A 229,107-nucleotide genomic window follows, 5' to 3' on the forward strand; every position below is an offset into this window, starting at 1 on the left:
GCCCGTTCCTCCGCGCCCGGCACCGCGGCAGCCGTACGCAGCGACCGCACCAGCTGTGCCCGCACGCCGTCCGTGACGTTGGTGTCGATCAGCGCGAGGACCTCGCGGTCCTTGGCGGCGGCCTCCCCGCCCGTCGGCAGCGCCCGCAGCAGCTCGGCCAGCTCCTTCGACACGGGACCCTCGGGCGACAGCCCCCCGTCCCGCGCCTGCTCCAGCAGCCCTGCGATCCGCTCCCGTCGGCCCCGGATCTCCGCCTCCTGCGCGGCCAGGTCCTCGTCCAGTTCCCCGAGCACCTCGACCAGTGCGCGCCCCGCGTCGTCGCGCAGCACGTCCCGCACCTCGTCGAGTCCCAGGTCCAGCTCGGTCAGCCGCCGGATCCGGGCCAGCGCGACGGCGTCCCGCAGTCCGTACTCCCGGTAGCCGTTCGTCCGCCGTTCGGGTTCGGGCAGCAGCCCGACGTGGTGGTAGTGCCGTACCGCACGCGTGGTGACACCGACGAGCGCGGCGATCTCTCCGATCCGCATGGCCCCAGTAGAAACGTTGACGCCGCGACAAGGTCAAGCGCTGCCCGACGGCCCGGTAGCATGACCCGTACGGCAGACGAGCCGGGCGGACGGCCGCGTGGGGACCCCCTGGGGACCTCCCGAGGAACGTCCGGGCTCCACAGAGCAGGGTGGTGGCTAACGGCCACCCGGGGTGACTCGCGGGACAGTGCCACAGAAAACAAACCGCCTGGGGCCGCAAGGCCCCCGGTAAGGGTGAAACGGTGGTGTAAGAGACCACCAGCGTCCGAGGTGACTCGGACGGCTAGGTAAACCCCACCCGGAGCAAGGTCAAGAGGGGCCGTCGCAAGACAGTCCTGCGTGAACGTCCGAGGGCTGCTCGCCCGAGTTCACGGGTAGACCGCACGAGGCCGGCGGCAACGCCGGCCCTAGATGGATGGCCGTCTCCCCGGCCGCCGCGAGGCGACCGGGCGACAGAACCCGGCGTACAGCCCGACTCGTCTGCCGTCTCCGTTCCCGCACGCGGACGGTTCCCGCGCCAAGGCCCCCGACCGGAGGGAATCCCCGGTCGGGGGCCTTGACGCGTACCGGCCCTCGGCGGGCCACTTCGTGGAGCGTTCGCTCAGCCTTCGGCGGAGCGGCGGCGGCGCGTGGCCACCAGCAGGCCCGCACCGCCCGCGAGGGCGAGCGCGGTGGCGCCCGCGGCCCACGGCAGAGCCGAACCGGCGCCGGTCGTGGCGAGGGACGTGCCGTCGGCGGCGGTCGCCCGGCCGTTACCGTCCGTGCCGGTCACCGGCTTGTCGCCGGCGTCGCCCTTGTCGGTCGCGGTGTCGCCCGCACCGCCCGCGCCGCCGGTGGTTCCGGCGCCGCCGGTGCCCTGGCCCGTGCCCTGACCGGTGCCCTTGTCGGCGTCCGGCCCGGTCGTGCCGTCCTCGCCCGAACCGGCGTCGGCGCCCGTGCCCTTGTCGGAGCCCTTGTCGGAACCGGTGTCCTTGTCGGTCTCCTTGGAGGCGTCGGGTACCGGCTTGACCTCGTCCTTGTCCTTGCCGGCGTTGGCCTCGTCCTTCTTGCGGGCCTCGAACTGGCCCTTGTCGAGGAACTCCTGGACGTCCTCGGGCGTGCCCTGGAGCGCCTTCTTGGCGGCTTCCTTCACGGCGGGGCCGCCGGAGCCGTGGATCCGGGTGACCAGCACCTCGTTGTCGGAGATGCGGGCCTCGAACTGGCCCTTGTCGAGGAACTCCTGGACGTCCTCGGGCGTGCCGGAGAGGGCCTTCTTGGCGGCTTCCTTCACCCCCGGACCGCCGGTGCTCATGATCTGGCCGGTCCGCACCCGGTTGTCGACGATGCGGGCCTCGAACTGGCCCTTCTCCAGGAACTCGCGCATGGCGGCCGGACCGTCGTCGATGGCCTTGCTCCCCGCCTCCTTGAGACCCCGTCCCGCGTCCTTGGCCCCCATCAGGCGCAGGATCTCGACCCGGTCCTCCTCCGAAGAGGCATTCGACCCGGCGTCGGGCGCGGAAACGGCCGGTGCCCTCGTCTCGGCGGCGTGCACCGGGGAGGCCAGCAGCACGGCCGGTGCGAGGGCGGCGGACGCGACGAGCGCCGATATGTGCCTGAACTTCATGCGGTTCCCCCACGTACTCAAAATGATCAACAGTCGGCCACATCGTACGAGGAACTTCACGTTCCCCTTACGTCCCCGTGCCCTCCGCCCCCTGCCGCCGAGGTGCGGAGGGTCGGGGCGCGGGGCAGGGTGGGACGCCCGGGGCCACCGCCGGTTCCCGGGCGAGCGAAGGAGAGAGCCCCTCATGGCCGTACCCGTCAACCAGCTCGGCGAGCCCACCGTCCGGGCCTTCGTGACCGCAGTGAACAACGGCGACCGCGGCGCTTTCGAGGCGCTGCTGGCGCCCGGCGCGACCATGTCCGACGACGGCACCGACCGCGACGTCACCGAGTGGACCGACAAGGAGATCTTCTCCTCGGGCGGGCACATGGACGTCGAGTCGGAGGCGAGCGGCGGAACCGAACTTGTCGTCGACTACCGCAACGACACCTGGGGCTCGATGCGGACCGCCTGGAAGTTCGTGGTGGACGGCGGGAAGGTCACCCGTTTCGAGACGGGACAGGCGTAGGGGTCAGACGGCCGGGTCCGGGATGCGGGTCCCCGTGCCGCCGACGCGGACACGGGGGTCGCCCGCACGCAGTTCGACCGTCAGGACCCCCGGGCGGCCCAGGTCGTCGCCCTGGTGGAGGGTGAGGGTGGCGTCCTCGGCGACCAGGCCGAGTTCCCGTGCGTACGCCCCGAACGCGGCCGCCGCCGCACCCGTCGCCGGGTCCTCGACCACGCCGCCGACCGGGAACGGGTCGCGGACGTGGAAGACCGTGTCCGCGGTGCGGTGGACCAGCTGGAGGGTGGTCAGGTCCAGACGCCGCATGAGGGCGGTCAGGCGGTCGAAGTCGTACGAGAGGTCCGCCAGGCGGGCGCGGGTCGCCGCCGCGAGGACCAGGTGGCGGGCGCCCGCGTACGCGATCCGGGGCGGCACGGCGGGGTCCAGGTCGGCGGCGGGCCAGTCCAGGGCCGTTAGGGCCTCCCTCACGTCCGCGTCGGCGACCGGCTCGGTGTGCGGGGCGACGCTGGTGAGGACCGCGTACGGGGAGCCGTCGGCGTCGGACTTCGTCACGGCCACCGGGACGGTGCCCGCCTGCGTCTCGAAGACCAGGTCGACGGGGCCGTGCCGCTCGCCGAGCGCCACGGCCGTCGCGACGGTGGCGTGTCCGCAGAACGGAACCTCGGCCTGCGGGCTGAAGTAGCGGACGCGGTAGGTGAGTTCGGTGTCCGTCGGGAGGAGGAACGCCGTCTCGCTGTAGCCGAGTTCGGCGGCGAGCGCGAGCATCTCGGCGTCGGACAGCGCGGACGCGTCCAGGACGACCCCGGCGGGGTTCCCGCCGGAGGGATCGGCGGAGAAGGCGGTGTAGCGCAGGACCTCGGGCGTGTGCGTAGTCATGTCACGCCCAACCCGGCCGCTCCGGTCGGCATTCCCCCGCCGGAGCCCCGGCGTGCCACCGTCGGACGAGTCCCGTGGAGCCTCGGCGTGGTCGCCTTCGGACGAGTCCGGTGGAGCTTTGGCGTGGTCGCCTTCGGACGAGTCCGTCGGAGCCTCGGCGTGTCACCGCCGGACGACCCCTGGGGAGTCCTGGTCCGTCACCCTCGGAGAACCACGCCGGAGCTGCGGCGGCGTGCCGCCTCGGACGAGCCCGTCGGACCGCAACCTAGCCCCGGCCCACGTACGGCATCGTCGTCGCCAGCACCGTCGCGAACTGGACGTTCGCCTCCAGGGGGAGGGCCGCCATGTGGCGGACCGTGCGGGCGACCTCCGCGACGTCCATGACCGGTTCCGCCGCGAGTTCGCCGTTGGCCTGGAGGACGCCGGTCTGCATGCGCTCCGTCATGTCGGTGGCCGCGTTGCCGATGTCGATCTGGCCGACTGCGATCCGGTACGGGCGGCCGTCGAGGGAGAGGGACTTGGTGAGGCCCGTCATGGCGTGCTTGGTGGTGGTGTAGGCGACGGAGTGCGGACGCGGGGTGTGGGCGGAGAGGGAGCCGTTGTTGATGATGCGACCGCCCTGCGGGGACTGGGACCGCATCTGACGGTAGGCGGCCTGGGCGCAGAGGAAGGCGCCCGTGATGTTCACCTGGACGACCGACTGCCAGTCCTCGTACGCGAGTTGCTCGGTGGGGGTGTTCGCGGGTCCGAACGTGCCCGCGTTGTTGAAGAGCAGGTCGAGGCGGCCGCAGCGGTCCTGTACGGCTGAGAGGAGGGCGTCCACCTCGTCCGGGTGCGAGACGTCCGTGGGCACGGCGAAGGTCGCGCCGCCCGCTGCCCCGGCGAGTTCCGCCGTCCGGGCCAGGGGCTCCTCGCGGCGGCCCGCGAGGGCCACCGTCCAGCCTGCCGAGGCCAGCTCCACCGCCACCGCACGGCCGATGCCGGAGCCCGCGCCCGTCACCAGCGCGATCCCGCGCGTCCGATCCTGCCGGGCCTGCTCCACCTGGTCCGCCTGCTGCGTCTGAGTGCTCATGGGGGGCGAGGGTAGCCACTGCGGACGGGGCGGGGCCCCGGCCGTCCGGCATGTGGCGTACGGGGAGACACCCGGGGCCGGGCCCGGTGGGGGCGGCAGCCCCGCAGGTCAGGCCCGCGGCGCGCCGGGAGTGGCCTCCTCCGACGGGTAGCGGACGCCGATCCTCTCCCGTACCGCGTCCAGCGTCCGCATCACCGCGAGGCTTCCGTCCAGCGGGACCAGCGGCGACTCCCTCTCGGGGGCCGGTACTCCCCACCGTATGGGTCCGCTGCTCATCGCCCCGCCCTTCGCTCCCGTACCGGAAGCCCGTTCCGTGCACCGCGGACGAGCTGAGAGCATAGGTGCGTATTCAACGAAATGGGAGTGACGATGCCGGAGAGCGGCAAGCAGGAAGCGGGAACGGCGGGAAGCGACCACATACCCGGGGCGGGCCCGGAGGCGATGGCGGCGGCGGGGTCGGCGACCGCGGCGACCGCCGGACCCGCCGGGACTGCCCTGTCCGCCGGGGCCCCGGGGTCCGCCGGGTCCTCGTCCGCCGGGTCCTCGTCCGGCGGGAGCGGAAACCCTTCGGCGCCCACCGGGACCGTGCCCGCGGGCCCCGTGCCCTCGGCCACCGCGTCCGGGTCCGCCGCACCGGTGAAGGCGTCCGGGTCCGCCGGTGCGGCGAAGGCCGCCGCCGCGTCCGGGGCCGCGGTCCGCCGGGCCGGCCTCCTGGTCACGCTCGTCCTCGGCGGGCTCACCGCGCTGCCGCCGCTCTCCATGGACATGTACCTCCCGGCCCTGCCCGAGGTCACCAGGGCGCTGGGGGCGCCCGCCGCCACCATCCAGCTCACCCTGACCGCCTGCCTCGCCGGGATGGCGCTCGGCCAGCTCGTCGTCGGCCCGCTCAGCGACAAGCTGGGACGTCGCCGCCCGCTGCTGGTCGGCATGGTCGTCTACGTCCTCGCGACCGCGATCTGCGCCTTCGCGCCCAACGCGGAACTGCTCATCACCTTCCGGCTGTTGCAGGGCCTCGCCGGAGCCGCGGGCATCGTCATCGCGCGGGCGATGGTGCGGGACATGTACGACGGCGTGGAGATGGCGCGGTTCTTCGCCACGCTGATGCTGATCTCCGGTGTCGCCCCCGTGATCGCGCCCGTCATCGGCGGCCAGGTGCTGCGGCTGACGGACTGGCGCGGCGTCTTCTACGTGCTGACGGGCGTCGGGCTGGCCCTCACCCTCGTCGTGTTCAAGTATCTGCGCGAGACGCTGCCGCCGGAACGGCGGCACACCGGCGGCGTGGGGGAGGCCCTGCGCACGATGAGGGGGCTGCTCGCCGACCGCGTCTTCACCGGTTACATGCTCACCGGCGGCCTCTCCTTCGCCGTCCTCTTCGCGTACATCAGCGCTTCCCCGTTCGTCGTGCAGGAGATCTACGGGGCGTCCCCGCAGACCTTCAGCCTGCTCTTCGGCGTCAACTCCATCGGGCTGATCACCGTCGGCCAGATCAACGGCAAGCTGCTGGTCGGCCGGGTCCGGCTGGACAAGGTGCTCGCGGTCGGGCTCGCCGTCATCACCCTCGCCGGCCTCGCGCTGCTGCTGATGACGAGCGGGGTGTTCGGGAAGGTCGGACTGTGGCCGGTCGCGGCCGGGCTGTTCGTGCTGATGTCGGCGATGGGCCTGATCATGCCCAGTACGAACACGCAGGCCCTGATGCGCACCCCGCACGCGGCCGGTTCCGCCTCCGCACTGCTCGGCACGTCGTCGTTCCTGGTCGGGGCGGTCGCCTCGCCGCTGGTCGGCATCGCGGGCGAGGCGACGGCCGTGCCCATGGCGGTCGTGCAGCTGGTGTGCGCGCTGCTCGCCGTCGGGTGCTTCCTGGGGCTGTGCCGCCCCTGGCAGCGGAACCCGGAGGCGTGAGCCGAGCGGGAGGCCCGCCCGCCTCCCGCGTGCGCGATGCCGCCCCCGTACGGACCTTCCTCCGTTGCGGGGGCGGCGTCACGCCGGGGGCGGCGTCATGCCGGGGGCGGCGTCATGCCGGGGGCGGCTGGGCGCAGGCCCTGAAGCGCCGCAGGAGTTCGACGGCCTGCGGGCTGTCCGGGTCGAAGGGGTAGAGACCCTCCTGCTTGTGCGGGACGGCGGGACCCCAGACGCGGGCCGCGTGGCAGTCGTAGCTGAAGGCGAACTCGAAGAGCATGCCGCGCGGGCCGTGCGCCCGCAGCCCCCACCCCGGCAGGAACGTCTGGCCGGGTCGGCTGACCGGCAACTCCTTGATCAGGGAGAGGACTTCACGGGCCTCGTCGCCCTCCCAGATCGCGACGTCCTCGCCGTCCAGGGTCTTCGGCAGCGGGTCGTTGGCGTCCGGGGAGATGCGGACGACCTCGATGAGTTCGGTTTGTTCGTGTGCGCTCGGCAGCAACATCCGCTCAGAGTGTCCGAGTCGGCGTCCGTACGCCAGGGTTCGCACGTCAGTGCTCGTACGGGTGCCCGTACGGAAGTGCCCGTACGGAAGTGCCGCGAGGCGGCGTTCGTGCGCGGGTGGCCGCAGTGGTCGTGGACTGGCCGAGGGAGTGGCGGGGCGTGCCTCAGCGGAGCCGGTAGCCGACCAGGTACGGGCGGTCCTGGCGGTCCGTCCAGCGGAACAGCCCCGTGCCCGCGACCTCCGCCTCCGGCAGCAGCGCGGTGTCCGCGAGGGCCGCCGGGACCGCGGTCGCGAGGGGGACCTCGACGGGCGTGCCGCCGCCCGAGGTGGGGCTGGTGGTGCCGTACGCGAGGCCCGTGTCGGTGACGGAGACGAGGGTGACGGACTTGGACCCCGCCCGCTCCTGGAGGCAGTGTGCCGTCTTCGCGCCCCGGGGCGCGGGGGTGCGCAGGTCGAAGGCGAGGTTCCCGGCCACCAGGTACTGGCCGCCGGGCGAGGTCACCGCCTGCGGGTACTCGCCCGGCTCGATCGCGGGCTTTCGGCAGTCGGCGGTGGCCAGGACCTTGCCGGTGCCCGCGTCGTGCACCGCCCACCGGTCCCAGGCGTTCGGCTTCTTCATCTGCCACTTGGCGAGGACGTGCCCGGAGGGGGTGAGGGAGGTCGGCAGTCCGGACGCCGGGTCCGTGCCCCTGGGAGCGACCTTCGCGCTGTACCAGCCGCCCTTGCCCGCCTTCCCGGCCGTCGGCCGTACCCAGAACTCCGTCCGGCCGCTGACCAGCAGCCCCTTCGCGGTCAGGCCGCGCACCTCGGTGCGGGTGCGGCAGTTCTTGCAGCCCTTGGGGTGGCCGAGGTCCCCGGACGAGAAGGAGGAGGGCTGCAGGGTCAGCGGGTCCACGACCGTCGCCGTCGCCGCGCCGTCGGTGACCAGGATGCCGGGCCCCGTGCCGGAGACCACGGGGACGCCCGCCCAGGGCAGGTCCAGGTGCCGCAGGGAGCCGTTGTCGGCGTCGTACACGTCGAGGGCCACGACGGAGTCCCCGGTCGACAGCGCGTCCGAACCGCTGTCCTTCCCGTACGACCAGGTCACGAAGAAGCGCCGGTCGCCCTTGGCGACGGTGAGCAGCCGGGGGAAGTGCTCCGGGCCGGCCAGGGAGCGCCACGGCTTGCCGGTCCAGACCGTCCGTCCGGTGCTCGCGTCGTACGCGCGGAGCACGAAATCCTCCGGCCCGGCACGCTCCACGTGCGCGACCAGGGCGGGGGACTGCGAGAGGGCGTACTCCGTCGATCCGCCGGCGATGCGCCAGCCCTTCGAGGTGTCGAAGGCCGCGGGGACGAGGAGCCGGGGAACGGGTGGGGGCGTGCCCGTGCTCGGTGCGGAGGAGGCGCGTCCGCCGCCCTCGGCGCCCTTGTCGTCGGCGGTGTCCTTGGTGCCGCCGTAGGCGGCGAGCAGCAGCAGGAGGGCCAGTACGGCCACCCCGGCCACCAGCGCGGTACGCACGATCCGCTGTCCCACGGTGCCCCCCAGGAATGGTCAACGGCTGCCAGCGTATGCAACTGCCCCTGCGCGCGCAGCAGTTCCCTCACGTCCCTCTTTGCCCCCTACACTTTTCCGGTGAACGCCACCCTCCCCACCTCGCACGCCGCCTCCGGCTCCGCCCCGCAGGCCACTTCGGAGGCGCTGCGCGCTGCCCTCGCCGGACTGCTCGACGGGCTGGGGCCCAAGCGGACCGCGCAGGCCGTCGACCGGCTGATCGCCAACTACCGGGGGACCACTCCGACCGACGCCCCGGTGCTGCGGGACCGCTCCGACGTGGCCGCCTACGCGGCGTACCGGATGCCCGCGACCTTCGAGGCCGTACGGGCGGCGCTCGGCGCCCTGCGGGAGGCGGCCCCGTCGTGGACGCCGGACACGCACACCGACGTCGGCGGCGGCACCGGGGCGGCGACCTGGGCGGTGTCCGAGGCGTGGGGGACGCAGCGCAGCACCGTGCTGGACTGGGCCGAGCCCGCGCTGACGCTGGGACGGGAGCTGGCGGAGGCGTCCGGGGCGCTGGCCCTGCGGGACGTCGTGTGGCAGCGTGCCCGGATCGGGGCGGCGCTCAGCATCGGCGGCAGTGCGCTCGTGACGATCTCGTACGTGCTGAAGGAACTGGACGCGGCCGACCGGTCCACCCTCGTCGCGGAGGCGGCCCGCGCGGCGACCGGGGCAGTCGTCGTCGTCGAGCCGGGCACCCCGGACGGGTACCGGCGGGTGCTGGCGGCGCGGGAGCAGCTGCTCGCGGCCGGGCTGAGCATCGCCGCGCCGTGCCCGGACGGGGGAGCCTGCCCGATGGACCCCGACGGCACCGACTGGTGCCACTTCTCGGCGCGGGTCAGCCGTTCGTCGCTGCACCGGCAGGTCAAGGGCGGCTCGCTGCCGTACGAGGACGAGAAGTTCGCGTACGTGGTGGCGGTGCGGGACGTGGTGGCCGGGGCGCGGCCGGTCGACGCGCGGGTGGTGCGCAGGCCGCAGATCCGCAAGGGGCTGGTGATGCTGGAGCTCTGCCGGCGGGACGAGGGCGAGAGCGGGCGGCGGCCCGTACTGGCACGGGAGAACGTGTCCAAGAAGCGGCACGGAGACCTCTACCGGGCGGCCCGGGACACCGACTGGGGCGACGCGTGGCCGCCCCCGTCGGAGCGCTCCGCGCAGGGTGCTTCCCGGGACGTCTAGGGCCCGGTCCCGTCCGCCGGCCTCAGGTTCCGGCCCCCGTGCGGGTGAGGGGCGCCGGAACCGCCGGCCGCGGTCCGGGGAGGCGGGGGCGCAGCTCCTGGGTGCAGCACTTGACGCTGCCGCCGCCCTTGAGGAGTTCGCCGAGGTCCATGCCGATCGGTTCGAACCCGCGGGCACGCAGGGGACCGAAGAGGCCGGTCGCCGCCTGGGGGAGGAGGACGTGCCGGCCGTCGCTCACCGCGTTGAGGCCCAGTGCCGCGGCGTCCGCCTCCTCGGCGATCACGGCGTCCGGGAAGAGCCGGGCCAGGACGGCCCGGCTGCCCGGGGAGAACGCCCCCGGGTAGTACATGACCTCGTCCGTGCGGTCGTCGAGCACGGCCAGCGCCGTGTCCAGGTGGTAGTAGCGGGGGTCCACGAGGTCGAGGCCGATGACCGGCCGGCCGAAGAACTCCTGCGCCTCGTCGTGGGCGGCGGAGGTGGAGCGGAAGCCGCGCCCGGCCAGCAGCCAGGAGGCGGTGACGGCGAAGTCGCCCTCGCCCTCGTTGACGTGTTCCGGCTCGCGGAGGTCGGTGAAGCCGTGGGCCCGGAACCACGCGCGGTGGGCCTCGGCCTCCGGGGTGCGTTCCGCGTAGGCGAACCGGGAGCCGAGGACGCGGCCGTCGACGACGGTCGCGCCGTTCGCGGCGAAGACCATGTCGGGCAGGTCCGGGCGGGGGTCGAGGAGTTCCACGGTGTGGCCCAGGGAGAGGTAGCGGTCGCGGAGGTCCTCCCACTGGGCGAGCGCCAGGGGGAGTTCGACGGGCTTGGCGGGGTCCATCCAGGGGTTGATGGAGTACGTGACCCTGAAGTGCTCCGGAGGGCACATCAGGTAGCGGCGGGGCGCGCAGTCACGAGGGCGTGGAGTCAATGAGGGCTCCTCACTGAGGGGTGGCCGGGCACGGGATGTGGCGGCCGTGTGCCCATGGTCGGGGGTGGGGAGCGATTTGTGCTGTGCACCGAAAGGGTGGATTGGGTCGCACCACGTGCGTGCGCGACCCGTGGGGCGCAGGGGGCCGGTGAGGCGTGCTGCGGGGCGCCGGGCCCGGTTGCCGAGGGCGCGGCGGCCGGCGGTGTCGAGCACCTGTGCCCGGGCCCGTGGTCCGCGGCGGGCACCGCTGGAGACCTCCCACGCGAGACGCTTCGTCTCGCCGTGCTGGTAGATTGCGTCCATGGCAGACACCAGGACCCCCGACTCCACCCGCCGCAGCGAGCGCTCCCGGCGGGCGATCTACGACGCCGCGCTCGCCCTCGTCGGCGAGCTCGGCTACCAGAGGACGACCATCGAGGGCATCGCCGCCCGCGCCGGAGTCGGCAAGCAGACCATCTACCGGTGGTGGCCCTCCAAGGCGGCCGTCCTCCTGGAAGCCTTCGTGGACCTCAACCAGCAGGCCGCCGACGCGCTCGGCGAGAGCGCGCGGACCTTCCCCGACACCGGCGACCTCGCGGCCGACCTCAAGCGCGTCCTGCGCGCGACCGTCGACGAACTCGTCGACCCCACGTACGACATCCCCACCCGCGCCCTGACCGCCGAAGGCATCGTCGACGCCGAACTGGGCTCCCGCTACGTCGACACCCTGCTGCGCCCCGCCCTCCAGCTGTACGCGGACCGCCTCGTCGCCGCCCGCGAGGCGGGGCACGTACGGGCCGACGTCGACCCCGAGACCGCCCTGGAACTGTTCACCGGGCCGCTCACCCACCGCTGGCTGCTGCGCACCGCCCCCCTCACACACGCGTACGCCGACCGGCTCGTCGACTACGCGCTGAACGGTCTCGCCCCGCGCTGAGCGGCCCGGCTCAGCGTCCCGCCCGGGTCCCCGCCGGACCCCGGATGCGGGCACCGGCCACCCGGGGCGCAGGATGGTGCGAGCATGGTGGGGACCGCCGGGGGCCGACGTTGAGGGTGAGGAGCCAGATGGGCGCGGAGTCTTATTCGTCCGGAGCAGCCAAATCGTCCGGAGCAGCCAAATCGTCCGGAGCAGCGAAGTCGGCCGGAGCGGCGAAACCGTCCGGCGCGTTCGGCGCCGAGGGCCGGATCGCCCAGTGGCTGCGCCGACGGGCCGGGAACCGGCCCGCCACCGACCCCGGCGCGGACCGGCTGGAACTGCTGCGGGCCGCCGCGGCGGCCGGGCTCCCGCTGGCCCCGGCCGCGTACCCCGTCGCGTACCGCTGTTCCTGCGAACGCGTGGGCTGTCCGACGCCCGCCCGGCATCCGGTGTCCTTCGCCTGGCAGACCCAGTCGACCACCGACCGCGCGCAGATCGAACGCTGGGCTAACACCCATCCGCAGGCCAACTTCATCACCGCGACCGGCATGGTCCACGACGTCCTGGACGTTCCGCTGGAGGCCGGTCGCAGTGCGTTGGAGCGGCTGCTGGAGGCCGGTGTCGAGGTCGGCCCGGTGGCCGTCTTCGGCGAGGGCGGCAGCGGGGCGGACGCCCGGATGCTGTTCTTCACCGCCACCCGGGGCACCCCGGAGGACGAGGACGAGTGGTGGCCGTGCGAATTGGACTGCCACCCGGAGACCATGGACGAGCATCCGGGCCTGCGCTGGCACTGCCGGGGCAGCTACGTCCTGGTGCCCCCGGCGCGGCTGCCCGGTGACCTGGACGTGCACTGGGAGCGCGGCCTCGAACACCAGCTGCCCGACCCGCTGACCCTGCTGGAGACCCTCACCGACGCCTGCGCCCGGTACGTCGCCGCCGCCGACGAGGCGGGCTCCGACGCGGACCCGCACGCGGTGGCCTGGCCCATCGGCCGCTGAACCGCCGTACCCGCCCTGCGCGGCGGGTCGGTCACGACCCCTGCGCCGACACCAGGCCCTGCACCCGGGACCGCAGGTCCGCCGTCGTCCCGGCGGCGCCCCCCTTCGGCACCAGCGCCACCTGGCTGGCCACCCGTTCCTTCAGCAGGGACGACTTCGGGGTGCCGGTCATGAGGGCCCGCACGTCCGCGTTGAGGTCCAGCAACGGGACGCCGGGGGCCGCCGTCTGCTTCTCGAAGTGGCGGGTGGCGAAGAAGACGAACGCGCCGCCGTCCGCGGTGCCCAGCGCCACTGGGGCGAACACTCCTGTGTCCAGCGGCTGGTCGAGGTACTGCATGGACCGGCCGACGCGCTGCGCGGCCTGCCGGCGCTGGGCGAGCCAGGCGGTGGTGTACGGGCCGGGCGCGAAGGCCGGGCCACCCTGCCCGCCGCTGCGCTGGAGGTACGAGGCGTAGGCCCGGCTCAGTTCCCCCGGCGGCGTCAGCGGACCCGTGCCGTCCGGCGGGACGGCCTTCGCGAAGCCGTCCGGGTCGACGGCGAAGTCCGGCACCTCGTCGGCGGGTAGCGTCAACAGGTGGGACGCCTCCCAGAGCTGGTCCGCGCCGCCCCGGACGAAGACGATCAGCCAGCGCGAGTCGACGCCGGAGGCGGAGCCGTTGCCGCCGTTGCCCTGCGTGCGGTCGGTGTCACGGTTGCTGTCGGTGTCCGCGACGAACCAGCGCGGCCAGCCCGCCTTCTTCGGTATGAGGAAACGGGCGTCGTCCAGGGTGAGTTCGCGGTGGTCCGGGTTGCCTGCCGGGCTCTGCCGGCTGCGGGCCCTGAGCGCCGCCTGGTTGATGGCGGCGAGCGCTCCGGTGACCCGGCCCGCGACGAGGGCAGGGTCGTACGCCTTGTCGGCCTCGTTGTAGGCGTCCGTGAAGTCCCGCAGCGCCTGGGCCGCTTCGGCCCGGGTCGCCGCCGGGACGACCTCCAGCTCGCCGCGCACCGTCACGCACCCGCTCGCCGTCAGCGCGAGGGCCAGGGCCAGCGCCGCCGACGCGGCCGTGCGCCGCTTCGGTCTCCGAGTGCTCCGCGTGCGCGTTCCCATGAGTGCCTTCTGTGTCTCCGTGGTTCCGGCCGTCACCGACGACCGGAACCCTACCGGGGCGAAGAACACCACGGGCACGGGGACCGCGGGCACGGGTCACCGCTCCTGCGGCACGCCCCGCCGGGGGACGATCAGCGGGTCCCCGGTGCGCGGATGCGCGAACACCTCCACCGGCTGCCGGTAGACCCGCGACAGCAGTTCCGCACCGAAGACCTCGACGGGCGGCCCGCACGCCGCGATCCGACCGTCGTGCAGCACGGCCGCCCGGTCCGCGTACGCCGCCGCGAGTCCCAGGTCGTGCAGGACCACCACGACCGCGTCGCCGGCCGCCGCCCGCTCCCGGCACACCCGCAGCACCAGCTCCTGGTGGCGCAGGTCGAGTGCCGCCGTCGGCTCGTCGAGCAGCAGGACGGGAGCACGCTGCGCCAGCACCCGGGCGAACGCGACCCGGGCCCGCTCGCCGCCGGACAGCGCGGAGAACGGACGCGGCCCGAATCCGGAGACCTCCGTCGCCGCCATGGCCGCGGCGACCGCGGCGTCGTCCTCCTCCTCGCGCCCGGTGCCCGCCCACGGGGCGCGGCCCATCCGCACGACGTCCTCGACCGGGAACGGGAAGGAGAGGGCGGATGACTGCGGGAGCACGGACCGGCGCAGGGCCAGCTCGGGGGCGCTCCAGTCGCCGACCGGGCGGCCGTCGATCCGTACGGTGCCCTCGGCGGCCGGCAGGTCCGCGGCCACGGCCGCCAACAACGTGGACTTTCCCGCCCCGTTGGGGCCGACCAGGGCCAGTACCTCCCCGGCGCGTGCGGTCAGCCCGATGCCGGACAGCACCTCGCGCTGCCCCAGCCGTACGTGCAGGGAGGCCACTTCGACGGCGGCCCCGCCGCGAGGGATCGGCGTGGGCAGCGCACGGTCGCGCCCCGAGGAGAGGAGACCTTTGAACCTCATGCCCAACCACCCTGCTTGCGACGGGTCCGGCGCAGCAGCCAGAAGAAGAACGGACTGCCGAAGAGCGCGGTGAGCACGCCCAGCGGCAGTTCCGCGGGATCGGCGACCGTACGGGCCGCGAGGTCACCGGCGAGCAGGACGAGCGCGCCGCCCAGGGCGCTGCCGGGCACCAGGAACCGGTGTCCGGGGCCGTTCGCCATCCGCAGCAGGTGCGGGACCAGCAGCCCGACGAAGGTGATGATGCCCGCCACGGCCACGGCGGCCGCCGTCAGCAGGGCCACCACCATGACGAGCACCATGCGCAGTTTCTCGACGTCCACGCCCAGGTGCCGGGCGGGCCGCTCGCCGAGGGCGAGCAGGTCCAGCTTGCGGGAGTGGAACGGGGCGAGCAGGAGCCCGAGGAGGGCGCACGGCAGGACGGCGAGGACCTTCGGCCAGGTGGCCTGGGCGAGCGAGCCGAGCTGCCAGAAGGTGATCTGGGTGATCTGGGCGTTGTCCGCGAAGAAGAGGAACAGGCCGATGAGGGCGCCCGCGAAGGCGTTCACGGCGATGCCGGTCAGGATGAGCGTGACGACTTCCGTCCTGCCGCCCGAGCGGGACAGCACGTACACCAGGAGCACGGTGATCAGACCGGCGACGAAGGCGCAGAAGGTGATCGTCCAGTTGCCGAGGAAGCTCAGGCCCAGCGCGATCGAGGCGACCGCGCCGACCGCCGCGCCCGCCGAGATGCCGATCACGCCGGGCTCGGCGAGCGGGTTGCCGAACACGCCCTGCATCAGCGCGCCCGCGCAGCCGAGCGAGGCGCCGACGAGGAGGGCGAGGACGACGCGTGGCAGCCGGATGTTCCACAGCACGCTCTCGCCGACCCGGTCGAGCGGCGCGCCGCCCGCCCCGATCCGGTGCTGCACCGAGGCCAGGACGTCACCGGGGGAGATGTGGTACGTCCCGAGCCCGGCCGACAGGAGGGCGAGGGCGAGAAGGGCCGCGCAGAGGCCGACGGTGAGGACGAACGTGGAGCCGCGTCGCTCGCGGGCCGGGAGAGCGTCCTGCGAGGGGCGGTGCCCGGAGGGGGGTTGCGGCCCGCCGGAGTCCTCGGTGGCGGCGGGGCGGACGGGGTGCGGCGGGGTCTCGGACGTGCCGCCGGGCACGGCTTCCGGTGTGGCGGTCACGGGTCGTCACTTGTCCTTGGCGTAGAGCTGGTCGACCAGGGTCCTCAGGACCTGGTCCGTGCGCGGGCCGTAGTTCAGCAGGACGCCGTCGTCGACGGAGACGATGCGGCGGTCGGCGCCGGCCGGGGTCTCGGCGACCCCCGGGACCTTGAGGAGGCCGTCGACGCCGTTGACGGAATCGAGGCCCTTCCTCATCACGAGGATCGCGTCGGGCGCGGACGTCACCAGCGCCTCGCTGGTGATCGGCGTGAAGTCCTTCTCCAGGCCGGAGTCCTTGCCCGCGTCGATCGCCCCGGCTGCTTCGAGCAGCGAACTCGCCCCCGACTCGCGTCCGCCGAGCAGGTAGACGGACGCCGAGCCGCGCAGGTAGAGGAAGGTCACCCGCGGCTTCCTGCCGTCCTTCGGTCGCGGGATGTCCTTCTGCACGGCGGCGATGCGGTCCTGCGTGCGCTTCTTCAGCTGTTCGCCGGACTCCTTCACGCCGAGTGCCTTCGCCACCGCGTCGATGCGCTTGTCCACGTCGGCGAGTTCCTTGGCGGGCTCGATCACGACCAGCGGGATGCCCGCGTCGCGGATCTGCTGGACGGCCTCGGCGGGGCCCGTCGTGGTGTCGGCGAGCACGACCGTGGGCTTCAGCGAGAGGACGCTCTCGGCCGACACGTCGTGCGCACGTGTCACCACCGGAAGGGCCTCGGCCTGTTCGAAGGTGGCGGTGATGTCGCGGGCGACGACCTTCCCGCCGAGGCCGAGGGTGAAGACGATCTCGTTCAGGCTGCCGGTGAGCGGCACGATCCGGTCCGCCGAGGCGACTGCGGTCCGCTCGCCGTCGGCCGAGTCCACGGTGACCGGAAGTGCGGGTCGTGGCGCGGCCAGCGGCTCGACACGGTCGGGCGCCTGGGCGGTCCCGGGGGTGGCGTCGCCGGGCCCGGACGGCGAGCCCGCTGTCGTACCGCTGCCGCAGCCCGTGGCGGCGACGGCGAGGGCGAGCACGGCGGCCAGTGCGCCTGCCAGGCGTCGGGGGAGGCGCGGGGACGCGGCTGGCGTTCGCACGGGGTGCACCGTCCTGTTCTCTTCTGCGGGAAGCCTTCGGAGGCCCGAAGTGCTGGGCGGGGCTGGGGAGTTTTCCGTCCCGGGACCGTTGGTACGGAGCCGGAGGGTTCCGTACCAGGTCGGGCATAGCTTAGGTTAGCCTTACCTCGCTCGCCAGACCTCGGAGGGACCCTGATGTTGTCGTCCAGACCGGCCCGCGCGTTCGCCGTCGCGCTCATGGCGGCCGTGCTGGGAGCCCTGCTCCCGGCCACCGCGGCCAGTGCGGCCCCGCGCACCGTCCAGGGCGGCAGGCTCGACTGGGGGATCAAGTCCTCCTTCCAGAGTTACGTCACCGGCCCCATCGCCCAGGGGAACTTCGCCCTCCAGGGCGGTGCCGCGACCGTCGGCGGCAGTCAGTTCCGCTTCCATTCCGCTTCCGGTTCGTACGACCCGGACAGCGGCGCGCTGAACTCCCGTTTCGCCGGCGGGGTCCGCTTCACCGGCCACAAGAAGGCCGACGGGTCGCACGAGCTGGACCTCACCATCAGTCGCCCCACCGTCCGGATCTCCGGCGGCAGCGGCACCCTGTACGCCGACGTCAGCAGCAGGAGCAAGGCCACCGGCGCGGTGACTCGTGCCACCGGGGTTCCGCTCGCGACGCTCGCGGTGGGTGGCGTCAACATGAAGGGCGGCGGCAGCCCCATCGCCCTCAACAACGTCCCCGCCACGCTGACTTCGCAGGGGGCGACCGCCTTCGCCGGCTACTACACGGCGGGTACCCCGCTCGACCCGGTCAGCCTGTCCGCGGACGTGGCGGCGGGCCCGAAGGAGCCCGCGAGGACCCCGGACGCGAAGGAGTCCGACGCGAAGAAGCCCGGACGGACCGCGCCCCCCGGGGAGCCCACGGGCGACCAGGCGTCCGGCGCGTTCCGGGACGCGGCCGTCGACTGGGGCGTTCGGCGCACCTTCCGCGAGTACGTCACCGGCCCCCTTTCCAAGGGCGGGTGGGAACTGGGCGGCGGCGCGCAGGACGGCGGCGCACTGTTCCGCTTCCCGCAGGGCAAGGGCGTCTACGACAGCAAGAAGCAGACCCTCGACGCGGCCTTCACCGGCAGCGTCCGCTTCACCGGCGCCCACCTCGACCTGAACCTCTCGAACGTCGGCGTGAAGGTGGCCGACGGCAAGGGGACCCTGGTCGCCGACGTGGCGAGCAAGGACCTCCAGTCGAAGAAGGACACCAGGACGACCGGCGTGCCGCTCGTCACCTTCGAGGCGAAGAACCTCACCGCGAAGGACGGCCTGGTGCACCTGGCCGAGGCCCCGGCGACGCTCACCGAAGGGGGCTCCAGGGCTTTCGGTGGCATGTACAAGGCGGGCACGGACATGGATCCCGTGTCGCTCGCCGTCGCCGTCACCGACAGGGCGAAGCTGCCCGCCCTGCCCGACCTCGGCAGCGACACCAGGACGCCGGCGGCGGCCACCGGAACCGCCGAGAAGCCCGCCGAGGAGCCCAGGACGGCCGAGACCGCCGCCGCGTCCGGCTCCTCGCACACCGCGCTGTACGTCGCCGCAGGCGTGGGCGTCCTGGTGCTCGTCGCCGGAGCGGGGTACGTCGCGGTCCGCCGTCGGAGCGCGGGCAGCGAGAGCTGACCGGCCGACTGCCGTACGCGGGACGGGACCCCGTTCCCGCACCCGTCGCACCCCCGCGCCCCTTCCCGTCCCCCTCTCTCACCTTCCTCACCTCCCTCCCCGCACCTCTCTTCCTAGGAGACCCCCGAACCATGGCTGCCAACCGCCGCCCGATAGCCCTTGCCGCCGCCGTCGCCACGGTGGCCGCCGTCGGTGCCACCGCCTTCGCCCTCCCGGCCGTCGCCGCTCCCGCCGCCCCCGGGGCGCCCGCCGCACCGGCACAGAGGGAGCTGACCGACGGCACGCTGGACTGGGGCTTCAAGGAGTCCTTCCGCAAGTACCTCGCGTCGCCGTTCTCCGGTGGCAGGATCACCGTCGAGGACGGCGCCCGGCAGGCCGCCGGCAACGGCGTCCTCACCTTCGTCGACGGCGTCGGCACGTACGACACGAAGACGCACGGTACGCGGACCGGCTTCAAGGGCAGCGTGCACTTCACCGCCCACGGCGGCGTCCTCGACGTCACCATGTCGGATCTGAAGGTCGTCACGAGCGGCACGTCCGGGGCGATCACCGCCGACATCAAGTCGAAGCCGCAGGGCAGCAAGGACTTCGTCGTCCAGGACGACGTGGAGGTCGCGGCGCTCGACCTGTCCGCCGTGAAGCCCGGTCGGGGCGCGGGCGGCGCGATGGTCTTCAAGGACATCCCGGCGACGCTGACCAAGGCCGGCTCCGCCGCCTTCAACGGCCAGTACAAGGAGGGCGACGTCCTCGACCCGGCCACCCTCTCGGTGAAGGCGGCGGGCGGCGGCGAGCCGACCAAGCCGCCGGTGGACCCGACCAGGCCGCCGGTCGTCGACCCGACGAAGCCGTCGGTGGACCCGACGAAGCCGCCCGTCGAGCCGACCGAGCCGCCGGTCGTCGACCCCACGAAGCCGCCGGTCGTCGACCCGACGAAGCCCACCACGCCCACCACGCCGCCGGTCGCCCCGGACCGGACCGAGCCCCCCGTCGCTCCGCCGACCGGGGCCGAGCAGGGCGCCATCGTCGACGGCAACCTCGACTGGGGCGTGCTGGAGCGGTTCCGTGCGTACGTCACCGGCCCCATCGCGCACGGCAGGATCGAACTCTCCGGCGGCGCGGTCAAGGCCGGCGACGGCTTCCGCTTCCCGAAGGGCAAGGGCTCCCTCGACGCCGAGAAGCAGAACCTGTCCGCCGCCTTCGACGGCAAGGTCCGCTTCGTCGGCCACCAGGAGGGCGGCTCCTACACCCTCGACCTGAACTTCTCCGCCCTCAAGGTCGAGGTGAAGAACGGCAAGGGCACCTTGGTCGCCGACGTGACGACGAAGGACCGCACGACGAAGAAGACCGTGTCGTACCGGGCGCTCGACGTCGCGACGCTGTCCCCGTCCGGTGAACTGGCCGTCGAGGACGGCGTCGTGCGGCTCTCCGAGGTTCCGGCGAAGCTGACGGCCGGCGGCGCGAAGGCGTTCGGCGGCATGTACGAGGCCGGTCAGGCGCTGGACGCGCTGACGGTCGCGGTCTCGGTCGACGAGGACGCGCAGCTGCCGGCCGGCGGCGGTACGGGCGGTGCCGGTACGAGCGGTGGTGTCTCGGCCGGTGGTGCCGGTACGGCCGGGGGCGCCGGGACGACCACGGGCGGCGGCAGCGTCGGCGGCACCGGCACGGGAGGCACCGTGGGCGGGGCCGACGGCGGTTCCGTCGGTGGTTCGGCGGGCGGCAGCCTGGCCGCGACCGGTTCCTCGGCTCCGACCGGGCTGGTGCTGGGCGCGGCCGGGGCGCTGGCGGTCGCCGGCGGCGCGGTGGTCTTCGCGGCCCGTCGCCGCCGCTCGGCCGAACAGGGCTGAGCCCCCGGCAGCCCGCTCGGGCGGTGCGGCCGCTCGGCCGTGGCCCGTGGCGGTGGGGGTGCGCCCTCCGGTGGGGGTGCACCCTCCGGGGGGCGGGAACCCGGTGAGGGGCCGCCCCCTTGCCGCCCTCCCCCAAGCACTCGACTCCGCTCGTGCAGGGGACCCCCGCGCCCCGGGGGCGGCCCCGCCGCCCAAGGGGATTACGGAGGCAACGGCGGCCTCTTCGTCCAGGAGGGCTGAGCGCCCAAGGGGGTTGCTGGGGGAGGGGCTGACCCACTGCCCAAGAGGGCTACGGAGGCAGGGGCGGCTCATCGCCCGAGAGGGCTACGGTGTGCGGCCCCGCCGTCCGTGGGGGCCGATGAGGGGGCGGCGTGGAGCGGTGGTGCCCCCCGGAGGGGGTCGACGTCGGGTGGTGCCGCTGCCCAGTCGGGCGGCGTGCGGTGGTGGTGCCGCAGAAGGGGGTTCATGCGGTGCGACGCCGCTGCCCCAAGAGGCGCGCCGTGGGCGGCTCCGCCGCCCAGGGGCGCGTGCTTAGATGCCGACCGTGAACGACCTCGACCTCCTCCAAGTCTTCTGCGGCCCCACCGGCCATCACGGCAACACCCTCGCCGTCGTCCGGGACGCACCCCGCATCCACCCGGACCCCGCCTCCCGCCAGGCGTACGCACGCCAACTCGGGTACAGCGAGACCGTGTTCGTGGACGATCCCGAGCGCGGGGTGGTCGACATCCGCACACCCACCCTCGGCCTCCCCTTCGCCGGGCACCCCCTCGTCGGCGTCGCCTGGCTGCTCGACATCGAGGTGCTCGAACTCGCCGTCGGCGAGGTGTTCGCCCGTCAGGACGGCGAGTTCACCTGGATCGCCGCACGTGCGGAGTGGGCGCCGCCGCGCACGCTCCGGCGGTACGGGTCCGCGGCCGAGGTGGAGGCGCTGCCCGCGCCGCCGCCGGGCGAGGGGTGGCTGTACGCATGGGCCTGGGAGGACGAGGCCGCCGGGCGGGTGCGGGCACGTGCCTTCCCGCGGCGCGACGACGGCATCGTTGAGGACGAGGCGACGGGGGCCGCCGCGCTTCTGCTCACCGCTCAGCTCGGCCGCGCCCTCAACATCCGCCAGGGGAAGGGCTCGCAGCTCCTCACCGCCCCGGGCCCGGACGGTCTGATCGAACTGGGCGGTCGGGTTCGGTTCACGGGGACGGCGCGGGACGAAGGGCCGGCCGGAGCAACCGTGGCCGCCAGGGTGTCGGGGGTCGCCGCGGCCGGATCCGGCCCGCGCGCACGCGTCCGTCCGTCGGCAGGGTGAGGTACTGCGTCAGGGTCGTCGCGGCCGGATCCGGCCCGCGCGCACGCGTCCGACCGTAGGCATGGTGACGTACTGCGGCCGGGGGTCCGCACCGACTCCGGCGCGGACCCCCCGTTTCACTGACGTACCGTCATCAACTACGCGCTCAGCGGGAATTCGCCGCCCAGCTCCCTGAACACCGCCCCGTTGAAGTCGAAGGCCCGCTTGCACTCCTCGATGATGCGCTTCTTTTCGAGCTCGTCCGCCGGTACGGCGTCCAGCAGCTCCCGGTAGTTCCGCTTGAAGGCCGCCGGGTTGGAGACGCCCTCGAAGACGTAGAAGCGCACGCCGTCGCCCTTGCGGGCGAAGCCCCAGGTCTTCTCCGCCTTGTCGCGGATGATCTGACCGCCGGAGAGGTCGCCGAGGTAGCGGGTGTAGTGGTGGGCCACGTAACCGCCGGGCCAGGTGGCCGCGCACTCGGTGACACGTGCCGCGTACGCCGCAGTGGAGGGGAGGGCGACCAGACCCTCGCGCCAGTCGGCGCCGCGCAGGTGGGTGAGGTCGCGCTCCAGTTGGGCGACGCGCATCAGCTCGGGCTGTATGAAGGGGCCGGCCACCGGGTCGTCCGCGAGTGAACCGGCGGCGTCCTCAAGGGCCTTGTAGACGAACCACAACTGCTCCGTGTAGCGCGTGTACGCGTCCACGCCGAGCTTGCCGCCGAGGAGGTCGCTCATGAACGTCGAGGTCTCCGCCTCCGTGTGCTGCTCGTGCGAGGCGACACGGATCTGGGTGGAGAAAAGGGTGTCCAAAGCGGACCTCCGGGGACAGAAGGGACCGGGGGAGAAGAGCGGTGGTGGCAGCAGTGGCACCCGCCACCACCGATCTTCGCCGCTTAGGCTTACCTAAGTCAACCAGTTCCCGACGCCCTGTCGGTAAAAAGTGCGGAGGTCCGATCCCCGCCGTCGGCTACGGCAGCGTGAGGATGTCCGCCCCGGTCTCCGTCACCACCAGGGTGTGCTCGAACTGGGCGGTGCGCCTGCGGTCCTTGGTGACGACCGTCCAGCCGTCGTCCCACATGTCGTACTCGTGCGTGCCCAGCGTCAGCATCGGCTCGATCGTGAACGTCATGCCGGGCTGCATCACGGTCGTCGCGTGCGGGCTGTCGTAGTGCGGCACGATCAGCCCGCTGTGGAAGGACGTGTTGATGCCGTGGCCGGTGAAGTCCCGTACGACGCCGTAGCCGAAGCGTTTGGCGTACGACTCGATGACGCGGCCGATGACGTTGATCTGACGGCCGGGACGGACCGCCTTGATGGCGCGGTTGAGGGACTCGCGGGTCCGCTCGACGAGCAGCTTCGACTCCTCGTCGACGTCGCCGCAGAGGTAGGTGGCGTTGTTGTCGCCGTGCACGCCGTTGAGGTACGCCGTGACGTCGAGGTTCACGATGTCGCCGTCCTTGAGGACGGTCGAGTCGGGGATGCCGTGGCAGATGACCTCGTTGACCGAGCTGCACAGCGACTTGGGGTAGCCCCGGTAGCCCAGGGTCGAGGGGTACGCCCCGTGGTCCACCATGAACTCGTGCGCGACCCGGTCGAGCTCGTCGGTGGTCACGCCGGGCGCGATGTGCTTGGCGGCCTCCTCCATCGCACGGGCGGCGATGCGGCCCGCGACGCGCATCCGCTCGATGGTGTCGGAGTCCTGGACCTCGGGCCCTGTGTAGGGCGTCGGCGCGGGTTTCCCGACGTACTCGGGACGCCGGATGTTGCCGGGGACGGAACGGGTGGGAGAGAGCTCCCCTGGTACGAGCAGCGACTGGCCAGACATACGGACGAGTCTAGCCAGCCACTCGGGGGCACTATGGCGACAGAGACGCCCGCGCGACGAGCGGCCGGTGAAGCGAGGAGACACGACGATGGCCCTGTTCAAGCGACGCACCGCCGGCAAGCCCGGCGAGTGGTTCTACTGCCTGGAGCACAGGACCGTGGAGGAGGGCCCGCAGTGTCCCGCCCAGAACCGCTTCGGTCCCTACGGCAGCCGCGAGGAGGCCCAGCACGCCATGGACCGGGCCGCCGAACGCAACCTGGAGTGGGAGAACGACCCGAAGTGGCACGACAAGGGCGACAAGGACGCGGGCCGGGGCGACCAGGACGCCTGACCCGCGCGGCTCACACCGTCGCTGCCGGGTCCTGCTCCGGCGCGTGCGCCCGGTCCGGTGCGGGCACCGGACCTGGACCCGGGTCCAGGCCCTGGTCCTGGGCCTCGCGCTGGGCCCGGCGGCGTGCCGCGTCCTCGTCCGTGTCCGAGTCGTACGACAGCAGCTTCGGCAGTACGGCGGCCAGCAGGCCGACGGCGACCACGCACGCCGCGCCGCCGCTCCACACCGCGCCGCGCGTGCCCGTCCAGCTCGCGACCGCGCCCGCACGGACCTGGCCGAGCTGCGGGCCGCAGCTGTAGGAGAGGATCTCGATCCCGGCGAGCCGGCCGCGCAGCTCCTCGGGGATGGTCTGGTTCCAGATGGTCGAGCGGCCCAGTCCGCTCAGCATGTCGCCACCGCCCGCGACCGCGATGCACAGCAGCACCAGCCAGATGTCGTCGGTCAGCCCGGCCGCCGCCATGGCAAGCCCCCACCCCGCCGCACCGAGCACGACGAGCCGGCCGTGCCGTCGTACCTTCGATGCCCACCCGCTGGTCAGGCCCACCAGACACGCGCCGAGCGGCATCGCCGCGTACATCAGGCCCAGCGCCCACTCCGCGCCGAGGTCCGCGGCCAGGAAGGGGAAGACGGCGTTCGGGAACGCGAGGAACATGGCGGCCAGGTCGATCGCGTACGTCCCCAGCAGGACCGGCTTGCTCCACGCGTAGCGCGCGCCCTCCGCTATGCCGCGCAGGGACGGCTTCTCCGCCGTGTCGGAGGGCGGCGCGGGGGACAGGCGCAGGCACATCACGACGGAGGCGGCGAACCCGGCGGCGGTGATCGCGTACGCGGTGGCCGTGCCGGCGGTCGCCACCACGATCCCCGCGAGGGCGGGGCCCGCGATGGCTCCGACCTGCCAGCGCAGCGCGTTGAGCGCGGCGGCGGCCGTGAGCTGGTCGTGCGGCACGATCCGGGCCAGGAGGGAGTCCAGCGCCGGACGCTGGAGCCCGGCCAGGGCGGCCACCCCGGCGGCCACCCCGTACAGCGGCCACAGCAGGGGGTGCGGCAGCAGCGCGTTGACGAGGAGGACGACGGCCAGGATCCCGAGACCGACCTCGGTCAGCAGGATGATCCGCTTGCGGTCCACCGCGTCCGCGAGAGCACCGCCGTACAGCCCGAAGACGATGAGCGGCACCAGCTCGACGGCCCCGATCGCACCGACGGCGAGGGGGGAATCGGTGAGGTGCGCGATTTGCAGCGGCAGCGCGATGAGAGCCATCGAACTGCCGAAGAACGCCACCAGGCCCTGCACCCACAGCAACCGGAAGTCGGCGGAGGAGCGCCACGGCGAGAGGTCGGGGAGAAGGGCACGAAGCTTTCGGGACACGGAGGGACATACTCCGGCCCGCCCCCACCCGAAGCAACTCGTTAATGCCGCCTGGCCCCTGGGCCGGCGCGCCCGCCTGCGTCCGCTGCCTGCCTCCTCGGTCGGCGTGCCCGCCTCCGCCGCCCCGCCCTCTTGGGCGGCGGGGCCGCCCCCGGGGGCGGAACGGGTGGGCACGGGGGCGGCCCTCCAGCGGGCGTGCACCCCCCTCGACGCTCCGCCCCGCCCGTCCCGCCCCCTCCCGTACGCGCACATCCCCGCCCGTCCCGTCCCGCCCCCGTTCCGCTCCCGCCCCCGTTCCGCTCCCGCCCCCGTTCCGCTCCCGCCGCCCAAGGGGCCACCGGTTGCCGAGGGGCCGCCTCCCCTCGCCCCTACCACCTCTCCGGCGGTGGAGCCACCAACCGGTCCGCCACCCGCGCCAGCCGGTCCCGCCACCGCCGCCCACCCCGCACCCCCGGCACCGTGTTCTCGCCCGCCGCCGCGCTCACCAGGTGCTGGACCGTGTCCAGTCCCACCTCCCCGTCCGTCGGCACGGTCAGCAACTCGTGCGCGAGGGAGGAGAGCGCGCCGCACCCGTCCTCGCCGCCGAGGGCCAGCACCGTCGCCCCGGCCCGCCGCACGTCGTCCACCCGCTCCAGCAGCCCCGCCCCCGCCTCCTCCGGCGCCACCACCAGCAGCGTCTCGCCGCGCCCGGCCGCCGCGAGCCGGCCGAGACCGACCGAGAGGTGCGCGGGATCGTCGGCGCGCACCTCGTGCCGTACGAGCGTGGGGGCCAGTGGGGGCAGGCCCGACCAGGCGGCCTCGTCCTGGAGGTGCGCGGCCAGGTGCCACGGTTCGTACCGTTCCGTACCGACGAGCAGCAGCCCGCTGTCCTGCCGCGCCACCGACGCCCGCAGCACCCCGGCGAAGCGTCTCGTCACGCCCAGCCACTCGGTACCGGCCAGGACTTCCCGCAGCAGTGCGACCCTCACGGCATCCATGACGGGAGCCTGCCGTGCGTGCGCGGGCGGTGTCCGCGGGACGGGTCCGCGCTCACCCGGACGAGGGTCCTACCTGCGAGTAGGGTCGTTTCATGACTTCCACCACAGACAACCCGCAGCCCCCCGCCGCGAAGAAGCCGGCCAAGGACCCCTGGGAGCTGCCCGACGTGTCCGGCCTCGTCGTCGGCGTCCTCGGCGGTACGGGGGACCAGGGACGGGGCCTCGCGTACCGGCTGGCGAGGGCCGGCCAGAAGGTGATCATCGGCTCGCGCGCCGCCGAGCGCGCCCGGGGGGCCGCCGACGAACTGGGCCTGGGCATCGAGGGCGCGGACAACGCCGAGTGTGCCCGACGCAGCGACATCGTGATCGTCGCCGTGCCGTGGGACGGCCACGCCAAGACCCTCGAATCGCTGCGCGGGGAACTCGCGGGCAAGCTCGTCGTCGACTGCGTCAACCCGCTCGGCTTCGACAAGAAGGGCGCCTACGCGCTGAAGCCGGAGGAGGGCAGCGCCGCCGAACAGGCCGCCGCGCTCCTCCCGGACTCGCGCGTCACGGCCGCCTTCCACCACCTCTCCGCCGTCCTGCTCCAGGACCCGGCGGTCGAGGAGATCGACACCGATGTGATGGTGCTGGGCGAGGTACGGGCCGACACCGACCTCGTGCAGGCGCTCGCCGCCCGCATCCCCGGCATGCGCGGCGTCTTCGCGGGCCGGCTGCGCAACGCCCACCAGGTGGAGTCCCTGGTCGCGAACCTGATCTCGGCGAACCGCCGCTACAAGGCCCACGCGGGCCTGCGCGTGACCGACGTATAGGTGCGAGAGGGGCATGGGGGACACTGGACGGGTCGTACTTTCCCGTGACCCGGACAGGAGCCGTCCCCCATGCCCCGCCTCGCTCTCTACGCCCTGATCGTCTGCGTCCTGTCGGTCGCCGCGGCGGTGGTCTCCTTCGTCGAGGGCAACCTGCTCGGGATCGTCTGGATCCTGCTGGCCGGCGTCTCGTCGAACATGGCCTGGTACTACCTGCGCAAGGCGAAGGCGGACCGCGAGGCGTCCTCCGCCGCCGCCTAGGGCAGGGCGCAGAGCGGGTTCGTCTCCTGCCAGAACTGGAAGAGGTTGCGCCCGCAGTAACTCTCCACCTCGTCCACGCCGAGTGCTCCGGTCAGCCCGTGGATCACGTCGAAGAAGGTCCGGTTGACCTCCGGCACCCACAGCAGGGCGAACACGAACAGCAGCCCGTAGGGCGCGTACGGTTCGATCTTCCGCCGGACCTCGTACGAGAGCCACGGCTCCAGCACCCCGTACCCGTCGAGCCCCGGCACGGGCAGGAAGTTCAGGATCGCCGCCGACACCTGGAGCAGGGCCAGGAACGCGAGGGCGTACCGGAACGCCGCGGGCACGCCGTCCAGCGCGTCCAGCCAGAACGGCGCGGTGCACACGAGCGCGAACACGACGTTCGTGAGCGGCCCGGCCGCCGAGATCAGGCTGTGCCTGACGCGGCCCCGGATGCGGTGGCGTTCGATGAAGACCGCGCCGCCCGGCAGACCGATCCCGCCCATGATCACGAAGATGATCGGCAGCACGATGCTGAGGAGCGCGTGGGTGTACTTCAGCGGATTGAGCGTCAGGTATCCCTTCGCGCCGATGGTGATGTCGCCGCTGTGCAGGGCGGTGCGGGCGTGCGCGTATTCGTGCAGGCACAGCGAGACGACCCAGGCGGCCGTCACGAACAGGAACACGGCGATGCCGGGGCCGGCCGCGAAGTCCGTCCAGACGGCCCACCCGGCTACCGCCATGACGGCGACGATGCCGAGGAAGACCGGGCTGACGCGGCGGTCCCGGCGGCTGATGGCGGTGGTCATGAGGGGCGGCTCCTGGACGGGGGCGGGGCACGGCGCCTCGACCGTACCGGTGATGCGGGAAGAACGTTCCACGTCACCGCATTGGTTCCGGGAATCCCCGACGGTGCGGGTGTCGACGGCGCGAGTGCCGGGCCGAGGAGGCGGGACGTCCCTGTGCTCAGAGCGGCGTGCGGAGAGGACGGGGGCGCTGCGGCGGGAGCGGCCGGGCCGAGGAGGCGAAGCTCTGCGGTACGGGCGGAGGGGAGCGGGGCCGGGCCGGGGTCGGCACAGTGCGGGTGGGGGCGTTGCACGGGGGCTGACGTGTGCTGTGGCCTGTGGCCTGTGGCACGGGCCGAGGGGAGCGGGCCGGGTTCGGCGCGAATCCGGCGGGGCGTGGCACGAAGCTGACGTGTGGTGGCGCTCAACGGCAAGGGCAACCCCCTGCACGCGGTTGACGGACGGGCCGCCGATGCCAGGGACAATGGCCCGGTGCGCTACCAGATCCTCGGCCCCGCCCGAGCCCTCCGCGACGACGGCACCGCCGTCCCCCTCGGCGGACCCCGCCTGCGCGCAGCCCTGACCGTGCTCGCCCTGCGCCCCGGGCGGCGGGTCTCGGTGACCGCCCTCGTGGACGAGGTGTGGGCGGACACCGACGCCCTGCCCGCCGACGCGCCCGCCGCCGTACAGGCCCTGGTCGCCCGGCTGCGCCGGAGCCTCGGCCGGGACGCGATCACCTATGTCGACGGCGGATACCTGCTGGCCGCCGCCCCCGACGACGTGGACCTGTACCGCTTCGAGCGGCTGACCGCCGAAGGCACCCGCGTCCTCGCCGACGGAGGCGACCCGGCGAAGGCCGCCGCCCTCCTCGACGACGCCCTCGCCCTCTGGCAGGGCGGGCCCGCCTTCGCCGACCTTCCCGAACGCACCGGCGACGCGGCCCGCTGGGAGGCCCGCCGGCTCGATGCCCGCCGCGCCCGCCTCGCCGCCGCCCTCGCCCTGGGACGCGGGCAGGAATCCCTGCCCGAACTGGCCGCGCTCTGCGAGGCGCACCCGAGGGACGAGCCCCTCCAGGCCCTGCGGCTGCGCGCCCTGCACGAGGCGGGCCGCACGGCGGAGGCCCTGGACGCGTACGAGACGGTACGGAAAGACCTCGCCGACCGGCTGGGCGCGGACCCCTCGACCGAACTGCGGGCGCTGCACAGGAGATTGCTGGGCACGGGCGACGCTGCACAGCCGCCCGCCCCGAACGCGGGCGACGCTGTGACGCCACCCGTACGGGAACCGGCCGCCCCGCCCGCGACCACGGCCGGCGGCAATCTCCGCACCCGCCTCACCTCCTTCGTCGGCCGGGAGGCCGATATCGGGGCCATCCGCGACGACCTCGCACGGGCCCGGCTGGTGACCCTGCTCGGACCCGGCGGGGCCGGCAAGACCCGGCTGTCGCAGGAGGCCGCCGAAGCGGCCGGGCACCAGGAGGCAGCCGTCCCGTCCTGGCCCGACGGCGTGTGGATGGCCGAACTCGCGCCCGTCGACGACCCGGACGCCGTCCCGGACGCGGTGCTCACCGCCCTCGGCGCCCGCCAGACCGTCCTGCGCGGCGCCGGAGCGGAGACCATGCGGGCCGCCGAGCGGCACGCGGACGACCCCCTCACCCGGCTCACCGAGCACTGCGCCCGGCGCCGCATGCTGCTCCTGCTCGACAACTGCGAGCACCTGGTGGGCGCCGCCGCCCACCTCGCCGACCACCTCCTCGCCCACTGCCCGGGGTTGACGATCCTCGCGACGAGCCGTGAACCGCTCGGTGTGCCGGGGGAGTTGGTGCGCCCGGTCGAGCCGCTGCCGCAGGCCGTCTCGCTCCGGCTGTTCGCCGAGCGCGGGGCCGCCGCCCGGCCCGGGTTCCGCATCGACGACGCCCCGGAGGCCGCCGCCGAGATCTGCCGCCGCCTCGACGGACTGCCGCTCGCGATCGAACTCGCCGCGGCCCGGCTGCGGATGCTCGCCCCACGGCAGATCGCCGACCGGCTCGACGACCGGTTCCGGCTGCTCACCGGCGGCGCCAGGACCGTACTGCCGAGACAGCAGACGCTGCGGGCTGTCGTCGACTGGTCGTGGGAACTGCTGGACGAACCCGAACGGGCGGCCCTGGCCGCGCTGTCGGTCTTCGCGGGCGGCTGCGACCTGGCCGCCGCGGAGGCCGTCTGCGGGCCCGACGCGCTCGACCTGCTCGGTTCGCTCATCGACAAGTCCCTGGTGGTCGCCGCGCCCGCCGACGGGGACGGCGAGACGCGCTACCGCCTCCTGGAAACCGTGTCCGAGTACGCCGCCGAACGCCTCGCGGCCTCCGGCGGGCGCGAGGCCGCCGAACGGCGTCACCTCGTCCACTTCCGTGAACTCGCCCGCACCGGCGAGCCGTGGCTCCGCGGACACGAACAGATCCACTGGGTCGCCCGCTTCCAGCGCGAGTACGAGAACCTCCGCACCGCCCTGCGCCGTGCCGTGGCCGCACGGGACGAGCACGAGGCGCTCTGCCTGGTGCACTCCCTCGCCTGGTACTGGCAGGTCCGCGACCTGCGCGGCGACGCCCGGCACTGGACGTCCGCCACCATGGCGCTGAGCGATGACCCGTTCGGCGCCCCCGGCGACCCCGTCGAACCCGCGTCGCCCGTGTACGAACGGTGCACCGACGCGCCCCCGCCGATGCGCCCCGAGGTGCTCCAGGAGGCCCGGCGGGGCGTCCGGGTCCTCCACCTGGTCAGCATGAACCACCGTGCGGACACCTGGTTCGCCCCCGAGGCCAAGCAGTGGCTGGGCCGGGTCGTCGCCACCTACCGGCCCGAACTGCCCCAGGCCTGCCGCACTCCGGGCTCCCTGTGGATCCTGGCCCTGCTGATGACCACCGACGACGACGAGCCGCTGCGCGACGCGATCAACCGGACCGTCGACGCCTGCCGCGCGTTCGGTTACGAGTGGGAACTGGCCGGCGCCCTCGAAATGCGCGCCAACGTCTTCGCCAACCAGACCCACTGGGCCGGGGACGCCCGCCGGGACGCCGAGGAGAGCCTGGAGATCTTCGTCCGGCTCGGTGACGCCTACGGAGCCGCCGAGGCCCTGTCGGCCCGCGGCGAGGCATGTGAGCGGGTCGGTGACTTCGCCCGCGCCGCGGACGCGTACCGGACCGCCATGGAGCACGCCGCGAAACTCGACGCGCACGCCCAGACCATGCTGCTGCGGGCCCGACTCGCCGGTGCGCTCATCGAGTTCGACGACGACGAGGCGGGCGCGGAGGGCGAGGCCCTGCTGCGCTCGGTGCTCGACGACCCGGCGGGCCCCCGACTGGAGGCGGCCCCCGCGGCCCGGATGATCCTCGGGATCCGACTCGCCCGCACCGGCCGCCTGGCGGAGGCCCGCGAGCAACTCGACATGCTGCGCGGCGATTTCGACAACGGGAACCTGATGGTCTTCGACGGAGTCTCGCTCGGACTGCTCGCCTGGGTCTCCAACCTGCAAGGGGCGTACGCGGAAGGGCTCGACCTCGGCGCGGGGGCCCTGGAGCGGTCCCGGGAAGGGCTGTCCCTGCTGATCGCCCCGCAGATGTCGGCCGTCCAGCTCATGACCGTGGCGGGCTCGCTGGCCGGACTGGCCACGGCGGAGGCCGACGCCGCCCGGGGCGCGGCCCTGGCGGCGGACGCGGCCCGACTGGTCGCCGCGTACGAGGCGGCCCTCCCGCAGGGGTACTTCGTCACCGGAAACGAAGCCGACAGCCGGGACCTCGCGGTCCGGCTGGCCCGCACGGTCCTCGACGACACTGCCTACGGCGCCGCGTACGCCGAGGGCGGCGGCCTCTCCGTGGAGGAGGCCGCCGCCCTGGTGTACGCGCGACGCGATCAGTACCGGCAGGCGGCAGCGGAGGGCGGGCAGGCGCGCCGCCCGTGAACCTCAGCTCTTCTTGCGGAACTTCGCGATCGCCAGCGGCGCCGTCACCAGGGTGATCACGGCCGACCAGGCGAGCACCATCCACACGTCGTGTGCGACGGGGCCGCCCCGGAACAGACCGCGTGCCGCGTCCGCCAGGTTGGACAGCGGGTTGTAGCCGGTGAAGGACTGGAGCCAGCCGGGCATCGTCTCCGGGTCCGCGAAGATCGACGAGCCGAACTGGAGCGGCATCAGTACCAGCATCGCGATCCCCTGTACGGCCTGAGCCGTCTTGACGGTGAGCCCGATCAGAATGAAGATCCACATCAGCGAGGCGCCGAAGAGCAGCGACAGCCCGACCGCCGCCAGGACGTGCAGCACCGACGTGGTGACGGTCAGGCCCAGGATCAGCCCGACGACCAGCAGGATCGAGAAGGCCAGCAGCATCCGGCCGATCTCGACGACGATCTTCGCGACGAGAACCGACGAGCGGGCGATCGGCATGGTCCGGAACCGGTCCATGACCCCCTTCTGGAAGTCCTCGTTGATGCCGGAGCCCACCGACATCGACACGCTCATGCCCATCATCGCCATGAGGCCGGGCACCAGGTAGCTCACGTACTGGTCGAGGTTCCCCTTGCCCGCCATCGCGCCGCCGAAGACGAACGTGAACAGCAGGGTGAAGATGATCGGCATGAGCAGGACGTCGATCAGCGACTCCGGGTCCTGCTTGATCTGGAGCATGTTGCGCCGGGCGAGCGCGCCGATGTGCCGCAGATTGGCGCGCAGTCCGATCCGGCCCTCGTCGGCGACGGCCGCCGGGCGCGGTGGCTGCTGCCGGTCGGACACCGGCTTGGTGAGAGTGGCCGTGCTCATGCCGCTGCCTCCGCCTTCTCGTCGTTGCTCGTGACGTACTCGCTGCTCTTCTCGCCGGTGATCGCCAGGAACACCTCGTCCAGGCTGGGCAGATGGGTGCCGATGTCCGCCACGGCGAAACCACGCGCCCCCAGCACGCCGATCACCGACGTCAGCTGCTCGTCACTGAGGATCGGCACGTACAGCAGGCCCTCGTCGGCGACGGCCTGCGCCCCCGTCACGCCGTCCAGCCCCGCCTCGGCCAACGTGCTCACCATCGCGAGGAGTTGGCGCGGGTCGGCCGGACGGATCTGAAGGGTGCGCCCGCCGACCTTCGCCTTCAGCTCGTCGACCTTGCCCTCCGCGACGACCTTTCCCCGGTCGATGACGGTCAGTTCGCTCGCCAGTTGCTCGGCCTCCTCCATGTACTGCGTGGTGAGCAGGACGGTGACGCCCTCGCCGACCATGCGCTGCACCTCGGCCCACACCTCGTTGCGGGTCCGCGGGTCGAGCCCCGTCGTCGGCTCGTCCAGGTACAGGACGGCGGGCCGCCCGACCATCGACGCCGCCAGGTCGAGGCGTCGGCGCATGCCGCCGGAGTACTGGGCGGCGGGCTTCCGTGCGGCTTCCGTGAGCGAGAAGCGCTCCAGCAGGTCGTCCGCCCTCGTCCTGGCGTCCTTGCGCGGCAGGTCGAGCAGCCGCCCGATCATGTAGAGGTTCTCCCGGCCGGAGAGCTTCTCGTCGACCGAGGCGTACTGCCCGGTCAGACCTATCGTGCGGCGCAACTGGCGGGGCTGGCGGACCACGTCGTACCCGGCGACGGTCGCCGTGCCGGCGTCCGGCCGGACCAGGGTCGACAGGCACCGTACGAGAGTGGTCTTGCCCGCGCCGTTGGGTCCCAGAACGCCGAGGACGGTGCCTTCGCGGACGTCGAGGTCGACGCCGTCGAGGGCCTTGGTCGTGCCGTAGTGCTTGACCAGGCCGCGGACCTGGACGGCAGGTGGATTCGTGTCGTGTCGCGTCATGTCCACCAGGGAAGCGGGGGTGACTGACAGGGGACCGACAGAGGGCCGGGGCGGCCGACGGGTCGCCGACAGGTCGCCGACAAGGGGCCGACAGGGGGCAGGCGGTCGCCGTCGGCGCCGGTGCGGGGCCCGCCCGGTTCGGGGGCGCGGCGACGGCCCGCACCGGGGGAGGGGCGGGCCGTCGGCCGGGCGAGGTGGCCGGGGTGGCCGGGGGTGCGGGTACGGAGGTGGCAGAACGTAGGGGCGGGGGTGCATGTCCGGTGGGGGCGCGCGTCCGGTGACGGCCGCCCGCCTTGCCCGCCAGCACCAGGCTTCGCTCGTGCAGGATCCCCGTGCACGGGTCCCCGCGTCACCGGCGTTCTCGCGCCACGGGGGCTCGCGTCACCGGGGGTGGCCCAGCCGCCCAGGGCGGTCGCGGGAGGCGGGGCGTGGGTCCCCGTCTCCCGCCGGGACCACCGGGAGTCAGTGGAACGTGTGCTCCTCCCGGGGGAAGGCGCCTCCCGTGACTTCTTCCGCGAACTCCTTCGCCGCGTCACCCAGTACCCGCCGCATGTCCGCGTACTGCTTCGTGAATCGCGGCACCTTGCCCCCGGTCAGCCCCACCATGTCGGTGTAGACCAGCACCTGTGCGTCGGTGTCCGGCCCCGCCCCGATCCCGATCGTCGGGATCGACAGGCTCCGCGTCACCTCGGCCGCCAGTTCGGCCGGCACCAGCTCCAGCACCAGCGCGAACGCGCCCGCGTCCTGCGCCGCCTTCGCGTCCCGCAGCAGTCGGTGCGCGGCCTCGTCGCCGCGTCCCTGCACCCGGTAGCCGAGGGTGTTCACGGACTGCGGCGTCAGCCCCAGGTGCGACATCACCGGGATGCCGGAGGCGACGAGCAGCTCGGTCTGCGGCAGCGACCGCTCGCCGCCCTCCAGCTTGACCGCGCCCACGCCCGACTCCTTGATCAGGCGCGTCGCGTTGCGCAGGGCCTGCACGGGCCCCTCCTGGTACGAACCGAAGGGCAGGTCCGCGACGACCATCGCGCGCCTGGTCCCCCGTACGACGGCGGCCGACAGCACGGCCATCTCGTCCATGGTGACCGGGACGGTCGTCTCGTACCCGAGGTGGCAGTTGCCCATCGAGTCGCCGACGAGCAGGACCGGAACGCCGGCCTCGTCGAACACGGACGCCGTCATCGCGTCGTACGCGGTGAGCATCGGCCACTTCTCGCCGCGCTCCTTGGCCGCGGCGATCTGGTGGACGGTGATCCGGCGCGTGCCGGTGCCACCGTAGAGGGCCTTGGGGTCGGCGGACCGCGGAGAGTTCTGGCTCTCGGACGCGGACTCGCCGGCAGGATTGTGGGCAGCCTGAAGCGTCATGGCTGGTACGGCTCCTTCGTCATCTCGAAGCGCCCTGACGGCGTCTCCGGATCACATCCATGGTGGCATCCCGGGCCCCCAACCGGAAGTGGGCGGCGAGGGGACGCATCCGACCTGCGCTTCTGTGCGCATTTCGTCACAGACGTCAGCGTAGAGCGAGGCTCAGGAACCCGTCGGCAGGTCCCGTCGTCCTCCCCGCCGTAAGGACGTCCAGGATGGCGGCACGGTGGGATGCCGGTCATCCCCTAGGGTCGTGGGGGCACGGCGGGCGGTTCGCGAGCAAGGCAAGTGAGGACAGCGGAATGGCGCAGGCGTACAGGCCGGACACCGGGAACGACGGCCCGGAGGCCGAACCCTCCAGGCCCCGCCCCGAGCCCCCTGCCGCCAACGGGTCCGGCCTCCCGGCCGACCGGCCCGCCGGACCCTGCCCGCCGCTCGCAGCCCCCGGCCGCCACCCCGCCGCCCCCCATGGCCCCGGCTCGGGAAGCGGCTCCGGGGACGGTTCCGGCGGTGGCCTCGCAAGCGGCTCCTCGTCCGGCCTCGGTTCCGGCAGCGGCCCCGGTTCCGGAAACGGCAGCGCCTCCAGTAGCGGCGGCGGCTCCGGAAGCGGCTCCGGAAACGGCGGCTCCTCAAACGGCTCCGGCTCGGACTTCGGCCCCCGCTGGGGCTCGGCACCGGGATCGGGCGCGCATTCGGGTTCCGGATCGGGTTCCGGATCGGGTTCGGGATGGGGTTCGGGTTCCGGCTCGGACTCGGGGTCCGGATCCGGCTCGGGATCCGGCTCGAACGCGGGTTCCGGTTCCGGTTCGCGCTTCGGCCGTCCCGCTGGCGGCTGGCGTGGGGATCCGCGGGTGTGGCGGCGCGGGATGTTCCTGGCCGCGCTGGCCGTGCTCGTCGCGCTGGTGATGATCTTCCACGCGCAGATCCCGAACACCGTCGGCAACCTCGGCAGCCTCACCGAGACGTTCCTGCCCTGGTTCGGTCTGGCGATCCCCCTGCTGCTGGTCCTCGCCCTGCTGCGCCGCTCCGCGCTCGCCCTGGTCGCGCTGATCCTGCCGATCGGGGTCTGGCTCAACCTGTTCGGCAGCCTCTACACCGACAAGTCGACTTCCGGCGGCGACCTCACCGTCGCCACGCACAACGTCAACGCCGAGAACAACGACCCCGTCGGCACCGCACGGGTGCTCGCCGGGTCCGGCGCGGACGTCGTCGCACTGGAGGAGATCGCGGGCGGCAACCTGGCCGCGTTCAAGCAGGCCATGGGCGCCACGTACAAGCACCACGCGGTCGAGGGCACCGTCGGCGTGTGGAGCAAGTACCCGCTGAGCGACACCCGCCGGGTCGACATCCGGCTCGGCTGGGCCCGCGCCCTGCGTGCCACGGTGGCCACTCCCAAGGGCGAGGTGGCGGTGTACGTCGCCCACATGCCCTCGGTACGGGTCAAGCTCAAGGCCGGCTTCACGGCGAACCAGCGCGACAAGAGCGCCGACGCCCTCGGCGAGGCGATCGCCCGGGAACCGCTGCGCCGCGTCGTCCTGCTCGGCGACCTCAACGGCACCATGAACGACCGTGCCCTCAACGGCGTCACCGCCCAGATGCGCTCCACCCAGGGCGCGGCGGGCGACGGGTTCGGCTTCAGCTGGCCGGCCGCGTTCCCGATGGCGCGGATCGACCAGATCATGGTCAGGAACGTGGAGCCGATGTCGTCGTGGACACTGCCGCGGACGATGAGCGACCACCTGCCGGTCGCGGCGCGGGTCAAGTTCTGAGTTCCGGACGTACCCGCAGCAGGGGGAGCGGGAGCGGGGGCGCCCGGATCGTGCGGTTCGCCCCACCCCCTGCCTGCTACCCGGTCGTGGTCGGGCCCGTCCAGTACACGAATCCGTAGTCCGTGATCAGGGAGACCTCGATCTTGGCGGCCGCGTCGCCGGGCAGCGAGTAGGCGTACTTCCCGACGGCCTTCTTGCCGGGCGGGAACGTCGTCTTGAGGACGCGCTGCTGGTTGCTGCTGTCGATCAGCAGCTCCGTGTCGACGCCCTTGGCGTCCTTGACGTACGGCAGGTGGGTGTCCATGGTGACCGTGCCGGAGGTGGGGTTCTCCACGGTGACGACCAGCTGTATCGCCTTGTCGCCCTTCTCGTGGCCGAAGGCGATCTCGCCGGGCGTGTACGGCCGCGGCGCGGCGACGGTGACCTTGAGGCCGTTCTCGTAGGTGTACGTCTCGCCGAGGGCGAGGTGCTTGGCGGCCTCCTTGGCACGCTCGGCCTCCTCCGCCTTCGCCTCCTCGGCGGCTTCCGCGCTCTCCGACGCCTCGATCTCCAGGATGGACTCGTCCGCGTGCTCGACGATGGCCTTCACCGAGACGATGGTGAAGGCACCGCCGCCCAAGGCCATCAGGAGGCCGACGTTGCCGAGGATCAGGCCGGCCATGGCCAGGCCCCGGTTGTTGGCCCTGCCCTGCTTGACATGGCCGAGACCGACGAAGCCGAAGATCACGGCGAGCAGCGCCGGAAGCCAGCTCGCCCAGAAGAGGAAGACGGCCATTCCGAGGAAGACGCCGACGAGACCCAGCACCAGGGCGGCGACACCCATGCCGTTGCGCGGGGGACCGTACGGTGCGGGCACCGCCGAAGGGTGGCCGTACGGAGGCGTCGGCCCGTAGCCGGAACTCTGACCACCGGGCGCGTACGGGGCGGACGGCGGCCCGTCGGCCGACGCCGGCGCCTCCGGGGCGGGCGGCGCTCCGGCCCCCTCCCGGGGCGGGGCCCAGGGATTCGGCTCGCGGGGGGACGGGGGCGGCTGGGTCATGCGGGGGTCCTCGGAGCGATGGAGAGGGAGCGGGACGAACGCGAGTTCGACGGCGCGGGTTCCGGTGACCCTAACAGGGCCTCACCTGGCGCTTGTCCCTGTCCGCAGAGCCGAGCGAACCCCCGGACGGACACGCCGGTTCCCACCCGGCAGGGGCCCCGGCGCCCTGGCGCGCTGCCGGAAGTGGCTCCCCCGTCCGAGCGGCGTGCCGCACGCGGTGGCCCCGGGCCCGGGGACGTGCCGCCCGAAGCGGTACTCCCGCCCGAGGGGCACGTACCCGAGGTGGCCCCCGAGCCGAGCGGCGCGCTGCCCCCAAGGGCCCCCACCTGAGCGGCGCGCCGCCCGAGGTGGCATTCCCGGCTGAGTGGGCGCTGTCCGAAGCAGTACTCCCGCCCGAGGGCACCTCCCCGAGGTGGCCCAGGGCCGAGCGGCGTGCCGTCCTACGTGGCCCCCGGGCCGAGCGGCGTGCCGCCCGAGGCGAGGCACCCCACCCGAGCGCCCCGTTCCGTGCCCCCTACTCCTCCCGCTCCCGCAACATCCCCTGCATCAGCTTCAGTTCCGCCTCCTGCGCGTCCACCATGCCCTGCGCCAGCCCCTTCTCCGCGTCCACCGTGCACAGCGTCGCGCACCCCTGGGCCATCGTGACGCCGCCCTTGTGGTGGGCGGTCATCAGCCGCAGGTAGAGGACCTCGGCGGCTCTGCCCTTCGCCTCGCCGAGCGCCTTCAGCTGCGCCCGGGTGGCCATCCCCGGCATCAGCCCTTCGGCCGCGCCGGCCCCGTCCGCATGGCTGCCGTGCCCGCCCAGCCATCCCATCGGGGGCGCGTCCGGCGAAGCGATCTTCGGCAGCTCCCACAGGTCCAGCCACCCCAGCAGCATCCCGCGCTGGTTGGCCTGCGTGTTGGCGATGTCGTACGCGAGCCGGCGCACGTCCGGGTCGTCCGTCCGGTCCCGTACGACGAACGACATCTCCACCGCCTGCTGGTGGTGCGCCGCCATGTCCCGTGCGAAGCCCGCGTCCGCCGAATCCGCACCGGGGGAGGAGGCCCGGCCCGGGGCGGGCGCGGGCCGGACGTCGGAAGCCGAAGCCGCCCGTGTGACGGTCACCGCCCCCGCCACCACCGCCAGGGCGAACACCACAGCGCCCAGCGCCTGCCACAGGGACCTGCTCACTGCCCGGTCACCCCCTCGCCGGTCAACCCGTTCGAGCAGGCCGCGCCGGGCTCCGGGGTCTGCGGCCCCATCACGTACCGGGTGAAGAACTGGTTCACCCTCGGGTCGTCCGCCCCGTCCACGGTGACCTGCTTACCCCAGGCGCTCAGCATGATCGCCCCGGACTGTTCCCCGACCGGACTCATCAGGGAGTACTGCGTCTTCCTGACCTTGGCCGCGAGCGCGTCCACGTCGGCCTTGGCGGCCTTGTCGTTGTACGTCACCCAGACCGCGCCGTGCTCCAGCGAGTGCACGGCGTGCTTGTTCGGGACGGGCTTGTCGTAGACGTCGCCCTGGCAGTTCATCCAGGCCTGGTGGTGGTCGCCGCCCACCGGCGGTGTCATCGGGTAGTCGACGTCCTTGGCGACGTGGTTGCGGCCCAGCTTCTTCGCGTCCCAGACCTGCTCGTCCTTGATGGGCGCCTTCGCCTCGGCGACCCGGGCCGCCTTCTTGTCGGACTCCGCGGAGAAGACGTACGCGCCGAAGCCGGCCAGACCGGCCACAACGGCGCCGCCGACGGTGAAGGCGATGATCCTGTTGCGGCGGTCGCGGGCCTTCTGGGCGCGCCGCAGCTCCTCTATTCGGGCCTTGCGGGACGTGTTGACGGACATGAGGGCACCATCCTTGGGCGAGGGGGAGTGAAGCGGAGGGCAGGGCGTGATCCCGTTGACGGGAGCCGCTCCTACCTCCGCAGCACCTGCAACTCGTGCAGCCCCGGCGCCCGCGCCCACGCCACGCCCCCGTGCCGCGTCCCGGCCGTCGGCCCGTCGCTCCCGCGTCGTACCTGCGGTGCGTCCGTCCCCAACGGGGCGTCCGGCGGCGACGCGGTCAGCACGGCGGGGGAGAGGTGTGCGAACGACCCGCAACCACCGTGCTCGTACGGGCAGTTGTACGTGTGCGCGGCAGAGGACGTCGGCGTCTGCGGCGGCACGCCCGAGGGTTCCGCGGCGGTGGGCCCGGGGGCCAGGCACACCAGCAGCGCACCGAGGAGGGCCGTCGCGGCGCACAGCAGCGCCACGGCCCCTCTGATCCCCCCGGTGCGCACGAGGCTTGAGGCGCCGGTGGTGTGCCTGTTGCGGATGTGCCGCAGGTCCCCCATGCGGGCCGATCGTAACGGCCCCCTCGTCGCACGTCACCAGTGAACGGAGCAGAACCCGCAAGTCCGTACGGACCGGAGGGGCGCTGCGCAACCTCCCCGAAACCGTGTGGTGGGATGCTGGGAGAGCCCAGCGTGTCCCAGGCGTGGCAGCAGGCGGCCCGACCAGCGAGAATGGATGTGAAAATGGACAAGCAGCAGGAATTCGTGCTCCGTACGTTGGAGGAGCGCGACATCCGCTTCGTACGCCTGTGGTTCACCGACGTGCTCGGCTTCCTGAAATCCGTCGCCGTGGCCCCGGCCGAACTGGAGCAGGCCTTCGACGAGGGCATCGGCTTCGACGGCTCCGCCATCGAGGGATTCGCACGCGTCTACGAGTCCGACATGATCGCCAAGCCGGACCCCAGCACCTTCCAGATCCTCCCGTGGCGCGCGGAGGCCCCCGGCACCGCCCGGATGTTCTGCGACATCCTCATGCCGGACGGCTCGCCGTCCTTCGCGGACCCGCGCTACGTCCTCAAGCGCATCCTCAACAAGACCTCCGACCTCGGCTTCACCTTCTACACCCACCCCGAGATCGAGTTCTTCCTGCTCAAGGACAAGCCGCTGGACGGCTCCAAGCCCGTCCCCGCCGACAACTCCGGCTACTTCGACCACACGCCGCAGAACGTCGGCATGGACTTTCGCCGTCAGGCGATCACCATGCTCGAATCCATGGGCATCTCGGTCGAGTTCAGCCACCACGAGGGCGCCCCCGGCCAGCAGGAGATCGACCTGCGCTACGCCGACGCGCTGTCCACGGCCGACAACATCATGACGTTCCGCCTGGTCATGAAGCAGGTCGCCCTCGAACAGGGCGTCCAGGCCACCTTCATGCCCAAGCCGTTCTCGGAGTTCCCCGGCTCCGGCATGCACACCCACCTCTCCCTCTTCGAGGGCGACCGCAACGCCTTCTACGAGTCCGGCGCCGAGTACCAGCTCTCCAAGGTCGGCCGCTCCTTCATCGCCGGCCTGCTCAAGCACGCCGCCGAGATCTCGGCCGTCACCAACCAGTGGGTCAACTCCTACAAGCGCATCTGGGGCGGCTCCGCCCGCACCGCGGGCTCCGGCGGCGAAGCCCCCTCGTACATCTGCTGGGGCCACAACAACCGTTCCGCGCTCATCCGCGTCCCGATGTACAAGCCCGGCAAGACCGGCTCCTCGCGCGTCGAGGTGCGCTCCATCGACTCCGGCGCCAACCCGTACCTCACGTACGCGGTCCTCCTCGCCGCCGGCCTCAAGGGCATCGAGGAGGGGTACGAGCTCCCGGCGGGCGCCGACGACGACGTCTGGGCCCTCTCCGACGCCGAACGCCGCGCCATGGGCATCGAACCCCTCCCGCAGAACCTCGGCGAGGCCATCGCCCTGATGGAACGCAGCGAACTCGTCGCCGAGACGCTGGGCGAGCACGTCTTCGACTTCTTCCTGCGCAACAAGAAGCAGGAGTGGGAGGAGTACCGCAGCGAGGTCACCGCCTTCGAGCTGCGGAAGAACCTGCCGGTGCTGTAGAGGTCCGGCCCGGACGGCGTCCGGAGCGGGAGAAGGGACCCGGGTCGTCGGCATCGCGCCGTCGGCCCGGTCCTCGTCACGGCGGAGGGCCGGCCGGCGCGACGGAGGCGGAAGCGGTCGCCGCGACCGTGGGAAAACCGCGTGCGCGGCCGGTGCGCCGCTGAGAGGCTGGCCGGATGGAAAGATCACGCAGGTCGCAGCTGGCCCACGCCCACCACCCGATCGCCGCACCGCTCACCGACGAAGCCGTACGGCAGCTGATCGACCGGACGGTGACGCGGGGCGACGAACGCATCCTCGACCTCGGATGCGGGCAGGCGGAGTGGCTGATCAGAGCGCTGGAGGCGCATCCGAGGGCGGTTGCCGTCGGCGTCGACACCGCCGGGGAAGCGCTCGCCGAGGCCCGTACGCAGGCCGACGCGCGGGGAGTGGGCGACCGGCTCACCCTGCACGAGGCGGACGCCGACGCCTTCGCCTCGGACGTGCCGTTCGACGTCGTCATCAGCGTCGGCGCCGTGCACGCCTTCGGCGGGCTGCTCGCCACCCTCGCCAAGGCCCGCGGGCACCTCGCGCCCGGCGGCCGGGTCCTGGTGGGTGACGCGTACTGGCTCACCGAGCCCACCCCCGAGGTCGTCGACATGCTCGGTGAGTACGAGGACCTGGCCACCACCGTGGACCGCGTCACCGCCGACGGCTGGACCCCGGTCTACGGCCACCTCTCCACCCGTCACGAACTCGACGACTACGAGTGGAACTGGACCGGCTCCCTCGCCGAGTGGGCGCTCGACCACCCCGAGGACCCGGACAGCGCGGACGCCCTCGAAGTCGCCGGCGTGCACCGCTCCGAATGGCTGCACGGCTACCGCGACCACTTCGGCTTCCACACCCTCGTCCTGCGCCCCACGAAGGGCTGACCCGGATGAGCGTGCCCCCGGGGGACCCACGCCCCGCCCCGCCGCTGCGCGGCGACGAACGCGAATCCCTGCGCGTGTACCTCGACTTCCACCGGGCGACCCTCGCCATGAAGTGCGAGGGCCTCGGCGACGAGGACCTGCGCCGCCGGTCCATGCCGCCCTCCACCCTCTGTCTGCTCGGCCTCGTCCGGCACATGGCGGAGGTGGAGCGCACCTGGTTCCGCCGGGTCGTCAACCAGGAGCGGGACCTCCCCTTCCTCTGGTCGGCGAAGGGCGACTACCAGGAGGCGTACGACGCGAGCAGCTCGACCCGCGCGGAGGTGTTCCCGGCCTGGGAGGCGGAGGTCGCGCACGCCCGCCGCATCGAGCGGGAAGCGCAGTCGCTCGACGTCACCGGGTACTTCGCCCGGTGGGAGCAGGACGTGTCGCTGCGGAGGGTGATGCTGCACCTCATCCACGAGTACGCACGCCACAACGGGCACGCGGACTTCCTGCGGGAGGGCATCGACGGGGTGGTCGGGGCGTAACCGGGCCACCCGCGCGGGGCGGGCCCGCCGGGCAGGCACCAAGCACCAGGCACCCGGCCCCGTCCGCTCGCCCTCTACGCTCCGTAGAAGAGGTCCTCCATCACCGCGCGCGCCCTGCGGGTGATCCGACGGTAGTCGTCCAGCATGTCGCCCACGTGCCCCGGGTCGTACCCCAAGTACCTTCCCATGGCCGCCAGTTCGCGACCGTCCGACGGGAACGTGTCGCCCGCCCGCCCCCGTACGAGCATCACCCCGTTGCGCACCCGCGTCGCCAGTACCCACGCCTCGTCCAGGATCTGGGCCTCCTCGGTGGGGATCAGGCCCGCCGCGTGTGCCGCGGCCAGGGCGGCCCGCGTGCGCGTGGTGCGCAGTCCCGGCTCCGCCCACCCGTGCTGCATCTGCAACAGCTGGACCGTCCACTCGACGTCGCTCAGCCCGCCCCGCCCGAGCTTCGTGTGCAGCGTCGGGTCCGCTCCGCGCGGCATCCGCTCGGACTCCATCCGGGCCTTGAGACGGCGGATCTCGCGGACCGCGTCGTCGCCCAGCCCCTCCACCGGGTAGCGCAACGGGTCCACCAGCTCGATGAAGCGCCGTCCCAGATCCGGATCGCCGGCCATCGGGTCGGCCCGCAGCAGTGCCTGGCTCTCCCACACCAGGGACCACCGCCGGTAGTACGCCCCGTAGGACTTCAGGGACCGCACCAGCGGCCCGCTCTTGCCCTCCGGCCGCAGATCCGCGTCGATCAGCAACGGCGGGTCGGCGGTGGGAAGTTGCAGCAGCCGCCGCATCTCCGTGACGACCTTGTTGGCGGCCTGCGCGGCCTCCTGCTCGTCGACGCCCTCGCGCGGCTCGTGCACGAACAGCACGTCGGCGTCCGACCCGTACCCCAGCTCGTGACCGCCGAAGCGGCCCATCCCGATCACCGCGAAGCGCGTCGGCAGCTCGTCGCCCCACTGGTCGCGCACCGCCGCCCGCAGGGCGCCCGCGAGGGTCGCCGCGTTGAGGTCGGTCACCGCCCCGCAGACCCGGTCGACGAGAGCCCCCGGGTCCGACTCGGCGGGGCTGTCCTCCGTGCCGTACGAGCCGATGATGTCTGCGGCGGTCGTACGGAACAGCTCCCGCCGCCGCACCCCGCGTGCCGCGGTCACCCCGCCCTCGGCGCCGTCCGCGCGGCCCACCGCCGCCAGGACCTCCTGCTCCAGGTGGTCGCGCCCGCGCGGCTGGAGGCCCTTGGGGTCGCCGAGGATGGCCACCGCCTCCGGGGCCCGCAGGAGCAGGTCCGGGGCGAGCCGCCCCGCCGACAGCACCCGGGCCAGGTTCTCGGCCGCCGCCCCCTCGTCCCGCAACAGCCGCAGGTACCAGGGGGTCTTGCCCAGTGCGTCCGACACCTTGCGGAAACCCAGCAGTCCGGCGTCCGGGTCGGCGGAGTCGGCGAACCACCCCAACAGGACGGGCAGCAGGGTGCGTTGGATGGCCGCCTTGCGCGTCACGCCCGAGGACAGGGCCTCCAGGTGACGCAGCGCCCCCACCGGGTCCGCGTAGCCGAGCGCTTCGAGCCGCTGACCGGCCGCGCGCGGGCTCAACCTGGTCTCGCCGGGGGCGAGCTGGGCCACCGCGTCCAGCAGCGGGCGGTAGAAGATCTTCTCGTGCAGGCGGCGGACCACCGACGCGTGCCGCCGCCACGCCTGCTGGAGCTGCGTGACCGGCTCGCCCCGCATGCCCAGCGAACGCCCCAGCCGCCGCAGGTCGGCCTCGCCCTCCGGCACGAGGTGGGTGCGCCGCAGCCGGTACAGCTGGATGCGGTGCTCCATCTGCCGCAGGAACCGGTACGCCTCGTCGAGCTGCGCGGCGTCCGCCCGCCCCACGTACCCCCCGGCGGCGAGCGCCTGCAACGCCTCCAGCGTCGACCCGCTGTGCAGCGACGCGTCGCTCCTGCCGTGCACCAGCTGGAGCAGCTGTACGGCGAACTCGACGTCCCGCAGCCCGCCGGGCCCCAGCTTCAGCTCGCGCTCCACCTGGCCCACCGGAATGTTGTCGACGACCCGCCGACGCATCTTCTGCACGTCGGGCACGAAGTTCTCGCGCTCGGCGGCCTGCCACACCATCGGGGAGAGGGCGGCGACGTACTCCTCGCCCAGCGCCGGGTCCCCGGCCACCGGGCGGGCCTTCAGCAGGGCCTGGAACTCCCAGGTCTTCGCCCAGCGCTGGTAGTACGCGACGTGGCTGGACAGCGACCTGACCAGGGGGCCGTTGCGGCCCTCGGGGCGCAGGTTGGCGTCCACCGGCCAGATGACGCCCTCGCCGGTCGTCTCCGAGCAGATCCGCATGAGGTGCGCGGCGAGCCGGGTCGCCGCCCGCATCGCCTTGTCCTCGTCGGCGCCGTCGACGGCCTCCCCGACGAAGATCACGTCCACGTCCGAGACGTAGTTCAGCTCGTGGCCGCCGCACTTGCCCATCGCGACGACCGCCAGCCGGCACTGCGCGGCGTCGGCGGGAGCGGCCCGGCGGGCGATGGCGAGCGCGGCGCGCAGGGTGGCCGTGGCGAGGTCGGCCAGCTCGGCGGCGGTCTGCGCGACGTCGGTCGTGCCGCACACGTCGCGGGCCGCGATCGACAGCAGGCAGCGGCGGTAGGCGACCCGCAGCGCGTCCGGGTCCTCCGCTGCGGCGAGCCCGCGCTCGAACTCCGCCACGCCGGGGTGCAGGTCCACCGCCTCGTACGTGAGCAGGGCGTGCCAGTCGCCCGGGTGGCGGGCGAGGTGGTCGGCGAGGGCCTCGGACGCGCCCATGACGCCCAGGAGACGGTCCCGGAGCGGCTTGGCGGACACGAGCGTGCGGAGGAATTCCTGCCGCTGGTCGTCGTCCGGCTGGGCCTCGGCGAGACGCACCAGGCCGCCCAGGGCGAGGTCCGGGTCGGCGGTCGCGCCGAGAGCGTCCAGGAGGACCGGGTCGTGCCGTACGGAGGCGAGGGCGTCCTCGTCGAGGAGGCGCTCGGAGGCGGCCGGGTCGGTGAAGCCGTGCCGGATGAGGCGGGTGAAGGTCGAGCTGCGGCGGCCGGGCACGGTCATCTTTGGTTCCCCGCAATTTGCTGGCGCTGGCGGAAAGGGTGCGGGTTCCGAGCGTAGGGGGTGGGGGAGGTGGGGGGCCGGTGCGGGTGGGCGTGGCGGGGTGGGGGCGAGGGCCCGGGGGGCGCGGGTACGGGGGGCGGGGGCGTGGGGTGGGGGGTGCGCCTCCGGTGGGGGCCGCCCCCTTGCCCGCCCTCCCCCGAGCACTCGGCTTCGCTCGTGCAGAGAGGAACCCCCGCGCCCCCGGGGGCGGCCCCGCCGCCCGAGGGGGCTCACGGCGAGCGGCCCCGCCGCCCGAGGGGGCTGGCGTGGAGCGGCCCCGCCGTCCCAGGGGGCTCTGCCGGGAGGGGTCAGGCGCGGGCGGGGAGGAGGGAGCCGGGGCGGGGGGTCACCAGTTTCGGGAGCCGGTGGGGCAGGGACCCGTACCAGGCGTAGGCCACCGCGTACCCGAAGGACAGGCACATCACGCCGCCCACCGCGTCCAGCCAGAAGTGGTTGGCGGTGGCCACGATCACGACGAGCGTGAGCGTCGGGTAGAGCAGTCCCAGCACCCGCACCCACGGCACCGAGGCCAGGAAGAAGATCGTCAGCCCGCACCACGTCGACCACCCGATGTGCATGGACGGCATCGCCGCGTACTGGTTCGACATGTGCTTGAGGTCGCCGGAGGCCATCGACCCCCACGTGTGGTGCACGAGCACGGTGTCGATGAAGCCGCCGCCGTTCATCAGGCGGGGCGGCGCCAGCGGGTACAGGTAGTAGCCCACCAGGGCCACGCCGGTCGTCGCGAAGAGGATCGTGCGGGCCGCCGCGTACCTGCCCGGCTGCCAGCGGTAGAGCCACACCAGCACGCCGATCGTCACGATGAAGTGCAGGGTCGCGTAGTAGTAGTTCATCGACACGACCAGCCAGGTGACGGAGTCCACCGCATGGTTGATCGTCTTCTCGACGGCGATCCCGAGGTCTTTCTCGACCTTCCAGATCCAGTCGGCGTTGGCGAGCGCCTTCGCCTTCTGCTCGGGGACGGCGTTGCGGATCATCGAGTAGATCCAGTAGCTGACCACGAGCAGCAGGATCTCGAACCAGATGCGCGGACGGCGCGGCGACCTGATGCGGGTGAGCGCGGCGCCGATCGTGGAGCCGACGGAGCGACCGACGGAACGGCGGGCCGGTGACGCCCCCTCCCCGCTCACCGTGGGTGAGGGGATGGTGGCCCTCTGGCCTGCCTCGGTTCTCGTGGTCGCTTCACCCATGAAACGGAAGTCTGCCAGATCGTTATGGAAGCTCGATCATCCTCGGGTGGGTTCTGATCCGCCCGATGTCCGACCTGAGGACGACGACCTTACGGGGGAGAGCCCTGAGAAAGGCGCACTTCAGAGGCGGGGACCGGAGGCGGTCGAGCCGCGCACCACCAGTTCGGGCATGAACACGAACTCGCTGTGCGGGGCGGGGGTGCCCCCGACCTCCTCCAGCAGGGCGCGTACGGCCGCCTGCCCCATCGCGGTGACGGGCTTCCTGATCGTCGTCAGGGGCGGGTCGGTGAACGCTATGAGCGGGGAGTCGTCGAAGCCGACCACGGACACGTCGCGCGGCACCTCCAGGCCCAGGCGCCTGGCCGCCCGGATCGCGCCGAGAGCCATCATGTCGCTGGCGCAGACGACCGCCGTGCAGCCCCGTTCGATGAGCGCCGAGGCGGCGGCCTGGCCGCCCTCCAGCGTGTAGAGGGAGTGCTGGACCAGGTCGTCGGCCTCCTCCGCCGACAGCCCCAGCCTTTCCTGCACGCTGCTGCGGAAGCCCTCGATCTTGCGCAGGACGGGCACGAACCGCTTCGGACCCACCGCCAGCCCGATCCGGGTGTGGCCGAGGGAGGCCAGATGCGTCACGGCGAGCCGCATCGCCGCCCGGTCGTCGGGGGAGATGAAGGGAGCCTGCACCTTCGGCGAGAAGCCGTCCACGAGGACGAAGGGGACGCCCAGGGCGCGCAGCTGCTCGTAGCGCCGCATGTCGGCCGTGGTGTCGGCGTGCAGCCCGGAGACGAAGATGATGCCGGAGACGCCGCGCGCGACCAGCATCTCGGTCAGTTCGTCCTCGGTGGAGCCGCCGGGGGTCTGGGTGGCGAGTACCGGGGTGTAGCCCTGCCGGGTCAGTGCCTGCCCGATCACCTGGGCGAGCGCGGGGAAGATCGGGTTCTCCAGCTCGGGGGTGATGAGCCCGACGAGGCCCGCGCTGAGCCGGCGCAGCCGGACGGGGCGCTCGTACCCGAGGACGTCGAGCGCGGCCAGAACGGACTCGCGGGTGGCCGAGGCAACACCCGGCTTGCCGTTCAGGACCCGGCTGACCGTCGCTTCGCTGACACCCGCCTGGGCTGCGATGTCGGCTAGCCGTGCGGTCATGTCTGTGGACCTTACCGGGCGCCTGTCAGATTTCCCACCAGGCGCAGGATTCGGCCGCGAGGACGACGGTCGAGCCGTCGTCCTCCACCTCGGCCGAAGCCAGCAACAGGCTTCCGGGGGAGGAGAGTTCGACGGGCTCAGGGCCCGTGTTGAGGGTGCATCGGAAGCCGGGCCGGACGAAGTCCAGCAGCCCGTCCGCCGCCCCGCCGGACACCCACTCCATCTCTCCGTCACCCAGGCCGGGCAGCTCCCGCCGCAGCGCCAGCGCCCGCCGGTACAGCTCCAGCGTCGAGCCGGCCGTCCCTCGCTGCGCGGCCACGCTCAGCCGGCTCCACTGTTCGGGCTGCGGCAGCCAGCTGCCCCCGCTGCCGAAGCCGTACGAGGGTCCGTCGGCCTCCCAGGGGATCGGCACCCGGCACCCGTCGCGCAGTCCGTCCTGGCCGTCGGTGCGGAAGAAGGACGGGTCCTGGCGCACCTCGTCGGGGAGGTCGGCGACCTCGGGCAGGCCCAGCTCCTCGCCCTGGTAGAGGTACGCCGAGCCGGGCAGCGCCAGCATCAGCAGGGCGGCGGCGCGGGCCCGCCGCAGTCCCCGCGCGCCGTCGCCGCCGCCGTACCGGGTGCGGTGGCGGACCACGTCGTGGTTGGAGAGGACCCAGGTGGTGGGGGCGCCCACCGAGCCGGTCGCGCGCAGTGAGGAGTCGACGACTGCGCGCATCGCGGCGGCGTCCCAGGGGCACGTGAGGAACTGGAAGTTGAACGCCTGGTGCAGCTCGTCGGGCCGTACGTACAGGGCGAGCCGCTCGGCGGACGGGGCCCATGCCTCCGCGACGCCGATGCGTTCCCCCTCGTACGAGTCGAGCAGCCGTCGCCACCCGCGGTGGATGAGGTGCACCGCGTCCTGGTCGAAGAAGGGCAGGACCTGCGAGCCGATCATCCTGGCCTGCTCGCGCGCCCCGATGTCCGGCATGCCCGCCGCCTTGACCATGCCGTGCGCCACGTCGACGCGGAACCCGTCGACGCCGCGGTCCAGCCAGAAGCGCAGGATCGAGTCGAACTCGGCGTGCACGGCCGGGTTCTCCCAGTTGAGGTCGGGCTGTTCGGGGGCGAAGAGGTGCAGGTACCAGGAACCGTCGGCGGTACGGGACCAGGCGGGGCCGCCGAAGACGGACTCCCAGTCGTTCGGCGGGAGTCGGCCGTCGGCCCCGCGGCCGGGCCGGAAGTGGTAGAGGTCCCGTTCGGGGCCGCCGGCCAGGGCCGCCCGGAACCACTCGTGCTGCTCGGAGGTGTGGTTGGGCACCACGTCGACGATGACCCGGATGCCCGACCGGTGTGCGGCGGCGATGAGTTGCTCGGCGTCGGCGAGGGTCCCGAAGCGGGGGTCCACCGACCGGTAGTCCGCCACGTCGTAGCCGCCGTCCGCCTGCGGGGAGGTGTAGAAGGGCGTCAGCCACACCGCGTCCACGCCCAGCTCCGCCAGGTGGGGCAGGCGGGCGCGGATGCCGGGGAGGTCTCCGACGCCGTCCCCGTCGCCGTCGGCGAAGGAACGGACGTACACCTGGTAGATCACGGCGTCGCGCCACCACCGCGCGGCGCCGGGTCCTGCGGGGGTGCGGGCGGGGGATGTCATGGCGCTCCCTCTCGTACGGGATCTCGTGGGGGCAACGACGTGATCAACGCCGGGGGCCGTGGAAAGTAACAAGGCTTGCAAGTTCTTGCGGACGGTGCGGCAGAACCTCCTGTCCACCCCTTCGGACGTCTCCCACCTGGGCTGTGCCGTTTCGGACGGCAACCCTCCGGACACGCCGATGTAACGATCCAGCCCCCTTGCAGAAATTTCCCGCAAACTCTTTCGGACTTCTTTCAGGCTTGTTACGTTCCTCCTCGACCCGGCGCCGCGACGGAGCGGTACGGCAGTTGAAGGAGTTCAGATGCGACGTGGCATAGCAGCCACCGCCCTGGTCGCGACCCTGGCGCTCGCGGCGACCGCTTGTGGCGGCGACAGTGACGGCGGCCAGACCAAGGGCAAGGGCGGCGAACTGGCCGGCGAGGTCACCTGGTGGGACACCTCCACGGTCGGCAGCGAGGACAAGGTCTTCAAGAAGATCGCCGAGGACTTCAAGAAGAAGCACCCGAAGGTCACCGTCAAGTACGTCAACGTGCCCTTCGGCGACGCCCAGAACAAGTTCAAGAACGCCGCTCAGGCGGGCGGCGCCCCCGACGTGATCCGCGCCGAGGTCGCCTGGACCCCGGACTTCGCCGACCTCGGCTACCTGGCCCCGCTGGACGGCACCGCCGCCCTGAAGAACCAGGACGACTTCCTCAAGCAGGCCGCGGCGTCCACCAAGTACAAGGACAAGACGTACGCCGTCCCGCAGGTCATCGACTCGATGGGCATCTTCTACAACAAGAAGATGTTCAAGGACGCCGGCGTCGAGGTCCCCAAGACGGTCGACGAGCTGAAGACCGTCTCGAAGAAGATCAAGGAGAAGACCGGCAAGACCGGCATGTACCTGCGCGGCGACGACGCGTACTGGTTCCTCTCCTTCCTCTACGGCGAGGGCGGCGACCTGGTCGACGCCAAGAGCAAGACGGTCACCGTCGACAACGCGGCCGGCGCCAAGGCCATGAACGTCGTCAAGGACCTGGTGACCTCCGGGGCCGCCAAGACCGACGCCACCGACGGCTTCGACAACATGCAGAAGGCGTTCAAGTCCGGCGAGGTCGCCATGATGATCAACGGCCCGTGGGCGATCGCCGACACCTACGCCGGCGGCCAGTTCACGGACAAGTCCAACCTGGGCATCGCCCCGGTCCCGGCGGGCTCCGCCGGACAGGGCGCCCCGCAGGGCGGCCACAACCTCGCCGTGTACGCGGGCTCCAAGAACCTGGACGCCTCCTACGCCTTCGTCGAGTACATGTCCTCGCCCGAGGTCCAGGCGCAGGTCACCAAGGAGCTCAACCTGCTGCCGACCCGCACCTCGGTCTACGCGCAGCCGGACGTCGCCAAGAACGAGATCGTCGGCTTCTTCCAGCCGGTCGTCGAGAAGGCCGTCGAGCGCCCCTGGATCCCGGAGACCGGCAGCCTGTTCGCCCCGCTGGTCACCGAGTACACGAAGGTCCTCACCGGACAGACCACGCCCGAGACGGGCGTGAAGACCACCGGCGAGTCGTACCGCAAGCTCCTCAAGGGTTGGAAGTAGCAACTGATGGCTGCCGCTGACACCGGCCGGCCCCTGGTGAAGGCCGCGGGAGACGACATCGTCTCCCGCGGCCCGAGCCGCGACGCCGGACACCACACACCGGGCAAGGGGCCGGGCGGACTCCGCCGGGCACTGTCGACGCACTGGTACGCCTGGACGATGGTCGCCCCCGTGGTGGTCGTCATCGGCGTCATCATCGGATACCCGCTGCTGCGGGGCATCTACCTGTCGTTCACCGACGCCGACGAACGCAACGTCGAGCGCACCATCGGCGTCAACACGATCGACGCGACGTACCAGTTCGTCGGCCTCGACAACTACGTCGAGGCGATCACCGGCGGCCAGTTCCTCGGCACCCTCGGCTGGACCGTCGTGTGGACCGTGGCCTGCGTCTCGATCACCTTCGCACTCGGCATGGGCCTCGCCAACATGCTGAACCGCAGGATCGCGGGCCGCGGCCTGTACCGCGTACTGCTGGTGCTGCCCTGGGCGATCCCCGGCTTCGTCTCCGTCTTCGCCTGGCGCTTCCTGTACAACACGGACAACGGGCTGCTCAACAAGATCCTCGCGGGCGGCGGCATCGACGCCGTGCCGTGGCTGAACGACCCGACCTGGGCGAAGTTCGCGGTGATCTCCGTGAACGTCTGGCTGGGCGTCCCGTTCATGATGGTGGCCCTCCTCGGCGGACTCCAGTCCATCCCGAGGGAGATGTACGAGGCCGCGGAGATGGACGGCGCGACCGCCTGGCAGCGCTTCCTGCACATCACGCTGCCCGGACTGCGCCCGGTGAGCACGACCGTGATCCTGCTCTCCACCATCTGGACCTTCAACATGTTCCCGGTGATCTTCCTGCTCACCCGCGGCGGGCCCGGCGACGCCACCCAGATCCTCGTCACGCAGGCGTACAAGTTCTCCTTCGAGATCAGCCCGCGCGACTTCGCGCAGTCCTCCACGTGGGGCGTGCTGATCCTCGTACTCCTGTTGATCTTCGCCGTGTTCTACCGGCGCGTCCTCCGCAAGCAGGGAGAAGTCTGGTGAGCACCACCACCCCGGTGACGACCGCCCCGGCGAAGGGCACGCTGGTGACCGGCCAGAGCGCCAACGTCCAGCGCCGCGAACGCCGTTCGCCCCTCGCGTCGTTCGGCCTGCACGCCACCCTCGTCGTCGCGTCGGTCGTCGCCGTCTTCCCGGTGCTGTGGGTCCTGCTGACCTCGCTCAAGCCGGCCAAGTACGCGACCACCACCGACTTCGTCCGCGAGACGACCCTCAGCAACTACACCAACCTGCTCAACGACACCCCGTTCCTCACCTGGTTCTGGAACTCGCTGCTCATCGCGGGCCTGTCCACCGTCCTCGGCGTCTTCCTCGCTTCGACCACCGGCTACGCCATCAGCCGCTTCCGGTTCCCCGGCAAGCGCGGCCTGATGTGGACGCTGCTGATCACCCAGATGTTCCCGGTCGCCGTCCTGATCGTGCCGATCTACAACATCATGGCCAAGGTCGGGCTGCTCAACCAGTCGATGGGCCTGGTCATCACGTACCTCACCATCTCCGTGCCGTTCTGCGCGTGGATGATGAAGGGCTTCTTCGACGGCATCCCGCGCGAGATCGACGAGTCCGGACAGGTCGACGGCCTCAACCCGTTCGGCACGTTCTGGCGGCTCGTGCTGCCGCTCGCCAAGCCGGGCATCGCGGTGACCGCCTTCTACTCCTTCATCACCGCCTGGGGCGAGGTCGCCTACGCCTCCGCCTTCCTGGTCGGCGACGAGAACATGACCCTCGCCGGCGGACTCCAGAAGTTCGTCAACCAGTACAGCAGCCAGTGGGGCCCGATGTCCGCCGCCTCCGTACTGATCGCCATACCGGCGGGCGTCTTCTTCGTCTTCGCCCAGCGCCACCTCGTCGCCGGCATGACGGCGGGTGCCACCAAGGGCTGACCGGGCCCGCCCCTCCTGTACGCACGTCCGCACCCGGACGCCCACCCCACACCCCCAGGGACGACATGACCCAGCACCTCGCTGCCCCTGCCCCTGCCCCCGCCACGGCCGCCGCCCCCACCGACTGGTGGCGCGACGCGGTGATCTACCAGGTCTACCCGCGCAGCTTCGCCGACGGCAACGGCGACGGCATGGGCGACCTCGCGGGCATCCGCAGCCGCCTGCCGTACCTCCGGGACCTGGGCGTGGACGCCGTCTGGCTCAGCCCCTTCTACGCCTCCCCACAGGCGGACGCCGGGTACGACGTCTCCGACTACCGGGCCATCGACCCCGTGTTCGGCACGCTCCTGGACGCCGACGGACTGATCCGCGACGCCCACGCACTGGGACTGCGCGTCATCACCGACCTCGTCCCCAACCACTCCTCCGACCAGCACGAGTGGTTCAAGCGCGCCCTCGCCGAAGGTCCCGGCTCGGCCCTGCGCGAGCGCTACCACTTCCGTCCCGGCAAGGGGGCGAACGGTGAACTCCCCCCGAACGACTGGGAGTCCGTGTTCGGCGGTCCCGCCTGGACCCGCACGACCGACCCGGACGGCACGCCCGGCGACTGGTACCTGCACCTCTTCGCCCCCGAGCAGCCCGACTTCAACTGGGAGCACCCTGCCGTCGCCGACGAGTTCCGCTCGATCCTGCGCTTCTGGCTCGACATGGGCGTCGACGGCTTCCGCATCGACGTCGCCCACGGCCTCGTCAAGGCCGCGGGCCTGCCCGACATCGGCTCGCACGACCAGCTCAAGCTGCTCGGCAACGACGTCATGCCGTTCTTCGACCAGGACGGGGTGCACGCCATCTACCGCTCCTGGCGGCAGATCCTCGACGAGTACCCGGGCGAGCGCATCGGCGTCGCCGAGGCGTGGACCCCCACCGTCGAGCGCACCGCGAACTACGTGCGCCCCGACGAACTCCACCAGGCGTTCAACTTCCAGTACCTGGGCACCCACTGGGACGCCGACGCGCTGCGCGAGGTCATCGACACCTCGCTCGCCGCGATGCGCCCCGTCGACGCCCCCGCCACCTGGGTGCTGTCCAACCACGACGTGACCCGGCACGCCACCCGCTTCGCCAACCCGCCCGGACTCGGCACCCAGATCCGCACCGCGGGCGACCGCGAGCTGGGCCTGCGCCGGGCCCGCGCCGCCACCCTGCTGATGCTGGCCCTGCCCGGCTCGGCGTACGTCTACCAGGGCGAGGAACTGGGCCTCCCCGACGTCACCGACCTCCCCGACGAGGTGCGCCAGGACCCGTCCTTCTTCCGTGCGGCCGGCCAGGACGGCTTCCGCGACGGCTGCCGGGTGCCGATCCCGTGGACGTCCACCGGCTCCTCGTACGGCTTCGGCGAGGGCGGCAGCTGGCTGCCCCAGCCGGCGTCCTGGGCGGAGCTGTCCGTGGAGGCGCAGACCGGCGACCCCGCCTCCACCCTGGAGCTGTACCGCTCCGCGCTCGCGGTGCGCCGCGACCACCCGGGCCTCGGCGCGGGCACGGACGTGACGTGGCTGCCGGACGCCCCGGCCGGGGTGCTGGCCTTCGCCCGCGAGGGCTTCGTCTGCACCGCGAACGCCTCGGACACCCCGGTGCGCCTCGCCGCCCCCGGCCGGCTGCTGCTCGCCAGCGGTGACGTCGTGGTCGTCGACGGCGAGCTGGAACTGCCCGCCGACACCACCGTCTGGTGGGCCGTGTGACGCTGACGACGCCGGGGAGCGGCGCGCCCGCTCCCCGGCTCGCCCACATCGCCGCGCAGGCCGAGGTCAGCGAGGCCACCGTCAGCCGCGTCCTCAACGGCAAGGCGGGCGTGGCCGACGGCACCCGGCAGCGGGTCCTGGCGGCCCTCGACGTACTCGGTTACGAGCGGCCCGTACGCCTCAAGCAGCGCACCCCGGAACTGATCGGGCTCGTCATCCCCGAGCTGACCAATCCGATCTTCCCGGCGTTCGCCCAGGTCATCGAGCAGACCCTGGCGGGGCGCGGCTACACGCCGATCCTGTGCACGCAGACCCCGGGCGGCGCGACCGAGGACGAACTCGTCGAGCAGCTCGTGGAACGCGGCGTCGGCGGCATCGTCTTCCTCTCCGGGCTGCACGCCGACCTCTCCACCGACCCCGCCCGTTACTGGGCGCTGGACGCGCGCGGCATCCCGTACGTCCTGATCAACGGCTACAATCCGGCGATCAGCGCCCCCTACGTGTCCCCGGACGACCGTGCCGCCGTGCGGATGGCCGTCGGCCACCTCGCCGACCTCGGCCACGAGAGGATCGGCCTGGCGGTCGGCCCGGTGCGCTACGTTCCCTCCCGGCGCAAACGCGACGGGTTCGTCGACGCGCTCGCCGAGGTGCTCGACGTTCCGGCCGACCGCGCCGAACTCGCCGTCCAGCACACCCTGTTCAGCGTCGAGGGCGGCCAGGCCGCCGCGGGCGCGCTGCTGGACCAGGGGTGCACGGGCATCGTCTGCGGGTCCGACATGATGGCGCTCGGCGTCGTCCGCGCGGCCCGCGAGCGGGGGCTGCGCGTCCCGCAGGACGTGTCGGTGGTCGGCTACGACGACTCGCCGCTCATCCCGTTCACCGACCCTCCCCTCACCACCGTCCGCCAGCCGGTCCAGGCGATGGCGACGGCCGCGGTGGGCGCGCTGCTGGAGGAGCTGGGCGGCAACCCGGTGCAGCGCACGGAGTACGTGTTCCAGCCCGAGCTGATGGTGCGCGGGTCCACGGCGACGGCGCGGGCCTGACCTGCCGGTTCGCGTTCCCCTCGGCCCGTGTTTCTCGTCCTGCGCAAGGGATTGACCTCCCCCGGGGCGGCTCGTACCGTTCCTCCGCAAGAAGCTGCTGACTTCTTGCAGCAAGAACATGCAGTCGGCGGCGTGCGCACCGCGCACGCCGCCGACCGCTATCCCCGGAGCCGCACGCCTCCCCCCTCACAGGCCGCGTCCAGGCCGCCCACGCAGGAGGAATCCCCATGGCCCGCAGACTGCTGTCCGCCATATCCGCGGCAACCGCCGCCCTGCTCGCACCCGCCGCGGTGCTCGTCGCACCCGCCGCCACCGCCCAGGCCGCACCGCCCGGTGACCGGGACGTCACCGCGGTGCTCTTCGAGTGGAAGTTCTCGTCCGTCGCCCGCGCCTGCACCGACTCCCTCGGCCCCGCCGGGTACGGGTTCGTCCAGGTCTCGCCGCCCCAGGAGCACATCCAGGGCGGCCAGTGGTGGACCTCGTACCAGCCCGTCAGCTACCGGATCGCCGGACGGCTCGGCGACCGCGCCGCCTTCAAGAACATGGTCGACACCTGCCACGCGGCGGGTGTGAAGGTGGTCGTGGACTCCGTCATCAACCACATGGCCGCCGGTGACGGCACCGGCACGGGCGGCACCGCGTACCGCAAGTACGACTACCCCGGCCTCTACTCGGGTGCGGACATGGACGACTGCCGCGCCGAGGTCACCGACTACCGCAACCGCGCCAACGTGCAGAACTGCGAACTCGTCGGGCTCGCCGACCTGGACACCGGCGAGGAGTACGTCCGCACGAAGATCGCCGGTTTCCTCAACGACCTGCTCTCGCTCGGCGTCGACGGCTTCCGCATCGATGCCGCCAAGCACATGCCCGCCGCCGATCTCGCCGCCATCAAGGGCAAGTTGAGCAACCCGGGCGTCCACTGGAAGCACGAAGCCATCCACGGCGAGGGCGAGGCCGTCTCACCGGCCGAGTACCTCGGCAGCGGCGACGTGCAGGAATTCCGGTACGGGCGCGCACTCAAGCAGGTGTTCACCGGCGGCGGCAGGCTCGCCGACCTCAAGAACTTCGGCGGCGGCTGGGGCTTCATGGAGTCCGGCAGGTCGGCGGTCTTCGTCGACAACCACGACACCGAGCGCGTCGGCGACACCCTCAACTACAAGGCGGGCAGCGCCTACACGCTCGCCAACGTCTTCATGCTGGCCTGGCCCTACGGCGCGCCGGACGTCCACTCCGGCTACGAGTGGACCGACAAGAACGCCGGACCGCCCGGCGGCGGCCAGGTGAACGCCTGCGGCGCGGACGGCTGGAAGTGCCAGCACTCGTGGCGGGAGATCTCCTCCATGGTCGGCCTGCGCAACGCGGCCAAGGGGCAGCCGGTGACCGGCTGGTGGGACAACGGAGGCAGCCAGATCGCCTTCGGGCGCGGCGACCGGGCCTACGTCGCCCTGAACCACGAGCGGTCCCCGCTCACTCGTACCTTCCAGACCTCCCTGGCGCCCGGCGACTACTGCGACGTGCAGAGCGGGCGCCCGGTCACCGTGGACGGCTCGGGCCGCTTCACCGCGACGCTGGCCCCCGGTACGGCCGTCGCCCTGCACGCGGGGGCACGGAACTGCAAGGCGCCCGCGGAGGGGAGCGGCGCGTCCTTCGGTGTGCGGGCCACCACCCAGTACGGGCAGAACATCCACGTCACGGGCGACCTGCCCGCCCTCGGCAACTGGAACCCGGCCGCCGCGCCCCAGCTGGACCCGGGCGCGTACCCGGTCTGGAAGCTGGACGTACGCCTGCCGGCGGGCACCTCCTTCTCGTACAAGTACGTGCGGAAGGACGCCGCCGGGAACGTCACCTGGGAAAGCGGCGCCAACCGCACCGCCACCGTCCCGCCCACCGGTCTCCTCCGCCTCACGGACACCTGGCGCGACTAGCCAGTAATCCGGCGGCCCCCGCTCGCACCCCGTAGCCCCTGGGGGCGGTGGGGCCGCCTCCGCGGGCGCCGGGCCCCTGCACGAGCGGAGCCGAGTGCTCGGGGGGAGGCGGGCGGGGGTGCACCCCACGGTGGGGGGTGCACCCCCGCTCCACGCCCCGCCACCCACCCTGCACCCCCGCCTTCCACCTGCCCTTTCGCCCCGCCCCACCCCCGCTCCCGCCCGCCCAACTACTCCTGCCGCGCAAAGGGTTGACCGTCACCCCCGGCCCTCGTACCGTCCCGTGCAAGAACTTTCTGCTCCCTTGCAGCAAGAACATTCAGCGGCCGATCGGCCGACGCGCGCCGTTCCGAGGAGACCCTGCCCCCGTGATACCCACACCCCTGCGAAGAGCGGCCGCCGGCGCCGTGACCGTGGCGCTGTGCGCCACGCTCGCCCCCGCCGCCCCCGCGTTCGCGGCACCGAAGCCGCCCGTGCCGTCCCCGCCCTCCGACGCCGGACTCGCCGCCGAGCCCGCCCGGCACGACCTGACCCGGGACCAGTTCTACTTCGTCCTCCCGGACCGGTTCGCGAACGGGGACCCGAAGAACGACCGCGGCGGCCTCACCGGCACCCGCCTCGACCACGGCTTCGACCCCGCCGACAAGGGCTTCTACCAGGGCGGCGACCTCAAGGGCCTCACGCAGAAGCTGGACTACATCAAGGGCCTGGGGACGACCGCCATCTGGATGGCGCCGATCTTCAAGAACAAGCCGGTGCAGGGGACCGGCAAGGACGCCTCCGCCGGGTACCACGGCTACTGGATCACCGACTTCACACAGGTCGACCCGCACTTCGGGACCAACGCCGACCTCAAGACGCTGATCGACAAGGCCCACGCCAAGGGCATGAAGGTCTTCTTCGACGTCATCACCAACCACACCGCCGACATCGTCGACCACGCGGAGAAGAAGTACGGCTACCGCCCGAAGGGATCCCACCCGTACCTCGACACGAAGGGCCGCCCCTTCGACGACCGCGCCGGCCGCATCCCGAAGGTCGACGCCGACTCCTTCCCGTACACGCCCACGCCGCGCGCGGGCGAGCGGAAGACCCCGGCGTGGCTCAACGACCCGCTGATGTACCACAACCGAGGTGACTCGACCTTTGCGGGAGAGAGCGCCGAGTACGGCGACTTCTCCGGTCTCGACGACCTCTGGACCGAGCGTCCCGAGGTCGTGAAGGGCATGGAGAAGATCTACGAGAAGTGGGTCCGCGACTTCGACATCGACGGCTTCCGCATCGACACCGTCAAACACGTCGACATGGACTTCTGGACCCAGTGGGCGACCGCCCTGGACGCGTACGCCAAGAAACGCGGCCGCGACAAGTTCTTCATGTTCGGCGAGGTCTACGACTCCGACCCGGCCGCCAACGCCCCCTACGTCACCCGGGGCCGCCTGGACGCCACCCTCGACTTCCCCCTCCAGGACGCCCTGCGCGGATACGCCTCCCAGGGCGCGGGCGCGGAGAAGCTCGCCAAGGTGTACGCGGCCGACTACCGCTACACCACCGACAAGGCCAACGCGTACGAGCAGGTGGCCTTCACCGGCAACCACGACATGGGCCGCATCGGCGCCTTCCTCAAGCAGGACAACCCGAAGGCGGACGACGCGGAACTCGTCCGGCGCGCCCGCCTCGCCCACGAGCTGACGTTCCTCGGCCGCGGAAACCCGGTCGTCTACTACGGCGACGAACAGGGCTTCACCGGCCCCGGCGGCGACAAGGACGCCCGGCAGACCCTCTTCGCGTCGAAGACGCCCGACTACCTCGACGACGACCAGCTCGGCACCGACCGCACCCACGCGAGCGACGCGTACGACACCGCGCACCCGCTCTACCGGTCCATCGCGGCCCTGTCGCAGCTGACGAAGGCGCACCCCGCGCTGCGTGACGGCGTGCAGGAGGAGCGGTACGCGGAGGGCTCCGTCCACGCCTTCTCCCGTACGGACACGGCGCGCAAGGTCGAGTACGTCGTCGCGACGAACAACGCCACGACGCCGCGCACCGTCCGGATCCCGACCGCCTCGGCGGGCATGGACTTCCGACCGCTGTACGGCACTTCGGACGCGGTGCGCAGCGGAGCCGACCGCACGGCCGAGGTCACCGTCCCGGCGCTCTCCAGCCTCGTCCTGCGGGCGGAGAAGCCGCTCGGCGCCCCGGCCGCCGCACCCGCCCTCACCCTGAAGGCCCCCGCCGCCGGAGCCACCGGCACCGTCGAGATCGAAGCCGCCCCCACCGGCGGACAGCTCAACCGGGTGGTCTTCGCCGCCCAGAGCGGCAACGGCCCCTGGAAGGTCCTCGGCTCCGCCGACCACGCCCCGTACAAGGTCACCCAGTACCTCGACCCGAAGACGGTGCCCGCCGGAACCGCCCTGCGGTACAAGGCAGTGGTGGTGGACAGCGCCGGACGGACGGCCGGCGCCCTCGCCTCGTCGACGGCCGGACAGGCCCCGCCGGCGGAGAAGCCGCGCGCCGGGGACCGTGCGTACGCGGTCGTCCACTACCGGAGGGCCGACGGCGACTACGCGGGCTGGCAGCTCAAGTCCCCCTCCGGCGAGGGGTCGTTCACCGGGCGCGACGCGTACGGCGCGTTCGCGTGGGTGAAGCTCGCCGAGGGAGCCACTTCCTTCGCGTACACCGTGGAGAAGGACGGCACCGCCGACGGCCCGGCGCGCACCGTCGACCTCGCCGCCACCGGCGAGGTGTGGGTCGAGCAGGGCAAGGACGAGCAGCTCACCAAGGCCCCCGACGGCACCTACCCGCCGCAGGACAGGACCAAGGCGGTGCTCCACTACCAGCGCGCCGACGGCGACTACGACGGCTGGGGCCTGCACGTCTGGTCCGGCGCCAAGGACCCGACCGACTGGGCCAAGCCGCTGCCGCCGGTGAAGAAGGACGCGTACGGCGTGACGTACGAGGTCCCGCTCGCCGCCGGGGCCACCTCCCTGTCGTACATCCTGCACAAGGGCGACGAAAAGGACCTCCCCACCGACCAGTCGCTGGACCTGGCGACGTACGGTCACGAGGTGTGGGCGCTCGCCGGGGAGCCGAAGTACGTGCTGCCGCAGGCCGGAGGGCCGGGCTCGCTCGACCTGACGAAGGCCGAGGCGCAGTGGATCGACCGGGACACCGTCGTCTGGAAGGTCAAGGCGACCGAGGCGACCAGCCAGCAGCTCGTCTACGCGCGGGACGGCGGCATCGAGGTCGTCGACGGGGCGCTCAACGACGAGGGCCGGTGGCTGCGGCTCAACCCGGGCGCCCTGAGCGACGCCCAGAAGGCCAGGTTCCCGCACCTCAAGGACTACCCGGCGTTCACCCTCGACGCACGGGACCGCGACCGCGTCGACGAGTCGCTGCGCGGACAGCTCCTCGCCACCCAGCGGGCCGCCAACGGCGCCCTGCTGGCCGCGACCGGGGTGCAGATCCCCGGCGTCCTGGACGCCACCTACGGCGCCCGCGCCACCCGGGCCGACCTCGGCCCGGTCTTCCGCGACGGCGGACGCCCCGTCCTCTCCCTGTGGGCGCCCACCGCCCAGCAGGTCACTCTGGAGATCGGCGGTCGCCAGGTCCCCATGCGGCGCGACGACCGCAGCGGCGTCTGGTCGGCGACCGGCGACCGCAAGTGGATCGGACAGCCCTACCGCTACGCGGTGAAGGTGTGGGCGCCGAGCGTCCGCAAGGTCGTGACGAACCGCGTCACCGACCCGTACTCCACCGCCCTCACCACCGACTCCGCCCGCAGCATCGTCGTCGACCTGAACGACCCGAAGCTGGCCCCCAAGGGGTGGCACGCGCTGCGGAAACCCGCCGCGAAGCCGCTCCGCGACGCACAGATCCAGGAACTGCACGTACGGGACTTCTCCATCGAGGACAGGACCTCCCGGCACCCCGGCCAGTACCTGGCCTTCACCGACCGCGACTCCAAGGGCTCACAGCACCTGCGCGCACTGGCCGCGGCCGGTACGAACTACGTCCACCTGCTCCCCGTCTTCGATCTCGGCACCGTCCCCGAGAAGAAGTCCGCACAGGCCACCCCCGCCTGCGACCTGAAGTCCTACGGACCGGACTCCGACGCCCAGCAGGCCTGCGTGGCGAAGGCCGCCGCCAAGGACGCCTACAACTGGGGCTACGACCCGCTGCACTACACCGTCCCCGAGGGCTCGTACGCGAGCGACCCCGAAGGCACCAGGCGCACGGTCGAGTTCCGGCAGATGGTGCAGGCGCTGAACGGCAGCGGCCTGCGCACCGTCATGGACGTCGTCTACAACCACACCGTCGCCGCCGGCCAGTCGGACAAGTCGGTCCTCGACCGCATCGTGCCCGGCTACTACCAGCGGCTGACCGAGGACGGCTCCGTCGCCACCTCCACCTGCTGCGCCAACACCGCGCCCGAGAACGTCATGATGGGCAAGCTCGTCGTGGACTCGGTCGTCACCTGGGCGAAGCAGTACAAGGTCGACGGCTTCCGCTTCGACCTCATGGGCCACCACCCGAAGGCCAACATCCTGGCCGTGCGCAAGGCCCTCGACGCCCTGACGCCCGCGCGTGACGGCGTCGACGGGAAGAAGATCGTCCTGTACGGGGAGGGCTGGAACTTCGGCGAGATCGCCGACGACGCGCGCTTCGAACAGGCCAGCCAGAAGAACATGGCGGGGACCGGCATCGCCACCTTCTCCGACCGGGCGCGCGACGCGGTGCGCGGCGGCGGCCCCTTCGACGAGGACCCGGGCGTCCAGGGCTTCGCGAGCGGCCTGTTCACCGAGCCCAACTCCTCACCGGCGAACGGCACCCCGGCCGAGCAGAAGGCCCGCCTCCTGCACTACCAGGACCTCCTCAAGGTCGGCCTGACCGGCAACCTCGCCGACTACACCTTCACGGACAGCAACGGCCGCACGGTCAAGGGCTCCGAGGTCGACTACAACGGAGCGCCGGCCGGGTACGCAGCCGCCCCCGGCGACGCGCTCGCCTATGCGGACGCGCACGACAACGAGACCCTCTACGACGCGCTCGCCTTCAAACTCCCCGCGACGACGTCCGCCGCCGACCGCTCCCGCATGCAGGTCCTCGCGATGGCCACGGCGGCACTCTCCCAAGGCCCGGCGCTCTCCCAGGCGGGCACGGACCTGCTGCGCTCCAAGTCGCTCGACCGCAACTCCTACGACAGCGGCGACTGGTTCAACGCGATCCAGTGGGACTGCCGTGCCGGCAACGGCTTCGGACGCGGCCTGCCTCCGGCCGCCGACAACCAGCCGAAGTGGCCCTTCGGCAAGCCGCTGCTGGCGAACCCGGCGCTGAGGCCGGGCTGCCCGGAGATCACGTCGGCCTCCGCCGCCTACCGGGACCTGCTGAGGATCCGCACGACGGAGAAGGCGTTCAGCATGGCCACGACCGGTGACGTGCAGGCGGGCGTCTCCTTCCCCCTCTCCGGCAAGGCCGAGACCCCGGGCGTCGTCACGATGCGGGCAGGGAAGCTGCTGGTCGTCTTCAACGCGACGCCGACCGCACAGCGACAGACGATCCCGGCGCTGGCAGGCACTCCGTACACGCTGCACCCCGTACAGGCACGGGGCTCCGACCCCCGGGTCAAGCAGGCCACCCACGAAACGGGCTCGGGAACATTCACCGTGCCGGCCCGAACGGTGGCGGTGTACACCACCCGCTAGCGCAACACCCACCACCCCGCGCCCCACCCCGGGGCGCGGGGGTCCCACCCTCACTACTCCGGGTCGCGGGCCCCCGCCCCACCCACCGACCCGCACGACAACTCCGCGCACCAACGCACCCCTTCAGGGGCGCGGGGAACTGCGCATCCCCCCCACCGACCCGCACGACAACAACTCCCCGCGCCAGGGCGCCCTTTCAGGGGCGCGGGGAACTGCGCATCCCCCCACCGACCCGCACGACAACAACTCCCCGCACCAACGCACCCCTTCAGGGGCGCGGGGAACTGCGCACCCACCCCCCACCCGCACCATCAAGCCCCGCGGCCAGCGGTTTCGGGAAGGGGCGGGGAGGGGCCGGCGCCGCAGGCAACCGCACCCCCACCGCCCCCGCAGGGGAAAGACCGTACAGAGGAACGCACTCACCCCTCGGCCCCGCAAGGGAGCGACCGTACAGAGGAACGCACTCACCCCCACCGCCCCGCTCGGGAGCGACCGTACAGAGGAACGCACTCACCCCCACCGCCCCGCAGGGACCCGCCCCCGACCCGCCCACCCGCTCCCACCCCGCAGCGTCCCGCCCCGCCCCGCCGCAAGTGGTGAACAATGGCCCCCGTGTTGGGGAACCTCCCCGAGGAAACGACCAGCTTCGTCGGCCGCCGCCCCGAACTGGCCCGCGTGGACCACGCCCTCGGTACGCACCGCCTGATCACCCTCACCGGCCCCGGCGGCGTCGGCAAGAGCCGCCTTGCCCTGCGCGCGGCCCGCCACGCCGCCCCCCGCCACTCCGACGGGGTCTGGTGGGCGGACATCGCCCCGCTCCGCGACGACCAGCTCCTCGTCGCTACCGTCTCCGACGCCGTCGACTTCGCCGACTACGCCGACCACGCCCGCCGCATGCCCGCCGAAGCCCTCTGCGAATGGCTCCAGGGCAAACAGCTCCTCCTCGTCCTGGACTCCTGCGAACGGCTCGCCGCCGCCTGCGGCCACCTCGTCGCGGAACTCCTCACCACCGCCCCGGGGCTGACCGTCCTGGCCACCAGCCGACAGCCCCTCGGATCCCGTGGCGAGTACGTCCTCGACGTGCCCCCGCTGCCGCTGCACGGACCGGACGGCGCGGCAGCCCTCTTCCGCGACCGGGCCCGCCGTTACGTTCCTGGCCTGGCCCTCGACGGCTCCGACAGCACGGACGATCCGGCCGCCGCGGAAGCCGTGGACGCGATCTGTGCCCGCCTCGAAGGCGTCCCGCTCGCACTGGAACTGGCCTGTGCCCAGCTGAGCCCCCCGAACGGCGACCGGAGCGGCGACCCGGACGACGCCACGAACGAGTCCGACAGCCCGGGGCCCGCCGACAGCACAACGCACGCGGACAGCTCGACGCACGCCGACCGCACGACGCACGCCGACCGCACGACGACGCGCCCCGACGGCACGAGCGACGCCAGCCGCACGAGCGACGCCGACGGCCCGACCGAGAGGGTGCAGTCCCTCGCCCGCCGCCTGCTCACCTCCCCGCTGGACGTCCTCGCCCAGGACGGCACCTGGCCCCCTCGGCACCGTGCCCTGCGCACCGCCATCGGCTGGAGCCACGAGATGTGCACCCCGTTGGAACGTCTCCTGTGGGCGCGGCTCTCCGTGTTCCGGGGGGACTTCGAGGAGGCGGAGGCCCGCGAGGTGTGCGCGGGCGGCCCGCTCGACGGCGACGAGGTCTCCCGCACGCTGCACGAACTGGTCCGCAAGTCCGTCGTACGCAAGGACCGCGACCTTGACCCGGACGACGAGGAGGAGACCCGCGACCAGCACCCGGACCCGTACACGCGTGAAGGCAACGGCCCGCCCGGCCCCCGGGCCTTCCGCATGCTCGACACCCTCCGGGAGTACGGCGCCATGTGGCTGCGCGAGTTGGGCGAGGCCCCGCCCGCCGCCGCCCGTCATGCCGCCTACTACGCCGACCTCGTCCGCCGGGCCGAGGAGAACTGGCTCGGCCCGCAGCAGGCCGACTGGTACCGGAGGGTCGGAGCCGCCCACGCCGACCTGTGCGCCGCCCTGGACCACTACCTGGAGGCCGAGCCCGAGCGTGCCCTGGAAATGGCGGGCCGGGTCGGCTTCTTCTGGGGCTGCTGCGGCCACCTCCCCGAGGCCCGCAGCTACCTGACCCGCGCCCTCGAACTGCACAGCGCGCCCGGCCCGCACCGCTCGCGCGCCCTGTGGGCGCTCGGGTTCACCGCCACGGTCTCCGGCGACCAGGACAGCGCGAAGTGGCTGGGCGAGCAGTGCGCGGTGGCCGCCTGGCAGGCGAAGGACCCCGAGGACATGCTGGCCGCCGCGTACCTCCTCGGCGTCACCCACCTCATGGCGGGCCGCCCGCTCGCCGCCCACACGCTCACCGACCGGGCCCTCGCCGCCCGCCCCGGCGAACCCTTCGACTCCCCTTCCCAACTGCGCTGCCGCTTCGTGCGCACCTACGCCCTGACCGCCCTGGGCCGTCTCGACGAGGCGCGCGAGGAGGCGCACGCCCTGCGCGAACTGTGCGCCGAGCACGGCGAGGTGTGGACGCGTTCCTACGCCGAGTACGCGCTGTCGCTGATCGCCCTCCTCCAGGGCCGGCCGGACGAGGCGGCCGGGTACGCGCGCGCGATGCTCGACAGCAAGCACCTCATCGGCGACAGCTACGGCACGGCACTCGGCCTGGACCTGCTCGCGGCTGCCCTCGCGTACGGCGGGTCGGGGGAGGAGGCCGCCCGGGTGTACGGACTGGGGCAGTCCTACTGGAGCAGGGTCGGCCAACCGCAGCGCGGGACGCCGGAGCTGACCCCCGTACGGGAGGAGTGCGAGCGTCGCGCACGGGCCGGGATCGGCGACGCGGCGTACGAGCGGGCGTACGCGGAGGGCCTGGCCGCCCACCCGGACTCCACGCTCACCCTGGCCCTGCTGCGCCCGCACCCCTGACGTACGACGGAGCACCAGGCCGAGCCGCAGGCGGCGCGCAGGACACGTGGCGGACGAGCGCAGAAACAGGCGGCGGGCGAGCGCAGGACACGCGGCGGGCGAGCGCAGGACACGCGGCGGGCAGAGCGGGAGGTGCTGTGCGGGCCTTCGGGCCGGTCGAGGGTGGGCCTTGGTGATCGCCGGGCGAGCGCGGGAGGTGGCGTGCGGGCCTTCGGGCCGGTCGAGGGCGGGCCTCGGTGATCGCCGGGCGAGCCGGGCGCGAACCGCCCGGGAGCCGTGGGTGACCATCGGATGTATCGCTCGTTCTGCGTAATGTGCGACGCCCACAGGATGTCATCAGCCGCCCCCGCAAGCCCACCGACGCCCCCACCGCCCACCCCGGCAGAACCGGCGAAGACGCCGAGGCCCCGCCCGCCGACCCCGCGGCCACCGTGGCGGTCGGCGTCGAGCAGGCCGAGGCCGCGCTCGTCGAGCACTACCCGCGCCTCGTCCGCCTCGCCTACCTCGTGCTGCCCCCGCACCTCGGGCGCAACCGCCGCGTCCTGACCGCCCACTCGCTCGCCCAGCGCGCCCTGCCGCGTGGCCGGACAGGCCGCACTCCGCAGACCGTCGCCGGCATCCCGCTGCCCCGTCCCGGGACCGGGGCCACGGCGGCCACCGGGACCACGGACCGCGACCGCGGCCACGCCTTCGTACGCCAGCAGGTGCTGCGCCGCGCCCTGGAAGCCGAGCAGCCACTGCTGCGCCGGGCCTGGCCCAACCGGTCCCAACTGCCGCCGCTGCTCCCGCAGGTGTGGGGGGTCCGGCTCTTCCCCAAGTCCGGCGGCGCGGACGAACTCGCCCTGGACCAGAAGCTCGCGGCTCTCACCGGCGCGGGCCGCGCCGCGTACGTGCTGCGCGCGCTGGAACGGCTGGACGACACGGAGGTACGCGGCGTGCTCGCCGGCTGCGGGGTCGCCGCGCCGGCGGCGGCGCTCGCCGAGGCGGACACCGTCGAGCCGTCCGCGCTCCTGGAATCCGCCGAGTTCGACCCGTGCTCGCTCCAGGCCCGGCCCACCGACCTGATGCGCCGCCGCCACCTCACCCGCGCCTGCGTCGCGGCCGTCGCGGCCCTCGCCGTCGGCGCGGTCCTGCTCGGTGGCACCGGCGACGGGGCGTCCGGGCCGCTGTACGCCCAGAACCCCTCGGCGGAACGGGCACTGGACCCGGCCCGGCTGACCATCGCCCCGGCGGACGCCTGGAAGACCTCCGACCGCACGGACTTCTCCGTCTGGCCGGTCCGGGGCTCCCTCGCGGAGGACTTCGCACTGCTGCGCCGCGCCCTCGCCGTCTGGGCCCGCCCCGGCGGGAGCGCCGGTGTCTCGGCCACCCCGCAGACCCCCACCGGACCGGCGATGGGCCCGCCGCAACTCCTGTACGCCGGTGAACTGGACGGCGCGCGGGTGGTCGTCCTGTACGACGGGCTGCGTCTGGTCCGGTACGCCGAGCCCGTCGGCGGAGGCGAGGGCGTCGTCCTGGACTTCGCCCGCGTCGACGCCGCCTCGGAGGCGTCCGCGTCCGCCGTGGTCGTCGCCCGCACCGACACCCACGTCCGCTACCTCACCGCCCCGTGGGCCGACCGGGTGGCCGTTCGCGACCTGCTGGACCCCGCCGCCGCGCCCCGTACCCTCCGGCGCACCCCCGACGGCGTCACCGCCCCGCTCGCCGCGTCCTCGATGTCCCGCGACTGCCGTACCTGGGACGCCATGGAGGTACGGGACGCCACCGGCACCCGCACCCTCACCGACCTCGGCGAACTCACCCCGGTCCGGCTCACCTCCGGCCCGCCCGCCGCGCCGGAGGACCTCGGGTCGACGGCGGACCGGGAGCGCTGGGCGCACACGGCGTGCCTGCTGCCCACCGTGCGGTCGCGCGGGGTGCGCAGCGTCAACTCCTGGCCGTACGCGGCCCAGACCCTGCCCGAGTCGAACGGCACCGCGCACTGGGTGTGCACGCGCGCCGAGACGTGGCGGGGCAACGGGAGCCGGGTGTTCGCCCAGTTCCAGCTGCCCGGATCGGGCAAGGGCGCGCCCGGTGCGGTCGTCGCGAAGGCGGAGAACTCGGCGGCCTGCGGGGCGAAGGACCCGAAGGTGCTCGCCGGAGTGCTGTGGAAGGCGAAGGCCGGCGGGTCGTACCTGCTGGCGGCCGGGAACGACGCGTTCGCGTCGCTGTCGGTGGGCGGCGGCGCCGAGGGCAGCTCCGACGGCAACCTCCTCGCCGTGCCGGTGAAGGCGGGCACACAGGCCGACCTGAGCGGAAAGCTGAAGGACGGGACGGAGGCGGACGTGCTGCGGTGAAGCCCGCGGCGGACGGGCCCGGATGCCGAAGCGCACTGCTGTCGCACGGAGGGGCCCGTGGGAGTGGCGGAGGAGGCGCTGCCGGACCGCTGTTCGTTGCACGCCGCGAGGTGCGCGCCGGGCGCGGGCGCCGGTGGCTCCGGGGCGTGCGAGGGCCGGCCGCGCCCGACCGGCACCTCGGTGCGGGTTCCCGTCGGCTCTCCGGCCCGCGCCCGCGCCGAAACGAGGACGGCGCACCCGTCGTCACCCCTGTGACCAGGCACTTTGTGGGGCCCGTCGGCTGCGGCTGGGCGGCGGCGGGGTCGGCCGGCGGGAGGGCCGGCCGACCGGTTCCCGGCGTGACGGCCCCCTCCCCGGCCCCGTCCGGCCGGCTGCCCGGGGGCGTCTCCTCCTCGACCTCTGGGGAGGGATGAGCGGCGGCCAGGACCGGATAGGGGCAGCTCAGGGGCCGATCAGGGGCGGGCCCTGCTGCCCTGATCGCGGGCCGGGAGGTTAGGCTGGTGGGATGACGACCGGGGTGCGCCGCAGGATGGGCGTCGAAGAGCGCAGGCAGCAACTGATCGGCGTAGCACTGGAGTTGTTCAGCCATCGCTCGCCCGATGAGGTCTCGATCGATGAGATAGCCGCCGCCGCGGGCATCTCGCGGCCGCTGGTCTACCACTACTTCCCCGGCAAGCAGAGCCTGTACGAGGCGGCGCTGCGGCGCGCGGCGGACGAGCTCGCCGCCCGGTTCCAGGAACCGCACGAAGGGCCTTTGGGGGCGCGGCTGTTGCGGGTGATGAGCCGCTTCTTCGGCTTCGTCGACGAGCACGGCCCCGGGTTCTTCGCTCTGATGCGGGGCGGCCCCGCCGTCGGCTCCTCCACGACGAACGCGATGATCGACGAGGTGCGGCAGGCGGCGTACGAGCAGATCCTCGACCACCTGGGTGTCGGCGAACCGTCCGCCCGGCTCGCACTGGTCGTCCGTTCCTGGGTCTCACTGGCCGAGTCGACCGCGCTGATCTGGCTCGACGGGCGCGAAATTCCGCGCGCGGAGCTGGAGTTGCAGCTGGTGCACGACTTCGCGGCGCTGATGGCGGTCAGTGCGGCCTACGACCCGGAAACGGCGTCCATCGTGCTGCGGATACTGGCCGACGAGCCTTCGGACGGCCCCTTCGGCGAACTCGTCGGCCGGTTGGCCCTGCTGGGGCCGTTGCTGCCGGTGGTGCCGACGCCGCGGGCGGCGACCGACTGAACCGGCCGCCGCACGCCCCGGGCCGCTCCTGTCCCGGATCGCCCTCGCGTCCCGGGTCGCCCTCGCGGCCGGTCGAACGGCCTTGCCGGGCGGGTCACTTGTAGAGGACGGTCACGTCCGTGAAGCCGAGGGAGCGCAGTAGTCCCTGGAGCATGCCGGTGGTGTTCTTCTCGGCGCGGGCGGTCAGTCCGCTGTCCTTCGCGGCCTCGCCGATGCGCTGGGCGGCGAGCCGGTGCACGGCCTGCTCGTCGTTCGGGTTGTCGGAGAAGAAGTCGCCCAGCCGGTCGAGGAGACCGCGCTGCTTGGACACCGCGTACGAGCGGTCCGGGTCCAGGGCGGGCTTGCCGAGGGTGGCGTGCGGGAGGCGGATCGTGGCGGCGGTCCGGTCCTCGTTCACCGTGACGTCACCCTCGCCCAGGCCGCCCATCGCGACGCTCGCTCCGACGGTGCCCGCACCGACGTAGAGGGTGCGGGTGCCCCGGATCGCGTCGGGCAGGAGCTTGGCGTCCTTCTCCAGGTCCACCACCACCTGGAAGTTCCCGGCGGCTGCCTCGTAATTGCTCATGTCCTGGAGGGACTTGAGGACGGCGGGTCCGGTCCTGTCCTTGGTCTCGGTGCCGAAGAGGTCGCCCAGGCCGGGGATCAGGAACAGCCGGGTGCCCAGCAGGAGCACGGCGAGCAGGGCGAGCAGCACGCCGGGGATCTTGATCCAGAGGGAGACCCGGCGGCGCGGCGTCCGGGCGGCTTCGGGGGCGACGGGTCGGGGGCCGTCCGTCGCCGGGTTCTCCGTAGGCGCGTCAGTGCGTTCCATAGGGGTCGGGTGCCCTCTGCGGGGGCCGCTCACGCGGCAGTTACGGTACTGCGCATGATCGACACCCCTGCGGCCCTCACCTTCCGCCCCGCCGACGACTCGGACCTCACCGCTCTCGTGGGCCTCCACGACGGGGCGGCCCGGTGGATGCTCCGCAACGGCATCGACCAGTGGAAGCCCGGCCAGAAACCGGCCGCCCACTTCCGGCTGCGGATGCGCGAGGGAGAGGTGTGGCTCGCGGAGCACGAGGGGGCGGCGGTCGGCGCGTACGAACTCTGGTGGCAGGACGAGGGCGCGTGGGGCGCCCAGCCGCCGGTCGCCGGGTACGTCCACCGGCTGATGACCGACCGGACGCGCGCCCCCGCGGGCACGGGGCGCGCGCTGCTGGCCGCCGCCGAGGCCAGGATCGCGGCGTGCGGCCGTCCGCTGGCCCGACTGGACTGCGTGTCCCACAACACGCGCCTGCGCACCTACTACCGGACGGCCGGCTACCGGCTGGTGGGGGAGAACGGGGCGAAGGAGGCTCCGGGCGGGGCCCCCTCGTACGCGGTGACGCTGCTGGAGAAGGCGCTGACCTCCTCCTCGTGATCAGCCGGACGTGAGGCGGGCGCGGAGGCGGGCGACGGCCTCGTCCGGGATGCCGAGGCCGTCCCGTACGTACGCCTCCATCGACCCGTGCTTCTCGTCGACCTCGGTCAGCGCCGCCTTCAGGTACTCCGGTACGACACCGATGACCGCCTGCGCGATCGCCGGGTCGCCGCCCTTCGCGACGAAGCCGTCGATGAGCGGCACGAAGGCCGCCCGCACCGCCTCGTTGACCGCCAGGTACTCCGTCTCGACGGTCTCGGCGTCGGCGCCCAGCAGGGTCAGTACGATCGTCGCCGCCCAGCCGGTGCGGTCCTTGCCCGCCGTGCAGTGGAAGAGCAGCGGACCGGCGTCCGGCGCGGCCAGCTCGGTGAGGAAGGTGCGGTACGCGACGAGTGCCGACGCGGAGGAGACCAGCGCGCGGTAGGTGTCCTCGAACATGGCCCGTGCGCGTCCGCCGCCCAGGTGCTCCTCGGCGAGCTGCGGGTCGGACAGGACGTGCTTGAGCTGGGCGGCGGCCGGCTTGTCGTCCGCGTCGCCGCGCGCGGCGGCCTTCGAGATGGTGTCGGCCAGTGCGTCGGCGACGACGTGGCGCACCCCGGCGGGCACCCGGTCCGGGTGGTCGTGGCGCTCGGCCGCGCTGCGGAAGTCGACGATCGTCGCGAGGGAGAGGTCCGCCACCACCGGGTCGGCGGCCGGGTCCAGCCGGTCCAGCTGTCCGGCCCGCAGGACCAGTCCGGGGCGGACGGTGCGGCCGCCGGAGAGGGGGAGGCCGCCGAGGTCGCGGAGGTTGACGACGGTGGTCGAGACGAGTGCGGTCATGGCGGCGGGGCTCCTGCGGCGTGCGTGAGGGGTGGAGGTCGTAGGGGTGTGCTGTGCGACGGTACGCGGGCCGTGCTCAGGCGGCCCGGCAGGGGCGGGGGACCAGCCCGCCGAGACCGATGCCCAGCGCCAGCGCCGCGAAGTGCCCGACGTCGGTGAAGGTGGGGCGCTCCCGGTTGAGGAGGGGACGGGCGCCGACGGCCAGCAGCCCGGCGCGGGCGGCGAACCGCAGCGGCCCTGCGGGCAGGGCGGCGGTCAGGGCCCCGAGGACGGTGTTGAAGCCGTAGCTGGTGCCCACGTCCACCGCGGAGCGCGTCGCCGCGTCCGCGCGGGTGGTGCGCAGCCCTCCGTACACCAGCAGCGTCGCCCCCGCGTGGCCCAGCAGGAACACCCCGGCCGCCCACCACGCCCCGTACGCGTATTCGGCGTAGCCGAGGACCGCGAGCAGGAGCAGTGCGTACGGCAGCGGCATCGGCTCCTCGACGACGACCGCGCTGGTCAGCAGGGTGCCCCAGCGGCCCGCTTCGAGCTGGTCGACGTTGGTGGAACAGGCCCGCAGGAAGGTTTCGCGGGCGTCGTCGTCGACGAGGTGGTGGCGCACGGTGTGCGCGGCGAGCTGGACGCCGCCGACGTAGGCCGGGGCGAGCACGGGGAGGGCGGGGAGGTGCATGGGGGCATGATCCCGCATGAGGCGTAACGGACGCATCAGTTGGGGCGTTCGGCCCCGGCGGGTCGGCGGGAGAGGCACGGTGGGGGGATGCGCAAGCGAGTGGCAGTGTGGATACCGGCCCTGGCGGCCCTCCTGCTCACGGCGGGCTGCGGGGCCCCGGACGTGCCGCCGGAGGCGACCGGCACCCTGGAGGAACTGGCCGCGAAGGCGGGCTGCGTACCCGAGCCCGGAACGTCGTCGGCGGAGATCCGTCAAGCCAACTGCCGGTCGAGCGACGGCAATTACCTGCTGGCGACGTTCGCGACCGATCGGGGGCGGCAGGAGTGGCTGGACTCCGCCGACGACTACGGCGGCAGCTACCTGGTCGGCCGCAAGTGGGTCGCCGTCGGCGACGAAGCCGTGCTCACGGCACTGCGCGGCCGACTCGGGGGAAGCGTGGCGAAGGGGGAGAGCCACTCGGGGGACGGGGAGGAGGGGCCGGCGGACCACGGCGGCCACACGAGCCATACCCGTCACACCGGTCTCGCCGGGATGCCGACGACGCCCCCGGCCCGGTAGTCACTCGGTCCGGTAGTCACTCGGTCCGGTAGTCACTCGGTCCGGTAGTCACTCGGTCCGGCGATCGCTCGGCCCGGCGATCGTCGAACTCGGTAGTCGCTCGGCCCGGTGGGCATCCGGTGTCGCAGTCACTCGGTTCGGTAGTCGCTCGGTTCGGATTCATTGGTCGCCGCACGCGCGCGACGGCCCGCCGGGTGGGTCGGCGGGCCGTCGTTGCAGTGCGGGGGGACGTCAGCGGCAGCGCTGTCCGTTGTTGATGCAGTTCACCATCCGCCGCATCAGCTTCTCGTCGAAGACGTTGATGAAGTCGCCGTGGTCGGTGACCGGCTTGTGCAACTGCTCGGGGAAGGAGTCGACCGCGAACCCGGGGCCGGGCGGAACGGTGTACACCACCCGCTGCACGAGCTGCGGGATCGGGCGGAAGCCGAGCGCGCACGTGCCGTCGGGGCGGGCGAAGGCCACGTGGGTGCGGTGATTGGCGCTGTCGGCGTTCGCGCCGTCCCAGCAGCTCTGGAACCTGAACGTGCGGACCACCTTGCTGCCGCGCGGACAGACCGGGTACTTGTCCTTCAGCTGCCGGTTCTCGAACCCGGTGCAGCTCCACGACGCGTTGGCGTTCGCGTTGCCGTTGGTGAAGGCCTTCGCGTCGCCGGTGATGATCCGCAGGAACCGCGGCATCGCCGTGACCCGGCCGGACGGATTCCCGACGAAGTCGAGGGTGACCTGGGAAGGGGTCTGGATCTGCCCGGTGTTCTGGTCCTTGCCGCCGCCGTCGACGTCGGCGTCCGCCTCGTCCTTTCCGTTCTGCAATCGCAGGACGGGCCAGTAGTACGTGGATTTGTCACCGGGATTGCGGCAGGTCGTCGCGCCTGCGGCGAGAACGGCGTCCGACGAGAAAGCATCGGTGGCCTGATTTCCGACGTAATCGTGCATGTGGTGGGCGCCATTGCTCACCCCCGGCGCGACGATGACATTGTCCGGGTTGAATTTGCCGTTCTCGTTCCGGCCGCAGGCGGTGGTGAAGGTGCCGCGCGAGGCGTTGCGTCGGTTCTGGACGCGGGGGACGTTGGGGCGTACGGAACGGATGTCGACGAAGTCGGAGGGCTCGGGGCCGTTGCCCGCGCGGGGCCCGTCGGTCCCGCCGTCGTCCTGCCCGCCACCCTGTCCCTCACCTGTGCCGGACCCCGGGCCGTCACCCGGACCGGACCCTTCCCCGTCACCTCGGCCGGAGCTTTCGCCGCCGGTCTCGCCCGTGCCGCCGGTGCCGTCGCTGTCCCCGCTGTCCCCGGAGCTGTTCCCCTCGTCCTCCGCCCGCATCGTGCACGCGGCGAGCGCGTCCAGGCCACGGGGTCGGTCGGCTCCGGGCTGGCGTTCGATGGCGTCGCCGATCCGGTCCAGGGAAGCGGCCCGCTGGTCCTTGAGCGGGGCGAGCACCGCGTCCTGCCGCCCGCCCCGCTCCTTCGACTCCGCGAACGTCCGGTAGGCATCGGTGAGCCGGCTGTCCATGGCCGCCAGCTCGCGGTCCACGTCCTGCCGCGCGCCCCGGGGCACCTCGGTCAGCGCGTTGGCCGCCTCGGGACAGCTGATGGTCGCCATGCGCGGTCCGGCGGCGGCCCGTGCCTGCGCCGGGTCTTCACCGGCGGAGGCGCTCGCATTCAGTGCGACCAGCCCGCCCCCGCCGAGGAGAAGCGCGGCCGTGGCGGCAATCGTCCTGTTCGCCAATTTCGAACGTTTGTGTCCTTCGTGTCCCATGAGGATCCTTCGCTTTCTTTCGGGCGAAGTCCCATACGCACGCGGGGAACGCCGCGTTCAGCCTTTCCTCACCGGCACCGCGATTTCGTGGAAAGGCACCAATTCCCGGAAATCCCGCTCACGCCTTCAGTGCCCGCTGGTAAAGGGCCCGCGCCGGGCTTCCGAAGAGCGCGGCCGTCGACTCGGCGTCGGTGTCGCCGCCGCTCAGCACGCCGATGAGCTTCCCCGGCCGGTCGGGGCCCCGGTAGCCGGTGAGCCAGGGGCTGCCGCTGGTGCCGTTCCAGAAGCCCGCGCACTCCATCCGCAGCATGCCCGGCAGATCGGGGTCCAGGGTGCTGTCGGTGGTGCAGGTGACCGGCCGGTTGTCCGGGTTGTGACCGGGCTCCGGATAGCCGATCACCGTCACCTGGCGGTCGGGGCCGGACTCCCAGTCGAGCCCGGCGGCCCCCACGACGTCCTGGACCTCGCGGCCCTGCGCGTCCGGCTCCAGGGTCAGGAAGGCGAAGTCGTACGGGTCGTCCTCCTGCTCCTGCCAGCGGTCGTCGACCTGGATCGCCCGTACCCGCCAGGCGCCGTAGGGCTGCTTGCCGCTGCCCTGGCCGGAGAAGCCGGGCGCGAAGGAGATCGTCCGCTTCTCCGCACCCTCCGGCTCGTGGACGCAGTGCGCGGCGGTGGCCACGATGTTGCCCTTCGGGCTGTCGACGACGCTCGCCGTGCACCCGTGGTCCGAGCCCTCGGTGAGCACTCCGATGAACGGCGGGTAGTCGATCACGGCCGCGGTCCGCTGCGGGGTGGGGGAGACGCCGGGCTCCAGCCGGGGCGCCGAAGCCACCGCCCCACCGCACCCGCTGACCAGGGCGAACAGCACCGCAACCCCGGCAGCGGCCACCGGCCCCTGCCACCACCGCTCACGCACGTCGGGCGTCTCCTCTGTCCGGTCGGCCCCGCTCGGCCGCTCCCGTCGGTCACTGCGCCCACAGGTTATGCACGCCATCACCGGTTGTCGCCCTTCGGCAGGGGCCGGCCCGTCGTGCTCCTAGTGGTCCAGGTAGGCCAGCACGGCGAGGACCCGCCGGTTGTCGTCGTCGGAGACCGGCAGGCCCAGCTTGGCGAAGATGTTGGAGGTGTGCTTGGCCACCGCCCGCTCGGTGACGAAGAGCTGGGCGGCGATGGCGGCGTTGGAACGGCCCTGCGCCATCAGCTCCATCACCTCCTTCTCGCGCGGGGTGAGCTGGCCGATCGGCTTGTCCTGCGCCCGCCGTGACAGCAGCTGCGAGATGACCTGCGGGTCCATGGCGGTGCCGCCGCCGGCGACCCGGCGTACCGCGTCGACGAACTGCTCGGCGTCGAAGACCCGGTCCTTGAGGAGGTACCCGATGCCCCCGTTGCCGTCGGCGAGCAGCTCGCGCGCGTACAACTGCTCCACGTGCTGCGACAGCACGAGGACGGGCAGGCCGGGTCTCGCGCGGCGGGCGGCGAGCGCGCACTGAAGGCCCTCGTCGGTGTGGGACGGCGGGAGCCGGACGTCGACGACGGCGACGTCCGGCTCCAACTCCTCGAATGCCTTGGTCAGTTCGGGACCGGTCTCGACGGCGGCCAGGACCTCGAAGTCGAACGCTTCGAGCATTCGCACCAGGCCGTCGCGGAGGAGGAAGAGGTCTTCGGCTAGCAGGACGCGCAAGGAATCTCCATGGTCACCATGGTGGGACCGCCCGCGGGACTGCTGACGGCCAGGACACCGTCGAATGTACCGAGCCTGCGTTCGACCCCGCTCAGCCCGGAGCCCGCCCCGATCCTCGCCCCGCCGTGCCCGTTGTCGGTGACCGAGACGCGGATCACGCCGTCGCGGCCCGTGCCCGCGTGGTGCAGGTCGACCCAGATGCGGTCCGCACCCGAGTGCTTGACCGCGTTGGTGAGCACCTCGCTGACCGCGAAGTACGCCGCCGACTCCACCGGCGCCTCGGAGCGCCCCGGCAGGTCCACCGTCACCTCCGTCTCGATCGGCAGCCGCAGCGCCAGCGCCCGTACCGCGTCGCCCAGTCCGCGCTCGGCGAGCACCGGCGGGTGGATGCCGCGGACCAGGTCGCGCAGTTCGGTCAGCGCCTCGGCGGAGGACGCGCGGGCCACCGCGATCAGCTTCTTCGCCTTCGCGGGGTCCTTCTCGATGAGGGCCTCGATGGTGCCCAGGTTCATGCCCATGGCGACCAGCCGGGCCTGCGCGCCGTCGTGCAGGTCGCGTTCGATGCGGCGCAGTTCGGCGGCCGAGGTGTCGAGGGCGTCGTGCCGGGTCTCGGTCAGCTTCGCGACGCGCAGCGCGAGCGAGGCTTCCTTCGTCGGGGCGAGGAAGCACTTGGCGAGGCGGAAGTGGGCCTGAAGGAGGGTGGTGTTGTAACGGAGGCCGAGCGCGAGGAGGGCGAGCCCGAGCGCGAGGGCGAGGATGCCGGTGAACTGGCTGTGCACCGGGACGAAGAGGTACCACTCACCGCCACTGCGCTCGAACTCCCGCCACAGGCCGGCCGCGATGACGAGCCCGTAGAGCCAGTACCAGAGCGTCAGCCCGGGGACGAGCGCGGTGACGGCCCCCGCGGACAGGTCCACGAACAGCCACTGGAGGTCCCGCCAGGTCGCCGGGTCCTTCAGCATCAGCGAGGTCCGCTCCACCTGCCCGGTCACGCCGGAGCGGATGTCCGCCGGCAGCGCGCGGTAGGGGACGTCGATCCGCACGTCGGACCAGGCCCCGGCCAGCCGCCTGCGGTGGTCGGCCCAGGCCCGCACCCAGCCCAGCACCACGGGGGTGGTGAAGACGCCCACACCGATCCCGACGAGGACCAGCGAGAGCAGGGTGAGGGAGAACAGCACGCAACTGACCGCGACCGAGGCGACCGACAGGCCGAGCGCGCGCACCCCCGCCAGCAGCGCGGCGCGTATCCGGGTGGCATTCATGGTGGTGGGTCCCTCTCCGTCCGCGGCCGTGTCCCGAGGCTTCCGTGCCTGACCGCAGGCACAGTCTCCCCCGGGGAAGGCGGCCGGGGCACGGGGCCCCGCACCCGGGGCGGGGTGTACCTGGCACCACCGCCCGCGGGGCCCCCGTACGCCGGAGTCAGGGAACGTACTTGTAACCCACCCGGCGCACCGTCTGGATGGTGTGGCGGTGCTCGGCGCCCAGCTTGCGGCGCAGCCGGGCGATGTGCACGTCCACGGTGCGGCCGTCGCCCACGTGTCCGTACCCCCACACCGTGGTGACCAGCCGGTCCCGGGTGTGCACGCGCTGGGGATGCGCCACCAGGTGCGCCAGCAGCTCGAACTCCAGGTACGTGAGGTCCAGCGCCCGCCCGTCCACCTCGGCGGTCCGCCGCGCGAAGTCGATCCGGACGGCACCGGGCCGCAGCTCCGCGCGCCCCTCGCCGACGTGCTCCACGTCGGCGGGCTGCTCGACGGTGGGCTGTCCGGCGATCCGCTGTCCGTCGGAGTGCCCCGCGACGTCCGGAGCGGCGACCGGCCGCGGGTCCGCCGGTACGAGGACGAGGTAGCCGACCATCGGCGGGCGGCCCGGCAGGGCGGGCAGCACGTGCGGCGGGGCGGGCAGCCAGGTGGCGCCCGGCGGAAGGTGGTCGGCCACGTCGTACGCGGGACGGAGCCCGGCGGGCGAGGCGGCCGGGGACGTCACCTCGTCGCGCTCGACGGCGCGCAACCGGTGCGGCCCCGGGCGCACCGGCTCGTGCGCCGTCCGGCGCGGGAGGGCCGGCGAGGCGGTGGGAAGGGAGCGGGTGACGGTGGCGTGGGTCATGACGGAGTCTGCTTTCGCGCGGAGGAGGCCGCCGCGGGGAGTCACGCGGCGGCGTGCTGCTTCCTGCCTGGTCGCGCGCACCGAAGGCCGTACCGGAGCGGTCCGGGGTACGGCGTTAGGGGGTGCGCGCGTTCACGGCGCGACAACAGACCCGGTCGAAGTCGTGGTGCTGACGGGAGGGCCAGAACGGCTCCAGGTCGCAACGACCCGTGGCACTGGTGTTCTGAAAGCCGGTCATGCGCCCCATTCAAGCACGGGCCCGGCGGGGGGCGGCAGTGCTCCCTCGGACACACGGTTCGGGCCGCACCGCCTTCGCTCCGGCGACGCGCGAAAGGGGCGCCACCGGCCCGTGCCGGTGAACGCCCCCCTGCGCGTCGGAGGTTCAGACCTGGGCGGCCTTCTCCAGGGCCGTGCAGCACGTCTCCACGATCAGCCGGGTGACGACGTACGGGTCGACGTTGGCGTTCGGGCGGCGGTCCTCGATGTAGCCCTTCTTCTCCTGGGCGACCTGCCAGGGGATGCGGACCGAGGCGCCGCGGTCGGAGACGCCGTAGCTGTACTCGTTCCACGGAGCGGTCTCGTGCAGCCCCGTGAGGCGGTCGTCGATGCCGGCGCCGTAGTTCTTCACGTGGTCCATCGGCTTCGAGCCCTCACCCAGCGACTCGCACGCCGTGATGATCGCGTCGTACCCCTCGCGCATCGCCTTCGTGGAGAAGTTGGTGTGCGCGCCCGCGCCGTTCCAGTCGCCCTTGACGGGCTTCGGGTCCAGGGTGGCGGACACACCGAAGTCCTCTGCGGTGCGGTAGAGCAGCCAGCGGGCGATCCACAGCTGGTCGGAGACCTCCAGCGGCGACAGCGGGCCCACCTGGAACTCCCACTGCCCCGGCATGACCTCGGCGTTGATGCCGGAGATCCCCAGGCCCGCCGCCAGACAGTGGTCGAGGTGCTTCTCCACGATCTCGCGGCCGAAGATCTCGTCCGCGCCGACACCGCAGTAGTAGCCGCCCTGTGCGGCCGGGAAGCCGCCCACCGGGAAGCCCAGCGGACGCTCGCCCTCGAAGAAGGTGTACTCCTGCTCGATCCCGAAGATCGGCTCCTGGCCCGCGAACTGCTCGGCCAGCGGCCGGAGTTCGGCCCGCGTGTTGGAGGAGTGCGGCGTCATGTCGATGTTCAGGACCTCGCACATGACGAGGATGTCGCCGCCGCCGCGGATCGGGTCCGGGCAGGAGAACACCGGGTTCAGGACCAGGTCCGAGGCGTGGCCCTCGGCCTGGTTGGTGCTGGAACCGTCGAAGCCCCAGACGGGCAGCGCGGCGCCGTCCGCCAGGATCTTCGTCTTCGAGCGGAGCTTGGCGGTCGGCTCGGTGCCGTCGATCCAGATGTACTCGGCCTTGAACGTCACGGACGCCATCCTTTACGGGTTCTACGCGGCTGCGGGGGGACTCGGCCACCGGTTGCGGCGGTGGCGGGATCGCGACCCCGTTGCTGCTGCGGTGATGGTCGGCAGCCTGGCAACCCGCGATTTCCCGGCCGTTGCCCGATGGTGAACCCCGTGTTACCGCACGCGCCCCGCCGGGTGACGTGCGTCGCACCGCCTCCCTTGGACCACCTCGGCCCCCACCGGCAGACTGGACGCATGACCACGACGCCCCCCGCCGGCACCCCGGCGCACACCCCCGCCCGTGCCCGCATCGGACTCCTCGGCACCGGTCCCTGGGCCGACCGCACCCAGGCCCCGGCGCTCGCCGCGCATCCCGGCGTCGACTTCGTGGGCGTGTGGGGGCGCCGTCCGGAGGCCGCCGCGAAGATCGCCGAAGCGCACGGCACCCGGGCGTACGACGACGTGGACGCCCTCTTCGCGGACTGCGACGCGGTCGCCCTCGCCCTCCCGCCGGACGTGCAGGCGCCGCTCGCCGTGCGTGCCGCGCGGGCCGGCTGCCACCTGCTCCTCGACAAGCCGGTCGCGACGAGTGCCGACGGCGCGCGGCAGGTCGCCGAGGCGGCCGAGGAGGCGGGCGTCGCCTCCGTCGTCTTCTTCACCCTGCGCTTCGCGACCGGCACGTCCTCCTGGGTCGCCGAACAGGCCGCCGCGGACGGCTGGTTCACCGCCCACGCCTACTGGCTGGGCGCGCTCTTCTCGCCGGACTCCGACAGCGTGTACGCGGCCTCCCCGTGGCGCGGCGAGAAGGGCGCCCTGTGGGACGTGGGCCCGCACGCCCTGTCCGTGCTCCTGCCGGTCCTCGGTGACGTCACCCACCTGACCGCCTCCGGGGGCCGCGCCGACATGGCCCACCTCGCCCTGCGGCACGCCTCGGGCGCGTCCAGCACGGCGACCCTCAGCCTGAGCGCCCCGCCCGAGGCGTCCGGCGTCGGCGTCGAACTGCGGGGCGCCGCGGGCGTCACGACGCTCCCCAACCCGTGGGGGCCCGGCGCCGAGTCCTTCGGCGCCGCGATCGACGCCCTCCTGGAATCGGCCCGCACCGGCACCCCGCACCCCTGCGACGCCCGTTTCGGCCTGCGCGTGACGGAGATCCTGGAACAGGCGGACGCGGCGCTGACCGCGGCGCGGGAGACGGCACCGCGGCCGGCCACGACCGCCTGACCGCCCGCACGGGCCGCCGCCGACGCAGGGGGCGGCCCGCAAGCCCTCGCCCGCCCCGTAGCCGCCCCGTAACGGCCCCTCAGGACGCGCAGCCGAGCGCTTTCCTCACCGGCCCCGGGCCGCGGAGCGCCCCACGGCGTCCCGTACCGCCTCCTCCGTGCGCCCGACTACCGCGGTGCCGTCGTCGGCGGTGAGGATCGGCCGCTGGATCAGTGCCGGGTGCGTGGCGAGCGCCGTGATCCACCGCTCGCGCGCGTCGGCGTCCCGCGGCCAGTCCCGTACGCCCAGCTCCTCGGCCTCCGCCTCCTGGGTGCGCGTGATGTCCCAGGGCTCCAGGCCGAGCCGGCCGAGCACCGCCCGGATCTCCGCCTCGCCGGGCACGTCGTCGAGGTAGCGGCGCACCGTGTAGTGGGCCCCCTCCTCGTCGAGGATCCGCACGGCGGAACGGCACTTGGAACACGCGGGGTTGATCCAGATCTCCATGCCCCGAAGATACCTCCCGCCCCACCCCGCACAGAGGTCAAATGCCGTTTGGCCAGCGACGATTGTCAGTGGTGGCCAGTAAAATGGGAAGCGTCCGAGAGGGTCCGTGAACGCCTCGGGAGGATGCCCGTGACCGCTGCCGTACTGAGGGACGACGCCCGCCCCCGCAAGCCGAAGAGCCGCAAGCCCGTACCGCCGAAACCGCTGTACAAGAAGCCCCTCCCGGCCGGCCGGCCGCGCGAGTGGTACATCTCCCACAACCGCCGCCTCAAGGCCATGCGCCTGGCGATAGCCCTGATGGACACCGGGGTCTACGTCCCGGAGAAGGCGACCAACCGAAGGATCCGCGCCACCGCCGCCCGGGTGGGCATCCACCCGCCGTCCAGCACCACGTGCCGACTGGTCCGCGAACTGATCCGCGACGAGCTGAGCTGACGCGCACCCGCGCCCGGCACGACGGGAGCCCCGCCACCGCCCGAAGGCGGTGACGGGGCTCCCTGCGCGACGCGTCGGACACCTGCGTGCCCGGCCGGTCTAGAGGTCGAAGTACAGCTCGAACTCGTGCGGGTGCGGGCGCAGCTGGATCGGGGCGATCTCCTGCGTGCGCTTGTAGTCGATCCACGTCTCGATCAGGTCGGCCGTGAAGACGCCGCCGGCCAGCAGGTACTCGTGGTCGGCCTCCAGCGCGTCGAGGACGGCCGGCAGCGAGGTCGGGACCTGCTGCACGTTCGCGTGCTCCTCGGGAGCCAGCTCGTACAGGTCCTTGTCGATCGGCTCCGGCGGCTCGATCTTGTTCTTCACGCCGTCCAGACCGGCCATCAGAAGGGCCGAGAAGGCGAGGTACGGGTTGGACGACGGGTCAGGCGCGCGGAACTCGACGCGCTTGGCCTTCGGGTTGGAGCCCGTGATCGGGATGCGCATCGCGGCGGAGCGGTTGCGCTGCGAGTACACCATGTTGACCGGGGCCTCGAAGCCGGGGACCAGACGGTGGTAGGAGTTCACCGTCGGGTTGGTGAAGGCCAGCAGCGACGGGGCGTGCTTGAGGATGCCGCCGATGTAGTAGCGGGCCATGTCCGAGAGACCGGCGTAGCCCTGCTCGTCGTAGAACAGCGGGATGCCGTTCTGCCACAGCGACTGGTGGACGTGCATGCCCGAGCCGTTGTCGCCGAAGATCGGCTTCGGCATGAAGGTCGCGGTCTTGCCGTTGCGCCAGGCGACGTTCTTCACGACGTACTTGAAGAGCATCAGGTCGTCGGCGGCGGCGAGGAGGGTGTTGAACTTGTAGTTGATCTCGGCCTGGCCGGCCGTGCCCACCTCGTGGTGCTGGCGCTCGACCTGGAGGCCGTTCTTGTCCAGCTCCAGGGAGATCTCGGCACGGAGGTCGGCGAAGTGGTCGACCGGCGGGGTCGGGAAGTAGCCGCCCTTGTAGCGGACCTTGTAGCCGCGGTTGTTCTCCACCGCACCGGTGTTCCAGGCGCCGGCCTCGGAGTCGATGTGGTAGAAGCTCTCGTTCGCCGACGTCTGGAAGCGGACGTTGTCGAAGACGTAGAACTCGGCCTCGGGGCCGAAGTACGCGGTGTCCGCGAAACCGGTGGAGGCCAGGTACGCCTCCGCCTTCTTGGCGATGTTGCGCGGGTCGCGGCTGTACTGCTCGCCCGTGATCGGGTCGTGGATGAAGAAGTTGATGTTGAGCGTCTTGTCGCGGCGGAACGGGTCCAGGCGGGCCGTCGACAGGTCGGCGCGCAGCGCCATGTCGGACTCGTGGATGGCCTGGAAGCCGCGGATCGACGAACCGTCGAAGGCGAGCTCCTCGTCCGGGTCGAAGGCCGCCGCGGGGATCGTGAAGTGCTGCATCACGCCCGGCAGGTCGCAGAACCGGACGTCCACGAACTTGACGTCGTTGTCCGCGATGAACTTCTTGGCTTCGTCGGCGTTCCCGAACATCCAGCTCCTCCTACTCCCGCCCGGGGCCGGACGGGGTTGCCGCTATTCTGCGGGTCTTCGTGCGGGCCAGTGCGGTGGCACACGCTGGCGTCGACCATAGGCAGCCGGGATTTCTCCAGCATGACCCATTTGTTTCGCCCAAGTTAACCAGGACGTGGCGACGGACCCCGCCGGTGTCCTCACCGGCGCTCCTCCATGTGCCCCGCCCGGACCGGGACGAACGGGGGCGCAGTACCTTTGTGGGGTGGACAACAGGCAAGCAATCGGATCGTGGCTCTCCGGACCGCGCGCGGCCGCCGAGGAGATGGGCGCCGACTTCGGACACCGGGGCAAGCGCCTCGGCCTGCCCCCCGAGGGGCCGGGCTCGGTGGCTCCGCTGGGCCGCCGCTTCGGCGCCCTCTTCGTCGACTGGGGCCTGTGCCTGCTCATCGCCTACGGGCTTTTCGCCCGCGGCGACTCGCAGGCGGCCGGCAACTGGGCGCTGGGCATCTTCCTCGTACTGAGCATCCTCACCGTCGGCACCGTCGGCTGCACCCCCGGCAAGCGCCTCTTCGGGCTGCGGGTCGTCTCCGAGCGCGGCGGACGCCTGGGCTTCGGCTGGGTCGTGGTGCGCTCCGTGCTGCTCTGCCTGGCGGTCCCCGCGCTCATCTGGGACCGGGACGGCCGCGGCCTGCACGACCGGCTGGCCCGCGCCGTACAGGTGCGCATGTAACGCGGAACGCGGCCCGCGGACGGTGGGACGGACAGCAGGACGGCCCCGGAACCTGGAGGAGGTTCCGGGGCCGTCGCTCGCACAGAAGGAACGGGAAGGGGAGGGTCAGCGGCCGCGCGGCATCTTCATGCCCTTGGTGCCGGGCATCGGGCCCTTGGGGATCGGCATGTTGCTCATCAGGTCGCCCATCGCGCGCAGCCGGTCGTTGGTCGCGGTGACCTGCGGGCCCGTGAGGGTGCGCGGCAGCTTGAGCATGGTCGTGCGGACCTTCTTCAGCGGCACCTGGCCCTCGCCGTTGCCGACGATGATGTCGGTGACCGGGACCTCGGGGCCGACGATGCGGGCCATCTTCTTCTTCTCGGACGCCAGCAGCGTCCGCAGCCGGTTCTGGTTGCCCTCGGCGACCAGCACGATGCCCGCCTTGCCGACGGCCCGGTGCACGACGTCCTGGCTGCGGTTCATCGCCACCGCCGGTGTCGTGGTCCAGCCGCGGCCGACCTGGTCCAGGACCGCCGCCGCCGCTCCCGGCTGTCCCTCCATCTGCCCGAAGGCAGCGCGCTCGGCGCGGCGTCCGAAGACGATCGCCATCGCGAGGAAAGCCAGCAGGAAGCCCAGGATGCCCAGGTAGACCGGGTGCCCGATCAGGAAGCCGAGGCCGAGGAGGACACCGAAAACGACGATGCCCACGCCCGCCACGACGAGACCCACCTTGGGGTCGTTCCGCCGGGTCATCTTGTACGTCAGGGCAATCTGCTTGAGTCGCCCCGGGTTCGCAGTGTCCGCGTTCGCTGCGCGTTCCTTCCTCGCCATGCGAGAAAGTTTACGTTGCTTAGGACGTACGAGCGGACACCGCCTCCAGTACGTGCTGCGTCTCCACCCGGTCCTTCGCCCGGCGCCGGTCCTCCAGCACCGAGGTCCAGGCGTTGCGGCGGGCGGTGCGCTGACCGGTGCCGATGAGCAACGACTCGACGGTGCGCAGCGCGTCCGTGACGGACGGGAGGGTTTTGGCGCGTACGGCCTGCATGTCGGGGTTCCCTCTCGTGACAACAACGGCGAATGGCGGCAGTGGGTGGAGCTGCGGTGCGGCGGTGCTGTGGAACCTCGGTGGAACTGCGGTGCGTGGACCAAGCGTCACTGACTGGTGTTACCAGCAGGTGACCGACCGGTCAAACACCGATGAAACCTCGACGTTACGGGTGAAACGCCGACACGGCCCGTTCGACGCCCCCGACCTGCGGGTGTCGTACGGGCCGCGTCGTCACGGCGGGCACTGCGCTACGGCGGCTGTGCCGGGTTTCACACGGCCTGCGGGGTCACCGGCGTCCCGCGCCGCTCCATGGCCTGGCCGTACAGCCGGCCCGCGCGGTAGGAGGAGCGGACCAGCGGGCCCGACATCACGCCGGAGTAGCCGATCGCGTCGGCCTCGTCCTTCAGCTCGACGAACTCCATCGGCTTGACCCAGCGCTCGACGGGGTGGTGCCGGGGGGAGGGCCGCAGGTACTGGGTGATGGTGATGAGCTCGCAGCCCGCCTCGTGCAGGTCGCGCAGCGCCTCGCTGACCTCTTCCCGGGTCTCGCCCATGCCGAGGATCAGGTTCGACTTGGTGACCAGACCGGCCTCGCGGGCCTTGGTGAGGACGTCGAGGGACCGCTCGTAGCGGAATCCGGGGCGGATGCGCTTGAAGATGCGCGGCACCGTCTCCACGTTGTGCGCGAAGACCTCCGGGCGGGACTCGAAGACGACGTCCAGCAGCTCGGGGACCGCGTTGAAGTCGGGGGCCAGCAGCTCGACCTTGGTGCGGCCCTCCGCGCGGCCGGCGGTCTGCTGGTGGATCTGGCGCACGGTCTCCGCGTACAGCCACGCGCCGCCGTCCTCCAGGTCGTCGCGGGCGACGCCGGTGATGGTGGCGTAGTTCAGGTCCATGGTGACGACGGACTCGCCGACGCGGCGGGGCTCGTCACGGTCCAGGGCCTGCGGCTTGCCCGTGTCGATCTGGCAGAAGTCGCAGCGCCGCGTGCACTGGTCGCCGCCGATGAGGAAGGTCGCCTCGCGGTCCTCCCAGCATTCGTAGATGTTCGGACAGCCGGCCTCCTGGCACACCGTGTGCAGTCCTTCGCCCTTCACCAGGGCCTGCATCTTGGTGTACTCGGGACCCATCTTCGCCCGGGTCTTGATCCACTCGGGCTTGCGCTCGATGGGGGTCTGGCTGTTCCGGACCTCAAGACGCAGCATCTTGCGCCCGTCGGGTGCGACAGCGGACACGTCCGCACTCCCTCTTGCCGTAACGGCTTCGATTCATCGGCGGACACCAGGGTACGCCCGATATTTACATGGCTCTACGTCCGGGCAACCCTCACCCGGGCAGGGGCATTCCCTGAGCGGCCGTCTTCTCGACGGGGCGGGGTGCGGGGACCGCCTCCGCCATCACCGCCACCAGGTGCTTCTCCACGACCGGCAGGACCTCGTCGATGGTCACGTCCCGGCCCAGCTCGTTCGCGAGCGAGGCGACGCCCGCGTCCCGGATGCCGCAGGGCACGATCCGGTCGAACCAGGTGTTGTCCGGGTTCACGTTCAGCGAGAAGCCGTGCATGGTGACGCCCTTGGCGACCCGGATGCCGATCGCGGCGAGCTTGCGGTCCTCGCGCCGCTGACCGGCGTTGGACGGCGCGTACTCGGGACCGTTCAGCCGGGCGTCGAACTCGGGGTCCGACAGCCGCGGGTCGAAGTCGAGGGAGAGGCCGCCGATCTGCGGGCGCTGCTCGACGGGGTCGCCCAGGACCCACACGCCGCTGCGGCCCTCGATACGGGTCGTCTCCAGGCCCAGCTCCGCACACGTACGGATGAGGGCCTCCTCCAGCCGCCGCACGTGGGCGACGACGTCCACCGGGCGCGGAAGCTTCTGGATCGGATAGCCGACGAGCTGACCGGGACCGTGCCAGGTGATCTTGCCGCCGCGGTCCACGTCGACCACCGGCGTCCCGTCCAGGGGGCGTTCGCTGTCCTCGGTGCGACGGCCCGCCGTGTAGACGGGCGGGTGCTCCAGTAGCAGACACGTGTCCGGAACCTCGTCGGCGAAGCGGGCCGCATGCACCTCGCGTTGCCTCTGCCAGGCCTCCCGGTACTCGACGGCGTTCTCACCGAACCCCAGTCGGACGAACCGCAGCTCACTCACGGTGGTGTCTCCTTCGTATCGCCTCGCCCCAGCCACTGTACGGCGGCGCGGGAAGCGGTCCATGGGCAGGGCGAGGAGCGGGGTCTCCGTCAGCGCCTTCCCGGAATCCTCACACGAACGGATGAAGTAGAGGCGCAGAGGCCGGTTGCGGGGCTCGGTCTCGCTAAATTCGCGCCGTTCCACGCAGGGCTGCCACCCGGGGCCCGGAAGGCAGGAGAGCCACAGCTGATGACGGAACGACCTCCGCAGCGCACCCCCAACCGACAGCTCGCCGCGCTCATCGCGGAGGCGGGATTCTCCAACGCGGGCCTGGCCCGGCGCGTCGATCAGCTGGGACTGGAGCACGGGCTCGACCTCCGGTACGACAAGACATCGGTCACCCGCTGGCTGCGCGGCCAGCAGCCGCGCGGCACCACGCCCGCGCTCATCGCCGAGGTGTTCACCAGAAGACTCGGCAGACGTCTCTCCGCACAGGACCTCGGGCTCGACGCCTGCGCCCCCGTCTACGCGGGGCTGGAATTCGCCGCCACCCCCGAAGAGGCCGTCGACATCGTGAGCGGGCTGTGGCGCAAGGACTCCGGCAGCCACGCCGAGCTGCGGAAGATCGCGTTCACCCCGGCGGGACTCGTCGTCCCCAGCCGGGACTGGCTGATCGGCCGGGCCGACGACCGGGTGGGCCGCGCGGCGGAGCCCCCGGCCGTCAACGGCGCCCCCGCGGCACGGGTCCCCGCCCAGGGCGGCCGGCCGGTCGCCGTCCTGCCCCGGCAGCGGCAGACCGACCGGGGGCCCGGCCAGCGGGTCACCTCGGGGGACGTCGCGGCGCTGCGCTCGGTGGCCGAGCTGTTCCGCACCCTCGACCACGCGTACGGCGGCGGGCACGCGCGCCAGGCCCTCGTGCGGTACCTGGAGCACGAGGCGGAACCGATGCTCAGGGGGGTCTACGGGGAGGCGACAGGACGCCGGCTCTTCGCGGCCGTCGCCGACCTGACCCGGCTGGCCGGCTGGACCTCGTACGACATCGCCGCGCACGGGCTGGCCCAGCGCTACTTCGTGCAGGCGCTGCGTCTCGCGCAGGCCGCCGGGGACCGGGCGTACGGGTCGTACGTCCTGGTGACCATGAGCCGTCAGGCCGTCTACCTCGGGCACGGCCGGGAGGCCGTCCAGCTGGCGCGGGTCGCCCAGCAGGGGGTCGGTTCCTCGGCGCCGCCGGCCGTGCAGGCGATGCTGCACGCGGTGGAGGCGCGCGGCCACGGTGTGCTGGGGGAGGTGCGGGCCTGTACGTCCTCGCTGGTGCGGGCGGAGCGGGCGATGGAGGCCGCGCGCCCCGGGGACGACGTGCCGCACTGGGCGCGGTTCTTCGACGAGGGTCAGCTCGCGGACGAGTTCGGCCACTGCCACCGGGACCTCCAGCAGTACCGGGCGGCGGCGCAGCACGCCGAGAAGTCCTTGCAGCTGCGGCCGGCCGGTTACGCCCGCAGCAGGCTGTTCTGCCGGATCGTCCTCGCCCAGGCGCGGCTGGGGCTCGGCGAACTGGACCAGGCGTGCGCGCTGGGCGCGGAGGCGGCCCAGCAGGCCTCCGAGATGCGCTCGGCGCGGGCCACGGAGTACGTGCGCGAGTTCGAGCGAAGGCTGGAGCCGTACCGGGACGCGGCGGCGGTACGGGGATACCGGGACCGGGTGGCGACGCTGGGCTGAGGAGGCGGCGCACGTCGCACGGACGGGGCGGGACACCTCGTACGGCGGGGCGGGGCGGGGGCGGCGGGGCGCCTTGCACGGCGGGGTGGGGCCGGGGGGGTGGGGGTGCGGGTGCGGTTGTGCGGGCCTGCGGGGGGGCGGTGCACCTCGTACGGCAGGGCGGGGTAGGCGGTGCGCCTTGTACGGCGGGGTGGTGTCGGGCGGGTGGGGGTGTGCGGGCCCGCGGGGAAGGCGGTGGGCACTTCTCCCGCGGGCCCGTCTCCGGTCCGGGGCCGTGGACCGGAGGCGCTGGGCACGACGCAGGGCGTCGTGCGGCGGGGCGTCAGGCTGCCTCGCGGAGTTCCTCCGCCGCGTAGCCAGGCCGGATGCCGAAGTCGCGCAGGATCTCCAGGGCGGCCCGGCGGCCCGAGTGCAGGGCCCCCTGCACGGTGCTGGTGCCGCGGTGGTCGCCGCACACGTACAGGCCGGACAGCAGCCGCACCGGACGGTGCACGTCGTGCGGGGCGGGCATCGCGGGCACGGCCTCCGGGTCGTGGTGGACGGCGAGGAGCTCCCAGTCGTCCGTCGGGGTGCCGTGCAGGCGCGCCAGGTGGGATCGGACGTCGGCGTCGAGCCCCGGCGGGGTGACGGGCAGGCCCAGCACGGTGGAGGAGATCAGCACCCGGCCGCCGGGCGCCCGGGTGGGGTCGACCGCGCTGACGACGGCCGAGTGCGAGACAGGGCCGCCCCGGTCGGCGTCCAGCACCAGGGCGGAGCCGGTCGCGGGCGCCGAGCCGGGTGCGGCGGTGTGGTGCAGGACGGTGACCGGGTGGAAGCCGGGCACCCGCAGGCCGGGCAGGAGGTCCGCGGCGGCGCGCGCGCCGGTGGCCACCAGCAGGGAACGGCAGCCCAGCTCGCCGTCCTCCTCGGTGGTGACCGAGGAGATGGACGCGCCGGTGACGTGCACTCCGGTACGGACGGTGCCGGGCGGCAGGGTCGCGGCGAGGAGTTCGGGCAGGGTGCCCGCGCCCCCCTCGGGCAGGCAGAGCCGACCGCGTGCGAAACCGCGCAGGGCCAGGTCGGCGCAGCGGCTGGAGGTGGTGAGACCGGGGTCGGAGAGCAGCGCGGCCAGCAGCGGGCGCAGGAAGCCGTCGACCGTGCGGGACGGCAGGCCGCGTCCGGCGAGGGCGTCCAGGGCGGGGAGTTCGGACCGGGCCAGGAGGCGCTCCACCGGGGTGGCGGCGAAGCGCGACAGGGCCGCCGCGAGCCGGGCCTGTTCGAGGGGACCGCCGAGGGGGCGGATCCGGAGCGGGGCGGCGTCCGTCGCCGGGCCGCCGGGCAACGGCGTACCGGGCACGGGCGTCGGGCCGGCGAGGGGTGGGGCGTCGGCGCGGGGCGCCGTGGCCGCACGGGACGGCGCGGCGGTGCGGGCGGAGCCACGGGGGGCGCTTGCCAGGGCGCGCGCGGCGCTGAGTGCGCCCCTCGCGCTCCGGGCACCGCTGCGTGCTCCGGTCAGCGCTCCGTTGCGTGCCCCGCTGAGCGCCCCGCCGCGGACCGTGCCGCGTGATCCGTCGCGGGCTGCGCCCACCTCGCCCGCGCGGTAGTGGCGGCCCTCGCCGTGGACCAGGACGCCGGGGGCGAACGGCCGCAGGGCGAGGGCTTCGAGGCCGGGGGTGCGCAGCAGCTCCGGATAGGCGGTACTGAGGACCTGGCCGATCCGGTCGAGCCGGAACCCGTCGACCTCCTCGGTGGCCATCCGCCCGCCGACGTGCGGGGCGGCTTCCAGGACGCGGACCGTGACACCGGCGCTGATGAGCTGGTGGGCCGCACGGAGTCCGGCGACTCCGGCCCCCACGATGATGACGTCCGCATGGTGTGCTGGGTTAGGCACGTGCCCCTCCCCGAGGTCGGCGCGGCTGTGGTCGCAGGGCTCCTGCCCCCGACAGCCCTGCGGAATACCCGTAGGGAGGACGCAGCGTAGAAGTCGGCACGGCGTGCGCGGCAGGCGCGCACGTCCCGGGCACCGAGGCACAGCGGTCGCACGACGGTGGAGAAACGGTCGACAATCGGTCCGACATGTGACCGGTTTCCGACGGGTTCTCGTCGGAAACCGGTCAGGAACGTTCATTCAGTCGGTGTGGAGCGCCGCCCGGAGCGCGTCGTCGACGGTCGGGAAGGCGAAGGAGAAACCGGACTCCAGAAGGCGCGCCGGCACCACCCGCTGGCTCCCCAGCACGTCCCCCGCCAGCTCCCCGAGCGCGATCCGCAGCGCCGGAGCGGGCACGGCGAACACGGTCGGCCGGCGCAGCACCCGTCCCATCGCCGCGGTCACCTCCCGGTTGGTGACCGGCTCCGGGGCGGTCAGATTCACCGGTCCCGACAGCGACTCCGTGTCGATCAGGTGCCGCAGCGCCGCCACCTCGTCGTGCAGCGCGATGAAGCTCCAGTACTGCCGCCCGTCACCGAGACGGCCGCCCATGCCTGCCCTGAAGAGCGGAAAGAGCCTGCCCCACGCCCCGCCGCCCTTCGCGACCACCAGCCCGGTGCGCGCGAACACCGTCCGGATCCCCGCCTCCTCGGCCGGCGCCGCGGCCTCCTCCCACTCCACGCACAGCTCCGGCAGGAACCCGTGGCCGGGCGGCGCGTCCTCGTCGACCCGCCGGTCGCCCGTCTCCCCGTAGAAGCCCAGCGCCGAGCCGCTGACGAGGACGCGGGGCGGCACGTCGAGCGAGGCGACGGCCTCCGCGATCGCCGCCGTGCCGAGCAGCCTGCTCTCCCGCAGCTCCCGTTTGTACGCGTCCGTCCAGCGGTGGTCGCCGATGCCCGCCCCGGCGAGGTGCACCACCGCCTCGCAGCCGACGAGTCCGCCCGCGTCGACGTGACTGCGCTTCGGATCCCAGCACACCTCGTCCGGGGACCTGGACGGCCGTCGTACGAGACGCACCACCTCGTGCCCGTCCGCGCGCAGGGAACGTACAAGTGCCGTACCGATGAGGCCCGTAGAGCCGGTGACCGCGATCCGCATGGGTCCATCCTGCCTCTGCGCCACGGCTTTCGCGCGCCCCGTGGCATGGTGACGACATGTCCGAGACGCGAAACCGCCCGCCCGCCCCTTCGATACGCGCCGCCGAACTGTCCGACGACGCGGAGCTCGCGCGGCTCGACCGGGAGACCTGGTCGCCGCTGCACTCCGTGACGCCCCTGCCCGAGCCGCCGTACGAGCCGTACTTCGACGCCCGCCACCAGCCCGGCGACGTGCTCGTCGCCGAGGACCCCGACGCGGCCGGCCGGCTCCTCGGCTACGTCCGGCTGGTACCGCCCACCCCCCTGGCCTGCAACGCGCACGTCCTCCAGATCAACGGCCTCGCGGTGGCCGAGGAGGCCCGCGGCCGGGGGCTGGGCCGGGCTCTGGTGCGGGCGGCCGGCGAGGAGGCGCGCCGCCGCGGCGCCCGGCGTCTCACGCTGCGGGTGCTGAGCCACAACAAGCCCGCCCGGACCCTGTACGAGGCGGAGGGCTTCGTCGTCGAAGGCGTGCTGCCCGGCGAGTTCCACCTGCACGGGGAGTACGTGGACGACGTCCTGATGGGCAAGCCGCTGACGGGCTGAGCCCGCCGTCCGGCCGGGCGCGAAAGGGGCAATACGGTCATACTGGTCCGGTAGGCGATCCAGGCGTGCCCCTGACCCGGCCGTCGCGCCCCGTCCGCCCCACCGTCGCCCCCGAGGAGCCTCTTCCATGAGCTCGGTCCGCGCCCGACGCGGTGAGGAGACCCCGGGGTGGCTGCGCGGGCAGCAGGTGCCCCGCTGGCTGCGCGTGCTGCCGGTCGCCCTGCTGCTCGTCCTGGGCTTCGCGGACATGCTCACCCCGAGCCACTTCCGGCTGGGCTTCTTCCTCACCGTCCTGCCACCGCTCGCCGCCCTCATGCACGGGCCGCTGGTCACCGCCCTGCTGGGGGTGGGCGTACTCGTCGTGGCCAGTCCGCTCACCCCCGGCTGGCAGGCCGCGCGGGGGGACGTGCTGCCTCTGGTCATCGCCGCTGCGATCAGTGTCCTGCTCGCCTGGATCCGCAGCCGCCGCGACGCCCAGCTGGTCCACATCGGCACGGTCGCCGAGGTCTCGCAGCTCGCCGTTCTGCCGCCGCTGCCCGCGCTGGTCGGAGGCGTGCGGTGCGCCGGCCGCTACCGGGCGGCGCACCGCGGCGCCCTGGTCAGCGGAGACCTCTACGACGTGCGGCAGGGACCCTGGGGCGTACGGGCCGTGGTGGCCGACGTGGAGGGGCACGACCTCGCGGCCGTGTCGACGGTCTCCGCCCTCCTCGGCGCCTTCCGGGAAGCCGTGCTCGACGACCCGGACCTGGCGGCGGTGGCGGCCCGCCTGGACCGCCGCCTGGTCGTCGACTCGGCCGCCGTCGAGCACGCGGAACTCTTCGCGACCGCGGTACTGCTGGAGTTCCCGGCCGACGGGAAGACCGTGCACGTCGTGTCCTGCGGACATCCGCCGCCCCTGCTGCTGCGCGACGGCACGGCGACGGAACTGTCGCTCGACCCCGCCCCGCCGCTCGGCCTCGGGCTCGCAGACCTGGCCGCGCCCTCCGTCACCGTGCTGCCGCTGCGCCCCGGGGACCGCCTGCTGGCCCACACGGACGGTGTCACCGAGGCCCGCGACGCGCGGGGCGACTTCTACCCGCTCGCCGCCCGCCTCTCCACGATGGTGACGACGGCGCCCGCGCCGGAGGAGGAACTCGGCGCGCTCGCGGAGACGGTCCTCGCCGACCTGGCGCGCTTCGCGCACGGCGGCGTGGAGGACGACGTGGCCCTGCTGCTCCTGGAACCGGGAAACGACTGACTCGCGCACGCACCGCCGATCCGCGGGAAGCGGCCCGCCCGTCGTGCCGCCGACGCCGGAGGAGCGCGCCCCGCCGAACGGCCCGAGGGGTTACGGGGAGGCCCGTCGCCATGTCGTGCCGGGCTGCGGAGTCGTCTGCCGGGTGCCTTGCGGGGAGGCCCGTCGCCACGTCGTGCCCAGCTACGGAGCCGTCTGCCGAACCGCTCGCAGGATTACGGGAAGGCCCGGCGCACGTCTCGCCGGGCCAGCCAGGGGGGAGCCGTCCGCCGACCGGCTGGGAAGGGCACGGGAAGCGGCCCGCCGGTCGCCGAAGCGCCCCTTCGTCGCGGGAGGAAGCGGTCCGCTAGTTCCCGAACCTCTCCCAGAGCTGCGGGTAGCGGTCCGCCAGCACCCCGTCGTCGTCCAGATCGATCGGCGTGCCCTGCGGCTCCGCCGCCTGGGCCGGAACCCCCAGGTCCGGCGCGACCGCCCCGGTCAGCTGCTCGTACGCCTCGTCCGCCGCGTAGCCCAACTCCTCCCCGTCCCCGTCGATCTCGTCGTCGAAGTCGTCGAGCAGCCCGGCCAGGTCGTCCGGCTCGTGCAGCGCGCCCTCGAAGACCTCCCGGCCCTGGCCGATCAGCCAGCACCGGAAGTAGTCGAAGGCGTCGTCGCTCGCCGAGCCCAGCAGGACCGAGGCGGCCCCCCACAGATCCCAGCGGTAGGCGCGGTTGTACCGCACCTCGAAGTGTCTGGCGAAGTCGAGCACGGCGTCGGGGTCGAGCTGGAGCAGTCGCTCGACCAACAGGTCGGCGTGGTCCTCGGGGTCGCCCTCGGCGGCCTCGCGGGTGCTGTCGACCGTCTCCCAGAATTCCGTCTCGTCCATCACGAGGTACAGCATCCGGCCTGCGGGGGCGCGACGCACGCGGAGGGGGCGGCAGGGGAACGTCTCCTTTCTCACACCTTCTTTCCCGACCTCCGGTTCCCGGCCGTCCGGGGCCCGGTGTGACCGTCCCACGATTCACTCGTTTGAAGGGCAAGCGACGCACGCACTCTCACCCTCAAAGGGGTTGCCCTCGCCATGGACACGCAAGACCGCACGGAGCGCACCGCGGCTCCCGAAGGCCCACTGAGCGTGGCACAGGCCGAAGCCGCGCTGGTCGAGCACTATCCGCGCCTCGTCCGACTCGCCTTTATCACCCTCCCGCCCGCCCTGGGCCGCCACCGCCGGGTGCTCGTCGCCCACGGCATCGCCCAGCGCGCGCTCCCGGCCCGCACACGGCCCGCCCCGCGGACCGCCCCGGGCGTCCCGAACCAGCGCGCCGCCCCCGTCGGCACGGGTCCCGGGAGCGCCTACGCCGCGCTGCGCGCCCGGGTGCTGCGCGAGTCCCTGGCGTACGGGAAGCGGCCCGGCTGGTGGCCCGGCCGCGTCCCCGGCCCGGACCGGCTGCGGCACCTGCTGCCCGCCGTGTGGGGGCTGCGGGTCTTCCCCGCCGCGGGCGGCGCCGACGAACTGGCCCTGGAGCAGGCCCTGTCCGGGGCGGACGCCGCCACCCGTGCCGCCCTCGCGCTCCGCCGCGCCGAAGACCTGACGGAGGACCGCACCCGCGATCTCCTCGCCGAGGCCGGGGTCGCCGAACCCGCGCTCGCCCTGCGCACCGCCGAGCGGCTCGCCACGAAGGCCCTCGGCGAGCCCGCCGAGGGGACTGGACACCCCCTGCTGTCCGGCGAGTTCGACCCCTGTTTCGTGCACACCCGGCCCACCGACCTGCTGCGCCGCCGCCACCGGCTGCGTACCGCCGGGGCGGCCCTCGTCGTCGCCGCGGTGGCCGCCGCGACCCTGCCCCTGGTGCTGCGGGAGGGGCAGGGCCCGCAGGAACGCGAGGCGGCCACCGGCACCCGCAACGCCTCCATAACCCAACGGGTCACGGACCCCCGCAACCTGGTGCGGGCCGAGGACGACGAGTGGGCCGACACCTCGCGCGTCGACTTCACCGTCTGGCCGGCGCGCGGCGACCGCCGGGACGACCTCGCGCTGCTCGACCGCGCCCTCAAGGTGTGGTCCGCTCCGGCCCGGACGGTACGGATCTCCAGCACTCCCGGCACCGGCACCGCGCCGCCCGTCGAGCCGCCCCGGCTGCTGTACGCGGGCGACGTCGACGGCACCGCGGTGGTCCTGTTCAACGACGGTGACCGCACGGTCCGGTACGCCGAGCCCGCCGACGCCTCGCAGCCCCCGGTGCTGGACTTCGCCCGTACCGACGACGCCGACGTGGTGACCGGGGCGGCCCTGGTCGTCACCCGGAGCGGTTCCGCCTCCCGCTTCCTGCTCGCCCCGTGGATCGACGAGACCCGCACCCGCGACCTGCTCAGGCCCGCCGCGCCCGGCGGCGAGCCGGCGGTGCGCGGCGACGGCGTCACCGCGGCGGTGCCCAGGCCGGGCGCGGGCGGCACGTGCGACTCCTGGCCCGCCCTCCAGCTCCGCTCCTCCGAACGGATCGTCGAGAACCACGCCTTCCTGCTGACCGACCTCGGTGACCTGGCGCCCGTGCATCTCACCTACACCCCGCCGCCGGGCAGCGGCGCCCCCGCCCGGCAGCCGCGCGAGGCCACCAGCGCGGCGGCGCTGGCGAACTGGGCGCGCACCGCCTGCCACCTGCCCTCGCTGCGCGGCGCGGGAGTGCGCGCCGTCAACAACTGGGTGTACGCGCAGCAGACCCTGCCGGAAGGGGCGGGCCGGGCCGACTGGGTGTGCACCCGGGCCGACACCTGGCGGGGGCCGGGCCGGGTCCTGGTGCAGCTCCAGCTGCCCGGCACACCGCCCACGGCACTCGGGGCGCCGGTCGTCGAGGCGCGGGACACCGCGTCGTGCAGCCGGTTCGGCCAGCACGTCCTCGCGGGCGCGGGCTGGAAGGGGCCGAAATCGGGCGACTGGTACCTGCTCGCCGCCGGCAGCCGCAAGGTGCAGAGGATCCAGGCGACCGGTGGAGTGAAGGCCGACGCGAACGGGACCACCATGGCCGTGCGCGCGCCCCGGGGCGTGAAGGCCGAGCTGCGGGCCCGGATGGCGGACGGGTCGACGCTCGAAGGGCTGCGGTGAGGCACCGGGTCCCTTCCGCCGACTCATCCCGACAGAAGGTGTCGGGATGGGGCGGCATCCTCGTGCGTACGAACGACGAAGGAGCCGTGATGAACGCAGTACAGCCCGACCTGACCGGACGGATCACCCTGGTCGCCGGCGCGACCAGGGGCGCCGGGCGCGCCATCGCCGTGGAACTGGGGGCGAAGGGCGCCACCGTGTACGTCACCGGGCGCACCACCCGCGACAGGGTCAGCGAGGTCGGCCGGACGAGCGAGACCATCGAGGAGACCGCGGAACTCGTCACCGCGGCGGGCGGCGAGGGCATCGCCGTACCCACCGACCACCTGGAGCCCGACCAGGTCCGGGCGCTGGTCGAGCGGATCGACCGGGAGCGGGGGCGGCTGGACGTGCTCGTCAACGACGTCTGGGGCGGCGAACACCTCGTCGAGTTCGGCAAGAAGATGTGGGAGACCGAACTCGCCCAGGGGCTGCGGATGCTCGAACTCGGCGTCAGGAGCCACATCGTGACGAGCAGTTGTGCGCTGCCCCTGCTGGTCCGGCACGAGGGCGGCCTCGTCGTCGAGGTCACGGACGGCACGGCGGAGACGAACCGCGTCTTCCGCGAGGACTTCTACTACGACCTCGCGAAGAACGCGCCGATCCGCATGGCGTCCAACCTGGCCCACGACCTGGCCGACGTGGGCGGGACCGCGGTGTCGGTGACGCCCGGTTTCCTGCGCTCCGAGCAGATGCTCGACCACTTCGGGGTGACCGAGGCGAACTGGCGGGACGCGATCGCCAAGGAGCCGACCTTCGCGATCGCGGAGTCACCGGTGTTCGTGGGGCGGGCGGTGGCGCACCTGGCCGCGGACCCGGATCGGGCCCGGTGGAGCGGACAGTCGCTGTCCAGCGGACAGCTGGCGAAGGAGTACGGCTTCACCGACGCGGACGGGTCACGCCCGGACGCGTGGGGGTACCTGTCCCGCGTCACCGCCGGCGACGAGGAAGCCCTCCCGGAGCACTACCGCTGAGCCCCCGCCGCCCCCCGCCGTCCACCCCCTCCCCTCGGGCGGGGCCGCCCACCACTTCCCCTCGGTGTCCCCTTGGGCGGGGCCGCCCACCACTTCCCCCCGGTAGCCCCTTTGGGCGGCGGGGCCGCCCCCCGGGGTGCGGGGGTACCTCCCTGCACGAGCGAAGCCGAGTGCTTGGGGGAGGGCGGGCAAGGGGGCGGCCCCCCGCGACGCGCCCCGCCCCCGCGATGCGCCCCCACGTGCTCCGCCCCCGCCCACGAAGTACCCCGCCCCCGCCCACGAAGTACCCCGCCCCCGCCCACGAAGCGCCCCGCTTCTGTACCACGCCCCCTACGAGCCCCTCCGTCCCCTACAGGCCCCCCGCACCCCCGTAAAGCCCCGCCAACCGCCTCCCCGTCTCCGCCATCCGCCCCCGCAGCTCCTCCGGCCCCAGCACCTCCACCTCCGCCCCCAGTCCCAGCAACTGGGTGTACGCCACCTCCACGGACTCCACCCGCAGGGTGACCCGGACCCAGCCCGCCGCGTCCGGTGGCTCCGCCGCCGCCAGCGCCTCGCGGGAGGCCATCGCGTCGGTCACCCGGGGGAGCGCCGCCGCCCCCGCCGCGGAGAGGCGCAGCCTCACCTCGTCCCGCAGCAGGGAGCGCGCGAAGTCCGCCGCCCGGGAGGCCCAGAATCCGGGCAGGTCGAAGTCCGCGTCGCGTACGAAGGGTTCGTCGGTCACGACGGCCGCGGTGAAGCGCTCCAGGCGGTACACCCGTACGTCCCCCGGCCCGGCGACCCGCGCGCAGACGTACCAGATGCCGCCCTTGAGCACGAGCCCGTACGGATCCAGGCGCCGTTCCACCTCGCGGTCGTTGCGCCGGTAGCGGGCCCGTACCACCCGGTCGCCCCACACCGCCTCGGCGAGCGCGGGCAGCAGCTCCGGGGTGTGCGGTTCCTGGTACCAGCCGGGGGCGTCCAGGTGGAAGCGCTGCGCCGCGTTCGTGGACGCGTCCCGGAGCGAGGGCAGCAGCGCCGCCGACACCTTGAGCCGGGCCGCCGACGCCGCGTCCTCCAGGCCCATCTCCCGCAGCGCCCCCGGGAGCCCGGACAGGAAGAGGGCCTCGGCCTCGCTGCGGGCCAGCCCGGTCAGCCTCGTGCGGTATCCGCCGACGAGCCGGTAGCCGCCGTCCCTGCCCCGGTTCGAGCAGACCGGGACGCCCGCCTCCGAGAGCGCCTGCGCGTCGCGCTGGACCGTCCGCTCGGACACCTCCAGCTCCCGCGCCAGCTCCGCGGCCGTCATCGTCGGCCGGGACTGGAGCAACAGCACCATCTTGATCAAACGAGCAGCGCGCATGAGGTCATCATGCGCGCTGCCACTGACAGCCGGGCCGTGCGCCCGACGGGTACTTCCGCTGCGACGGGAGCTACAGGCCGTAACGCTCCCGGGCCTCCTTGACCGCCGAGGCCGGGACCGAGCCCTGCTTCGCCAGCCGGGCCAGGGTCGCCACGACGACCGACTGCGCGTCGACGCCGAAGTGGCGGCGGGCCGCCTCCCGGGTGTCGGAGATGCCGAAGCCGTCCGTGCCCAGCGAGGTGTAGTCCTGCTCGACCCACTGGCTGATCTGGTCGGGGACCTGACGCATCCAGTCGCTGACCGCGACGACCGGGCCCGGCGCGTCCGCCAGCGCGGCGGTCACGTACGGGGTGCGGATCTCGCCCCGCAGCGCCGCCTCGTCGGCCTCCAGCGCGTCGCGGCGCAGCTCGCCCCACGAGGTCGCGGACCACACGTCGGCGAACACGCCCCAGTCGGCGGCCAGCAGCTCCTGGGCCTCCAGGGCCCAGTGGATCGCCGTGCCGGAGGCGAGCAGCTGGGCGCGCGGGGCGTCCGGCGAGGTCGCGGCGGCGGCGTCCTTGAACTTGTACAGGCCCTTGACGATGCCCTCCTCGACGCCCTCGGGCATCGCGGGCTGCGGCATCGGCTCGTTGTAGACGGTCAGGTAGTAGAAGACGTCCTCCGGGTTCTCCCCGTACATCCGCTTCAGGCCGTCCTGGACGATCACCGCGACCTCGTACGCGAACGCCGGGTCGTAGTTCAGCGACGCGGGGTTGGTGGAGGCGATGAGGTGCGAGTGGCCGTCCGCGTGCTGGAGGCCCTCGCCGGTCAGCGTCGTGCGGCCGGCGGTCGCGCCGACGATGAAGCCCTTGCCGAGCTGGTCGGCGAGCTGCCACATCTGGTCGCCGGTCCGCTGCCAGCCGAACATCGAGTAGAAGATGTAGAACGGGATCATCGTCTCGCCGTGCGTGGAGTACGCGGTCGACGCGGCGATGAAGTCCGCCATGGCCCCGGCTTCGGTGATGCCCTCGTTGAGGACCTGACCGTCCTTGGCCTCCTTGTAGTACATCAGCTGGTCGCGGTCGACCGGGTCGTAGGTCTGGCCGAGCGGCGAGTAGATGCCCGCGGAGGGGAACAGCGCCTCCATGCCGAAGGTGCGCGCCTCGTCGGGGACGATCGGCACCCAGCGCTTCCCGGTCTCCTTGTCGCGCATCAGGTCCTTCACCAGGCGGACGAACGCCATGGTGGTGGCCATGCCCTGCTTGGACCCCTTCTTCAGGGCGGCGAAGGACTTCTCCGCGGGCTGCGGCAGCGGCGCGACGGGGTGCGTGCGGCGGGCCGGGGCCGGGCCGCCGAGGGCCGCGCGGCGCTCCTGGAGGTAGCGGACCTCGGGGGAGTCGGCGCCCGGATGGCCGTACGGGACGAGGGTCTCGTCCAGCTCGGAGTCCGGAATGGGCAGCTCCAGGAGGTCGCGCATCGCGCGGAACTCCTTGCCGGTGAGCTTCTTCATCTGGTGGTTGGCGTTGCGCGACTCGAAGCCGGGGCCGAGCGTGTAGCCCTTCACCGTCTGGGCGAGGATCACGGTCGGCGCACCCTTGTGCTCGACGGCCGCCTTGTACGCCGCGTACACCTTGCGGGCCTCGTGGCCGCCGCGCGAGGTGTGGAAGCACTCGGCGATCTTGGCGTCGGTGAGGACGTCGGCGAGCTGCTTGAGCGCGGGCTCCGCACCGAAGAAGTGCTCGCGGATGTAGGCCACGTCGCGCGTCGCGTAGGTCTGGAACTGGGCGTCGGGGACGGCGCGCAGCCGGCGTACCAGCGCGCCCGTCGTGTCGAGCTGGAACAGCTCGTCCCAGGCCGAGCCCCACAGCGTCTTGACGACGTTCCAGCCGGCGCCCCGGAAAGCGCCCTCCAGCTCCTGCACGACGCGGAAGTTGGCGCGGACCGGGCCGTCCAGGCGCTGCAGGTTGCAGTTGATGACGAAGGTCAGGTTGTCCAGGCCCTCGCGGGCGGCCAGCGAGAGGGCCGCCGTCGCCTCGGGCTCGTCCATCTCGCCGTCGCCGAGGAACGCCCAGACGTGGGAGTTCGAGGTGTCCTTGATCCGGCGGTTCTCCAGGTAGCGGTTGAAGCGCGCCTGGTAGACGGCGGACAGCGGGCCGAGGCCCATGGAGACGGTGGGGAACTCCCACAGCCACGGGAGGCGGCGGGGGTGCGGGTAGGAGGGGAGGCCGTTGCCGCCCGCCTCCTGCCGGAAGTTGTCGAGCTGCTGCTCGTCGAGGCGGCCGTCGAGGAAGGCGCGCGCGTAGATGCCGGGGGAGGCGTGGCCCTGGATGTAGAGCTGGTCGCCCGAGCCGTCCCCCTCCTTGCCGCGGAAGAAGTGGTTGAAGCCGGTCTCGTACAGCCAGGCCGCGGAGGCGAACGTCGCGATGTGGCCGCCCACGCCGAACCGCGAACCGCGGGTCACCATGGCCGCCGCGTTCCAGCGGTTCCAGGCGGTGATCCGGCTCTCCATCTCCAGGTCGCCGTCGAAGGCGGGCTCGGAGGCGGTCGGGATGGTGTTGACGTAGTCCGTCTCCAGCAGCTTCGGCAGGGCGAGCCCGGCGGCCTCGGCGTGCTGGAGGGTGCGCCGCATCAGGTACTCGGCGCGGTTCGAGCCGGCGGCCTTGGCGACGGCGTCGAGGGAGGCCGCCCATTCGGCGGTCTCTTCGGTGTCGCGGTCCGGGAGCTGGTCGAGCTCGCTCGGAAGCTTGCGTACGGAGTCGGTCATGACGCCGCCTTCCGGTAAAGGAGGGGGTGGGGGTGGAGAAGTGGATCAGGGGGTCGTATCCGGCAGGACGGGACCCGGGGTGCGGGACCTGATGAGGTCCGTCGACGACTGTAAGCAACTGATCGATGATCGATCAAAGCTTGGGAGCAAAAAAGTGCCCCGGGAGCAGAAGTAGGCATTCGGTGCCACCGAAATGGGCACGAAGTGTCAGGATCAATCAGGGCAGAACGGACAAAACGCGAGGGTGTCGCACTTGTCTCACCGACCGTCCCGTCGTCCGTCTCACGCGCGCGGCGCACACCCCAGCACGTGCGCCTTCACTCGTTCGCCGATCCTGGGGTCCCGCCGCCGGAAGGCGTCCACCAGTTCTTCGTGCTCCTCCGCGTACGACTTCTGCACCGTGCCCAGCCAGCGGATCGACAGCGCGGTGAACACCTCGATCCCCAGGCCCTCCCAGGTGTGCAGCAGCACCCCGTTGCCCGCCGCCCGCACCAGCTCCCGGTGGAAGCCCACCGTGTGCCGCACCTGCGCCTCCCCGTCGGCCGCCCGGTCCGCCGCGTACAGCGCCACCACGTGCGGCTCCAGCGCGGAGACGTCGTCCGCGAGCACCGGCGCGGCCAGCTCGGCGGCGATCTGCTCCAGGCCCGCCCGCACCGGATAGCTCTCCTCCAGGTCGGCGGCGGTCAGGTTCCGCACCCGCACGCCCTTGTTCGGAGCCGACTCGATCAGCCGCAGCGTCTCCAGTTCCCGCAGCGCCTCCCGTACGGGCGTCTGGCTGACCTCCAGCTCGGTGGCGATCCTGCGCTCCACGATCCGCTCGCCCGGCTTCCAGCGCCCGCTGACGATCCCCTCGACGATGTGCTCGCGGATCTGCTCGCGGAGCGAGTGGACGACGGGCGGGGTCATGGGGGCTCCTTCGGGAAAACCGGCGCGCTGGGTAGACCATACGGCTGCGCCCCCGCCCGGAAGGGACCCGGGCGGGGGCGCGGACGTGCGGCGGAGGCGTGTTACAGGCCGAGCTCGACCTCGAACTCGCCGGCCTCCAGGATCGCCTTGACCGCGGTCAGGTAACGGGCCGCGTCGGCGCCGTCCACCAGACGGTGGTCGTAGGACAGCGACAGGTACGTCATGTCGCGGATCGCGATGGTCTCGCCCAGGTCCGGGTGGTTGATGACCACGGGACGCTTGACGGTGGCGCCGATGCCCAGGATGCCCACCTGGTTCGGCGGCACGATGACCGTGTCGAACAGCGCACCGCGCGAGCCGGTGTTGCTGACGGTGAAGGTCGCACCGGACAGCTCGTCCGGCGTGATCTTGTTGCCGCGGACCTTGCCGGCCAGTTCGGCGGTCTTCTTCGCGATGCCCGCCAGGTTGAGGTCACCGGCACCCTTGATGACCGGGGTCATCAGGCCCTTCTCGGAGTCCACGGCGATGCCGATGTTCTCCGAGTCGAAGTAGGTGATGGTGCCCTCGTCCTCGTTGATCCGGGCGTTGACGACCGGGTGGGCCTTCAGCGCCTGGGCCGCGGCCTTGACGAAGAACGGCATCGGGGACAGCTTGACGCCCTCACGGGCGGCGAAGGAGTCCTTGGCGGCGGCGCGCAGCTTCATCAGCTTCGTGATGTCCACCTCAAGGACCGAGGTGAGCTGCGCCTGGCCGTGCAGGGCCTTCATCATGTTGTCGCCGATGACCTTGCGCATGCGGGTCATCTTGACCGTCTGACCGCGCAGCGGCGAGACCTCCAGGGCCGGGGCCTTGGCGGACGCGGCCGGAGCGGCGGCCGGAGCAGGGGCCTTGGCGGCCTCGGCGGCGGCCACGACGTCCTGCTTGCGGATGCGACCGCCGACGCCGGTGCCCTTGACCTGGCCCAGGTCGACGCCGTTCTCGGCGGCGAGCTTGCGGACCAGCGGGGTCACGTACGCGCCGTCGTCACCCGAGGTCGCGGCCGGAGCCGGGGCCTTGGCGGCCGGGGCGGCCGCGGGGGCCGTCTGGGCCGGCGAAGGAGCGGCGGCCGGAGCGGCCGGGGCCGGGTCCGGAGCGGCGGGGGTCTCCTTCGGAGCCTCCTGCTTCGGCGCCTCCTGCTGGGGCGCTTCCTGCTTCGGAGCTTCCTGCCGGGGGGCCTCCTCCTGCTTCGGCGCCTCCTGCGCGGGAGCAGGGGCGGCGGCCGGGGCCGCGCCCTTCGCCCCGATGACGGCGAGCTTCGCGCCGACCTCGGCGGACTCGTCCTCGGCGACGACGATCTCCAGGAGAACGCCCGAGACGGGGGCCGGGATCTCGGTGTCGACCTTGTCGGTCGAGACTTCGAGCAGCGGCTCGTCCTCGGTGACCTCCTCGCCGACCTCCTTCAGCCAGCGGGTGACGGTGCCCTCGGTGACGCTCTCGCCGAGCGCCGGAAGGGTGACGTCGGTGCCCTCGGCGGAGCCGGAGGCGGCGGGGGCCTCCTGCTGGGGGGCCTCCTCCTGCTTCGGCGCCTCGGCGGCGGGGGCCTCCTGCGCGGGAGCCTCCTCCTGGGCCGGAGCCTCTTCGGCGGCCGGCGCGGCGGCCTCGGAGCCACCGCCCGAACCGTCGTCGATGATCGCGAGTTCGGCGCCGATCTCCACGGTCTCGTCCTCGGCGACCTTGATGGAGGCCAGGATGCCCGCGGCCGGGGCCGGGATCTCGGTGTCGACCTTGTCGGTCGAGACTTCGAGCAGCGGCTCGTCGGCCTCGACGCGCTCGCCCTCGGCCTTGAGCCAACGGGTGACGGTGCCCTCGGTGACGCTCTCGCCGAGCGCCGGCAGGGTTACGGAAACCGACATGGTTTCAGTTGCTCCTAACGAAATGTGCGGAAGTGGTCGTCGCGCCCGGACTAAAGCTATTAGTCGTGGGAGTGAAGCGGCTTGCCGGCGAGGGCCAGGTGGGCCTCTCCGAGCGCCTCGTTCTGCGTCGGGTGCGCGTGGATGAGCTGCGCGACCTCGGCCGGCAGGGCTTCCCAGTTGTAGATGAGCTGCGCTTCGCCGACCTGCTCGCCCATACGGTCACCGACCATGTGGACGCCGACCACGGCACCGTCCTTGACCTGGACGAGCTTGATCTCGCCCGCGGTCTTGAGGATCTTGCTCTTGCCGTTGCCGGCGAGGTTGTACTTCAGAGCGACGACCTTGTCCGCACCGTAGATCTCCTTGGCCTTGGCCTCGGAGAGACCGACCGAGGCGACCTCGGGGTGGCAGTACGTCACCTTCGGGACACCGTCGTAGTCGATCGGCACGGTCTTGAGACCGGCGAGACGCTCCGCCACCAGGATGCCCTCGGCGAAGCCGACGTGCGCGAGCTGGAGGGTCGGGACGAGGTCGCCGACGGCCGAGATCGTCTCGACGTTGGTGCGCATGTACTCGTCGACGAGGACGTAGCCGCGGTCCATCGCGACGCCCTGCTCCTCGTAACCGAGGCCCTGCGAGACCGGGCCGCGGCCGATCGCGACCAGCAGCACCTCCGCCTCGAAGGTCTTGCCGTCCGCCAGGGTGACCTTGACGCCGTTGTCGGTGTACTCGGCGCTCTGGAAGAAGGTGCCCAGGTTGAACTTGATGCCGCGCTTGCGGAACGCGCGCTCCAGGAGCTTCGAGCTGTTCTCGTCCTCGACCGGCACGAGGTGCTTGAGGCCCTCGATGATCGTGACGTCCGCGCCGAAGGACTTCCACGCCGAGGCGAACTCGACGCCGATGACGCCGCCGCCCAGGATGATCGCCGACTCCGGGACGCGGTCCAGGACCAGCGCGTGGTCCGAGGAGAGGACGCGGTTGCCGTCGATCTCCAGGCCCGGCAGCGACTTCGGCACGGAGCCGGTCGCCAGGAGCACGTGCCGGCCCTGGACGCGCTGTCCGTTCACGTCGACGGAGGTCGGGGAGGACAGACGGCCCTCGCCCTCGATGTACGTCACCTTGCGGGAGGCGACGAGACCCTGGAGGCCCTTGTACAGGCCGGCGATCACGTCGTCCTTGTACTTGTGCACGCCCGCGATGTCGATGCCCTCGAAGGTGGCCTTGACGCCGAACTGCTCGCTCTCGCGGGCCTGGTCGGCGATCTCGCCCGCGTGCAGCAGGGCCTTCGTGGGGATGCAGCCGTTGTGCAGGCAGGTGCCGCCGAGCTTGTTCTTCTCGATCAGAGCGACGTCGAGGCCCAGCTGGGCGCCGCGCAGAGCCGCGGCGTAACCGCCACTGCCACCGCCGAGGATCACTAGGTCGAAAACGGTGCTGGCGTCGTTCGCCACGTCACGTCCTCCATGCATGTGCGCCGGTCGCCGGTCGTCGAAGACCGGGCGGCGGGGGTGTACGGCCGCTTGTTGTTCGGCCCTGTGGTGGGGGCCCTGTCCTGCCGGTGAACCATCTTCGCACTTGTTGACGGATGGCGGGACGCCGGGCCGGGTCCTGAGACGGAGGCACACCGCGCCTCAGGGGATGGAAACGCGTACGTACGTACAAATATTTCGTCGAGGGCGAAACCGTACGTGCGCGCGCACGGCCCCGGGGAGCCCGGGGCCGTGCGGACACGGAGGTCAGCCGAGGTCGCCGGCGGCCGTGCGCTCCGCCAGCCTCACCAGCGTGCGGATCGAGGCGCCGGTGCCGCCCTTGGGCGTGTAGCCGAACGGGGCGGCCTCGTGGAAGGCCGGGCCCGCGATGTCCAGGTGCGCCCAGGCGATGTCCTCGCCGACGAACTCCTGGAGGAACAGGCCGGCGACCAGGCCGCCGCCCATCCGCTCGCCCATGTTGGCGATGTCGGCGGTCTCGGAGTTCATGCCCTTGCGCAGCTCGGCCGGCAGCGGCATCGGCCAGGACTGCTCACCGACCTCCTCCGCGATCTCGTGGATCGCGGTGCGGAAGGACTCGTCGTTGCCCATGATGCCGAAGGTGCGGTTGCCCAGCGCCACCATCATGGCGCCGGTCAGGGTCGCGACGTCGACGATCGCGTCCGGCTTCTCCTCCGAGGCGCGGGTCAGCGCGTCGGCCAGGACCAGGCGGCCCTCGGCGTCGGTGTTGAGGACCTCGACGGTCTTGCCGCTGTACATCCGCAGCACGTCGCCGGGGCGCGTGGCGGTGCCCGACGGCATGTTCTCGGCGAGCGCCAGCCAGCCGGTGACGTTGACCTTGAGGCCGAGGCGGGCGACCGCGACGACGGAGGCGAACACGGCGGCGGCGCCGGCCATGTCGCACTTCATCGTCTCGTTGTGGCCGGCCGGCTTGAGGGAGATGCCGCCCGAGTCGTAGGTGATGCCCTTGCCGACGAAGGCCAGGGACTTCGACGCCTTGGCGTGGGTGTAGGAGATCCGCACCAGGCGCGGGCCGTGGGCCGAGCCCTGGCCGACGCCGAGGATGCCGCCGAAGCCGCCCTTGGCCAGAGCCTTCTCGTCGAGGATCTGGATCTTGAGGCCGTGCTCCTTGGCGGCGGCCTGGGCCACCGCGGCGAAGGACTCCGGGTAGAGGTCGTTCGGCGGGGTGTTCACCAGGTCGCGGGCCCGGTTGATCTCCTCCGCGACGGCGGCGGCACGCTCCGCGGCGGCCTTGAACGCCTTGTCGCGCGGCTTCGTGCCGAGCAGGGTGACCTCCGCGAGCGGCAGCTTGGCGTCGCCCTTGTCCTCGCCCTGGTCCTGGTACGCCGTGAAGCCGTACGCGCCGAGCAGCGCGCCCTCTCCGATCGCCTCCGCGTCCTCGACGGACCCGACGGGCAGTGCGAATCCGGCCTTCTTGACCCCGGTCAGCGCGCGGGCGGCGGAGCCGGCGGCGCGGCGCAGGGACTCGGTGGCGTACGCCTCGTCCTTCTCCGGGACCGGGCCGAGGCCGACGGCGAGCACGAGGGGGGTCTTCAGGCCGCCGGAGAGGACCGGGAGCTTGGTCACCTCACCCTCGGCGCCGCCGGCACCCAGGGTCTCCAGGACGGAGGCCAGCTTTCCGCCGAAGGCCTTGTCCACGGCCTCCGCGCCGGAGGTGACGACCGGACCCTTGGGGCCCTTGGCAATGCCGATGACGAGCGCGTCGGCGCGCAGCGTCGCGGCACCGGAGGTGCTGAGAGTGAGAACAGTCACGGTGGTGAAATCTCGCTTCCTGAGTTCCTGGGGGTGGCGGGAGTGTGCGCCTGTCCGCCCGAGCCTACGCGCGCTCGGGTGCTTCGATCACGGTGGCGAGCGGTTCACTCATCAGTGGTGTCTCTCCGAGGTTTCCGAACCGCAGAGCGTGAGCGATGCGTCACACTCGCCGTAGTTCGTGCGAAGGATCGGATGATTGCTTCGCATGATTTCCACAGGTCTTGCCTTCCGCGTCCGCAAGGATGACGTAATGAGGACCTTCGAGGGGGAGGGGAGTACGCGATGGCGTACCGGAACGGAACGACAGGTGTGACGCGGGCGCGCAGAGCGGGGGCGGCCCTGCTGAGCGCCGGACTGCTCGGCTCGGCGCTGGCGTTGGCGCCCACCGGAGCGGTCGCCGCTCCGACGCCGCCGCGCATCGACCTGAGGGTGCTCGTCGTCGACGACGGCGGAGCGGCCGTGGACGCCGTCACCGACGAACTGCGCAGCACGGGCGTGCCGTACACGACCGTCGAGCTCGGCGCGGCCGGGCGCCCGGTGATCGACGCGGCGTTCCTCAGTGACAGCGTGGACGGCCGCCCGCGCGCCAAGTACCAGGGCGTGGTGCTGCCCAACGAGGCCCCCTTCGGAGCCGGTTCGCCGGAGTCGGCGGCCCTGACGGCGTACGAGAAGACCTTCGGCGTACGGCAGGTCAACGCCTACACCTGGGCACACCCGGGCGTCGGGCTCGACTACACCAACCAGGACGGGTACGCGGGCAGCCTCGACGGCGTCGACGCGACCGTCACCGCCGCCGGCCGGGCCGGACCGTTCGGCTACCTGGACGGGCCGCTGGAGTTCGAGGACAACTCGGACACGGTGCTGGAGAGTTACGGGTACGTCGCCCGGCCCCGTGAGGGCTTCACCAGTTACGTCGACGCCCCCACCGGGGTCGGTGCGACACGGGGCAGCCTGGTCGGCGAGTACGCCCACGACGGGCGCCGCGAACTGGTCGTCACCTTCGCCTACAACAAGTACCAGCGGCAGTTCCGGGTGCTGGCGCGCGGGGTCGTGGAGTGGCTGACCCAGGGCGTACACCTGGGACAGAGCCGCAACTACTTCTCCGTTCACGTCGACGACGTCTTCGCCCCCGATGCTCGCTGGGACAGCGCGCTCAACTGCACGCCGGGCGACTTCGACTGCGAGGGCGGTGAGCAGGAGGGTGAGCGTCCGATCCGCATGACCGCGGCCGACGCCCAGTACACCGCCCAGTGGCAGCGCGAGCGCGGCTTCCTGCTCGACATGGTGTACAACGCCGGGGCGGGCGAGGAGTGGAAGGCCGAGCACGGCGGCACCGACGCGCTGACCGCGCGGCTGGTGGCCGACCGGTCGCAGTACCGCTGGATCAACCACACGTACACGCACCCCTTCCTGGGATGCACGCAGGACAACACGGTCGTGCCGTGGAAGTGCGCCACCGACGCGACCGGCAAGACGCTGTGGATGAGCCGCGCCGAGATCGCCAAGCAGATCTCCGACAACCACAAGTGGGCGGTGGCCAGGGGCATCGGCGTCGATCGCACGGAACTCGTCACCGGTGAGCACTCCGGGCTGAGGACCACCCCGCAGCAGCCCGTGGACAACCCGAACCTGGCTCCCGCCCTCGCCGACAACGGCGTGAAGTGGATCGCGAGCGACGCCTCCCGCGAGCCGCAGCAGCGGGCCGTCGGCACGGCAGGGGCGCTGACCGTGCCCCGCCACCCGATGAACGTGTACTACAACGTGGGCACCGCCGCGGAGATGACCGACGAGTACAACTGGATCTACAGCAGCAGGGCCGACGGCGGCAGCGGCGCCTGCGAGGACAACCCGGCCTCCACCTGCCTGCCGGCCCCGCTCGACACCGCCACCGGCTACGGGTCCTACATCGTGCCCCAGGAGGCGCGCACCGCACTCGGCCACGTCATCGCCAACGACCCGCGCCCGCACTACGTCCACCAGTCCAACCTGGCGGAGGAGCGGCTGCTCTACCCGGTCCTGGACAAGGTCCTGGCGGACTACCGCGGCCTCTTCGCGGACAACACGCCCGTGGTGAACCCGCGCCAGCGCGACGTCGGCGTCGAGTTCACGCGCCGCGCGGCCTGGGACAAGGCCCTCGCCGCCGGGAAGGTCACCGCGTACCGCATCGGTGACACCGTCACCGTGAAGGCGCCGTCGGGGGTCGTCGCGCCGGTCACCGCTCCGGAGGGAACCAGGAAGCAACTGCTTCTCGGAACGAGCGTGTTCGGGTCTCCGTACGCCGGACAGCGCTCCGCGTGGACCGGTCCTGAGGCACTCCGGTCCGCTGTCACACTGAAGCTGCCGACCGCTCCGACCGCTCCGTAACGCCGTCGGGCCGCGGTGGGCCGCCGCGGCCCGACCCGTCACAGCCATCGGCAACTCGTCCTGGGGGGACACGTACATGAGCCGTGGGCGTCATGTCAGCATGCTCACCGAAGGCACCTACCCGCATGTCCAGGGGGGTGTCAGCACCTGGTGCGATCAACTGGTGCGCGGCATGCCCGACGTCGATTTCCATGTCGTGTCCCTCACGGGCAGCGGGCGCGAGCCCGTCACCTGGGAGCTGCCGGCCAACGTCTACCGGCACAGCGTGGTGCCCCTGTGGGGTCCCGCCGACGGCTCGCGCAGGTCCCGTCTCCGGGGGCGGACCCGACGCGACTTCATCGGCACCTACGAACGCTTCCTGCTGTCCGTGCTGGACCCGTCGGCCGGCTGCGACTTCGGCCGCGAGCTGTTCGCGCTCGCCGAACTCGCCCGGCAGGGACGGCTGACCGCCGCGCTGAGCAGCGAAGAGGTGCTGCGCACCCTGATGCGGATCTGGACCATGCCGCATCTGGACACCGCCCGCGCGCAGCCGACCCTGCACGACGCGCTCATAGCCACCGACCTCCTCGACCACCTGCTGCGCCCGCTCGGCGCCCGCCTCCCCGACGGCAGCATCGCGCACGCCGTCAGCAGCGGACTGGCGACGCTGCCGGCGCTCACCGCCAAACACTTCGACGGAGCGCCGTTCCTGCTCACCGAGCACGGCATCTACCTGCGCGAGCGCTACCTCGGCTACCGGTCGGCGGCCCAGCGCTGGCCCGTCAAGGCCCTCCTGCTGGGCTTCTACCGGGAGCTGAACTCCCTGGGGTACCGCGAGGCCGACCTGATCACCCCCTGCAACCAGTACAACCGCAGGTGGGAGGAGCGCGGCGGCGCCGACCCCGAACGCATCCGCACCGTCTACAACGGCGTCGACCCCCAGCTCTTCCCGCACGCCGGGCCCGAACCCGAGATCCCCACGCTCAGCTGGGCGGGCCGCATCGACCCGATCAAGGACCTGGAAACGCTGGTGCGCGCGTACGCGATCTGCCGCACCGAGATCCCGGCACTGCGACTGCGGCTGTTCGGCGGGGTCCCCGAGGGCGGCGAACCGTACCGGACCACGCTGGAGAAGCTCGCCGCGGAACTGGGCGTCACCGACGGCATCACCTACGAGGGCCGCGTCTCGGACGTCGCGCGCGCCTACGCCGCGGGCAGCGTCGTGATGCTCTCCAGCATCAGCGAGGGCTTCCCCTTCAGCATCATCGAGGCCATGTCCTGCGGCCGTACGACGATCTCCACGGACGTCGGCGGGGTGCGCGAAGCGGTCGGGGACACCGGCCTCGTCGTTCCGCCGCGCGAACCGGAGGCGATGGCGCGGGCCACCCTGCAACTGCTGCGGGACAACGAACGGCGGGCCAGGCTCGGCGAGCTGTCGCGCCAGCGCGTCATCGACCAGTTCACCCTGCGGCGCTCCGTCGAAGGGTTCCGCCGCATATACGAGGAACTCGACGGCGTCCCGGAGCCCGTCCTCCAGGAGGTGTCCAGCGAGTGGACCGTACAGCTGCGCATCCCGGACCCGTGGCGGGCGATGACCGCGGACGGATCCGTCTGGTGAGCAACGCCCGCACCCCGGAAGGCACTTCATGAGCGGCCCGCTGTGGCTGACGCCCGACGACCGGCAGGACACCCTGCCGGCCATACCGCGACCGCGCCCGCGCTGGGCCACCGCGACGGCCGCCGACCCGGTGGACGAACTCGCCACCCGCCTGCACGGCCTCGTCGCGGCGGCGGTGCACCCCGACGAGATCGCCGCCATCCTTGAGTCCGACGGCATGAACGACGAGCACATCAGGCTCACCTACGGCCGGGCCAACTCCTTCGAACTCGCCGAGGACCTCTACGCGCGAGTGCCCCGCGCGTACCCGGAGCCCACCCTCCCGCCCGGCGACCCCTGGCACGTCAGCCTGCTGCCGTGCCTGCTGCGCGGCCTGGTCTTCGCGCTGCCCGGCCTGGCGTACGTCCTGGGCGCGCCGTTCGCCACCGGCTCCGCGCCGGTGGCGGTACTGCTCGCCAGCGCCCTCACCGGGTGGGCGTGGAACCAGGCGCTGGCCCACCGGGCGTACACCTGGCTGGGGCTCGGCGACCGGCCGGCGGCGGCCCGCGCGCTGCTCGTCGGGGCGCCCCTGGGGGCGCTGCTCGGGACCGGGGTGGCCCTCGCGGTGTCCGGCGCGGGCGAGGGAGGCGCGGTCGCCTTCGCGTCCGTGCAGGCGCTGTACCAGGGGGCCGCGACCGTGCTGCTGGTCCTCGGCCGGGAACGGCTGCTGCTCGCGGCGCTCGCCCCGATGTCGGCGGGCGCGGTCCTCGCCCTGCTGTACGACGTCCCGGACGCGGCCCGCCTGCTGCTCCTCGCGGTGTCGCCGCTCGCGGTGCTGGTGCTCGCGGTGGCGGAACTGCTGCGGGGCGTACGGGGAGGCCGGCGCGGCCCCGGCGGGCCGCGGGTGGTGGCGTCCGTGCCGTACGGCCTCTTCGGGCTGGCCACGGGCGTGCTCGTGCTGCACGTGGCGCTGGGCGACGTGCTGGCCGGCGGGGCGACGGGAGCGGCCGCCGCGCCCGGGGCGGTCGCTCTCACGCTCAGCATGGGCCCGGCGGAGTGGCTGCTGCACCGGTTCCGCAGCGGGGCCCTGGCGGGGCTTCGGGCGGCGAGGACCCCGGGCGCGTTCCGCAGGGCGTCCGCGCTGACACTGGCCCGCTGCCTGGGGACCTACCTGCTGGTGCTGGCGGTCCTCGCGAGCGCGGGGACGCTGCTGTGGCCGCAGTCGGAGGGCCTCGACGGCGCACGGGCGCTCGGGCTGCTGCTCGTCGGCACCCTCATGTGGACGGGGCTGCTGCTCCAGGCCTTCGGCGCGGTCGCCGTGGCGGCCACGGTGTGCGGGGCCGCGGCATTCGCGCAGACTCTCGCGGTGCTGGGCGGGACCACCCCCACGGCCTCCCTGTTCGCCCCGGCGGGCGCGGCCCTGGTGCTGACCGCGCTGGCCTGCGGCACCCTGGGGAGAGCGACGGCGCACCGGCCGTGAGGACGCCCCCGACCACCCCCGCCGTCAGGAGCCCGAGGACCCGCCCCGTGACCCAGCTGCTCGTCCCGTTCTACGAACATCCCGCCGACCGCCGCGACGCCTGGGAGGCCCTCCTGGGCGCCTCCGGGCTACTCCACGGGGTGATCCTCAACCCGGCCAGCGGCCCCGGCGACGCGCCCGACCCGGCGTTCGCGGCGGTCGCCGGCCGGCTGCGGGCTGCCGGGGTACGGGTGCTGGGGTACGTCGACACGGACTACGCGCGCCGTCCCCACGAGGCGGTGACCGGCGAGCTGCTGCGCCACCGCGACTGGTACGCCGCCGACGGCGCGTTCTTCGACCAGGTCTCCTCGGGGCCCGAGGCCCTCGCCCACTACCGCAGGCTCGCGGTGGCGGCCCGCGCGGCGGGGGCGGACACCGTGGTGTTCAACCACGGCGTGCACCCGGACCCCGGATACCTCGACGCGGCCGACGTGCTGGTGACGTTCGAGGGCACGTGGGACACGTACCGGGCGGCGGGCCCGCCCCCCGACTGGACGGCGCGGCACCCGCCGGACCGCTTCTGCCACCTGGTGCACGCGGCCCCGGCGGGCATCGGCGCGCTCGCGGCCGAACAAGGCGCGGCGGTGCACTGCGCGGTGCCGGGCGACGGCGCGCATCCGTGGGGGACGCTGCCGTACGGGCTGGACACGGTGACGTCGCCGTGAGGGCGCGGCGCGCGGCACTCTGGGCGGTGCTGTTCCTGTTCCTGGCGGCCGGGTGCGCCGACGCGCCCGGCCCGGCGCCCGGCCCGACCGGGTCGGCCCCCGCTCCCACCGGCCCCCGGTGGCAGCCGCGCCCCGGGCCGGCCTGGCAGTGGCAGCTCAGCGGGGAGCTGGACCTGTCGGTCGACGTGCCGGTGTACGACGTGGACGGCCACACCACCTCCGCCGAAAAGGTCGCCGCACTGCACGCCAAGGGCCGCAAGGTCATCTGCTACCTCTCCACCGGGGCGTGGGAGGAGTTCCGCCCGGACGCCGACCGGTTCCCCCAGGAGGTGCTCGGCAGGAGCAACGGGTGGGAGGGCGAACGCTGGCTCGACATCCGGCGCACCGACGTGCTCGAACCCCTGATGGCCGCCCGTATGGACATGTGCCGCGAGAAGGGCTTCGACGCCGTCGAGCCGGACAACATGGACGGCTACGACAACAGGACCGGCTTTCCGCTCACCGCCGCCGACCAGCTCCGCTACAACCGTCTGATCGCCCGCCTCGCCCACGACCGGGGCATGGCGGTCGGCCTCAAGAACGACCTCGACCAGATCCCGGAACTGGTGGGGGACTTCGACTTTGCGGTCAACGAGCAGTGCGCCGAGTACCACGAGTGCGCGAAGCTCAGCCCGTTCATCGAGGCGGACAAGGCCGTCTTCCACGTGGAGTACGAGGTGCCGACCTCGCGCTTCTGCGCGGAGGCACGCGCCCTGCGCCTCAGCTCGATGCGCAAGAACTACGAGCTGGACGAGTGGCGCGAGCAGTGCTGAGCACGGCCCTGCCCCGCTGAGCGGGCCGCACTCCGGGGCGAGCGCAGAGCCGCCCGGTCCCGCTGTCCTGGCCTCACCCCCGGGGCGAGCACAGCCGTCCGGCCCCGCCGACCGGGCCTGACGCCGGGGCGAGCGCAGAGCCGCCCGGCCCCGCTGTCCTGGCCTCACCCCAGGGCGAGCACCACCAGGGCCGCTGTCGCCGCGGTCTCCGCGAGCGCCCCGAACACGTCCCCCGTCACCCCGCCGAACCGCCGTACGCAGTGCGCCAGCAGCACCTGGGCGGCCCCCAGGGCGCCCAGCACCGCCAGGGCGTGGTGCAGCGCCGCGTACGGTCCCAGGGCGAGCCCCGCGGCCGCGCACAGCGCCGTCGCCACGACGGCCGTCAGGGCCGCGCCGGGCAGCGGGACGACCCCGGCCACGGCGGCCCCCAGCCCCTCCGGCCTGGCGGCGGGCACGCCCGCGCGCGAGGCCAGGGTGAGTGCCAGCCGGGCCGCGACCCCGGCCACCAGCGCGGCCAGCGCGCCGTGCGCCCACCCGGCCGCGTACAACTGCGCCAGCACGGCCACCTGGGCGAGCAGCGTGAACAGCAGCGTGATGACGCCGAAGGGCCCGATGTCGGACTGCTTCATGATGTCCAGCGCCCGCGCGGCGGGCTGGGCGCTGCCGAGCCCGTCGGCGGTGTCCGCGAGTCCGTCCAGGTGCAGCCCCCGGGTCAGCGCGGCCGGTACGGCGGCCGACGCGACGGCGGCGAGCAGCGGGCCCCCGCCGAGCACCAGCACGAGTGCGCCCAGCGCCGCCGCGCCGAGCCCGACCACCGCGCCGGCGAGCGGTGCGCACAGCATGCCCGCGCGGGCCGCCGCACGGTCCCAGCGGGTGAGCCGGACGGGGAGGGCGGTCAGGGTGCCGAAGGCGAAACGCAGGCCGTCCGCGACGGAGGGGCGCGCGGACGGCGGGGGAGCGGGAGACGGGGCGGGCGGGGGAGTGGTCACCGGGCGCAGGCTATCCCCCGGGCCGGGCCGGTAGGTTACGCATCAGGAACAAAACCGGCAAAGCGGAGTGGGTGGCATGGGTCACTGGATCTACCGGAACATCGTCGAACCGGGAAAGCTCCCGCTCTTCCTCGCGCTGCTCTCGTTCGTCCTGTCCTTCCTGGTCACCCGCACCATCACCCGCCTCATCCGGGCCGGAAAGGGTCCCTTCCGGAACGTCACCCCGGGCGGCATGCACATCCACCACGTGGTGCCCGGCGTCGTCCTCACCACCGTCGGCGGCTTCGGCGCCGTCTCCAGCGGCCGGCACGGGGCGGGCGCGGCGGTCTGCGCGGTCATCTTCGGCCTGGGCGCGGGACTGGTCCTGGACGAGTTCGCGCTGCTCCTGCACCTGGACGACGTGTACTGGAGCGAACAGGGCCGCACCAGCGTGGAGATCGTGGTCCTCACCGCCGCACTGGTGGTGCTGGTGCTGACCGGCTTCCTGCCGTTCGGCGTGAACGACCTGACGCAGGAGGAGGCGCAGAACAGGGGCCTGTTCGTCGCGAACATCGTGCTGAACGGGGCGTGGTCGGTGGTCGCCCTGTTCAAGGGAAAGGTGCGCACGGCGTTGTTCGGGGTCGTCGTCCCCTTCGTCGGGCTCGTCGGCGCGGTCCGGCTCGCCCGCCCCCACTCGCCCTGGGCGCGCCGCTTCTACGCTCGCAGGCCCCGGGCTCGGGCCAGGGCGACGCGCCGCGCCTACCGGCACGACCGCCGCTGGGCCCGGCCCAGGCGCGCCCTTCACGACTGGATCGGCGGCGCCCCCTCGTCCCGTCCCTGACCCCTGCCGCGGCCGTCCGCGACGGCACGGTCCCGATCGCCCGCCCGTCGCTCCCGGTGCCTGCGCACCGCCCCCTCGGCGAGCATCAGGAGAAACACGCCGAGCAGCGCCGCGATGTGCTCCTTGCCCGCGAGGTTCGGCTTGACGACCACCTCGACGACCATCGCGAGGACGACCAGGCCCGCCGTCCAGTGAGCCCCGTACCGCCCGCACACGTAGAGCGCGAGTCCCACCACGGCGGCCGAGGGACCGGTGTCCACGACCGCCCTGTCCGCCTCGGGCAGCCCGATCACCGTCTCCGGGCCGAGCGCGACGCCCACGCGCGCGTAGAGCGTGCCGGACAGGGTGGCGACGTAGGCGAGGAAGAGCGTGCGCAGGCGCCCCAGACAGATCTCCGCGATGCCGAACACCAGCAGCATCTGGGCGAGCGCCCCCCACACCGGCAGGTCCAGGGCCGGCACGAACAGCGACAGCGGAGTGCGCAGCAGCGCCAGCCACAGCGGGTCCTGCGCGCGCACCGCCCCGATGTTCTGAACGGTCTGATAGCCCCATTCCTGATTCTGCACGATCTGGAACAGCAGGGTCAGACACACGGCGACGAGAGTCATCGGGACGGCCCGCCAGGTGCGGGTCCCCAGCGCCTCGCGCACGCGCGCGTACAGCGGCCCCCACTCGCGGCGGGCGAAGCGCCGTACGGGCGAGCCGGCGCCAGCCGTCGCGCCCCTCACGGTCTCTTCTCCGTCCCCAGGCGCTCGCGGTGCGTCCACCGGGGCGGACGGGGGGCTTCGAGGAAGCCTTCCGCACGCCCTGCGGCGATGCCGGTGCGCAGGAGATCGGCGCTCTTCTCGGACAGCATGAAGCGGGGCTCCCGGATCGGTCGGTACGTGGCGTCGGCCCGGTACGGCGACCCGATCTGCCACCGGCGCGAGAAGAAGCCGAGCAGCGAACGCCACAGCCTCAGCACCGGTACCGCACCGAGGCGTGCACCACGCTCGAAGACCGAGCGGGACATGGCGAAGTTGAGCGGCGCGTGAGTGACGTCGATCTCTTCGGCGCGCCGGAGGAGTCCGCTCCCCATGAACTCCGTCAGCCCGTTCTCGGCGTCCCGGTCGCGCCGCGCGAGGTCGCGGGACGGTCCCTCCGGCTCCCACGGTACGAAGCTGAGCGCGGCCCGCAGTGCGCCTCGGGCGTCCGTGCGCTCCGGCCTCACGCAGTGCCCGTCCGCCGGAAGGACGCGCCGCGCCGCGCCGGCTCCGTGCCGCGGCGCACGGTCGGCGTCCCGGCGGGCGGGGCTTCGGCGAGCAAGCGGACATCTCCCATGAATCGCGATGATAGGGGGCATTCCGCCGTATTGAGGTGTGGTGTCCCGGGATGTCGGCGAGGACTGCCGGGGGTCGACTCAGCCGTCCAGACCGTCGTCCGCCCCGTCGCTCCCGGCCTTCTCCGCGTCCGCGGTCTCCTCCCGTACCGGCAGCTCCGCGGCGAGCGCGGCGGCGGCCTGCACGACGGGGAGCGCGAGCAAGGCCCCGGTCCCTTCCCCCACGGTGACGCCCTGGTCGAGCACGGGGGTGAGCGCCATCCGGTCCAGCGCCTTCGCCTGCGCCGGTTCGCCGCTCGCGTGCCCCGCCAGCCACCAGTCCGGCGCCCGGAACGCGGCCCGCTGCGCCACCAGCGCACACGCCGCCGACACCACCCCGTCCAGGATCACCGGTGTGCGGCGCACCGCGCACTGGAGCAGGAACCCGGTCATCGCCGCCAGGTCCGCGCCGCCCGCCGCGGCCAGCAGCTCCAACTGGTCACCGAGGACCGGCCGGGCCCGCCGCAGCGCGTCCCGCACCGCCGCGCACTTGCGCATCCATGCCAGGTCGTCGATGTGCGCACCGCCGCGCCCGGTGACCACCGAGGCGTCCGTGCCGCACAGGGCGGCGATCAGGGTGGCGGCGGCCGTGGTGCCGCCGACGCTCAGATCCCCGAGGACGACCAGGTCGGTGCCGGAGTCCGCCTCCTCGTCCGCGACCGCCATGCCCAGCCGTACGGCGGTCTCGGCCTCCTCCAGCGTCAGCGCGTCCTCGATGTCGATGCGCCCCGAACCGCGCCGCACCCGGTGCCGCACGACCTCCTCGGGCAGCAGCGCCGGGTCGCAGTCCAGGCCCGCGTCCACGATCCGCACCCGGGCGCCGACGCGCCGTGCCAGCACGGCCACCGGGCTCGCCCCGTCCAGCGCGGCCCGCACCAGCAGATGCGCGGACCCGGCCGGGCGGGCGGACACGTCCAGTTCGGCGACCCCGTGGTCACCGGCGAACAGCACGACCTTGGCCCGCTCGACCGGCTTGACGGGCACCGCGCCCTGCGCGGCGGCCAGCCACTCGCCCAGCTCGTCGAGGCGGCCGAGCGTTCCGGGGGCCACGGCGAGGCGTTCGCGGCGGTCCTCGGCATCACGCCGCACGCCGCTGTCGGGACGTTCGATCAGGTCGGAGAAGTCGTCGAGATTCAGCGCGCTCATTCGCCGAACAGTACCGGCCGAACGGCCCGCTCCTGAGTGCCCGGACCCTCCTGCTACGGGCCCCGCGGGGCCGCGGGGCCGCTCGCCCGCTCAGCGCAGCACCAGCGCCTGCCCCGCCACCACCAGCAGCACCTGCTCGCACTCGGACGCGAAGGCCGCGTTCAGACGGCCCAGTTCGTCGCGGAAGCGGCGGCTGCCCGCCGACGCCGGGACGATTCCCGACCCCACCTCGTTGCTCACCACGACGACCGTGCGCCGGGTGGCGCGCACCGCCCCCACCAGTTCCGCCGTCCGCTCCCGCAGCGCCTGCTGCCCGCCGGACGCCCACTTCTCGTCGTCCCACGCGCCGACCCGGTCCATCGCGTCCGTCAGCCACAGCGCCAGGCAGTCGATCAGCAACGGAGGCCCGTGCTCGGCGAGCAGCGGCGCCAGCTCGCAGGTCTCCTCCGTGCGCCAGCTCCCCGGCCGGCGCTCCCGGTGCAGCCCGATCCGCTCCGCCCACTCGCGGTCACCGTCGCGCCGTCCGCCGGTCGCCACGTAGACGACGTCGGGGAAGCCCGCCAGCCGCCGTTCCGCCTCCACCGACTTGCCCGACCGCGCGCCGCCCAGCACCAGCGTCCGCCGCGGCACGTCCGGCACCTCCCGGTACGCCCCGACCACGAGCGTCGTCCCGTCCGGCACGACCCGCGCCCCGAACGCGGCCAGCCGCCGCTCGGCCTCCGCACCGGCGGGAACGTCGTGGTCCAGGTGCACGGCGACCACGTCGGTCGTCGCGTCGACCGCGCCCCGCATGCGCAGCCCGGCCAGCGCGTCCGGCCGCCGGACGGCGTCCATCACCACCATGTCGTACGGGCGCGCGCCGCCGCTGTCCCCGGCGGGCGCACCGCCGGGCGGCAGGTACAGCAGCCGGTTGCCCTCCGCCGACGTCACCTCGTACCCGGTCCCGGGGGAGTCCATCGCCACCGCCCGCACCCGGTGCCCGCTGATCAGCGTCAACTCCTGGCCGTCCGGCACCCGCCCGGCCCGCGGCAGCCCCGGTGGCAGCTCCACGGGAGGCCCGTCGTGCGGATGGGTGAGCAGCACCTGCCGTACGCCGCCCAGCGAATGCCCCGCACGGGCGGCGGCCAGCGCCGCCCCCGGGGTCAGGTCGAGCAGCAGCGCGTTGTCCACCAGCAGCGCGGTCGCGGCACGCGCGTGCGTACCGCGGGCGGTGGCGCACGTCGCGCAGGGGCAGTCGGGGCGGGGCAGGCCGGTGGGTGCGCCGGTACCGAGGAGAGTCAGTTCCACAGGACGATCCTCCCGCGTCCTTGTGCGCGCTGCGCGCCCGGCTACGCTGCGAGCAGCATCTGATCGACCCGGGAGGCGTACATGGCGTGGACGTGGCGGTTCGAGACGGCGGACGGGACCGAGGTCCAACCGGCGGTGGAGCCGGAGGAGTTCACCACACAGGGGGACGCGGAGTCCTGGCTCGGCGAGGTCTGGAAGGACCTCCTGGAGGGCGGCGCCGAACAGGTGGTCCTCTCGGAGGACGGAACGAAGGTCTACGGACCGATGAGCCTGCGAGCGGACGGCTAGGGCGCCGGGCGGGGGCGGGCGTACGGGGTGGCGGGCCGGGGCGGGCGTACGCGGGGTGGCGGCGTCGGGAGCGTGGCCGCGCCGTCCGGCGGGGGCCGCCCCCCTGCCCGCGCGTCCCGCCCCCGGGGGGCGGCCCCGCCGCCCAAGGGGCTCACGGCAGGCGGCCCGCCGTCCGAAAGGGCTCACGGCGGGCGGGCCGCCGCCCGAGAGGGCTACGGTGGGGCGGCCTGCCGGCAGTGGGGGCTCACGGCGGGCGGCAGGCCACTCACCGCCCGAGGGGGCGGCTGGCGCCTCGGTCAGATCTCCCCGAGTGTCACCTCCGCCGAAGCCTCCTTGCCGTCCCGGACGTATTCCACCCCGGTCTTCTCGCCCGGCTTCGACGAAGCCAGCAGTTCCGTCAGCGACGTGATCGTCTCCACCGGCTTCCCGCCGATCGCGGTCACCACGTCGCCCGGCTTCAGCCCCGCCTTCGCCGCCGCTCCGCCCGGCTGGACGGCGACCACCGCCACGCCCGCCGGCTGGAAGTCGTCACCCAGCACCGTCCGCCCGGTGATGCCCAGCGCGGCCCGTCCCGAGTCCGTGACCTTCCCGGTCCTGATGATCTGGTCGGCGACCGTCTTCACCATCGACGCGGGAATCGCGAACCCGATCCCGGGTGCGGGCCCGCCGCCCATCTGCGGGTCGCTGGCGGCCAGGGTGGGGATGCCGACGACCCGGCCGTCCAGGTCGACCAGTGCGCCCCCGCTGTTGCCGGGGTTGATGGCCGCCGAGGTCTGCACCATGTTCCCGATGGTGGCTCCGGGCCCGGCCCCGGTGCTGGGCTCGCTCACCGTGCGGCCGACGGCGGAGACGATGCCCTGGGTGACGCTGCTGGAGAGCCCGAGCGGGCTGCCCATGGCCAGGACGATCTGTCCGACCTCGACCTTCGCCGAGTCCCCGAGCGGGGCCGGCTTCACCCCGTCGGGCACCTTGTCCAGCTTGATGACGGCGAGGTCCTGTTCCGGGTACGTCGCCACGAGCTTCGCGCCCACGGGGGCCCCGCCCTCGGTGGCGACGGTGACCTTGAACTGCTTCTCGTTGCCCACCACGTGGGCGTTGGTGACGACATGGCCCCTGTCGTCGTAGACCACCCCGGAGCCGAGTCCGCCGCGCGCGTCGATCTGCACAACCGACGGCAGCACGTTCTTGATCACCCGCTGGTAGTCCTGCTCCAGCTGCCGGGGGCCGCCGGCGCCGGAGCCCTGGGAGGGCGCGGCGGGCGTGGAGACGGCCGCCGAGCCGGACGGCGCCAGGGCGCTCGGGGCCGGTTCGGAGCACCCGGCCACCCCGGCCACCAGGACCGAGCAGAGGCTCAGCGTGGCCAGCGCGCGGCGGCGGGCCGGAGCGCCGGGGAGAGGGAGGAGACGTGCACGGAGGAGTGAAGATCGGTCTTCCATGTCTGGAGTGTCCCTTCTGTCCGTACGGCACGGCCCGCCGGAAGGGGCCGATCAGGGGGCCTGGGGCACGGCCGGCTCCGCGTGCAGGAACTGCGTCGCGGCCAGTTCCCCGTAGAGCGGGTCGCCGGAAACCAGCTCCGCATGCGTGCCCACGGCCCGTACCTTCCCCGCGTCCATGACCACGATGCGGTCGGCGAGCGTCACCGTGGACAGCCGGTGCGCCACCACCAGCACCGTCATCTCCCGCGCCGCCTCCGCGACCGCGTCCCGCAGCGCCAGCTCGTTCACCGCGTCGAGCTGCGAGGTCGCCTCGTCCAGGAGCAGCAGCCGGGGTTTGCGCAGCAGGGCCCGCGCGATGGCGACGCGCTGCCGTTCGCCGCCGGACAGCTTGGACCCGCGGTGTCCGACCACCGTCTCCAGTCCGTCCGGCAGGCGTTCCACCAGCCCGTCCAGCCGCGCCTTGACCAGTACTTCCCGTATCGCTTCGTCCGAGGCGTCCGGCGCGGCGAACACCAGGTTCTCCCGCAGGGTGCCGGCCAGGACGGGTGCGTCCTGCTCCACGTACCCGATGGCGGCGCGCAGATCGGCGAGCGGCCAGTCCCGTACGTCGCGGCCGTCCACCAGCACCCGGCCGCCGGTCGCCTCGTAGAACCTCTCGATCAGCCCGAACACGGTCGTCTTCCCGGCCCCCGAAGGGCCGACGAAGGCGGTCATGCCGCCGCCGGGCACCTCGAAGTCGACGCCGTGATGGACGTACGGCAGGTCGTCGCGGTAGCGGAAGGCGACGCCCTCGAAGGCGACCTGCGCGGGGCCGCCCGTCACGGGAGCCAACGGCGCCCCCGGCTCCTCCACCGCCAGCTTCTCCGCGTCCACGATCCGGGCCACCGCCGCCGACCCCACCTGGTACTCGGTGACCGCGCTCACCATCTGGCTGATCGGGTCGATCAAGTAGAAGAGGTACAGCAGGAAACCGATCAGAGTGGCCACCGAGATCGACCCGGAAGCCACCCGCGCGCCGCCTATCCCGAGCACTGCCAGGAACGACATCTGGACCGCCAACCCGACCGAACTCCCCGCCAGTGCCTGCCACTTGGCGGAGCGCACGCCGTGCCGCCAGGCCTCCTGCGCGGCGCTCTCCACGACCGAAGCCTCGCGGGCCTCGGCTCCGGAGGCCTTGACCGTCCGGAAGGCGCCGAAGGCGCGCTCCAGCACGGTCGATATCGCTCCGACGGCCTCCTGGGACTGCTTCGTCGCCTGCGCGATCTTCGGCATGACGAACCCGACGGCCCCGCCGATCAGCACGATCACCCCGAGGGTGACCCCGAGCAGCACCGGGTCCAGGACCGCCATCAGCGCGATCGTCGCGAGGAAGGTCAGGCTGCCGGTCGCCGCCGAGACGATGGAACTCGTGGTGACCGAGCGCAGCAGCGTCGTGTCGGAGGTGACCCGGGACATCAGGTCGCCCGGCTGGGTGCGCTCCACCTCGGGCACCCGCAGCCGCAGCAGCCTGCCGATCAGGTTTCGGCGGGCGACCAGGACGACGGTCTCGGCGGTGCGTTCCAGAACGTACGAACCGACGGACGCGATCGCGGTGCCGAGCACCACGAGCGCGGTGAGCAGCAGCAGGAGGCCGACGATCGACTCGCCCTCACCGAGCCGCTCGACGAGCACCATGGCCGCGAGCGGCTGTGCCAGCCCGCTCGCCGCGCCGATCAGCGTGAACAGCGCGCCGAGCGCGACGGCCCAGCGGTGCGGACGGAAGTGCTGGTAGAGCGCACGCCAGGTTTCGCGCGCGGGCAGTTTGGGGGTGCTGACCGGTGCCCCGGTCTTTTGCGTTGTCGTGGCCACATGGAGGGGGACGCGGAACGGGGCCGCGTGCCTGACTGCCGCGGTGGGGCAATTTCCTCCTCACCGGCCCGGCCGCACGTCCGACGGCCGGACTCCCGGATTCACCCCGCCGTCAGCCCCGCACCCCGCACAGATGCAGCAGCGCCGCCACCCGCCGGTAGGGATCGGTGCGCCCCGCCCGGTCCTCCAGGGCCAGCACCCGCGTCAGCTCGTCCGCGGACGGCGGGGCGCCGTCCGGCGCGGCGTCGGTGAAGACCCGCACCCCGTACCAGGCGCGCAGCGGGGCCGCGATCCCGGCGAGCGTGGCGGTCAGCGCGTCGAGCCGGTCCGCCCGCACCGGCAGCCCCCGCCGGTCGGTGTACGTGTCGGTGTCCATGAGGGCGAGCGCCCCCGCCCAGTCCCCGGCGAGCGCAGGCCGCATCGCCAGCGCCTCCGCGTTCCGTACGAGAAGGGACAGCAGCCCGCCGGGCGCAAGCATCCTCCCCAGCCCCGCGACCAGCGCGTCCGGCTCCGGCACGTGCATCAGCACCCCGTGGCAGAGCACCACGTCGAAGCTGCCCGGGAGGAAGTGCACGCCGGTGTCGCGGCCGTCGCCCTGCATGAGCCGCACCCGCTCGCGGATCCCGGCGGGCTCCACCGACAGCGCCTCCCGGGCCGTCGCCAGCATCCGAGCGTCGGCTTCGAGTCCGGTCACCCGGTGGCCCGCCCGCGCGAGACGCAGCGCCTGTGTGCCCCGGCCCATGCCGACGTCGAGTATCCGCAGCCGCTGCCCGACCGGGAAGCGGCCGGACATCTGCTCGTCGAGCTGGCGGGCGACGAGCTCCTGCCGGACCCTGTCGCGCAGTCCCCCCGGCTGCCCCGCACCGGCCCCGCCGGCCGGACGGGGCACCGCCGCCGGACCGGTCGGCCATGCGGCGAAAGCCCCGTCGAAACCCGCCGGATCGGCGGTCGACGGGGCTCCCGGAAAGAGGGGGGTTTCCCGGCTCAGGGCCGTTCTCCGCGTTTGACCTGCGGCTTCGGCAGACGGAGCCGGCGCATCTGGAGCGAACGCATCAAACCGTAGGCCACGGCGCCGCGCAGGGGATCGTTGGGGAAGCGCGTCCGCAACTGCTTCTTCAGGCGGATCGACAGACCGACCGAGTCGATCACGATCAGCACGATCACCGCCATCCACAGCATCAGCGAGACCGTCTGCAAGTTCCCGACCTGCACCATGCTCAGGACGAGGATGAGCACCGCCATCGGCAGGAAGAACTCCGCGACGAAGAAGCGCGAGTCGACGAAGTCGCGCGTGAAGCGGCGCACCGGGCCCTTGTCACGCAGGGGCAGGTACCGCTCGTCACCGCTGGCGAGGGCTTCGCGCTGCTTGGCGAGGTCGGCGCGGCGGGCCTCCCGCTGGCGCTTCATCGCCTCCTTGCGGTTCGTCGGCGCGGTCACCGCGCTACGGCGCAGCGACTGCGCGACGGCGCGCTTCGGGGTGGGGCGCCCCTTGGGCGCCTGCGGGTCACGGGGCTGCTTGGAGAGGTCGGCAGTCACCTTGTCGGAGACGGCGGTCTTCTCAGCGCTGGAGTTGGCACGGCTACGGAACACAAAACCCAAGGGTACGGGGTGGGACGCATGGACCCCAGCCTTGAGGGGAACGATCCGGCAACACCTGCGTCGGACGGCCGGCCCGCGAAGCCCTCACCACACCTGCACACGGGCCGCTCGGGGCCCTGTGGAAGGGGTCGGCGGGCCGGGGCTCCGGGGTGGCGGTACAGGGTTGCCCAGGGGCCCGCGTACTCCCTACGCCTGAGCCCGCGTCCGCACAGTCGTCCCCAGGGAGGAGTCCATCGGCGCCCTAACAGTGCGGTAATGGAGACAGGGCCCGTACTGTGGGTTCTGTTGGAGTGACCAGGAGCCGGAGTCCGTCAGAAGGGGGCGCGCGAAGCCCATGAGCGGTGTCATGAAGCGTATGGGGATGATCTTCCGCGCGAAGGCGAACAAGGCCCTTGACCGGGCCGAAGACCCGCGGGAGACACTCGACTACTCGTACCAGAAGCAGCTGGAGCTGCTGCAGAAGGTGCGCCGCGGAGTCGCCGACGTAGCGACGTCGCGCAAGCGGCTCGAACTGCAGCTCAACCAGTTGCAGGGCCAGTCCTCCAAGCTGGAGGACCAGGGCCGCAAGGCGCTCGCACTGGGCCGGGAGGACCTCGCCCGCGAGGCCCTGTCCCGCCGTGCCGCGCTGCAGCAGCAGGTCACCGACCTGGAGACGCAGCACCAGACCCTCCAGGGCGAGGAGGAGAAGCTGACCCTCGCGGCACAGCGCCTCCAGGCCAAGGTCGACGCCTTCCGGACGAAGAAGGAGACCATCAAGGCCACCTACACGGCGGCGCAGGCGCAGACCCGGATCGCGGAGTCCTTCTCCGGCATCTCCGAGGAGATGAGCGACGTCGGCGTCGCGATCCAGCGCGCCGAGGACAAGACCGCGCAGCTCCAGGCCCGCGCGGGAGCCATCGACGAACTGCTGGCATCGGGCGCGCTGGACGACCAGTCCGGCCTCGCCAAGGACGACCTCCAGGCCGAACTGGACCGCCTCTCCGGCGGTACGGACGTCGAGCTGGAGCTCCAGCGGATGAAGGCGGAACTGGCCGGCGGACCGTCCCAGCAGGCCATCGAGGGCGGCCCGCAGGACGCCGCCCAGCCCCACCGGCCCCAGTCGCAGTCCCACCCCAAGTTCGACAAGCAGTGACAAGCAGTAGAGCCGGGAGGACGACGTCATGATCGTACGGATCATGGGCGAGGGTCAGCGAGACCTGGCCGACAGCCACTTCGGCGAGCTCAACAAGCTCGACGACGAACTGCTCGCCGAGATGGAGAACGGCGACGGGCCGGGCTTCCGCCGCACGCTGCAAGCGCTGCTCGACGCGGTACGGAGCCTGGGCACGCCCCTTCCCGACGACTCCCTGGAGCCCTCGGAACTGATCCTCCCGGCACCGGACTCCACCCTGGAGGACGTCCGCGCCATGCTCACCGAGGACGGCCTCATCCCGGGCTGACCCTCCCACTCCACTCCCACACCGAGCCCCGCCACCCCGGCGGGGCTCGGCGCGTTCCGGGGTACGCCGACTTGGTCCCGCGCCCGCCGCAGTCCCCGTATCGCGACCCGGGCCTACCGCCGGCCCCCGTACGGTGGCCCCATGACCGCCGCCTCCGTTCCGGGCTCCGGACCCGCCGGCCCTCTCAGCCGTCCCCGGTCCTGGCTCCGGGCCCACCCCCTCGCCTTCGACGCGGCCCTCGCCACCGCGCTCCTCGCGTGCATGGTCTTCGCGTCGTTCGCCGACCCGCACGGCGGCCCGCATGGTCCCACCTTCGGCACCCGCGCCCCCGGCCCGCTCAGCATCACCCTGATGGCACTGGCCGCCGCCGCGCTCGTCCTGCGCCGCCGCAGTCCCGTCCCGGTGCTGGCCGTGACCTGGGCCCTCACCGTCACCGAACTCGCCCTGGCCCCCACCGGCCCGCCGGCCCCCGTGGCGATGGCCGTCGTCGTCGCGCTCTACACGGTCGCCGCCCGCACCGACCGCCCGACCACCTGGCGCATCGGCCTGCTCACCATGACCACGCTGACGGCCACCGGCATGTGCCTCAGCGACGGCCCCTGGTACGCGCAGGAGAACCTGGGCCTGTTCGCCTGGACCGGCATCGGCGCCAGCGCGGGCGACGCCGTCCGCAGCCGCCGCGCCTTCGTCGACGCCATCCGCGAGCGCGCCGAGCGCGCCGAACGCACCCGCGAGGAGGAGGCCCGCCGACGGGTCGCCGAGGAGCGCCTGCGGATCGCCCGCGACCTGCACGACGTCGTCGCCCACCACATCGCCCTGGTCAACGTTCAGGCGGGAGTCGCCTCGCACGTCATGGACAGGCGCCCCGACCAGGCCAAGGAGGCACTCGCCCACGTACGGGAGGCCAGCCGCTCCGCCCTCAACGAACTCCGCGCCACCGTCGGCCTGCTGCGGCAGTCCGGCGAACCGAACGCCCCCACCGAGCCCGCCCCCGGCCTCGCCGTCCTCGACGGCCTGCTCGACACCTTCCGCAACGCCGGCCTGCCGGTCGTCCTCGCCCGCACCGACGAAGGGGCGCTCCCCGCCTCCGTCGACCTGGCCGCCTACCGGATCGTCCAGGAGGCCCTCACCAACGTCCGCAAGCACGCCGGCCCGCACGCGAAGGCCGAGGTCAGCGTCGTGCGCGTCGGTGCGTCGATCGAGGTCACCGTCCTGGACGACGGTGTCGGCCCGCCCGCCGACCGCGGCCCCGGCGCAGCCGCCGAACCGCCCGGGGACGGCGGCGGCCACGGCCTCCTCGGCATGCGCGAACGCGTCGGCGCCCTCGGCGGCACCCTCACCGCGGGCCCCCGCTACGGAGGCGGGTTCCGCGTCCATGCGATCCTGCCCGACACGGCGGGCGCCGGCAGGGAGCCCCGCACGCACACCGCACCGGGGGAGGAGCCCGCATGACCGGACGTCGAAGCCCCGCGTCTCTTCCCCCCATCAAGGTCCTCCTCGCCGACGACCAGGCCCTCCTGCGCAGCGCCTTCCGGATCCTCGTCGACTCCGAGCCGGACATGGAAGTGGTCGGCGAGGCGGCCGACGGCGCCCAGGCACTCGAACTGACCCGCCGCACCCGCCCCGACGTCGTCCTCATGGACATCCGGATGCCGGGCACCGACGGGCTGACCGCGACCCGCGCGATCGGCGCCGACCCCGAACTCGCGGCCGTGCACGTGGTGATGCTCACCACCTTCGAGGTGGACGAGTACGTCGTCGAGTCGATCAGGGCCGGGGCGTCCGGCTTCCTCGGCAAGGGCGCGGAACCCGACGAACTCCTCAACGCCATCCGGATCGCCGCCCAGGGGGAGGCCCTGCTGTCGCCCGCCGCGACCAAGGGCCTCATCGCCACCTTCCTCAAGCAGGGCGACGCCGACGGCCCCGCCCCGAGCGCCGACAGCGCCCACGCCGAACGTCTCGCCTCCCTGACCGTCCGCGAACGGGAGGTCCTCGTCCACGTCGCGGGCGGCAACTCCAACGACGGGATCGCCGCCGTCCTCGCCGTGAGCCCCCTCACCGTCAAGACCCACGTGAACCGCGCGATGTCCAAGCTGGGCGCCCGCGACCGGGCACAACTGGTGGTGTTCGCGTACGAATCGGGCCTCGTACGCCCAAGGGTGGAGTGAGGGTCCGATCCCGCGTACTCCACCTGCGGTACGCGCGGATCGCAAAGGGGACCTGGGGGCGACCGGACAGCGGCTCTCCGTGGCCGATCGTATGAGTGGACCTCCGCGTCCACCTGCACCGCTCGCCACAGAAGAGAGACTCCACCCATGTCCTGGCTGTCCAGATTCAGCCTCGCCCAGCGGGCCCTGATCGGGCTGATGTCGATCGTCGCGCTGGTCTTCGGCGCGATAGCGATCCCGCAGCTCAAGCAGCAGTTGCTGCCCACCATCGAGCTTCCGATGGTGTCCGTGATCGCCCCCTACCAGGGCGCGGCTCCCGACGTGGTCGAGAAGCAGGTCGTCGAGCCCCTGGAGAACTCCCTCAAGGCGGTCGACGGCATCGAGTCCGTGACCTCCACGGCGAGCGAGGGCTCCGCCGTGATCATGGCCCAGTTCGACTACGGGGACGAGGGCACCAAACAGCTCGTCGCCGACGTCCAGCAGGCCGTGAACCGCTCCCGGGCGATGCTCCCCAAGGACGTGGACCCGCAGGTCGTGGCCGGTTCCACGGACGATCTGCCGACCGTCACCCTCGCCGTGACCTCGGACAAGGACCAACAGGCCCTCGCCGACCAGCTGGACCGCACCGTGGTCCCCGTCCTCCAGAACATCGAAGGCGTCAGCCAGGTCACCGTCGCCGGCGTCCAGGAACTCCAGGTCGCCGTCACCCCCGACGACGCGAAGCTGGCCGCCGCGGGGCTCGACGCGATGACGCTCGGCCAGGCCCTCCAGCAGGCGGGGGCGACCGTCCCGGCCGGCGCGTTCACCGAGGACGGCAAGTCCCGTACCGTCCAGGTCGGCGGCAACCTCACCTCGCTGAAGCAGATCGAGGACCTGCGGATCGGCGGCCGGCCGAAGCCGGGCGACGCCGCGCCGCCCGAGCCGGTGCGCCTCGGTGACGTCGCGACGGTCGAGGAGAAGCCCGCGCAGGCGACCTCGGTGACCCGTACCAACGGCAGGCCCAGCCTGTCGCTGTCGATCACGATGGACCGGGACGGCAGCGCCGTCGCCATCTCCGACGCGGTCAAGGACAAGCTGCCCGAGCTGCGCGACAGCCTCGGCTCCGGCGCCACCCTGACCACCGTCTTCGACCAGGGCCCCGCGGTCTCCAAGTCGATATCCGGCCTGACCACCGAAGGCGCGCTCGGTCTCGTCTTCGCGGTCGTCGTCATCCTGGTCTTCCTGGCATCGGTCCGCTCGACGCTGGTCACGGCGATCTCGATCCCGCTGTCCGTCGTCCTCGCGCTGATCGTGCTGTGGACCCGGGACCTCTCCCTCAACGTCCTCACTCTCGGCGCGCTGACCATCGCGATCGGCCGCGTCGTCGACGACTCGATCGTCGTCCTGGAGAACATCAAGCGGCACCTGTCCTACGGCGAGGAGCGGTACAGCGCGATCGTCACCGCGGTGAAGGAGGTCGCGGGCGCGGTCACCTCCTCCACCCTGACCACGGTCGCGGTGTTCCTGCCGGTCGGCCTGGTCGGCGGCATGGTGGGTCAGCTCTTCGGCTCGTTCTCCCTCACCGTCTCGGCCGCCCTGCTCGCCTCCCTCCTCGTCTCCCTCACGGTCGTCCCGGTCCTCTCGTACTGGTTCCTGCGCGCCCCCAAGGGCTCGGAGGGCGTCGACCCGCAGGAGTTGCGCCGCAGGGCGGAGGAGCAGGAGAACAAGTCCCGCCTCCAGCGGGTGTACGTCCCCGTGCTCCGCTTCGCGACCGGGCGCCGCCTGGTCAGTCTGGCGATCGCGCTCGTCGTGCTGGTGGGCACGTTCGCGATGGCGCCCCTGCTGAAGACCAACTTCTTCGACGAGAGCGAGCAGGAGACCCTCTCGCTCTCGCAGAAACTGGAGCCCGGCACCGGCCTGGAGGCCACGAACGCGGCGGCCCTCAAGGTCGAGAAGGCCATCGAGTCCGTCGACACGATCAAGGACTACCAGGTCACCGTGGGGTCCTCGGGCTTCATGGCGGCCTTCGGCGGCGCCTCCGGCGCCCACCAGGCCACGTACCAGCTCACCCTGAAGAGCGCCGAGGACGCCAAGGCGGCCACCAGGGAGCTCCAGGACAAGCTCGCCGGCCTCCGCGGCATCGGCGACACCCAGGTCGGTGCGGGCGGCGGCTTCGGCAGCCAGGACCTGAGCGTCGTCGTCAAGGCGGGCGACCCCGGCACTCTCGCCACGGCGACGGAACAGGTGCGGTCCGCCGTCGCCGGTCTGAAGGACGTCACCGACGTCCGGAGCGACCTCGCCCAGTCCGTGCCGCGCATCTCCGTCAAGGCCACCCCGAAGGCCGCCGAGGCCGGCCTCGGCGACGCGGCGCTCGGTGCGGTCGTCGCCCAGGCGGTACGCGGCACCCCGTCCGGCAAGGCCATGCTGGACAGCACCGAACGCGACATCGTCGTCAAGTCCGCCAGGCCCGCGACCACGATGGACGAGCTGAAGAAGCTGCCGGTCGGCCCCGGCGTCACCCTCGGCCAGGTCGCCGACGTGAAGCTGGTCGACGGCCCGGTGTCCATGACCCGCATCGACGGCGCCCGCTCGGCGACCGTCAGCGCCAAACCGGTCGGCGACAACACCGGTGCGGTCTCCAGCGCCCTCCAGGCGAAGATCAACGACCTGCAGGCCGAGCTGCCCAAGGGCGCCACGGTCTCCGTCGGCGGCGTCTCCGCCGACCAGGAGGAGGCGACCGCCAAGCTGTTCCTGGCCATGCTGGCAGCCGTCGCGATCGTCTTCCTGCTGCTGGTCGCCACCTTCAAGTCGCTGATCCAGCCGCTGATCCTGCTGGTCTCCATCCCGTTCGCGGCGACCGGCGCGATCGGCCTGCTGCTCGCCACCGGCACCCCCATGGGCGTCCCGGCGATGATCGGCATGCTCATGCTGATCGGCATCGTCGTGACCAACGCGATCGTGCTGATCGACCTGATCAACCAGTACCGGGCGCAGGGCATGGGCGTCGTCGAGGCGGTCGTGGAGGGCGGACGCCACCGTCTGCGCCCGATCCTCATGACCGCACTGGCGACGATCTTCGCGCTGCTCCCGATGGCGCTGGGCATCACCGGGGAGGGCGGTTTCATCTCCAAGCCGCTCGCCATCGTGGTGATCGGCGGCCTGATCACGTCGACCCTGCTGACCCTCCTGCTGGTGCCGACCCTGTACGCCATGGTGGAGCTCCGCAAGGAGCGCCGGGCGGAGAAGAAGGCGGCCGGGCGGGACGAGCGGAAGCCGGACGACGCCGACACGGCGTCAAAGGGCGACGAGCGGGAGCACGTGACGGTCTGACCCTGTCCGCGGCCGGAACATGAGTAAGGGGTGGCCTCCTGGAGGCCACCCCTTACGCATGTGTGCGTGCGACAGGCGCGGCTTACGCATGTGTGCGTGCGACAGGCGCGGCTTACGCATGTGTGCGTGCGACGGGCGCGGCGCGAACGTCAGACCGTCGGGTCGTCCGGAATCGGGTGCACCTCGACCGGGTCGTTGCCGGGGGTGCCGCCCGGCCCGGGGCACGCCGAGGCGCGCGCGGCGATCTCGTACGCCCGCTCCGCGCTCTTCACGTCGACGACCCAGTACCCGGCGAGGATCTGTCCCTTCACCGCCTGACCTTCGGTGACCTGCGGCGTGCCGTCGGCGTCGGCCCGTACGGTCTTCGCCAGTCCGGGGCCGCCCAGTCCCCGCGCCTCGACCAGTTCGCCCGCCGAGGTCAGCTCGTTGTTGAGGGCCTCCATGTGGGCGAACATCGCCTTCATGTCGTCGGGGCCGAAGGACGACATGACACTGTCCCAGCTGTCGGCGTCCACGTTCATCTGGATCATGTACAGCATCAGTCCGTGCTCCTCGTGCCGAAGGGGTTCCTGTGTTCCCCGCTGAAGGGCTGACCGTCCTTCTCAGCGAAACTCATCGGTCCCCGTTCCGCGAGAGGAACCGCGGTCCGGCACGGGAGCGTCACGGCCGGTTACGGGAGCGCCAGCATCCTCTCCAGCGCCAGCTTCGCGAAGCTCTCCGTCTCCCGGTCGACCTCGATGCGGTTGACGAGGGTGCCCGCGGCGAGCGACTCCAGGGTCCACACCAGGTGGGGGAGGTCGATGCGGTTCATGGTGGAGCAGAAGCAGACGGTCTTGTCGAGGAAGACGACTTCCTTGTCCGGGTGCGCGTTGGCGAGGCGGCGCACCAGGTTGAGTTCGGTGCCGATCGCCCACTTCGTCCCGGCGGGAGCGGCCTCCAGGGCCTTGATGATGTACTCGGTGGAGCCCACCTCGTCCGCCGCGGCGACGACCTCGTGCTTGCACTCCGGGTGGACCAGGACCCGTACGCCGGGAATCCGGGCCCGGACGTCCTCCACCGACTCCAGCGAGAAGCGGCCGTGCACCGAGCAGTGCCCGCGCCACAGGATCATCTTCGCGTTGCGCAGCTCCTCGACCGTGAGGCCGCCGTTCGGCTTGTGCGGGTTGTAGAGCACGCAGTCGTCCAGCGACATCCCCATGTCGCGGACGGCGGTGTTGCGGCCCAGGTGCTGGTCGGGGAGGAAGAGGACCTTCTCGCCCTGCTCGTACGCCCAGTCCAGGGCCCGCTTGGCGTTGGAGGAGGTGCAGATGGTGCCGCCGTGCTTGCCGGTGAAGGCCTTGATGTCGGCGGAGGAGTTCATGTAGGAGACCGGCACCACGGACTCGGCGACACCCGCCTCCGTCAGCACGTCCCAGCACTCCGCGACCTGTTCGGCCGTCGCCATGTCGGCCATCGAGCAGCCGGCCGCCAGGTCGGGGAGGACGACCTTCTGGTCGTCGGAGGTGAGGATGTCGGCGGACTCGGCCATGAAGTGCACGCCGCAGAAGACGATGTACTCGGCCTCCGGCTTGTTCGCCGCGTCGCGCGCGAGCTTGAAGGAGTCGCCGGTCACATCGGCGAACTGGATGACCTCGTCGCGCTGGTAGTGGTGGCCGAGGACGAAGACCTTGTCCCCGAGCTTCTCCTTCGCGGCGCGGGCGCGCTCCACCAGGTCCGGGTCGGACGGCGAGGGCAGGTCGCCGGGGCACTCCACGCCGCGCTCGCTCCTGGGGTCGGCCTCACGGCCGAGGAGCAGCAGGGCGAGGGGCGACGGCTGGACGTCGAGGTCGACGGCCTGGCGGGGCTGGGCGGTGGTCACGACACGCACCCTTTCTGTTCTGCGATGCGAGAGGGGCCCGTAGGAAGGACAGAGGGCCTTTTCGTCGAATTGACGCTATCTATCATAACTGCTTCACGTCACTTTGACGATGCTGATCTCGTCGATGTGACGAAATTCCCGACGCCGTCCCCCGCGGACACCGGGCGCCCCGACCCGCGTACGCCCCGGCGCCGGTGTGCGAGCATGAAAGAACAAGACACGCACTCAGGCCCGGAATTTCTCCGCGGCCCCGCCGGTTGCAACCGTCGGCAAGCAGTCCGTACAACCCGGGAGAGATGTAGATGTCCGTTCAGGACGACAAGACCACCGTGAGCGACGGCATTCTCCTGTCCGACGCCGCCGCGGCCAAGGTGAAGGCCCTGCTGGAGCAGGAGGGCCGGGACGACCTCGCGCTCCGCGTCGCCGTGCAGCCCGGTGGCTGCTCGGGCCTGCGCTACCAGCTCTTCTTCGACGAGCGCTCGCTCGACGGCGACGTCCTCAAGGACTTCGACGGCGTGAAGGTCGTCACCGACCGGATGAGCGCCCCGTACCTGGGCGGTGCCTCCATCGACTTCGTCGACACCATCGAGAAGCAGGGCTTCACGATCGACAACCCCAACGCCACGGGCTCCTGCGCCTGCGGCGACTCGTTCAACTAGTCCCGCCACAGGGCATGGCGAAGGCGGACGACCCGGGCTCCGGGCCGTCCGCCTTCGCCATGCCCGACGCGTCGAGGACGCGCCTGCCGTACGGGCGGCCTCAGCCCTCCGGCACAGCCTTCCCGTCCTCGCCGAGCACCGCGCGGCCGTCCAGCGGGCCGTCCAGCGTCGCCGTCGCCGTGAGCTTCTTGGCGATGGAGACGCAGATGCGGTCCGGGTGGTGGGTCTCCACGATCCGCACCTTGACGGCCCTGCCGTCCTCGGTCGCCTCCGCCGTGTACGTGCTGCACACCCCGCCCCAGAAGCTGAGCGTCAGCTTCCTGCCGTCCGCCCGGTACGACTCCAGGTGGCGGTGGAGTGCGCTGCGACCGTCCCCAGGACCGGTCCGTGCCGTGCTCACCGGCGGGGCCGGCGTCTTCAGGAACTTCGGCTCCACCGCCGGGTAGGTCACCGTGTACGGCTTCTCGTCACCGATCGGCCGTACCCGGAACAGCCAGGAAGGCACCAGCATCCGCTGCCCGTCCGCGTACTGGGCCGCCAGCCCGAAGACCGCGGAGTCGACCGTCACCGTCCGCTGCGGCACCTGCCGGGGCTCGCACGGCAGGATCTTCCCCAGCCCCGGAGCCGGGTCCGCACCCTCACCCGGAGCCACGGGCTCCACCCGGCCCCTGTCCTTCTCCACGGGCACCGGGGTCGCGCAGCCGCCGATGTCCGGCAGCGCGCCGCTCCGCCCCGAGTCGTTGAGCAGGCCCAGCGCCTCCTCGGCCCCGACCACCGGGTACTCGGCGCCCTTGGTCAGGCCCTTCAACTGGCCGCTGCCGCCCACCACTCGGCCGTCCGGCCCGACCGGAACGCCGGTCATCCAGCCGTACGTGGGCAATCCGCCGACCACCGGATCCGCGTTCACCACCCGGGCACCGCCCAGCACCTGGCTCGCGTCCAGCTCCGCGCCGCCGATCCCCAAGGCATGCAGCACCGGCGCGGCGGCCTTCTTCGCCGTCTCCTCGCTCACCGGCGTCCCCGGGGCGCACTGCTTCCCCCGGACGCAGTCGACGCTGCCCTCGGCGCTCGTATGCCGCGCGAAGGTCCAGGCGCCCGGCGCGCGCTCGTTCACCCGCAACTGCGGGCCCGAACCGTCCGCCACCGCACCGACCACCCACGCCCCGCCCGCGCGCTTCGGCGCGTCCGTCAGGCCCAGGGCCCGCGCCAGCCGGCGGACCTCGTCCTCCGACACCAGGCCCTGCGCCCGGTGCACGGCGGCGCTGTCCGGCCCGTCCGGGAGGGCCCCGGCCGCCCGGTAGACCACCCGGCCGCCGAAACCGCCGTGCGGGTCCGGCTCGCCCGGCGCGATCCCGGGCCCGCTGCCGGACGGCGAGGGCCCGGTGCCCCGCGCGGCCACGCCTCCGGCATCCGCGTCGGTGTGTCCGTCCAGGGACAGCGGCGGGGGAGCACCACCGGGCCCCCGCGGGTCGCCCGCTCCGTCACCGCCGGCCGAGGCCGCCCAGTACGCGCCCCCTCCGCCGACCAGCAGCACCGCGCCGGCCACCGAGGCGACGGCCAGCGGGGAACGCCGCCGACGGGGGGTGCGTTGCGTGTCCTGCGAGCTGCTCACCGGATCGCTCCTTCGCCTGCGCCGCGCACGGCGCCCGATTGCGACTGCCCCCTGCGCGGGAGGCACCGGTGGGACGGCCCCGGCGCGCTTCCGGTTCCGTACGCCCGCGCGTCAGAACGCCGAGGGCACGCCCCGGGCGTCGCACCCGCGCCGCGCGCTCACGCTCCGTACTCCGGCATCGCACCCACCAGCCGCGCGGACGCCGACGGCACCACCACCCCGTGGATCAACGTCGCCGGAACGCGCTCGGCCACCGCGGCAGGCACCGCCCAGTGCGCCACCATGCGCGCACAGTCCCCCTGCAACTGGGCCCACCCGCCGTCCAGTTCGGACCTGGCGGCGGTACGGACGGGGATCGTGACGCTGTGCTTCGACATTGGAGCAACTCCCGTACTCAAGGGGCCGCGTGAACCGCGAGAACCCCGGTCTCCTCGCACCGTATGCACCTGCGACCTCAGCAAAAAAGCCCTACTATCGGGTAGTTTTGCCTCTTCGGACCGCGGGCGCGACCCGGTAGTTTGGGCTGTCGCATCGTTCTCGTCAGTCTTCCCACCATCCCCACAGGGAGCAGCCCCGCCGTGCGTATCGCAGTCACCGGCTCCATCGCCACCGACCACCTCATGACCTTCCCCGGCCGTTTCGCCGACCAACTGGTCGCGGAGCAGCTGCACACGGTCTCCCTCTCCTTCCTCGTCGACAACCTCGACGTACGGCGCGGCGGCGTCGGCGCGAACATCTGCTTCGGCATGGGCCAGCTCGGCACCAAGCCGATCCTGGTCGGCGCGGCCGGCTCGGACTTCGACGAGTACCGCGCCTGGCTCGACCGGCACGGCGTCGACACTGCTTCGGTCCGCATCTCCGAGGTCCTGCACACCGCCCGCTTCGTGTGCACCACGGACGCCGACCACAACCAGATCGGCTCCTTCTACACGGGCGCGATGAGCGAGGCCCGGCAGATCGAGCTCAAGTCCGTCGCGGACCGGGTGGGCGGTCTGGACCTGGTCCTGATCGGCGCGGACGACCCCGAGGCGATGCTCCGCCACACGGAGGAGTGCCGCTCGCGCTCCATCCCCTTCGCCGCGGACTTCTCGCAGCAGATCGCCCGGATGTCCGGCGACGACATCCGCACGCTGCTCGAAGGCGCCACGTACCTGTTCTCCAACGAGTACGAGAAGGGCCTCATCGAGTCGAAGACCGGCTGGACCGACGCCGAGATCCTGGCCAAGGTCGGCCACCGCGTCACCACGCTGGGCTCGCGCGGCGTGCGCATCGAGAAGCTCGGCCTCGACACCGTCGAGGTGGGCTGCGCGGAGGAGGAGGCGAAGGTCGACCCGACCGGCGTGGGCGACGCGTTCCGCGCGGGCTTCCTCTCGGGCCTGGCCTGGGGCGTCAACCACGAGCGCGCCGCGCAGATCGGCTGCATGCTGGCCACCCTGGTCATCGAGACCCTCGGCACCCAGGAGTACACCCTGAGCCGTGCGGGCTTCATGGACCGCTTCACGAAGGCATACGGCCACGAGGCCGCAGCCGAGGTCCGCACCCACCTGGTCTGACGCCCACCCCGCACCCCTTCCACGGGGCGGCCCCACGTCAGCCCGCTTGGGCGGCGGGGCCGCCCCCGGGGGCGCGGGGGTGCCTCCCTGCACGAGCGAAGCCGAGTGCTTGGGGGAGGGCGGGCAAGGGGGCGGCTCCCACCGGACGGTGCCCCCGGCCCCCACCGGACGGTGCCCCCGGCCCCCACCGGACGGTGCCCCCGGCCCCCACCGGACGCGCCCCCCTCGCCTTCCACCGGACGCGCACCCCCTCGGCCCCACCCCGGATGCGCTCCCCATAACCCCCCGGAACCCCCGGACGCACCCTTCCGCCCCTACGACACCCTCCGCACCACGTACGCCACCCCCCTCTCCCGCACTTCCTCGCCCACGTACTCCTGCCCCCGCATCCCGCACCACGCCGGAATGTCCAGACGGGCCGCCGCGTCGTCGGCGAGGACGGTCACCGTCCCCCCGACCGGCACGTCCCCGATCACCTTCGCCAGCTCGATCACCGGAATCGGGCACCGCTTCCCGAGCGCGTCCACAGTGACAGCCCCGGCCGCCGCCGCCGCAGCAGCCGTATCCGCAGCCGCCGCCGCACCCGCACTCGTACCAGCCCCCGCCTCCGCCTCCGCCCCCGTGCGCGGCGCGCCCGGCCCCGGAGCGCCCAGCTCCCCCCGCACTCCCTCCACCACCCCCGGCAGCACTTCCAGGAACCTCTCCACGTCCTCCGCCGCCGTCCCCAGCGGCAGCGACACCCGCACGTTCCCCTCCGACAGCACCCCCATCGCCCGCAGCACATGGCTCGGCGTCAGCGTGCTGCTCGTGCACGAGGAGCCGGAGGAGACCGAGAACCCGGCCCCGTCCAGCGCGTGCAGCAGACTCTCCCCGTCGACGTACAGACAGGAGAAGGTCACCAGGTGCGGCAGCCGCCGCACCGCGTCCCCCACCACCTCCACGTCCGCCACCGACTCCGCGACCCGCGCCCGGATCCGCTCCACCAGCTCCCGCAACCGTGCCGCCTCCGCCTGCGCCTCGGCCCGCACCGCTCGCAGCGAAGCCGCCGCCGCGACCACCGCGGGCAGATTGACGAAGCCGGGGGAGCGGCCCTGCTCCCGCTCGTCCGCCGCCCCCCGCGGCGCGAACCTCACTCCCTTGCGGACGACCAGCAGTCCGACCCCCGCCGGCCCTCCCCACTTGTGCGCGCTCGCCGTGAGCAGCGACCACTCGCCGTCCACCCGGCCCCACCCCAGCGACTGCGCGGCGTCCACCAGGAGCGGCACACCCGCCCGCTGGCACTGCTGTGCGACTTTGGCCACCGGCTGCTCGGTTCCGACCTCGTGATTGGCGGACTGCAGGCACGCCAGCGCGGTGTCGGCGCGCAGCGCCCCCGCGAAGTCCCCGACGGCCACCGCGCCCAGCCGCCCGACGCCGACCTCGGTCACCGACCCGCCGTCCGCCGCGTGGGCGGCGGCCGAATGGAGTACGGAGGAGTGCTCGACGGCGGAGGTCACCAGATGACGGCCGACACGCCGACGCGCCGCGAGGGCCCCGGCAATTCCGGTGTGCACCGCGTGGGTTCCCGAAGGAGTGAAAACCAGTTCGTCGGGGCGGCAGCCGACGGCCTCGGCGGCGGCCTCCCGGGCGGCGTCGAGGAGCACCCTGGCCCGGCGCCCCTCGCGGTACAGCCGGGCGGGATCGGCCCACCCCTCGTCCAGGGAGGCAAGCAGCGCCTGGTGGGCGACGGGGTGCAGGGGAGCGGCGGAGGCGGCGTCGAAGTAGGGCACCGGGCCACGCTAGCCGCCGCCCGCGCCCCGGCCGGTACGCCCATCGGGGAAGGGAGCGTCAGATGCCGGGCGGAGGCGAGGGTTCCGCGGGGAACCCGTCGCGCGGCCACCCCTTCGGGGAGGGGTGCGGCGCGTTGGGCACCCTCCCCGCGCGACCCCAAATAGCGTCCAGTAGGGTTTGGTCCGCATAAACATCCAAACCCCTGCCCGCGTCAGGGCCGGCGACCGACCAGTCAGATGGCCGCAGCCACCACTACACGCGCGGGCGAGACTCTCGGGAAGGCGCTACGTGAGTCCCAACGGCTCCGACCGCTCGTCGCGGCGCCCGATGCGGCGGAAGCTGCTCCAGGTGCTGACCGCGGGCGTGGTCCTGGCGACCGCCTCTGGTTGCTCGTACACATGGGAGGACTTCCCCCGTCTGGGGATGCCCACCCCGGTAACGGAAGAGGCGCCGCGGATCCTCTCCCTCTGGCAGGGCTCGTGGGCGGCAGCGCTCGTCACGGGCGTGCTGGTGTGGGGCTTGATCCTGTGGAGTGTCATCTTCCACAGGCGCAGCCGCACCAAGGTCGAGGTACCACCGCAGACTCGTTACAACATGCCCATCGAGGCGTTGTACACGGTCGCCCCGCTCATCATCGTCTCGGTGCTGTTCTACTTCACCGCCCGGGACGAGACGAAGCTCCTGCATCTCGACGAAAAGCCGACCCACACGATCAACGTGGTCGGCTACCAGTGGAGCTGGGGCTTCAACTACGTCGAGGACGTGGACGGCAACAAGTCCACCGGTCCGCAGACCGACCCCAAGACCCAGCAGAAGACCGGGGTTCCGAAGGAACTCGACGCGGTTCCGGACAGGTTCACCAAGCAGTTCCCGGACGGCGCCGAGGGCGTCTACGACTACGGCATCCCCGGAACCCGCAACCCGGAGAACAACAACCCCGGCCCCACGCTGGTGCTGCCGAAGGGTGAGAGGGTCCGGTTCGTCCTCACTTCGCGCGATGTCATCCACTCCTTCTGGGTGGTGCCGTTCCTGATGAAGCAGGACGTGATCCCCGGCCACACCAACGCCTTCGAGGTGACTCCCTCCAAGGAGGGCATCTTCATGGGCAAGTGCGCCGAACTCTGCGGCGTGGACCACTCCCGGATGCTCTTCAACGTCAAGGTCGTTTCCCCCGAGGAGTACAAGCAGCACCTCAAGGACCTGGCGGCCAAGGGCCAGACCGGCTACATCCCGGCCGGCATCGCCCAGACCGACCCGGCCCGGAATGCGGAGACGAACAAACTGTGAGCATCCTCAACGAACCCAAGGGTGCCGCGGCAGCAATCGACTCGTCCGAGAACGAGCTGCCCGTGCGGCGCAAGGAGCCGGGAAACATTGTGATCAAGTGGCTCACCACCACTGACCACAAGACGATCGGCTCGATGTACCTCATCACGTCGTTCGTGTTCTTCATCATCGGTGGCGTGATGGCGCTCTTCATGCGCGCCGAACTCGCTCGTCCCGGCACGCAGCTCATGTCGAACGAGCAGTTCAACCAGGCGTTCACGATGCACGGCACGATCATGCTGCTGATGTTCGCGACGCCGCTGTTCGCCGGATTCGCGAACTGGATCATGCCGCTGCAGATCGGCGCGCCCGACGTGGCGTTCCCGCGGCTGAACATGTTCGCGTACTGGCTGTACCTCTTCGGCTCGATCATCGCGGTGGCGGGCTTCCTCACCCCGCAGGGTGCGGCCGACTTCGGCTGGTTCGCCTACTCCCCGCTGTCGGACGCGGTCCGTTCGCCGGGTGTCGGCGCCGACATGTGGATCATGGGTCTGGCCTTCTCCGGCTTCGGCACGATCCTCGGCTCGGTCAACTTCATCACCACGATCATCTGCATGCGCGCGCCCGGCATGACGATGTTCCGCATGCCGATCTTCACCTGGAACGTGCTGCTGACCGGTGTACTGGTCCTGCTCGCCTTCCCGGTGCTGGCGGCCGCGCTGTTCGCCCTGGAGGCGGACCGTAAATTCGGCGCCCACATCTTCGACGCCTCCAACGGCGGCGCGATTCTGTGGCAGCACCTCTTCTGGTTCTTCGGACACCCAGAGGTGTACATCATCGCGTTGCCGTTCTTCGGAATCATTTCCGAGGTCATTCCGGTCTTCAGCCGCAAGCCGATGTTCGGCTACATCGGTCTGATCGCCGCGACCATCGCGATCGCCGGCCTCTCGGTCACCGTCTGGGCCCACCACATGTATGTGACGGGCGGCGTGCTGTTGCCGTTCTTCTCGTTCATGACGTTCCTCATCGCAGTGCCCACCGGTGTGAAGTTCTTCAACTGGATCGGCACGATGTGGAAGGGCTCACTGTCCTTCGAGACCCCGATGCTCTGGGCCGTCGGCTTCCTGATCACCTTCACCTTCGGTGGTCTGACCGGCGTCATCCTGGCCTCGCCCCCGATGGACTTCCACGTCTCGGACTCGTACTTCGTCGTCGCGCACTTCCACTACGTCATCTTCGGCACCGTGGTCTTCGCGATGTTCTCCGGCTTCCACTTCTGGTGGCCGAAGTTCACCGGCAAGATGCTGGACGAGCGGCTCGGCAAGATCACCTTCTGGACGCTGTTCGTGGGCTTCCACGGCACGTTCCTGGTGCAGCACTGGCTCGGTGCCGAGGGCATGCCGCGTCGTTACGCGGACTACCTCGCGGCCGACGGCTTCACCGCGCTGAACACGATCTCGACCATCAGCTCGTTCCTGCTGGGCCTGTCGATGCTCCCGTTCTTCTACAACGTGTGGAAGACCGCGAAGTACGGCAAGAAGATCGAGGTCGACGACCCCTGGGGCTACGGCCGTTCGCTCGAATGGGCGACGTCCTGCCCGCCGCCGCGGCACAACTTCCTCACGCTGCCGCGCATCCGGTCCGAATCCCCGGCGTTCGACCTGCACCACCCGGAGATCTCGGCCATCGACCAGCTCGAAAACCACCGTGACAACGGCATCGAGCAGCTCGCCCTCAGCGCGAAGGAGACGGGCAAGTGAAGATCCAAGGCTGGCTGTTCATCTGGCTGAGCGTTTTCATCCTGATCATGGCCGGCGTGTACGGCGTGTGGTCGAAGGAGCCCGCGGGCACCACGGCGCTCTTCCTGGCCTTCGGGCTGGCCCTGATGATCGGCTTCTACCTGGCCTTCACGGCCAAGCGGGTCGACTCGATGGCCCAGGACAACAAACAGGCCGACGTCGCGGACGAGGCCGGCGAGCTGGGCTTCTTCGCCCCGCACAGCTGGCAGCCGCTCTCGCTGGCCATCGGCGGCGCCTTCGCCTTCCTCGCGGTCGCGATGGGCTGGTGGCTGCTGTTCTTCTCGCTGCCGCTGATCCTGGTCGGCCTGTTCGGCTGGGTCTTCGAGTTCTACCGCGGTGAGAACCGCACCCAGTAGGACCGCTGCCGGCAACGGCACCTCGTGAGGGGCTCGGCCACCTGAGAACGATCAGGTGGCCGAGCCCCTCATTCGTTTGCAGTCACTTGAGCACGTCCAACGCGCTCGAACTGACGATGCTTCATATCGTGTGATCATGAGCCACGCACCTCGAAGCCGGACGGTCCTGAGCTGCACCCTGCTGATCGCCTCCCTCGGGGCGGGACTGACCGGATGCGGCGAGCCCCGGGTCACCTCGCTGTCCGCGAAGCCGTACGACGCGGCGCGGCAGGTCTCCTTCAACGGCAAGCCCGGCAGCACCGACGCCGACCCGGAGAAGCCCCTTGAGGTGACGGTCGCGGCCGACGAGGCCAGGATCACCGACGTCATCGCCGCGGACGCCGCAGGACGCCAGGTGGCGGGCGAACTCGCCGCCGACGGGTCCCGCTGGCACTCCACCGCTCCGCTGGCCGCAGGGGCCGACTACACGGTCCGCGTCGCCACCGAGGACCGCGGCGGCGCCCCCGGGGTGCGCAGGCTCGGCTTCCGGACCGCCCCGGGCAAGAAGAAGCTGGAGGTCGCCTTCGGTCCCGGGGCGGGCAAGTACGGCGTGGGGCAGCCCCTCACCGCCGAACTCAGCGCCCCGGTGAAGGACCCGCGCGCCCGAGCGGTCGTGGAGCGCGCCCTGAAGGTCGACTCCAAGCCGTCCGTCGAGGGTTCCTGGTACTGGGTGGAGGACAAGCTCCTGCACTACCGTCCGCGCGCCTACTGGCCCACGGGAGCCATCGTCAGGGCGCACAGCACCCTGGAGGGCATCAAGGTCGCCAAGGACCTGTACGGGACCGCCACGGCCCCCCTGAAGATCACCATCGGCGACAGGATCGAGGCCATCACGGACGCGTCGTCGCACTACATGACGGTCAAGCGCAACGGAGAGGTGATCAACACCATTCCGGTGACCATGGGCAAGCGCGGCTTCTCCACGCGCAACGGCGTCAAGGTCGTACTGGGCAAGGAGTACTTCGTACGCATGCGCGGCACGAGCATCGGCATCCCGCGCGGCACCAGCGACTCGTACGACCTGCCGGTCTACTACGCGACCCGGGTCACCTGGAGCGGCGAGTACGTGCACGCCGCGCCCTGGTCGGTCGGCTCACAGGGGAACGCGAACGTCAGCCACGGCTGCACGGGCATGTCCACCGGCAACGCGAGCTGGTTCTACGAGACGGTCCGCGCCGGCGACATCGTCAAGGTCGTGGGCAGCTGGGGCGCCACCATGGACCCCTTCGGCAACGGCTTCGGCGACTGGAACGTGCCCTGGAAGAAGTGGCGCAAGGGCAGCGCCCTGCTCGCCTCCACCGAGGAGCAGCGCGACCGGGTCCACGCCCCCCGGCTGCGCCCCCGGGTCTGAGGGCGGGCCACAGGGAGCGCGGCGGCGGCGCGTGGCGTCCGGGTCCGCACGCCGTGTCCCCGGGCCGCGCGCGGCGGCCCGGGGGCCGTACGACGGGGTGTCAGGCCCGCACGGAAGGGGTGCGGTCCGTGCGGCGGCTGCGCAGCAGCGCGGCCAGCGAGGCGGCGAAGCCCACCGGCTCGACGGGCAGCGTCACCGCGGCCTCCGCGCGGCTCCAGGTGGCCAGCCAGGCGTCCTGCGGGCGTCCCATGAGCAGCAGCACGGGCGGGCAGTCGAAGACCTCGTCCTTGATCTGCCGGCAGACGCCCATGCCGCCGGCCGGGACGCTCTCGCCGTCCAGGACGCACACGTCGACACCGCCCGCGTCCAGCGCCTTCAGTACGGCGGGCAGCGTGGCGCACTCCAGGAACTCGACCGGCGGTACGTCGGCGGCCGGCCTGCGACCGGCGGCGAGCCTCACCTGTTCGCGGGTGTTGGCGTCGTCGCTGTAGACCAGCACCGTGGCGGTCGGCTGCTGCATGGTTCCTCCGTGACGTCCGGTTTCGCGGTGAACTGCGCGGTGTTCTCGGGGTTTTCAGGACAGTGCAGCGGGCCGGTCGGGCTCGCTCCGATGCGCGGATGCTACTCCGTCGGCCGCCCCCGCCACACCGCTTCGCACCGCTCTTCGATGGGCCGTTCGGGCAGGACACACCCTCTTGACACTCCGAACGGCACCCCCCGGGGTGAGGGCGGGATAAGCGACCGACATAATGTCGGTCGTGGCGACAGCAACGACAGTAGATACCGGGCACGCGCACCCCTCGGTCAATCGGCCGAACCTCGTCAGCGTCGGAACCATCATCTGGTTGAGTTCCGAGCTGATGTTCTTCGCGGCCCTCTTCGCGATGTACTTCACCCTGCGATCGGTGACCGGTCCCGAGTTCTGGACGGAAAAGGCCTCGGCCTTGGACTTCCCGTTCGCGTTGGCCAACACCTCGATCCTGGTGCTCTCCTCCGTCACCTGCCAGCTCGGCGTCTTCGCCGCGGAGCGGGGCGATGTGAAGAAGCTCAGGACCTGGTTCATCATCACGTTCGTGATGGGTGCGATCTTCATTGGCGGCCAGGTGTACGAGTACACCGCACTGGTCAAGCACGCGGGCCTCTCGCTCTCGTCGGACCCGTACGGTTCGGTGTTCTACCTGACGACCGGATTCCACGGACTGCACGTGACAGGCGGACTCATCGCCTTCCTGCTGGTCCTGGGTCGGACGTATGCCGCCAAGAGATTCACTCACGAGCAGGCGACAGCCGCCATCGTCGTGTCCTACTACTGGCACTTCGTCGATGTCGTCTGGATCGGCCTGTTCGCCACGATCTACATGATCAAGTAACCCGGCTCCACGAGACCGGGCCCGAGCCCGCAACACTTCCCGCATCGACGCAGAAGATCCTGACACCGGGGTAATCCGTGAAAAAGCTCTCCGCACGACGACGCCATCCGCTGGCGGCGGTCGTCGTCCTACTCCTCGCGCTGGCGGCCACTGGGGGGCTGTACGCCGCGTTTGCGCCTGCGGGCAAGGCGCAGGCCGACGAGACCGCCCAGTCCCTCGCCATTGAGGAGGGCAAGAAGCTCTACGCCGTTGGCTGCGCAAGCTGCCACGGAACCGGCGGTCAGGGCACCACTGACGGTCCCTCCCTGGTGGGAGTGGGCTCCGCCGCAGTGGACTTCCAGGTCGGCACCGGCCGCATGCCGGCGCAGCAGCCCGGCGCACAGGTGCCGAAGAAGAAGGTCATCTACACGCAGGCGCAGATCGATCAGCTCGCCGCGTACGTGGCCTCTCTCGGCGCCGGTCCCATCACGCCGACCGAAAGCCAGACCAACCCCGAAGGCGCCGACATCGGCAGGGGTGGCGAACTGTTCCGCACCAACTGCGCGCAGTGCCACAACTTCACCGGTGAGGGCGGCGCCCTGACCCACGGCAAGTACGCTCCGCCTCTGACGGACGTCTCGCCGAAGCACATCTACGAGGCCATGCAGACCGGCCCGCAGAACATGCCCTCCTTCCCGGACAGCACCATGCCGGAGAAGGAGAAGAAGGACATCATCGCGTACGTCAAGGCCGTGAACGGCGAAGAGACCCCGAGCCCCGGCGGCTTCGGACTGGGCAATCTCGGCCCGGTCAGTGAAGGTCTGTTCGCCTGGATCTTCGGTCTGGGTGCGCTCGTCGCAGTCGCCGTCTGGGTCGCGGCCCACACCGCTAAGGCCAAGAAGTCATGAGTAGCCAAGAGAATCCAGAAGAGCCCCTGCCTGCTGAGCGGGGCGACGCGCACGGAGAGGTGGCGCGCGCCGACGATCCGTTCGCGGACCCGGGCCTGCCGCCGCACAAGCCGCGCATCCAGGACATCGACGAGCGCGCCGCCAAGCGGTCCGAGCGTGTGGTCGCGTTCCTGTTCACGCTGTCCATGCTGGCCACGGTCGGTTTCATCGCCTCCTTCGTGGCGTTCCCGATCGACCAGATCGTGTACGTCTGGCCGCTGGGCCACGTGAGCGCGCTGAACCTCTCCCTGGGCATGACCCTGGGCATCGCCCTCTTCTGCATCGGCGCGGGCGCGGTCCACTGGGCCCGCACCCTGATGTCCGACGTGGAGGTCGCCGACGAGCGCCACCCGATCTCGGCCACGCCCGAGGTCAAGGCCAAGGTCATGGCCGACTTCAAGGCAGGCGCCCAGGAGTCCGCGATCGGCCGTCGCAAGCTGATCCGCACCACGATGTTCGGCGCACTGGCCCTGGTGCCGCTGTCCGGTGTCGTACTGCTGCGCGACCTCGGTCCGCTGCCGGAGAAGAGGCTCCGCACGACGTCCTGGGCGAAGGGCAAGCTGCTCATCAACCAGAACACGATGGAGCCGCTGCGTGCGGAGGACGTCGTCGTGGGCTCGCTCACCTTCGCCATGCCGGAAGGCCTGAAGGAGGACGACCACGACTTCAACACGAAGATCGCCAAGGACGCCTTGATGATCGTCCGCATCCAGCCGGACGAGATCAAGGACAAGAAGCAGCGCGAGTGGGCGCACGAGGGCATCGTCGCGTACTCCAAGATCTGCACCCACGTGGGTTGTCCGATCAGCCTGTACGAGCAGCAGACGCACCACGTCCTCTGCCCGTGCCACCAGTCCACCTTCGACCTCTCCGACGGCGCCCGCGTCATCTTCGGCCCCGCCGGTCACGCACTCCCGCAGCTGCGTATCGGCGTGAACGGCGAGGGTTACCTCGAAGCGCTGGGCGACTTCGACGAGCCCGTCGGTCCTTCGTTCTGGGAGCGCGGATGAGTACTGCGACGACTACCGAATCCACGCCGCAGCAGAAGGCCCCCGCCGGTGAGCGGGTCGCCGACTGGGCGGACGGCCGGCTGGGGATCTACTCCCTCGCCAAGGCCAACATGCGCAAGATCTTTCCGGACCACTGGTCCTTCATGCTCGGCGAGATCTGCATGTACAGCTTCCTCATCATCATCCTCACGGGTGTGTACCTGACGCTGTTCTTCCACCCGTCGATGAACGAGATCGTGTACCACGGCTCGTACGCGCCGATGCACGGCATCCGCATGACGGAGGCCTACGCGTCGACGCTGGACATCAGCTTCGACGTCCGCGGCGGTCTGCTGATCCGGCAGATCCACCACTGGGCCGCGCTGATCTTCCTCGCGGCGATGTTCGTGCACATGATGCGCGTCTTCTTCACGGGTGCCTTCCGCAAGCCGCGCGAGGTCAACTGGCTGTTCGGCTTCCTGCTGTTCGTCCTGGGCATGTTCACCGGTTTCACCGGCTACTCGCTCCCGGACGACCTGCTGTCGGGCACCGGTGTCCGCTTCACGCAGGGCGCGATCCTGTCCGTGCCGGTCGTCGGCACGTACATCTCGATGTTCCTGTTCGGCGGCGAGTTCCCCGGCCACGACATGGTCGCCAGGTTCTACTCGGTCCACATCCTGCTGTTGCCGGGCATCATGCTCGGCCTGATGGTGGCCCACCTGATCCTGGTCTTCTACCACAAGCACACACAGTTCGCGGGCCCCGGCCGCACGAACAACAACGTCGTCGGCATGCCGCTGCTGCCCGTCTACATGGCCAAGGCCGGAGGCTTCTTCTTCCTGGTCTTCGGTGTCATCGCGATGATCTCGGCGCTGTTCACGATCAACCCGGTGTGGGCGCTCGGCCCGTACCGTCCGGACCAGGTGTCCACCGGCGCCCAGCCCGACTGGTACATGGGCTTCGCCGAGGGTCTGGTGCGTGTCATGCCGGGCTGGGAGATCAACCTCTGGGGTCACACGCTGGCCCTGGGCGTGTTCATCCCGCTGACGCTCTTCGGTCTGATCCTCGCCGTCATCGCGGTGTGGCCCTTCCTGGAGTCCTGGGTCACCGGGGACAAGCGCGAGCACCACATCGCGCAGCGCCCCCGCAACAGCCCGACCCGCACCGGCTTCGGCGTCGCCTGGATCACGGTCTACTTCATCGGCCTCGTCGGCGGTGGAAACGACCTGTGGGCCACGCACTTCCACCTGTCGATCAACTCGATCACCTGGTTCGTGCGCATCGGCTTCTTCGCCGGTCCGGTCCTGGCGTTCATCATCACCAAGCGGATCTGCATGGGTCTCCAGCGCAGGGACGCCGAGAAGGTGCTGCACGGACGCGAGTCCGGCATCATCAAGCGGCTGCCGCACGGTGAGTTCGTCGAGATCCACGAGCCGCTCGGCCAGGACCAGCTGCACACGCTCACGGCGCACGAGCAGTACGCGCCGGCCGAGATCGGTCCCTCCGTGGACGAGAACGGCGTCGAGCGCAAGGTGGGACCGACCCAGAAGCTGCGCGCCAAGCTCAGCAAGGGCATGTACGGCGAGGGCAACCAGGTTCCCAAGCCCACCGCCGAGGAGTACAAGGAGATCACCAGCGGCCACGGCCACCACTGATCCCCGGCCGGGCCGCGCCCGCGGCCCGGAACTGTTCGCCACAGCAGGAGCCCCGTCCGACGTACGGACGGGGCTCTTCGCTGTCCCCGGGGCTGGATAGGGTGGGGCCCACCCCTATCGGCAGCCTTGACCGGCTCGTGGACCCTGGAGCGGACCATGAACATGGTGACCCCCGTTGGCGGCGACAGCGTGGCGGCCCGCGGCTGGCCGGGCATTCTCAACCCTCTGTTGCGCGGTGAGCACCTCGGTGCCGACGACACCGCCTGGGCCATGGACCGCATCATGAGCGGCGAGGCCACCGACGCGCAGATCGCCGGCTTCGCGGTCGCGCTGCGCGCCAAGGGCGAGACCGTCGAGGAGGTGACGGGGCTGGTACGGGCGATGTACGCGCACGCCCGGACCATCGAGGTGCCGGGCCCCAGTGTCGACATCGTCGGCACCGGCGGCGATCTGGCGAAGACCGTCAACATCTCCACCATGTCCGCGATCGTCATCGCCGGGACGGGCGCGAAGGTCGTCAAGCACGGCAACCGGGCCGCCTCCTCCGCCAGCGGCTCCTCCGACGTGCTGGAGAAACTGGGCGTCAACCTCGACCTGACGCCGCAGCGGGTCGCGGAGGTCGCCGAGGAGGCCGGCATCACCTTCTGCTTCGCGGTGAAGTTCCACCCCGCGCTGCGGTACGCCGCCAAGGCCCGCAGGGAGCTGGGCGCGCAGACCACCTTCAACATCCTGGGCCCGCTCACCAACCCGGCCCGGGTGCGCGCCCAGGCCGTCGGCGTCGCCGACGCGAGGATGGCGCCGATCGTGGCGGGCGTCCTGGCCGAGCGGGGGAACTCCGCGCTCGTCTTCCGCGGCGACGACGGGCTGGACGAGCTCACCACCACCGCGACGTCCCGGGTGTGGGTCGTGCGCGACGGGGCCGTCCACGAGGAGCCCTTCGACCCGCGCGACGTCGGGCTGGAGATCGTCCCCGTGGAGGCGCTGCGGGGCGCGGACGCGTCGTACAACGCGGAGGTGGCACGCCGGCTGCTGGCGGGCGAGAAGGGCCCCGTGCGGGACGCGGTGCTGCTCAACACGGCCGCGGCGCTGGTGGCCCTGGGCCCCGGCGGCGGCTCGCTGAGCGAGGAGATCGCCGCCGGGATCGAGCGGGCCGAACAGTCCCTGGACTCCGGCGCCGCCCAGCGGGCGCTGGAGCGGTGGGTGGCGGCCAGCAACGCCTGACCCGCCGCGCCCCGGACGCGGAGCGCGGTCCGTTCGTCTCGACGAGCGGACCGCGCTCTTGCGCGTCGTGGATCGTGTGGCAAGATGCTGCACAGGTCATGAGTGACAGCGACTACGGCCCCGGCCCGCTGTCCGGCAACCCTCCGTCCGTGGCGGGGTGCCCCGGGTGAAGACCAGGTCGTAGGCAGCGAGGTCTACGGCAAGCGCGGACCCCTGCGCACTCCTTCGGAGTGGCGCGCCCCTGGGGTCCTGGTCCTCAAGGGAGCAGTCTCGTGAGCAAGCGAATGCGATAGGGCCCTTCGGCCCCGTTCCACCTTCACCACCTCCGTGCGGCCCTGTGACGGCCGTGCGTCGAGGCAACTCCCGTACGCCGCACGGCACATGAGCCTGCGTCAGGCGTGCGGGACCTGTCGAAGCCATTCCGCCTTGTCCTGCCAGGAGTTCGTCATGCCCGCTCAGTCCTCCGTCGCCACCGCCACCGCCCCCGCCGCTTCCGGGGAGCCCTGCTGCGGGACGCCGCTGCCCGTCCTGGGACGGGACGTGGCCGTGCCCCTGGTCACCGGGGGCGAGGTCGGCTACGCGGCCCTCGACTACGCGGCGAGCGCCCCGGCGCTGCAACGGGTGTGGGACGACGTCGCGGCGTACGCCCCGTACTACGGCAGCGTGCACCGGGGAGCCGGGTACCTGTCGCAGCTCTCGACCGACCTCTTCGAGAACAGCCGGGTGACGGTCGCCGAGTTCCTCGACTGCCGGGACGACGACCAGGTGGTCTTCACCCGCTCGACGACCGACTCGCTGAACCTGCTGGCCTCCGCGCTGCCCGCCGACTGCCAGGTGTTCGTCTTCGAGACCGAGCACCACGCGTCGCTGCTGCCCTGGCAGGACGCCCGGGTGACGTACCTGGACGCGCCGCGCACGCCCGCCCAGGCCGTCCAGACGCTGGAACGCGCACTCGCCGACCGGGCCCCTGCCGCCGGCTCCGCGCCCCGTGCGCGCGGCGGCGAGGGCTCCACGGCCCCCGCGCTGGTGTGCGTGACGGGCGCCTCGAACGTCACGGGGGAGATCTGGCCGGTGCGCGAGCTCGCCGCCGTCGCCCACGCGCACGGTGCGCGGATCGTGCTCGACGCCGCCCAGCTCGCACCTCACCACCCGCTCTCGGTACGGGAGTTGGACGTCGACTGGGTGGCCTTCTCCGGGCACAAGCTGTACGCGCCGTTCGGCTCCGGGGTGCTCGCCGGGCGGGCCGACTGGCTCCGGGCGGCCGAGCCGTACCTGGCCGGCGGCGGCGCGTCGAAGAAGGTCGCACGGCGTGCGGACGGCGGCGTGGACGTCGAGTGGCACACCTCCGCGGCACGTCACGAGGCCGGTTCGCCGAACGTGATCGGGGTGTACGCCATCGCCTCCGCGTGCAGGGCGCTCACCGAGGCCGGGTTCGACGCGCTGGTCGAGCGCGAGCAGGCGCTGGTGCGCACGGTGCGCGAGGGGCTCGCGGAGGTGCCCGCCGTGAAGGTGCTCTCGCTGTTCGGCGACGAGGCGCCGCGCGTCGGCGTCCTCTCCTTCGTGGTGGACGGCTGGAACAGCTCGCACTTCGCCGCCGCGCTCTCCGCCGAGTACGGCATCGGGGTGCGGGACGGCCTGTTCTGCGCCCACCCGCTGGTGCGCACGCTGCTCGGCAGCGACCCCCAGGAGGTCGGCGAGTGCGGCGCCCCCGAGGCCGGGCCGGGCGAGAGGTCCCTGAACGCGATCCGGGTGAGCTTCGGCGCGGGCACCCCCGAGGAGCACGTGGAGCGATTCGTACGAGCCGTCAAGGAGCTCGTGGCGAACGGGGCGCGGTGGAACTACCGCACCGAGGACGGGCGTTGCGTGCCCGCCGTCTGAGCGGCCCGCAACGACGGTGGCCGCCCCTCAGGTGAGGGGCGGCCACCGTCGTCGGGTACGGGAATCAGCCGTCGAGGCCGATCGCGAACGCGGCCTCCAGGTCGTGCTGCGAGTACGTGCGGAACGCGACGTGGGTGTCCGTCGCCTCGACGCCGGGGATCTTGCTGATCGAGCCGGGGATGATGTCCGCCAGGTCGTCGTGCCGTCCGACGCGCACCATGGCGATCAGGTCGTAGGTGCCGGTGACGGAGAAGACCTCGCTGACGCTGTCCAGCGCGGCGATCGACTCGGCGATCTCGGGGATCCGGTCCACGCTGGTCTTGATGAGCACGATCGCGGTGATCACGGCTGGCTTTCTCCCTCGGTGGCCGGTGGCGCTGCTGCGGACCTCACTCTAGCCGTACGGCGAAATCGCGCCCACGCGTAGAGGAATCCGCCCGCGAAGCCCACCACGTGTGCCAGATACGCGACGCCCGGCCCGGTGCCCAGGCCCTGCGCGGCCAGCCACTGGAGCACGAACCAGAAGACCAGCACGATCCACGCCGGGAAGCGCAGCGGGAGGAAGAGGAGGAAGGGGAAGACGCTGGTGACGCGCACGTGCGGGAACAGGCACAGGAACGCGCCCAGCACCGCGGAGATCGCGCCGGACGCCCCGACCAGCGTCTCGGTCGAGGACGCGTGCACGACGGCGTACACCACGAGCGCGAGGTAGCCGGTGACGACGTAGAAGAGCGCGTAGTGCAGACGCCCCATGCGCTCCTCGGTCATCGCGCCGAAGACGTACAGGAAGAGCATGTTGCCCAGCAGGTGGAGCCAGTTGCCGTGCACGAACAGGGCGCTGAGCGGGGTCAGCAGGGCGTGCGGGCCGAGCCGTACGAGTTCCTCGGGGACGACGCCCCAGCGCTCGAAGTAGGCGCCCTGCGCGAGGAGGAGCGCGTCGCCCGTGCCGTACGACGGGTTGAAGCCGGAGGCCGGGCCGAGCAGGAACACCACACAGCAGGCGCCGATCACGGAGTACGTCACGAGGGGGGCGCGGGAGAGGGCCCGCCAGCGCGGGCCGAGGCCCGGGATCCGCCGGGGGGCCTTGTCCGTGACCTTGCTCATGGTGTCGAGCATGCGGCAACGCCGCCGCCCCGCGCGTTCCGGCTCGCCGGTGGCCCGCCGCCCGCGCCGCCGGTCTCAAGGGTCGGCTGCCCTCCGCGCGGGGTACCGGTAAGGCCGTAGGGTTGCGCGCAGGGTATCCGCAGTTCGACGGCGCACCGCGGCAACGACGTACGGGACACGCCCGGCGTGTTCGTGATGTTCGCAGGTTTCGTAGTTTCTCGTATTTTCGAAGGAAGAGGACGGTACGCATGACGACGACGGTTCCCCTGCCGACTGCCGCGACCCGGTGGCGCTGCACGCTCTGCGGAAATCTCACGCGCTTCGACGTGACCCGCTCGTCCAAGGTCGTCGAGTACGTCCACCTGGACCTGGCCGGGGAGTCGAAGGTCGAGGAACGCGAGGTGGTCAGTGAGACCATCGAGTCCGTGCGCTGCCGTTGGTGCAACGCGGTGGATCAGATCGAATTGGTGGACAGGCCGGACGCCGGCTCCTAGGGAGACCAGGGGAGGGCGGCCCGGCAGGGCAGTACCCGCTCACCGCGGGTAGCGAAGGTGATGGGGTGACGGATTGTGGAGCCTGCGAGCGGCGCTGAGGCGGCCGGGTCGGCCGACGACGCCGCAGAGGTGCTCGACGGCCCGTTGCCCGAGGGGGTGCGGCGGCGGGTCGTGACGCTGGTCTCGGACGCCTTCGGCGGTCTGAGCGTCGCCGAACTCCCCGCCCAGTTGCGGCAGTACGCCCGGTTCACCCCCAGCCGGCGTGCCAAGTTCGCGGGCAACGCGATGGCCGCCGCACTGGAGAGCGCCCCGGTCTTCCGGCAGCGGATCGGCGAGCGGCTGCGCGAGGCGCAGCCCGAGCTGACGCGCGCGCTGGAGGCCGGGTCGCCGCCCGCCGCGGCCGATCCCGTCGACGTCGCGGCGGCGGCCTACGTGCTGCGCCCGGCGGGCTGGGTGAAGCTGGTGGCCGCCGCGGGCGAGGAGGTCCTGCGCGCGGACGCCGAACGCGCCGACGAGGCCGCCCAGCGCGAGCTGGCGGGGGTGCGGGCCGAGCTGGCCGAGGCGCGGGAGCGCACCAAGGCGGAGACCGAGCGGCTGCGCACCGAACTGGACGCCGCCCGCAAGGAGTGCGACGCGGCCCAGCGCAAGCTGCGCGGCGCCCTCAGTGACGTCAAGCGCGGCGAGGCGGCGCTGCGCAGGACCCAGGCCGAGATCGACGGCATCAGGGCCGAGGCGGCCGCCCAGGTCGCCGCCGCCGAGGCGGAGTCCCGGCGGCTGCGGGCCAGGCTCGGTGAGGCGGAGGCGTCCGTGGAGGCGGGCCGCCGTGCCGTACGGGAGGGACGCAGCGTCGAGGACATGCGGCTGCGGCTGCTGCTGGACACGGTGCTCGAAGCGGCCCAGGGGCTGCGTCGCGAACTCGCCCTGCCGCCGTCGGCCGGACGGCCCGCGGACGGCGTGGACGCGGTCGAACCCGGCCGGATGTCGCCCAAGGACATCGCGGCCCGCGCCCTGTCCGACACGGATCCGGCGGTCCTCGACCAGCTGCTGGCGCTGCCGCAGGCGCACCTGGTGGTCGACGGGTACAACGTGACGAAGACGGGTTATCCGACGATGCCGCTGGAGAAGCAGCGGCTGCGGCTGCTGGGCGGTCTGTCCATGCTGGCGGCGGCGACCGGGGCCGAGGTCACCTGTGTCTTCGACGGCGCGGAGCTGGCGGCCCCGGTGCTGCTGGCACCGCCGCGCGGAGTGCGGGTGCTGTTCAGCAAGGCGGGCGTGACGGCGGACGAACTGATCCGGCAGCTGGTACGGGCGGAGCCGGCCGGACGTCCGGTGGTCGTGGTCTCCACCGACCGCGAGGTCGCCGACGGGGTCGCCAAGTCGGGTGCCCGGCCGGTCGCTTCGGTGATGCTGCTGAAGCGGCTCTCGCGCGTGTGACGGTCTGTGCGGGGGGATGTCCCACTCGTGCGGACAACGTCCGGAATGCGGCGAGTTGGGCATGGCGCTGCGTCAACTGCCCATGACGCACGGTGTGACGCGTGGAATTCATGTGGCTCAGGGGCGAGATTTTTCTCCTGAGGATTTGAACTGATCACAAGAAGGTCACTAGGGTCTGGGCTCGAACCTTCGCACGGTTGATCACTCATCCGGAGTATCGGCGAGGGGCCCGCCAACCTCGCTGGTCGGCGGCTGAGGAAGAAGGAGCTCGCCTCCGTGGCGTCCCACCGTCGTCCCAAGCAGCCGAGCCGCACCCGTGTGACCGTGCTCTCCATATCCGCCGCGGCCGCCGTCGTGCTCACCTCCCAGTCGGCGAACGCCACGCCCAAGCCGGACAAGAAGGAAGTCAAGGCGAAGGTCGACGCGCTGTACGAGGAGGCGGAGGCCGCCACCGAGAGGTTCAACGGGGCGAAGGAGAAGCAGGAGACCCTGGAGAAGCAGGTCAAGAACCTCCAGGACTCGGTGGCCCGCGGTCAGGGCGACCTCAACGAACTGCGCAACGGCCTCGGTTCGCTGGCCACCGCGCAGTACCGCACCGGCAGCGTCGACCCCTCGCTCCAGCTCTTCCTCTCCTCCGAGCCCGACCAGTTCCTGGACCGCGCCTCGGCCATGGACCAGCTGACGGCCCGGCAGGCCGAGTCGCTCCGCAAGATCCAGGCCAAGCAGCGCACCCTGGCCCAGCAGCGCGAGGAGGCGAGCGGCAAACTCGCCGACCTCGCCGCCGTACGCAAGGAACTCGGCGCGAAGAAGGCCACGATCCAGGCCAAGCTCGCCGACGCGCGGAAGCTGTACAACACGCTGACCGAGGAAGAGCGCCGGGCCATCCAGCAGAAGGAGGAGCGCGCCAGCCGTGACGCCGGCGGCCGCGTCGAGCTCGGTACCGAGGTGGCCGCCTCCGGCATCGGCGCCGCCGCGATGGCGAAGGCCGCGACGAAGATCGGCGCGCCGTACGACTGGGGCAACAAGGGTCCCAACGCGTTCGACTGCTCCGGTCTTGTCTACTGGGCGTTCCAGCAGGTCAACGTGACGGTGGGCGGCAGCACATTCACCCAGGTGAACGCCGGCCCGAAGATCTACAACAAGAGCGACCTGCGCCCCGGCGACCTGGTGTTCTTCAGCGACCTCGCCCACGTGGGCTTCTACGCCGGCAACGGTCAGTCGCTGCACGCCCCCAAGCCGGGCACCAACGTCCGCTACGAGGACATGAAGTACCTCGGGTCGTTCATGTACGGAGTGCGCGTCGGCGGCTGAGCCCCACGCACCGGCGGTGCGCGGCCCCCGAGCCCGCCCCGCCCGGCCGGTGACGCCGAACACACCGCCCGTTCGAGCGAATCACGGCAGCCCGTGCTGACCGCCCGCCCCGCCCATGACCTGGTCATCGGCGGGGCGTCGCGCTGTCCTGGTCCCTTTCTCACCCGCCCGCCTCTTTGGCCGCCCTGTGAGCGCCCCGCTACTGTCTGCCAGCGCAGTGCCCGTCGAGCAGTCCGCCCGCCCCGGGCGGCAGGGCGCTGCCCCCCAGCAGTGGAAGGAGTGCGGCTTCCCGTGGCGTCACACCGTCGTCCCTCGCAGTCCGGGCTCACGCAGAGCACCCGGGTCACCGTCCTGTCCGCGGCCGCGGCGACCGCGGCGGCGGCCCTCGGAGCCACCCCGGCGGGCGCCGACCCGTCGGGAGCGCCCACCGCCACCCAGGCCACGGTCGACCGGCTCTTCGAACAGGCGGAGAAGGCCACCGAGCAGTACAACAGGGCCAACGAGCGCGCCGAGACCCTCCGCGAGGAGGTCGCCCGGGCCCGCGACCGTACGGCTCGCGGCCAGGAGCGCCTCAACCGGATGCGCGGAGTGATCGGGCAGCTGGCCGGCGCGCAGTACCGGTCGGGCGGCATGGACCCGGCGATGTCGCTGCTGCTGTCGGAGAACCCGGACAGCTACCTCGACAAGGCCGCGGCCCTCGACCGCATCGGCGTCTTCCACACCGGCAGGGTGCACGCCCTCACCGAGGCGCAGCGCCGACTGGGTCAGGAGCGCACCGAGGCCACCCGCAAGCTCGCGGAGCTGGAGCAGAACCGGGCCGTCGTCTCGCGCCACAAGCGCACCGTCGAGCACAAGCTCGCCGAGGCCCGCCGGATGCTGAACGCGCTGCCCGAGCCGGAACGCGCCGAGTTCGACCGGGCCTCGCGCGGCGGACGCGCGGAGATGCCGGAGATGTCCGGGGCGATGCCCGCGTCCTCACGTGCCGCCGCCGCGGTGCTGGCGGCCAGGAACGCCGTCGGCAAGCCCTACGTCTGGGGGGCCAACGGCCCGTCCGGCTTCGACTGCTCGGGCCTCATGCAGTGGTCGTACGGGCAGGCCGGGGTCTCGCTGCCGCGCACCTCGCAGGCGCAGCGGTCCGCGGGCCGACAGGTCTCGCTGGACGAGGCGCAGCCCGGCGACCTGGTCACCTACCGCGACGACGCCAGCCACGTCGGGATGTACATGGGCAACGGCCAGGTCGTGCACGCGCCCTACCCGGGAGCGCCGGTGCGCTACGACCCGGTGGGCATGATGCCGATCTCGGCGGTGACCCGGGTCTGACCGCCGGCGCCCCCACGAGCCGCCGCAGGTCCGGTCGCGGCGCGGCGGTACGGCGGTACGGGCCCCGATCCCGCCGTCGTACGATCGCCGGATGGGCGGACACGCGAGCGGCGGACGGTACGGGCGGCGGGCGGTGCTCGGACTGGGGCTCGGCGCCGGGCTCGGCGGGGCGCTGACGGCCTCCTGCGCCGCCCCGGCCGCGCCGGCCGACACCGCCGCCCGCGACGTGCGGCGGCTGCTGGCGAAGCGGGCCGCCGCCCTCCTGGGCCGCGACCGGCAGGCCTGCCTGGACGTACTCGAACCGGGTGCGGACGGCCTTCGGGCCGCACAGGAACGGGAGTTCGAGAACCTCGCCGCGGTGCCGCTCGCCTCCTGGGAGTACCGGCTCACCGGGCTCGACAGGACCGGCGGCGCCACCGCCACCGCCCGGGTGGAACACCGGTACCGGATCGACGGGTACGACACCGTGCCCGCCGTCACCTGGCGCCGCATCGACCTGCTGCGGCAGGGCGGGCAGTGGTGCATCACCGGGGACCGGCCGGAGCGCAGCGGCTCGCAGGAGATCTGGCAGCAGGGCCCCGTCACCGCCGTGCGCGGGCGGCACGCGATCGTTCTGGGGGCCGGGCAGGACGGGAAGCGGCTGCGGGCCGTCGCGGAGAACGCCGAGCGCGCGGTGGCCGCCGTCGCCGACGTGTGGAAACGGGAACGCGACCTCGCGGCGGTGCTCCTGGTGCCGCCCTCGCTCGGCGGGATGGGCGCGCTCCTGGGATCGCCCGCCGCCGGGTACCGGGGCATAGCGGCCGTCACCACCGGGGCGGGCCGCGCCGGGAAGCGCACGTCGGCGGACCGGGTGATCGTCAACCCGGAGGCGTACGACGTGCTGGGGGCGGCCGGGCAACAGGTGGTGCTCACCCACGAGACGACGCACGTGGCCACCCGTACCGACACCACCGCCGCGACCCCCATGTGGCTGTCGGAGGGCTTCGCCGACTGGGTGGCCTACCGGGGGAGCGACCGCACCCCCGCCCGGATCGCCCCCGAACTGCGGCGCGCGGTGCGGCGGGACGGGCCGCCCGCCGCCCTGCCCGCCGACGACGACTTCCGCTTCGCCGGCGACGCGGACCGCCTGGCCGGGGCGTACGAGGGCGGCTGGCTGGCCTGCCGGATGATCGTGGAACGCACCGACGAGCGGACGCTCTTCGCGTTCTACGTGTCCGTCGGCCGCCACCCGCAGCGGGACGGCGCGGTGGAGAGGGCACTGCACACCGAACTGGGCACGACCCTCGACGGTTTCACCGCGCAGTGGCGTTCCTACCTGCGCGAGGTGCTCGGCTGAGCCGTCGGCGCGGGGTCCTCCCGCTCCGCCGGGACGTGGCGCCGCGTCGGCACGGGACGGTGCGGCGCGGCCGCCGGCCCGCTCACCGTGTGCCGCCACAGGGTGCGGCAGGCCAGCAGCGTCGCCGCGACCAGCAGGCCGTTGCGGACGAACAGCAGACTCACGCCCAGGGCGTCACTGGCGACCACGTGCGAGAACCAGAGCGGGAACTCCAGACAGGTGACGAGGGTCGCCGCCAGCACCAGGTGCGCCGGCCGGTCCATCCGGCTGCCCCGGAACACCAGGCAGGCCGCCCCGAGGCCGACCAGCCACAGCATGTACTGCGGACTGATCACCCGGCTGGTCGTGGTGAACAGCAGCACCGCCACGAACGCGGCGTCGCACGCCGTCGAGGAGCTGAACCGCCGCGCCCGCAGCCGCCACCACAGCAGCCATCCGAAGGCGAGCGCGGTGAGCGCCATCGCGAGGGTGCTCACCAGCGGCACGTACGGGCCCAGGAACTCCACCGAGCCGTAGTTGAGCAGGACTTCGCCCTCCCAGCCGAACTGCCGGGCGACGTGGAAGACCAGCGCGCCCAGCGACTCCACCTCGGTGCCCCGGTCCCGCTGGAAGGTCAGGAACGCCAGCGCTCCGGGCATGGTCGCGGTGAACAGCAGCACCAGCGCGAGCGCCGTCAGCACGAAGGCCGACCAGGAGGAACGCGTCGTACGCCCGCGTGCCGTCCCCGCGAGCAGCAGGGCGGGCCAGACCTTCAGCATCGCCCCCAGCGCGGCCAGGGCCCCCGTCAGGCGCGGCCTGCGGGCCCCCGCGAGCAGCGCGGCGACCGCGATGCCGGTCACCATCACGTCGTACCGGGCGTACGAGGTGGGGCCCAGCAGCGCCAGACCCGCGATCCACACCCACGCCCCCGCGAGCCGCTTGCCGGGCCGGCGGCCGGCGTACAGCAGCAGACCCGTCACGACGGCGTCCGCGAGGCAGGCGAGGACGAAGAACGCCGACGCGTAGTCCCAGAACGGCAGCAGGCCGGGGGAGAGGACGGCGAGCGCGGCGGCCGGCGGGTACTGCCAGGTCACGTCGTCGAGCGGGAAGGTGCCGGTCCTCAGCACCTCGAACCAGCCCTGATAGATGACCGACACGTCGCTGGTGACGTCCGGGCCGGGGAAGACCAGCACCTTGAAGACGAAGAGCAGCAGCAGGGCCCGGGTCAGGACCCACACCGCGACGGGCAGGGCCAGTGCGGCGGACGGCGCGACGGCGGCGGGCGGGGCCGCGGCTCCGGACGGGGCCGGGGCGGGCGGGGCGGGGAAGCGGCCCGGGCGTCCGGTGCTGCTCGGGAGTGTCATGACCACCCTCGTTCGATGTGTTCGGCTGAAGGGTCATGATGCCGGGCGCGGAGGCGATCGGGCGACGAGGCGTCGCCGTTGGGTACTGTCGGCGACGATGGACAAGACCTTGATCGTGACCAACGACTTCCCGCCCCGCCCCGGCGGCATCCAGGCGTTCCTGCACAACATGGCGCTGCGGCTGGACCCCGAGCAGCTCGTCGTCTACGCGTCGACGTGGAAACGCGGGCGCGAGGGGGCGGAGGCCACCGCCGCGTTCGACGCCGAGCAGCCCTTCACGGTGGTGCGCGACGGGACGACGATGCTGCTGCCGACGCCCCGGGTGACCCGGCGCGCCGCCCAGTTGCTCCGGGAGCACCAGTGCACGTCGGTGTGGTTCGGTGCCGCCGCCCCGCTCGGGCTGATGGCCCCCGCGCTGCGCCGCGCGGGCGCCCGGCGACTGGTCGCCACGACGCACGGGCACGAGGCCGGCTGGGCGCAACTCCCCGCCTCGCGGAACCTGTTGCGGCGGATCGGCGAGGGCACGGACACGATCACCTACCTCGGCGAGTACACCCGCTCCCGGATCGCCGCCGCGCTCACCCCCGGGGCCGCGGCACGCATGGTCCAGCTGCCGCCGGGCGTCGACGAGAAGACCTTCCACCCGGGCTCGGGCGGCGACGCGGTGCGGGCGCGGCTGGGACTCACCGACCGGCCCGTGGTGGTGTGCGTGTCCCGGCTGGTGCCGCGCAAGGGCCAGGACACGCTCATCGAGGCGATGCCCGCGATCCTGCGCGCGGTGCCGGACGCGGTCCTGCTGATCGTCGGCGGCGGACCGTACGAGAAGGACCTCCACCGGCTGGCCCGGGAGCGGGGCGTCGCGGACTCGGTGCGGTTCACCGGCGCGGTGCCGTGGAGCGAACTGCCCGCGCACTACGGGGCGGGGGACGTCTTCGCGATGCCGTGCCGCACCCGGCGCGGCGGGCTGGACGTGGAGGGGCTCGGCATCGTCTACCTGGAGGCCTCGGCGACCGGGCTGCCGGTGGTGGCCGGGGACTCCGGGGGAGCGCCGGACGCCGTGCTCGACGGGGAGACGGGCTGGGTCGTACGGGGCGGTGACCCCGCCGAGTCGGCCGACCGCATCACCGCGCTGCTCCAGGACCCGCAGCTGCGGCGGCGGATGGGCGAGCGGGGGCGCGCCTGGGTCGAGGAGCGGTGGCGCTGGGACCTGCTGGCGGAGAAGCTCAGGACGCTGCTCTGAGGCGCTGGACGGGAGACGGCCGGGGGCGGCCCCGCGGACAGCGGGGGGCCTTGCGGAGGTCGCCGTCCCCGGCGGGCGTGCTCGGTGCACGGCAGCGCTCCGACGGGCCGCCCGGCCGGCTGCGACGGCGCGGACCGCGGGCGGCGTCTCCGCCCGGCCCCGGCGCGGCGCCACCGCCCGCCGGGCCGCGCGCCCAGGTGGTCAGCCGCGGTAGAGCGCCTCGATCTCGTCCGCGAACTCCTTCGCCACCACGTTGCGCTTCAGCTTCAGCGACGGCGTGATGTGTCCGGCCTCCTCGGTGAACTGGGCGGGCAGGATGCGGAACTTGCGTACCGACTCCGCCTTGGAGACCGCCGCGTTGCCGTCGTCCACCGCCCGCTGCACCGTGGCCAGCAGATCCGCATCGTCCCGCAGCGTCACCGCCGTCGAGTCCGCGGGCTTGCCGTGCTCCTCGGCCCAGCGGCCCAGGAACTCCTCGTCGATGGTGACGAGCGCGCCGACGAACGGCCGTCCGTCGCCGACCACCATGCACTCCGCGACCAGCGCGTGCGCGCGGATGCGGTCCTCGATCACGGCGGGGGCGACGTTCTTGCCGCCCGCCGTCACGATGATCTCCTTCTTGCGGCCGGTGATCGCGAGGTAGCCGTCCTCGTCGAGGGTGCCGATGTCTCCGGTGTGGAACCAGCCGTCGGTCAGTGCCTCGGCGGTGGCCGACGGGTTGTTCCAGTACCCCGTGAAGATGTGCTCGCCGTGCAGCAGCACCTCGCCGTCGTCGGCGATGCGCACCACCGAGCCGGGCAGCGGCTGGCCGACGGTGCCGACCTTCGGCCGGTCGTACGGGTTGAAGGCGGTCGCCGCACAGGACTCGGTGAGTCCGTAGCCCTCCAGCACTGTGAACCCGATGCCGCTGAAGAAGTGGCCCAGCCGCTCGCCCAGCGGCGCCCCGCCGGAGATCGCGTACTCGCAGCGCCCGCCGAGCACCGCGCGCAGCTTGCTGAAGACCAGCTTGTCGAAGACCTTGTGCTTGAGCCGCAGGCCCAGCGCCGGCCCCTCGGGGGTGGCCCGGGCGCGGCTGTAGGCGATCGCCGTGTCGGCGGCCTTGTCGAAGATCTTGCCCTTGCCGTCGGCCTGCGCCTTCGCGCGGGCCGAGTTGTAGACCTTCTCGAAGACGCGCGGCACACCGAGGATCAGCGTCGGCTTGAAGGACGCCAGCTCGTCGGTGAGGTTCTTGATGTCCGGCACGCAGCCGAGCTTGATCGGCGCCATCACCGACGCCACCTCGACGAGCCGTCCGAAGACGTGCGCGGCCGGAAGGAACAGCAGCACCGAGCACTCACCTGTGCGGAACAGCGGCTTCAGCCGCTCCACCACGTTGCCGCACTCCGCGAAGAAGCTGCGGTGGGTCAGCACACAGCCCTTGGGGCGGCCGGTGGTGCCGGAGGTGTAGACGATGGTGGCCGGGTCGTCGGCGTTCGCCGAGGACATCCGGGCGTCGAGGAGCTCGTCGGAGATGTCCGCCCCGGACGCGGTCAGCTGACCGACGGCGTCCGCGTCGATCTGCCAGACGCCCTTGAGGTCCGGCAGGCTGCCCTGCACGGAGGCGACGGACTCGCGGTGGGCCTCCGACTCGACCAGGCAGAACTTCGCGCCCGAGTCGCCCAGGATCCACTGCACCTGCTCGGCGGAGCTGGTCTCGTACACCGGCACGGTCACCGCACCCGCGCTCCAGATCGCGAAGTCGAGCAGCACCCACTCGTAGCGGGTGCGCGACACCAGGCCGATCCGGTCGCCCGGCTCGACGCCCGCGGCGATCAGGCCCTTGGCGGTGGCGCGCACCTCGGCCAGGAACTGGGTGGCGGTGACATCCGTCCACGTCCCCGCGACCTTGCGGCCCATGACCGCGGTGTGGGGATGCTGAGCGGCATTGCGGCGGATGAGATCCGTCAGATTGCCGTCCGAAGGGACCTCGTACAGAGCCGGAAGGCTGAACTCGCGCAAGACTGCTGCTCCTCATCAGGCACCGGTCGCCACGTCGGCGTGGGGCCGGCTGCGGTCCAAGGTCGGGCAGGTGCTCAGTGGGGGATGAGCACGACTGGACTGCCCGGACGTTACCCACCAGTACTCGGTTCCCGATAGGGGGTCCCGGGCAGATGTACGCTGCGTCACACTGATCGGACGGTGCTTGGCGCACAGTAGTCGACCCTCGGGGCGACTCGGAAGTAACCGCAGGTCCGCCCGCCCGCCACGGCGAACGGGACCGCCTCTACTCAGCGATCGGCCGGGGTTCTAGGCTGATCGTCATGCGAGTTCATGTGGTGAGCGACGTGCACGGCAACGCGGCGGACCTCGCCCGCGCGGGCGAGGGGGCCGACGCCCTGGTCTGTCTCGGCGACCTCGTGCTGTACCTGGACTACGCGGATCACTCGCGCGGCATCTTCCCCGACCTCTTCGGCACCGAGAACGCCGACCTCATCGTCGAGCTGCGCAACGCGCGCCGCTTCGACGAGGCCCGCGAACTGAGCCGGCGGCTGTGGGCGGGGCTGGAGGTCGACAGCCGCACGGCGACCGACACGGCGGTCCGCAAGCAGTACGCGCAGCTGTTCGCGGCGTTCCCGGACCCGACGTACGCCACGTACGGCAATGTCGACATCCCCGCGCTCTGGCCGGACTTCGCCGGGCCCGGCACGGTCAGCCCCGGTACGCGCGTGCTCGACGGCGAGCGCGTCGAGATCGGCGGCCTGGTCTTCGGCTTCGTCGGCGGCGGCCTGCGCACCCCCATGAACACGCCCTTCGAGATCGGCGACGAGGAGTACGCCGCCAAGGTCGAGGCGCTCGGCGAGGTCGACGTGCTCTGCTCGCACATCCCGCCCGAGATCCCCGAGCTGGTGTACGACACGGTGGCGCGCCGCTTCGAGCGCGGCAGCCGCGCCCTGCTGGAGGCGATCCGCAGGACCCGCCCGCGGTACTCGCTCTTCGGCCACGTGCACCAGCCGCTGGCCCGCCGGATGCGCGTCGGCGCGACCGAGTGCGTGAACGTCGGACACTTCGCCTCCACCGGGCGGCCCTGGGCCCTGGAGTGGTGAGCCGGCCGTGCGGGGTAGCCTTCACGCGGCACGCCCCTGCCCGGCGAGCGGGTCCCGCACCAGCCACGAACCGGTCCCGCAGCCCACGGCGCACCCCACTCGGCACGCCCCAGTCAGCACATCCCAGTCAGCACACCCCGGTCCGGACCCTGAGGAGCCACCGCGATGGCGGAACACACCAGCTCTAGCATCACCATCGAGGCGGCGCCGGCCGACGTCATGGGCGTCATCGCGGACTTCGACCGCTACCCGGACTGGACGGGCGAGGTGAAGGAGGCCGAGGTCCTGGCCACCGACGCCGACGGCCGCGCCGAGAAGGTCCGCCTGGTGCTCGACGCCGGCGCCATCAAGGACGACCACACCCTCGCGTACACCTGGACGGGCGACGACGAGGTCAGCTGGACGCTGGTGAAGTCCCAGATGCTGCGCGCCCTCGACGGCTCGTACCACCTCGCCCCCGCCGCGAACGGCAGCACCGAGGTCACCTACCGGCTCACCGTCGACGTCAAGATCCCGATGCTCGGCATGATCAAGCGCAAGGCCGAGAAGGTCATCATCGACCGCGCGCTCGCCGGTCTGAAGAAGCGCGTCGAGTCCGGCCCCACGAGCTGATCCAGCGGCTACGGGACGGCACGGGAGCAACGGGTATGAGCACGGGACGCGCGTCGTCCGCAGGGGCCGGCGAACACTCCGGGCGGTCGGCTGCGACGGGGGCCTCCGGGCCCCCGGGGCCCGCCGGACCGCCCGGTTCCGACGGGCCGGGCGGCGTCCCGGGGCCCGGCGCCGAGGCCCGGGAAGGCGGGACCGCCGGCAACACCGGACCCCTGATGCGCACGGTCCTCGTCACCGGCCCCGGCGGTGCGGGCCGCAGCACCGTCGCCGCCGCGACCGCGCTCGCGGCCTCCCGCGCGGGCGCGCGCGTGCTGCTCCTGGGCACCGACCGCCAGGACACCCTGGGGCCCGCGCTCGGGGCCCCCGTCGGGGCGATATCCGCGGCCTCCGTCGCCTCCGCACCGGCGCCCCTCGCCGCGGAACCCCGCCTGCGGGCCGCACGGATCGACTCCGCCGACGACTTCCGCACCGGACTCGTCGCCCTCCAGGAGCGCTCCACCGCCGCCCTCGACCTGCTGGGCGCCGGCGCCCTGGACGCCGACGAGCTGACCGAACTCCCCGGCAGCGAGCAGTTCGCCCTGCTGCGGGCGCTGCGGACCCTGTACCGGACACCCGGCGCCCCGTACGACCTGGTCGTCGTCGACATGCCGCCCACGCACACCGCCCTGGCCGCCCTCGCCCTGCCCGAGCAGCTGCGCCGCTACCTGCGCCGCCTGCTGCCGCCCGAGCGGCAGGCGGCCCGCTCGCTGCGGCCGATGCTGGCGCAGCTCGCCGGGGTGCCGATGCCCGCCCAGTGGCTGTACGAGACGAGCGCCCGCCAGGACGCCGAACTGGCCGCCGCACAGGCCGTGGTCGAGGGCCCCGCCGTGTCGGTGCGGCTGGTGGTCGAACCGGGGCCGGCCGCCGCGGACGCCCTGCGCACCGCGCGACTGGGCTGCGCCCTGCACGGTCTCGCCGTGGACGCGGTCGTCGCCAACCGGGTGCTGCCCACCGCATCGCCCGACCCCTGGCTGGCCGCACTCTCCGCGCACCAGCAGGCGCACCTCAAGGAGGTGCGCGAGAACCCCGCCCCGGTACGGGAACTGCCGCACCTGGGGCGTGCCCCGCACGGCGTCGAGGACCTGGAGCTGCTCGCGCGGGACCTCCCGGGCCTTCCCCGGGGCGGCCCCGCGAACGCTGCGGTGCGCCCCGTGGAGGACCGGCTCGGCGAGGACGGCGTGCTGGTGTGGCACCTGCCGCTGCCCGGCGCGACCAAGGGCGACCTGGGCCTCGTCCGGCGCGGCGACGAACTCGTGCTGTCCGCCGGGCCGTTCCGGCGCATACTTCCGCTCCCGTCCGCGCTGCGCCGGTGCGCCGTCTCGGGCGCGGCGCTGCACGACGGGACGCTGCGGGTCCGCTTCACGCCGGACCCGGGGCTGTGGCCGCGCGGACGGTGAGATCCGGTGCCGCGGGCGCGGGGCTCCCGGGCCCCGGGTCCCGGACCCCGGGGAGAACGGACCAGGAACGGCGTACCGCTGTTCGGGTAACGTCGAAGGCGTACGTTTCCGTTGCCCCCTCCCCGCGTCGCAGGAGTGCGTCATGAGCGAAGCCACCGAACGCCCCGACGATTCCCGGGCGTACGACTCCGAGGGTCGTGCCTCGCGGGCGTACGACGCGTCGCAGGAGTACCACGCGGACGCCTGGGCGACGGCGTGCGAGGAGGACCTCGCCGCCGAGAAGGCCCGCCGCCGCGCGCAGCACGGCCGCGAGACGGGGTCCGCCGCCGAGGAACTGCGCCGGCTGATGGACGCGGTCACCGACAAGGTGTCCGCGTTGCAGTCCCCGCTGTTCGGTATGGCGGCCCAGGGCGTCGCTCAGCAGTTCGTTCAGCAGGCGAAGGCAGTGGTCGAGCCGGTGGTGGAGCGCAACCCGCAGGTCTTCGACCACCTCGCGGCAGCGGGAAACGAGCTGTTGGCGGCCTACCGGTCGGCGGTCGTCGGCCACGAGCAGCGCTGGACGCAGGGTTCCACCGCCCCGACGACGAGCTCCGAGCGTACGGACAAAACACCCAGGTCATCCGAAAAGGGTCCAGATGACCCGGAGGACCGTTCAAAAGGTGAACACATCGACCTCGACTGAGCGCCCTCCTCGGGTACCGTGGCCCTCGGAGCCTGTCTCCGGCTCCGAGCGGGGCTCGACCTAAAACTGAGGGACTCATGGGACTCACCATCGGCGTCGACATCGGCGGCACGAAGATCGCGGCCGGAGTGGTCGACGAAGAGGGACAGATCCTCGAAACGTACAAGGTGAAGACACCGAAGACCCCCGAGGCGATGGTCGACGCGATCTCCGCGGCGGTCTCGGAGGTCAGTTCGGGCCACCGGGTCGAGGCGGTCGGCATCGGCGCCGCCGGATACGTGGACGACAAGCGCGCCACCGTGCTCTTCGCCCCGAACATCAACTGGCGCCACGAACCGCTCAAGGACAAGGTCGAGCAGCGCGTCGGCCTGCCCGTCGTCGTCGAGAACGACGCCAACGCTGCTGCCTGGGGCGAGTACAAGTTCGGGGCCGGCAAGGGCCACGAGGACGTCATCTGCATCACCCTGGGCACCGGCCTGGGCGGCGGCATCATCATCGGCAACAAGCTCCGCCGCGGACGCTTCGGCGTGGCCGCCGAGTTCGGCCACATCCGGGTCGTTCCGGACGGCCTGCTGTGCGGCTGCGGCAGCCAGGGCTGCTGGGAGCAGTACGCGTCCGGCCGCGCCCTCGTGCGCTACGCCCGACAGCGCGCCAACGCCACCCCAGAGAACGCCGAGATCCTGCTCGGCCTCGGCGACGGTACCGTCGAGGGCATCGAGGGCAAGCACGTCAGCGCCGCCGCCCGGCAGGGCGACCCGGTCGCCGTCGACTCCTTCCGCGAGCTGGCCCGCTGGGCCGGCGCGGGCCTGGCGGACCTCGCCTCGCTGTTCGACCCGTCCGCGTTCATCGTCGGCGGCGGCGTCTCCGACGAGGGCGAACTCGTCCTCGGCCCGATCCGCAAGTCGTTCCGTCGCTGGCTGATCGGCGGCCAGTGGCGGCCGCACGCGCAGGTCCTCGCGGCACAGCTCGGCGGCAAGGCCGGACTGGTCGGCGCGGCGGACCTGGCGCGCCAGGGCTGAGCCCCTCCCGTCCGTGAGTCGGTGCCCGTCGCGTCCACTTCAGGACGCGGCGGGCACCGGTCTATGTTGGCCCGCATGGCGACCGATCCCCTGCCCCCGTCCGCGACGGAACCCGACGGCTCGGCCGTCGTGCGTGTCCTCAGCTACAACATCCGCTCCATGCGCGACGACCGGGAAGCGCTGGCCCGGGTGATCCGCGCCTGTGAGCCCGACCTGGTGCTGATCCAGGAGGCGCCGCGCTTCTTCCGCTGGCGCAAGAAGGCTGCCTGGCTGGCCGCGCACAGCGACCTGGTGGTGCTGGGCGGAGGCGCGCCCGCCGCGGGGCCGCTGCTGCTGTGCTCGCTGCGGGCGACGGTGGAGCACACCGAGGACGTGCTGCTGCCGCGTACTCCCGGCCTGCACCAGCGGGGGTTCGCGACGGCGGTCGTACGGATCGGGGGCGCGCGGCTGGGGGTGCTGAGCTGCCACCTGAGCCTTCAGGCCGACGAACGGTACGAGCAGGCGGGGCTGCTGCTGGAGCACCTGGAGGGGTGGCGGGCCCGGGGCGTGGCGCACGCGATCGCCGGCGGTGACCTCAACGACAGGCCGGACGGGCGGACCTTCCGCCGACTGGCGGGGGAGTTGCAGGACGGGTGGGCGACCGCGCCGTGGGGCGGGGAGTTCACGTCCGTGCCGTCGGATCCGCACCAGAGGATCGACGCGATCTTCGCCACCGAGGGGGTGGAGGTGCTGGGGTGCGGGGTGCCGGAGCTGCCGGGAGCGGACCTGCGGGCGGCTACGGATCACTTGCCGGTGGTGGGGGCGGTGCGGGTGCCGGGGGAGGGGGCGAGGAGGTAGCGGAAGCGCGGATTCTGTGGTGCGGGGGCGCCACGCCTGGTGGGTGGGTGGGTGGGTGGTTGGGCGCGGGCGGGGCGTGGCGCGGAGGGTGCACCGTCCGGTGGGGGCCGCTTCCCTTGCCCTCCCTCCCCCGAGCACTCGGTTCCGCTCTTCGTGCAGGAGGTACCCCTCGCCCCTCGGGGCGCGCCCGTCGCCCAAGAGGGATTCACGTCGAGCGGCCCCGCCGCGCAAGGGTGCTGCCGGGGTGGGGGGAAGGGGCGGCCCGGCCGCCCGAAAAGGCTGGGGGTGGGAGAGGGGCGTGCGGCCCCGTCACCCAAGAGGGCCGGCGGGCGTGGAGAAGCGACGGGCGGCCGAGCCGTCCACGGGGCCGCGGCGGGTCAGACGGCTGCTCCGCGTCGGGTCAGACGACTGCTCCGCGGCCGGGGTCCTCGTCCTCTTCGTCCGAGCCGTGGGACATCCTGGCCACCAGTGTCGCGAAGCCGCCCAGGAAGCCGCCGATGCCCAGGACCTGGAGCCACCAGGTCATGTCCCAGCTCAGCAGCACCGCGACGAGCAGCAACAGCGGTCCGCCGATCACCGCCAGCCAGGCGAACTTGGACGTGACGTCGGCCTCCGGGAGGTCCGGGTCCGGCGGGACGAAGTGCCCCTCGTCCGACTCGTCGAGGTCCTCGTCCTTCGCTTCGGCGGGCGAGAAGTCCCGGGGGCCGGCCGTCCCGACGCCCGGAGCGAAGATCACCGAGCTGCCCACCGGACGGTCGTCCTCCACCGGGCCCGGTTCGGCCGCCGGTCCGTCCCCGTTGACCCCGCCCTCCAGACGCGCCAGGTCGTCCACCGACTTGAACGGCTTCGCCCCCGGCGGGTCCGGCGGCTCCTCCCCGTAACCGGCCACGATCGCCTCCCAGACGGCGGACTCGTCCAGCGGCACGGCCGCGTCGTCCTTGCGGCCGTCGGTGACGGCCTCCGGCTCCCGCTCCTCCTCGCGGTCCGCGCGCTCCGCGTTGTGTTCAGCCACCAGCAGTGCTCCCCTTCTTCCCGACGCTCGGAGCGAGGCGGCCGATGAACGCGTAACTCTCGTCGAAGATCCGCTCCGCGTCATGGTCCAACGTCGCCACGTGGTAGCTCTGTTCCAGCAGGATCTCGGTGACGTCGGTCGACGAGATGCGGCTGAGGACACGGGCCGAGTCCGCCGGCGGGACCACGTGGTCCTGGAGGCTGTGCAGCAGCAGCGTCGGCTGCGTGACCTGCGGCAGCTCGCCGTCGACCAGCCGGAAGAAGCGGCGCAGCGAGTACGCGGCGTGCAGCGGGACCCGCGTGTAGCCCACCTCGTGCGAGCCCTCCAGCGCGATGTCGTCGGCCACGCCCTTCGTCGTGCGCAGCAGATGCCGGGCGACCGGGAGCGCGTGCGCGGCCAGACCGTGCACCTTGTTGCCCGGGTTGACCAGGACGATTCCGCTGACCGCGTCGCCGTGCTTCGCGGCCAGCCGCAGGGCCAGCGCTCCGCCCATCGAGAGGCCGAAGACGAAGACCTGCGCACACCGTCCGACGAGGTCGCGCAGCTCGCGGTCCACCTCCGCGTACCAGTCCTGCCAGCCCGTGACCTGCATGTCCTCCCAGCGGGTGCCATGACCGGGCAGCAGCGGCAGGGAAACCGTCAGGTCCCGCTCCGCCAGGTGGTCGGCCCAGGGGCGCAGCGACTGCGGGGAACCGGTGAAACCGTGGCAGAGGAGGACGCCTACCTCTCCGCCCTCGTGGCGGAACGGCTCGGCTCCAGGAAGGACCGGCACCGGGGTCTCCTGTTCGTGAAAGGGGGGCTCAAGATGCCTTCACCGTACGCGACCGGACCGACACCGACCAGGTCCGCAGGGCCCCCGGCCCACAGGGCGGCGGCGTTCCCGCGGCCCCCGGCAGGGGCACGCGCGTGGGGCGGGCACGGGCGCCCGCGGGGGAGAGAGCGCAGGCCGGACCCGGGTTATGGTCTTGTCGACAGACAAGGAAAGGCACACGTTGATCTACGGCGCAATGAAGTTCTCCATCGGAGGGTCACTGAAGGTCGCCTTCAGACCCTGGGTGGAGGGCCTCGAAAACATTCCCGCGGACGGGCCGGCGATCCTCGCGAGCAACCATCTGTCCTTCTCCGACTCCTTCTTCCTTCCGGCCGTGCTGGACCGGAAGGTCACCTTCATCGCCAAGGCGGAGTACTTCACCTCGCCCGGCGTCAAGGGCAGGCTCACGGCCGCGTTCTTCAGGGGCGTCGGACAGCTCCCGGTCGACCGCTCCGGTGCGCGCGGCGCCGGTGAGTCGGCGATCAGGGCGGGCATCGAGGTCATCGAGAACGGCGGCCTCTTCGGCATCTACCCCGAAGGCACCCGCTCCCCGGACGGACGCCTCTACCGCGGCAAGCCCGGCGGTCTCGCGCGCGTGGCGCTGGCGACCGGCGCACCCGTGATCCCCGTCGCGATGATCGACACGGAGAAGGTCCAGCCGCCGGGCAAGGTCCTCCCCAAACTGCTGCGGCCGGGCATCAGGATCGGCAAACCGCTGGACTTCAGCCGCTACCACGGCATGGACGGGGACCGGTTCATCCTGCGCTCGGTCACCGACGAGGTCATGTACGAGATCATGAAGCTCTCCGGCCAGGAGTACGTCGACATCTACGCGACCGCCGCGAAGCGGCAGATCGCGGACGCCGAGAAGGCGGCCAAGGCGGAGAAGGCCGAGCTGGAGAAGGCCCAGAAGGCCGCCAGGGCGGAGCTGGAGAAGGCGGCGAAGGCAGAGGCCGAGCGGGCGGACCCGGCAGGGTAGGCCGGACGCGCCGAGCGGGGCGGAACGTTTCCGTGCCCGGGGGCGTCGTTGGTCCTGGGCGCGCCCGGTACGGCGGGCGGGGCGCACGGGAGTGAGCCGGAGACGTGCTTCTCGGGGGCCGGGGAGAGCTTTTCGGGGGTGGGGGAGAGATGGCGAAGGCACGGCGCGAGCGGGTCGTGCGGATGTCGGTCGAGCAGCCGCTGTGGCGCGCGCTCACCGGGTACCGCGTGCTCACGATGGTCTACGCGGTGCTGCTGTACGTGTTCACCCGGGACGAGTTCGAGCGCCCCTGGGTGGCCGTCGGCTATCTGGCGGTGATGGCCCTGTGGACGCTGGCCACGCTCCCCAGGGTGGCCAACGCCGCGCACTGCACCAAGCCCTTCCTGGGCGCCGACCTCGCCGTCGCCCTCGTCGGCATCCTGCTGACCCCGCTCGCCAACTTCGAGGCGCGGCACATCGACGGCCCGACCCTGCCGAGCATATGGACGGCCGGTTCGGTCCTGGCGTTCGCCATCAAGGGCGGCTGGCGCTGGGCGGCCTTCGCCTCGTCCCTGGTCGCCGCCGCGAACCTGGTGGAACGCGGCACCCCCAGCCGCGACACCCTGCACAACGTGCTGCTGGTCTGGGTCGCCTCCATCGCCATCGGCTACGTGGTGGAAGTCGCCCGCGCCTCCGAGCGCACCCTCGCCCGCGCCCTGGAGATCGAGGCCGCCACCCGCGAGCGCGAACGGCTCGCCCGGGACATCCACGACAGCGTCCTCCAGGTGCTCGCCATGGTGCAGCGGCGCGGCAGCGCCCTGGGCGGCGAGGCCGCCGAACTGGGCCGCATGGCGGGTGAGCAGGAGGTGGCCCTGCGGACCCTGGTCTCCAGCGGTCTGGTGCCGCCCAGCCGGGCCTGGGAGGACGCCTCCCGGGGCGCGGTGGTCCGCAGCGTCGAGGTCGACGAGCCGGACGACGCGACGGAGACGGGTGCCGTCGACCTGCGCGTGCTGCTCGCCCCGCACGCCGGGGCCCGGGTCTCCTTCGCGGAACCCGGGGCTCCGGTGCTGCTCGCCCCCGCCGCGGCCAGAGAGCTGGCGGCCGCTGTCGGTGCGGCACTGGACAATGTCCGCAGGCACGCCGGCGACGGCGCCCAGGCCTGGCTGCTGGTCGAGGACGAGCCGCACGAGGTGATCGTGACGGTACGGGACGACGGTCCCGGCATCCCCGAGGGTCGGCTCGCGCAGGCCGAGGGAGAAGGACGCCTCGGCGTCGCCCAGTCGATCCGCGGGCGGCTGCGGGACCTGGGCGGGAGCGCCGAACTGCTCTCGACACCCGGGCAGGGCACGGAAGTCGAACTGAAGGTTCCCCGGGGGAAGGCGTAACGCTGATGAGTGAAGAGACCGAAGCGACCGCGGAGCAGACGCGGTCCATCAAGGTGATGGTCGTCGACGACCACCCGATGTGGCGCGACGCCGTCGCCCGCGACCTGACGGCCGCCGGGTACGACGTGGTCGCCACCGCGGGGGACGGCCCGCAGGCGGTGCGCCGCGCGCGGGCCGTCGGCCCCCACGTGCTGGTCCTGGACCTGAACCTGCCGGGCATGCCGGGCGTGCAGGTCTGCAAGGAGCTGGTCGGCGCCGACCCCGGGCTGCGGGTGCTGGTGCTCTCCGCGAGCGGCGAGCACGCCGACGTGCTGGAAGCGGTGAAGTCCGGGGCGACCGGTTACCTGCTGAAGTCGGCGTCCACCGAGGAACTGTGCGACGCGGTGCGCCGTACGGCGGCGGGCGACCCCGTCTTCACACCGGGACTGGCCGGGCTCGTCCTCGGCGAGTACCGCCGCCTCGCCTCGGACCCGGCGCCGACCGCCCCCGACGAACCGAAGGCCCCGCAGCTCACCGAGCGCGAGACGGAGGTCCTGCGGCTGGTCGCCAAGGGGCTGTCGTACAAGCAGATCGCCGAGCGCCTCGTCATCTCGCACCGCACCGTCCAGAACCACGTGCAGAACACCCTCGGCAAGCTCCAGCTGCACAACAGGGTCGAACTGGTGCGGTACGCGATCGAACGCGGTCTCGACGACGCCTGAGCGCGCCCCTGGCGTGGCGGGTTTCCGTGCTCGGCGCGACGAAGGGACCCGCACGTGCGGACGCACGGTGCCCGGAGGATCGGGGCACCGACCGGGGGCGGCGACGGCCCGGCGCGCGCAGACCGCCGGGCGTGACGCGCCGGAGACGGTGGCGGGCGTCGCCGCGGGGCGCCGTGAGCGGCGTGCGCACCGGACGCGGTACGAGGACGTCCCGGCCGTGCCCGGTGCGCGCGCAGACCCCCGGCTCAGTCGGCCGACCGGGCGACGGCCGCAGCCACCCCTGCCAGCAGGTCCGTCACCACCGCCGTCCCCCGCATGCTGAGCACCGACTCCGGGTGGAACTGCACGGAGGCGAATCCGGGACCGCGCAGCGCGTGCACCTCGCCCGAGCCGTCGGCGCTCACGCCGCCCGCGCCCCCGGCCGCCCTCGCGCCCCCGCGGCTCCCGGCCTGCCCGGCACCACCCCTGGCCACCTCGATGCCGTGTGCCGCCAGCTCGGCCGCCGCCGCGTCGTCGCAGACCGCCGTGAAGCTGTTGTAGAAGCCGACCGTCTCCGGCCGCCCGAACAGATCGACCGTCTCCTGCACCCCCTGGTACGGCACCCGCTTGCGCACGACCGCCAGGCCCAGTTCCGCCGCGATCAGCTCGTGCCCCAGGCAGACCCCGAGCACCCCGTGCCGCGCCCCGCGCAACAGGTCCGCCGTCAGCGCCCGCAGGAAGCGCATCTTCGGGTCGTCCGCGTCCGCGGGGTTCCCCGGGCCGGGACCCAGCACGACCGGGCCCGGGTGCCCGAGCGCCGCCTCCCGCAGACCCGGCTCGTCGTAACGGCGTACGGACACCTCAAGACCGGAGGCGCGCAGGACGTGCGCGAGCATCGCGGTGAAGGTGTCCTCCGCGTCGACCACGAGAGCATGTCCGGACAAAGTGCGGGTGCCCTCCTGCATCCGCAGCCAGAACGGCGCGAGGTGCGCCCGCCGTCCGTCCAGCGCCGCCCGCACCCGCGCGTCGTCGGCGAGGAGAGGCCGTACCGACTCCTCGCGAGGACGCCCCGGACGCACTCCCAGCGCGGCCAGCACCCCCGCCGCCTTGGCGTGTGTCTCCGCGACCTCCCCGGCCGGGTCCGAGTTCCGTACGAGGGTCGCGCCGACCGGTACCCGCAGCCTGCCGTCCGGGGAGATGTCGGCGGTACGGATGAGGATCGGCGAGTCGAGCGTCTGTGCGCCCGTCGCGTCGCGCCCCAGCAGGGCCAGCGCACCCGCGTAGTAGCCGCGCCCGCCCACCTCGTGACGCTCGATCACCCGGCACGCGTTCTGCACCGGCGAGCCCGTCACCGTCGCCGCGAACATCGTCTCGCGCAGCACCTCGCGCACGTCCAGCGAACTGCGTCCGCGCAACTCGTACTCCGTGTGCGCGAGGTGCGCCATCTCCTTGAGCCGCGGGCCGACCACGACCCCGCCCCTGTCGCCGACGGTGCACATCATCTTGAGCTCCTCGTCGACGACCATCGACAGCTCCTCGGTCTCCTTCGGATCGGCGAGGAAGTCGAGCAGGTCCTCGGGGGTGGGACCGTCGGCGGGGTAGCGGTAGGTGCCGCTGATCGGGTTCATCACCACCGTCCCGCCGGACATCCGCACGTGCACCTCGGGGCTCGCGCCCACCAGCACGCGGTCCCCCGTGTGCACGACGTACGTCCAGTACGCACCCCGCTCCCCGTCGAGCAGCCGGCGGAAGAGGGCGAGCGCGTCGGCGCGTCCGAAGCCCGGGACGCTCCCGGTGTACGTGCGCCGGATGACGAAGTTGGCGCCCTCGCCGCGCCCGATTTCGCCGTCCACCACACGCCGGACGATCTCCTCGTACTCCTCGTCCGCGACGTCGAAACCGCCGTCCTCCACCCGCACCCGGTGCGAGGGCAGCGCGGCCCGCACGCCTTCGAGAGGGAGTTCGTACGACTCGTCCGCGACGAGCACGCTCAGCGGCGTGCCGTCGTCACGCACGTCGAAGCCGCGCTCCCTGATCTGCCGGAACGGTACGAGCGCCAGCACCGGGCGTCCGACCTCGCCGACCGGAAGGTCCGCGAGGCGCTCGGCCTCGTGCACCGCGCCGATCAGCACCTCGACGGTGTCGTGGTCGCGCCCGGGGGTGCGGCGGCGCAGCACTGCGAAGGGCGGGCAGTCCTCGTCGAGGAGACGGGACAGCAGCGCGACGGGATCGGACATCGGTGGGTTCCTTCCGGATACGGAGCCGGAGGAACGGCCGGGAAAACAAAAGGGCCGCCCTCCTGGGGCGGCCTCTGCGTCAGTGGATGTACGCGCGATCAGTGGGCCGCCGGATGAGCGGTCCACCACCAGTTCTGGGAGGAGCGGGTCTGGGTCTGCGCGAACATGTGACGCACCTTACAGCACCCCGAGGGGGGCCCGTCGGGGGCCGGGCCGCAGAATTCAAGTGTTCGAACGACCTCCTCTGCCTCTCCAGCCGCTTCACTTGGCTCTCGTGCCGGCAGAGTCCCCGCACGCCGGTGCGGGGACGGCTTTTCTCCGAAGGGTGTGCCAGGTGAACCCACGCGTGTCCGTCGTCGTACCCGTGCACAACACCGCTCCGTACCTGGAGCGGTGTTTCGGCTCGGTCCTCTCCCAGAGCCTCGGCCAGGACCACTGGGAGGTGGTGGCCGTCGACGACGGCTCCACCGACGGGAGCGCCGCCTGGCTCGACGACTTCGCCCGGGAGCGGGCCAACGTCACGGTGGTGCACCAGGAGGCGTCGGGAGGCGCGGGCAAGCCGCGCAACGTCGGCATCGAGCACGCCCGCGGCGAGTTCCTGTTCTTCCTCGACTCCGACGACCACCTCGGCCCCCAGGCGCTGGAGCGCCTGCTGGCCATGGCCGACGAGCACGGGTCGGACGTCGTCTACGGCCGGATCGTCGGCGGCGGCGGTCGTCCGGCACCCGTGGACCTGCGCCGCAGCAACCCCGACGTCAGCCTCTTCGACTCGCCGGTCTACTGGACTCTCGCCGCCTACAAACTGTGGCGGCGCACCCTGATAGACGGCCACCGGCTGCGCTTCGTGGAGAACCGGCTGCGCGGCGAGGACGTCCCGTTCTCCGTCAAGGGCCTGCTCAACGCGCGCAGGATATCCGTCGTCGCCGACCACGACTGCTACGTCCTGGAAGGCCGCGAGGACAACAGCAACGCCTCCGAGCAGGACATCGACTGGGTCGACCACCTGCGGCACGGCGAGTCCATCCTGCACCTGGTGGGGGAGCACGTGCCCGCCGGGGCCGACCGGGACAAGCTCGTCGAGCGGCACTTCCACGGCGAGATCCTCAGCGTCTTCGGCAGCCACTTCGCCGCCCTCGACGAGGAGGAGCGCGCCATGGTCGCCAAGACCGCCCGCCCGGTGGTCCAGGAATGGCTCACCGACCGGATCTTCCAGGCCCTGCCGCCCCGGCTGCGGTTGCGCGCGCACTGCCTGCGCGAGGGACTGCTGGAGGAGCTCACCCACATCGTCCGCGCCGACGCCGGGGGCGAGGTGGGCCCGGCGGTGGTCCGCGACGGCCGCGCCTGGGCCCCGTACCCGTACTTCCGGGACGGCACTCGCGCGCTGCCCGACGCCTGCTACGACCTGACCTCCCGCGTGGTGCTGCGCCAGTCCGCGCACGCATGGACCTGGGAGGACGGCGTGCTCGCGGTCACCGGCAACGCCGCGCTCACCCTGCTGCCCGCGGCAGGCCAGCAGGCCGCGCTGGTCCTGCGCAACGGCGCGGCCGAGCACCGGGTGCCCGCCGTCCGCACCGAGAACGGCGACTACCGGGCGGAGGTCGACCCGGCCCGAGCGGCCGGCGCAGGCCCGTTGTCCGACGGCAACTGGACCGTGCGACTGGAGGTCGGCGCGCCCGCCGAGGACGGCGGCGAGCCCCTCACCAAGATCGCCTGGCTGTCCGCCCCCGAGCCGGCCCCCCTGCCCGTGGCCCGGCTGACGGGCGGCGGGGACGCCCCGCTGGTCGCCGCGGCGGTCTACGCCTCCGAGCCGCACCGTCACACCAACCTGGACATCGGGGCGCAGCGCCACCGGCTGGGCCCGGACGCCTGCGCTGCCGTCGCCAGGCGCCCCCTGGGCGCGCCCAGGGTCACCGCCGCGGTGACGCTCCCCGACTGTCCCGAGGATGCCGAACTGGAGCTCGTGCTGGCCCTGGGGGAGCAGCGCGTCGTGCTGGAGACGGAGGTCACCAGGCTGTCCGGGTCCCGCTTCACCCTGCGCGGCACGCTCGCCCACGCGTCCGAGGGGCGCTGGGAGATACGGATACGGGTCCGCGGACGGGGCTTCAGCAGGGACGTCCCCGTGGCGGACGCCGGCGACAGGACGGCCGGAGCGGTGCTCGACGTCCCGGCGCACTGGAAATGGACCCGACGTCTCACCTTGTGAGCGCGGCGCGGAGCACCGTGTCGCACCCCGTAGGGTGGCCGGGTGACCGTGAACGCGAAGACCACCCTCAACGGTGGCAACACCTGGCGCGACCTTCCTGCGGCGCAGCAGCCCGAGTACCCCGATGCCGAGGCGCTGCGCGATGTTGTCGCGGACCTCGAATCGTATCCGCCGCTCGTCTTCGCGGGCGAGTGCGACCAGCTGCGCGCCCGACTGGGAGCCGTCGCCAAGGGCGAGGCGTTCCTGCTTCAGGGCGGTGACTGCGCAGAAGCATTCGACGCCGTGTCGGCCGACCACATCCGCAACAAGCTCAAGACGCTCCTCCAGATGGGCGCCGTGCTGACGTACGCCGCGTCCGTGCCCGTCGTCAAGGTGGGCCGGATCGCCGGTCAGTACAGCAAGCCGCGCTCCAAGGGGACCGAGACCCGCGACGGCGTGACCCTGCCGACGTACCGCGGTGACTCGGTCAACGGCTTCGCCTTCACCGAAGAGGCCCGCATCCCGGACCCCGAGCGGCTGAAGCGGATGTACAACGCGTCCGCCTCCACCCTCAACCTCGTGCGCGCCTTCACCACCGGCGGTTACGCGGACCTGCGCCAGGTGCACGCCTGGAACCAGGACTTCGTGAAGAACTCGCCGTCCGGCCAGCGCTACGAGCAGCTCGCCCGCGAGATCGACAACGCGCTGAACTTCATGAAGGCCGCCGGGACCGACCCGGCGGAGTTCCGCACGGTGGAGTTCTACGCGTCGCACGAGGCGCTGCTGCTGGACTACGAGGCCGCGCTGACCCGCGTGGACTCCCGCACCGGCACCCTGTACGACACCTCCGGCCACATGGTGTGGATCGGTGAGCGCACCCGGCAGATGGACGGCGCGCACGTCGAGTTCGCCTCCCGGATCCGCAACCCGATCGGCATCAAGCTCGGCCCCACGACCACCGTCGACGAGGCGCTCGGCTACATCGACAAGCTGGACCCGGACCGCGAGCCCGGTCGGCTGACCTTCATCGTCCGGATGGGCGCCGACAAGGTCCGCGACAAGCTGCCCGACCTGGTCGAGAAGGTCACCGCGTCCGGCGCGGCCGTCGCCTGGATCACCGACCCGATGCACGGCAACACCTACGAGGCCGTCTCCGGCCACAAGACGCGCCGCTTCGACGACGTGCTCGACGAGGTCAAGGGCTTCTTCGAGGTGCACAAGGCCCTGGGCACCCACCCGGGCGGCATCCACGTGGAGCTCACCGGCGACGACGTCACGGAGTGCGTGGGCGGCGGCGACGAGATCTTCGTCGACGACCTGCACCAGCGTTACGAGACGGCCTGCGACCCCCGGCTCAACCGCAGCCAGTCCCTCGACCTGGCGTTCCTGGTGGCGGAGATGTACCGCGACCAGTAACCCCGGTGACGTACGACGGTGGGGCACGGATCCATGTGATCCGTGCCCCACCGTCATGTGCGGCCAGGGTCTTTACGTACGCGGCGAGACGGGTAAGGTTAGGTTTACCTGACCATGGACCGGCCTGGCTGAGGGATCGAGGTGTCCGCGTGTTCGTCTGCTCCTGCTTCGGCGTGACCGACCAGCAGATCAAGGCCCACGCCGCCGCCGGAGCGTGCACCCCGCGCCAGATAGCCTCCGTCACCAAGGCAGGCACGGACTGCGGCAACTGCGTCCGTACGATTCAGGGCCTGCTCGGCCGCGGGGCCTGCCCGCGCCGCGAACTGATCGCCGAGCACGCGCTGTCCTCCGTCGCGGAGCAGACGGACCGGGTGGCCCTGGACGAGGCCGCCTGAGGGGCTGCTACGCCTCGCTCGGCTGCTCGATCAGCTGGGCGATGTAGAGCGGCTCACCGAGCCTCTCGACCAGCTCCAGCTGGGTGTCGAGGTAGTCGATGTGGTGCTCCTCGTCCGCGAGGATGTCCTCGAAGATCTTGGCCGACGTGATGTCGCCCTTGGCGCGCATGACCTCCGCGCCGCGCTTCAGCCGGTCGATGGCCTCGACCTCGATCTGCCGGTCCGCCTGGAACATCTCGGTGACCGTCTGCCCGATCCGGACGTGGAAGAGCCGCTGGTAGTTGGGCAGGCCCTCCAGGAAGAGGATGCGGTCGGTGAGGATCTCCGCGTGCTTCATCTCGTCGAACGACTCGGCCCGCGTGTACTTCGCCAGCTTCGTCCAGCCGAAGTTGTCCTGCATCTTCGCGTGGAGGAAGTACTGGTTGATCGCCGTCAGTTCGGCGGTCAGCTGCTCGTTGAGGAATTCAATGACCTCGGGGTCGCCCTGCATCGCTGGGGCTCCTTCCAGGGGGTGGCCGGGCAGATTGCGCGCATCCTCGCACCGCAGCTCGGAAGACGTCCAGTAAGTGCACGCTTAGTAGGAGTTGCCCGAATCGGCCCAGACCCGGTCATGACCACCCCTCGCCGTCTGTCACCATGGGAGGCATGGGTCAGCCGGAAAGCCGGGAACACCGCGACATCGAGCACTCCGAGCTTCCGCCGGGACAGCGGCTCCAGCGCGGTTGGCCGGTCACCCACTACGGGCCCGTCCCCAAGTTCAAGCCGGAGCGCTGGGAGTTCCGCGTCTTCGGCGCGACCGCGGACGGCGAGAAGCGCTGCTGGAACCACGAGGCGTTCTCCGCGCTGCCCTTCACGACGGTGATCGCGGATCTGCACTGCGTGACGAAGTTCAGCATGCTGGGGGCCGAATGGGGTGGCGTCGCCGCCCGGACGGTCCTGGAACTGGCTCCGCCCGCCCCGAAGGTCACGCACGTCATGGTCTGGGCCGAGTACGGCTACAGCGCCAACGTCCGCATCGAGGACTTCACCGACCCGCGCACCATCTTCGCCACCCACAAGGGTGAGGACCTGCTCACCGCGGAGCACGGTTTCCCGCTGCGCCTGGTGGTCCCGCACCTGTACGCCTGGAAGGGCCCCAAATGGGTCCGCGGCATCGAGTACATGACGGCGGACCGCCGCGGTTTCTGGGAGGAACGCGGCTACCACAACATCGGCGACCCCTGGCGCGAACAGCGCTACTCGTACCAGGAGGAGCCGGGGGACGGCCCCGAGCTGTAACGGCCGCGCCGCCCGCACGGGACGGGCTGCCCGCACGGGCTCCCGGGTCGGCCCCTCCACGGCCCCTTGGGCCGGCCTGCACGGCCTCCGGGCCGGCTCCCACGGGCCCCGCGGGCTCCGCGAGCGCCTCAGAAGGAGCGCAAGCCCTTCAGCCGCGCCACGTCCGCCGCATGCCCCTCCTTGCCGCCCGGCGTCTCGATGACCAGCGGCACCCCCCGGGTCGCCGGGTGCGAGAACAGCTCGCGGAAAGGTTCCTCGCCGATGTGCCCCGCGCCGATGTTCTCGTGCCGGTCCTTGTGCGCGCCGGTGACGTCCTTGGAGTCGTTGGCGTGGATCAGCTTCAGGCGTCCCTCGCCCACCGTGTCCACCAGCAGGTCCAGGGTCTGTTTCATCCCGCCCGGCCCCGCCAGGTCGTGGCCCGCCGCGAAGATGTGACAGGTGTCCAGGCAGACCCCGAGCTTCGGGTGGTGGTCCAGGGCGTCGAAGTACGGCCCGAAGTCCCAGGTCCGCGAGCACAGCGAGAAGCCCTGGCCGGCCGTCGACTCCAGCAACAGGTACGGGTCGTCGTCGTGGGTCAGCTCGTCCAGCAACGGCAGCAGATGCGTCCGTACCTGCGCGAGGGCCTCCGCGCGGGGCCGCCCGCCGGTCGCCGACCCGGTGTGCACGACGACGCCCAGCGCGCCGATGGCGCGGGCCCTGCGCAGGGAGTGCCGCAGCGACTCCACGGACCGTTCGACGGTGGCAGCGGTGTGCGAACCGAAGTTGATCAGGTACGGGGCATGGACGTACGCCGGGATGCGTTCGGCCGTGCAGGCGGCGAGGAACAGCTCGTCCTGCGCCGGGTTGCCGACCGGCGTCGCCCAGCCGCGCGGATTGGCGACGAAGACCTGGACCGCCTCCGCGCCCATCTCCCGGGCGTACGGCAGCCCGGTCGAGGCGAGCCCTCCGGCGACGGGGACATGGCCGCCGACCGGGTTGCGGAGGGCGGGATCGTGGGCGGCCGGGACGCGGGCCGAGGGGACGTGCGCGGTCGGCGGGCCGACGGGGAACGGGGTGGGGATCTCTGCGGTGCTCATCACCCTCCAGGATGCCGCACCCGCTCCGTGACCCCTGTCGTCGTGGTCGCCCCGCCCCGCTAGAGGATCTTCGTGGTGAGGGTGATCGTGCTGCCCTCGGGGGCCTGCGAGCCGCCGGCCACCGACTGCTTCTCGATGACCTTGCTGAAGGACAGGAGCGGCCGTTCGACCTCGACCTGGAACCCCGCCTCCCTGAGCACTCGGCTCGCCTCGTCCGACTGCTTGCCGAGGACGTCGGGCACCGCGACCATCCGCGGCCCCTTGGAGACGGTGAGTGTGACGCGTTCGCCCTGGCCGAGCCGGGTGCCGGCGGGGACCGACTGCCGGGCCACCCTGCCCGCCTCGGCGGGGGAGTGGACCTGCTCGGGCGCGACGTCGACCTTCAGCCCGAGGCCCTCCAGGGTGCCGGTGGCGTCCTCGACGCCCTGCCCGGTCACCGTCGGCATGTCCACCGGCGCACCCTTGCTGACGACGATCGCCACCGCCGTGTCGGGCGCGCGGCCGGTGCCCGCGCGCGGTTCGGTGCTGATGACCGTGCCCAGGGGCACGTCCTCGCTGAAGGCCCTGCTGACGACGCCGGGTGCGAGACCGGCGTCCTTGAGTTCGTTCCTGGCCTTCGCCAGCGGCATCCGCTTCACGTCCGGGACCTTCACGATCTCGGGGCCCCGCGAGAGGACCAGCGTCACCGACCCGTTGTGGCGGACGCGGGCGCCGGGCGCGGGGTCGCTGTCCATGACCGTGCCGCGCGTGACGGTGTCGCTGAACTTCCGCTCCACGCCCTTCACGTCGAGCCCGGCCGCCGACAGCTTCGCCCGCGCGTCCTTCTCCGACTGGCTGAGCAGAGCCGGGACCTGCGTGAACTGTCCGGAGTTGATGTACCAGACCCCGGTGCCCACCAGCGCCAGCAGCACCGCCGCCACGACCAGGACCAGCCCCCGCCGGGTGGGCAGGGCGCGCCGCGACGGCGCACGGGACGGTTCGGCCCCGGGCGGCGGCCCCGGCAGCCGGCTGGTGTGCCGCTCGGTGGGCAGCGTGCGCGGAATCACACTGGTCCGGTCCTCGGGGCCGACCGCGGGTGCCTCCGTCTTCGCCTGCGGGGGTACGAGGTCCAACTGCTCGTCGTCGAGGGCCGCACGCGCCGTCCTCGCCAGTCCGAGCAGGGCGACCGCGTCGAACGGGCGGGCCTCAGGGTCGCGGGCGGTGGCCTCGCCGACCAGCTCGTCCAGTCCGGGCGCCAGCCCCGGTACCGCGGCCGACGGCGGCGGCACGTCCTTGTTGAGGTGCTGGTAGAGCACCTGGGCGGCGGTGCCGCCGGAGTGCGGCTTGGCGCCGGTGAGCATTTCGTACAGGACGACTCCGCACGCGTACACGTCGGCGCGGGTGTCGGCGGTGCCGTGCTCGATCTGCTCCGGCGCGAGGTAGGAGACCGTGCCCAGGAGGGAGCCGGTGGAGCTGGTGACGGTGTCCACGGCCCGTACGAGACCGAAGTCGGCGACCTTCACCCGACCGTCGTCCCCGATCAGGACGTTCTCCGGCTTCATGTCCCGGTGCACGAACCCGGCCCGGTGCGCGGCGCCGAGCGCGGCCAGCACGGGCTCCAGGATGTCGAGCGCGGCCCGCGGCTGGAGCGCGCCGCGCTCGCGCAGGACGTCGCGCAGGGTGCAGCCCGCGATGTACTCCATCGCCAGGTAGACGTAGGCGCCCTCGGCGCCCTGGTCGAAGACGCCCACCACGTTGGGGTGCGCGAGACGTGCCACGGACTTGGCCTCGCGGATGAAGCGGTCGACGAAGGAGACGTCCGCGGCGAGGGTGGGGTGCATCACCTTGAGGGCGAGCACGCGGTCGAGGCGGGTGTCGACGGCCCGGTAGACCGTCGCCATCCCGCCGACGGCGATGCGTGCCTCGACGCGATAGCGGCCGTCGAGCAGGTGCCCGACGAGGGGGTCTTCAAGGGTCGTGTCCACGGAGGGAGTCTACGAGCCGGTACCGGCGGACCGGCCGGGGATGCCTGCCCCGCCCCCGGACTGAAGCCGACCTGTAACAGGGCCTCCGCCCCCAACCCCCCGCTTGGGCGCCGCCGCCCTCCCGCGCGCCCCTTCACACGACGGGACCTGCGCCCCGTCCCTACGTCAGCCGCCTTGGGCGGCGGGGCCGCCCCCGGGGGCGGAACGGGCGGGCAAGGGGGCGGCCCCCACGCGGAACGCGCACCCCCCTGTCCTACGCCCGCATCCCTCCGTACCCCGGCAGCCACCGTCTCCGGCCCGCAGCGGCCACCGTTCCCGGCCGCCTCCGTCCCCGGCCCCGAGCGGCCGCCGTTCCCGGCCGCCACCGCGCGCCCGCCGTCTCCGGCCGTCACCGGCCCCGGCCGTCACCGCCCCCGCGCGCCCCCTCCCCGCCCCCTCAGAACGCCGGCCGCTCCGGATCCAGCCTCGCCCGGCCCTCTCCCGGCGACGAAGCCTCCGCGAAGTGCCGCCGCGGGATCCGTCCCGCCCGGTACGCCAACCGCCCCGCCTCGACCCCGTGCCGCATCGCCTCCGCCATCAGCACCGGTTCCTGGGCCCGCGTCACCGCCGACGCGAGCATCACCCCGGCGCAGCCCAGCTCCATCGCCAGCACCGCGTCGGACGCGGTGCCCGCTCCCGCGTCGAGGATCACCGGCACCCCCGCCCGCTCCACGATCAGCTCGAAGTTGTGCGGGTTGCGGATGCCGAGCCCGGAGCCGATGGGCGAGCCGAGCGGCATGACGGCCGCGCACCCCACGTCCTCCAGCTTCCGCGCGAGCACCGGGTCGTCGTTGGTGTACGGCAGCACGGTGAAGCCGTCGTCGACCAGCACCTCCGCCGCGTCGAGGAGCTCCACCGGGTCGGGCAGCAGGGTCCGCTCGTCGGCGATGACCTCCAGCTTCACCCAGTCGGTGCCCAGCGCCTCCCGTGCCAGTCGTGCGGTGAGCACCGCCTCGCCCGCCGTGTAGCACCCGGCGGTGTTCGGCAGGACACGGATGCCGAGCCGTTCCAGCACGGACAGCACCGAGCCCTGCACGGAGGGGTCGAGCCGCCGCATGGCCACCGTCGTCAGTTCGGTGCCGGAGGCGATCAGCGAGCGTTCCAGCACGTCCAGGCTGGGCGCACCGCCCGTACCCATGATCAGCCGGGACGAGAAGGAGACGCCGCCCAGTTCGAAGAGGTCGTCGGCCATGGTGTTCAGCCTCCCTGGACTGCGGTGAGTACTTCGACGCGGTCGCCGTCGCCGAGGGCGGTGTCCGCCCAGCGGCCTCGCGGCACCACTGTCTCGTTGAGCGCCGCGGCCACGCCCGCGTGCGCGCGCGTGAGGGTCGCGACGAGGTCGCCGAGGGTCGTACCGGGGGACAGCGCGCGCGGCTCGCCGTTCACGGACACGTTCATACGAGCTGCTCCTGTCGTGCGGAGGGGGCGGGGGGCGGAGGCACGGCGGGGAAGCGGCGCGGGGTGAACGGCCGTGCCTCCTCCGGCAGCTCGCCGGTCGTCAGCACCGTCGCCAGCGCGTCCCCGGTGACGGGGGTGAGCAGTACTCCGTTGCGGTAGTGGCCGGTGGCGAGCAGCAGCCCCGGCAGAGCGGTCGGACCGAGCAGCGGGGCGTTGTCGGGGGAGGCGGGGCGCAGCCCGGCCCGGGTCTCGGTGAGGGGCAGCTCGGTGATGCCGGGCACCAGCTCGTGCGCGTCGCGCAGCAGCTCGTACACGCCGCCCGCCGTGACCGTGGTGTCCCAGCCCAGCTCCTCGGTGGTGGCGCCGACGACCAGTTCGCCGTTCTCCCGGGGCACCAGGTAGACGTGGCTGCCGCGCACCACCGCGCGCACGGTGCGGTTCAGGAACGGCGCGTACGCGCGGGGCACCGTCAGCCGCAGCACCTGTCCCTTCACCGGACGCACCGGCACCAGGACCTCCGGGGGCACTCCCGCCAGCCGTCCGCTGAGCGATCCGGCCGCCAGTACCACCTGGTCGGCGACCACCCGCGTGCCGTCCGCCAGCAGCGCGCCCGCCGCCCGCTCCCGTACGACGGACAGCCGCTCGGCGGTCGCCCGGTACAGGATCACCCCGGCCCGCTCGCAGGCGGCCAGGAGGGCCGCTGCCAGCCGCCTCGGGTCGATCTGGTGGTCGCCGTCCACCCGCAGCCCGCCGCGCACCCCCGGTGCGAGCATCGGTTCCAGACGGCGGCAGTCGCGTCCGCTCAGCCACTCGGAGGTGAGCCCCGACTGCCTTTGCAGGGCGTGCAGTTCGCGCAGGTGGGCCCGGTCGTCGGCGTCCAGGGCCACGGCCAGGGTGCCGCACGCGCGGTAACCGGTGTCCAGCCCACCGGCCTCCTCCAGTTCCGCGACGAACTCCGGATAGCGGCGCGCGGACGCCAGGTTGAGGCCGAGCAGAGTCTGCTCGCCGTAGTGGAGTTCGGTGACGGCGGCCAGCATGCCCGCCGCCACCTGTGCGGCGCCGCCGCCCGGATCGGGGTCGGCGAGCGCGGTGCGCAGGCCCCGTTGTGCGGCCCGCCAGGCCGTCACGAGGCCGATGATCCCGCCGCCGATCACCAGAACGTCGTACGGGCGTTGCTCAGAGGAATGCATGGGCGTCCAGCCCCTCCCTTCGCCGGCATGACCCGGATCAGGTTCGTACGGTCGGAGGCCCGGTCAGCCTCCCTCTCAGCCCGGTCGGCCGGGCTCCCGTGAGTGCTTGTACGGTGACCAGACTAGACGTTTGCCCCAACGGCCCGTAAGGGAGCGCCCCCGTGCCCCGCTCGCTCGACGGACTCGTCCTCGCCCCGGTCGCCGATCAGGACCCCGGTCAGGTCGGCAGCCGCACCCGCTTCGCCTACCACGAACAGGACGGCCGGATCTGGGCCGAGTACGCGGGCGGCGACATCGTGCGGGGACACCTCGTCGGCACCCGGGAGGGCGACCGGCTCGACTTCAGGTACGTACAGCTGACGTCGGACGGCACCACGTCGTCCGGACACTGTCTGTCCGCGGTCACCCTGCGGCCGGACGGTCGCGTTCGGCTGGAGGAGAGCTGGGCATGGGAATCCCAGGAGGGCAGCGGCACGAGCGTGGTCGAGGAGACGGCGGACGGGGAAGCATGTTCCTGACGCCGTGTCAGATGCATAAGGTGGCCGGGTGAGCGAGCAGAAACGAATCGTCGTCGTCGGCGCGGGAATGGCCGGGGTGCAGACCGCCGTGGCCCTGCGGGAGCAGGGCTTCCGGGGCCACCTCGTGCTGATCGGCTCCGAGCCGCATCCCCCGTACGACCGGCCCCCGCTGTCCAAGGCGGTGCTCCTGGGCAAGGCCGAGGGCTCCGCCTTCGACGTCGACTTCGAGGCGCTCGGCGTCGACCTGCGGCTGGGCACCGAGGCCGTCGGGGTGCGACCCGACGACCACGAGATCGACACCCCGACCGGGCCGCTGCGGTACGACGCCCTGGTGCTGGCCACCGGTGCGGACCCCGTGACCCTGCCGGGGACCGTCGGCGCCCCCGGCGTCCACCTGCTGCGCACGCTGGACGACGCGCACCGGCTGCGCCCGGTGCTGGACGCGCAGAGCGACGTGGTGGTGGTCGGCGCGGGCTGGATCGGCGCCGAGTTCACCACCGCCGCCCGCGAGGCGGGCTGCCGGGTCACCGTCGTGGAGGCCGCCGACCGGCCGCTCGCCGGGACGATGCCCGCCGAGATCGCCGGGCCCATGGCCGCCTGGTACGCCGAGGGCGGCGCGGAACTCCTCACGCACGCGCGCGTGGCCGCGGTGGAGCCCGGCGCGGTGCTGCTCGCCGACGGACGCCGTATCCCCGCTCGGGCCGTCGTCGTCGGCATCGGCGCCAGAGCCGCGACGGACTGGCTGGAGGGCTCCGGCATCGCACGGGGCCCGGACGGCTCCGTCACCGCCGACGCGCACCTGCGCACGTTCGCGCCCGACGTGTACGCCGTCGGGGACTGCGCCTCCTTCCCGTCCCGGCGCTACGGTCGCCGACTCCTCGTCCACCATTGGGACAACGCCCTCCAGGGCCCCCGCGCGGTCGCCGCGAACATCCTGGGCGGCACGCCACTGGTCTACGATCCCGTGCCGTACTTCTGGTCCGAGCAGTTCGGCCGCTTCGTGCAGTACATCGGCCACCACGCGGACGCCGACGCGATGATCTGGCGCGGCGACGCGACCAGCCCCTCCTGGTCGGTGTGCTGGCTGCGTGACGGGGCCCTCGTGGCGCTGCTCGCGGTGGGCCGCGCGCGCGACCTGGCGCAGGGGCGCAAGCTGGTCGAGGCCGGGGCCGTGCTCGACCCGGCGCTGGCCGCCGATCCCTCCGTACCGCTGAAGACGGCGGTCCGGCAGCGCTAGTAGCGGAGCCGTCGGGCCAGGGGCCCCTCCGGCGGTCCCGGGTGCCGACTGTCGGTCCTGGATGGCAGGCTTGTCCTGTGACCGAGATTGACGCAAAGACCGATGCCCTCGTACCTGCCTGGCTCTACCTCCCCGACATCGCGGAGATGCTCGACCTGGAGGTGACGAAGGTGCGCCAGCTGGTGAAGGACGGCCAGCTGATCGCGGTGCGACGCGGTGAGAACCGCGCGCTCCAGGTGCCCGCCGCCTTCATCGACGGCGACAAGATCGTCAAGGGCCTGCCCGGACTCCTGACGGTCCTGAAGGACGACGGCTTCTCCGACGAGGAGATGCTGGAGTGGCTCTTCACCGCCGACCCGACCCTGCCCGGCACCCCCGCCGAGGCCCTGAGCGAGAATCGCGGCACGGAGGTGAAGCGCCGCGCTCAGGCGCTGGCCCTCTGACAGAAGCCGATCGGGGCGTGCCCACGGTCCCGGCCCACCCCGGGGCCGTGCGCACGCCCGCCAGGCGGGAGCCCCTACGGGCGCCCGCGGAACGGGGGACACCGCACCATGCCCACGCTGCCCGCGCCTCGCGCCCAGCTCGCCGACGCCCGGCTCTACCTCTGCACGGACGCCCGCAAGGCGCAGGGAGACCTCCCCGCGTTCCTCGACGCCGTCCTGTCCCACGGTGTCGACATCGTCCAGCTCCGTGACAAGGGCATGGAGGCGGGCGAGGAGCTGGAGCACCTGGCCGTCTTCGCCGACGCCTGCCGCCGGCACGGCAAGCTGCTCGCCGTGAACGACCGCGCCGACGTGGCGCACGCTGTGGGCAGCGACGTGCTGCACCTGGGCCAGGGCGACCTGCCGGTGCCCGCCGCCCGCGCGATCCTCGGCCAGGACGTCGTGGTCGGCCGCTCCACGCACGCCGAGTCCGAGGTCGACGCCGCCGTCGCCGAGAGCGGCGTGGACTACTTCTGCACCGGTCCGTGCTGGCCCACCCCCACCAAGCCCGGCCGCTACGCCCCCGGCCTGGACCTCGTCCGGTACGCGGCCTCGCTCCGCCAGGACCGCCCCTGGTTCGCCATCGGCGGCATCGACGCGGGCAACCTCGACGAGGTGCTGGCGGCGGGCGCTCGCCGGGTCGTGGTCGTCCGGGCCCTCACCGAGGCCGCGGACCCGGCCGCCGCGACCGCCGAACTCGCCGGGCGCATCAGGTCGTACGGCGACTAGGCGCAGCCGGGGACCCGGTCGGGGCCCACCGGGCAGGCGTGTCGGGGAAAGTCGGAAGCCCTCGACGCGGCCGGAAGCCCTCGACCGATGCCGTTCGGCCGAAGTCCCCGCGCGCGTGACCGAAAAACTGTCCGAAGGATGGACAAGAATCCGACATAACAGATCTTTGGTGCCGGTTCGGTTGGGGCTCCGCCATGCCCCTGGCTAACCTCTCCGCATGGCCCTTGGCACAGCTTCCACCAGAACAGACCGCGCCCTTACGGTGCGTGAGCTTCTGGAGACCGGAAAGACGTCGTTCTCCTTCGAATTCTCGGCCCGCAGGACCGCGAAGGGCGAGCAGAACCTCTGGAACGCCCTGCGCCGGGTCGAGGCGGTGGCCCCCAGCTTCGTGTCCGTGACGTACGGAGCGGGCGGCTCCACCCGCGAAGGCACCGTCAAGGCCACCCAGAAGATCGCCTCCGACTCCACCCTCACGCCCGTCGCGCACCTGACCGCCGTGGACCACTCGGTCGCCCAGCTGCGCAACATGATCGGGCAGTTCGCCAATGCCGGAATCCGGAACATCCTCGCGGTGCGCGGCGACCCGCCCGGCGACCCGATGGGCGAATGGGTCCGCCACCCCGAGGGTGTGACGTACGCCTCGGAACTCGTCCGGCTCATCAAGGAGTCCGGTGACTTCTGCGTCGGGGTCGCCGCGTTCCCGGAGATGCACCCGCGCTCGGAGAGCTGGGATTCCGACATCCGGTACTTCGTGGAGAAGTGCCGGGCCGGCGCCGACTACGCCATCACGCAGATGTTCTTCGATCCCGAGAGCTACCTGCGGATGAGGGACCGCGTCCAGGCGGCGGGCTGCGACACCCCCATCATTCCCGAGGTGATGCCGGTCACGCTGGTCAAACAGCTGGACAGGCTTCCGCAGCTCAGCAACGCGCATTTTCCCGATGCCGTGAGAGAACGGATGCTCGCGGTCCAGGACGATCCGGCCGCTGTACGCTCCATTGGCATCGAGTTCGCCACGGAGTTCTGCGCGACGCTGCTCGCCGAAGGTGTACCGGGAATGCACTTCATCACGCTCAACAACTCGACGGCGACCCTCGAAATCTACGAGAATCTCGGACTGCACGACCAGTCGTCACGGCCGACGCAGTCGTAACAGTCACCACAGCGGTACTCGCGCCGCCGTGCCCATCAGGGGCCGGCGGCCGGCAGGAGGAGGGGCGTACATGGGCTGGACGGTCCTCTACATCGCATTCGGCGTGGTCGCGTTGTGGCTGCTCGGCGAAGTGCTGTTGCAGTACAAGGCGCGACTGCGCTGGCGCGTGCTCGCCTTCGCGGGCTTCGCCGTCGTCGTGGTCGGCGTGCTGCTGGCGTCGGTCCCCCTGATCGCGGCGGGCGCCGCCGCCTTCGCCGTCGGCCAGACCTACGTCACCCTCTCCTTCCGCCGCGGCTTCTCGACGGGCTGGGCGATCGGCGGCAACCCCGGTGCCAGCAAGCGCCGCCGGGGCACGTCCGGCGAGTCCACCGGGGCGCAGCCCACGCTCCAGGTCTCGGACCTTGAGTACGGGGCGCAGCCCGAGCCGGCCGCGGACGACTTCGACGCGGCACACGGCTACCCCGCCCACGGGCAGCCGGAGCAGCAGACCGCGGTCCACGAGGCGCAGCCGATGCCCGACGACACGGGCGGGTACGGGGTCTACGACGCCTCGGCGCCCTACGCCGCGGCGTCCGCCGCATCGCAGCCGCAGGGCTTCGACGACTTCGGCGGCGGCTCCTACCCCACGTACGACCAGGGCGGTGCCCTCCAGGACGCCGGTTCCTACGGCACGTACGACACGGGGCAGCAGCAGTACGCCGCCTACTCCGACCCGTACATCGGTACCCAGTCCTACGGCGGCGGCGACTACGACCCGTACGGCGCCCAGCAGCCCTACAGCGGCGGCCCCTACGGCGACGCGTACGCGACCGAGACGCCACCCGGCGGGGTGTGGGTGCCGCAGCAGCGCGACGGGGAGCAGCCGTTCGTCCCGGAGGCCCCCCAGCAGCCCGCCGGCCACCCCTACGGGTACGACACCGGAGCGAACGGCCAGTACCGCTACTGAGCCCGCGCACGACGAGGCAGTGAGACGGCCGGGGTTCCCGGGAGGCCCGCGGGCCTCCCGGGAACCCCGGCCGCTCGCGTGCGCGACCGCGCCCTACCTCGACCCGCGGAAGCCGTCCCCCTCCACGATCAGCCCCGCCACCAGGGCGCCCGACATCCCGGCGTGCGCGAGCCCGCCGCCCGGATGGGCCCAGCCCCCCGCCGCGTACAGCCCCGGCAGGGCGGTGGTGTTGGACGGCGCCAGGAAACGGCCGTCGCGACCGGCCAGGGCGGGCGGCGGCACCGCCCCGCCGGCCGCCCCCGTGACGGCGGCCGTGTCCGCGGGCGTACGGACCTCGCGCCACAGGATCCGCTCGGCGAGCCCCGGAACCGCGACGGCGGCGGCGGCCACCATCCGGTCCGCCCAGAGAGCGGCCAGACCCGGCGTGCTCCAGTCGTAGGCCGGGTGCACCGGGGCGGCGGCGGTGAGCACCACCGCCTCGTGCCCGTCGTCGGGGCGCAGGGCCGGATCGTCCGGCCGGGACACGAACACGGTGGGGGAGAGGTCGTCGCCGACGGACTCCACCAGACCCAGCTCGTCGAAGACCTCCCGGAGCTCGAAGTCCCGGTGGACGGGGTGCACCACGCTCCGGTGCGCCGCGCCCGCCTCCCGGGCCCCTTCGAGTGCCAGCAGGACCTGCACCCGGCCCGCCGCCACCCGCTCGGGCGTGCGTGCGGGGGCGTCCCGGTCGCCGTACACGCCGCGCCCGTCCCGGAGCGCCGCCAGCCGCGCCGGAGGCACCGCCGCGACGACGGAGTCCGCCTCGACGACGGTCCCGTCCGCCAGCTCCACGCCTGCCGCCCGGCCGTCCTTCTCCACGACGGCCATGACCTCCGTCCCGAAGACGAACTCCACGCGCCGCGCCAGGCACCGCTCGTACAGCGCCCGCGCCAGCTCGCGGGTGCCCCCGGCGACATACCAGCTCCCGAACGTCTGCTCCAGGTACGGCAGGACGGCGGCGGAGGCGGGCGCGTCGCGCGGGTCCAGCCCGTACGCCAGGGCGTAGCCCTCCAGCAGGGCGACCAGCCGCGGATCGGCCAGCTCCCACGCGGCGACCTCCGACGTCGTGGCCGCCTGCCGGTCGCGGCGCAGCAGCCGCTTGTGCCGCAGCGCGGGGTAGGGGTCGCGGCCCAGCACCTGCCAGTCGGCGCGCAGCGGCTCTTCGAGGAGTGGCCGGCGGGTGCGGTCCCAGGCGTCCCGGGCCCGGGTCATGAAGGCGTCCCAGCGCTCGCCCGCACCGGCTCCCAGCGCGTCGTCCAGGGCCGAGACGACGCCCCCGCGGGAGGCGTTGGGCAGCGAGAGGGCCGTGCCGTCGGGGAAGAAGTGCCGGCTCGCGGGGTCCACCTGCGTCAGCTCGACGCAGCTCTCCAGGGGCTCCTTGCCCGTCTTGACGAACACGTCCCGGTACACGGCCGGCAGGTGCAGCAGGTCCGGGCCCGTGTCGAAGGCGAAGCCGTCCCGCTCGAAGCGGCCCGCGGAACCGCCGTAGGTCCCGCCCCTTTCGTACACCGTCACCCGGCGGCCCGCGACGGCCAGCCGGGCAGCGGTCGCCAGTGCGCCGAGTCCGGCGCCGATCACCACAGTCCGTGCCATGCCAGTGACTTTAACGGCCGCCACCGACAACTCAGCCGGGAGGCCGCGCACCCGGCCCGGCCAGGCGTTTCTCCTCGCGCCGCTGTGCCCTGCGCCGCCGGAACCGCCGGATCCGGCTCGCCAGGAACAGCAGTACGACCAGCCCCGCCAGAAGCAGGACGGCGGCGACGACCGCCGCCGCGACCGGATGGAACATGGCGAAGGTGATGACCCCGGCGACGCCCAGATCCTCCGCGGTGCTCACCGCGATGTTGCTGAAGGGCTCCGGCGAGGTGTTGACCGCCATCCGCGTGCCCGCCTTGACCAGATGGCTGATCAGGGCGGTGGAGCCGCCGACCGCGCCCGCGGCGAGCTCCGGCAGCGACCCGCTCTGCCCGGCGAGCAGTGCGCCGACGACCGCACCGGCGATCGGACGGATCACCGTGTGGACGCTGTCCCACAGCGAGTCCAGGTACGGGATCTTGTCGTTGACCGCCTCGCAGAGGAAGAGGATCCCGGCGACCACCAGGACGTCCGTGCGCTGAAGGGCGGCGGGCACTTCGTCGGTCAGTCCGGTGGCGCCGAAGATGCCGAGGAGCAGGACCACCGCGTAGGCGTTGATCCCGCTGGCCCAGCCGCTGGTGAAGACGAGGGGGAGTACGGACACGGACGCGATCGTAGCCAGAAGCCGCCTCTCGGCGCAGGACCCCGGACATCCCGCAGGGCGGGGCCCCGCAGCTGGCGGGGACCGGAACGGCGCCGGCCGGGTGAGGCTCGATCCCCCCGAGCCTCACCCGGCCGGCGCGCCGTCCCCGTACCCCGTTCGGCAGGGGTGCCGCGCCGCTTCCGCCGCCCCGTGTCGGCGGTCTCGGCGCGAGCGCCCCCTCCGTGCCTCCCACTCTGTCGTCCGCGCAGGTGGGAGCCCATCCGCGCACCTACTCATCTCCCGTACTAGGTACGGATACTCAGAGCTGGGCCCGCCGACTCAGCCGTGGGCGCCGCCCACCCGCCCGTGCAGCAGCCGCGACAGCGCGGAGTGCACGTCGTCCAGCGAGCGCTCGCTCTGGAACGCCTGCCAGTCCAGCGCAGCCACCAGCACCATCCCGACCAGTGCCGCGGCGGTCAGCTTGATGTCGATCTCCCGGCTCAGCTCGCCGTTCGCGACGCCCTGGGAGAGGACCGTCTCGACCACGGCCACGGCCTGCTGACGCACCACCAGGAGGGTGGACTGCCACGCCCGGTTCGTCCGCCACAGTTCGGCGACGTACAGCTGCGTGAAGGCCGGGTACCGGTCGATGAACTCAAGGCCGGCCCGGATCATCGCGTCGAGCGACTCCACCTTGCTGCCGCCCCGCGCGTCGGTGGCGTCGGCCGCCTCCTGGAGGGAGGCGGTGAGCAGTCCGACGCCGTACCGCAGCAGCTCTTCGAAGAGCTCGCTCTTGCTCTTGAAGTTGTAGTACACCGTGCCCTTGGCGACGCCCGCCCGGTCGGCGATCTCCTCCACGGTGGTGGAGGAGAAGCCCTTCTCGGCGATGAGCGTCACCGCCGCCTCGTAGAGCTTCTGCCGGGTGTTGCGGCGACGCGTGCTGGTGCTGTCCATGGCGACGATTCTTTCAGCCCCCGGGGTGTTCTCCGGGCTCACCGGCCGCGCGCTCACAGGCTCAGGTCCGGATGCAGGCGGTCCAGCGTCCACACCTGCTTGCGCCGGGCGGAGACCGCGGTGAGGGCGAGTGCGCCGGCGGTGAAGGCGGCCAGCACGAGGCTGCCCGTCCACACCGGCTCCAGTCCGCCGCCCGAGATCAGCCTGCGCAGCCCCTCGACGACGTACGTCATGGGAAGGAACGGGTGGATCGCGTTGAAGAACGTCGGAGAGGTCTGGACCGGATACGTGCCGCCCGCCGACGTCAGCTGAAGCATCAGCACGGCGAGCACCAGGATGCGTCCGGCCGCCCCGAACCGGGCGTTGAGCCACTGCACGATCGACGCGAAGCAGCACGTCACCAGGACGAGGAAGCCCAGGGTGCCGGCGGTGCGGGTCATCTCCAGGCCCAGGCCCCAGTGCAGTACGGACATCAGCGCGGCCACCTGGAGCACGCCCAGCGCGACGACCGGCAGCCAGCCCGCGAAGGCGGTCCGCCACGCGGACGCACCCGCGGCGAGAGCGCGCCGGTTGAGCGGCTGGATCAGCATGTACGCCACCATCGCACCCACCCACAGGGACAGCGGGATGAAGTACGGGGCGAACCCGGTGCCGTAGTTGGGGGCCTTGTGCAGGGACTGCGACGCGAGCTTGACGGGATCGGCCATCACCTCGGTGCGCTGGTCGCGGGAGTCCTTGTCGTAGTCGGGGATCCTGCCCACGCCGTCGTGCAGTTTGCCCGCGAGCTTTCCGCTGCCGTCGGCGAGCTTGAACAGGCCGCCGTCCAGGTTGTGCGCACCGGTCTTCAGCTTGCCGACGCCCTGGTCGAGGTCGGTGGCGCCGGTACGGGCGGAGGCGAGGCCGGTGTGCAGCTTGGCGGCGCCCTGGGAGACCTTCTGGGCACCCGAGTTGAGGGCGTTCACCTCCGCGACGGCGGTTTTGAGGTCCTCGTCCAGGTGCGGCGCGCCCCGGACGAGCTTCTGCGACTTGGTCTGGATGTCCTTGAGACGCGTGTCCAGGAGCGTCAGGTCACTGTTGCTGTCCTTGACCATCGCGTTGACGTCCGCGGACACCGTCGCCGTCTCCTCGGCGGCCGTGACGGCCTTCTTGAGCCCGGGGCAGACCCTGGCCCTGGCCGCGGTCTGCGCCTCGTCGTCGGCCGCGGGGGCCTGCTCGCAGAGTTCCCTGTACGCGGTGGCCAGTTCGTTCGCCGCCCTGCGCGAGCCCTGCGCGGCGACGGGAGCACCCTTGACCAGGCTCTCCAAGTGGTTCCTGGCCACCTTCGAGGTGTCCGCGACCAACTGTGCGGAGTGCGCGATCGAGGAGCCGTCGTCCTTCAGGTACGGGCGGACCTGCCCGGCGACCCGGTTGACCTTGCCGGCCAGTTCCTTGGTGCCGTCGGCGACCCGCTTGGCGCCGACGGCGAGGTCGCCCGCGCCCTTGTCGAGCTTCTTGATGCCGCCCGACAGGTTCCCGCTGCCCTTCTTCGCGTCGTTGAGACCGTTGGCGAGGTCCTGCGAGCCCTTCTTCGCCTTTCCGATGCCGCCGTCGAGGTCCTGGGCGCCCTGGGCGGCCTTCTCGGTGGCGGCGTGGATGTCGGAGAACGAGATGAAGATCTTGTCGAGGAATCCGCGCGAGGCGTTCGTGGAGGCCGCCGTGCGCACCTCGGAGAACACCGAACGGGAGATCTGCCCGACGATGTAGTTGTTGGAGTCGTTGGTGTGCACCTGGAGCGCGCCGGTCTCCGGGGAGTCGCCGGAGCTGGAGGCGATCCGCTCGCTGAAGTCGGAGGGCATGGTCAGCGACAGGTAGTAGCTCCCGTTCTCGACCCCGCTCTTGGCGTCCTCGGCAGTCACCTCCTGCCAGTCGAAGACCTTGCTGTCCAGCAGTTTCTTGGTGATCTCGTCGCCGGCGGCGATCTTCTTGCCCTCGGCGGTCGCCCCCTTGTCGTCGTTGACGAGCGCCACGGGAATCCTGTCGAGCCGCCCGTACGGGTCCCAGAAGGACCACAGGTACAGGGCTCCGTACAGCAGTGGCAGCAGCAGCAGTGCGACGAGAGCGGCGCGCGGCAGCTTTCCCCTGCCGAACCGCCTCAGCTCAAGAGCGGCCAGTTTCGGCGAGCGCATCGGCCGCCCCCTCCTCGGTCGTGCCTTCATCGGTCGTGTCCGCGGTGCTGTCCATCGGGTCCACGGCTTCTGCCGATTTCGCGAACGTCACGGATTCGGCGGGCGCTGCGGACTCCCCGTCCTTCGTCGCGTTCCGTACGCAGAGCCGCAGGGCGTCCTGGGGCGGCTCGCTGCACACCGCCAGGACGGTCGTGCCGCAAGCGGCCACCGACCGCAACAGCTCCCACGCGTGCTCGCGCTCCGCGTCGGACAGCTTGAGGTCCGCGTCGTCCACGGCGAGCAGTCGGGGCGAGCCCATCAGCGCGAGGCCCACGGACAGCCGCAGCGCCTCCAGCCGTTCCAGGTCCCGTACGGAGGTCCGCGCGCCCTTGGGCAACGACTCCAGGTCGAGACCGGCGGACTCCATGGCGGCGTCGATCCGGGCCCTGGCGGCGGCGCGTCGCCTGGCGGGCCGCTGGAACAGCGCACGCAGCCCGCCGTCGAGCCGGCTCTGCAGCAGGGCGCGTTCGCGCAGGTGCTCGGCAACCGTGAAGGCCGGGTCGAGCTCGTTGACCCCGGTCACGGGGCCCAGAGCGCTGACGCGGCGCACGGCCGCCATCTTCTTCGGCAGCCGCAGGCCGCCCACTTCGGCATGCCCCTCGGTGGCGCGCATGCGTCCGGTGAGCGCCAGCAACAGGCAGGTGCGGCCGGAGCCGGACACCCCCTCGATCGCGACGAACGATCCGGCGGGCGCGGCGAAGTCCACTCCGCGGAACGCCCAGCCGCGCGGGCCCTTCAAGCCGAAGTCCACTGCGCTCACCGCGGCTCCGTCGGCCCCGATCTTCTCCGCTGTCCCGGTGTGCGGGCTCTTCACGCACCCTCCCCCTCGACGAACTCTTTTGAACTGACCGGTCAGTTCAAAAGTATCGCGTGCCTCGCGCCGCGCAAAAGCCCAGCTCAGGCCGGATTGTCAGTGGTGTCCCTCACAGTGGACACATACGGCCACAGCGCCGTTACCCGACGATCAGGAGGTTCGTCATGACTCGCGCTGGTGTCCATGCAGATGTCCACCCGGTGGTGCGCCGCGCCTCGGCGCCGCCCGCCGCCCTCGACCTCCTCGCCCAGGCCCGCCACGGCCTGGAGGAGGCAGCAGTCACCGAGGCCCCCAACGAGCGGTACGCCACCGCCCACTTGGCCGCACTGCGCACCGCCGCCGCGGTCCTCGCCGCCAGGGGCCGCCCCGAAGCCACCCCGCGCCGCAGGCAGCGCATACGCAGCGCCTGGGAGGTGCTGCCCGAAACGGCGCCCGAACTGACCGAGTGGAGCGCCCTGTTCGCCTCCGGCGCCGACCGCAGGGCCCGTGCCGAGGCGGGCATACGAGGTGCGGCCAGCGCGCGGGACGCCGACGACCTGATGCGGGACGCCGCGATGTTCCTGCGTCTGGTGGAGCGGATGCTCGTACTCCAGCCGGTGCTGCCGCGCGCCCGGGAGGAGGAGCCCGGCCCCGGGCCCGCACGGGCGGGGTGAACCCGGGCAGGCGGGGTGACCTGGGCGGGGGCCCCGGGCCATTAGGCTGGACGCTGCCTTGTCCGCGGACCCACGGAGCCCATCCGAGGGGCCCGCCCGCACCGTTCACCGAGGAGTCAATGCCGTGTCGGACTCGATGCGCCCCCGCGCCTCCCTCCGTACCGCCGTGGTCTGGGAGGTCCTCAAGGACGCTCTCGACCAGCGCGCGAAGGAGACCGGCCGCGACGCCCTGGACGTCCTCGACACCGGAGGCGGCACCGGCAACTTCGCGGTGCCCGTCGCCAAGCTCGGCCACCGTCTCACCGTCGTCGACCCCAGCCCCAACGCCCTCTTCGCGCTGGAACGCCGGGCCGCCGAGGCCGGGGTCGCCGACCGCGTCCGCGGTGTGCAGGGCGATGCGCTGGGGCTGTTCGACGTGGTCGAGCGCGGCGGGTACGACGCCGTGCTCTGCCACGGCGTCCTGGAGTACGTCGACGACCCCGCCGAAGGTCTGCACAACGTGGTCGCCGCCCTCCGCCCGGCCGGCACCCTCAGCCTGCTCGCCGCCGGGAGCGGCGGCGCGGTCCTCGCCCGCGCCCTGGCCGGACACTTCAACGAGGCCCGCGCCGCGCTCACCGACCCGGCGGGCCGCTGGGGCGAGGGCGACCCGGTGCCCCGCCGCTTCACCGCCGAGCAGCTCCGCGAGCTCGCCGACGGCGCGGGCGTCGACGTCGGCGCGGTGCACGGCGTCAGGGTCTTCGCCGACCTGGTCCCTGGCGCCCTGGTCGACACCGAGCCCGGCGCGATGGAGGCACTCCTGAAGCTGGAGGCCGCCGCCGCCGAACTCGACGCGTTCCAGGCGGTCGCCACCCAACTGCACGTACTGGGCGAGAAGCGGGCGGAGGCACGGGCGTCGCGCTAGCGCCGCTCGTCCCCCGCACCCCTGCCCCACCCGCCTCCCAGCCGCCCCAGCAGTCACCCGGCACGTCCGGAGCAATGCCCTCCGGGTTCCCTCCGGAAGCCCGCCGGGGCGGCTGATCAGGGACGGGAGCGGGCATGAGGGAAGCACGGAGTCCGTCACAGGCCCCCCGATCAGCCTCCGGGCCCCGTATGATCGGGGGACACCGTCGGCATGACGGGTCGGCCGTTGGGGAATGCACGCTTCAACAGCCAAGCCGGCACGGCGGCCCGGATTGGCGAATTGGCGTAGAGGGCGGGTTTCACCGGGGCGATTCCCTGCCTATTCTGAAAGGGCCGCATCCGGTCGCCCCCCGCGACCGACGAGTAGGAGGACTCCGTGCCGCTCTCGGAGCACGAGCAGCGAATGCTCGAGCAGATGGAGCGAGCGCTGTACGCCGAAGATCCCAAATTCGCGACAGCGCTTGAGGGAAGCGGGCTGCGTACGTACACCCGGCGACGGGTCTACCAAGCGGTCGCAGGCTTCCTTGTGGGTATCGCGCTCCTCATGGCCGGAATGGTCGCCCAGATGATCTGGGTGAGCGTGGTCGGCTTCCTTGTCATGCTCGGTTGTGCCGTACTCGCGGTCACCGGTTGGCGCAAGGCACCCAAGCCGGGCGAGCAACCGGTAGCCGGAGCCGCAGCGCCCGAAGGCCAACGACAGACCAGGCAGCGCCGTTCGGTGATGAACCGGATAGAGCAACGCTGGCAGCGCCGCCGGGACGAACAGGGCGGCTGACACCCGGACCTTACGGGTGGAGCGCACACCGGGACACCCGGTGGACATGCTGGACGAGGACGTGTGAGGGGCGGCCACCTTCGGGTGGCCGCCCCTCCCGCATCTCGGCCGCCCTTCCCGCATGCCCGCAGCGCACGGGTGGCGGGCATATGCCCGGGGGCACGAGGTCGTCGCACGCCCCCGCAGCCCCGCGCCGGGGCTCTCACCCCGGCGCCCGGCAGGACCCTCACCCCCGCTGGCGGGCCGTCCGCCGCAGCAGCGCCGCGGTCCACTTGTTCCACCGGCGGCTCCAGGCCGCGGACGACGCCGACAGTCGGGCCGACACCGCCCAGGCCACCCGCGCGGCCGAGCGCGGCAGGAACGTCGCCCGCAGCCGGGCCCGCCTGCCCGCCCCGGCCCGCAGCCCGGCCCGTACCCGGTGCACGTCGTCCACCAGGCCGCTGGTCGGCCGTGGCTGCGGCGCGTACAGCACCTGCTCCACCGCGCCGGCCGCCCGGTGCACCGCCTCGGCCGGCCGGCCGTCCAGCGCGCCCAGCCGGACGATCCGCGCGGCCGTCCTGCGAGGTGTCTGCGACTCGTCGGGCGCGATGCCCAGGTCCCACGCGGAATCGGTGATCTCCCGCCAGGCCGCCAGGGTCCTGGCCGCCGCGTCCCTCGGGCTGCGCCCGCCCGAGCCCAGCCGCCGTGCCCGCACCCGGGTCCGCCACAGCAGCGGCAGCAGCGGCAGCAGCACAGCCGCCGCGACGCCCAGCGCGATGCCCGCGACCGTGCCCGTCGGCAGGCCGGTGTCGGTCGGGCCGACCGGGGCCGCCTGGTCGTCCCGGCCGCACTCGCCCATCCGGCGCTCCGCGGCCGGGCAGGTGTCCGCGGGGTCCGGGGCGGAACTGGGCTCGCCTGCCGTCCCCGGGGACGGCCGCGACGGGTCGCTGGGATCGGCCGCCGGGACGTCCTCACGCGTGTACTCGGGCGCGGTGCCCCGCGTGGGGGTCGGTTCGAACCGGGTCCAGCCGAGCCCCTCGAAGTACAGCTCCGGCCAGGCGTGCGCGTCCCTCAGGCCGACCGACATCGTGTCGCCCGCCTTGGCCGTGCCCGGGGTGAAGCCCACCGCGACCCGCGCCGGGATCTTCAGCGTCCGCGCCATCGCCGCCATCGAGAAGGCGAAGTGGATGCAGAAGCCCTCCTTCCGTTCCAGGAAGCGGACGATGGCCGTCGTCCCGGTACCCGACTGCACCTGGGTGTCGTACGAGAAGCCGCCCTCGGAGGCGAACCAGTTCTGGAGGGCACGGGCCCGCTCGTAGTCGTTCGTGGCGCCCCTGGTGACCTGGCGGGCCGTCCGCTCGACCACCGGCGGAAGCGACTCGGGGACCCGCGTGTACTCCCTGCGCACGTCGGCCGGCGGGGGCGGAGCCGCAGCGAGCTGCTCCTTCGTCGGCTGCACGGCCAGACTGCGGACGTTGTACTCCACCCCGCTGGTGGTCTGTCCCTGGTCCCCGACCAGGGTGCGGCCCTCCGGTTCGAAGCGCCAGCGCTTGCCGACGTTGACCTGCGTCGCGGGGAAGGGCAGGGGCAGCCATATCTGCGCGTACGAGTCGGCGGCCCGGATGTTCGTGCTGACCTCGGTCGTGGGAACGTCCTGGCCCAGCCCCGCGGGGCGGGGGAACGGATCGGGCACGTCCCTGACCTTGCGCTCGGACGACTTCCACGCCGTGCCGTCGAACTGGTCGAGCGCGACGAGCCGCAGATACATGTCCTGGGTCTGCTGTGCCGTCGTGCGGTAGCGCAGGACCTCCCGGTCGACCGGCTGGTTCAGGCTGTCCTGGAGGGAGACGACGGGGTTCACCGCGGAGATGGTGCCGCCCCCTCCGCTGCCGCGCCCGGGGCCGCCGCCGCCGATCAGCCCCCCGTCCAGCGCGGGGAGCACGGCGGGCACCGCGAGGGCGATGCCCAGGGTGAGAATGCCGATGCGCCGTCCCGTACGGAGCGGGGCGAGCGGCGAACCGCTGCCGGGCTCCAGCCCTCCGGTGCTCTGCTGCCGCGGTCCGGCCCCGCTGAACACCCGGCCCCACTGCGAGATCCGGTCCCTGCCCTCGGCCAGGAGCAGCAGCAGGTACCCGGAAGCCGCCAGCAGGAACCACATCCAACTGGCATCGCCCCCGGAGAGCCCGGCGCCCACCGAGTACAGGGCGAGCAGCGGCAGTCCGGCCGGGGCCGCGCTGCGGAACGTGACCGCGAGCGCGTCCACCGCGAGGCCGATGACGAGCACCCCGCCCACCAGCATGAGCCGGATGCCCTCGGAGGCCGGGGCCGGGATCGCGTACCGGTTGACGTCCGCGGCACCCGAGGTCAGCAGCCGTCCGAACTCCCCGACCGCGTCGGGCCCCGGCAGCACCCCGAGGACCGCGTGGCTCCCGGCGAACAGCAGCGTCAGCAACCCAGTGGACACCACGAGTTGCACCGCGACGGTCAGGGTCCTGGCCAGCGGTACCCGCCGTGCCAGGGCCCCCACCGCCGCCTGCACGGCGACCAGCAGCGCCGCCTGAAGGAACCAGTCGGCCTCCGTGACCAGCGGAACCATCGCGCCGGACGCCATCAGGGTGGCGGCCAGCGCGCACCACGTCATCCGCGCCTGCCCGCTCATGACGTCCCTCCGCCCGCGACGGGCCGGCTCCCGGCGGCCGGCCCCCTGCCGAGGGGGCGGGTCCGCGCGAACGGGCTGGTGTCTTTGGCCGGTGCCTCGTTCACGACCAGCCTCCCGAGATCCCCGACATCCCCGATGTTCCCGTCTTCGTGCTTCCGGTGTCGGCGCCGCCGTTGCGCTGCGCCTCGGCCTGCCGCCACAGGTCCGGCAGGGACGCGCCCGGCCCCACCGGGACGGCCGTCCAGCCCGCGCCGCGCAGCAGCCGCAACCGCTCCTCGGCCTGCTCGCGCACTGCCTCGGCCGGGGCCTGCTCGGCGGTCCACAGCGCACTGTCCGCGACGAAGGCGACGGCCCCGCCGCTGCGCTGCCGCATCCGGGCGGCCACGGCCGCCTGCGCGTCGTCCAGGTCGCCGAAGAAGGCGATCAGCAGACCTTCGTTGCCGCCCCGCAGGACGTCGTACGCGGGGGAGAGCCCGCCGCCCCCGGAGTGCCCGACGACCGCGAGCGTGTCCATCATCAGCCCGGCCGAGTCGGCCGCCTCCTGTGTGGAACCGGTGAACCCGCCTCCGCCGTCGCCCGGCACGGAAGTGCCCGTGTCCGTCAACAGGCGTACGGAAAAACCACGTTCGAGCATGTGCACCAGCGCGGACGCCGCCCCGGACACCGCCCACTCGAAGGCCGAGTCGGGGCCCGCGCCCGCGTACGCGTCCCGCCGGGTGTCCAGCAGCACCGTGCAGCGGGCCCGCTGCGGCTGCTCCTCGCGGCGCACCATCAGTTCCCCGTAACGGGCGGTGGAACGCCAGTGCACGCGGCGCAGGTCGTCGCCGTGCCGGTAGCCGCGCGGAATGATGTCGTCCTCGCCCGCCAGCGCGAGCGACCGCAGCCGCCCGTCGCCGTATCCGTTGGCCTCGCCGCTCAGTCGCACCGGCGGCAGGGCCACCACCCGGGGGATCACCGTCAGCGTGTCGTACGCGCTGAAGGACCGGCTGAGCTCGCACATCCCGAAGGGGTCGGTCAGCCGCAGTTGCAGAGGTCCCAGCGGATACCGGCCGCGCAGGTCGGAGCGCACCCGGTACGACACCTCGCGCCGGCCGCCCGCCTCCACCTTGTCCAGTATGAAGCGGGGGCGCGGCCCCAGCACGTACGGCACCCGGTCCTGGAGCATCAGGAGCCCGGTCGGCAGCCGCGACACGTTGTCCATCCGCAGGTTCACCCGCGCCTCGGACCCCGCGGGCACCCGTGCGGGCGTCAGGCTGCGGCTGCCCGCGACCCGGTAGCGGGTGCGGTAGAGCACCAGCACGCACATCAGCGGCAGCACCGCCAGGAGCAGCCCCACCCGGAGCAGGTCGCCCTGGCCGAGTACGTACGCGCAGCCGGCCGCGGCGAGGCCGGCCGCCAGGAAGGACCGGCCGCGCGTGGTCAGGCCGGACAGCACCGCCCGCCCCCCGCTCTTCTCCCCGGGTCCGGCCTCGGTCCCCGCGGCCGGCATCACAGCGGCCGAACGCCGGGCAAGCCGTGGTACGGCGGACCGGTCACCGGGCCGCTGGTCGGCACCGGGGTCCGCTGGAGGATCTCGGTGACGACCTGCTCGGCCGTGCGCCGGTTCAGCTGGGCCTGCGCGGTCGGCAGCAGCCGGTGCGCGAGCACCGCCACCGCCAGGGCCTGTACGTCGTCGGGCAGCGCGTAGTCCCGGCCGCTGAGCGCGGCGGAGGCCTTCGCCGCCCGCAGCAGGTGCAGGGTGGCCCGGGGGGAGGCGCCCAGACGCAGGTCGGGGTGGGTGCGGGTGGCGCCGACCAGTTCGACCGCGTAGCGCCGTACCGCCTCCGCCACGTGCACGGTGCGCACCGCGTCGATCAGCTTCACGATGTCGTGCGCGTGCGCCACCGGCTGGAGGTCGTCCAGCGGCGAGACGCCGCCGTGCACGTCCAGCATCTGCAACTCCGCCTCGGGGGAGGGGTAGCCGATGGAGACGCGCGCCATGAAGCGGTCGCGCTGAGCCTCCGGCAGCGGGTAGGTGCCCTCCATCTCCACCGGGTTCTGGGTGGCCACCACCATGAAGGGGTTGGGCAGCTCGTACGTCTGCCCGTCGATGGTCACCTGCCGCTCCTCCATGGACTCCAGGAGTGCGGACTGGGTCTTGGGCGAGGCGCGGTTGATCTCGTCGCCGATCACGATCTGTGCGAAGATCGCGCCCGGCTTGAACTCGAAGTCGCGCCGCTGCTGGTCGTAGATCGACACACCGGTGATGTCCGACGGCAGCAGGTCCGGTGTGAACTGGATGCGCCGCACCGAACAGTCGATGGATCTCGCCAGGGCCTTCGCCAGCATCGTCTTGCCGACGCCCGGCACGTCCTCGATGAGCAGATGCCCCTCGGCGAGGAGCACCGTCAGCGAAAGCCGTACGACCTCCGGCTTGCCCTCGATCACGGCCTCCACCGACGTGCGGACGCGCTCCGCCGTGGTGGTCAGATCCGTGAGGCTCGCTCGATCGTCATAGGTCGTCACCCGGCCCTCCTCGGCCCCTACGGGCCGGCGTCACGACGACGCGAGCGGCCCACACCTGAACACGGACAGTCCGGCCGGAGGGTTCCCGGCCGGATGTCACGTAGGCATTCTTGTTGGCGTGAGCGCTTCGTGTCACTCGCCTGTGGACAACTGAGTGCGAAATGCCGGGCTTGGGGCTTTTCTGTGCGCGATCAGGTGGTGATCAGACCGGATCGATCTCCCGCAGGAGACCCTTCGTGACGTCGAAGACGAAGCCGCGGACGTCATCGGTGTGCAGCAGGAACGGGGACGTGCGCACCCGCTGCATCGACTGCCGGACGTCCTGGTCCACGTCCCGGAACGCCTCGACGGCCCAGGACGGACGCTGGCCCACCTCGTCCTCCAGCTCGTGCCGGAAGTCCTCGGTCAGGGACTCCAGACCGCAGGTGGTGTGGTGGATGAGCAGGACGCTGCGGGTGCCGAGCGCCCGCTGGCTGATGGTGAGCGAGCGGATCACGTCATCGGTCACCACACCGCCCGCGTTGCGGATGGTGTGACAGTCGCCCAGTTCCAGACCGAGCGCGTCGTGCAGGTCGAGGCGGGCGTCCATGCAGGCGACCACGGCGACGCGCAGCACCGGGCGCGCGTCCATTCCCGGGTCCTCGAAGCCGGCGGCGTACCGCTCATTGGCGGCGACGAGCCGGTCGATGACGGACGGGTCGACGGAATCGTCGGAGAAGGATGCGGAAGTCGACATGGCTACGACGGTAATGGCCGTCCCGGCCCGCGGCCTGCCGGGAGCCGGGAAAATGATCGTCAACCGGACCTGCTGTGAGCTAACCCACAGGGCCTTCTCAAGGGGTGGATCGCCTTCCCTCTTCCGGGTGAGGACCCGGCCCCGGACCCGGCCGCCGGGAACGGCACGCGGCACGTCGGCCGTGAATTGACCGCGGGGACCCGTGGACTAAAGTGACGCGTTGTACGAAATCCAGCAGTTCCCCCCGCGCGCGGCGGTACGCGCAGACGATCGAGTCGCGCGCTCCTGTTTCGAGAGGGCGCATGAGCCAGACCCGACACGTCCCGGTGATGCTCCAGCGGTGCCTGGACATGCTGGCTCCGGCCATCTCCGAGCCCGGAGCGGTCGTCGTCGACTGCACCCTGGGGCTCGGCGGCCACAGTGAGGCCCTCCTCACGCAGTTCCCCGGAGTCCGCCTGATCGGCCTCGACCGGGACAAGGAGGCGCTGCGCCTCTCCGGCGAGCGCCTCGCCCCCTTCGGCGACCGGGCCACCCTGGTGCACGCGGTGTACGACGAACTGCCCGAGGTGCTGGAACGGCTCGCCACCCCGCGCGTGCACGGCGTCCTGTTCGACCTCGGGGTCTCCTCGATGCAGCTCGACGAGGCCGACCGCGGTTTCGCCTACGCCCAGGACGCCCCGCTCGACATGCGCATGGACCAGAGCGCCGGCGTGAGCGCCGCCGAGGTTCTCAACACCTACGCACCGGGCGAACTGGTCCGCATCCTGCGCCAGTACGGCGAGGAGAAGCAGGCCAAGCGGATCGTCTCGGCCGTCGTGCGCGAACGCGCCAGGGAGCCCTTCACCCACAGCGCCCGCCTGGTCGAGCTGATCCGCGACTCGTTGCCGCAGGCCGCCAAGCGCACCGGCGGCAACCCCGCCAAGCGCACCTTCCAGGCGCTGCGCATCGAGGTCAACGGCGAACTGGACAGCGTGGAGGCCGCCATCCCGGCGGCCGTGCGGGCCGTCCGCGTCGGCGGCCGGGTCGTGGTCATGTCGTACCAGTCCCTGGAGGACCGCATCGTGAAGCAGGTCTTCGCCGCGGGCGCGGCCAACACCGCGCCGCCGGGCCTGCCCGTGGTGCCCGAGCGCTACCAGCCGCGGCTGAAGCTGCTCACCCGCGGCGCCGAACTGCCCACCGAGGAAGAGGTCGCCGAGAACCGCCGGGCGGCGCCCGCCCGGCTGCGCGGCGCCCAGCGCATCCGGGAGGAAGAAACCGAGTGAGCGGACCGGCCAAGCAGTTGAGGGGGAGAGCCGCACGGCTCTCCCGGCTGTTGCCGTCGGGCCCCAACCAGGCGGCCCGCACGCCCTTCGTGCTGCTGGTCGTGGTGCTGCTCGGCGGCGGACTGATCTGTCTGCTCATGCTGAACTCGGCACTCAACGAGGGCTCGTTCAAGCTGAACGACCTCAAGAAGCAGACCACCGAACTCACCGACGAGGAGCAGCAGCTCCAGCGCGACGTCGACGACCGCTCGGCCCCCGGCGCCCTGGAGCGCAGGGCCCGCGAACTGGGCATGGTGCCCGGCGGCTCCCCGGTCTTCCTGGACCCCGACGGCAGGGTGCGGGGCACGCCGAGCGAGGCGCCCCCGCCGGAACCGGCCCCTGAACCCGTACGCCCGCAAGGGGCCCCGGCCGCCGCACAGGACGCCCTCCCGGCCCCGCCCGCCACGGCTCCCGCGGGCCCGCCCGCCACGCCGTCCCCGAACCCGCCCGCCACGAGCCCGCCGCCCGCCGAGCCGCCGGGGAACGCCCGCACCACCGCCCCGCCGCCCGCGCAGCAGCCCCCGACGACCTCCGGCAGGTGACGCAGTGCCCCCGAAGGCTGGACCTCCGCAAGACGACGTGCCGCGCCGACGGGTCCCCGCCCCCGGCCGGCCCGCAGGCCGCAGACCCGCCCCCGCCGCCCGAAAAAGGCCCACCGCCCGGCCGGCCGCGAAGGCGGGTTCCAGGACCGCCAGGCCCAAGCAGCTGCGGCTCGGCAGCCCCAAGCCCCGGCTGCGTCTGGTCAGCCTGGGCCTGACGCTGGTGATGCTGGCCTTCGTCGTACGGCTGTTCCAGGTGCAGGCCGTCGACGCGGCCACGTACACCGACAAGGCCGAACGGCAGCGGCAGGCCAGGCACACCCTGGCCGCCGTGCGCGGCGAGATCACCGACCGCACCGGCATCGCACTCGCCGCCAGTGTCGACGCGCACGACATCACCGCCGACCCGCACCTGTTCACCCCCGAGCAGAGCAAGCTCCCCGACGCCCCGCAGCAGGCCGCGGACCTCCTCGCGCCGATCCTCGGGACCACCCCCGCCGCACTGGCGAAGAAGCTCGCCACCCCCAAGGCGCGCTACGTCGTCCTGGCACGCCGTCAGACCCCGCAGGTCTGGAAGCAGATCAAAGACCTCAAGGGCGTGTACGGGGACAAGGCGGCCGCCGCGAACCGCCGCAAGCCGGACTCCGCGGCCAACCTCCTCGGCGGCATCCTCCAGGAGCCCAGCAGCGCCCGCGTCTACCCCAACGGCGACCTGGCCGCCGGAATACTGGGCTACGTCAACGCCGCGGGGAAGGGCGCCGGAGGTCTGGAGGTCCAGCTGAACGAGGAACTCGCGGGGCGGGACGGCGAGATCACCTTCGCCCAGGCGAACGGCCGCCGCGTCCCCACGGCGGGAGCCGACGAGACCCCCGCGGTGCCCGGCTCCGACATCGAGCTGACCATCGACCGCGACATCCAGTGGGCGGCGCAGAGCGCGATCGAGGCGCAGGTCAAGAAGTCCAAGGCGGACCGCGGGTACGTCATCGTGCAGGACACCCGTACCCACGAGGTCCTCGCCATGGCCAACGCCCCGGGCTTCGACCCCAACGACCTCTCCCAGGCGGACTCCGCCGCCATGGGCAACGCCGCCCTCCAGGACGCGTACGAGCCGGGCTCCACCTCCAAGATCATGTCACTGGCGGCCGTGCTGGAGGAGAAGAAGGCGACCCCCGCCACCCACGTCGTCGTTCCCAACCGCCTCAAGCGGGGCGACCGCCTCTTCAAGGACGACGTCGACCACCCGACCTGGTACCTGACCCTCAACGGGGTCCTCGCCAAGTCCTCCAACATCGGCACCATCCTGGCCACCGGTGAACTCGGCGCCACCCAGGGCGAGGCCAACCGGGTCCTGCACTCGTACCTGACGAAGTTCGGCATCGGCCGCCGCAGCGGACTCGGCTTCCCCGGCGAGACCTCCGGCATCCTGGCCCCGCCGGACAAGTGGTCCACCTCGCAGCAGTACACGATCCCCTTCGGCCAGGGACTGTCCGTCAACGCGATGCAGGCGGCCTCCGTCTACTCGACCATCGCCAACGGGGGAGTGCGGATCGAGCCGACCCTGGTCCGTGGCACGAAGGGGCCGGACGGCCGCTTCACCCCCGCCCCCGCCCCCAAGAAGACCCGGGTGGTCAGCGAACAGACCGCCAGGACCCTCGCGCAGATGCTGGAGTCGGTGGTCGACGACGAGGAGGGCACCGGCACCAAGGCGCGCATCCCCGGCTACCGCGTCGGCGGCAAGACCGGTACGTCCAACCGGGTGGACCCCCGGACCGGCCGGTACAAGGGCTACACCGCCTCCTTCGCCGGCTTCGCCCCCGCCGACAAGCCCCGCGTCACCGTCTACTGCGCCATCCAGAACCCCACCAGCGGCAGCTACTTCGGCGGCCAGATCTGCGGACCGGTCCACAAGCAGGTCATGGAGTTCGCCCTGAAGACCCTCCAGGTCGCCCCCACCGGCGGCACGCCCCCGCACCTGCCGGTCTCCTTCGACCCGGGAAGCTGAACGGACCCCGGGCCCGGAGCACACCGGGCCCGGGGGGCCGACCGAAAACATCCGGAACGAAAGCGACAAATCCGACCGCCCGTGGAAACCCACAGTGCGAACCGGGAACCCTCAGTGACAACCCTCACCAACGACCGCAGAAAACGGGTTGCACGGGCCCCCTGCTTTCGCCCGGACCCCGTCGCGCCGGGTACGCTCACCGCCGTGCCACACGCTGATCAGTCCCAAACCACCCAGAAGGACGCCCCGGTGAACTACCCCGGAGCGCCCAGGCCGGACCGGGTCCGCCCGACGACCCTCGGGGAGCTGGCCGAACGGCTGGGCATCGAGTCCCCAGGACCTGGAGAGACCACCGGAATCACCCACGACTCCCGCGCGGTGCGCCCCGGCGACATCTACGCGGCCCTGCCGGGCGCCCGCTTCCACGGCGCGGACTTCGCCTCCCAGGCGGCCGAACTCGGCGCCGCCGCGGTCCTCACCGACCCCACCGGCGCCGCACGCGCCGCCGCGACCGGGCTGCCCGTCCTCGCCGTCGACAACCCGCGCTCCCACATGGGCCAGCTCGCCGCCGACATCTACGGCAACCCCGGCCGCGACCTGCTCCAGATCGGCATCACCGGAACCTCCGGCAAGACCACCACGGCGTACCTCGTCGAAGGCGGTCTCAAGGCGGCCGGCGACCTCCCCGGGCTCATCGGCACGGTCGAGATGCGGATCGGCGACGAGCGGATCAAGTCCGAACGGACCACCCCCGAGGCCACCGACCTCCAGGCCCTGTTCGCCGTCATGCGCGAACGCGGCGTCTCCTCGGTCGCCATGGAGGTCTCCAGCCACGCCCTGGTGCTCGGCCGGGTCGACGCCTGCGTCTTCGACGTTGCCGTCTTCAACAACCTGAGCCCCGAGCACATGGAGTTCCACTCCGACATGGAGGACTACTTCCAGGCGAAGGCAATGCTCTTCACCCCGGAGCGGTCCCGGCTCGGCGTCCTCAACGTCGACGACGCGTACGGCCGCCGCCTGGTCACCGAGGCCGGCGTCCCCGTCATCACGTTCTCCGCCGAGGGCCACCCGGACGCCGACTGGCGCGCGGAGAAGGTCGAAGTCGGCCCGCGGTCCAGCACGTTCACCGCGCTCGGCCCCCGTGGCGAGCACATCCGTGCGACCGCCCCGCTGCCCGGCCCGTTCAACGTCGCCAACACCCTCGCGGCGATCGTCACCCTGGCCGCCGCCGGGTACGACCCGCAGACCGCCGCCGACGGCATCGCCGCCGTCCCCGGCGTCCCGGGCCGCCTGGAGCGCGTGGACGCCGGCCAGGACTACCTCGCCGTCGTCGACTACGCGCACAAGACGGACGCCGTCGAGTCGGTCCTGCGCGCGCTGCGCAAGGTCACCGAGGGCGACGTCCACATCGTGCTCGGCTGCGGCGGCGACCGCGACCAGCAGAAGCGCGGACCCATGGGAGCGGCGGCCGCACGGCTCGCCGACACCGCCGTACTGACCTCGGACAACCCCCGCTCCGAGGACCCCCTCGCCATCCTCGCCACCATGCTCGCGGGCGCCGCCGAGGTGCCCGCGCACGAGCGCGGCGACGTCGCCGTCTTCGAGGACCGGGCCGCCGCCATCGCCGAGGCAGTCGCCCGCGCGAAGACCGGCGACACCGTCCTCGTGGCGGGCAAGGGCCACGAACAGGGCCAGGACATCGCCGGAGTGGTACGCCCCTTCGACGACCGCAAGGTGCTGCGCGACGCCATCGAGCGCCGCCGGCACGAGATGGGATGAAGCAGTGATCGCCCTCTCCCTCGCCGAGATCGCCGACCTCGTCAGCGGACAACCGCACGACATACCGGACACGAGCCGCACCGTCACCGGTCCTGTCGTCATCGACTCCCGGCAGGTCCGTCCCGGCAGCCTCTTCGCCGCGTACGCGGGTGAACGCGTCGACGGCCACGACTTCGCGCGGCGCGCGGTCGACGCGGGCGCGGTGGCCGTACTGGCCACCCGCCCCGTCGGCGTGCCCGCGATCGTCGTCCCCGACGTGACCGAGGCACTCGGCGCGCTCGCGCGCAGCGTCGTGGCACGACTGGGCGCCGACGTGGTCGCCCTCACCGGATCCGCGGGCAAGACCAGCACCAAGGACCTGATCGCCCAGCTCCTGGAGCGCAAGGCCCCCACGGTCTACACGGAGGGCAGCCTCAACAACGAGATCGGCCTCCCGCTCACCGCCCTGCGGACCGTCGGGGACACCCGGCACCTGGTCCTGGAGATGGGTGCCCGGGGCATCGGCCACATCCGCCACCTGACCGAGCTCGTCCCGCCGCGCATCGGTCTCGTCCTCAACGTCGGGACCGCGCACGTCGGCGAGTTCGGCAGCCGCGAGAACATCGCCGTCGCCAAGGGCGAGATGGTGGAGTCGCTCCCCGCGGACGGCGTCGCCGTCCTCAACGCCGACGACGGCCTCGTACGGGAGATGGCCTCGCGCACCAAGGCGCGGGTGCTGTACTTCGGCGAGGCCGAGTCCGCGGACGTACGGGCCGAGAACGTGCGCCTGACGGAGCTGGGACAGCCGGCCTTCACGCTCTGCACACCCTCCGGGTGCGGTGACGTGACCATGCGGCTGTACGGTGAGCACCACGTGTCGAACGCGCTCGCCGCGGCCGCCGTCGCCCATGAGCTGGGCATGTCCGCAGACGAGATCGCCGTGGCGCTCTCCGAGGCGGGCACCCTCTCCCGCTGGCGCATGGAGGTCACCGAGCGTCCTGACGGCGTGACGGTTGTCAACGACGCCTACAACGCGAACCCCGAATCCATGCGAGCCGCCCTGCGCGCGCTCGCGGCAATGGGCGAGGCCTCACGGGCAGGGGGGGGACGGACGTGGGCGGTGCTCGGTCACATGGCCGAGCTGGGAGACGCCTCGCTCGTCGAGCACGACGCGGTCGGACGGCTCGCCGTCCGGCTCAACGTCAGCAAGCTGGTGGCAGTCGGGGGCCGGGAAGCGTCCTGGCTGCAACTGGGCGCCTATAACGAGGGTTCGTGGGGTGAGGAGTCGGTGCACGTGTCCGACACGCAGGCGGCGATCGACCTGTTGCGCAAGGAACTGCGCCCGGGGGACGTCGTGCTGGTGAAGGCGTCCAGGTCGGTCGGCCTCGAAGCGGTCGCCCAGGCACTGCTCGAACCCGCCACCGAGGGTGAGGTCGCCGGCGCATGAGCCAGATCCTCTTCGCAGGGGCCATCGGCCTCTTCCTGACGCTCATCGGCACTCCGCTGCTGATCAAGCTGCTCGCCCGCAAGGGCTACGGCCAGTTCATCCGCGACGACGGCCCGCGCGGCCACCACGGCAAGCGCGGCACGCCGACCATGGGCGGCATCGCCTTCATCCTGGCCACGCTCATCGCGTACGCCCTGACGAAGGTGCTGACGTCCAGTCAGCCGACGCTGTCCGGCGTGCTGGTGCTGTTCCTGATGGCGGGCATGGGCCTGGTCGGCTTCCTCGACGACTACATCAAGATCGTCAAGCAGCGTTCGCTGGGCCTGCGGGCCAAGGCGAAGATGCTCGGCCAGCTGATCGTCGGCATCGCCTTCGCGGTGCTTTCGCTCAACTTCGCCGACAGCCGCGGCCAGACCCCGGCCTCCGACCGGCTGTCCTTCGTCACGGACTTCGGCTGGTCGATCACGCCGGTGCTGTTCGTGGTGTGGGCGCTGTTCATGATCCTCGCGATGTCGAACGGCGTGAACCTCACCGACGGCCTCGACGGACTCGCCACCGGCGCCTCCGTGATGGTCTTCGGCGCGTACACCTTCATCGGCCTGTGGCAGTTCCAGGAGGCGTGCGCCAACGCCACCAGCCTCACCAACCCGAACGCCTGCTTCGAGGTGCGCGACCCGCTCGACCTCGCGGTCGTCGCCTCGGCCCTGATGGGCTCCTGCTTCGGCTTCCTGTGGTGGAACACCTCGCCCGCCAAGATCTTCATGGGCGACACCGGCTCGCTCGCCCTGGGCGGCGCGCTCGCCGGACTGGCGATCTGCTCCCGCACGGAACTGCTCCTGGCCATCCTGGGCGGTCTCTTCGTCCTCATCACCATGTCGGTGGTCATCCAGGTCGGCTCGTTCAAGATGACCCGCAAGCGGGTCTTCCGGATGGCCCCGCTCCAGCACCACTTCGAACTCAAGGGGTGGTCCGAAGTCCTTGTCGTGGTCCGCTTCTGGATCATCCAGGGCATGTGCGTCATCGTCGGTCTCGGACTCTTCTACGCAGGATGGGCAGCCGGCAAGTGACCAGCGGGAACGGCTACAGCTTCGAGGACCGCGCCGTCACCGTCGCCGGCCTCGGCGTGAGCGGCGTCAGCGCCGCCCGCGCCCTGGCCGGCCGCGGCGCCCGCATCACCGTCGTCGACGGCGGCGACAGCGCCACGCACCGGGCCCGCGCAGCGGAGCTCGAAAGCGAAGGCATCGCCGTACGGCTCAACGACGCCCACTCCCTCCCCGAGGGAACCGAACTGGTCGTCACCTCGCCGGGCTGGCCGCCCTCCAGCCCGCTCTTCGCGCACGCGGCGCAGGCCGGCGTCGACGTCGTCGGCGACGTGGAGATCGCCTGGCGGCTGCGCGGCCCCGACGCCCCTCCGTGGCTGGCGATCACCGGCACCAACGGCAAGACGACGACCACGCAGATGCTCGCGTCGATCCTGACGGCGGCGGGCCTGCGCACCGCCGCCGTCGGCAACATCGGCACCCCGATCGTCGACGTCGTCCTCGAAGGCGCGGCGTACGACGTCCTCGCCGTCGAGCTCTCCAGTTACCAACTGCACTGGGCGCCGTCCCTGCGCGCCCACTCCGCAGCCGTCCTCAACCTGGCCCCCGACCACCTCGACTGGCACGGCTCCATGGACGCCTACGCCGCCGACAAGGGCCGCATCTACGAGGGCAACCAGGTGGCCTGCGTCTACAACACCGCGGACCCCGCCACCGAGCACCTGGTCCGCGAGGCCGACGTCGAAGAGGGCTGCCGCGCCATCGGCTTCACCCTGCACACCCCCGGCCCCTCCCAGCTCGGCGTCGTCGACGGCCTCCTCGTCGACCGCGCCTTCGTCGCCGACCGGCAGAAGAACGCCCAGGAGCTCGCCGAGGTCGCGGACGTCCGCCCGCCCGCCCCGCACAACATCGCCAACGCCCTCGCGGCCGCCGCGCTGGCCCGTGCGTACGGCGTGAAGCCCGCGGCCGTACGGGAGGGACTGCGCGCCTTCCGCCCGGACGCGCACCGCATCGAGCACGTGGCGGACGTGGCGGGCGTCGCGTACGTCGACGACTCCAAGGCCACCAACACCCACGCCGCCGAGGCGTCCCTGGCCGCCTACGAGTCCATCGTCTGGATCGCCGGCGGGCTCGCCAAGGGCGCCACCTTCGACGACCTCGTCGCCACATCGGCACCGCGCCTGCGCGGCGTCGTGCTGATCGGCGCCGACCGTGCGCTGATCCGCGAAGCCCTCGCGCGACACGCGCCCGAGGTGCCCGTGGTCGACCTCGACCGGACCGACACTGGGGCACTGGAGTCGGCCGTCCGCGAGGCGGCCGCACTCGCGGGCCCGGGGGACACGGTGCTGATGGCCCCGGCCTGCGCGTCGATGGACATGTTCGCCAACTACAACAAGCGCGGCGAGGCATTCGCCGACGCCGTGCGCGAACTGGCCGCGACCCGGGCGGACGAAGGCCACTAGACACCCCGGCCGGCGACCGGCCCCGGCCCATCAGCGCACCTGTCGTCGGAGGGGACCACCGAGATGCCGGTCACGGCCAGAAGAACGTCAGGCAGCCGTTCCGCCGCCCCGCGCGGCGGAACGGGCCCCGGCCGCCTCCGCGGCCCCAGCGGTCCCCGGAGGCTGTACGAGCAGCTCCACAGGGCCTGGGACCGGCCCCTGACGGCGTACTACGTCATCCTGGGCAGCTCGCTGCTGATCACCGGCCTCGGCCTGGTGATGGTCTACTCCGCCTCGATGATCCAGGCACTGCGCTTCGACCTGCCCGGCTCGTACTTCTTCCGCAAGCAGCTCCTGGCCGCCTGCATCGGCGGCGTCCTGCTGCTGATCGCCTCCCGCATGCCGCTCAAGCTGCACCGCGCGCTGTCCTACCCGCTGCTGGCGGGCACGGTCTTCCTGATGGCGCTCGTGCAGGTCCCCGGGATAGGGCACGCGGTCAACGGCAACCAGAACTGGATCTCCGTCGGCGGCCCCTTCCAGCTCCAGCCCAGCGAGTTCGGCAAGCTGGCGCTGATCCTGTGGGGCGCCGACCTGCTCGCCCGCAAACAGGACAAGAACCTCCTCGCGCAGTGGAAGCACATGCTGGTGCCGCTCGTCCCGGTCGCCTTCATGCTGCTGGGCCTGATCATGCTCGGCGGCGACATGGGCACCGCGGTGATCCTCGCCGCCATCCTGTTCGGCCTGCTGTGGCTGGCGGGCGCGCCCACCCGGCTGTTCGTGGGGGTGCTCGCGGTGTCCGCCACCCTCGGCTTCCTGCTGGTCACCTCCAGCCCCAACCGGATGTCCCGGCTCGAATGCGTGCTGCAGAGCGAGATGATCGGCGACCGCTGCCAGCAGGCCGTGCACGGAATCTACGCCCTCGCCTCCGGCGGCTGGTTCGGATCCGGGCTGGGTGCGAGTGTGGAAAAATGGGGTCAACTCCCCGAGCCCCACAACGACTTCATCTTCGCCATCACCGGCGAGGAACTTGGTCTGGCGGGGACGCTGTCGGTACTCGCCCTGTTCGCGGCTCTAGGCTATGCGGGTATCCGCGTGGCCGGACGCACGGAGGACCCCTTCGTGAGGTACGCCGCGGGAGGCGTGACCACCTGGATCATGGCGCAGGCCGTGGTCAACATCGGTGCGGTGCTCGGCCTGTTGCCGATCGCCGGTGTCCCGCTCCCGCTGTTCTCGTACGGGGGCTCGGCCCTGCTTCCGACCATGTTCGCCGTAGGGTTGCTGATCGCCTTCGCGCGTCAGGACCCGGCGGCGCGGGGCGCACTGGCCATGAGGCGGCCCGGGACGAGATGGAAGACGATGAGACGGCGCGTTACCAAGCGTCCGTCCGGAGAGCGGTGAATTTCGGTGCATGTCGTACTCGCCGGCGGGGGGACCGCCGGCCACATCGAGCCCGCGCTCGCCCTCGCGGACGCCCTGCGCAGGCAGGACCCCACTGTGGGCATCACGGCCCTCGGCACGGAGCGCGGTCTGGAGACCAGACTGGTCCCCGAGCGCGGCTACGAACTCGGCCTCATCCCGGCCGTGCCGCTGCCCCGCAAACCCACCCCGGAGCTGATCACGGTCCCCGGGCGGCTGCGCGGCACCATCAAGGCCGCCGAGCAGATCCTGGAGCGCACCAAGGCCGACTGCGTCGTCGGCTTCGGCGGCTACGTGGCCCTGCCCGGCTACCTCGCGGCCAAGCGCCTCGGAGTGCCGATCATCGTCCACGAGGCCAACGCCCGCCCCGGCCTCGCCAACAAGATCGGCTCCCGGTACGCGGCGGCCGTCGCCGTCTCCACCCCCGACAGCAAGCTGCGCGGCGCCCGCTACGTGGGCATCCCGCTGCGCCGCTCGATCGCCACCCTCGACCGGGCCGCCGTGCGCCCCGAGGCGCGCGCCGCGTTCGGGCTCGACCCGAACCTGCCGACGCTGCTGGTCTCCGGCGGCTCGCAGGGCGCGCGGCGCCTCAACGAGGTCGTCCAGCAGGCCGCCCCGTACCTCCAGCGCGCCGGAATCCAGATCCTGCACGCGGTCGGCCCGAAGAACGAACTGCCGCGCGTGGACAACATGCCCGGTATGCCGCCCTACATCCCGGTACCGTACGTGGACCGGATGGACCTGGCGTACGCCGCGGCCGACATGATGCTCTGCCGTGCGGGCGCCATGACGGTGGCCGAACTCTCCGCCGTCGGGCTGCCGGCCGCCTACGTCCCGCTGCCCATCGGCAACGGCGAACAGCGGCTGAACGCGCAGCCGCTGGTCAACGCCGGCGGCGGACTGCTGGTGGACGACGCGCTGCTCACCCCCGAGTGGGTGCAGGGCAACGTCCTGCCGGTGCTCTCCGACCCGCACCGGCTGTACGAGATGTCGCGCGCGGCCTCGGAGTTCGGCCGCCGGGACGCCGACGAGCTGCTCGTCGGCATGGTGTACCAGGCGATCGCAGCACACCGGGCCGGCTGACCGGCCCCCGACGCAGGAGGCGGCAACCCACGTGGCCGGACCGACGACCCGCGAACGCGGCGCACGACAGCAACCGGGTCCGGCCACCCCCCGCCCGCCTCGAACGGGGCGTTCGGGAGGGCGGTTTCGGCTTCCGGTCAGCCGCCCGGTCGTCCTCCTCCTCGCGGTCGCCGTCCTGCTCGCCGGCGGCGGGGTCTGGGCGCTCTACGGCTCCCAGTGGCTGCGCGTGGAACGGGTGACGACCAGCGGCACCCGGGTCCTGTCGCCCGACGAGGTGCTGCGGACCGCCGCCGTGCCGACCGGTGTGCCCATGATCTCGGTCGACACCGGTGCCGTCGAGGACCGTCTGCGCGCCGAACTGCCCCGAATCGACACGATCGACGTGGTCCGGGCGTGGCCGCACGGAATCGGACTGAAAGTGACGGAGCGAAAGCCGGTGCTCCTCGTCGAAAAGGGCGGGAGGTTCACCGAAGTGGACCGCAACGGTGTGCGGTTCGCCACTGTGACGAAAGCTCCGCACGGGGTACCCCTTCTGAAGCTGGCGGCCCAGCGCTCCCCGAGCCTGCGCCGGTTCGGCGAACAGCGCCTGCTGGACGAGGCGGTGCGCGTCACCGGTGAACTCCCGGCCGCCGTGGCCCGTAACCTGACGGCGGTGAAGGTGACTTCGTACGACTCGATCACACTGGAACTCGGCTCCGGCCGCAGCGCCTTCTGGGGCAGCGGCGAGGACAACGCGGCGAAGTCCCGTGCGCTGCTCGCTCTCATGAAAGCAGTGCCCGAAGCGGGACACTTCGACGTAAGTGCCCCCACCGCCCCTGCCGCGTCCGGGAGTTGACGGGCCTTTGGGCCGGTCAACCCCCTGGTTGGTCAGGGATATGGGTGATCACATAGGGTGAAAAGAAAAACGGGAGGTTCGGCGTGTTCGTTGAACGCGCACCACTTGTCGACTTAGTGTCCTGTTCGGAAGAGTCCAAGGGACAGACACACTGGTAACCCTAAACTTCAGCGTTAGGGTTCGGGTCGGCGTTCGGACCGTCCCAAATCGGCATCAGTCGTCGCGGCGCTGCAAACTCCGTGGCGGCACGTAAATCGAGGCGAGAGGCCTTCGACGTGGCAGCACCGCAGAACTACCTCGCAGTCATCAAGGTCATCGGTGTCGGCGGCGGTGGTGTCAATGCCATCAACCGGATGATCGAGGTCGGTCTGAAGGGCGTCGAGTTCATCGCCATCAACACCGACGCGCAAGCGCTGTTGATGAGCGACGCCGACGTCAAGCTGGACGTCGGCCGCGAACTCACCCGAGGACTTGGCGCAGGCGCCAACCCCGACGTCGGCCGCAAGGCGGCCGAGGACCACCGCGAGGAGATCGAGGAGGTCCTCAAGGGGGCCGACATGGTCTTCGTGACGGCAGGCGAAGGCGGCGGCACCGGAACCGGTGGCGCCCCCGTGGTCGCCAACATCGCCCGTTCGCTGGGCGCCCTGACGATCGGCGTGGTCACCCGCCCGTTCACCTTCGAGGGCCGGCGGCGCGCGAACCAGGCGGAGGACGGCATCGCCCAGCTCCGCGAAGAGGTCGACACCCTCATCGTCATCCCCAACGACCGGCTGCTGTCGATCAGCGACCGCCAGGTCAGCGTGCTCGACGCGTTCAAGTCGGCCGACCAGGTCCTGCTCTCGGGCGTCCAGGGCATCACCGACCTGATCACCACCCCGGGCCTGATCAACCTCGACTTCGCCGACGTCAAGTCGGTCATGTCCGAGGCCGGTTCGGCGCTCATGGGCATCGGCTCGGCGCGCGGCGACGACCGTGCGGTGGCGGCGGCGGAGATGGCGATCTCCTCGCCGCTCCTCGAAGCCTCCATCGACGGCGCCCGCGGCGTCCTGCTCTCCATCTCCGGCGGCTCCGACCTCGGTCTCTTCGAGATCAACGAGGCCGCCCAGCTGGTCAGCGAGGCGGCGCACCCCGAGGCCAACATCATCTTCGGCGCCGTCATCGACGACGCCCTGGGCGACGAGGTACGGGTCACCGTCATCGCCGCCGGATTCGACGGCGGGCAGCCCCCGGCCCGGCGCGAGAACGTACTGGGCGCGGGGGCGGGCAAGCGCGAGGAGAGCGCCCCCGTCTCGCGCCCGGCGCCGGAACCGACGTCGCGGCCGACCGGCATCGGCTCCGTGCCGATCCGCGAGGAGGCCCCGGCCCCGGCCGAGCAGCCCGCGCCGGTCAACGAGGTCACGGCACCGCCCGCTTCGCCGCACGTCCCGCCGGCCCGCCCCTCGTACGCGGACAGCGCGGCCGAGGAGCTGGACGTGCCGGACTTCCTGAAGTGACCGGACGCCCCTAAGTGAGAGAGCGCAACGACGAGAACGGCGCGCACTTCGCCTTCACCGACAGGTGGGGCGGGGTGAGCGCCGTTCCGTACGAGGAGCTCAACCTCGGCGGCGCGGTCGGCGACGACCCCGACGCCGTGCGCGAGAACCGCCGCCTGGCCGCCGCGTCCCTGGGGCTCGACCCGGCGCAGGTGGTCTGGATGAACCAGGTGCACGGGCGGGACGTGGCCGTGGTCGACGGGCCGTGGCCCGCGGGGGCCGAGATCCCGGCCGTCGACGCGGTCGTCACCGCCCGCAGGGGACTCGCGCTCGCCGTGCTGACCGCGGACTGCACCCCCGTGCTCCTGGCCGACCCGGTCGCCGGTGTCGTCGCCGCCGCGCACGCGGGACGGCCCGGGATGCTCGCCGGGGTGGTGCCGGCAGCGGTGAAGGCCATGATGTCGCTGGGCGCCGAGCCCTCCCGCACCACCGCCTGGACCGGCCCCGCCGTGTGCGGACGCTGCTACGAGGTGCCCGCACGGATGCGCGCCGACGCCGCCGCGATCGAACCGGCGTCCTTCGCCGAGACCAGCTGGGGCACCCCGGCGGTCGACGTGAGCGCCGGAGTGCACGCCCAGCTCGCGGCGCTCGGGGTGCGCAGGCGGTCGCGGTCGCCGGTGTGCACGCGCGAGTCGGGCGACCACTTCTCCTACCGGCGGGACCGCACCACGGGACGGCTCGCCGGTTATGTCTGGTTGGACGGGTAGGACATGACGGACCGTACGGAAGACGCGGGCGCCCTGGGGCTCCCGGAGCGCAAGGACCGCCTCGCCTCGAACCTGGCACAGGTGGAGGAACGTATCTCCTCCGCGTGTGCGGCTGTCGGGCGCGCGCGTGACGAGGTGACCCTGATCGTGGTCACCAAGACCTACCCGGCGAGCGATGTGCGTCTGCTCGCCGAACTGGGGGTCCGGCACGTCGCCGAGAACCGGGACCAGGACGCCGCCCCCAAGGCGGCCCAGTGCGCCGACCTGCCGCTGACCTGGCACTTCGTCGGTCAGTTGCAGACCAACAAGGTGCGCTCGGTGGTCGGTTACGCCCAGCAGGTGCAGTCCGTCGACCGGTTGAAACTGGTGCACACGCTGTCCGCCGCCGCGGTACGGGCGGAGCGCGAGGTCGGGTGCCTGCTGCAAGTGGCCCTGGACGCGGAATCGGGCGAACGGGGCGAACGGGGCGGCGTGTCCCCGGACGGCGTCGACGAGTTGGCCGCGGCCGTCGCCGGGGCGCCGGGACTCCGGCTGGACGGCCTGATGACCGTCGCCCCCCTGGCCGGCGAGTACGCCGGGCGTCCGCGGGCAGCCTTCGAGCGCCTGCGGGAAATGTCGACCCGCCTGCGCGCCGCTCATCCGGCTGCCACCATGGTGTCCGCGGGAATGAGCGCGGATCTGGACGAGGCGGTGGCCGCCGGTGCGACACATGTGCGCGTCGGCACTGCGGTGCTCGGCGTCCGCCCTCGCCTCGGGTAACGTCGCGAAGCAGTCGGACCACAGCAGAAAATATGGTCATCCCCACTATCAGGGGCAGGCCCAGTGGATCGCTGGCACTTGGTGACGAGGCCGATCCACCACAGAGCGGAGGACTCAGGAAATGGCCGGCGCTATGCGCAAGATGGCGGTCTACCTCGGCCTCGTGGAGGACGATGGGTACGACGGCCGGGGCTTCGACCCCGACGACGACTTCGAACCCGAGCCGGAGCCGGAGCGCGACCACCGCCGGCACCAGCCCCCGCACCAGGTCGAGCGGGAGCGGGACGAACCGGTACGAGTGGTACAGCCCCCGGCCCCGCGCGAGCCCGTCCAACTTCCGGTGGAAAGCGGACGACCCGCACGAATCGCCCCCGTGGCATCCATCACACCCGAACGCCCGAGCCTGGAGAAGAACGCACCGGTGATCATGCCCAAGGTCGTGTCCGAGCGGGAGCCGTACCGCATCACCACACTGCACCCCCGGACCTACAACGAGGCCCGTACCATCGGGGAACACTTCCGCGAGGGCACTCCGGTGATCATGAACCTCACGGAGATGGACGACACCGACGCGAAGCGACTTGTCGACTTTGCCGCAGGACTCGTCTTCGGTCTGCATGGCAGCATTGAGCGAGTGACGCAGAAGGTGTTCCTGTTGTCGCCTGCTAACGTCGATGTCACGGCGGAGGACAAGGCCCGTATTGCAGAGGGCGGTTTCTTCAACCAGAGCTGACGGAGCCGAGAGCAGGACCGACCGGAACAACCGGCCACGAGGCCGGACTGAGGCGAGAGCCAGGGGAGAGGGACGCACGGGAATGGGCATCGCACTGGACGTGATCTACATCGCGCTGATGTGCTTCCTCGTCGTGCTGATCTTCCGGCTCGTCATGGATTACGTGTTTCAGTTCGCGCGCTCCTGGCAACCCGGCAAGGCGATGGTGGTCGTTCTTGAGGCCACCTACACTGTCACCGATCCACCGCTCAAGCTTCTGCGGCGGTTCATTCCGCCGCTGCGTCTCGGGGGCGTGGCACTCGACCTGTCCTTCTTCGTTCTGATGATCATCGTCTACATCCTGATCAGTGTTGTGAACAACATTGGGCGCGGGATGTGAGCGATACGGTCTTGCCGACTGCCGACGACTACGTAGAGGTGAAGAAGAGATGCCGCTGACCCCCGAGGACGTGCGGAACAAGCAGTTCACGACCGTCCGCCTGCGAGAAGGCTATGACGAGGACGAGGTTGACGCCTTCCTCGACGAGGTCGAGTCCGAACTGACCCGACTGCTCCGCGAGAACGAGGACCTGCGCGCCAAGCTGGCCGCGGCGACCCGCGCGGCCGCGCAGAACCAGCAGCAGCAGGGCATGCGCAAGCCGGAGCAGCAGGACAACCGCCCCGGTGGTCCGGGTGCACCCGTCCCCGCGGCCATATCCGGACCGCCTCAGCAGCAACAGCAGCAGCAGCAGCCGCCGCAGATGGGCCAGCCCCAGCTTCCCGGCCCGCCGCAGCTGCCCGCCGGCCCCGGCGGCCACGGTCCCGGCCCCCAGCAGGGCCAGCACGGTCCGGGCCCGATGGGTCAGGGTCCGATGCAGGGTCAGCACGGTCCCGGCCCGATGCAGGGCCAGGGCGGTCCGATGCAGGGCCAGGGCGGTCCTATGCAGGGTCAGGGCGGTCCGATGCAGGGCGGCATGGGTCAGGGCATGGGCCAGGGTCCGATGGGTGGCCCCATGGGGCAGAACCCGATGCAGCAGCAGCCGCCGCAGCAGCAGATGCAGCAGCCCGGTGGCGACAGTGCCGCCCGCGTGCTCTCGCTGGCGCAGCAGACCGCCGACCAGGCGATCGCGGAGGCCCGTTCCGAGGCCAACAAGATCGTCGGCGAGGCCCGTTCGCGCGCCGAGGGCCTGGAGCGCGACGCCCGCGCCAAGGCGGACGCACTGGAGCGGGACGCGCAGGAGAAGCACCGCGTCGCGATGGGCTCCCTGGAGTCCGCCCGCGCCACGCTGGAGCGCAAGGTCGAGGACCTGCGCGGCTTCGAGCGCGAGTACCGGACCCGGCTGAAGTCCTACCTGGAGTCGCAGCTGCGTCAGCTGGAGACCCAGGCGGACGACTCGCTGGCTCCGCCGCGCACCCCGGCGACGGCTTCGCTGCCGCCGGCCCCGCAGATGAGCAGCACGATGGCACCCGCCGGCGCCTCGTCCATGGGGCACTCCATGGGCGGCAACCCGTCGATGGGCGGCCCCTCGATGGGCAACGGCCAGTCGAACGGCGCGCAGTCGTACGGGGGGCAGCAGCAGATGGCCCCGGCGATGACCCAGCCGATGGCGCCGGTGCGGCCGCAGGGCCAGCAGCCGATGCAGCAGGCGCCTTCGCCGATGCGCGGGTTCCTGATCGACGAGGACGACAACTGAGGCGGTCGGTGCGCGTGATGAGCGCGTAGCCGTCGGCAGGCGAGGTGCGGGCCCCGGGACTTCGGTCCCGGGGCCCGCCCCTTTCGCCCTTCGCGTGTCCGGGCTCCGGCGGAGTACGGGGTACGGCAACGGCTACGCGGGAACGAGCAGGGCCCGGAGGCTGACGAGCAGGGCCCGGAGGCTGGTGCCTCCGGGCCCTGACGGGTGGGTGACGCGGGCGGTCAGACCTTGCGCAGCTGGAAGGTCAGCGCGAGGGCCTCGTCGGTGAACGGGGCGCCGAACGACTCGTCCGCCGCGCCCTCCTCGTACTCCGTGGCCAGGACCTCGTCCGAGATGAGGGACGCGTGGGCGGTGAGCGCCTCGGTCGTTTCGGGGTTCGTGGAGGTCCAGCGGACGGCGATGCGGTCGGCGACGTCCAGGCCGCTGTTCTTGCGGGCCTCCTGGATCAGACGGATCGCGTCGCGGGCGAGGCCCGCCTTGCGCAGTTCCGGGGTGATCTCCAGGTCGAGGGCGACCGTGGCACCGGAGTCCGAGGCGACGGACCAGCCCTCGCGCGGGGTCTCCGTGATGATCACCTCGTCGGGGGTGAGGACGATGGTCTCGCCGTTGACGACGAGGGGGGCCTCGCCGTCCCGCAGGGCGAGGGAGAGGGCTGCCGCGTCGGCCGCGGCCACCGCCTTCGCGACGTCCTGGACGCCCTTGCCGAAGCGCTTGCCGAGGGCGCGGAAGTTCGCCTTGGCGGTCGTGTCGACGAGGGAGCCGCCGACCTCGGAGAGGGGGGCGACGGAGGAGACGTTGAGCTCCTCGGTGATCTGCGCCCGGAGTTCCGGGGAGAGGGCGGCGAAGCCGTTGGCCGCCACCAGGGCCCGGGAGAGCGGCTGGCGGGTCTTGACGCCCGACTCCGCGCGGGTGGCGCGGCCCAGCTCGACCAGCCTGCGCACCAGCGCCATCCGGGTGGAGAGCGTGGGGTCGATGGCGGCCGGGTCGGGCTCCGGCCAGGAGGCGAGGTGGACGGATTCGGGCGCGTCCGGGGTGACGGGGACGACCATGTCCTGCCAGACCCGCTCCGTGATGAAGGGGGTCAGCGGGGCCATCAGACGGGTCACCGTCTCGACGACGTCGTGCAGGGTGCGCAGCGCGGCCTTGTCGCCCTGCCAGAAGCGGCGGCGGGAGCGGCGTACGTACCAGTTGGAGAGGTCGTCGACGAAGGCCGACAGGAGTTTGCCCGCGCGCTGGGTGTCGTACGCCTCCAGGGCCTGGGTGACCTGGTCGACCAGGGCGTTCAGCTCGGAGAGCAGCCAGCGGTCGAGGACCGTGCGCTCCGCGGGCGCCGGGTCGGCGGCGCTGGGCGCCCACGAGGACGTGCGGGCGTACAGGGCCTGGAAGGCGACGGTGTTCCAGTACGTCAGGAGGGTCTTGCGGACGACCTCCTGGATGGTGCCGTGGCCGACCCGCCGGGCCGCCCACGGGGAGCCGCCGGCCGCCATGAACCAGCGCACCGCGTCCGCGCCGTGCTGGTCCATCAGGGGGATGGGCTGGAGGATGTTGCCCAGGTGCTTGGACATCTTGCGGCCGTCCTCGGCGAGGATGTGGCCGAGGCAGACCACGTTCTCGTACGACGACTTGTCGAAGACCAGGGTGCCGACGGCCATCAGCGTGTAGAACCAGCCGCGGGTCTGGTCGATGGCCTCCGAGATGAACTGCGCCGGGTAGCGCTTCTCGAAGACGTCCTTGTTCTTGTACGGGTAACCCCACTGCGCGAACGGCATCGCACCCGAGTCGTACCAGGCGTCGATGACCTCGGGCACGCGCGTCGCCGTCAGGGTGCAGCCGTCGTGCGTGCAGCCGAAGGTGACGTCGTCGATGTAGGGGCGGTGCGGGTCCAGGGCG

193 protein-coding genes, 1 other RNA gene, 2 pseudogenes and 2 riboswitches (2 of these 198 running past the window's edge) are annotated in these 229,107 nt (G+C 72.5%); of the genes and pseudogenes, 105 read left to right on the top strand and 91 right to left on the bottom strand.

Translation table 11 applies throughout. The annotated features are described in order from the left end of the window. Positions 1-524 carry the 5' portion of a MerR family transcriptional regulator gene (locus tag ACQPZG_RS24720; protein ID WP_433547913.1) on the bottom strand. It extends 442 nt beyond the left edge of the window, so 524 of the gene's 966 nt are visible here — the first part of the coding sequence; the start codon lies at positions 522-524; its stop codon lies beyond the left edge, outside the window. A 77-nt stretch (positions 525-601) separates the two neighbouring features. Between ACQPZG_RS24720 and rnpB the strand changes: the two genes are divergently transcribed. Next, an RNA gene (gene rnpB / locus ACQPZG_RS24725) (RNase P RNA component class A) lies at positions 602-1,007 on the top strand. Positions 1,008-1,125: 118 nt separating this feature from the next. On the opposite strand, the gene ACQPZG_RS24730 is transcribed toward rnpB, so the two are convergent. After that, positions 1,126-2,127: an ALF repeat-containing protein gene (locus tag ACQPZG_RS24730; protein ID WP_433547914.1), complete on the bottom strand. Its 1,002-nt coding sequence runs from the start codon at positions 2,125-2,127 to the stop codon at positions 1,126-1,128. Positions 2,128-2,311: 184 nt separating this feature from the next. Here ACQPZG_RS24730 and ACQPZG_RS24735 point away from each other — a divergent pair, with 184 nt between their 5' ends. Continuing rightward, on the top strand, positions 2,312-2,635 hold the full coding sequence (locus ACQPZG_RS24735) for a nuclear transport factor 2 family protein (protein ID WP_433547915.1): 324 nt from the start codon (positions 2,312-2,314) through the stop codon (positions 2,633-2,635). A gap of 3 nt (positions 2,636-2,638) precedes the next feature. Here ACQPZG_RS24735 and ACQPZG_RS24740 read toward each other — a convergent pair whose 3' ends face one another. The 3 genes and pseudogenes from ACQPZG_RS24740 to ACQPZG_RS24750 all read right to left on the bottom strand — a co-directional run. Then, positions 2,639-3,508 (bottom strand): PhzF family phenazine biosynthesis protein, encoded by an 870-nt coding sequence (locus ACQPZG_RS24740; RefSeq protein ID WP_433547916.1) that lies wholly within the window; start codon positions 3,506-3,508, stop codon positions 2,639-2,641. Positions 3,509-3,773: 265 nt separating this feature from the next. Continuing rightward, positions 3,774-4,580, bottom strand: coding sequence for an SDR family oxidoreductase (locus ACQPZG_RS24745; RefSeq protein ID WP_433547917.1), 807 nt, complete (start codon positions 4,578-4,580; stop codon positions 3,774-3,776). Between the two features lie 108 nt (positions 4,581-4,688). After that, a pseudogene (locus tag ACQPZG_RS24750) lies at positions 4,689-4,823 on the bottom strand (gfo/Idh/MocA family oxidoreductase); the annotation flags it as partial. 126 nt (positions 4,824-4,949) lie between these two features. On the opposite strand from ACQPZG_RS24750, the gene ACQPZG_RS24755 reads away from it, so the two are divergent. Continuing rightward, a complete protein-coding gene (locus ACQPZG_RS24755) occupies positions 4,950-6,479 on the top strand; it encodes a Bcr/CflA family multidrug efflux MFS transporter (RefSeq protein ID WP_433549534.1) in 1,530 nt (509 codons plus the stop codon). 112 nt (positions 6,480-6,591) lie between these two features. Here ACQPZG_RS24755 and ACQPZG_RS24760 read toward each other — a convergent pair whose 3' ends face one another. After that, complete coding sequence (locus ACQPZG_RS24760) at positions 6,592-6,981, bottom strand: hypothetical protein (RefSeq protein ID WP_433547918.1); 390 nt, start codon at positions 6,979-6,981, stop codon at positions 6,592-6,594. A 163-nt stretch (positions 6,982-7,144) separates the two neighbouring features. Further along, complete coding sequence (locus ACQPZG_RS24765; RefSeq protein ID WP_433547919.1) at positions 7,145-8,494, bottom strand: hypothetical protein; 1,350 nt, start codon at positions 8,492-8,494, stop codon at positions 7,145-7,147. 99 nt (positions 8,495-8,593) lie between these two features. Here ACQPZG_RS24765 and ACQPZG_RS24770 point away from each other — a divergent pair, with 99 nt between their 5' ends. Continuing rightward, complete coding sequence (locus ACQPZG_RS24770; RefSeq protein WP_433547920.1) at positions 8,594-9,691, top strand: small ribosomal subunit Rsm22 family protein; 1,098 nt, start codon at positions 8,594-8,596, stop codon at positions 9,689-9,691. Positions 9,692-9,713: 22 nt separating this feature from the next. On the opposite strand, the gene ddaH is transcribed toward ACQPZG_RS24770, so the two are convergent. Continuing rightward, complete coding sequence (ddaH, locus tag ACQPZG_RS24775) at positions 9,714-10,598, bottom strand: dimethylargininase (protein WP_433547921.1); 885 nt, start codon at positions 10,596-10,598, stop codon at positions 9,714-9,716. 301 nt (positions 10,599-10,899) lie between these two features. On the opposite strand from ddaH, the gene ACQPZG_RS24780 reads away from it, so the two are divergent. Then, positions 10,900-11,514, top strand: coding sequence for a TetR/AcrR family transcriptional regulator (locus ACQPZG_RS24780; protein ID WP_433547922.1), 615 nt, complete (start codon positions 10,900-10,902; stop codon positions 11,512-11,514). Positions 11,515-11,642: 128 nt separating this feature from the next. Next, positions 11,643-12,491, top strand: coding sequence for a bifunctional DNA primase/polymerase (locus ACQPZG_RS24785; RefSeq protein ID WP_433547923.1), 849 nt, complete (start codon positions 11,643-11,645; stop codon positions 12,489-12,491). Between the two features lie 31 nt (positions 12,492-12,522). Here ACQPZG_RS24785 and ACQPZG_RS24790 read toward each other — a convergent pair whose 3' ends face one another. From ACQPZG_RS24790 to ACQPZG_RS24805, 4 genes are all read right to left on the bottom strand, one after another. Continuing rightward, positions 12,523-13,578, bottom strand: coding sequence for a hypothetical protein (locus tag ACQPZG_RS24790; RefSeq protein ID WP_433547924.1), 1,056 nt, complete (start codon positions 13,576-13,578; stop codon positions 12,523-12,525). A gap of 96 nt (positions 13,579-13,674) precedes the next feature. After that, positions 13,675-14,526, bottom strand: coding sequence for a heme ABC transporter ATP-binding protein (locus ACQPZG_RS24795; RefSeq protein ID WP_433547925.1), 852 nt, complete (start codon positions 14,524-14,526; stop codon positions 13,675-13,677). Then, positions 14,523-15,674, bottom strand: a complete 1,152-nt coding sequence (locus ACQPZG_RS24800; RefSeq protein WP_433549535.1) for a FecCD family ABC transporter permease — start codon at positions 15,672-15,674, stop codon at positions 14,523-14,525. The genes ACQPZG_RS24795 and ACQPZG_RS24800 overlap by 4 nt, the downstream gene beginning before the upstream one ends. A 27-nt stretch (positions 15,675-15,701) precedes the next feature. Continuing rightward, complete coding sequence (locus tag ACQPZG_RS24805; protein WP_433547926.1) at positions 15,702-16,745, bottom strand: heme/hemin ABC transporter substrate-binding protein; 1,044 nt, start codon at positions 16,743-16,745, stop codon at positions 15,702-15,704. Between the two features lie 174 nt (positions 16,746-16,919). Here ACQPZG_RS24805 and ACQPZG_RS24810 point away from each other — a divergent pair, with 174 nt between their 5' ends. The 3 genes from ACQPZG_RS24810 to ACQPZG_RS24820 all read left to right on the top strand — a co-directional run bounded on the left by ACQPZG_RS24810 (position 16,920) and on the right by ACQPZG_RS24820 (position 21,518). After that, entirely contained in the window at positions 16,920-18,374 is a 1,455-nt protein-coding gene (locus tag ACQPZG_RS24810) for an HtaA domain-containing protein (protein WP_433547927.1), read from the top strand. A 131-nt stretch (positions 18,375-18,505) separates the two neighbouring features. Further along, positions 18,506-20,218, top strand: coding sequence for an HtaA domain-containing protein (locus ACQPZG_RS24815; RefSeq protein WP_433547928.1), 1,713 nt, complete (start codon positions 18,506-18,508; stop codon positions 20,216-20,218). Positions 20,219-20,753: 535 nt separating this feature from the next. Beyond that, positions 20,754-21,518 (top strand): PhzF family phenazine biosynthesis protein, encoded by a 765-nt coding sequence (locus tag ACQPZG_RS24820; protein WP_433547929.1) that lies wholly within the window; start codon positions 20,754-20,756, stop codon positions 21,516-21,518. Between the two features lie 137 nt (positions 21,519-21,655). Here ACQPZG_RS24820 and ACQPZG_RS24825 read toward each other — a convergent pair whose 3' ends face one another. Together ACQPZG_RS24825 and map are read right to left on the bottom strand one after the other, a co-directional pair. Continuing rightward, entirely contained in the window at positions 21,656-22,306 is a 651-nt protein-coding gene (locus ACQPZG_RS24825) for a heme oxygenase (biliverdin-producing) (protein ID WP_433547930.1), read from the bottom strand. Positions 22,307-22,463: 157 nt separating this feature from the next. Next, positions 22,464-23,321 carry a type I methionyl aminopeptidase gene (map, locus tag ACQPZG_RS24830; protein WP_433547931.1) on the bottom strand — a complete coding sequence of 286 codons (858 nt, stop codon included), beginning with the start codon at positions 23,319-23,321 and terminating at the stop codon, positions 22,464-22,466. An 88-nt stretch (positions 23,322-23,409) separates the two neighbouring features. Between map and ACQPZG_RS24835 the strand changes: the two genes are divergently transcribed. Next, the gene (locus tag ACQPZG_RS24835; protein WP_433547932.1) at positions 23,410-23,652 is read left to right on the top strand and encodes a hypothetical protein; all 243 of its coding nucleotides are present in this window, start codon (positions 23,410-23,412) and stop codon (positions 23,650-23,652) included. Between the two features lie 10 nt (positions 23,653-23,662). Here ACQPZG_RS24835 and ACQPZG_RS24840 read toward each other — a convergent pair whose 3' ends face one another. Together ACQPZG_RS24840 and ACQPZG_RS24845 are read right to left on the bottom strand one after the other, a co-directional pair. Next, positions 23,663-25,018: an MFS transporter gene (locus tag ACQPZG_RS24840; protein WP_433547933.1), complete on the bottom strand. Its 1,356-nt coding sequence runs from the start codon at positions 25,016-25,018 to the stop codon at positions 23,663-23,665. 368 nt (positions 25,019-25,386) lie between these two features. After that, entirely contained in the window at positions 25,387-25,995 is a 609-nt protein-coding gene (locus tag ACQPZG_RS24845; protein ID WP_433547934.1) for a hypothetical protein, read from the bottom strand. Between the two features lie 92 nt (positions 25,996-26,087). Between ACQPZG_RS24845 and npdG the strand changes: the two genes are divergently transcribed. Further along, the gene (gene npdG / locus ACQPZG_RS24850) at positions 26,088-26,807 is read left to right on the top strand and encodes an NADPH-dependent F420 reductase (RefSeq protein ID WP_433547935.1); all 720 of its coding nucleotides are present in this window, start codon (positions 26,088-26,090) and stop codon (positions 26,805-26,807) included. 69 nt (positions 26,808-26,876) lie between these two features. Continuing rightward, complete coding sequence (locus ACQPZG_RS24855; protein WP_433547936.1) at positions 26,877-27,065, top strand: hypothetical protein; 189 nt, start codon at positions 26,877-26,879, stop codon at positions 27,063-27,065. On the opposite strand, the gene ACQPZG_RS24860 is transcribed toward ACQPZG_RS24855, so the two are convergent. Further along, entirely contained in the window at positions 27,062-27,856 is a 795-nt protein-coding gene (locus ACQPZG_RS24860; RefSeq protein WP_433547937.1) for a site-2 protease family protein, read from the bottom strand. The two genes, ACQPZG_RS24855 and ACQPZG_RS24860, sit on opposite strands and share 4 nt — an antisense overlap. Before the next feature lie 420 nt (positions 27,857-28,276). Here ACQPZG_RS24860 and ACQPZG_RS24865 point away from each other — a divergent pair, with 420 nt between their 5' ends. Beyond that, the gene (locus ACQPZG_RS24865; RefSeq protein WP_433549536.1) at positions 28,277-31,768 is read left to right on the top strand and encodes an AfsR/SARP family transcriptional regulator; all 3,492 of its coding nucleotides are present in this window, start codon (positions 28,277-28,279) and stop codon (positions 31,766-31,768) included. Between the two features lie 3 nt (positions 31,769-31,771). Here ACQPZG_RS24865 and ACQPZG_RS24870 read toward each other — a convergent pair whose 3' ends face one another. The 3 genes from ACQPZG_RS24870 to panB form a co-directional block, all read right to left on the bottom strand. Continuing rightward, entirely contained in the window at positions 31,772-32,623 is an 852-nt protein-coding gene (locus ACQPZG_RS24870; RefSeq protein ID WP_433547938.1) for an ABC transporter permease, read from the bottom strand. Further along, complete coding sequence (locus ACQPZG_RS24875) at positions 32,620-33,627, bottom strand: ATP-binding cassette domain-containing protein (protein ID WP_433547939.1); 1,008 nt, start codon at positions 33,625-33,627, stop codon at positions 32,620-32,622. Before ACQPZG_RS24875 ends, ACQPZG_RS24870 begins: the two co-directional genes overlap by 4 nt. Positions 33,628-34,089: 462 nt before the next feature. Beyond that, positions 34,090-34,989, bottom strand: coding sequence for a 3-methyl-2-oxobutanoate hydroxymethyltransferase (gene panB / locus ACQPZG_RS24880; protein WP_433547940.1), 900 nt, complete (start codon positions 34,987-34,989; stop codon positions 34,090-34,092). Between the two features lie 866 nt (positions 34,990-35,855). Here panB and ACQPZG_RS24885 point away from each other — a divergent pair. Beyond that, positions 35,856-36,758, top strand: a complete 903-nt coding sequence (locus ACQPZG_RS24885) for an endonuclease/exonuclease/phosphatase family protein (protein WP_433549537.1) — start codon at positions 35,856-35,858, stop codon at positions 36,756-36,758. A gap of 76 nt (positions 36,759-36,834) precedes the next feature. On the opposite strand, the gene ACQPZG_RS24890 is transcribed toward ACQPZG_RS24885, so the two are convergent. The 4 genes from ACQPZG_RS24890 to ACQPZG_RS24905 all read right to left on the bottom strand — a co-directional run bounded on the left by ACQPZG_RS24890 (position 36,835) and on the right by ACQPZG_RS24905 (position 40,106). Then, complete coding sequence (locus ACQPZG_RS24890; RefSeq protein WP_433547941.1) at positions 36,835-37,797, bottom strand: DUF4190 domain-containing protein; 963 nt, start codon at positions 37,795-37,797, stop codon at positions 36,835-36,837. Positions 37,798-38,311: 514 nt separating this feature from the next. Next, positions 38,312-38,968, bottom strand: coding sequence for a DUF305 domain-containing protein (locus tag ACQPZG_RS24895; RefSeq protein ID WP_433547942.1), 657 nt, complete (start codon positions 38,966-38,968; stop codon positions 38,312-38,314). Further along, on the bottom strand, positions 38,965-39,618 hold the full coding sequence (locus tag ACQPZG_RS24900; protein WP_433547943.1) for a DUF3105 domain-containing protein: 654 nt from the start codon (positions 39,616-39,618) through the stop codon (positions 38,965-38,967). The genes ACQPZG_RS24895 and ACQPZG_RS24900 overlap by 4 nt, the downstream gene beginning before the upstream one ends. Before the next feature lie 71 nt (positions 39,619-39,689). Next, entirely contained in the window at positions 39,690-40,106 is a 417-nt protein-coding gene (locus tag ACQPZG_RS24905; protein WP_433547944.1) for a hypothetical protein, read from the bottom strand. A 183-nt stretch (positions 40,107-40,289) separates the two neighbouring features. Here ACQPZG_RS24905 and ACQPZG_RS24910 point away from each other — a divergent pair, with 183 nt between their 5' ends. The 3 genes from ACQPZG_RS24910 (at position 40,290) to ACQPZG_RS24920 (ending at position 43,092) form a co-directional block, all read left to right on the top strand. Next, positions 40,290-41,651, top strand: coding sequence for a glutamine synthetase family protein (locus ACQPZG_RS24910; protein WP_185025966.1), 1,362 nt, complete (start codon positions 40,290-40,292; stop codon positions 41,649-41,651). Between the two features lie 176 nt (positions 41,652-41,827). Beyond that, entirely contained in the window at positions 41,828-42,565 is a 738-nt protein-coding gene (locus ACQPZG_RS24915) for an SAM-dependent methyltransferase (protein ID WP_433547945.1), read from the top strand. A gap of 5 nt (positions 42,566-42,570) precedes the next feature. Further along, complete coding sequence (locus ACQPZG_RS24920; RefSeq protein ID WP_433547946.1) at positions 42,571-43,092, top strand: DinB family protein; 522 nt, start codon at positions 42,571-42,573, stop codon at positions 43,090-43,092. 74 nt (positions 43,093-43,166) lie between these two features. Here the strand turns inward: ACQPZG_RS24920 and ACQPZG_RS24925 are convergent, their stop codons facing one another. The 4 genes from ACQPZG_RS24925 to ACQPZG_RS24940 all read right to left on the bottom strand — a co-directional run bounded on the left by ACQPZG_RS24925 (position 43,167) and on the right by ACQPZG_RS24940 (position 50,174). Beyond that, a complete protein-coding gene (locus ACQPZG_RS24925; RefSeq protein ID WP_433547947.1) occupies positions 43,167-46,157 on the bottom strand; it encodes a bifunctional [glutamine synthetase] adenylyltransferase/[glutamine synthetase]-adenylyl-L-tyrosine phosphorylase in 2,991 nt (996 codons plus the stop codon). Positions 46,158-46,504: 347 nt separating this feature from the next. Next, positions 46,505-47,407 (bottom strand): phosphatase PAP2 family protein, encoded by a 903-nt coding sequence (locus ACQPZG_RS24930; protein WP_433547948.1) that lies wholly within the window; start codon positions 47,405-47,407, stop codon positions 46,505-46,507. Between the two features lie 120 nt (positions 47,408-47,527). Then, positions 47,528-48,547 carry a LacI family DNA-binding transcriptional regulator gene (locus tag ACQPZG_RS24935; RefSeq protein ID WP_185025958.1) on the bottom strand — a complete coding sequence of 340 codons (1,020 nt, stop codon included), beginning with the start codon at positions 48,545-48,547 and terminating at the stop codon, positions 47,528-47,530. A gap of 25 nt (positions 48,548-48,572) precedes the next feature. After that, positions 48,573-50,174, bottom strand: coding sequence for a glycoside hydrolase family 13 protein (locus ACQPZG_RS24940; protein ID WP_433547949.1), 1,602 nt, complete (start codon positions 50,172-50,174; stop codon positions 48,573-48,575). A 301-nt stretch (positions 50,175-50,475) separates the two neighbouring features. Between ACQPZG_RS24940 and ACQPZG_RS24945 the strand changes: the two genes are divergently transcribed. From ACQPZG_RS24945 to ACQPZG_RS24990, 10 genes are all read left to right on the top strand, one after another. Then, on the top strand, positions 50,476-51,747 hold the full coding sequence (locus ACQPZG_RS24945) for an extracellular solute-binding protein (RefSeq protein WP_433547950.1): 1,272 nt from the start codon (positions 50,476-50,478) through the stop codon (positions 51,745-51,747). 6 nt (positions 51,748-51,753) lie between these two features. Next, positions 51,754-52,785 (top strand): carbohydrate ABC transporter permease, encoded by a 1,032-nt coding sequence (locus tag ACQPZG_RS24950; RefSeq protein ID WP_433547951.1) that lies wholly within the window; start codon positions 51,754-51,756, stop codon positions 52,783-52,785. Further along, entirely contained in the window at positions 52,782-53,684 is a 903-nt protein-coding gene (locus tag ACQPZG_RS24955; protein ID WP_433547952.1) for a sugar ABC transporter permease, read from the top strand. Before ACQPZG_RS24950 ends, ACQPZG_RS24955 begins: the two co-directional genes overlap by 4 nt. Positions 53,685-53,749: 65 nt before the next feature. Further along, positions 53,750-55,423: a glycoside hydrolase family 13 protein gene (locus ACQPZG_RS24960; RefSeq protein WP_433547953.1), complete on the top strand. Its 1,674-nt coding sequence runs from the start codon at positions 53,750-53,752 to the stop codon at positions 55,421-55,423. Continuing rightward, entirely contained in the window at positions 55,408-56,466 is a 1,059-nt protein-coding gene (locus tag ACQPZG_RS24965; RefSeq protein ID WP_433549538.1) for a LacI family DNA-binding transcriptional regulator, read from the top strand. The genes ACQPZG_RS24960 and ACQPZG_RS24965 overlap by 16 nt, the downstream gene beginning before the upstream one ends. Positions 56,467-56,693: 227 nt before the next feature. Beyond that, complete coding sequence (locus ACQPZG_RS24970) at positions 56,694-58,394, top strand: carbohydrate-binding module family 20 domain-containing protein (RefSeq protein WP_433547954.1); 1,701 nt, start codon at positions 56,694-56,696, stop codon at positions 58,392-58,394. 368 nt (positions 58,395-58,762) lie between these two features. Further along, positions 58,763-64,099, top strand: coding sequence for a pullulanase-type alpha-1,6-glucosidase (gene pulA, locus ACQPZG_RS24975; RefSeq protein WP_433547955.1), 5,337 nt, complete (start codon positions 58,763-58,765; stop codon positions 64,097-64,099). Positions 64,100-64,702: 603 nt separating this feature from the next. Continuing rightward, positions 64,703-67,045, top strand: coding sequence for an ATP-binding protein (locus ACQPZG_RS24980; protein ID WP_433547956.1), 2,343 nt, complete (start codon positions 64,703-64,705; stop codon positions 67,043-67,045). Between the two features lie 431 nt (positions 67,046-67,476). Next, positions 67,477-69,381, top strand: coding sequence for a hypothetical protein (locus ACQPZG_RS24985; RefSeq protein ID WP_433549539.1), 1,905 nt, complete (start codon positions 67,477-67,479; stop codon positions 69,379-69,381). Between the two features lie 505 nt (positions 69,382-69,886). After that, complete coding sequence (locus tag ACQPZG_RS24990; protein ID WP_433547957.1) at positions 69,887-70,615, top strand: TetR/AcrR family transcriptional regulator; 729 nt, start codon at positions 69,887-69,889, stop codon at positions 70,613-70,615. A gap of 94 nt (positions 70,616-70,709) precedes the next feature. Here the strand turns inward: ACQPZG_RS24990 and ACQPZG_RS24995 are convergent, their stop codons facing one another. Next, positions 70,710-71,426, bottom strand: a complete 717-nt coding sequence (locus ACQPZG_RS24995) for a DUF4230 domain-containing protein (RefSeq protein ID WP_433547958.1) — start codon at positions 71,424-71,426, stop codon at positions 70,710-70,712. Positions 71,427-71,480: 54 nt separating this feature from the next. Here ACQPZG_RS24995 and ACQPZG_RS25000 point away from each other — a divergent pair, with 54 nt between their 5' ends. Continuing rightward, the gene (locus tag ACQPZG_RS25000) at positions 71,481-72,014 is read left to right on the top strand and encodes a GNAT family N-acetyltransferase (protein ID WP_433547959.1); all 534 of its coding nucleotides are present in this window, start codon (positions 71,481-71,483) and stop codon (positions 72,012-72,014) included. On the opposite strand, the gene ACQPZG_RS25005 is transcribed toward ACQPZG_RS25000, so the two are convergent. Together ACQPZG_RS25005 and ACQPZG_RS25010 are read right to left on the bottom strand one after the other, a co-directional pair. Next, the gene (locus ACQPZG_RS25005) at positions 72,015-72,833 is read right to left on the bottom strand and encodes a tyrosine-protein phosphatase (RefSeq protein ID WP_433547960.1); all 819 of its coding nucleotides are present in this window, start codon (positions 72,831-72,833) and stop codon (positions 72,015-72,017) included. Positions 72,834-72,909: 76 nt separating this feature from the next. Next, entirely contained in the window at positions 72,910-73,503 is a 594-nt protein-coding gene (locus ACQPZG_RS25010) for a rhomboid-like protein (protein ID WP_433547961.1), read from the bottom strand. Between the two features lie 87 nt (positions 73,504-73,590). Between ACQPZG_RS25010 and ACQPZG_RS25015 the strand changes: the two genes are divergently transcribed. Then, the gene (locus ACQPZG_RS25015) at positions 73,591-74,061 is read left to right on the top strand and encodes a hypothetical protein (protein ID WP_433547962.1); all 471 of its coding nucleotides are present in this window, start codon (positions 73,591-73,593) and stop codon (positions 74,059-74,061) included. 231 nt (positions 74,062-74,292) lie between these two features. Here ACQPZG_RS25015 and ACQPZG_RS25020 read toward each other — a convergent pair whose 3' ends face one another. The 6 genes from ACQPZG_RS25020 to glnII all read right to left on the bottom strand — a co-directional run bounded on the left by ACQPZG_RS25020 (position 74,293) and on the right by glnII (position 81,002). After that, a complete protein-coding gene (locus ACQPZG_RS25020) occupies positions 74,293-75,813 on the bottom strand; it encodes a DUF1996 domain-containing protein (RefSeq protein WP_433547963.1) in 1,521 nt (506 codons plus the stop codon). Between the two features lie 118 nt (positions 75,814-75,931). Next, on the bottom strand, positions 75,932-76,729 hold the full coding sequence (locus ACQPZG_RS25025) for a trypsin-like serine peptidase (protein WP_433547964.1): 798 nt from the start codon (positions 76,727-76,729) through the stop codon (positions 75,932-75,934). A gap of 120 nt (positions 76,730-76,849) precedes the next feature. Next, entirely contained in the window at positions 76,850-77,494 is a 645-nt protein-coding gene (locus ACQPZG_RS25030) for a LuxR C-terminal-related transcriptional regulator (protein ID WP_433547965.1), read from the bottom strand. Continuing rightward, entirely contained in the window at positions 77,479-78,756 is a 1,278-nt protein-coding gene (locus tag ACQPZG_RS25035; protein ID WP_433547966.1) for a histidine kinase, read from the bottom strand. Before ACQPZG_RS25035 ends, ACQPZG_RS25030 begins: the two co-directional genes overlap by 16 nt. A 157-nt stretch (positions 78,757-78,913) precedes the next feature. Further along, positions 78,914-79,600, bottom strand: coding sequence for a winged helix-turn-helix domain-containing protein (locus ACQPZG_RS25040; RefSeq protein ID WP_433547967.1), 687 nt, complete (start codon positions 79,598-79,600; stop codon positions 78,914-78,916). Positions 79,601-79,982: 382 nt separating this feature from the next. After that, on the bottom strand, positions 79,983-81,002 hold the full coding sequence (gene glnII, locus ACQPZG_RS25045) for a glutamine synthetase (protein WP_433547968.1): 1,020 nt from the start codon (positions 81,000-81,002) through the stop codon (positions 79,983-79,985). A gap of 234 nt (positions 81,003-81,236) precedes the next feature. On the opposite strand from glnII, the gene ACQPZG_RS25050 reads away from it, so the two are divergent. Then, on the top strand, positions 81,237-82,202 hold the full coding sequence (locus ACQPZG_RS25050; RefSeq protein ID WP_433547969.1) for a Gfo/Idh/MocA family protein: 966 nt from the start codon (positions 81,237-81,239) through the stop codon (positions 82,200-82,202). A 105-nt stretch (positions 82,203-82,307) separates the two neighbouring features. Here the strand turns inward: ACQPZG_RS25050 and ACQPZG_RS25055 are convergent, their stop codons facing one another. Further along, the gene (locus tag ACQPZG_RS25055) at positions 82,308-82,685 is read right to left on the bottom strand and encodes an ArsC/Spx/MgsR family protein (RefSeq protein ID WP_433547970.1); all 378 of its coding nucleotides are present in this window, start codon (positions 82,683-82,685) and stop codon (positions 82,308-82,310) included. Between the two features lie 123 nt (positions 82,686-82,808). Here ACQPZG_RS25055 and ACQPZG_RS25060 point away from each other — a divergent pair, with 123 nt between their 5' ends. Further along, positions 82,809-83,120 carry a hypothetical protein gene (locus tag ACQPZG_RS25060; RefSeq protein WP_433547971.1) on the top strand — a complete coding sequence of 104 codons (312 nt, stop codon included), beginning with the start codon at positions 82,809-82,811 and terminating at the stop codon, positions 83,118-83,120. A 99-nt stretch (positions 83,121-83,219) separates the two neighbouring features. Here the strand turns inward: ACQPZG_RS25060 and glnA are convergent, their stop codons facing one another. After that, positions 83,220-84,629, bottom strand: a complete 1,410-nt coding sequence (glnA, locus tag ACQPZG_RS25065; RefSeq protein ID WP_433547972.1) for a type I glutamate--ammonia ligase — start codon at positions 84,627-84,629, stop codon at positions 83,220-83,222. A gap of 244 nt (positions 84,630-84,873) precedes the next feature. Between glnA and ACQPZG_RS25070 the strand changes: the two genes are divergently transcribed. Beyond that, on the top strand, positions 84,874-85,341 hold the full coding sequence (locus ACQPZG_RS25070) for an RDD family protein (protein WP_433547973.1): 468 nt from the start codon (positions 84,874-84,876) through the stop codon (positions 85,339-85,341). 105 nt (positions 85,342-85,446) lie between these two features. Here ACQPZG_RS25070 and ACQPZG_RS25075 read toward each other — a convergent pair whose 3' ends face one another. The 4 genes from ACQPZG_RS25075 to lipB form a co-directional block, all read right to left on the bottom strand. Continuing rightward, positions 85,447-86,151, bottom strand: coding sequence for a DUF4191 domain-containing protein (locus tag ACQPZG_RS25075; RefSeq protein WP_185025912.1), 705 nt, complete (start codon positions 86,149-86,151; stop codon positions 85,447-85,449). Between the two features lie 19 nt (positions 86,152-86,170). Further along, on the bottom strand, positions 86,171-86,365 hold the full coding sequence (locus ACQPZG_RS25080; protein ID WP_433547974.1) for an SCO2195 family GlnR-regulated protein: 195 nt from the start codon (positions 86,363-86,365) through the stop codon (positions 86,171-86,173). Between the two features lie 272 nt (positions 86,366-86,637). Then, a complete protein-coding gene (gene lipA / locus ACQPZG_RS25085) occupies positions 86,638-87,603 on the bottom strand; it encodes a lipoyl synthase (RefSeq protein WP_433547975.1) in 966 nt (321 codons plus the stop codon). Between the two features lie 91 nt (positions 87,604-87,694). Continuing rightward, complete coding sequence (lipB, locus tag ACQPZG_RS25090; protein ID WP_433547976.1) at positions 87,695-88,513, bottom strand: lipoyl(octanoyl) transferase LipB; 819 nt, start codon at positions 88,511-88,513, stop codon at positions 87,695-87,697. A 228-nt stretch (positions 88,514-88,741) separates the two neighbouring features. On the opposite strand from lipB, the gene ACQPZG_RS25095 reads away from it, so the two are divergent. Next, complete coding sequence (locus ACQPZG_RS25095) at positions 88,742-90,208, top strand: regulator (protein WP_433547977.1); 1,467 nt, start codon at positions 88,742-88,744, stop codon at positions 90,206-90,208. Between the two features lie 322 nt (positions 90,209-90,530). Here ACQPZG_RS25095 and ACQPZG_RS25100 read toward each other — a convergent pair whose 3' ends face one another. Continuing rightward, the gene (locus ACQPZG_RS25100) at positions 90,531-92,078 is read right to left on the bottom strand and encodes an FAD-dependent oxidoreductase (RefSeq protein ID WP_433547978.1); all 1,548 of its coding nucleotides are present in this window, start codon (positions 92,076-92,078) and stop codon (positions 90,531-90,533) included. 237 nt (positions 92,079-92,315) lie between these two features. Beyond that, complete coding sequence (locus ACQPZG_RS25105) at positions 92,316-93,212, bottom strand: TIGR01777 family oxidoreductase (protein ID WP_433547979.1); 897 nt, start codon at positions 93,210-93,212, stop codon at positions 92,316-92,318. Positions 93,213-93,268: 56 nt separating this feature from the next. On the opposite strand from ACQPZG_RS25105, the gene ACQPZG_RS25110 reads away from it, so the two are divergent. Next, on the top strand, positions 93,269-93,793 hold the full coding sequence (locus ACQPZG_RS25110; protein WP_433547980.1) for an N-acetyltransferase family protein: 525 nt from the start codon (positions 93,269-93,271) through the stop codon (positions 93,791-93,793). Between the two features lie 127 nt (positions 93,794-93,920). Continuing rightward, positions 93,921-95,030 carry a PP2C family protein-serine/threonine phosphatase gene (locus ACQPZG_RS25115; protein ID WP_433547981.1) on the top strand — a complete coding sequence of 370 codons (1,110 nt, stop codon included), beginning with the start codon at positions 93,921-93,923 and terminating at the stop codon, positions 95,028-95,030. Between the two features lie 343 nt (positions 95,031-95,373). Here ACQPZG_RS25115 and ACQPZG_RS25120 read toward each other — a convergent pair whose 3' ends face one another. Further along, positions 95,374-95,892, bottom strand: a complete 519-nt coding sequence (locus tag ACQPZG_RS25120; RefSeq protein ID WP_433549540.1) for a DUF4240 domain-containing protein — start codon at positions 95,890-95,892, stop codon at positions 95,374-95,376. Positions 95,893-96,087: 195 nt separating this feature from the next. Between ACQPZG_RS25120 and ACQPZG_RS25125 the strand changes: the two genes are divergently transcribed. Beyond that, a complete protein-coding gene (locus ACQPZG_RS25125; protein WP_433547982.1) occupies positions 96,088-98,106 on the top strand; it encodes a hypothetical protein in 2,019 nt (672 codons plus the stop codon). Between the two features lie 89 nt (positions 98,107-98,195). After that, on the top strand, positions 98,196-99,119 hold the full coding sequence (locus ACQPZG_RS25130) for an SDR family oxidoreductase (RefSeq protein ID WP_433547983.1): 924 nt from the start codon (positions 98,196-98,198) through the stop codon (positions 99,117-99,119). A gap of 349 nt (positions 99,120-99,468) precedes the next feature. Here ACQPZG_RS25130 and ACQPZG_RS25135 read toward each other — a convergent pair whose 3' ends face one another. The 6 genes from ACQPZG_RS25135 to ACQPZG_RS25160 all read right to left on the bottom strand — a co-directional run bounded on the left by ACQPZG_RS25135 (position 99,469) and on the right by ACQPZG_RS25160 (position 109,253). Continuing rightward, positions 99,469-100,455, bottom strand: coding sequence for a helix-turn-helix transcriptional regulator (locus tag ACQPZG_RS25135; protein WP_433547984.1), 987 nt, complete (start codon positions 100,453-100,455; stop codon positions 99,469-99,471). Between the two features lie 70 nt (positions 100,456-100,525). Continuing rightward, positions 100,526-103,198: a pyruvate dehydrogenase (acetyl-transferring), homodimeric type gene (gene aceE / locus ACQPZG_RS25140; RefSeq protein ID WP_433547985.1), complete on the bottom strand. Its 2,673-nt coding sequence runs from the start codon at positions 103,196-103,198 to the stop codon at positions 100,526-100,528. A gap of 282 nt (positions 103,199-103,480) precedes the next feature. Beyond that, a complete protein-coding gene (locus ACQPZG_RS25145) occupies positions 103,481-104,104 on the bottom strand; it encodes a GntR family transcriptional regulator (RefSeq protein ID WP_433547986.1) in 624 nt (207 codons plus the stop codon). 101 nt (positions 104,105-104,205) lie between these two features. Next, positions 104,206-105,996 (bottom strand): 2-oxoglutarate dehydrogenase, E2 component, dihydrolipoamide succinyltransferase, encoded by a 1,791-nt coding sequence (gene sucB / locus ACQPZG_RS25150; RefSeq protein ID WP_433547987.1) that lies wholly within the window; start codon positions 105,994-105,996, stop codon positions 104,206-104,208. A 59-nt stretch (positions 105,997-106,055) separates the two neighbouring features. After that, positions 106,056-107,444, bottom strand: a complete 1,389-nt coding sequence (gene lpdA, locus ACQPZG_RS25155) for a dihydrolipoyl dehydrogenase (RefSeq protein WP_433547988.1) — start codon at positions 107,442-107,444, stop codon at positions 106,056-106,058. Positions 107,445-107,729: 285 nt separating this feature from the next. Next, complete coding sequence (locus ACQPZG_RS25160) at positions 107,730-109,253, bottom strand: leucyl aminopeptidase (RefSeq protein ID WP_433547989.1); 1,524 nt, start codon at positions 109,251-109,253, stop codon at positions 107,730-107,732. Between the two features lie 282 nt (positions 109,254-109,535). Here ACQPZG_RS25160 and ACQPZG_RS25165 point away from each other — a divergent pair, with 282 nt between their 5' ends. The 5 genes from ACQPZG_RS25165 (at position 109,536) to ACQPZG_RS25185 (ending at position 116,189) form a co-directional block, all read left to right on the top strand. Beyond that, positions 109,536-111,617: a hypothetical protein gene (locus ACQPZG_RS25165; RefSeq protein ID WP_433547990.1), complete on the top strand. Its 2,082-nt coding sequence runs from the start codon at positions 109,536-109,538 to the stop codon at positions 111,615-111,617. Between the two features lie 76 nt (positions 111,618-111,693). Further along, positions 111,694-113,214 carry a GT4 family glycosyltransferase PelF gene (gene pelF, locus ACQPZG_RS25170; protein ID WP_433547991.1) on the top strand — a complete coding sequence of 507 codons (1,521 nt, stop codon included), beginning with the start codon at positions 111,694-111,696 and terminating at the stop codon, positions 113,212-113,214. Between the two features lie 28 nt (positions 113,215-113,242). Next, positions 113,243-114,673, top strand: coding sequence for a hypothetical protein (locus tag ACQPZG_RS25175; RefSeq protein ID WP_433547992.1), 1,431 nt, complete (start codon positions 113,243-113,245; stop codon positions 114,671-114,673). A 47-nt stretch (positions 114,674-114,720) separates the two neighbouring features. After that, a complete protein-coding gene (locus tag ACQPZG_RS25180; protein ID WP_433547993.1) occupies positions 114,721-115,377 on the top strand; it encodes a spherulation-specific family 4 protein in 657 nt (218 codons plus the stop codon). Continuing rightward, complete coding sequence (locus tag ACQPZG_RS25185; protein ID WP_433547994.1) at positions 115,374-116,189, top strand: endo alpha-1,4 polygalactosaminidase; 816 nt, start codon at positions 115,374-115,376, stop codon at positions 116,187-116,189. Before ACQPZG_RS25180 ends, ACQPZG_RS25185 begins: the two co-directional genes overlap by 4 nt. Before the next feature lie 164 nt (positions 116,190-116,353). Here ACQPZG_RS25185 and ACQPZG_RS25190 read toward each other — a convergent pair whose 3' ends face one another. Beyond that, positions 116,354-117,109 carry an adenosylcobinamide-GDP ribazoletransferase gene (locus tag ACQPZG_RS25190; protein ID WP_433549541.1) on the bottom strand — a complete coding sequence of 252 codons (756 nt, stop codon included), beginning with the start codon at positions 117,107-117,109 and terminating at the stop codon, positions 116,354-116,356. A 145-nt stretch (positions 117,110-117,254) separates the two neighbouring features. Here ACQPZG_RS25190 and ACQPZG_RS25195 point away from each other — a divergent pair, with 145 nt between their 5' ends. Further along, positions 117,255-117,998 (top strand): hypothetical protein, encoded by a 744-nt coding sequence (locus tag ACQPZG_RS25195; protein ID WP_433547995.1) that lies wholly within the window; start codon positions 117,255-117,257, stop codon positions 117,996-117,998. Here ACQPZG_RS25195 and ACQPZG_RS25200 read toward each other — a convergent pair. The 4 genes and pseudogenes from ACQPZG_RS25200 to ACQPZG_RS25215 all read right to left on the bottom strand — a co-directional run bounded on the left by ACQPZG_RS25200 (position 117,959) and on the right by ACQPZG_RS25215 (position 121,788). Beyond that, positions 117,959-118,726, bottom strand: a complete 768-nt coding sequence (locus tag ACQPZG_RS25200) for a hypothetical protein (protein ID WP_433547996.1) — start codon at positions 118,724-118,726, stop codon at positions 117,959-117,961. The genes ACQPZG_RS25195 and ACQPZG_RS25200 overlap by 40 nt on opposite strands. Continuing rightward, positions 118,723-119,229: pseudogene (locus ACQPZG_RS25205) on the bottom strand (phosphatidylglycerol lysyltransferase domain-containing protein); the annotation flags it as partial. The gene ACQPZG_RS25200 and the pseudogene ACQPZG_RS25205, both read right to left, overlap by 4 nt. A 168-nt stretch (positions 119,230-119,397) precedes the next feature. Beyond that, entirely contained in the window at positions 119,398-120,501 is a 1,104-nt protein-coding gene (cobT, locus tag ACQPZG_RS25210) for a nicotinate-nucleotide--dimethylbenzimidazole phosphoribosyltransferase (protein ID WP_433547997.1), read from the bottom strand. A gap of 90 nt (positions 120,502-120,591) precedes the next feature. After that, positions 120,592-121,788: a bifunctional adenosylcobinamide kinase/adenosylcobinamide-phosphate guanylyltransferase gene (locus ACQPZG_RS25215; protein WP_433547998.1), complete on the bottom strand. Its 1,197-nt coding sequence runs from the start codon at positions 121,786-121,788 to the stop codon at positions 120,592-120,594. 81 nt (positions 121,789-121,869) lie between these two features. Here ACQPZG_RS25215 and ACQPZG_RS25220 point away from each other — a divergent pair, with 81 nt between their 5' ends. After that, the gene (locus tag ACQPZG_RS25220) at positions 121,870-122,076 is read left to right on the top strand and encodes a hypothetical protein (RefSeq protein ID WP_185025862.1); all 207 of its coding nucleotides are present in this window, start codon (positions 121,870-121,872) and stop codon (positions 122,074-122,076) included. A 296-nt stretch (positions 122,077-122,372) separates the two neighbouring features. Here ACQPZG_RS25220 and ACQPZG_RS25225 read toward each other — a convergent pair whose 3' ends face one another. From ACQPZG_RS25225 to ACQPZG_RS25240, 4 genes are all read right to left on the bottom strand, one after another. Beyond that, complete coding sequence (locus ACQPZG_RS25225) at positions 122,373-123,512, bottom strand: S1C family serine protease (RefSeq protein WP_433547999.1); 1,140 nt, start codon at positions 123,510-123,512, stop codon at positions 122,373-122,375. Between the two features lie 51 nt (positions 123,513-123,563). Continuing rightward, positions 123,564-125,360 carry an ABC transporter ATP-binding protein gene (locus ACQPZG_RS25230; RefSeq protein ID WP_433548000.1) on the bottom strand — a complete coding sequence of 599 codons (1,797 nt, stop codon included), beginning with the start codon at positions 125,358-125,360 and terminating at the stop codon, positions 123,564-123,566. Positions 125,361-125,472: 112 nt separating this feature from the next. Further along, positions 125,473-126,153: a class I SAM-dependent methyltransferase gene (locus ACQPZG_RS25235; protein WP_433549542.1), complete on the bottom strand. Its 681-nt coding sequence runs from the start codon at positions 126,151-126,153 to the stop codon at positions 125,473-125,475. Positions 126,154-126,344: 191 nt separating this feature from the next. Next, positions 126,345-126,950, bottom strand: coding sequence for a DUF3043 domain-containing protein (locus ACQPZG_RS25240; RefSeq protein WP_433548001.1), 606 nt, complete (start codon positions 126,948-126,950; stop codon positions 126,345-126,347). A gap of 343 nt (positions 126,951-127,293) precedes the next feature. Here ACQPZG_RS25240 and ACQPZG_RS25245 point away from each other — a divergent pair, with 343 nt between their 5' ends. The 5 genes from ACQPZG_RS25245 (at position 127,294) to ACQPZG_RS25265 (ending at position 133,875) form a co-directional block, all read left to right on the top strand. Next, positions 127,294-128,091 carry a PspA/IM30 family protein gene (locus ACQPZG_RS25245; RefSeq protein ID WP_433548002.1) on the top strand — a complete coding sequence of 266 codons (798 nt, stop codon included), beginning with the start codon at positions 127,294-127,296 and terminating at the stop codon, positions 128,089-128,091. Positions 128,092-128,119: 28 nt separating this feature from the next. Continuing rightward, the gene (pspAA, locus tag ACQPZG_RS25250) at positions 128,120-128,398 is read left to right on the top strand and encodes a PspA-associated protein PspAA (protein ID WP_433548003.1); all 279 of its coding nucleotides are present in this window, start codon (positions 128,120-128,122) and stop codon (positions 128,396-128,398) included. A 141-nt stretch (positions 128,399-128,539) separates the two neighbouring features. Continuing rightward, on the top strand, positions 128,540-129,850 hold the full coding sequence (locus ACQPZG_RS25255) for a sensor histidine kinase (protein ID WP_433548004.1): 1,311 nt from the start codon (positions 128,540-128,542) through the stop codon (positions 129,848-129,850). Continuing rightward, positions 129,847-130,566, top strand: coding sequence for a response regulator (locus tag ACQPZG_RS25260; RefSeq protein ID WP_433548005.1), 720 nt, complete (start codon positions 129,847-129,849; stop codon positions 130,564-130,566). Before ACQPZG_RS25255 ends, ACQPZG_RS25260 begins: the two co-directional genes overlap by 4 nt. Positions 130,567-130,713: 147 nt before the next feature. Next, on the top strand, positions 130,714-133,875 hold the full coding sequence (locus ACQPZG_RS25265; RefSeq protein WP_433548006.1) for an efflux RND transporter permease subunit: 3,162 nt from the start codon (positions 130,714-130,716) through the stop codon (positions 133,873-133,875). A gap of 149 nt (positions 133,876-134,024) precedes the next feature. Here the strand turns inward: ACQPZG_RS25265 and ACQPZG_RS25270 are convergent, their stop codons facing one another. Both ACQPZG_RS25270 and nadA read right to left on the bottom strand, forming a co-directional pair. After that, positions 134,025-134,414, bottom strand: coding sequence for a YciI family protein (locus ACQPZG_RS25270; RefSeq protein ID WP_433548007.1), 390 nt, complete (start codon positions 134,412-134,414; stop codon positions 134,025-134,027). Between the two features lie 131 nt (positions 134,415-134,545). Further along, positions 134,546-135,742 carry a quinolinate synthase NadA gene (gene nadA / locus ACQPZG_RS25275; protein WP_433548008.1) on the bottom strand — a complete coding sequence of 399 codons (1,197 nt, stop codon included), beginning with the start codon at positions 135,740-135,742 and terminating at the stop codon, positions 134,546-134,548. A 293-nt stretch (positions 135,743-136,035) separates the two neighbouring features. On the opposite strand from nadA, the gene ACQPZG_RS25280 reads away from it, so the two are divergent. Next, positions 136,036-136,392, top strand: coding sequence for a HesB/IscA family protein (locus ACQPZG_RS25280; protein ID WP_185025841.1), 357 nt, complete (start codon positions 136,036-136,038; stop codon positions 136,390-136,392). Between the two features lie 100 nt (positions 136,393-136,492). On the opposite strand, the gene ACQPZG_RS25285 is transcribed toward ACQPZG_RS25280, so the two are convergent. Further along, entirely contained in the window at positions 136,493-138,004 is a 1,512-nt protein-coding gene (locus ACQPZG_RS25285) for a hypothetical protein (RefSeq protein ID WP_433548009.1), read from the bottom strand. Between the two features lie 158 nt (positions 138,005-138,162). After that, positions 138,163-138,381, bottom strand: a complete 219-nt coding sequence (locus ACQPZG_RS25290) for a hypothetical protein (protein WP_433548010.1) — start codon at positions 138,379-138,381, stop codon at positions 138,163-138,165. 201 nt (positions 138,382-138,582) lie between these two features. Here ACQPZG_RS25290 and ACQPZG_RS25295 point away from each other — a divergent pair, with 201 nt between their 5' ends. Further along, positions 138,583-139,557 (top strand): carbohydrate kinase family protein, encoded by a 975-nt coding sequence (locus tag ACQPZG_RS25295; RefSeq protein ID WP_433548011.1) that lies wholly within the window; start codon positions 138,583-138,585, stop codon positions 139,555-139,557. A gap of 314 nt (positions 139,558-139,871) precedes the next feature. On the opposite strand, the gene ACQPZG_RS25300 is transcribed toward ACQPZG_RS25295, so the two are convergent. Further along, positions 139,872-141,326 (bottom strand): cysteine desulfurase/sulfurtransferase TusA family protein, encoded by a 1,455-nt coding sequence (locus ACQPZG_RS25300; protein ID WP_433548012.1) that lies wholly within the window; start codon positions 141,324-141,326, stop codon positions 139,872-139,874. Between the two features lie 289 nt (positions 141,327-141,615). Between ACQPZG_RS25300 and ctaC the strand changes: the two genes are divergently transcribed. The 4 genes from ctaC (at position 141,616) to ACQPZG_RS25320 (ending at position 146,138) form a co-directional block, all read left to right on the top strand. After that, complete coding sequence (ctaC, locus tag ACQPZG_RS25305; protein ID WP_433548013.1) at positions 141,616-142,614, top strand: aa3-type cytochrome oxidase subunit II; 999 nt, start codon at positions 141,616-141,618, stop codon at positions 142,612-142,614. Next, the gene (gene ctaD, locus ACQPZG_RS25310; RefSeq protein WP_433548014.1) at positions 142,611-144,353 is read left to right on the top strand and encodes an aa3-type cytochrome oxidase subunit I; all 1,743 of its coding nucleotides are present in this window, start codon (positions 142,611-142,613) and stop codon (positions 144,351-144,353) included. Before ctaC ends, ctaD begins: the two co-directional genes overlap by 4 nt. Further along, positions 144,350-144,748 (top strand): cytochrome c oxidase subunit 4, encoded by a 399-nt coding sequence (locus ACQPZG_RS25315; RefSeq protein WP_433548015.1) that lies wholly within the window; start codon positions 144,350-144,352, stop codon positions 144,746-144,748. Before ctaD ends, ACQPZG_RS25315 begins: the two co-directional genes overlap by 4 nt. A gap of 136 nt (positions 144,749-144,884) precedes the next feature. Further along, positions 144,885-146,138 carry an Ig-like domain-containing protein gene (locus ACQPZG_RS25320; protein WP_433548016.1) on the top strand — a complete coding sequence of 418 codons (1,254 nt, stop codon included), beginning with the start codon at positions 144,885-144,887 and terminating at the stop codon, positions 146,136-146,138. 100 nt (positions 146,139-146,238) lie between these two features. On the opposite strand, the gene ACQPZG_RS25325 is transcribed toward ACQPZG_RS25320, so the two are convergent. Continuing rightward, positions 146,239-146,658: a hypothetical protein gene (locus ACQPZG_RS25325; RefSeq protein WP_433548017.1), complete on the bottom strand. Its 420-nt coding sequence runs from the start codon at positions 146,656-146,658 to the stop codon at positions 146,239-146,241. A gap of 229 nt (positions 146,659-146,887) precedes the next feature. On the opposite strand from ACQPZG_RS25325, the gene ctaE reads away from it, so the two are divergent. The 6 genes from ctaE to ACQPZG_RS25355 all read left to right on the top strand — a co-directional run bounded on the left by ctaE (position 146,888) and on the right by ACQPZG_RS25355 (position 154,177). Further along, complete coding sequence (gene ctaE / locus ACQPZG_RS25330) at positions 146,888-147,508, top strand: aa3-type cytochrome oxidase subunit III (RefSeq protein ID WP_433548018.1); 621 nt, start codon at positions 146,888-146,890, stop codon at positions 147,506-147,508. A gap of 77 nt (positions 147,509-147,585) precedes the next feature. Then, positions 147,586-148,395, top strand: a complete 810-nt coding sequence (gene qcrC, locus ACQPZG_RS25335) for a cytochrome bc1 complex diheme cytochrome c subunit (protein ID WP_433548019.1) — start codon at positions 147,586-147,588, stop codon at positions 148,393-148,395. Continuing rightward, the gene (gene qcrA / locus ACQPZG_RS25340) at positions 148,392-149,444 is read left to right on the top strand and encodes a cytochrome bc1 complex Rieske iron-sulfur subunit (RefSeq protein WP_433548020.1); all 1,053 of its coding nucleotides are present in this window, start codon (positions 148,392-148,394) and stop codon (positions 149,442-149,444) included. The genes qcrC and qcrA overlap by 4 nt, the downstream gene beginning before the upstream one ends. Beyond that, positions 149,441-151,078, top strand: a complete 1,638-nt coding sequence (gene qcrB / locus ACQPZG_RS25345) for a cytochrome bc1 complex cytochrome b subunit (RefSeq protein ID WP_433548021.1) — start codon at positions 149,441-149,443, stop codon at positions 151,076-151,078. The genes qcrA and qcrB overlap by 4 nt, the downstream gene beginning before the upstream one ends. 156 nt (positions 151,079-151,234) lie before the next feature. Then, positions 151,235-152,299 (top strand): anthranilate phosphoribosyltransferase, encoded by a 1,065-nt coding sequence (gene trpD / locus ACQPZG_RS25350; RefSeq protein WP_433548022.1) that lies wholly within the window; start codon positions 151,235-151,237, stop codon positions 152,297-152,299. Between the two features lie 94 nt (positions 152,300-152,393). Next, positions 152,394-152,511, top strand: a riboswitch (SAM riboswitch). Positions 152,512-152,746: 235 nt separating this feature from the next. Beyond that, positions 152,747-154,177: an aminotransferase class V-fold PLP-dependent enzyme gene (locus ACQPZG_RS25355; RefSeq protein WP_433548023.1), complete on the top strand. Its 1,431-nt coding sequence runs from the start codon at positions 152,747-152,749 to the stop codon at positions 154,175-154,177. A gap of 64 nt (positions 154,178-154,241) precedes the next feature. Here ACQPZG_RS25355 and ACQPZG_RS25360 read toward each other — a convergent pair whose 3' ends face one another. Further along, entirely contained in the window at positions 154,242-154,523 is a 282-nt protein-coding gene (locus ACQPZG_RS25360; protein WP_185026533.1) for an Lrp/AsnC family transcriptional regulator, read from the bottom strand. Continuing rightward, complete coding sequence (locus ACQPZG_RS25365; RefSeq protein ID WP_433548024.1) at positions 154,520-155,281, bottom strand: rhomboid family intramembrane serine protease; 762 nt, start codon at positions 155,279-155,281, stop codon at positions 154,520-154,522. Before ACQPZG_RS25365 ends, ACQPZG_RS25360 begins: the two co-directional genes overlap by 4 nt. Before the next feature lie 248 nt (positions 155,282-155,529). On the opposite strand from ACQPZG_RS25365, the gene ACQPZG_RS25370 reads away from it, so the two are divergent. From ACQPZG_RS25370 to ACQPZG_RS25390, 5 genes are all read left to right on the top strand, one after another. Beyond that, positions 155,530-155,775 (top strand): hypothetical protein, encoded by a 246-nt coding sequence (locus ACQPZG_RS25370; protein ID WP_185025808.1) that lies wholly within the window; start codon positions 155,530-155,532, stop codon positions 155,773-155,775. Between the two features lie 72 nt (positions 155,776-155,847). Next, positions 155,848-157,209, top strand: a complete 1,362-nt coding sequence (locus ACQPZG_RS25375) for an NYN domain-containing protein (protein ID WP_433549543.1) — start codon at positions 155,848-155,850, stop codon at positions 157,207-157,209. Between the two features lie 276 nt (positions 157,210-157,485). Next, positions 157,486-158,520, top strand: a complete 1,035-nt coding sequence (locus tag ACQPZG_RS25380) for an NlpC/P60 family protein (protein ID WP_433548025.1) — start codon at positions 157,486-157,488, stop codon at positions 158,518-158,520. 291 nt (positions 158,521-158,811) lie between these two features. Continuing rightward, the gene (locus ACQPZG_RS25385) at positions 158,812-159,840 is read left to right on the top strand and encodes an NlpC/P60 family protein (protein ID WP_433548026.1); all 1,029 of its coding nucleotides are present in this window, start codon (positions 158,812-158,814) and stop codon (positions 159,838-159,840) included. A gap of 91 nt (positions 159,841-159,931) precedes the next feature. Then, a complete protein-coding gene (locus ACQPZG_RS25390; RefSeq protein ID WP_433548027.1) occupies positions 159,932-161,176 on the top strand; it encodes a hypothetical protein in 1,245 nt (414 codons plus the stop codon). On the opposite strand, the gene ACQPZG_RS25395 is transcribed toward ACQPZG_RS25390, so the two are convergent. Further along, positions 161,152-162,519, bottom strand: a complete 1,368-nt coding sequence (locus ACQPZG_RS25395) for a glycosyltransferase 87 family protein (protein WP_433548028.1) — start codon at positions 162,517-162,519, stop codon at positions 161,152-161,154. The two genes, ACQPZG_RS25390 and ACQPZG_RS25395, sit on opposite strands and share 25 nt — an antisense overlap. Before the next feature lie 97 nt (positions 162,520-162,616). Between ACQPZG_RS25395 and ACQPZG_RS25400 the strand changes: the two genes are divergently transcribed. Then, a complete protein-coding gene (locus ACQPZG_RS25400) occupies positions 162,617-163,759 on the top strand; it encodes a glycosyltransferase family 4 protein (protein WP_433548029.1) in 1,143 nt (380 codons plus the stop codon). A 201-nt stretch (positions 163,760-163,960) separates the two neighbouring features. On the opposite strand, the gene ACQPZG_RS25405 is transcribed toward ACQPZG_RS25400, so the two are convergent. Beyond that, the gene (locus ACQPZG_RS25405) at positions 163,961-165,757 is read right to left on the bottom strand and encodes an AMP-dependent synthetase/ligase (protein ID WP_433548030.1); all 1,797 of its coding nucleotides are present in this window, start codon (positions 165,755-165,757) and stop codon (positions 163,961-163,963) included. A 302-nt stretch (positions 165,758-166,059) separates the two neighbouring features. On the opposite strand from ACQPZG_RS25405, the gene ACQPZG_RS25410 reads away from it, so the two are divergent. From ACQPZG_RS25410 to ACQPZG_RS25435, 6 genes are all read left to right on the top strand, one after another. Next, positions 166,060-166,842 carry a metallophosphoesterase family protein gene (locus ACQPZG_RS25410; protein ID WP_433548031.1) on the top strand — a complete coding sequence of 261 codons (783 nt, stop codon included), beginning with the start codon at positions 166,060-166,062 and terminating at the stop codon, positions 166,840-166,842. A 165-nt stretch (positions 166,843-167,007) separates the two neighbouring features. Then, on the top strand, positions 167,008-167,454 hold the full coding sequence (locus tag ACQPZG_RS25415) for an SRPBCC family protein (RefSeq protein ID WP_433548032.1): 447 nt from the start codon (positions 167,008-167,010) through the stop codon (positions 167,452-167,454). Positions 167,455-167,669: 215 nt separating this feature from the next. Then, positions 167,670-168,890, top strand: coding sequence for an ArsA family ATPase (locus tag ACQPZG_RS25420; protein WP_433549544.1), 1,221 nt, complete (start codon positions 167,670-167,672; stop codon positions 168,888-168,890). Positions 168,891-169,032: 142 nt separating this feature from the next. After that, entirely contained in the window at positions 169,033-169,572 is a 540-nt protein-coding gene (locus ACQPZG_RS25425; protein WP_433548033.1) for a DUF5304 domain-containing protein, read from the top strand. Between the two features lie 77 nt (positions 169,573-169,649). Beyond that, positions 169,650-170,591, top strand: coding sequence for an ROK family glucokinase (locus ACQPZG_RS25430; RefSeq protein ID WP_433548034.1), 942 nt, complete (start codon positions 169,650-169,652; stop codon positions 170,589-170,591). A gap of 75 nt (positions 170,592-170,666) precedes the next feature. Next, entirely contained in the window at positions 170,667-171,428 is a 762-nt protein-coding gene (locus ACQPZG_RS25435; RefSeq protein WP_433548035.1) for an endonuclease/exonuclease/phosphatase family protein, read from the top strand. Between the two features lie 400 nt (positions 171,429-171,828). Here ACQPZG_RS25435 and ACQPZG_RS25440 read toward each other — a convergent pair whose 3' ends face one another. Both ACQPZG_RS25440 and ACQPZG_RS25445 read right to left on the bottom strand, forming a co-directional pair. Next, on the bottom strand, positions 171,829-172,440 hold the full coding sequence (locus ACQPZG_RS25440; protein WP_433548036.1) for a hypothetical protein: 612 nt from the start codon (positions 172,438-172,440) through the stop codon (positions 171,829-171,831). Then, positions 172,433-173,212 carry an alpha/beta hydrolase gene (locus tag ACQPZG_RS25445; RefSeq protein ID WP_433548037.1) on the bottom strand — a complete coding sequence of 260 codons (780 nt, stop codon included), beginning with the start codon at positions 173,210-173,212 and terminating at the stop codon, positions 172,433-172,435. Before ACQPZG_RS25445 ends, ACQPZG_RS25440 begins: the two co-directional genes overlap by 8 nt. Before the next feature lie 220 nt (positions 173,213-173,432). On the opposite strand from ACQPZG_RS25445, the gene ACQPZG_RS25450 reads away from it, so the two are divergent. From ACQPZG_RS25450 to ACQPZG_RS25460, 3 genes are all read left to right on the top strand, one after another. Continuing rightward, on the top strand, positions 173,433-174,230 hold the full coding sequence (locus ACQPZG_RS25450) for a lysophospholipid acyltransferase family protein (protein WP_433548038.1): 798 nt from the start codon (positions 173,433-173,435) through the stop codon (positions 174,228-174,230). A 149-nt stretch (positions 174,231-174,379) separates the two neighbouring features. Continuing rightward, complete coding sequence (gene macS, locus ACQPZG_RS25455) at positions 174,380-175,594, top strand: MacS family sensor histidine kinase (protein ID WP_433548039.1); 1,215 nt, start codon at positions 174,380-174,382, stop codon at positions 175,592-175,594. A 5-nt stretch (positions 175,595-175,599) separates the two neighbouring features. Further along, positions 175,600-176,295: a response regulator gene (locus ACQPZG_RS25460; RefSeq protein WP_433548040.1), complete on the top strand. Its 696-nt coding sequence runs from the start codon at positions 175,600-175,602 to the stop codon at positions 176,293-176,295. A gap of 245 nt (positions 176,296-176,540) precedes the next feature. Here the strand turns inward: ACQPZG_RS25460 and ACQPZG_RS25465 are convergent, their stop codons facing one another. Next, positions 176,541-178,511, bottom strand: a complete 1,971-nt coding sequence (locus ACQPZG_RS25465) for an anthranilate synthase family protein (RefSeq protein ID WP_433548041.1) — start codon at positions 178,509-178,511, stop codon at positions 176,541-176,543. Between the two features lie 98 nt (positions 178,512-178,609). Then, positions 178,610-178,678, bottom strand: a complete 69-nt coding sequence (locus tag ACQPZG_RS25470; protein ID WP_433549545.1) for a trp operon leader peptide — start codon at positions 178,676-178,678, stop codon at positions 178,610-178,612. A gap of 167 nt (positions 178,679-178,845) precedes the next feature. On the opposite strand from ACQPZG_RS25470, the gene ACQPZG_RS25475 reads away from it, so the two are divergent. The 3 genes from ACQPZG_RS25475 to ACQPZG_RS25485 all read left to right on the top strand — a co-directional run bounded on the left by ACQPZG_RS25475 (position 178,846) and on the right by ACQPZG_RS25485 (position 182,504). Further along, the gene (locus tag ACQPZG_RS25475; protein ID WP_433548042.1) at positions 178,846-180,714 is read left to right on the top strand and encodes a glycosyltransferase family 2 protein; all 1,869 of its coding nucleotides are present in this window, start codon (positions 178,846-178,848) and stop codon (positions 180,712-180,714) included. A gap of 42 nt (positions 180,715-180,756) precedes the next feature. Continuing rightward, complete coding sequence (locus tag ACQPZG_RS25480) at positions 180,757-182,109, top strand: class II 3-deoxy-7-phosphoheptulonate synthase (RefSeq protein ID WP_433548043.1); 1,353 nt, start codon at positions 180,757-180,759, stop codon at positions 182,107-182,109. 149 nt (positions 182,110-182,258) lie between these two features. Then, complete coding sequence (locus tag ACQPZG_RS25485; protein WP_433548044.1) at positions 182,259-182,504, top strand: (2Fe-2S)-binding protein; 246 nt, start codon at positions 182,259-182,261, stop codon at positions 182,502-182,504. 7 nt (positions 182,505-182,511) lie between these two features. On the opposite strand, the gene bfr is transcribed toward ACQPZG_RS25485, so the two are convergent. Next, positions 182,512-182,994 (bottom strand): bacterioferritin, encoded by a 483-nt coding sequence (gene bfr, locus ACQPZG_RS25490; protein ID WP_433548045.1) that lies wholly within the window; start codon positions 182,992-182,994, stop codon positions 182,512-182,514. Between the two features lie 155 nt (positions 182,995-183,149). Here bfr and ACQPZG_RS25495 point away from each other — a divergent pair, with 155 nt between their 5' ends. Then, positions 183,150-183,782, top strand: coding sequence for a sulfite oxidase-like oxidoreductase (locus ACQPZG_RS25495; RefSeq protein ID WP_433548046.1), 633 nt, complete (start codon positions 183,150-183,152; stop codon positions 183,780-183,782). Between the two features lie 128 nt (positions 183,783-183,910). Here ACQPZG_RS25495 and ACQPZG_RS25500 read toward each other — a convergent pair whose 3' ends face one another. The 5 genes from ACQPZG_RS25500 to thiO all read right to left on the bottom strand — a co-directional run bounded on the left by ACQPZG_RS25500 (position 183,911) and on the right by thiO (position 189,449). Continuing rightward, positions 183,911-184,858, bottom strand: a complete 948-nt coding sequence (locus ACQPZG_RS25500) for a deoxyribonuclease IV (RefSeq protein ID WP_433548047.1) — start codon at positions 184,856-184,858, stop codon at positions 183,911-183,913. A gap of 59 nt (positions 184,859-184,917) precedes the next feature. Beyond that, complete coding sequence (pknB, locus tag ACQPZG_RS25505) at positions 184,918-186,822, bottom strand: Stk1 family PASTA domain-containing Ser/Thr kinase (protein ID WP_433548048.1); 1,905 nt, start codon at positions 186,820-186,822, stop codon at positions 184,918-184,920. 436 nt (positions 186,823-187,258) lie between these two features. Further along, entirely contained in the window at positions 187,259-188,053 is a 795-nt protein-coding gene (locus ACQPZG_RS25510; protein ID WP_433548049.1) for a thiazole synthase, read from the bottom strand. A gap of 5 nt (positions 188,054-188,058) precedes the next feature. Then, complete coding sequence (thiS, locus tag ACQPZG_RS25515) at positions 188,059-188,259, bottom strand: sulfur carrier protein ThiS (protein WP_433548050.1); 201 nt, start codon at positions 188,257-188,259, stop codon at positions 188,059-188,061. Then, the gene (thiO, locus tag ACQPZG_RS25520) at positions 188,256-189,449 is read right to left on the bottom strand and encodes a glycine oxidase ThiO (RefSeq protein WP_433548051.1); all 1,194 of its coding nucleotides are present in this window, start codon (positions 189,447-189,449) and stop codon (positions 188,256-188,258) included. Before thiO ends, thiS begins: the two co-directional genes overlap by 4 nt. Then, a riboswitch (TPP riboswitch) is annotated at positions 189,447-189,559 on the bottom strand. Its footprint overlaps the gene before it by 3 nt. A gap of 51 nt (positions 189,560-189,610) precedes the next feature. Here thiO and ACQPZG_RS25525 point away from each other — a divergent pair. From ACQPZG_RS25525 to ACQPZG_RS25550, 6 genes are all read left to right on the top strand, one after another. Next, a complete protein-coding gene (locus ACQPZG_RS25525) occupies positions 189,611-189,967 on the top strand; it encodes a hypothetical protein (protein ID WP_433548052.1) in 357 nt (118 codons plus the stop codon). Between the two features lie 67 nt (positions 189,968-190,034). Continuing rightward, positions 190,035-191,204 carry an NAD(P)/FAD-dependent oxidoreductase gene (locus ACQPZG_RS25530; protein ID WP_433549546.1) on the top strand — a complete coding sequence of 390 codons (1,170 nt, stop codon included), beginning with the start codon at positions 190,035-190,037 and terminating at the stop codon, positions 191,202-191,204. A gap of 77 nt (positions 191,205-191,281) precedes the next feature. Next, positions 191,282-191,647 (top strand): Rv2175c family DNA-binding protein, encoded by a 366-nt coding sequence (locus ACQPZG_RS25535; protein ID WP_185025755.1) that lies wholly within the window; start codon positions 191,282-191,284, stop codon positions 191,645-191,647. Positions 191,648-191,764: 117 nt separating this feature from the next. Next, positions 191,765-192,415 carry a thiamine phosphate synthase gene (gene thiE, locus ACQPZG_RS25540; protein ID WP_433549547.1) on the top strand — a complete coding sequence of 217 codons (651 nt, stop codon included), beginning with the start codon at positions 191,765-191,767 and terminating at the stop codon, positions 192,413-192,415. Between the two features lie 217 nt (positions 192,416-192,632). Beyond that, positions 192,633-193,568, top strand: a complete 936-nt coding sequence (metF, locus tag ACQPZG_RS25545; RefSeq protein ID WP_433548053.1) for a methylenetetrahydrofolate reductase [NAD(P)H] — start codon at positions 192,633-192,635, stop codon at positions 193,566-193,568. A gap of 70 nt (positions 193,569-193,638) precedes the next feature. Next, complete coding sequence (locus tag ACQPZG_RS25550) at positions 193,639-194,514, top strand: hypothetical protein (protein ID WP_433548054.1); 876 nt, start codon at positions 193,639-193,641, stop codon at positions 194,512-194,514. Positions 194,515-194,607: 93 nt separating this feature from the next. On the opposite strand, the gene ACQPZG_RS25555 is transcribed toward ACQPZG_RS25550, so the two are convergent. The 5 genes from ACQPZG_RS25555 to ACQPZG_RS25575 all read right to left on the bottom strand — a co-directional run bounded on the left by ACQPZG_RS25555 (position 194,608) and on the right by ACQPZG_RS25575 (position 200,743). Beyond that, positions 194,608-196,146: a phytoene desaturase family protein gene (locus ACQPZG_RS25555; RefSeq protein ID WP_433548055.1), complete on the bottom strand. Its 1,539-nt coding sequence runs from the start codon at positions 196,144-196,146 to the stop codon at positions 194,608-194,610. Between the two features lie 31 nt (positions 196,147-196,177). Next, complete coding sequence (locus tag ACQPZG_RS25560) at positions 196,178-196,792, bottom strand: DUF4126 domain-containing protein (RefSeq protein ID WP_433548056.1); 615 nt, start codon at positions 196,790-196,792, stop codon at positions 196,178-196,180. 318 nt (positions 196,793-197,110) lie between these two features. Continuing rightward, positions 197,111-197,725 (bottom strand): TetR/AcrR family transcriptional regulator, encoded by a 615-nt coding sequence (locus tag ACQPZG_RS25565; protein WP_433548057.1) that lies wholly within the window; start codon positions 197,723-197,725, stop codon positions 197,111-197,113. A 53-nt stretch (positions 197,726-197,778) separates the two neighbouring features. Beyond that, the gene (locus ACQPZG_RS25570) at positions 197,779-199,890 is read right to left on the bottom strand and encodes a YhgE/Pip family protein (protein WP_433548058.1); all 2,112 of its coding nucleotides are present in this window, start codon (positions 199,888-199,890) and stop codon (positions 197,779-197,781) included. Then, on the bottom strand, positions 199,862-200,743 hold the full coding sequence (locus ACQPZG_RS25575; protein WP_433548059.1) for an ATP-binding cassette domain-containing protein: 882 nt from the start codon (positions 200,741-200,743) through the stop codon (positions 199,862-199,864). The genes ACQPZG_RS25570 and ACQPZG_RS25575 overlap by 29 nt, the downstream gene beginning before the upstream one ends. A 164-nt stretch (positions 200,744-200,907) precedes the next feature. On the opposite strand from ACQPZG_RS25575, the gene ACQPZG_RS25580 reads away from it, so the two are divergent. From ACQPZG_RS25580 to ACQPZG_RS25590, 3 genes are all read left to right on the top strand, one after another. Next, positions 200,908-201,396 carry an SAV_6107 family HEPN domain-containing protein gene (locus ACQPZG_RS25580; RefSeq protein WP_185025740.1) on the top strand — a complete coding sequence of 163 codons (489 nt, stop codon included), beginning with the start codon at positions 200,908-200,910 and terminating at the stop codon, positions 201,394-201,396. Between the two features lie 58 nt (positions 201,397-201,454). Beyond that, the gene (locus ACQPZG_RS25585) at positions 201,455-202,297 is read left to right on the top strand and encodes a methyltransferase (RefSeq protein ID WP_433548060.1); all 843 of its coding nucleotides are present in this window, start codon (positions 201,455-201,457) and stop codon (positions 202,295-202,297) included. 375 nt (positions 202,298-202,672) lie between these two features. After that, positions 202,673-203,071, top strand: coding sequence for a DUF3040 domain-containing protein (locus ACQPZG_RS25590; RefSeq protein ID WP_433548061.1), 399 nt, complete (start codon positions 202,673-202,675; stop codon positions 203,069-203,071). A gap of 226 nt (positions 203,072-203,297) precedes the next feature. On the opposite strand, the gene ACQPZG_RS25595 is transcribed toward ACQPZG_RS25590, so the two are convergent. The 4 genes from ACQPZG_RS25595 to ACQPZG_RS25610 all read right to left on the bottom strand — a co-directional run bounded on the left by ACQPZG_RS25595 (position 203,298) and on the right by ACQPZG_RS25610 (position 208,950). Beyond that, positions 203,298-205,709 carry a transglutaminase TgpA family protein gene (locus ACQPZG_RS25595; RefSeq protein WP_433548062.1) on the bottom strand — a complete coding sequence of 804 codons (2,412 nt, stop codon included), beginning with the start codon at positions 205,707-205,709 and terminating at the stop codon, positions 203,298-203,300. Positions 205,710-205,809: 100 nt separating this feature from the next. Beyond that, the gene (locus ACQPZG_RS25600) at positions 205,810-207,198 is read right to left on the bottom strand and encodes a DUF58 domain-containing protein (protein WP_433548063.1); all 1,389 of its coding nucleotides are present in this window, start codon (positions 207,196-207,198) and stop codon (positions 205,810-205,812) included. Further along, positions 207,198-208,214, bottom strand: a complete 1,017-nt coding sequence (locus tag ACQPZG_RS25605) for an AAA family ATPase (RefSeq protein ID WP_433548064.1) — start codon at positions 208,212-208,214, stop codon at positions 207,198-207,200. The genes ACQPZG_RS25600 and ACQPZG_RS25605 overlap by 1 nt, the downstream gene beginning before the upstream one ends. Before the next feature lie 202 nt (positions 208,215-208,416). Further along, positions 208,417-208,950 carry a beta-class carbonic anhydrase gene (locus ACQPZG_RS25610; RefSeq protein WP_433548065.1) on the bottom strand — a complete coding sequence of 178 codons (534 nt, stop codon included), beginning with the start codon at positions 208,948-208,950 and terminating at the stop codon, positions 208,417-208,419. A gap of 302 nt (positions 208,951-209,252) precedes the next feature. Here ACQPZG_RS25610 and rsmH point away from each other — a divergent pair, with 302 nt between their 5' ends. From rsmH to ACQPZG_RS25690, 16 genes are all read left to right on the top strand, one after another. Next, positions 209,253-210,212: a 16S rRNA (cytosine(1402)-N(4))-methyltransferase RsmH gene (rsmH, locus tag ACQPZG_RS25615; RefSeq protein WP_433548066.1), complete on the top strand. Its 960-nt coding sequence runs from the start codon at positions 209,253-209,255 to the stop codon at positions 210,210-210,212. Beyond that, positions 210,209-210,793 (top strand): FtsB family cell division protein, encoded by a 585-nt coding sequence (locus ACQPZG_RS25620; protein ID WP_433548067.1) that lies wholly within the window; start codon positions 210,209-210,211, stop codon positions 210,791-210,793. The genes rsmH and ACQPZG_RS25620 overlap by 4 nt, the downstream gene beginning before the upstream one ends. Positions 210,794-210,830: 37 nt before the next feature. Further along, the gene (locus tag ACQPZG_RS25625; protein ID WP_433548068.1) at positions 210,831-212,792 is read left to right on the top strand and encodes a peptidoglycan D,D-transpeptidase FtsI family protein; all 1,962 of its coding nucleotides are present in this window, start codon (positions 210,831-210,833) and stop codon (positions 212,790-212,792) included. 114 nt (positions 212,793-212,906) lie between these two features. Further along, positions 212,907-214,571: a UDP-N-acetylmuramoyl-L-alanyl-D-glutamate--2,6-diaminopimelate ligase gene (locus ACQPZG_RS25630; protein WP_433548069.1), complete on the top strand. Its 1,665-nt coding sequence runs from the start codon at positions 212,907-212,909 to the stop codon at positions 214,569-214,571. Between the two features lie 4 nt (positions 214,572-214,575). After that, entirely contained in the window at positions 214,576-215,997 is a 1,422-nt protein-coding gene (locus tag ACQPZG_RS25635) for a UDP-N-acetylmuramoyl-tripeptide--D-alanyl-D-alanine ligase (RefSeq protein ID WP_433548070.1), read from the top strand. Continuing rightward, positions 215,994-217,064, top strand: coding sequence for a phospho-N-acetylmuramoyl-pentapeptide-transferase (gene mraY / locus ACQPZG_RS25640; protein ID WP_433548071.1), 1,071 nt, complete (start codon positions 215,994-215,996; stop codon positions 217,062-217,064). Before ACQPZG_RS25635 ends, mraY begins: the two co-directional genes overlap by 4 nt. Beyond that, positions 217,046-218,500, top strand: coding sequence for a UDP-N-acetylmuramoyl-L-alanine--D-glutamate ligase (murD, locus tag ACQPZG_RS25645; RefSeq protein ID WP_433548072.1), 1,455 nt, complete (start codon positions 217,046-217,048; stop codon positions 218,498-218,500). The genes mraY and murD overlap by 19 nt, the downstream gene beginning before the upstream one ends. Before the next feature lie 63 nt (positions 218,501-218,563). Beyond that, positions 218,564-219,877, top strand: coding sequence for a putative lipid II flippase FtsW (gene ftsW / locus ACQPZG_RS25650; RefSeq protein ID WP_433548073.1), 1,314 nt, complete (start codon positions 218,564-218,566; stop codon positions 219,875-219,877). Positions 219,878-219,883: 6 nt separating this feature from the next. Continuing rightward, the gene (gene murG / locus ACQPZG_RS25655) at positions 219,884-220,978 is read left to right on the top strand and encodes an undecaprenyldiphospho-muramoylpentapeptide beta-N-acetylglucosaminyltransferase (RefSeq protein ID WP_185025710.1); all 1,095 of its coding nucleotides are present in this window, start codon (positions 219,884-219,886) and stop codon (positions 220,976-220,978) included. Positions 220,979-221,009: 31 nt separating this feature from the next. Continuing rightward, the gene (locus ACQPZG_RS25660; RefSeq protein ID WP_433548074.1) at positions 221,010-221,813 is read left to right on the top strand and encodes a cell division protein FtsQ/DivIB; all 804 of its coding nucleotides are present in this window, start codon (positions 221,010-221,012) and stop codon (positions 221,811-221,813) included. Between the two features lie 275 nt (positions 221,814-222,088). Then, positions 222,089-223,306 (top strand): cell division protein FtsZ, encoded by a 1,218-nt coding sequence (ftsZ, locus tag ACQPZG_RS25665; RefSeq protein WP_433548075.1) that lies wholly within the window; start codon positions 222,089-222,091, stop codon positions 223,304-223,306. A 14-nt stretch (positions 223,307-223,320) separates the two neighbouring features. Further along, positions 223,321-224,052 carry a peptidoglycan editing factor PgeF gene (gene pgeF / locus ACQPZG_RS25670; RefSeq protein WP_433548076.1) on the top strand — a complete coding sequence of 244 codons (732 nt, stop codon included), beginning with the start codon at positions 223,321-223,323 and terminating at the stop codon, positions 224,050-224,052. Positions 224,053-224,055: 3 nt separating this feature from the next. Next, a complete protein-coding gene (locus ACQPZG_RS25675) occupies positions 224,056-224,811 on the top strand; it encodes a YggS family pyridoxal phosphate-dependent enzyme (protein WP_433548077.1) in 756 nt (251 codons plus the stop codon). A 121-nt stretch (positions 224,812-224,932) separates the two neighbouring features. Continuing rightward, a complete protein-coding gene (locus ACQPZG_RS25680) occupies positions 224,933-225,544 on the top strand; it encodes a cell division protein SepF (protein ID WP_185025699.1) in 612 nt (203 codons plus the stop codon). 82 nt (positions 225,545-225,626) lie between these two features. After that, positions 225,627-225,923: a YggT family protein gene (locus tag ACQPZG_RS25685; RefSeq protein ID WP_185025697.1), complete on the top strand. Its 297-nt coding sequence runs from the start codon at positions 225,627-225,629 to the stop codon at positions 225,921-225,923. Positions 225,924-225,972: 49 nt separating this feature from the next. After that, positions 225,973-227,217, top strand: a complete 1,245-nt coding sequence (locus ACQPZG_RS25690; RefSeq protein ID WP_433548078.1) for a DivIVA domain-containing protein — start codon at positions 225,973-225,975, stop codon at positions 227,215-227,217. 221 nt (positions 227,218-227,438) lie between these two features. On the opposite strand, the gene ileS is transcribed toward ACQPZG_RS25690, so the two are convergent. Further along, positions 227,439-229,107 carry the 3' portion of an isoleucine--tRNA ligase gene (gene ileS / locus ACQPZG_RS25695; RefSeq protein WP_433548079.1) on the bottom strand. The gene runs 1,508 nt beyond the window's last position, so 1,669 of the gene's 3,177 nt are visible here — the last part of the coding sequence; its start codon lies off the right edge, out of view; its stop codon occupies positions 227,439-227,441.

It is taken from the genome of Streptomyces sp. CA-294286 (assembly GCF_050947155.1).
GTDB lineage: Bacteria > Actinomycetota > Actinomycetes > Streptomycetales > Streptomycetaceae > Streptomyces.

What these genes read in the sequence shown, in the direction of transcription:
- ACQPZG_RS24925 (WP_433547947.1), bottom strand. Translation starts at nt 46,157, where the DNA reads ATGACCGTGCCCGGCCGCCGCAGCTCGACCTTCACCCGCCTCATCCGG.
- ACQPZG_RS25610 (WP_433548065.1), bottom strand. Translation starts at nt 208,950, where the DNA reads ATGTCGACTTCCGCATCCTTCTCCGACGATTCCGTCGACCCGTCCGTC.
- ACQPZG_RS25135 (WP_433547984.1), bottom strand. Translation starts at nt 100,455, where the DNA reads ATGCGCGCTGCTCGTTTGATCAAGATGGTGCTGTTGCTCCAGTCCCGG.
- ACQPZG_RS25035 (WP_433547966.1), bottom strand. Translation starts at nt 78,756, where the DNA reads ATGAATGCCACCCGGATACGCGCCGCGCTGCTGGCGGGGGTGCGCGCG.
- ACQPZG_RS25010 (WP_433547961.1), bottom strand. Translation starts at nt 73,503, where the DNA reads ATGCACCTCCCCGCCCTCCCCGTGCTCGCCCCGGCCTACGTCGGCGGC.
- panB (WP_433547940.1), bottom strand. Translation starts at nt 34,989, where the DNA reads ATGACGCTTCAGGCTGCCCACAATCCTGCCGGCGAGTCCGCGTCCGAG.
- ACQPZG_RS25120 (WP_433549540.1), bottom strand. Translation starts at nt 95,892, where the DNA reads ATGGACGAGACGGAATTCTGGGAGACGGTCGACAGCACCCGCGAGGCC.
- ACQPZG_RS25675 (WP_433548077.1), top strand. Translation starts at nt 224,056, where the DNA reads ATGACGGACCGTACGGAAGACGCGGGCGCCCTGGGGCTCCCGGAGCGC.
- ACQPZG_RS24905 (WP_433547944.1), bottom strand. Translation starts at nt 40,106, where the DNA reads ATGGGGGACCTGCGGCACATCCGCAACAGGCACACCACCGGCGCCTCA.
- ACQPZG_RS24795 (WP_433547925.1), bottom strand. Translation starts at nt 14,526, where the DNA reads ATGAGGTTCAAAGGTCTCCTCTCCTCGGGGCGCGACCGTGCGCTGCCC.
- ACQPZG_RS25595 (WP_433548062.1), bottom strand. Translation starts at nt 205,709, where the DNA reads ATGAGCGGGCAGGCGCGGATGACGTGGTGCGCGCTGGCCGCCACCCTG.
- ACQPZG_RS25370 (WP_185025808.1), top strand. Translation starts at nt 155,530, where the DNA reads ATGACGACGACGGTTCCCCTGCCGACTGCCGCGACCCGGTGGCGCTGC.
- ACQPZG_RS25050 (WP_433547969.1), top strand. Translation starts at nt 81,237, where the DNA reads ATGACCACGACGCCCCCCGCCGGCACCCCGGCGCACACCCCCGCCCGT.
- ACQPZG_RS25435 (WP_433548035.1), top strand. Translation starts at nt 170,667, where the DNA reads ATGGCGACCGATCCCCTGCCCCCGTCCGCGACGGAACCCGACGGCTCG.
- ACQPZG_RS25270 (WP_433548007.1), bottom strand. Translation starts at nt 134,414, where the DNA reads ATGCTGTACATGATCCAGATGAACGTGGACGCCGACAGCTGGGACAGT.
- ACQPZG_RS25115 (WP_433547981.1), top strand. Translation starts at nt 93,921, where the DNA reads ATGAGCTCGGTCCGCGCCCGACGCGGTGAGGAGACCCCGGGGTGGCTG.
- ACQPZG_RS24760 (WP_433547918.1), bottom strand. Translation starts at nt 6,981, where the DNA reads ATGTTGCTGCCGAGCGCACACGAACAAACCGAACTCATCGAGGTCGTC.
- ACQPZG_RS25495 (WP_433548046.1), top strand. Translation starts at nt 183,150, where the DNA reads ATGGGTCAGCCGGAAAGCCGGGAACACCGCGACATCGAGCACTCCGAG.
- ACQPZG_RS25095 (WP_433547977.1), top strand. Translation starts at nt 88,742, where the DNA reads ATGACGGAACGACCTCCGCAGCGCACCCCCAACCGACAGCTCGCCGCG.
- ACQPZG_RS24860 (WP_433547937.1), bottom strand. Translation starts at nt 27,856, where the DNA reads ATGACCACCGCCATCAGCCGCCGGGACCGCCGCGTCAGCCCGGTCTTC.
- ACQPZG_RS25320 (WP_433548016.1), top strand. Translation starts at nt 144,885, where the DNA reads ATGAGCCACGCACCTCGAAGCCGGACGGTCCTGAGCTGCACCCTGCTG.
- ACQPZG_RS25415 (WP_433548032.1), top strand. Translation starts at nt 167,008, where the DNA reads ATGGCGGAACACACCAGCTCTAGCATCACCATCGAGGCGGCGCCGGCC.
- ACQPZG_RS25565 (WP_433548057.1), bottom strand. Translation starts at nt 197,725, where the DNA reads ATGGACAGCACCAGCACGCGTCGCCGCAACACCCGGCAGAAGCTCTAC.
- qcrB (WP_433548021.1), top strand. Translation starts at nt 149,441, where the DNA reads ATGAGTACTGCGACGACTACCGAATCCACGCCGCAGCAGAAGGCCCCC.
- ACQPZG_RS25600 (WP_433548063.1), bottom strand. Translation starts at nt 207,198, where the DNA reads ATGCCGGCCGCGGGGACCGAGGCCGGACCCGGGGAGAAGAGCGGGGGG.
- aceE (WP_433547985.1), bottom strand. Translation starts at nt 103,198, where the DNA reads ATGACCGACTCCGTACGCAAGCTTCCGAGCGAGCTCGACCAGCTCCCG.
- ACQPZG_RS24980 (WP_433547956.1), top strand. Translation starts at nt 64,703, where the DNA reads ATGGCCCCCGTGTTGGGGAACCTCCCCGAGGAAACGACCAGCTTCGTC.
- metF (WP_433548053.1), top strand. Translation starts at nt 192,633, where the DNA reads ATGGCCCTTGGCACAGCTTCCACCAGAACAGACCGCGCCCTTACGGTG.
- mraY (WP_433548071.1), top strand. Translation starts at nt 215,994, where the DNA reads ATGAGCCAGATCCTCTTCGCAGGGGCCATCGGCCTCTTCCTGACGCTC.
- ACQPZG_RS24740 (WP_433547916.1), bottom strand. Translation starts at nt 3,508, where the DNA reads ATGACTACGCACACGCCCGAGGTCCTGCGCTACACCGCCTTCTCCGCC.
- ACQPZG_RS25510 (WP_433548049.1), bottom strand. Translation starts at nt 188,053, where the DNA reads ATGGCCGACGACCTCTTCGAACTGGGCGGCGTCTCCTTCTCGTCCCGG.
- ACQPZG_RS25390 (WP_433548027.1), top strand. Translation starts at nt 159,932, where the DNA reads ATGGGCGGACACGCGAGCGGCGGACGGTACGGGCGGCGGGCGGTGCTC.
- ACQPZG_RS24930 (WP_433547948.1), bottom strand. Translation starts at nt 47,407, where the DNA reads ATGGGTGAAGCGACCACGAGAACCGAGGCAGGCCAGAGGGCCACCATC.
- ACQPZG_RS25080 (WP_433547974.1), bottom strand. Translation starts at nt 86,365, where the DNA reads ATGCAGGCCGTACGCGCCAAAACCCTCCCGTCCGTCACGGACGCGCTG.
- ACQPZG_RS25015 (WP_433547962.1), top strand. Translation starts at nt 73,591, where the DNA reads ATGCGCAAGCGAGTGGCAGTGTGGATACCGGCCCTGGCGGCCCTCCTG.
- ACQPZG_RS24820 (WP_433547929.1), top strand. Translation starts at nt 20,754, where the DNA reads ATGCCGACCGTGAACGACCTCGACCTCCTCCAAGTCTTCTGCGGCCCC.
- ACQPZG_RS24935 (WP_185025958.1), bottom strand. Translation starts at nt 48,547, where the DNA reads ATGACCGCACGGCTAGCCGACATCGCAGCCCAGGCGGGTGTCAGCGAA.
- glnA (WP_433547972.1), bottom strand. Translation starts at nt 84,629, where the DNA reads ATGTTCGGGAACGCCGACGAAGCCAAGAAGTTCATCGCGGACAACGAC.
- qcrA (WP_433548020.1), top strand. Translation starts at nt 148,392, where the DNA reads ATGAGTAGCCAAGAGAATCCAGAAGAGCCCCTGCCTGCTGAGCGGGGC.
- ACQPZG_RS24730 (WP_433547914.1), bottom strand. Translation starts at nt 2,127, where the DNA reads ATGAAGTTCAGGCACATATCGGCGCTCGTCGCGTCCGCCGCCCTCGCA.
- ACQPZG_RS24910 (WP_185025966.1), top strand. Translation starts at nt 40,290, where the DNA reads ATGGACAAGCAGCAGGAATTCGTGCTCCGTACGTTGGAGGAGCGCGAC.
- ACQPZG_RS25060 (WP_433547971.1), top strand. Translation starts at nt 82,809, where the DNA reads ATGCCCGTGACCGCTGCCGTACTGAGGGACGACGCCCGCCCCCGCAAG.
- ACQPZG_RS24915 (WP_433547945.1), top strand. Translation starts at nt 41,828, where the DNA reads ATGGAAAGATCACGCAGGTCGCAGCTGGCCCACGCCCACCACCCGATC.
- ctaE (WP_433548018.1), top strand. Translation starts at nt 146,888, where the DNA reads ATGTCGGTCGTGGCGACAGCAACGACAGTAGATACCGGGCACGCGCAC.
- ACQPZG_RS24990 (WP_433547957.1), top strand. Translation starts at nt 69,887, where the DNA reads ATGACGACCGGGGTGCGCCGCAGGATGGGCGTCGAAGAGCGCAGGCAG.
- ACQPZG_RS24900 (WP_433547943.1), bottom strand. Translation starts at nt 39,618, where the DNA reads ATGTCCGTCAACACGTCCCGCAAGGCCCGAATAGAGGAGCTGCGGCGC.
- npdG (WP_433547935.1), top strand. Translation starts at nt 26,088, where the DNA reads ATGACTTCCACCACAGACAACCCGCAGCCCCCCGCCGCGAAGAAGCCG.
- ACQPZG_RS25425 (WP_433548033.1), top strand. Translation starts at nt 169,033, where the DNA reads ATGAGCGAAGCCACCGAACGCCCCGACGATTCCCGGGCGTACGACTCC.
- ACQPZG_RS25195 (WP_433547995.1), top strand. Translation starts at nt 117,255, where the DNA reads ATGGGTCACTGGATCTACCGGAACATCGTCGAACCGGGAAAGCTCCCG.
- ACQPZG_RS25530 (WP_433549546.1), top strand. Translation starts at nt 190,035, where the DNA reads ATGGCCGGGGTGCAGACCGCCGTGGCCCTGCGGGAGCAGGGCTTCCGG.
- ACQPZG_RS25290 (WP_433548010.1), bottom strand. Translation starts at nt 138,381, where the DNA reads ATGTCGAAGCACAGCGTCACGATCCCCGTCCGTACCGCCGCCAGGTCC.
- ACQPZG_RS25420 (WP_433549544.1), top strand. Translation starts at nt 167,670, where the DNA reads ATGCGCACGGTCCTCGTCACCGGCCCCGGCGGTGCGGGCCGCAGCACC.
- ACQPZG_RS25255 (WP_433548004.1), top strand. Translation starts at nt 128,540, where the DNA reads ATGACCGCCGCCTCCGTTCCGGGCTCCGGACCCGCCGGCCCTCTCAGC.
- ACQPZG_RS25110 (WP_433547980.1), top strand. Translation starts at nt 93,269, where the DNA reads ATGTCCGAGACGCGAAACCGCCCGCCCGCCCCTTCGATACGCGCCGCC.
- ACQPZG_RS25365 (WP_433548024.1), bottom strand. Translation starts at nt 155,281, where the DNA reads ATGAGCAAGGTCACGGACAAGGCCCCCCGGCGGATCCCGGGCCTCGGC.
- ftsW (WP_433548073.1), top strand. Translation starts at nt 218,564, where the DNA reads ATGCCGGTCACGGCCAGAAGAACGTCAGGCAGCCGTTCCGCCGCCCCG.
- ACQPZG_RS24845 (WP_433547934.1), bottom strand. Translation starts at nt 25,995, where the DNA reads ATGGATGCCGTGAGGGTCGCACTGCTGCGGGAAGTCCTGGCCGGTACC.
- ACQPZG_RS25245 (WP_433548002.1), top strand. Translation starts at nt 127,294, where the DNA reads ATGAGCGGTGTCATGAAGCGTATGGGGATGATCTTCCGCGCGAAGGCG.
- ACQPZG_RS25550 (WP_433548054.1), top strand. Translation starts at nt 193,639, where the DNA reads ATGGGCTGGACGGTCCTCTACATCGCATTCGGCGTGGTCGCGTTGTGG.
- thiO (WP_433548051.1), bottom strand. Translation starts at nt 189,449, where the DNA reads ATGCATTCCTCTGAGCAACGCCCGTACGACGTTCTGGTGATCGGCGGC.
- ACQPZG_RS24950 (WP_433547951.1), top strand. Translation starts at nt 51,754, where the DNA reads ATGGCTGCCGCTGACACCGGCCGGCCCCTGGTGAAGGCCGCGGGAGAC.
- ACQPZG_RS25465 (WP_433548041.1), bottom strand. Translation starts at nt 178,511, where the DNA reads ATGTCCGATCCCGTCGCGCTGCTGTCCCGTCTCCTCGACGAGGACTGC.
- ACQPZG_RS25165 (WP_433547990.1), top strand. Translation starts at nt 109,536, where the DNA reads ATGGCGTACCGGAACGGAACGACAGGTGTGACGCGGGCGCGCAGAGCG.
- ACQPZG_RS25460 (WP_433548040.1), top strand. Translation starts at nt 175,600, where the DNA reads ATGAGTGAAGAGACCGAAGCGACCGCGGAGCAGACGCGGTCCATCAAG.
- murD (WP_433548072.1), top strand. Translation starts at nt 217,046, where the DNA reads ATGGGCAGCCGGCAAGTGACCAGCGGGAACGGCTACAGCTTCGAGGAC.
- ACQPZG_RS25690 (WP_433548078.1), top strand. Translation starts at nt 225,973, where the DNA reads ATGCCGCTGACCCCCGAGGACGTGCGGAACAAGCAGTTCACGACCGTC.
- pelF (WP_433547991.1), top strand. Translation starts at nt 111,694, where the DNA reads ATGAGCCGTGGGCGTCATGTCAGCATGCTCACCGAAGGCACCTACCCG.
- ACQPZG_RS24960 (WP_433547953.1), top strand. Translation starts at nt 53,750, where the DNA reads ATGACCCAGCACCTCGCTGCCCCTGCCCCTGCCCCCGCCACGGCCGCC.
- ACQPZG_RS25280 (WP_185025841.1), top strand. Translation starts at nt 136,036, where the DNA reads ATGTCCGTTCAGGACGACAAGACCACCGTGAGCGACGGCATTCTCCTG.
- sucB (WP_433547987.1), bottom strand. Translation starts at nt 105,996, where the DNA reads ATGTCGGTTTCCGTAACCCTGCCGGCGCTCGGCGAGAGCGTCACCGAG.
- pspAA (WP_433548003.1), top strand. Translation starts at nt 128,120, where the DNA reads ATGATCGTACGGATCATGGGCGAGGGTCAGCGAGACCTGGCCGACAGC.
- ACQPZG_RS25555 (WP_433548055.1), bottom strand. Translation starts at nt 196,146, where the DNA reads ATGGCACGGACTGTGGTGATCGGCGCCGGACTCGGCGCACTGGCGACC.
- ACQPZG_RS25125 (WP_433547982.1), top strand. Translation starts at nt 96,088, where the DNA reads ATGGACACGCAAGACCGCACGGAGCGCACCGCGGCTCCCGAAGGCCCA.
- ACQPZG_RS24815 (WP_433547928.1), top strand. Translation starts at nt 18,506, where the DNA reads ATGGCTGCCAACCGCCGCCCGATAGCCCTTGCCGCCGCCGTCGCCACG.
- ACQPZG_RS24995 (WP_433547958.1), bottom strand. Translation starts at nt 71,426, where the DNA reads ATGGAACGCACTGACGCGCCTACGGAGAACCCGGCGACGGACGGCCCC.
- ACQPZG_RS25500 (WP_433548047.1), bottom strand. Translation starts at nt 184,858, where the DNA reads ATGAGCACCGCAGAGATCCCCACCCCGTTCCCCGTCGGCCCGCCGACC.
- ACQPZG_RS24870 (WP_433547938.1), bottom strand. Translation starts at nt 32,623, where the DNA reads ATGAGCACGGCCACTCTCACCAAGCCGGTGTCCGACCGGCAGCAGCCA.
- ACQPZG_RS25040 (WP_433547967.1), bottom strand. Translation starts at nt 79,600, where the DNA reads ATGACCCACGCCACCGTCACCCGCTCCCTTCCCACCGCCTCGCCGGCC.
- ACQPZG_RS24885 (WP_433549537.1), top strand. Translation starts at nt 35,856, where the DNA reads ATGTTCCTGGCCGCGCTGGCCGTGCTCGTCGCGCTGGTGATGATCTTC.
- rsmH (WP_433548066.1), top strand. Translation starts at nt 209,253, where the DNA reads ATGAGCCAGACCCGACACGTCCCGGTGATGCTCCAGCGGTGCCTGGAC.
- ACQPZG_RS25395 (WP_433548028.1), bottom strand. Translation starts at nt 162,519, where the DNA reads ATGACACTCCCGAGCAGCACCGGACGCCCGGGCCGCTTCCCCGCCCCG.
- ACQPZG_RS25355 (WP_433548023.1), top strand. Translation starts at nt 152,747, where the DNA reads ATGCCCGCTCAGTCCTCCGTCGCCACCGCCACCGCCCCCGCCGCTTCC.
- ACQPZG_RS25175 (WP_433547992.1), top strand. Translation starts at nt 113,243, where the DNA reads ATGAGCGGCCCGCTGTGGCTGACGCCCGACGACCGGCAGGACACCCTG.
- map (WP_433547931.1), bottom strand. Translation starts at nt 23,321, where the DNA reads ATGTCTGGCCAGTCGCTGCTCGTACCAGGGGAGCTCTCTCCCACCCGT.
- ACQPZG_RS24745 (WP_433547917.1), bottom strand. Translation starts at nt 4,580, where the DNA reads ATGAGCACTCAGACGCAGCAGGCGGACCAGGTGGAGCAGGCCCGGCAG.
- ACQPZG_RS24755 (WP_433549534.1), top strand. Translation starts at nt 4,950, where the DNA reads ATGCCGGAGAGCGGCAAGCAGGAAGCGGGAACGGCGGGAAGCGACCAC.
- ACQPZG_RS25580 (WP_185025740.1), top strand. Translation starts at nt 200,908, where the DNA reads ATGACTCGCGCTGGTGTCCATGCAGATGTCCACCCGGTGGTGCGCCGC.
- ACQPZG_RS25220 (WP_185025862.1), top strand. Translation starts at nt 121,870, where the DNA reads ATGGCGTGGACGTGGCGGTTCGAGACGGCGGACGGGACCGAGGTCCAA.
- ACQPZG_RS24785 (WP_433547923.1), top strand. Translation starts at nt 11,643, where the DNA reads ATGGGCGCGGAGTCTTATTCGTCCGGAGCAGCCAAATCGTCCGGAGCA.
- ACQPZG_RS25020 (WP_433547963.1), bottom strand. Translation starts at nt 75,813, where the DNA reads ATGGGACACGAAGGACACAAACGTTCGAAATTGGCGAACAGGACGATT.
- ACQPZG_RS25325 (WP_433548017.1), bottom strand. Translation starts at nt 146,658, where the DNA reads ATGCAGCAGCCGACCGCCACGGTGCTGGTCTACAGCGACGACGCCAAC.
- ACQPZG_RS24810 (WP_433547927.1), top strand. Translation starts at nt 16,920, where the DNA reads ATGTTGTCGTCCAGACCGGCCCGCGCGTTCGCCGTCGCGCTCATGGCG.
- thiS (WP_433548050.1), bottom strand. Translation starts at nt 188,259, where the DNA reads ATGAACGTGTCCGTGAACGGCGAGCCGCGCGCGCTGTCCCCCGGTACG.
- cobT (WP_433547997.1), bottom strand. Translation starts at nt 120,501, where the DNA reads ATGAGCGCGCTGAATCTCGACGACTTCTCCGACCTGATCGAACGTCCC.
- ACQPZG_RS25075 (WP_185025912.1), bottom strand. Translation starts at nt 86,151, where the DNA reads ATGGCGAGGAAGGAACGCGCAGCGAACGCGGACACTGCGAACCCGGGG.
- ACQPZG_RS24835 (WP_433547932.1), top strand. Translation starts at nt 23,410, where the DNA reads ATGGCCCTGTTCAAGCGACGCACCGCCGGCAAGCCCGGCGAGTGGTTC.
- ACQPZG_RS25570 (WP_433548058.1), bottom strand. Translation starts at nt 199,890, where the DNA reads ATGCGCTCGCCGAAACTGGCCGCTCTTGAGCTGAGGCGGTTCGGCAGG.
- ACQPZG_RS25260 (WP_433548005.1), top strand. Translation starts at nt 129,847, where the DNA reads ATGACCGGACGTCGAAGCCCCGCGTCTCTTCCCCCCATCAAGGTCCTC.
- ACQPZG_RS25265 (WP_433548006.1), top strand. Translation starts at nt 130,714, where the DNA reads ATGTCCTGGCTGTCCAGATTCAGCCTCGCCCAGCGGGCCCTGATCGGG.
- ACQPZG_RS25430 (WP_433548034.1), top strand. Translation starts at nt 169,650, where the DNA reads ATGGGACTCACCATCGGCGTCGACATCGGCGGCACGAAGATCGCGGCC.
- trpD (WP_433548022.1), top strand. Translation starts at nt 151,235, where the DNA reads ATGAACATGGTGACCCCCGTTGGCGGCGACAGCGTGGCGGCCCGCGGC.
- macS (WP_433548039.1), top strand. Translation starts at nt 174,380, where the DNA reads ATGGCGAAGGCACGGCGCGAGCGGGTCGTGCGGATGTCGGTCGAGCAG.
- ACQPZG_RS24945 (WP_433547950.1), top strand. Translation starts at nt 50,476, where the DNA reads ATGCGACGTGGCATAGCAGCCACCGCCCTGGTCGCGACCCTGGCGCTC.
- bfr (WP_433548045.1), bottom strand. Translation starts at nt 182,994, where the DNA reads ATGCAGGGCGACCCCGAGGTCATTGAATTCCTCAACGAGCAGCTGACC.
- ACQPZG_RS24875 (WP_433547939.1), bottom strand. Translation starts at nt 33,627, where the DNA reads ATGACGCGACACGACACGAATCCACCTGCCGTCCAGGTCCGCGGCCTG.
- ACQPZG_RS25055 (WP_433547970.1), bottom strand. Translation starts at nt 82,685, where the DNA reads ATGGAGATCTGGATCAACCCCGCGTGTTCCAAGTGCCGTTCCGCCGTG.
- ACQPZG_RS25105 (WP_433547979.1), bottom strand. Translation starts at nt 93,212, where the DNA reads ATGCGGATCGCGGTCACCGGCTCTACGGGCCTCATCGGTACGGCACTT.
- ACQPZG_RS25000 (WP_433547959.1), top strand. Translation starts at nt 71,481, where the DNA reads ATGATCGACACCCCTGCGGCCCTCACCTTCCGCCCCGCCGACGACTCG.
- ACQPZG_RS25005 (WP_433547960.1), bottom strand. Translation starts at nt 72,833, where the DNA reads ATGACCGCACTCGTCTCGACCACCGTCGTCAACCTCCGCGACCTCGGC.
- ACQPZG_RS25400 (WP_433548029.1), top strand. Translation starts at nt 162,617, where the DNA reads ATGGACAAGACCTTGATCGTGACCAACGACTTCCCGCCCCGCCCCGGC.
- ACQPZG_RS24735 (WP_433547915.1), top strand. Translation starts at nt 2,312, where the DNA reads ATGGCCGTACCCGTCAACCAGCTCGGCGAGCCCACCGTCCGGGCCTTC.
- ACQPZG_RS24780 (WP_433547922.1), top strand. Translation starts at nt 10,900, where the DNA reads ATGGCAGACACCAGGACCCCCGACTCCACCCGCCGCAGCGAGCGCTCC.
- ACQPZG_RS24920 (WP_433547946.1), top strand. Translation starts at nt 42,571, where the DNA reads ATGAGCGTGCCCCCGGGGGACCCACGCCCCGCCCCGCCGCTGCGCGGC.
- ACQPZG_RS24855 (WP_433547936.1), top strand. Translation starts at nt 26,877, where the DNA reads ATGCCCCGCCTCGCTCTCTACGCCCTGATCGTCTGCGTCCTGTCGGTC.
- ACQPZG_RS25145 (WP_433547986.1), bottom strand. Translation starts at nt 104,104, where the DNA reads ATGACCCCGCCCGTCGTCCACTCGCTCCGCGAGCAGATCCGCGAGCAC.
- ACQPZG_RS25130 (WP_433547983.1), top strand. Translation starts at nt 98,196, where the DNA reads ATGAACGCAGTACAGCCCGACCTGACCGGACGGATCACCCTGGTCGCC.
- ACQPZG_RS24940 (WP_433547949.1), bottom strand. Translation starts at nt 50,174, where the DNA reads ATGACATCCCCCGCCCGCACCCCCGCAGGACCCGGCGCCGCGCGGTGG.
- ACQPZG_RS24970 (WP_433547954.1), top strand. Translation starts at nt 56,694, where the DNA reads ATGGCCCGCAGACTGCTGTCCGCCATATCCGCGGCAACCGCCGCCCTG.
- ACQPZG_RS25225 (WP_433547999.1), bottom strand. Translation starts at nt 123,512, where the DNA reads ATGGAAGACCGATCTTCACTCCTCCGTGCACGTCTCCTCCCTCTCCCC.
- ACQPZG_RS25680 (WP_185025699.1), top strand. Translation starts at nt 224,933, where the DNA reads ATGGCCGGCGCTATGCGCAAGATGGCGGTCTACCTCGGCCTCGTGGAG.
- ACQPZG_RS25685 (WP_185025697.1), top strand. Translation starts at nt 225,627, where the DNA reads ATGGGCATCGCACTGGACGTGATCTACATCGCGCTGATGTGCTTCCTC.
- ACQPZG_RS25410 (WP_433548031.1), top strand. Translation starts at nt 166,060, where the DNA reads ATGCGAGTTCATGTGGTGAGCGACGTGCACGGCAACGCGGCGGACCTC.
- ACQPZG_RS25235 (WP_433549542.1), bottom strand. Translation starts at nt 126,153, where the DNA reads ATGTCCGGCCGCTTCCCGGTCGGGCAGCGGCTGCGGATACTCGACGTC.
- ACQPZG_RS24890 (WP_433547941.1), bottom strand. Translation starts at nt 37,797, where the DNA reads ATGACCCAGCCGCCCCCGTCCCCCCGCGAGCCGAATCCCTGGGCCCCG.
- ACQPZG_RS24790 (WP_433547924.1), bottom strand. Translation starts at nt 13,578, where the DNA reads ATGGGAACGCGCACGCGGAGCACTCGGAGACCGAAGCGGCGCACGGCC.